Source organism: Cupriavidus sp. H19C3, from assembly GCF_049393815.1.
GTDB lineage: Bacteria > Pseudomonadota > Gammaproteobacteria > Burkholderiales > Burkholderiaceae > Cupriavidus.
Genome location: NZ_CP184987.1, coordinates 57672 through 250606, shown reverse-complemented (window position 1 = coordinate 250606; position 192935 = coordinate 57672). Strand labels below are relative to the sequence as shown.

The 192935-nt window shown below is 61.5% G+C and carries 188 protein-coding genes and 16 pseudogenes; 116 read left to right on the top strand and 88 right to left on the bottom strand.

What is annotated here, in order from left to right:
• The first annotated feature begins 183 nt into the window (after positions 1 to 183).
• The 15 genes and pseudogenes from DFLDMN_RS32125 (at position 184) to DFLDMN_RS32055 (ending at position 15786) form a co-directional block, all read left to right on the top strand.
• A complete protein-coding gene (locus DFLDMN_RS32125) occupies positions 184 to 891 on the top strand; it encodes a VirB8/TrbF family protein (RefSeq protein ID WP_423200740.1) in 708 nt (235 codons plus the stop codon).
• Between the two features lie 17 nt (positions 892 to 908).
• Positions 909 to 1814, top strand: a complete 906-nt coding sequence (locus tag DFLDMN_RS32120) for a TrbG/VirB9 family P-type conjugative transfer protein (protein WP_423200739.1) — start codon at positions 909 to 911, stop codon at positions 1812 to 1814.
• Positions 1814 to 3052, top strand: coding sequence for a TrbI/VirB10 family protein (locus tag DFLDMN_RS32115; protein ID WP_423200738.1), 1239 nt, complete (start codon positions 1814 to 1816; stop codon positions 3050 to 3052). Before DFLDMN_RS32120 ends, DFLDMN_RS32115 begins: the two co-directional genes overlap by 1 nt.
• A complete protein-coding gene (locus DFLDMN_RS32110; RefSeq protein ID WP_423200737.1) occupies positions 3045 to 3851 on the top strand; it encodes a lytic transglycosylase in 807 nt (268 codons plus the stop codon). The genes DFLDMN_RS32115 and DFLDMN_RS32110 overlap by 8 nt, the downstream gene beginning before the upstream one ends.
• Positions 3848 to 5096: pseudogene (locus DFLDMN_RS32105) on the top strand (TrbG/VirB9 family P-type conjugative transfer protein). Before DFLDMN_RS32110 ends, DFLDMN_RS32105 begins: the two are co-directional and overlap by 4 nt.
• Positions 5093 to 5518, top strand: a complete 426-nt coding sequence (locus tag DFLDMN_RS32100; protein WP_423200736.1) for a lytic transglycosylase domain-containing protein — start codon at positions 5093 to 5095, stop codon at positions 5516 to 5518. Before DFLDMN_RS32105 ends, DFLDMN_RS32100 begins: the two are co-directional and overlap by 4 nt.
• Before the next feature lie 112 nt (positions 5519 to 5630).
• Positions 5631 to 6134, top strand: coding sequence for a toxin co-regulated pilus biosynthesis Q family protein (locus DFLDMN_RS32095; RefSeq protein ID WP_423200735.1), 504 nt, complete (start codon positions 5631 to 5633; stop codon positions 6132 to 6134).
• 7 nt (positions 6135 to 6141) lie between these two features.
• A complete protein-coding gene (locus DFLDMN_RS32090; protein WP_423200734.1) occupies positions 6142 to 7956 on the top strand; it encodes a protein PilN in 1815 nt (604 codons plus the stop codon).
• A gap of 2 nt (positions 7957 to 7958) precedes the next feature.
• Entirely contained in the window at positions 7959 to 8759 is an 801-nt protein-coding gene (locus tag DFLDMN_RS32085) for a hypothetical protein (RefSeq protein ID WP_423200733.1), read from the top strand.
• Positions 8756 to 10120 (top strand): ATPase, encoded by a 1365-nt coding sequence (locus DFLDMN_RS32080; protein ID WP_423200732.1) that lies wholly within the window; start codon positions 8756 to 8758, stop codon positions 10118 to 10120. Before DFLDMN_RS32085 ends, DFLDMN_RS32080 begins: the two co-directional genes overlap by 4 nt.
• Positions 10120 to 10764 (top strand): hypothetical protein, encoded by a 645-nt coding sequence (locus DFLDMN_RS32075; protein WP_423200731.1) that lies wholly within the window; start codon positions 10120 to 10122, stop codon positions 10762 to 10764. Before DFLDMN_RS32080 ends, DFLDMN_RS32075 begins: the two co-directional genes overlap by 1 nt.
• A gap of 10 nt (positions 10765 to 10774) precedes the next feature.
• Positions 10775 to 12592, top strand: coding sequence for an ATPase, T2SS/T4P/T4SS family (locus tag DFLDMN_RS32070; protein ID WP_423200730.1), 1818 nt, complete (start codon positions 10775 to 10777; stop codon positions 12590 to 12592).
• A complete protein-coding gene (locus DFLDMN_RS32065) occupies positions 12592 to 13824 on the top strand; it encodes a pilus assembly protein TadE (RefSeq protein WP_423200808.1) in 1233 nt (410 codons plus the stop codon). Before DFLDMN_RS32070 ends, DFLDMN_RS32065 begins: the two co-directional genes overlap by 1 nt.
• Positions 13825 to 13840: 16 nt before the next feature.
• Positions 13841 to 14473 (top strand): type 4 pilus major pilin, encoded by a 633-nt coding sequence (locus DFLDMN_RS32060; protein WP_423200729.1) that lies wholly within the window; start codon positions 13841 to 13843, stop codon positions 14471 to 14473.
• Positions 14474 to 14538: 65 nt separating this feature from the next.
• Complete coding sequence (locus DFLDMN_RS32055; RefSeq protein ID WP_423200728.1) at positions 14539 to 15786, top strand: adhesin; 1248 nt, start codon at positions 14539 to 14541, stop codon at positions 15784 to 15786.
• Positions 15787 to 15851: 65 nt separating this feature from the next.
• Here the strand turns inward: DFLDMN_RS32055 and DFLDMN_RS32050 are convergent, their stop codons facing one another.
• From DFLDMN_RS32050 to DFLDMN_RS32025, 6 genes are all read right to left on the bottom strand, one after another.
• Positions 15852 to 16670, bottom strand: a complete 819-nt coding sequence (locus tag DFLDMN_RS32050) for a hypothetical protein (protein ID WP_423200727.1) — start codon at positions 16668 to 16670, stop codon at positions 15852 to 15854.
• A 140-nt stretch (positions 16671 to 16810) separates the two neighbouring features.
• On the bottom strand, positions 16811 to 17455 hold the full coding sequence (locus DFLDMN_RS32045; protein WP_423200726.1) for a hypothetical protein: 645 nt from the start codon (positions 17453 to 17455) through the stop codon (positions 16811 to 16813).
• 84 nt (positions 17456 to 17539) lie between these two features.
• Positions 17540 to 17737: a YqaE/Pmp3 family membrane protein gene (locus DFLDMN_RS32040; RefSeq protein ID WP_423200725.1), complete on the bottom strand. Its 198-nt coding sequence runs from the start codon at positions 17735 to 17737 to the stop codon at positions 17540 to 17542.
• 113 nt (positions 17738 to 17850) lie between these two features.
• The gene (locus DFLDMN_RS32035) at positions 17851 to 18204 is read right to left on the bottom strand and encodes a hypothetical protein (protein WP_423200724.1); all 354 of its coding nucleotides are present in this window, start codon (positions 18202 to 18204) and stop codon (positions 17851 to 17853) included.
• 10 nt (positions 18205 to 18214) lie between these two features.
• Complete coding sequence (locus DFLDMN_RS32030; protein ID WP_423200723.1) at positions 18215 to 19390, bottom strand: FlhC family transcriptional regulator; 1176 nt, start codon at positions 19388 to 19390, stop codon at positions 18215 to 18217.
• A 13-nt stretch (positions 19391 to 19403) separates the two neighbouring features.
• Positions 19404 to 20621: a hypothetical protein gene (locus DFLDMN_RS32025; protein ID WP_423200722.1), complete on the bottom strand. Its 1218-nt coding sequence runs from the start codon at positions 20619 to 20621 to the stop codon at positions 19404 to 19406.
• Positions 20622 to 21230: 609 nt separating this feature from the next.
• On the opposite strand from DFLDMN_RS32025, the gene DFLDMN_RS32020 reads away from it, so the two are divergent.
• The 6 genes from DFLDMN_RS32020 (at position 21231) to DFLDMN_RS31995 (ending at position 25003) form a co-directional block, all read left to right on the top strand.
• Positions 21231 to 21536 carry a hypothetical protein gene (locus tag DFLDMN_RS32020; protein WP_423200721.1) on the top strand — a complete coding sequence of 102 codons (306 nt, stop codon included), beginning with the start codon at positions 21231 to 21233 and terminating at the stop codon, positions 21534 to 21536.
• Positions 21537 to 21634: 98 nt separating this feature from the next.
• Positions 21635 to 22069, top strand: coding sequence for a hypothetical protein (locus DFLDMN_RS32015; protein WP_423200720.1), 435 nt, complete (start codon positions 21635 to 21637; stop codon positions 22067 to 22069).
• Positions 22070 to 22075: 6 nt separating this feature from the next.
• Complete coding sequence (locus DFLDMN_RS32010; RefSeq protein WP_423200719.1) at positions 22076 to 22858, top strand: hypothetical protein; 783 nt, start codon at positions 22076 to 22078, stop codon at positions 22856 to 22858.
• Positions 22859 to 22869: 11 nt separating this feature from the next.
• Positions 22870 to 23412: a single-stranded DNA-binding protein gene (gene ssb, locus DFLDMN_RS32005; protein ID WP_423200718.1), complete on the top strand. Its 543-nt coding sequence runs from the start codon at positions 22870 to 22872 to the stop codon at positions 23410 to 23412.
• A gap of 204 nt (positions 23413 to 23616) precedes the next feature.
• Complete coding sequence (locus tag DFLDMN_RS32000) at positions 23617 to 24687, top strand: DUF7146 domain-containing protein (RefSeq protein WP_423200807.1); 1071 nt, start codon at positions 23617 to 23619, stop codon at positions 24685 to 24687.
• 103 nt (positions 24688 to 24790) lie between these two features.
• Positions 24791 to 25003: a hypothetical protein gene (locus DFLDMN_RS31995; protein ID WP_423200717.1), complete on the top strand. Its 213-nt coding sequence runs from the start codon at positions 24791 to 24793 to the stop codon at positions 25001 to 25003.
• A gap of 73 nt (positions 25004 to 25076) precedes the next feature.
• On the opposite strand, the gene DFLDMN_RS31990 is transcribed toward DFLDMN_RS31995, so the two are convergent.
• From DFLDMN_RS31990 to DFLDMN_RS31980, 3 genes are all read right to left on the bottom strand, one after another.
• A protein-coding gene (locus tag DFLDMN_RS31990; RefSeq protein WP_423196806.1) for an IS3 family transposase occupies positions 25077 to 26443 on the bottom strand; the annotation gives its coding sequence in 2 pieces (ribosomal slippage) (positions 25077 to 25966 and positions 25966 to 26443; 1368 coding nt in all).
• A 273-nt stretch (positions 26444 to 26716) separates the two neighbouring features.
• Positions 26717 to 27184 carry a hypothetical protein gene (locus DFLDMN_RS31985; RefSeq protein ID WP_423200716.1) on the bottom strand — a complete coding sequence of 156 codons (468 nt, stop codon included), beginning with the start codon at positions 27182 to 27184 and terminating at the stop codon, positions 26717 to 26719.
• A gap of 14 nt (positions 27185 to 27198) precedes the next feature.
• The gene (locus DFLDMN_RS31980; protein ID WP_423200715.1) at positions 27199 to 28230 is read right to left on the bottom strand and encodes a PRTRC system protein D; all 1032 of its coding nucleotides are present in this window, start codon (positions 28228 to 28230) and stop codon (positions 27199 to 27201) included.
• A gap of 1011 nt (positions 28231 to 29241) precedes the next feature.
• Between DFLDMN_RS31980 and DFLDMN_RS31975 the strand changes: the two genes are divergently transcribed.
• The 5 genes from DFLDMN_RS31975 (at position 29242) to DFLDMN_RS31955 (ending at position 33010) form a co-directional block, all read left to right on the top strand.
• Entirely contained in the window at positions 29242 to 30378 is a 1137-nt protein-coding gene (locus tag DFLDMN_RS31975; protein WP_423200714.1) for an integrase domain-containing protein, read from the top strand.
• Positions 30379 to 30381: 3 nt separating this feature from the next.
• Positions 30382 to 31017, top strand: a complete 636-nt coding sequence (locus tag DFLDMN_RS31970; RefSeq protein ID WP_423200713.1) for a hypothetical protein — start codon at positions 30382 to 30384, stop codon at positions 31015 to 31017.
• 238 nt (positions 31018 to 31255) lie between these two features.
• Positions 31256 to 31678 (top strand): hypothetical protein, encoded by a 423-nt coding sequence (locus DFLDMN_RS31965; RefSeq protein ID WP_423200712.1) that lies wholly within the window; start codon positions 31256 to 31258, stop codon positions 31676 to 31678.
• Between the two features lie 89 nt (positions 31679 to 31767).
• The gene (locus DFLDMN_RS31960; protein WP_423200711.1) at positions 31768 to 32061 is read left to right on the top strand and encodes an HU family DNA-binding protein; all 294 of its coding nucleotides are present in this window, start codon (positions 31768 to 31770) and stop codon (positions 32059 to 32061) included.
• Positions 32042 to 33010: a hypothetical protein gene (locus tag DFLDMN_RS31955; RefSeq protein WP_423200710.1), complete on the top strand. Its 969-nt coding sequence runs from the start codon at positions 32042 to 32044 to the stop codon at positions 33008 to 33010. Before DFLDMN_RS31960 ends, DFLDMN_RS31955 begins: the two co-directional genes overlap by 20 nt.
• On the opposite strand, the gene DFLDMN_RS31950 is transcribed toward DFLDMN_RS31955, so the two are convergent.
• The 11 genes from DFLDMN_RS31950 to DFLDMN_RS31900 form a co-directional block, all read right to left on the bottom strand.
• The gene (locus DFLDMN_RS31950) at positions 32998 to 33888 is read right to left on the bottom strand and encodes a DNA/RNA non-specific endonuclease (protein WP_423200806.1); all 891 of its coding nucleotides are present in this window, start codon (positions 33886 to 33888) and stop codon (positions 32998 to 33000) included. The two genes, DFLDMN_RS31955 and DFLDMN_RS31950, sit on opposite strands and share 13 nt — an antisense overlap.
• Positions 33889 to 33941: 53 nt before the next feature.
• On the bottom strand, positions 33942 to 34415 hold the full coding sequence (locus tag DFLDMN_RS31945; RefSeq protein WP_423200709.1) for a hypothetical protein: 474 nt from the start codon (positions 34413 to 34415) through the stop codon (positions 33942 to 33944).
• Between the two features lie 209 nt (positions 34416 to 34624).
• Positions 34625 to 34864, bottom strand: a complete 240-nt coding sequence (locus DFLDMN_RS31940; RefSeq protein ID WP_423200708.1) for a hypothetical protein — start codon at positions 34862 to 34864, stop codon at positions 34625 to 34627.
• Entirely contained in the window at positions 34861 to 36108 is a 1248-nt protein-coding gene (locus tag DFLDMN_RS31935) for a DNA methyltransferase (protein WP_423200707.1), read from the bottom strand. The genes DFLDMN_RS31940 and DFLDMN_RS31935 overlap by 4 nt, the downstream gene beginning before the upstream one ends.
• The gene (locus DFLDMN_RS31930; RefSeq protein WP_423200706.1) at positions 36108 to 37229 is read right to left on the bottom strand and encodes a phage Gp37/Gp68 family protein; all 1122 of its coding nucleotides are present in this window, start codon (positions 37227 to 37229) and stop codon (positions 36108 to 36110) included. Before DFLDMN_RS31930 ends, DFLDMN_RS31935 begins: the two co-directional genes overlap by 1 nt.
• Complete coding sequence (locus DFLDMN_RS31925) at positions 37226 to 37714, bottom strand: hypothetical protein (RefSeq protein WP_423200705.1); 489 nt, start codon at positions 37712 to 37714, stop codon at positions 37226 to 37228. The genes DFLDMN_RS31930 and DFLDMN_RS31925 overlap by 4 nt, the downstream gene beginning before the upstream one ends.
• The gene (locus DFLDMN_RS31920; RefSeq protein WP_423200704.1) at positions 37707 to 38300 is read right to left on the bottom strand and encodes a hypothetical protein; all 594 of its coding nucleotides are present in this window, start codon (positions 38298 to 38300) and stop codon (positions 37707 to 37709) included. Before DFLDMN_RS31920 ends, DFLDMN_RS31925 begins: the two co-directional genes overlap by 8 nt.
• A 105-nt stretch (positions 38301 to 38405) precedes the next feature.
• The gene (locus DFLDMN_RS31915; RefSeq protein ID WP_423200703.1) at positions 38406 to 38774 is read right to left on the bottom strand and encodes a hypothetical protein; all 369 of its coding nucleotides are present in this window, start codon (positions 38772 to 38774) and stop codon (positions 38406 to 38408) included.
• Positions 38764 to 39990, bottom strand: a complete 1227-nt coding sequence (locus DFLDMN_RS31910; RefSeq protein ID WP_423200702.1) for a DUF1173 family protein — start codon at positions 39988 to 39990, stop codon at positions 38764 to 38766. Before DFLDMN_RS31910 ends, DFLDMN_RS31915 begins: the two co-directional genes overlap by 11 nt.
• Before the next feature lie 10 nt (positions 39991 to 40000).
• On the bottom strand, positions 40001 to 41461 hold the full coding sequence (locus DFLDMN_RS31905; RefSeq protein ID WP_423200701.1) for a 3'-5' exonuclease: 1461 nt from the start codon (positions 41459 to 41461) through the stop codon (positions 40001 to 40003).
• The gene (locus DFLDMN_RS31900; protein WP_423200700.1) at positions 41458 to 41907 is read right to left on the bottom strand and encodes a hypothetical protein; all 450 of its coding nucleotides are present in this window, start codon (positions 41905 to 41907) and stop codon (positions 41458 to 41460) included. The genes DFLDMN_RS31905 and DFLDMN_RS31900 overlap by 4 nt, the downstream gene beginning before the upstream one ends.
• 158 nt (positions 41908 to 42065) lie before the next feature.
• On the opposite strand from DFLDMN_RS31900, the gene DFLDMN_RS31895 reads away from it, so the two are divergent.
• From DFLDMN_RS31895 to DFLDMN_RS31860, 8 genes are all read left to right on the top strand, one after another.
• Positions 42066 to 42584: a hypothetical protein gene (locus DFLDMN_RS31895; RefSeq protein ID WP_423200699.1), complete on the top strand. Its 519-nt coding sequence runs from the start codon at positions 42066 to 42068 to the stop codon at positions 42582 to 42584.
• Between the two features lie 186 nt (positions 42585 to 42770).
• On the top strand, positions 42771 to 43067 hold the full coding sequence (locus DFLDMN_RS31890; RefSeq protein WP_423200698.1) for a HigA family addiction module antitoxin: 297 nt from the start codon (positions 42771 to 42773) through the stop codon (positions 43065 to 43067).
• Between the two features lie 119 nt (positions 43068 to 43186).
• Complete coding sequence (locus tag DFLDMN_RS31885; protein WP_423200697.1) at positions 43187 to 43390, top strand: hypothetical protein; 204 nt, start codon at positions 43187 to 43189, stop codon at positions 43388 to 43390.
• A gap of 99 nt (positions 43391 to 43489) precedes the next feature.
• Positions 43490 to 43990 carry a hypothetical protein gene (locus tag DFLDMN_RS31880; protein ID WP_423200696.1) on the top strand — a complete coding sequence of 167 codons (501 nt, stop codon included), beginning with the start codon at positions 43490 to 43492 and terminating at the stop codon, positions 43988 to 43990.
• Positions 43987 to 44217, top strand: a complete 231-nt coding sequence (locus tag DFLDMN_RS31875) for a hypothetical protein (protein WP_423200695.1) — start codon at positions 43987 to 43989, stop codon at positions 44215 to 44217. Before DFLDMN_RS31880 ends, DFLDMN_RS31875 begins: the two co-directional genes overlap by 4 nt.
• Before the next feature lie 86 nt (positions 44218 to 44303).
• Positions 44304 to 45095 carry a hypothetical protein gene (locus DFLDMN_RS31870; protein WP_423200694.1) on the top strand — a complete coding sequence of 264 codons (792 nt, stop codon included), beginning with the start codon at positions 44304 to 44306 and terminating at the stop codon, positions 45093 to 45095.
• A 174-nt stretch (positions 45096 to 45269) separates the two neighbouring features.
• Positions 45270 to 48371, top strand: a complete 3102-nt coding sequence (locus DFLDMN_RS31865) for an SNF2-related protein (protein WP_423200693.1) — start codon at positions 45270 to 45272, stop codon at positions 48369 to 48371.
• Positions 48368 to 48622: a hypothetical protein gene (locus DFLDMN_RS31860; protein ID WP_423200692.1), complete on the top strand. Its 255-nt coding sequence runs from the start codon at positions 48368 to 48370 to the stop codon at positions 48620 to 48622. The genes DFLDMN_RS31865 and DFLDMN_RS31860 overlap by 4 nt, the downstream gene beginning before the upstream one ends.
• 410 nt (positions 48623 to 49032) lie before the next feature.
• On the opposite strand, the gene DFLDMN_RS31855 is transcribed toward DFLDMN_RS31860, so the two are convergent.
• The 7 genes from DFLDMN_RS31855 to DFLDMN_RS31825 form a co-directional block, all read right to left on the bottom strand.
• Positions 49033 to 49938, bottom strand: a complete 906-nt coding sequence (locus tag DFLDMN_RS31855) for a hypothetical protein (RefSeq protein ID WP_423200691.1) — start codon at positions 49936 to 49938, stop codon at positions 49033 to 49035.
• A gap of 3 nt (positions 49939 to 49941) precedes the next feature.
• Positions 49942 to 51882, bottom strand: coding sequence for a hypothetical protein (locus DFLDMN_RS31850; RefSeq protein WP_423200690.1), 1941 nt, complete (start codon positions 51880 to 51882; stop codon positions 49942 to 49944).
• Between the two features lie 11 nt (positions 51883 to 51893).
• Entirely contained in the window at positions 51894 to 52790 is an 897-nt protein-coding gene (locus DFLDMN_RS31845) for a phosphoribosyltransferase-like protein (RefSeq protein WP_423200689.1), read from the bottom strand.
• Entirely contained in the window at positions 52787 to 54055 is a 1269-nt protein-coding gene (locus tag DFLDMN_RS31840; RefSeq protein WP_423200688.1) for an N-6 DNA methylase, read from the bottom strand. The genes DFLDMN_RS31845 and DFLDMN_RS31840 overlap by 4 nt, the downstream gene beginning before the upstream one ends.
• 319 nt (positions 54056 to 54374) lie before the next feature.
• On the bottom strand, positions 54375 to 55931 hold the full coding sequence (tnpC, locus tag DFLDMN_RS31835; RefSeq protein ID WP_374102155.1) for an IS66 family transposase: 1557 nt from the start codon (positions 55929 to 55931) through the stop codon (positions 54375 to 54377).
• A 13-nt stretch (positions 55932 to 55944) separates the two neighbouring features.
• Positions 55945 to 56295 carry an IS66 family insertion sequence element accessory protein TnpB gene (tnpB, locus tag DFLDMN_RS31830; RefSeq protein ID WP_205190083.1) on the bottom strand — a complete coding sequence of 117 codons (351 nt, stop codon included), beginning with the start codon at positions 56293 to 56295 and terminating at the stop codon, positions 55945 to 55947.
• On the bottom strand, positions 56271 to 56795 hold the full coding sequence (locus DFLDMN_RS31825) for a transposase (RefSeq protein WP_205190082.1): 525 nt from the start codon (positions 56793 to 56795) through the stop codon (positions 56271 to 56273). Before DFLDMN_RS31825 ends, tnpB (DFLDMN_RS31830) begins: the two co-directional genes overlap by 25 nt.
• Before the next feature lie 436 nt (positions 56796 to 57231).
• Here DFLDMN_RS31825 and DFLDMN_RS31820 point away from each other — a divergent pair, with 436 nt between their 5' ends.
• Positions 57232 to 58332 (top strand): IS5-like element ISRme1 family transposase, encoded by a 1101-nt coding sequence (locus tag DFLDMN_RS31820; protein ID WP_423200687.1) that lies wholly within the window; start codon positions 57232 to 57234, stop codon positions 58330 to 58332.
• Between the two features lie 136 nt (positions 58333 to 58468).
• Here the strand turns inward: DFLDMN_RS31820 and DFLDMN_RS31815 are convergent, their stop codons facing one another.
• Positions 58469 to 58870, bottom strand: coding sequence for a hypothetical protein (locus DFLDMN_RS31815; RefSeq protein ID WP_423200686.1), 402 nt, complete (start codon positions 58868 to 58870; stop codon positions 58469 to 58471).
• 686 nt (positions 58871 to 59556) lie between these two features.
• On the opposite strand from DFLDMN_RS31815, the gene DFLDMN_RS31810 reads away from it, so the two are divergent.
• From DFLDMN_RS31810 to DFLDMN_RS31735, 16 genes are all read left to right on the top strand, one after another.
• Positions 59557 to 61230 carry a PRTRC system ParB family protein gene (locus DFLDMN_RS31810; RefSeq protein WP_423200685.1) on the top strand — a complete coding sequence of 558 codons (1674 nt, stop codon included), beginning with the start codon at positions 59557 to 59559 and terminating at the stop codon, positions 61228 to 61230.
• Positions 61231 to 61298: 68 nt separating this feature from the next.
• A complete protein-coding gene (locus DFLDMN_RS31805) occupies positions 61299 to 61748 on the top strand; it encodes a PRTRC system protein E (protein ID WP_423200684.1) in 450 nt (149 codons plus the stop codon).
• A gap of 11 nt (positions 61749 to 61759) precedes the next feature.
• Positions 61760 to 61990: a PRTRC system protein C gene (locus DFLDMN_RS31800; RefSeq protein ID WP_423200683.1), complete on the top strand. Its 231-nt coding sequence runs from the start codon at positions 61760 to 61762 to the stop codon at positions 61988 to 61990.
• 85 nt (positions 61991 to 62075) lie between these two features.
• Positions 62076 to 63209 carry a PRTRC system protein F gene (locus DFLDMN_RS31795; protein WP_423200682.1) on the top strand — a complete coding sequence of 378 codons (1134 nt, stop codon included), beginning with the start codon at positions 62076 to 62078 and terminating at the stop codon, positions 63207 to 63209.
• A gap of 11 nt (positions 63210 to 63220) precedes the next feature.
• Positions 63221 to 63937: a PRTRC system protein B gene (locus tag DFLDMN_RS31790; protein ID WP_423200681.1), complete on the top strand. Its 717-nt coding sequence runs from the start codon at positions 63221 to 63223 to the stop codon at positions 63935 to 63937.
• A 4-nt stretch (positions 63938 to 63941) separates the two neighbouring features.
• On the top strand, positions 63942 to 64583 hold the full coding sequence (locus DFLDMN_RS31785; protein WP_423200680.1) for a PRTRC system protein A: 642 nt from the start codon (positions 63942 to 63944) through the stop codon (positions 64581 to 64583).
• Positions 64580 to 65383 carry a PRTRC system ThiF family protein gene (locus DFLDMN_RS31780; protein ID WP_423200679.1) on the top strand — a complete coding sequence of 268 codons (804 nt, stop codon included), beginning with the start codon at positions 64580 to 64582 and terminating at the stop codon, positions 65381 to 65383. Before DFLDMN_RS31785 ends, DFLDMN_RS31780 begins: the two co-directional genes overlap by 4 nt.
• A 188-nt stretch (positions 65384 to 65571) precedes the next feature.
• Entirely contained in the window at positions 65572 to 65913 is a 342-nt protein-coding gene (locus tag DFLDMN_RS31775) for a DUF3085 domain-containing protein (RefSeq protein WP_423200678.1), read from the top strand.
• Positions 65914 to 66064: 151 nt separating this feature from the next.
• Complete coding sequence (locus DFLDMN_RS31770) at positions 66065 to 66244, top strand: hypothetical protein (protein WP_423200677.1); 180 nt, start codon at positions 66065 to 66067, stop codon at positions 66242 to 66244.
• 125 nt (positions 66245 to 66369) lie between these two features.
• A complete protein-coding gene (locus DFLDMN_RS31765; protein WP_423200676.1) occupies positions 66370 to 66843 on the top strand; it encodes a glycine zipper 2TM domain-containing protein in 474 nt (157 codons plus the stop codon).
• A 223-nt stretch (positions 66844 to 67066) separates the two neighbouring features.
• Positions 67067 to 67450 (top strand): hypothetical protein, encoded by a 384-nt coding sequence (locus tag DFLDMN_RS31760; protein ID WP_423200675.1) that lies wholly within the window; start codon positions 67067 to 67069, stop codon positions 67448 to 67450.
• A gap of 12 nt (positions 67451 to 67462) precedes the next feature.
• Positions 67463 to 67933 carry a hypothetical protein gene (locus tag DFLDMN_RS31755; protein ID WP_423200674.1) on the top strand — a complete coding sequence of 157 codons (471 nt, stop codon included), beginning with the start codon at positions 67463 to 67465 and terminating at the stop codon, positions 67931 to 67933.
• Between the two features lie 243 nt (positions 67934 to 68176).
• Positions 68177 to 68569: a hypothetical protein gene (locus DFLDMN_RS31750; RefSeq protein ID WP_423200673.1), complete on the top strand. Its 393-nt coding sequence runs from the start codon at positions 68177 to 68179 to the stop codon at positions 68567 to 68569.
• A 69-nt stretch (positions 68570 to 68638) separates the two neighbouring features.
• The gene (locus DFLDMN_RS31745; RefSeq protein ID WP_423200672.1) at positions 68639 to 70195 is read left to right on the top strand and encodes a hypothetical protein; all 1557 of its coding nucleotides are present in this window, start codon (positions 68639 to 68641) and stop codon (positions 70193 to 70195) included.
• Positions 70196 to 70627: 432 nt separating this feature from the next.
• Positions 70628 to 71596, top strand: coding sequence for a DUF932 domain-containing protein (locus tag DFLDMN_RS31740; protein WP_423200671.1), 969 nt, complete (start codon positions 70628 to 70630; stop codon positions 71594 to 71596).
• 276 nt (positions 71597 to 71872) lie between these two features.
• The gene (locus DFLDMN_RS31735; protein ID WP_423200670.1) at positions 71873 to 72262 is read left to right on the top strand and encodes a hypothetical protein; all 390 of its coding nucleotides are present in this window, start codon (positions 71873 to 71875) and stop codon (positions 72260 to 72262) included.
• A 117-nt stretch (positions 72263 to 72379) separates the two neighbouring features.
• On the opposite strand, the gene DFLDMN_RS31730 is transcribed toward DFLDMN_RS31735, so the two are convergent.
• The 3 genes from DFLDMN_RS31730 to DFLDMN_RS31720 are packed head-to-tail and all read right to left on the bottom strand — an operon-like array spanning position 72380 to position 74029.
• On the bottom strand, positions 72380 to 72763 hold the full coding sequence (locus tag DFLDMN_RS31730; protein WP_423200669.1) for a bactofilin family protein: 384 nt from the start codon (positions 72761 to 72763) through the stop codon (positions 72380 to 72382).
• A 13-nt stretch (positions 72764 to 72776) separates the two neighbouring features.
• A complete protein-coding gene (locus tag DFLDMN_RS31725) occupies positions 72777 to 73397 on the bottom strand; it encodes a hypothetical protein (protein WP_423200668.1) in 621 nt (206 codons plus the stop codon).
• A 20-nt stretch (positions 73398 to 73417) separates the two neighbouring features.
• Positions 73418 to 74029 carry a hypothetical protein gene (locus DFLDMN_RS31720; RefSeq protein WP_423200667.1) on the bottom strand — a complete coding sequence of 204 codons (612 nt, stop codon included), beginning with the start codon at positions 74027 to 74029 and terminating at the stop codon, positions 73418 to 73420.
• 649 nt (positions 74030 to 74678) lie between these two features.
• Between DFLDMN_RS31720 and DFLDMN_RS31715 the strand changes: the two genes are divergently transcribed.
• The 10 genes and pseudogenes from DFLDMN_RS31715 to DFLDMN_RS31670 form a co-directional block, all read left to right on the top strand.
• Positions 74679 to 74984: a DUF7696 family protein gene (locus tag DFLDMN_RS31715; protein WP_423200666.1), complete on the top strand. Its 306-nt coding sequence runs from the start codon at positions 74679 to 74681 to the stop codon at positions 74982 to 74984.
• Positions 74933 to 76252 (top strand): hypothetical protein, encoded by a 1320-nt coding sequence (locus DFLDMN_RS31710; RefSeq protein ID WP_423200665.1) that lies wholly within the window; start codon positions 74933 to 74935, stop codon positions 76250 to 76252. Before DFLDMN_RS31715 ends, DFLDMN_RS31710 begins: the two co-directional genes overlap by 52 nt.
• 95 nt (positions 76253 to 76347) lie before the next feature.
• A complete protein-coding gene (locus DFLDMN_RS31705) occupies positions 76348 to 77799 on the top strand; it encodes a metallophosphoesterase family protein (RefSeq protein ID WP_423200664.1) in 1452 nt (483 codons plus the stop codon).
• 175 nt (positions 77800 to 77974) lie between these two features.
• On the top strand, positions 77975 to 78490 hold the full coding sequence (locus tag DFLDMN_RS31700; RefSeq protein WP_423200663.1) for a hypothetical protein: 516 nt from the start codon (positions 77975 to 77977) through the stop codon (positions 78488 to 78490).
• On the top strand, positions 78478 to 80802 hold the full coding sequence (locus DFLDMN_RS31695; RefSeq protein WP_423200662.1) for an SMC family ATPase: 2325 nt from the start codon (positions 78478 to 78480) through the stop codon (positions 80800 to 80802). Before DFLDMN_RS31700 ends, DFLDMN_RS31695 begins: the two co-directional genes overlap by 13 nt.
• Before the next feature lie 268 nt (positions 80803 to 81070).
• The gene (locus tag DFLDMN_RS31690) at positions 81071 to 81355 is read left to right on the top strand and encodes a hypothetical protein (RefSeq protein ID WP_423200661.1); all 285 of its coding nucleotides are present in this window, start codon (positions 81071 to 81073) and stop codon (positions 81353 to 81355) included.
• Between the two features lie 531 nt (positions 81356 to 81886).
• Positions 81887 to 82762, top strand: coding sequence for a LysR family transcriptional regulator (locus DFLDMN_RS31685; protein ID WP_423200660.1), 876 nt, complete (start codon positions 81887 to 81889; stop codon positions 82760 to 82762).
• A 121-nt stretch (positions 82763 to 82883) separates the two neighbouring features.
• The gene (locus DFLDMN_RS31680; protein WP_423200659.1) at positions 82884 to 83867 is read left to right on the top strand and encodes an NAD(P)H-quinone oxidoreductase; all 984 of its coding nucleotides are present in this window, start codon (positions 82884 to 82886) and stop codon (positions 83865 to 83867) included.
• Between the two features lie 108 nt (positions 83868 to 83975).
• Positions 83976 to 84539, top strand: a complete 564-nt coding sequence (locus DFLDMN_RS31675) for a hypothetical protein (protein ID WP_423200658.1) — start codon at positions 83976 to 83978, stop codon at positions 84537 to 84539.
• A pseudogene (locus DFLDMN_RS31670) lies at positions 84509 to 85048 on the top strand (transposase); the annotation flags it as partial. The gene DFLDMN_RS31675 and the pseudogene DFLDMN_RS31670, both read left to right, overlap by 31 nt.
• A gap of 227 nt (positions 85049 to 85275) precedes the next feature.
• Here DFLDMN_RS31670 and DFLDMN_RS31665 read toward each other — a convergent pair.
• From DFLDMN_RS31665 to DFLDMN_RS31645, 5 genes are all read right to left on the bottom strand, one after another.
• Positions 85276 to 86472: a tyrosine-type recombinase/integrase gene (locus tag DFLDMN_RS31665; protein ID WP_423200657.1), complete on the bottom strand. Its 1197-nt coding sequence runs from the start codon at positions 86470 to 86472 to the stop codon at positions 85276 to 85278.
• Between the two features lie 499 nt (positions 86473 to 86971).
• Positions 86972 to 87829: a c-type cytochrome gene (locus tag DFLDMN_RS31660; protein WP_423200656.1), complete on the bottom strand. Its 858-nt coding sequence runs from the start codon at positions 87827 to 87829 to the stop codon at positions 86972 to 86974.
• A gap of 680 nt (positions 87830 to 88509) precedes the next feature.
• Complete coding sequence (locus tag DFLDMN_RS31655; RefSeq protein ID WP_423200655.1) at positions 88510 to 88965, bottom strand: carboxymuconolactone decarboxylase family protein; 456 nt, start codon at positions 88963 to 88965, stop codon at positions 88510 to 88512.
• Positions 88966 to 88977: 12 nt separating this feature from the next.
• Positions 88978 to 89412: a cupin domain-containing protein gene (locus DFLDMN_RS31650; protein ID WP_423200654.1), complete on the bottom strand. Its 435-nt coding sequence runs from the start codon at positions 89410 to 89412 to the stop codon at positions 88978 to 88980.
• A 109-nt stretch (positions 89413 to 89521) separates the two neighbouring features.
• Complete coding sequence (locus DFLDMN_RS31645; protein WP_423200653.1) at positions 89522 to 90931, bottom strand: PLP-dependent aminotransferase family protein; 1410 nt, start codon at positions 90929 to 90931, stop codon at positions 89522 to 89524.
• Positions 90932 to 91103: 172 nt separating this feature from the next.
• Between DFLDMN_RS31645 and DFLDMN_RS31640 the strand changes: the two genes are divergently transcribed.
• On the top strand, positions 91104 to 91763 hold the full coding sequence (locus tag DFLDMN_RS31640; protein WP_423200652.1) for an HD domain-containing protein: 660 nt from the start codon (positions 91104 to 91106) through the stop codon (positions 91761 to 91763).
• Between the two features lie 46 nt (positions 91764 to 91809).
• Here the strand turns inward: DFLDMN_RS31640 and DFLDMN_RS31635 are convergent.
• Positions 91810 to 92037: pseudogene (locus tag DFLDMN_RS31635) on the bottom strand (GntR family transcriptional regulator); the annotation flags it as partial.
• Positions 92038 to 92205: 168 nt separating this feature from the next.
• Between DFLDMN_RS31635 and DFLDMN_RS31630 the strand changes: the two are divergent.
• Positions 92206 to 92925, top strand: a complete 720-nt coding sequence (locus DFLDMN_RS31630) for an SDR family oxidoreductase (RefSeq protein WP_423200651.1) — start codon at positions 92206 to 92208, stop codon at positions 92923 to 92925.
• Between the two features lie 518 nt (positions 92926 to 93443).
• On the opposite strand, the gene DFLDMN_RS31625 is transcribed toward DFLDMN_RS31630, so the two are convergent.
• Positions 93444 to 94424 (bottom strand): LysR substrate-binding domain-containing protein, encoded by a 981-nt coding sequence (locus tag DFLDMN_RS31625; protein WP_423200650.1) that lies wholly within the window; start codon positions 94422 to 94424, stop codon positions 93444 to 93446.
• A gap of 111 nt (positions 94425 to 94535) precedes the next feature.
• On the opposite strand from DFLDMN_RS31625, the gene DFLDMN_RS31620 reads away from it, so the two are divergent.
• From DFLDMN_RS31620 to DFLDMN_RS31605, 4 genes and pseudogenes are all read left to right on the top strand, one after another.
• Positions 94536 to 95084, top strand: a complete 549-nt coding sequence (locus DFLDMN_RS31620) for a DUF4863 family protein (RefSeq protein WP_423200649.1) — start codon at positions 94536 to 94538, stop codon at positions 95082 to 95084.
• A gap of 3 nt (positions 95085 to 95087) precedes the next feature.
• Positions 95088 to 95924, top strand: coding sequence for a nitroreductase (locus tag DFLDMN_RS31615; RefSeq protein ID WP_423200648.1), 837 nt, complete (start codon positions 95088 to 95090; stop codon positions 95922 to 95924).
• 343 nt (positions 95925 to 96267) lie between these two features.
• Positions 96268 to 96523 (top strand): annotated as a pseudogene (locus DFLDMN_RS31610) (IS30 family transposase); the annotation flags it as partial.
• A gap of 594 nt (positions 96524 to 97117) precedes the next feature.
• Entirely contained in the window at positions 97118 to 98224 is a 1107-nt protein-coding gene (locus DFLDMN_RS31605) for a porin (RefSeq protein ID WP_423200647.1), read from the top strand.
• Here the strand turns inward: DFLDMN_RS31605 and DFLDMN_RS31600 are convergent.
• From DFLDMN_RS31600 to DFLDMN_RS31555, 10 genes are all read right to left on the bottom strand, one after another.
• Complete coding sequence (locus tag DFLDMN_RS31600; RefSeq protein WP_423200646.1) at positions 98208 to 99539, bottom strand: metal ABC transporter permease; 1332 nt, start codon at positions 99537 to 99539, stop codon at positions 98208 to 98210. The two genes, DFLDMN_RS31605 and DFLDMN_RS31600, sit on opposite strands and share 17 nt — an antisense overlap.
• A gap of 6 nt (positions 99540 to 99545) precedes the next feature.
• Positions 99546 to 100490, bottom strand: coding sequence for a metal ABC transporter substrate-binding protein (locus DFLDMN_RS31595; RefSeq protein WP_423200645.1), 945 nt, complete (start codon positions 100488 to 100490; stop codon positions 99546 to 99548).
• A 2-nt stretch (positions 100491 to 100492) separates the two neighbouring features.
• Positions 100493 to 101797, bottom strand: coding sequence for an acetamidase/formamidase family protein (locus tag DFLDMN_RS31590; protein ID WP_423200644.1), 1305 nt, complete (start codon positions 101795 to 101797; stop codon positions 100493 to 100495).
• A gap of 40 nt (positions 101798 to 101837) precedes the next feature.
• Positions 101838 to 102281 carry a cupin domain-containing protein gene (locus DFLDMN_RS31585; protein ID WP_423200643.1) on the bottom strand — a complete coding sequence of 148 codons (444 nt, stop codon included), beginning with the start codon at positions 102279 to 102281 and terminating at the stop codon, positions 101838 to 101840.
• Positions 102282 to 102411: 130 nt separating this feature from the next.
• Entirely contained in the window at positions 102412 to 103857 is a 1446-nt protein-coding gene (locus tag DFLDMN_RS31580) for a PLP-dependent aminotransferase family protein (RefSeq protein WP_423200642.1), read from the bottom strand.
• Positions 103858 to 103865: 8 nt separating this feature from the next.
• A complete protein-coding gene (locus tag DFLDMN_RS31575; protein WP_423200641.1) occupies positions 103866 to 105290 on the bottom strand; it encodes an amidase family protein in 1425 nt (474 codons plus the stop codon).
• Positions 105290 to 106648, bottom strand: coding sequence for an MFS transporter (locus DFLDMN_RS31570; protein WP_423200640.1), 1359 nt, complete (start codon positions 106646 to 106648; stop codon positions 105290 to 105292). The genes DFLDMN_RS31575 and DFLDMN_RS31570 overlap by 1 nt, the downstream gene beginning before the upstream one ends.
• A gap of 47 nt (positions 106649 to 106695) precedes the next feature.
• On the bottom strand, positions 106696 to 108282 hold the full coding sequence (locus DFLDMN_RS31565; RefSeq protein WP_423200639.1) for a benzoate-CoA ligase family protein: 1587 nt from the start codon (positions 108280 to 108282) through the stop codon (positions 106696 to 106698).
• A 39-nt stretch (positions 108283 to 108321) separates the two neighbouring features.
• Entirely contained in the window at positions 108322 to 109866 is a 1545-nt protein-coding gene (locus tag DFLDMN_RS31560) for a 3,4-dehydroadipyl-CoA semialdehyde dehydrogenase (protein WP_423200638.1), read from the bottom strand.
• Between the two features lie 8 nt (positions 109867 to 109874).
• Complete coding sequence (locus tag DFLDMN_RS31555) at positions 109875 to 110339, bottom strand: DUF4863 family protein (protein WP_423200637.1); 465 nt, start codon at positions 110337 to 110339, stop codon at positions 109875 to 109877.
• 92 nt (positions 110340 to 110431) lie between these two features.
• On the opposite strand from DFLDMN_RS31555, the gene DFLDMN_RS31550 reads away from it, so the two are divergent.
• From DFLDMN_RS31550 to DFLDMN_RS31530, 5 genes are all read left to right on the top strand, one after another.
• Complete coding sequence (locus DFLDMN_RS31550; RefSeq protein WP_423200636.1) at positions 110432 to 111388, top strand: helix-turn-helix transcriptional regulator; 957 nt, start codon at positions 110432 to 110434, stop codon at positions 111386 to 111388.
• 127 nt (positions 111389 to 111515) lie between these two features.
• Complete coding sequence (boxC, locus tag DFLDMN_RS31545) at positions 111516 to 113174, top strand: 2,3-epoxybenzoyl-CoA dihydrolase (RefSeq protein WP_423200635.1); 1659 nt, start codon at positions 111516 to 111518, stop codon at positions 113172 to 113174.
• 58 nt (positions 113175 to 113232) lie between these two features.
• The gene (gene boxB, locus DFLDMN_RS31540; protein ID WP_423200634.1) at positions 113233 to 114660 is read left to right on the top strand and encodes a benzoyl-CoA 2,3-epoxidase subunit BoxB; all 1428 of its coding nucleotides are present in this window, start codon (positions 113233 to 113235) and stop codon (positions 114658 to 114660) included.
• 58 nt (positions 114661 to 114718) lie between these two features.
• Positions 114719 to 115996 (top strand): benzoyl-CoA 2,3-epoxidase subunit BoxA, encoded by a 1278-nt coding sequence (gene boxA / locus DFLDMN_RS31535; protein WP_423200633.1) that lies wholly within the window; start codon positions 114719 to 114721, stop codon positions 115994 to 115996.
• Positions 115996 to 116796 carry an enoyl-CoA hydratase/isomerase family protein gene (locus DFLDMN_RS31530; RefSeq protein WP_423200632.1) on the top strand — a complete coding sequence of 267 codons (801 nt, stop codon included), beginning with the start codon at positions 115996 to 115998 and terminating at the stop codon, positions 116794 to 116796. The genes boxA and DFLDMN_RS31530 overlap by 1 nt, the downstream gene beginning before the upstream one ends.
• Before the next feature lie 9 nt (positions 116797 to 116805).
• Here DFLDMN_RS31530 and DFLDMN_RS31525 read toward each other — a convergent pair whose 3' ends face one another.
• From DFLDMN_RS31525 to DFLDMN_RS31495, 7 genes and pseudogenes are all read right to left on the bottom strand, one after another.
• Complete coding sequence (locus DFLDMN_RS31525; protein ID WP_423200631.1) at positions 116806 to 117723, bottom strand: helix-turn-helix transcriptional regulator; 918 nt, start codon at positions 117721 to 117723, stop codon at positions 116806 to 116808.
• Positions 117724 to 117797: 74 nt separating this feature from the next.
• A pseudogene (locus DFLDMN_RS31520) lies at positions 117798 to 117962 on the bottom strand (IS3 family transposase); the annotation flags it as partial.
• Positions 117963 to 118020: 58 nt separating this feature from the next.
• A pseudogene (locus DFLDMN_RS31515) lies at positions 118021 to 118347 on the bottom strand (IS30 family transposase); the annotation flags it as partial.
• Between the two features lie 48 nt (positions 118348 to 118395).
• Positions 118396 to 119985, bottom strand: a complete 1590-nt coding sequence (tnpC, locus tag DFLDMN_RS31510; RefSeq protein WP_008652249.1) for an IS66 family transposase — start codon at positions 119983 to 119985, stop codon at positions 118396 to 118398.
• Between the two features lie 31 nt (positions 119986 to 120016).
• Positions 120017 to 120367, bottom strand: a complete 351-nt coding sequence (tnpB, locus tag DFLDMN_RS31505; protein ID WP_008652247.1) for an IS66 family insertion sequence element accessory protein TnpB — start codon at positions 120365 to 120367, stop codon at positions 120017 to 120019.
• The gene (gene tnpA, locus DFLDMN_RS31500; RefSeq protein ID WP_008652244.1) at positions 120367 to 120831 is read right to left on the bottom strand and encodes an IS66-like element accessory protein TnpA; all 465 of its coding nucleotides are present in this window, start codon (positions 120829 to 120831) and stop codon (positions 120367 to 120369) included. The genes tnpB (DFLDMN_RS31505) and tnpA overlap by 1 nt, the downstream gene beginning before the upstream one ends.
• Positions 120832 to 120884: 53 nt before the next feature.
• A pseudogene (locus tag DFLDMN_RS31495) lies at positions 120885 to 121748 on the bottom strand (IS30 family transposase); the annotation flags it as partial.
• 209 nt (positions 121749 to 121957) lie between these two features.
• On the opposite strand from DFLDMN_RS31495, the gene DFLDMN_RS31490 reads away from it, so the two are divergent.
• The 12 genes and pseudogenes from DFLDMN_RS31490 to DFLDMN_RS31435 all read left to right on the top strand — a co-directional run bounded on the left by DFLDMN_RS31490 (position 121958) and on the right by DFLDMN_RS31435 (position 130063).
• The gene (locus tag DFLDMN_RS31490) at positions 121958 to 122293 is read left to right on the top strand and encodes a PepSY domain-containing protein (RefSeq protein WP_006491232.1); all 336 of its coding nucleotides are present in this window, start codon (positions 121958 to 121960) and stop codon (positions 122291 to 122293) included.
• 56 nt (positions 122294 to 122349) lie between these two features.
• Entirely contained in the window at positions 122350 to 122946 is a 597-nt protein-coding gene (locus DFLDMN_RS31485) for an undecaprenyl-diphosphatase (RefSeq protein WP_423200630.1), read from the top strand.
• Between the two features lie 69 nt (positions 122947 to 123015).
• Positions 123016 to 123798 (top strand): membrane protein, encoded by a 783-nt coding sequence (locus DFLDMN_RS31480; protein WP_006486529.1) that lies wholly within the window; start codon positions 123016 to 123018, stop codon positions 123796 to 123798.
• Between the two features lie 28 nt (positions 123799 to 123826).
• Positions 123827 to 124279: a hypothetical protein gene (locus DFLDMN_RS31475; protein WP_012492771.1), complete on the top strand. Its 453-nt coding sequence runs from the start codon at positions 123827 to 123829 to the stop codon at positions 124277 to 124279.
• Positions 124280 to 124295: 16 nt separating this feature from the next.
• Complete coding sequence (locus DFLDMN_RS31470; RefSeq protein WP_006486551.1) at positions 124296 to 125054, top strand: membrane protein; 759 nt, start codon at positions 124296 to 124298, stop codon at positions 125052 to 125054.
• 39 nt (positions 125055 to 125093) lie between these two features.
• Positions 125094 to 125645: a cytochrome b gene (locus tag DFLDMN_RS31465; protein ID WP_423200801.1), complete on the top strand. Its 552-nt coding sequence runs from the start codon at positions 125094 to 125096 to the stop codon at positions 125643 to 125645.
• Between the two features lie 32 nt (positions 125646 to 125677).
• Positions 125678 to 126343, top strand: coding sequence for a response regulator transcription factor (locus tag DFLDMN_RS31460; RefSeq protein WP_295084429.1), 666 nt, complete (start codon positions 125678 to 125680; stop codon positions 126341 to 126343).
• The gene (locus tag DFLDMN_RS31455; protein WP_423200800.1) at positions 126319 to 127671 is read left to right on the top strand and encodes a sensor histidine kinase; all 1353 of its coding nucleotides are present in this window, start codon (positions 126319 to 126321) and stop codon (positions 127669 to 127671) included. The genes DFLDMN_RS31460 and DFLDMN_RS31455 overlap by 25 nt, the downstream gene beginning before the upstream one ends.
• 28 nt (positions 127672 to 127699) lie before the next feature.
• Positions 127700 to 127900, top strand: a pseudogene (locus DFLDMN_RS31450) (EamA family transporter); the annotation flags it as partial.
• A gap of 86 nt (positions 127901 to 127986) precedes the next feature.
• Positions 127987 to 129087 carry an IS5-like element ISRme1 family transposase gene (locus DFLDMN_RS31445; RefSeq protein WP_205182406.1) on the top strand — a complete coding sequence of 367 codons (1101 nt, stop codon included), beginning with the start codon at positions 127987 to 127989 and terminating at the stop codon, positions 129085 to 129087.
• 156 nt (positions 129088 to 129243) lie between these two features.
• Entirely contained in the window at positions 129244 to 129585 is a 342-nt protein-coding gene (locus DFLDMN_RS31440; protein WP_423200799.1) for a hypothetical protein, read from the top strand.
• Positions 129586 to 129892: 307 nt separating this feature from the next.
• The gene (locus DFLDMN_RS31435) at positions 129893 to 130063 is read left to right on the top strand and encodes a hypothetical protein (RefSeq protein WP_423200809.1); all 171 of its coding nucleotides are present in this window, start codon (positions 129893 to 129895) and stop codon (positions 130061 to 130063) included.
• A gap of 104 nt (positions 130064 to 130167) precedes the next feature.
• On the opposite strand, the gene DFLDMN_RS31430 is transcribed toward DFLDMN_RS31435, so the two are convergent.
• Complete coding sequence (locus DFLDMN_RS31430) at positions 130168 to 130551, bottom strand: c-type cytochrome (protein WP_423200798.1); 384 nt, start codon at positions 130549 to 130551, stop codon at positions 130168 to 130170.
• Between the two features lie 352 nt (positions 130552 to 130903).
• Between DFLDMN_RS31430 and DFLDMN_RS31425 the strand changes: the two genes are divergently transcribed.
• Positions 130904 to 131626: a hypothetical protein gene (locus DFLDMN_RS31425; protein WP_423200797.1), complete on the top strand. Its 723-nt coding sequence runs from the start codon at positions 130904 to 130906 to the stop codon at positions 131624 to 131626.
• A gap of 313 nt (positions 131627 to 131939) precedes the next feature.
• Positions 131940 to 132374, top strand: coding sequence for a hypothetical protein (locus tag DFLDMN_RS31420; RefSeq protein WP_423200796.1), 435 nt, complete (start codon positions 131940 to 131942; stop codon positions 132372 to 132374).
• 415 nt (positions 132375 to 132789) lie between these two features.
• Here DFLDMN_RS31420 and DFLDMN_RS31415 read toward each other — a convergent pair whose 3' ends face one another.
• From DFLDMN_RS31415 to DFLDMN_RS31400, 4 genes and pseudogenes are all read right to left on the bottom strand, one after another.
• Complete coding sequence (locus DFLDMN_RS31415) at positions 132790 to 134481, bottom strand: phage integrase family protein (RefSeq protein ID WP_354681679.1); 1692 nt, start codon at positions 134479 to 134481, stop codon at positions 132790 to 132792.
• A 182-nt stretch (positions 134482 to 134663) separates the two neighbouring features.
• Positions 134664 to 135863 carry an MFS transporter gene (locus tag DFLDMN_RS31410; protein ID WP_205182402.1) on the bottom strand — a complete coding sequence of 400 codons (1200 nt, stop codon included), beginning with the start codon at positions 135861 to 135863 and terminating at the stop codon, positions 134664 to 134666.
• Between the two features lie 21 nt (positions 135864 to 135884).
• Positions 135885 to 136028, bottom strand: a pseudogene (locus DFLDMN_RS31405) (arsenical resistance protein ArsH); the annotation flags it as partial.
• A gap of 174 nt (positions 136029 to 136202) precedes the next feature.
• Positions 136203 to 136289: pseudogene (locus DFLDMN_RS31400) on the bottom strand (DNA-binding response regulator); the annotation flags it as partial.
• Positions 136290 to 136440: 151 nt separating this feature from the next.
• Here DFLDMN_RS31400 and DFLDMN_RS31395 point away from each other — a divergent pair.
• Complete coding sequence (locus DFLDMN_RS31395) at positions 136441 to 136782, top strand: copper resistance protein B (protein ID WP_374105059.1); 342 nt, start codon at positions 136441 to 136443, stop codon at positions 136780 to 136782.
• A gap of 274 nt (positions 136783 to 137056) precedes the next feature.
• Complete coding sequence (copK, locus tag DFLDMN_RS31390; protein ID WP_205182404.1) at positions 137057 to 137341, top strand: periplasmic Cu(I)/Cu(II)-binding protein CopK; 285 nt, start codon at positions 137057 to 137059, stop codon at positions 137339 to 137341.
• Between the two features lie 147 nt (positions 137342 to 137488).
• On the opposite strand, the gene DFLDMN_RS31385 is transcribed toward copK, so the two are convergent.
• From DFLDMN_RS31385 to DFLDMN_RS31375, 3 genes are all read right to left on the bottom strand, one after another.
• Entirely contained in the window at positions 137489 to 138589 is a 1101-nt protein-coding gene (locus DFLDMN_RS31385; protein WP_205182406.1) for an IS5-like element ISRme1 family transposase, read from the bottom strand.
• A gap of 237 nt (positions 138590 to 138826) precedes the next feature.
• Positions 138827 to 140209, bottom strand: coding sequence for a heavy metal sensor histidine kinase (locus DFLDMN_RS31380; RefSeq protein WP_205182408.1), 1383 nt, complete (start codon positions 140207 to 140209; stop codon positions 138827 to 138829).
• Positions 140206 to 140892, bottom strand: coding sequence for a heavy metal response regulator transcription factor (locus tag DFLDMN_RS31375; protein ID WP_423200389.1), 687 nt, complete (start codon positions 140890 to 140892; stop codon positions 140206 to 140208). Before DFLDMN_RS31375 ends, DFLDMN_RS31380 begins: the two co-directional genes overlap by 4 nt.
• 198 nt (positions 140893 to 141090) lie before the next feature.
• Here DFLDMN_RS31375 and DFLDMN_RS31370 point away from each other — a divergent pair, with 198 nt between their 5' ends.
• From DFLDMN_RS31370 to DFLDMN_RS31350, 5 genes are all read left to right on the top strand, one after another.
• Positions 141091 to 142974, top strand: coding sequence for a copper resistance system multicopper oxidase (locus tag DFLDMN_RS31370; protein WP_205182419.1), 1884 nt, complete (start codon positions 141091 to 141093; stop codon positions 142972 to 142974).
• Between the two features lie 24 nt (positions 142975 to 142998).
• Positions 142999 to 144168, top strand: a complete 1170-nt coding sequence (locus tag DFLDMN_RS31365; RefSeq protein WP_205182421.1) for a copper resistance protein B — start codon at positions 142999 to 143001, stop codon at positions 144166 to 144168.
• 35 nt (positions 144169 to 144203) lie between these two features.
• Positions 144204 to 144590 carry a copper homeostasis periplasmic binding protein CopC gene (copC, locus tag DFLDMN_RS31360; RefSeq protein ID WP_205182432.1) on the top strand — a complete coding sequence of 129 codons (387 nt, stop codon included), beginning with the start codon at positions 144204 to 144206 and terminating at the stop codon, positions 144588 to 144590.
• 7 nt (positions 144591 to 144597) lie between these two features.
• Complete coding sequence (copD, locus tag DFLDMN_RS31355; RefSeq protein WP_205182434.1) at positions 144598 to 145515, top strand: copper homeostasis membrane protein CopD; 918 nt, start codon at positions 144598 to 144600, stop codon at positions 145513 to 145515.
• Between the two features lie 68 nt (positions 145516 to 145583).
• The gene (locus DFLDMN_RS31350) at positions 145584 to 146060 is read left to right on the top strand and encodes a cupredoxin domain-containing protein (RefSeq protein WP_205182436.1); all 477 of its coding nucleotides are present in this window, start codon (positions 145584 to 145586) and stop codon (positions 146058 to 146060) included.
• A 33-nt stretch (positions 146061 to 146093) separates the two neighbouring features.
• Here the strand turns inward: DFLDMN_RS31350 and DFLDMN_RS31345 are convergent, their stop codons facing one another.
• From DFLDMN_RS31345 to DFLDMN_RS31320, 6 genes are all read right to left on the bottom strand, one after another.
• The gene (locus DFLDMN_RS31345; RefSeq protein WP_205182438.1) at positions 146094 to 146621 is read right to left on the bottom strand and encodes a c-type cytochrome; all 528 of its coding nucleotides are present in this window, start codon (positions 146619 to 146621) and stop codon (positions 146094 to 146096) included.
• 36 nt (positions 146622 to 146657) lie between these two features.
• Positions 146658 to 147074 carry a DUF411 domain-containing protein gene (locus tag DFLDMN_RS31340; protein ID WP_205182440.1) on the bottom strand — a complete coding sequence of 139 codons (417 nt, stop codon included), beginning with the start codon at positions 147072 to 147074 and terminating at the stop codon, positions 146658 to 146660.
• 55 nt (positions 147075 to 147129) lie between these two features.
• On the bottom strand, positions 147130 to 149568 hold the full coding sequence (locus DFLDMN_RS31335) for a heavy metal translocating P-type ATPase (RefSeq protein WP_275892072.1): 2439 nt from the start codon (positions 149566 to 149568) through the stop codon (positions 147130 to 147132).
• 10 nt (positions 149569 to 149578) lie between these two features.
• On the bottom strand, positions 149579 to 149848 hold the full coding sequence (locus DFLDMN_RS31330) for a DUF2933 domain-containing protein (RefSeq protein ID WP_205182442.1): 270 nt from the start codon (positions 149846 to 149848) through the stop codon (positions 149579 to 149581).
• A 378-nt stretch (positions 149849 to 150226) separates the two neighbouring features.
• Positions 150227 to 150457 carry a hypothetical protein gene (locus DFLDMN_RS31325; protein ID WP_240202917.1) on the bottom strand — a complete coding sequence of 77 codons (231 nt, stop codon included), beginning with the start codon at positions 150455 to 150457 and terminating at the stop codon, positions 150227 to 150229.
• A gap of 162 nt (positions 150458 to 150619) precedes the next feature.
• Positions 150620 to 151063, bottom strand: coding sequence for a CzcE family metal-binding protein (locus tag DFLDMN_RS31320; RefSeq protein WP_205182453.1), 444 nt, complete (start codon positions 151061 to 151063; stop codon positions 150620 to 150622).
• 612 nt (positions 151064 to 151675) lie between these two features.
• Between DFLDMN_RS31320 and DFLDMN_RS31315 the strand changes: the two genes are divergently transcribed.
• The 6 genes and pseudogenes from DFLDMN_RS31315 to DFLDMN_RS31290 all read left to right on the top strand — a co-directional run bounded on the left by DFLDMN_RS31315 (position 151676) and on the right by DFLDMN_RS31290 (position 158573).
• Complete coding sequence (locus DFLDMN_RS31315; protein WP_205182455.1) at positions 151676 to 152041, top strand: hypothetical protein; 366 nt, start codon at positions 151676 to 151678, stop codon at positions 152039 to 152041.
• A gap of 118 nt (positions 152042 to 152159) precedes the next feature.
• Positions 152160 to 152348: a hypothetical protein gene (locus DFLDMN_RS31310; protein WP_205182457.1), complete on the top strand. Its 189-nt coding sequence runs from the start codon at positions 152160 to 152162 to the stop codon at positions 152346 to 152348.
• A gap of 139 nt (positions 152349 to 152487) precedes the next feature.
• Complete coding sequence (locus tag DFLDMN_RS31305; protein ID WP_374105060.1) at positions 152488 to 153507, top strand: TolC family protein; 1020 nt, start codon at positions 152488 to 152490, stop codon at positions 153505 to 153507.
• Positions 153504 to 155071: pseudogene (locus tag DFLDMN_RS31300) on the top strand (efflux RND transporter periplasmic adaptor subunit). The gene DFLDMN_RS31305 and the pseudogene DFLDMN_RS31300 overlap by 4 nt, the downstream one beginning before the upstream one ends.
• On the top strand, positions 155068 to 158238 hold the full coding sequence (locus DFLDMN_RS31295; RefSeq protein ID WP_205182459.1) for an efflux RND transporter permease subunit: 3171 nt from the start codon (positions 155068 to 155070) through the stop codon (positions 158236 to 158238). The pseudogene DFLDMN_RS31300 and the gene DFLDMN_RS31295 overlap by 4 nt, the downstream one beginning before the upstream one ends.
• On the top strand, positions 158235 to 158573 hold the full coding sequence (locus tag DFLDMN_RS31290; protein WP_205182461.1) for a copper-binding protein: 339 nt from the start codon (positions 158235 to 158237) through the stop codon (positions 158571 to 158573). The genes DFLDMN_RS31295 and DFLDMN_RS31290 overlap by 4 nt, the downstream gene beginning before the upstream one ends.
• 751 nt (positions 158574 to 159324) lie before the next feature.
• On the opposite strand, the gene merA is transcribed toward DFLDMN_RS31290, so the two are convergent.
• Genes merA through merT form a run of 4 tightly spaced genes read right to left on the bottom strand, consistent with a single transcriptional unit; the run spans position 159325 to position 162135 of the window.
• Positions 159325 to 161010, bottom strand: coding sequence for a mercury(II) reductase (merA, locus tag DFLDMN_RS31285; protein ID WP_205182463.1), 1686 nt, complete (start codon positions 161008 to 161010; stop codon positions 159325 to 159327).
• Between the two features lie 40 nt (positions 161011 to 161050).
• Entirely contained in the window at positions 161051 to 161470 is a 420-nt protein-coding gene (gene merC, locus DFLDMN_RS31280; protein WP_205182471.1) for an organomercurial transporter MerC, read from the bottom strand.
• A gap of 28 nt (positions 161471 to 161498) precedes the next feature.
• Entirely contained in the window at positions 161499 to 161771 is a 273-nt protein-coding gene (gene merP / locus DFLDMN_RS31275; protein ID WP_205182473.1) for a mercury resistance system periplasmic binding protein MerP, read from the bottom strand.
• Between the two features lie 13 nt (positions 161772 to 161784).
• Positions 161785 to 162135 (bottom strand): mercuric ion transporter MerT, encoded by a 351-nt coding sequence (gene merT, locus DFLDMN_RS31270; RefSeq protein WP_205182475.1) that lies wholly within the window; start codon positions 162133 to 162135, stop codon positions 161785 to 161787.
• Between the two features lie 71 nt (positions 162136 to 162206).
• Here merT and merR point away from each other — a divergent pair, with 71 nt between their 5' ends.
• Positions 162207 to 162632 (top strand): Hg(II)-responsive transcriptional regulator, encoded by a 426-nt coding sequence (merR, locus tag DFLDMN_RS31265; protein WP_205182477.1) that lies wholly within the window; start codon positions 162207 to 162209, stop codon positions 162630 to 162632.
• 103 nt (positions 162633 to 162735) lie between these two features.
• Here merR and tnpC (DFLDMN_RS31260) read toward each other — a convergent pair whose 3' ends face one another.
• From tnpC (DFLDMN_RS31260) to DFLDMN_RS31240, 5 genes are all read right to left on the bottom strand, one after another.
• Complete coding sequence (tnpC, locus tag DFLDMN_RS31260) at positions 162736 to 163080, bottom strand: Tn3 family transposase post-transcriptional regulator TnpC (protein ID WP_205182479.1); 345 nt, start codon at positions 163078 to 163080, stop codon at positions 162736 to 162738.
• A complete protein-coding gene (locus DFLDMN_RS31255) occupies positions 163073 to 166072 on the bottom strand; it encodes a Tn3 family transposase (protein WP_205182481.1) in 3000 nt (999 codons plus the stop codon). The genes tnpC (DFLDMN_RS31260) and DFLDMN_RS31255 overlap by 8 nt, the downstream gene beginning before the upstream one ends.
• 339 nt (positions 166073 to 166411) lie before the next feature.
• Positions 166412 to 167833 (bottom strand): ISNCY family transposase, encoded by a 1422-nt coding sequence (locus DFLDMN_RS31250; RefSeq protein WP_423200805.1) that lies wholly within the window; start codon positions 167831 to 167833, stop codon positions 166412 to 166414.
• Between the two features lie 94 nt (positions 167834 to 167927).
• The gene (locus DFLDMN_RS31245; protein ID WP_423200795.1) at positions 167928 to 169424 is read right to left on the bottom strand and encodes an ISNCY family transposase; all 1497 of its coding nucleotides are present in this window, start codon (positions 169422 to 169424) and stop codon (positions 167928 to 167930) included.
• A 252-nt stretch (positions 169425 to 169676) separates the two neighbouring features.
• Complete coding sequence (locus DFLDMN_RS31240; RefSeq protein WP_423200794.1) at positions 169677 to 171116, bottom strand: hypothetical protein; 1440 nt, start codon at positions 171114 to 171116, stop codon at positions 169677 to 169679.
• A 194-nt stretch (positions 171117 to 171310) separates the two neighbouring features.
• On the opposite strand from DFLDMN_RS31240, the pseudogene DFLDMN_RS31235 reads away from it, so the two are divergent.
• Positions 171311 to 171845: pseudogene (locus tag DFLDMN_RS31235) on the top strand (DDE-type integrase/transposase/recombinase); the annotation flags it as partial.
• 168 nt (positions 171846 to 172013) lie between these two features.
• Positions 172014 to 172745, top strand: a complete 732-nt coding sequence (locus tag DFLDMN_RS31230) for a hypothetical protein (protein ID WP_423200793.1) — start codon at positions 172014 to 172016, stop codon at positions 172743 to 172745.
• Positions 172746 to 172963: 218 nt separating this feature from the next.
• On the opposite strand, the gene DFLDMN_RS31225 is transcribed toward DFLDMN_RS31230, so the two are convergent.
• Positions 172964 to 173194 (bottom strand): hypothetical protein, encoded by a 231-nt coding sequence (locus DFLDMN_RS31225; RefSeq protein WP_423200792.1) that lies wholly within the window; start codon positions 173192 to 173194, stop codon positions 172964 to 172966.
• Positions 173195 to 173844: 650 nt separating this feature from the next.
• Here DFLDMN_RS31225 and DFLDMN_RS31220 point away from each other — a divergent pair.
• From DFLDMN_RS31220 to DFLDMN_RS31210, 3 genes and pseudogenes are all read left to right on the top strand, one after another.
• Positions 173845 to 173983: pseudogene (locus DFLDMN_RS31220) on the top strand (IS3 family transposase); the annotation flags it as partial.
• Positions 173984 to 174228: 245 nt separating this feature from the next.
• Positions 174229 to 174492, top strand: a complete 264-nt coding sequence (locus DFLDMN_RS31215; RefSeq protein WP_423194599.1) for a type II toxin-antitoxin system Phd/YefM family antitoxin — start codon at positions 174229 to 174231, stop codon at positions 174490 to 174492.
• Positions 174489 to 174758, top strand: coding sequence for a Txe/YoeB family addiction module toxin (locus DFLDMN_RS31210; protein ID WP_423194600.1), 270 nt, complete (start codon positions 174489 to 174491; stop codon positions 174756 to 174758). Before DFLDMN_RS31215 ends, DFLDMN_RS31210 begins: the two co-directional genes overlap by 4 nt.
• A 777-nt stretch (positions 174759 to 175535) precedes the next feature.
• Here the strand turns inward: DFLDMN_RS31210 and istA (DFLDMN_RS31205) are convergent.
• Positions 175536 to 176666, bottom strand: a complete 1131-nt coding sequence (gene istA, locus DFLDMN_RS31205) for an IS21 family transposase (protein ID WP_423200791.1) — start codon at positions 176664 to 176666, stop codon at positions 175536 to 175538.
• An 801-nt stretch (positions 176667 to 177467) separates the two neighbouring features.
• Here istA (DFLDMN_RS31205) and istA (DFLDMN_RS31200) point away from each other — a divergent pair.
• From istA (DFLDMN_RS31200) to DFLDMN_RS31190, 3 genes and pseudogenes are all read left to right on the top strand, one after another.
• Entirely contained in the window at positions 177468 to 178481 is a 1014-nt protein-coding gene (istA, locus tag DFLDMN_RS31200) for an IS21 family transposase (protein ID WP_423198292.1), read from the top strand.
• The gene (istB, locus tag DFLDMN_RS31195) at positions 178478 to 179257 is read left to right on the top strand and encodes an IS21-like element helper ATPase IstB (protein WP_423196338.1); all 780 of its coding nucleotides are present in this window, start codon (positions 178478 to 178480) and stop codon (positions 179255 to 179257) included. The genes istA (DFLDMN_RS31200) and istB (DFLDMN_RS31195) overlap by 4 nt, the downstream gene beginning before the upstream one ends.
• Positions 179258 to 179906: 649 nt before the next feature.
• Positions 179907 to 180083: pseudogene (locus DFLDMN_RS31190) on the top strand (transposase domain-containing protein); the annotation flags it as partial.
• Between the two features lie 257 nt (positions 180084 to 180340).
• Here the strand turns inward: DFLDMN_RS31190 and DFLDMN_RS31185 are convergent.
• Positions 180341 to 180598, bottom strand: coding sequence for a GTP cyclohydrolase (locus tag DFLDMN_RS31185; RefSeq protein ID WP_423200790.1), 258 nt, complete (start codon positions 180596 to 180598; stop codon positions 180341 to 180343).
• Positions 180599 to 181261: 663 nt separating this feature from the next.
• On the opposite strand from DFLDMN_RS31185, the gene DFLDMN_RS31180 reads away from it, so the two are divergent.
• Positions 181262 to 182460, top strand: a protein-coding gene (locus tag DFLDMN_RS31180) for an IS3 family transposase (RefSeq protein WP_423200804.1) whose coding sequence is annotated in 2 segments (ribosomal slippage) — positions 181262 to 181577 and positions 181577 to 182460 — 1200 coding nt in all. Because the reading frame shifts where the segments join, the coding sequence is not laid out codon by codon here.
• 48 nt (positions 182461 to 182508) lie between these two features.
• On the opposite strand, the pseudogene DFLDMN_RS31175 reads toward DFLDMN_RS31180, so the two are convergent.
• Positions 182509 to 183080 (bottom strand): annotated as a pseudogene (locus DFLDMN_RS31175) (transposase); the annotation flags it as partial.
• An 819-nt stretch (positions 183081 to 183899) separates the two neighbouring features.
• Between DFLDMN_RS31175 and DFLDMN_RS31170 the strand changes: the two are divergent.
• The 6 genes from DFLDMN_RS31170 (at position 183900) to DFLDMN_RS31145 (ending at position 187391) form a co-directional block, all read left to right on the top strand.
• Positions 183900 to 184154 carry a type II toxin-antitoxin system HicA family toxin gene (locus tag DFLDMN_RS31170; RefSeq protein WP_423200789.1) on the top strand — a complete coding sequence of 85 codons (255 nt, stop codon included), beginning with the start codon at positions 183900 to 183902 and terminating at the stop codon, positions 184152 to 184154.
• Positions 184151 to 184486 (top strand): type II toxin-antitoxin system HicB family antitoxin, encoded by a 336-nt coding sequence (locus DFLDMN_RS31165; protein ID WP_423200788.1) that lies wholly within the window; start codon positions 184151 to 184153, stop codon positions 184484 to 184486. The genes DFLDMN_RS31170 and DFLDMN_RS31165 overlap by 4 nt, the downstream gene beginning before the upstream one ends.
• Positions 184487 to 184885: 399 nt before the next feature.
• On the top strand, positions 184886 to 185308 hold the full coding sequence (locus tag DFLDMN_RS31160; protein WP_423200787.1) for a hypothetical protein: 423 nt from the start codon (positions 184886 to 184888) through the stop codon (positions 185306 to 185308).
• Positions 185309 to 185365: 57 nt separating this feature from the next.
• A complete protein-coding gene (locus DFLDMN_RS31155) occupies positions 185366 to 185566 on the top strand; it encodes a hypothetical protein (RefSeq protein ID WP_423200786.1) in 201 nt (66 codons plus the stop codon).
• Positions 185567 to 185774: 208 nt separating this feature from the next.
• Positions 185775 to 186701: a hypothetical protein gene (locus tag DFLDMN_RS31150; protein ID WP_423200785.1), complete on the top strand. Its 927-nt coding sequence runs from the start codon at positions 185775 to 185777 to the stop codon at positions 186699 to 186701.
• 447 nt (positions 186702 to 187148) lie between these two features.
• Entirely contained in the window at positions 187149 to 187391 is a 243-nt protein-coding gene (locus DFLDMN_RS31145; RefSeq protein WP_423200784.1) for a hypothetical protein, read from the top strand.
• Positions 187392 to 187439: 48 nt separating this feature from the next.
• Here DFLDMN_RS31145 and DFLDMN_RS31140 read toward each other — a convergent pair whose 3' ends face one another.
• The 6 genes from DFLDMN_RS31140 to DFLDMN_RS31115 form a co-directional block, all read right to left on the bottom strand.
• The gene (locus DFLDMN_RS31140) at positions 187440 to 187634 is read right to left on the bottom strand and encodes a hypothetical protein (protein WP_423200783.1); all 195 of its coding nucleotides are present in this window, start codon (positions 187632 to 187634) and stop codon (positions 187440 to 187442) included.
• Positions 187635 to 187673: 39 nt separating this feature from the next.
• Complete coding sequence (gene istB / locus DFLDMN_RS31135; protein ID WP_423200782.1) at positions 187674 to 188447, bottom strand: AAA family ATPase; 774 nt, start codon at positions 188445 to 188447, stop codon at positions 187674 to 187676.
• Positions 188444 to 189448 (bottom strand): IS21 family transposase, encoded by a 1005-nt coding sequence (gene istA, locus DFLDMN_RS31130; protein WP_423200781.1) that lies wholly within the window; start codon positions 189446 to 189448, stop codon positions 188444 to 188446. Before istA (DFLDMN_RS31130) ends, istB (DFLDMN_RS31135) begins: the two co-directional genes overlap by 4 nt.
• Positions 189345 to 189950 carry a hypothetical protein gene (locus tag DFLDMN_RS31125; RefSeq protein WP_423200780.1) on the bottom strand — a complete coding sequence of 202 codons (606 nt, stop codon included), beginning with the start codon at positions 189948 to 189950 and terminating at the stop codon, positions 189345 to 189347. Before DFLDMN_RS31125 ends, istA (DFLDMN_RS31130) begins: the two co-directional genes overlap by 104 nt.
• 264 nt (positions 189951 to 190214) lie before the next feature.
• Positions 190215 to 191111 carry a hypothetical protein gene (locus tag DFLDMN_RS31120; RefSeq protein ID WP_423200779.1) on the bottom strand — a complete coding sequence of 299 codons (897 nt, stop codon included), beginning with the start codon at positions 191109 to 191111 and terminating at the stop codon, positions 190215 to 190217.
• Between the two features lie 348 nt (positions 191112 to 191459).
• Complete coding sequence (locus DFLDMN_RS31115; RefSeq protein ID WP_423200778.1) at positions 191460 to 192248, bottom strand: hypothetical protein; 789 nt, start codon at positions 192246 to 192248, stop codon at positions 191460 to 191462.
• Positions 192249 to 192328: 80 nt separating this feature from the next.
• Here DFLDMN_RS31115 and DFLDMN_RS31110 point away from each other — a divergent pair.
• Positions 192329 to 192619, top strand: a pseudogene (locus tag DFLDMN_RS31110) (hypothetical protein); the annotation flags it as partial.
• Between the last annotated feature and the right edge of the window lie 316 nt (positions 192620 to 192935).

The window sequence follows — 192935 nt, the reverse complement described above, 5'->3', positions numbered from 1 at the left end:
TCGAACATTCCCATCGACCCCGACGTTGGCCACTGCTCATCAATTGCATCCTGGCCCCTCACGGGTGGATGGAGCCCTCCCAAACAGCAATTACCCAGAAAGCTCCGCAAAATCGCGTAGCTTTTCGCCCTCTACGACGCGTGGTTAGCTGTTCCAATTAGCGGCATCCCACAGGAAAGCCGCATGCGTCTGTTCACCAAAAAATCCGATAAGGCCAAACCTCCGAGCGTCGCCCCGGGGATGTACGCCGAAGAGAAGCCTGAGCAGCTGATCTTTGACCGTACGACCCGTCTGGCCGTCGAGCGGAATCACTGGAAGATCGCAACGCTGGGGATCGGCTTCATTGCACTCGCCGCAATCATGACGCGCGAGTCGCCGCCTTCGGTGGTGAAGACGGTTGGGGTGTCCGCCGACGCGACGGGCAAGCCGTACGTGCGCGAACTGACCGACTACCGCCCAGACGATCTCGCCCTGAAGTGGGCGTTCAAGGACCTTGTCACGCGCTGGTTCACGATCGAGCCGATCCTGAGCACAGACGTCGAGCGCTCCCGTATCGCGCAGAACCTGCGGTCGGTGCGCGAACAGATGGTGGGCTCTGGCCGCCAGCAGTTTCAAGAATGGGTGGATGACGATCAGCCGATTCGTCAGGTGATCACGTCCCCCACGCTGGTGCGTGAGCCGAAGATTCTCAACATCGCCGTCCTGCCGGACAGCACCGTTGCCGTGGAGTTTGTGACCTCCACCAGTGAGGACGGCTACAAGCCGCGCCGGCAGCGCTACGCCATCACCTTTCGCTATCAGGTCAAGCCACCGACCAGCGATGCCGTACTTGGCACGAACCCGTTCGGCATCTATCCCGTTTTCTTCAGCATCCAAAAGTCGCAGGCGTAATGCCGCGCCCAGAACCCATGGAAGCTAAATCCTCCCGGATTCTCCCCTACGCCCTCGCAGTCTTGCTGGCATTCGCGCTCTCTGCCCCCGATGGCTATGCCGCCGACAAGCTACCCGGCCGCACTGGCGCAGGGCTGGGCGGCCTGAGCGTGGGCGACATGAGCGACGCCATGAACCCAGCGAACCCGTTCAACGGTGGCGTCGACCCGGTGGCGTTGCCCGGGGATTCGCGACTGGTGGTCTTCACCTACAACCGCGATCAGATCTTCCGCGTGCTGAGTGCGCCGCTGAAGATGACAACCATCGAGTTCCCCGACGACGAGCAAATCGTTGGTGAGCCTGCGTGGGGCGAAAGCGTTCGCTGGGACTACGAGACCGACGGCGCCAATCACCTCTACGTGAAGCCGCAGGCGGCAGGTCTCGTGAACACACTGTCGGTGAACACGACGAGGCGGAGCTACGAGTTCACACTCGTGTCGTCACCGCTGGGCGGCATCTTCTATCAGAAGGTGCGGTTCCGTATTCCCACCTCGATAGCGGCAAAGGTCAAGGCGCGCAACGATGCCAAGGCGGACGCCGGGGACGCTCGGTCCGGCGACGCTGCCGACGAGCGCAATGCCGAAGCGATAGGCGTCTCGCCGGAGAAGCTCAACTTCGAGTACTCGATCTCTGGAAGTGCCGACTTCAAGCCGGAGACGGCATTCGACGATGGCAAGGCCCTGTGGCTGCGCCTGCCCGCGGGAGCCTCGCAGAACTGGCCGGTGGCGCTCGTCAAGGACGGGAGTGACTACGTCGTAGTCAACGCTCTGCGCCGAGGCGGCTACCTCGTTGTGCAGCGCCTCGCCGATACGGTAGTTCTCCGCTCGGGCCGCGACGAAGTGCGCGTGGAGCGCGGCCGTGGCCGCATCCTGGGGCTCTTCTGATGCGAGGCAAAAAGCGAGACCTCAACGTGACCGACGTCACCGAAGCGCAACAGCGAACGGTGAAAGGGAAGCTGCCGCGCAATATCGTCATTGCGCTGGGCGGCATCGCGGCGGTGCTGGTGGGGGCGCTCGGATACTACTTCCAGTCTCTCAGTGAAGTCCAGCGCGACGAGCAGGCCGAGCAGGAGCGCGCGGAACAGATCCGTGCCCGTGCCGGTTCCTCGGATGGTGCGCAGAACCTCGAGCAGACCATTCGCGATCAGGCCGAGAAGGCCCGGCAGGAAGCCGAGCGCCAGCGCAAGGTCGCTCTGCCACAGGATGCGCCGAGAACGCCTGTGCTGACGGCGAATGATTTCGTCGCAGGCGGGAGAGCAGGGTCGCCGGCGCCCGACGCGAAGAAGAACGAGCAGGACATCATCTTCACCGCGCCGATATACAAGAGCGGTGTGCGCAAGAGCCAGGTCGAGCGGAAGTCAGCACCGTCTGTCGCGGATGTCACCGATCCCGCTGCGATGCGAGCGCTGCAGCAGGCTGCTGCCGCACGAGCGAGCGCAGCGACCGCCGGGCAGGGGCCGGAAAGTGCCGCACAGCCCGTATCTGCTGACAAGCAATTCCTGCGGGATGCCGGGGCAAGCACGACCCTGCGCACGGGCTTTGACGGGAAGCTGCCGCGTTGCACGCTGAGCCGCGGTTTCATCATTCCTGCCAACTTCGCGGGAGGACTAAATTCGGACAGGCCGGGCGAGTTTCGCGCGACCGTCTCACAAGACGTCTACGACACGGTGAAAGGCACATGCCGGATTATTCCGGCCGGCACAACGCTTGTCGGCATGTACAGCGCCGATATCGCCGTGGGCCAGGAGCGCATCCTAACGGCGTTTGTGCGCATGCAGCTGCCCAACGGCAGGACCGTGCCACTCATGGGCATGCAGGGTGCGGACCCCGATGGCACGGCTGGGAACTCCGGTGACGTCAACAACCACTTCTGGAAGATCTTCGGTGGCGCGCTCGTGATTGGTCTGCTCGAACAGCGGTTCAATAACGGCAACACGGCGACGACCGTGGGCCCGAGTGGCTTGACGACCTATGGCAACGCTGCAGGACAGGTTGCCACCCAGACCGCGCAGACGATCCTCAATCGCAACCAGAACATTCGCCCGACGATCACGACGCAACCGGGACAGAAGATGGTGGTGCAGGTCAAGCATGACATCGTGCTGGAGCCATATCGTGAATAGGCACATCGCGAACATCATTTGCGGAGCGTTCGCATCGCTCGCATCTATCGGTGCCCACGCGGCATCCATTGAGGCGGTCGTCAGCCCGAACGCCATCGTCGTGCGCGCCGAAGGTCGGGCACGCGTGCATACGCTCGAAGGCAAGCCAGTGCTCTTCTGCGGCCTCGATGCCTTCCTCGGATGGGCGTCGCGCCTCCTCGGCGCACAGATCGAGGCCGGCGCTGACGATGGCCCCGTCGTGACGCTGGATGGAAAGCCGGTGCCGATCGCGCGCCTGTTCGCACGCGAAGGCTGGCTGCGGCCTGCCGTGCTCAATGACGCCGCGCAGGAAGCGATTGCCGAGCGCCGCGGTGGCTGGGCGTGTGCCCCGAAGACCGAGCCCTTTGCGCAGATGGGCGAGCGGATCGACCCCAAGATTACGGCGGGCATCGCGATGAACGAGTCATCGTATCGTGGCCGCCCGTGGCCGTGGACGCTCAATGTCGCAGGGCGAGGTATGTTCTTCGCCTCGCGTGAGGAGGCCTACGCTGCCATCAAACGCCTGCTTGCCAGCGATCGTTGTGATTTCGACGTGGGTCTGATGCAGGTGAACTGGTGCTACCACGGCAGGCGCTTTGCGTCGCCCTGGGACGCGCTGGCGCCGGCCACCAACATCCGCGTCGCCGAAGACATCCTCGCCGAGAACCTCCAGCGCAGCGGCTCGCCCATGAAGGCAGTTGCCTGGTACCACAGCGCGAATCCTGAGCGCGGTGGTCCGTACTTCTCCCGATTCTTGAAACACGTGGCGCAATTCCAATGATCCGGCAGCTCATCTTCTCTGCACTGGCACTGATGGCGTTGCCCGCTATCGCGGCTGATACCGATCCGCTCGACTTCGACTATCAGGTCGTCGCGCGCGCAGCGGACCGGCCCGCTATGGTATTCAACGACGGCGCCGCAACATACATCCAGCCGCGCTTTGGCCAGAAGATCGATGCTGACGGGGCTATCCAGAATGGTCCGTACTGGGTCATCGATGGCGTGCCGGACGTGGTGCGCTACTCGGTGAACGGCCAGTCGGTGGTTGCACGCTGGAAGCGTGCGAACCGCTTCACGTCAGAGCCGGCGAACCCAAGTGGGGATCTGCCTCGCAGTCTGGCCGCGATCTCGGGCCGTCTGGCGCTCATTGGCAGCTTCACGGATCTCCCCGTCGTGCGAGCGGGACACTCGTCGCTGCCCCTCGCGCAGATGGTGAAGTCGATTGCCCCCGCAGGTTGGAGCGGCACGGCGCAAAAGGACATTTCACTTACGGACGATGTGTCGCTCGACGCGCGCAGCGGCGAGAACTGGCTACAGGCGCTCGCACGCGTGCTCGAGCAGCGCAATCTCTATGCGGAGGTCGATTTCGGCCGCCGCAATATATCTCTGCGCGCTACCCCGCCGAAGGCGTTCGCTGTGGAGGCGGAGCCGCGCTCGGCGCCGGGCGCAATCCTGCACACGGCCGCGCCCGCGACCGATGTCGCAGCGGCGCCTGCGATGGTCGCCAGCGGGTCTGACACGGCGTTGCCGAAAGGCCCCACGCTCGCATCTGCCTTCAATGCGCTGGCGATTCGCGACGCGAAGAACGGCCGCATCGAGATGCGCTTCGACGCGCAGCCGAACGGTCTGGAGCTGCGCGACGCCGCCGGCGACAAGCTGCGCACCGAGTGGGACGACACCGAGAAGGTTCTTTCCTTCCCCCACCGTGGACAACTTCACCGTGGCCGCCGGCGGCAAGCGGGTGGAGGTTGCGCGGGTGCCTGGTATCAATTTCCTGTTCCCGCGCGAGAACGACGCGGGCCTCGAGCGTGTGTTCGAGAAGGATGGCAATACCTATCTGAGCTTCGCCAAGTCGATGGCGAGCATCTCGGTGTTCGGAGACAACCACCAGGGCGGCGGCGAGCAGAAAGATCGCTACTTCAAGTTCAACGGGGTATCGGATCATCTGACCGTCGTTGCAGACGGCAATGTCGTCCGTGTGGACCGCCTGCCGGAGGTCCGCTTCTACGAGCGCGCGGTCCAATGATTGCGATCCGTGTCGGGCTACTGATAGCTGGCACCGCGCTCGCTGGTCTTGTGCGCGCCGATTGCCTGGACGAGGCGGCGGCATTCCATCGCGTCAGTCCCGTGCTGGCACGTGGCATTGCGCAGGTCGAGTCAGGGATGCGGTCGTGGGTAACCAACCGCAACACCAATGGCACCGAGGACATTGGGCTGATGCAGATCAACTCTGCTCACCTGCCGCGCCTCGCGAAGTTCGGGATCACACGCCAGAGCCTCTTCGACCCCTGCACCAACGCCTACGTCGGTACCTGGATTCTCGCCGATTGCCTGGGCCGGTATGGCGAGACGTGGACGGCTGTCGGTTGCTACAACGCCGGCTCGCCAGACAAGCGGCTCCGGTATGCCAACCGCGTCTACCAGAAGCTGCAATCGACGACCAAGTAACCCATTCGAATTGAAACGGAATACAGCCATGCACCAGTCTCGATCGTTGTCCCGGATGAGCCGGGTTCTCCTTGCGGGCGCCGCGGCTTTTGCGGCCTGTGCTAATGCCGCAGTGCCTGCTACGTCCCCGTTTGGCGCGGACGCCTCGGGCAACTTCGAGCCGAGCAAGCCTCTGGCCGGCGGCGGCTGGCAGCTGCTATCCGAGCGCAAGGCACCGAAGCCCGATGCGACGTCCGTCGCGGCGCTGGCGCCGCCTTCGGCTGCCAGCACACAGGTGGTGTCCCCGGTGACGGCAACGCCGACGGTAACGGCGCCGGTCGCAGGCCCGGCACTCGCGAATGGTCAGCGCGCCTGGTCCGTCTCTCCCAGCGACGGCAACTATCGCCTGCTCATCGAGAAGTGGGCACGCGAGGCCGGCTGGACCACGGCGCCGTGGGAGCCCGATCAGGACGTACAGATCGAAGGTGCAGACGCATTCACCGCGGACTTCAAGACGGCGATTCGACGCGTGCTCTCGGCGACGGAGATGACCGACTACAGCCTGAAGCCGTGCTTCTACTCCAACAACCTCGTCCGTGTGGTGAAGCTCACCACGAAGTGCGACCCGACCAAGTGAGCCGCAGATGAAGATCATCCACCTTATCCGACCGGCCACCGGCGCAGCCCTGGTCTGTTCGACGCTATCAGGTTGCGTCTCGCCTACGCTGCTCAAGGACGTCCAGCAGACCACTGACACGACCACGATGCAGATCACGCAGACGACCGAGGGGCTTTACGCCCGCATCCGCCGCGACCGCGCGGCGGTGGAGGCCGAGCAGGAAGTGAACCGCCCGTTCCTGGCCGGCAAGCGTGTGCCGGTGGCACGTAACGTGACGCTGCCCGTTGCGCTGCGTAAGGATGTCGACACCCTTGTCTGGTTTCCGGAGCTCTCAATGCCGCTGGCGGTCGCTGCGCAGCGGATACAGATGGCGACCGGCATCCCCGTCAAGATCGAATCCGATGTCTATCTGCCGCCAAATCTGCTGCTGCCACGCACGTTCGCGGCGCAGGCCCAGCAGCAGTTGCGCACGGCGCAACAAGGGCAGAGCGGCGGCGCGGTGAATCCGCTGTCGCAGGGCCTTGGCCCGGCACCAGCGCTTAATTCACCGCTGCCCTCAGCGTTGACGGCAGAAGGCGGCGTCGGCGTGACGCAGACCACGCCTCTGCTCGAGACGCCGCTGAACGTCAAGTTCAAGACCAGCGAAAAGATGCCGCTGGCGAACATGCTCGACCTGATCGCGACGCGACTCGGCATCAACTGGGAGTACAACGCCGAGAAGGGGCTGGTCCGGTTTTATCGCCTGGTCACCAAGACCTGGCAACTGCCGATGGCCGGCGGCACCAATTCGTTCACTACCGAGTTCAAGCAATCTGCCGAGGGGGGCTCGTCTGGCGGTGGCTCGGGTGGCTCGGGCGGGGCGGGGCAGTCAGCCCAGATCGACGCCGCGGCCAAGGCGGAGATCAAGGAGCAGAACGACCTCGAAGGCGTCAAGGCGAGCATCCTGCCGGCGATGACGATGGTCGGCAGCTCCGAACTGAACCCAGCCACCGGTGTGCTCACGTTGCGGGACACCAAGGAGGCGGTGGACGCGGCCGACGAGATCATTCGCAAGCAGATCGCGATCTACTCGCGCATGGTGACGCTGAAATTCCAGATGATCGACCTTACCGTGTCGGATGCCGGCGAAGCTGGAGTGGACTGGAACGTTGTGCTCACGAAGGCCCTGCAGAACCTGCCGGGGTTCACGGTCAACGCGCTGTCTCCGGCGACGCTGGTCTCATCCACCGCCGGCAGTCTTGGCCTCGGCATCACTTCGGGCGGCTTCGCTGGCACGCAAGCGATTGTCAACGCCCTGAAGCAATACGGCACCGTGACCTCGGGTGTCACGATTCCCGTATCGATGCGCAATCGGCACGGCTTCCAGTACAACAACCGGCGCACCTTCTCCTACGCGTCCGGCTCGACGCCGGCGACGACGACGGCCGGTGGCACGGGCGGCATCCCGGGGATCATCACGTCTACGGCAACGGTCGGCTTCAAGCTGGCCGCCTATGCCGACGCCACCTCGCGCGATGATGTGAACCTGACGATCGCGCTGGACCAGTCAAAGCAGGACGGCCCGCTGGAGAAGTTTACGTCGGGCAGCGGAAGCAACCAACAGTCGGTGCAGACCATCAACATCGTCGGCAAGGGCATCCCGAAGCAGGACATCATCGTCCGCAACGGTCAGACCGTTCTGATGGCGGCGCTGGACCAGGACGACACCGCGAATACGCGTCGAACGTTGGGCGAGTCGTTGCCGATGATTCTGGGTGGATCGCAGACCGTATCGAAGACGCGCACGTTTACCTTGCTCCTCGCGACGGTCATGGTGCAGGACCACGGGGAGGGCAAGTAATCATGCATGCGATCCAAACGCTTCTTTCCGATGCACTGGCTTTGTATCGTCGCTATCCGCTGGTGGCGATCCTCACCTGCCTGCCGGGCCTATCTATGGTGCTCGTGCAGATCCGCGGGCAAATCAATGGTGAGGTGGTCTACGCGGCTGTGGTATGCGCCATTCTCACAATCCTTGCCCAAGGGTTCCTGTCAATTTATGGCCTGTCGCTGGAGCAACGGATGTTGGCCACGACCGGTCGCAACTGGACCGTCCAGGTGCACGGCATGGACCGGGGGGTTATCTCGGACATTGAATACGCCTCGCTGCGCCACCACGCAGTGTTCACGATCGAAAACTATCTGCGCCAGATCGTCAATCTCTGCGAAATCGCCTTCAACTTCGTCCGTTTGATGACGCGGGCCATTCCGTTCCTCGCATTCTGGATCGTGATGGGTGGGCTGCTGCTCGACACGACCATCGCTTTGGCCGTGGCACGCGAGCTGTGGGTGTTCGCGCAGACGACGCCGGAGTCATTCGCGTATGGCATGGCAAAAGGCCTTGCGATGGTGATCGCATGGGGTGCCGTGATCTGCGGCATGTTCATGCCGAGTGCGATGGGATTCTGCAATCAGTTTCGCGCCGACTTGGAGCATTCGCTGCGCCGGCGACTGAATCTACCGACGACCGAGCGCCTCGATCTCTACAGCCTCGACGGAAATAGGCGGGTGCCGGCAGCTGAGAGGGCTGAGTTCCGCGCCTTCATGCGCGCGCGCCTGTCTAAGGCGGGTTCGGACAGCGTGCCGCCAGGAGTTGCCCGATGATCCTCGAGATCCACGGCAAGGCGATCGCCTTCGGCATGCAATGGCGCACCCTTACCGGGAACGCGCCCGCGCCTGAGCTCGCCGCGAAAGTCGCCAAGGAAGTGAAGGCCGCGCGGATCTGGCATGACGGCGCGGCGCTGCACATGGGCTATCTCGCCCAAGAAGACGCGCAGACCAAGGTCAAGGACAAGCTCTATTCCGCGGCCGTCGCGGTGGCTCGCATTCCCGGGCTCATGCCGAATGTGTTCTTCGCGTACAGGCTGGAGCACGCGGGCCAGCATGTCGGCTATCTGGTCTGCGGCATCCTCAAGGGCCGACCACGTGTCGGATTCGACCGCGTCATTCAGGACGAGCAGACCCTGTCCGAGCTCGCCGTCGAGTTCGCACGGGTCGCAGGAGGCACCTTCCGGCTGGCCGGCAACCTTCCCGAACTGGCGCAGTTGCTCGGCAACGTGCCGGCGCTGTCCTTCTCGGAACTAACGCTTGAGCAGCTCGCCGACGCCGCCGACCAGCACGCAGCCTTGCGCAAGCCGAGTTCGGCTGCCACGAAGAAGCGTTTGCTGGCGCTGGTGGCCCTGATCGTTGTCGGCGCCGTTGGGTACAAGTACGGCATGGCGCAGTACCGGGCCTATGAGGCGCGCAAACATCCGCCGCCGCCGCAGAAGAGCCCAGCGCAACGCTATGCCGAAGACATCCTCGCTCGCGGCCGCGCGCCATCAGCGGTCGCTGCGGTTGCGGTGCCGCGCTTCGCAAAGTGGTTCGTCGACGTCGATCCGCTGTTTGTCGGCGGGTGGAAGCTCACGAAGATCAACTGTGGTGCGGTTGTGGCGCCGCAAGCATCTTGCTCGCTCACCTATGGACTGGGCGGCGCGAAGGACATGCCACGAGGTGTGACGAACGCTACGTTCCTCGCCGCACTGCCGGACGCCTTCAGCGCGCCCGCCTTTTCCAAGGAAGACAAGGAGGTCACCGTGCAAGCGATGGTGCCTTTCGGGCCGGACGCGCCGCTCGGCAAGCTGATCGAGAGCCTGCCGACATCGATGGCGTTGCGCACGGACTTCGGGTCCACCCTCCAGTTGTTGCGGCCTGCCGCATCCAAGGCGGTCCTGCAGGACATCGGACTGTTCGGGACGATTCCCGGCGAGGGCATTGCCTCGATCCCGTATGTCTACAAGAGCGCCAAGTGGGAAATGGAAGGGCCGCTGCGCAACGCGGCGGAGATCGGCACTTTCCCGCCGAACGTGTCGGTTAGCGAAATCGCCCTGACGATCAACCTGGACGCGGACTCCGACATCCAGAAATCGAAGTTTGAACTCACTGTGAAGGGCGATGCGTACGCCCGCGATGGAGGAAAAATCTGATGAAACGCATCGCCATGACCTTTCTCGCAGTTGCCGCCTCGCTTGCCCATGCGGAAGGCGACAAAACTGTGACGCGGGTGCTTCTGGAGAAGGATGCGCAGATCGCCGTGCAAAAGGCCGACCAGGAGTTGGCCAAGACGAATCCGGCGCCGGTGGTCACCACGACGGCGCCGACCGCAGAGCAGCGTGAGGCCCGCGGTACCCCCAAGACCGTGGCGATCTTCGGCGTGGATGGAAGCAAGGCAGGCCTCCCGGTCACGCTGCGCAGCTATGTGAAGTGGGGTAATCAGGTCTATCCGGCGAAAGTTGGAGGAACCGTGCGCGGCTACAAGGTTGTGGCCATCTCGGAGGCGGGCACGAAGCTGACGAAAGGGAAGCAGACGCTCACGGCCGAGCGTGCCGACGATGACGCCGTGCTGCTCGAGGAGCCTCCCGTACAGCGCGCGTCGGCGGCAAATGGCGGTGGTCCGCTCCCCGCCCACACCCCCGCAACGCCCGTCGCGATGCCGTCCCAGCCGCCCGCGATGCCCGCGGTGCCCGCGCAGTTCCCCGGCGCCGGTAGCAATGGCGTGGCCCCTGTGATGCCACCGGTGCCCGTGATACCGGTTTTGCCGGCCGCGCCTGCGGCGGTGGCGCAGGGCTAAGGAGACCATCGTGCGTTTCTTTGAACGCTCCAAAAAGGGGCTGGTGCCCGAGGCCGCCGGCGGCATTATGGTGATATCCGGCGCGGGCGCGGCTCGCGCGTGCACCGCGCAGGTCGCTGCGGCGCCCGTGCACGCCGAGCCCTCCCTTTCGATGCCCGAGATCAGCGACGTCGGTTGTACGGAGGTGCGAACGACCGATGACCTGCCGCCGTTCTCGCGGGTGCTGTACGACGATCTCTCGTTGGCGCAATCGCTGCGGCACCAGATTTGCCCGGTCTTGATCGATGCGCCGGCCGATGGCCAGCGCGGCAAGTTCGCGTTCATCCTGTTGGCCGATATGCGGTACTCGGACTATACGGACGAAATCCTGCGCCAGGCGAAGCTGCGCTGGGACGCGGCCGACCCGCTGTTCTACACCGCAACGCCGCAGGTCATGACGGCGTTGTCGCGCGGCGTCGAAGGCAGTGCACGGCAGGACGGTATCCAGACCACAGGCCTGCGCAATGCGAGCGGCCTATGGCAGACGTTCCTCGCGGCAGCTCAGTTCGCAAAGCGGGAGCAGGCATCTGACCTCCACTTCGAGGTGAAGGACAACAGCGAGCTGTCGCAGATCCGCTTCGCCATCGATGGCCATCTGGTCCTGCCGCCCGAGTTCCGCCTGCGCACGACCGACCTGCTGGACATGCTGTCGCACGTCTTCCAGAAAGGCAAGGGCGGCTCCCACGGGGTGTTCAGCCGCGTGCAGCCGCAGCAGACGAGCATCCGGACGGTGGTTGACGGCGTTCCGATGGTGTTCCGGTGGGCCTCGATGCAGAGCGCGGACGGTCACGTGACCGTCATGCGTATGAATCCCGAGAACGCGACGACCACTCAGGTCGATTTCGTCAAGGACCTGCACTTCTTCCAGCAGCAGGCGGATGTGATCGACCGCTGCACGATGCAGATGGGCGGCGGTGTGGTGCTGGTCGGCACGGTGGGCTCCGGGAAAACGACCACCGCGCACGCCGTCATGCAGCGCCTGCCGTCCTGGATGAACAAGATGTCGATCGAAGACCCGGTCGAACTGATGGCGCACGGCACCCACCATTTCTCGGTGGCACGCCAGCTGGACGGCTCGAACCGGGAAGAAGATCCGTTCATCGTGGCCAAGCGCCAGTTGAAGCGGATGAATCCCCATTTCGTGATGGTCGGCGAGGTGCGGGATTTTGAGTCTGCCGGGCTGTTCCGCGACGTTGCCGGCGCGGGCCTGCGTGCAATGACCACGCTGCACGCGCCCTCGGCGACGGCCGCCACCGACCGTCTGGCTGACAGTGAACTGCAAATTCCGCGCAGCGTGCTGGCTACTCCCGGCTTTGTGAACCTCTACGTGTACCAGGCGCTGCTCGCTAAGACGTGCGACTGCGGCCATCACGGCGAGGAAGCCAAGGACATATTGGGCGCGGCCAGGCTCCACCAGATCGAGCGGCTGTTCCAGTTCGACATCGACGGTATCCGCGTGCGGCGCGAAGCCGGATGCGACAAATGCCGGCGCGCAAACCTTCCGGACCTTAACGGCATCCGCGGCCGCGTCATGGCCGCCGAAATGTTCGAGCCAGACGAGCTGGACCTCATGTACATCCGCGATGCGCGCGCGATCGAATTGCAGGCCCATCAACGCGAGAAGCGCGTAACGGGCTTCGACATCCCGGACAGCACTGGCAAGTCGGTATTCGAAGTAGCCATGTATCACGTGTTCGCCGGCACGGTGGATCCGCGGCAGGCCGAGCGCATCTTGTCTCTGGATGCATACGAAGCGAAGTTGAAGCGACTGACCGGAGCCCGAGCATGATGCAACGATTGAAGGACGCGCTTGCCGCGGTCAAGCGCAAGAAGTACACCGCGGCCGCCGAGAGCATTGGCGGTGCGACGGGACGATTTCCGGACAAGCTGTGGTTCGCAAAGCTGGAGTTCTCGCCCAAGCGCGCGGACTATTACTACGACCTGGCCATGCGCATCGAGAAGATGCCGGGTGAACCGATCTCGAACCATTTTGCAAAGGATGCAGCCCGCCGCGCCGGCGAGCCGCTGGGTCTGCTGGCAGCTCTATGGCTGGCGCGCTACGAAGGCCTCGACGGGCAGACGCAGGAGTCGCGCCTTGCGGAAATCTTCCGGGGGACGGTGCCTGACGAAGACCTCGCCATCCTGGCTGTGGCCGAGCAGGGCGGTGATGTGAAGGACGGCTTGTTCCGGCTCGCGGACAACCTCCGCGCAATGAGCGCCGCGAAGTCCAACATCCTGCTGCTGCTGGCAAGCATGGGCATTACGCTGATCATCCTGCATGTCTACCTCGGTGTCATGGCATTCATCGTGGCCCCGATGCTGGATCGCAGCTTCGCAAACCTCCTGCCGGTGGACGGCTACGGGCCGATCGCCCGGGCATTCCATCTCGGCACCACGTTCCTGCGTGACTGGGGCTGGCTGGTGCTGTTAGGCGAAGCGGGGCTCGTGTGGTGGGTCGCGCGTGCGCTGCGGAATTACACCGGCCCGTATCGCGCGTGGCTGGACAAACACGTCATCCTCTTCGACTTCTTTCGCAGGTTCCAGGGTGCGCAGTTCCTGGGCGCCATGTCGGCCGTCACGCAGCGTTTCGGCGGCGACATGAACAACCTGACCAACGCGCTGGAGATGATGCGCGCCAACGCGTATCCCTACCTCGCGCAGCACATCCGGCGTATCGAGGCGACTCTTGAAGAGTCGCCCAACGCCGGCGGCAAGATGTTCGACACGGGCCTTTTTGATCGGGACACCACCTATCGCATTCAGGACATTGCGGAGTATGAGGACGACCTCTCCAAGATGCTGAATACGGTATCGGTGACGCTGCTGAAGACTGCGCCGCGCGAGCTTGAACAGCGGGCATCGAAGTTCAATCGACGGTCCTCGATCCTGCTGATCATCCTGATTACGGCCCTGGCCTTCATGCCCGCGTTCATGGCGCGCGAGCTGAAGCAGAGCATGCAGGTACATGGCATGAAGACTCATCAAAAGAGCACCAATCCTTCCACCCTCCCATCCAACTGACGAACAAGGCTGAATCATGGACAACAACCTGCAAACCAACTCGGCGGCTCGCGATACGACGGCGGGCGAGAATCCGGTACCGCTCAATCGCCTGAGCCGCGCCGAACAATGGAAGCGCATCCGTAGCAATCCGCGCCTCCGTGGCCAGCACGGCGGCATTCTTGACGAATACGGCTTCTACCTGCTGCTCGTGGCCTTCTCGCTCGTTGCAATCCTGGTGCTCTTCTCGGGCAACTCGACCGACTCCCAGGTCCAGCAGTTCACGACCGAGCTGAACAAGGTGATGGGCAAGGTCAAGACGAACTATCGCGGCCGCTACAGCACGGTGACCGTGGGATCGATCATCGACAACGGCACGTTCAAGGACCTGACCACCATGACGGTTGACAGTGGAGCAGTCACTGTGCAGCCCGGTGGCGGCACGCTAACGATCGTGCCGGGCAAGCTGCTGACGGCAAACGATTCGGTGCAGTACACCATCCCGAATCAGCCCGACGCCGCGTGCACGCAGATCGCGTCGGCCTTCCAGAGCAGCGCGGGCAAGATCGTTGTCAACGGCGTCCCCATCAAGGGCGTCGGGGGCAGTGTGAACATGACGGAGGTGAAGTGCTCCGGCGACAGCAACACGATCGACCTTTTCATGTCCTGATCGCGGTCTGACGCGCGTATAGACTGCCCGGCCGTTGGCCGGGCTTTGGCATAGGAGAGTGGAATATGTTGATGTCGAACTACGCCATGGGGCTAGCGCTGAGCAGCGTTGCTCTTATGGCATCGGTGCCGTGGACGTATGCCGAGATCGAGGAGGTTCAGTCGGTCGGCACGGGCAACTATATGGCCAACATCGCCGAGGCCGTGAATACCTACACGTTCGAGGCGTTCACGGACCTGGCGAAGAGCCCAACCGTCCCGACCAACCTCACGGTGGGCGGCAAGACCATTGGGGTGGCAAGTCCGCTGCATCCGACCGTGCAGGATCTCATCAACTTCGGTCTGCTGCCGATCGGCTACACGGACATCAGCCCGTTGGGTCTGTCGTTCCGCGTCGACCTGACGCCGACAAACTGCGGTGCGGACATCACAGCGTGCTCGATCCCTGGTCTGGTGTATTCGACCACCGGATACCGGGACGCTGTTGGCCGCGTTCGGACCGACCTCCTGGGTCTTGCTGTGGCGAAGGCTGGGCAGGATGCCGGCGTTTCGTATGCAGAGACGCCAACGACGATCACCGGGATGTCCGCCAGCTGGTCCGCGGTGAATCCGGTCGCTGCACAGCCCTCGGGTGTGCTGGCGATGCGGACCGGATCAAGTTCGTTGCTGGCCCAGTCGATGAACCAGTTCTACAAGCGCGATGGCTCGCTAAATCTGACCGGCCCGATGGACGCCAACAACCAGGCCATGAACCGCGTGGGAAATTTCCAGTCCAACGGATCGGTTACTGCTGCCGGTAACGTGGGGGCAAATGGCAGTGTGAGCGCCGGCGGGAATGTCAGCGCCGCAGCAAATGTTAGTGGCAATGGTGTCTATGGAAACTATGTGCAGTCCAATGGTAGTGCCTACGTCGCTGGTGCTATTACGGCAAACACTATGGCGGCCAATGGGATCACCTCCTATGGGGGCATTACAGCGTCCGGCTACGTTACGGCTGCCGGAGCGCTGATCCCTTCGCAAGGTGCCGGGCAGCAGGTACAGGAGGGGTGGTCCTGCGGCGATCCACAAGGAGCCATTCGAAGTGATCCCACCGGAAAATCGCTCTCGTGTCAGAACGGCATTTGGCGCTCCTCTGGTGGGGCGTCTCAAGGTACGATCGTGAGCACCTACTCGGTTGTGTACCAAGGTAGGACCACTATCGGATTCTGTTACACCTGGCCCGGCGGAGATGGTTACGACAATGTGGGTACCGGCGCAGTTTGCCCGGCAGGCACCAAAGGCTTTGTGGGCGGCGTCTACAACACCTCAAATTGAGTTGGACTGTCAACAAAAAAAGAGCCGGCATTGTCGGCTCTTCTTACTTTCCACGTAGCAGCGAACTACTGGCACTTCAGAACAACAATGCCGTTCACGTCGCCGCTACTCGGGGTGGGCATGGTAAAACCCACGGCCAGCAGCGGGTGCGTAGCGTCGGTGCCCATCACTTGCACATGTGCAAGCGAGCCGTTCACAATGGCGACGCCCGAGATGGTGGTGCTGGTGACGGTGGCGCTGGCCGAAGCGTCACTGCCGATTGCAAGCGAGACGTTAAAGCTTTCCAACAGCGGACCATTCAAATCAATGACTGCTGCGGCGTTGGTTACCTTACCGGGTGCAAAGTTGCCCGACACGGCGGTCGGGCTCGTGCTGCTCAAGAGCGAGCAATTGAGCTTTGCAGTCGGACCAGGAGTTCGGGTCAACGCCAGCGGCTTGCCGAGGACGTAGTGATCACCTTGATTGACGCTCACCGAGCCAAGGCTCGAGGAACCATCCGTCCAACGGCCGATTGAGTAGTCACCGTTGCCAGCGACCTCAACGATCTTCCCGCTAGCGAACGAGATCAGACTATTCGCATCGATCCCGACCTGAGAGTACGCACCTTGTGTCGCGACCTTCTGGAACTGGGCAGGAAAGGCCGCGTGAGCGATGGACTGCGGAGCCGGAACAGTGGCCTTCTCGGTATGCGGTACAAAGACAACGGCCAACGGATCGGCCGAAACTGTGGCAGCAGAGCCAGTAACGGCGATGGTCGGCGCCGGCGGGGTCGTATTGCCCGGCTGCTGCGTTGCCGGTGCATCGCCACCACCGCCTCCGCAGGCAGCGAGAGCCAGCAGGGCAGCGGCAGAAATCGTGGAGGGTGCGACTTTGCTATTTTGCATTTTTATTTTCCTTGAAGTTTAGGATGGAACGCGATCGAATCGAATCGAATCGCTTAATCCAATCCTACCGACTTAATCCGCATGTCAAGTCGGCTTGATACCGTAGCTACTACTTATGAAACGTATTGTCAGAGTAGACTTCAGTTTCTGCTTCCATTCTTGAAAAGACGCTCGTGCATCCAGCCTTCGCTAGTTGCAATCAAAACAGTCTTGTCTCGTGCCTTCTCCGCGGCGGCGTTAAGCTGCGGATAAACAGTACGCATCTCTGGCGCTTTGGCCCAGTCAGGAGCATCGGGAATCTCATAGGTGAAGTTCACTTGCGAGACTTTAGAACCAAACATATCAGCCGGTTGCGTAAAACTCTCCACCTCCGCGACTTTCGCCTTGCCAGTGCAGAAACCGTCCCAACCGCCGATGTTGCCACCAGCCCCAGGCACCAAATACTTCTTCCCCATCTCCGTCAAGGCGTACTCCGTTGCAGGTAATGGAGTTTTGTCCAACGGATTCTGGCTCGGCATCTCTGCATCCGTCTCTGATAGGAGACCGACTTTTGCCAGTGCCGCAGCCTTATCGGGATTCTTTAGGAATCGGAGGCCGTCCTTCTTCTCGATCTTGAACGGGAAAGCCTTGGCAGGCGCCATTACGCAGACCCCCGAAGTCTTATCGAAGTAGTCCTGAATTGCAGCCTTAAAGTTGCTCTTGTTGGCGTCCTGCTTGCTGCCGCATCCAGCGAGTGCAATGAGCACCCATCCCGCAGTGATCGAGTACGAGAATATCTTCTTCATTGTTTTGTCAGACTGGTCAAAGGTACCGAGCTTTTCACGACGGGGTACATTAGTGGGCAGCGCGGTATTTCTCCACATCCCGGATTACCGGCCGCGATTGTTGAGTGCAGCCTGAATCTTCTTGTCTGTCTTGTATTGGCTCAGTGCGTAGGTGGACCAGATCGCGGCAGGAATCCAACCGATGATGGTGATTTGCAGAAGGAAGCAAATGATCCCGGCGAAAGGCCGACCGATCGTGAAGAACTGGAACCACGGGAGCAGGATTGCGAGGAATAGGCGCATCGTTGGCAAGTAACAAAATTGACAGGAACGCAAGGATACAAGAACCGCGACCGCCAGTACAACGGCGGTCGGGTGTCGGATCTGTACCCCCGCTGCGGGGGGTATCGTGCTGGCTATCTGGATTGGTAGAGCGTCGTTCCGCAGTGGTTGCAGCGGTGATACTGGTAGACGTGCATGAGTGGCTGGTGTCGCCACATGCGGATGCTGCGCGACCCACACTGGTTGCATGACACACCGTTGGCCGTAACGCTGCCTGGGTTGGCCTGCCGATATTCTTCATACGTAGGCAGCCGCTTGCGGTTCAGCAGGAAGCCGAACAGCAGCAGTGCAAAGTACGAGAACAGGAAGCAGAGAATCGCCCACTTCCACGGATTCTTGCCGACTTTCTTCGCCCATCGGAAGGCGACGTAGCATGGCAGGACATGCATAAATGCAATCTCGATAATTTTCTGTAGCGCGAATAACATTTTTGAATCCTTAAGCCTTGCGCCGGCGACCGAGTTGAGCGTTGCCGAGTGCTCCGGTACACCCAGGGCAGGAGAACGTATTGCTGAGCTCGATCTTGGGTGCGGTATTGGCAATGAGATAGGGGGTGCGGCAACTGCGGCATGGTGCGAGATCGAGCTGCGCATCCGTCGACATGGACCGGCAGATATGACAGGCACGATCGGCTGTGATGCGCGAGTCCGGGCCGAAAAACTTGTCAAACAGGTCGTAGGCCGCGATGAACGCCTCCGGGACATTGGCGCCGAACGCAAGGCCGATCCGATACAGCGTGACCATCATCGTTGCTTGCATGCGGTGTAGCGGCTGCTCGAAGTACCACGCCGTCGATGTCGGCAGCTGTCCCGTAGACGAGGGTGTGCCGTGAATTGCCTGGAAGAGCTGGCGCGTCTTGGTCGAGTTGACGGCCAGAAGCGATGTCACGGTCGAGGCGCGACAAGACTGCCGGATCATCAATTCGCTATAGACCTTCTTCTTCAGCGGATCGAGCCGCAGGTTCGACCATGACTGCCTGGCTTCGAGTCGGTCGGCCCGCATCGGGACGGTCGCAAGGAAATGATGGCCGATCACGTCAGGCGAAACACGTGCAGTTTCGAAGTCGATCCAAAACCGCTTGCTGTCGAGGCGCCAACGGAACATCGGGAAGTCCACCTTGGAGATGGCCAGATCGAGAACATGCTGCGGTAGCGACCGAAGGTACACGGCGAGCTCTTTGCTGATGCCGAGCAACGGCGCAGCGAGAATGCTGACGTGCAGCAGTTCGACCATGAGCCAGATGTAATGGCGGTTGTTATAGAACAGGCGCAGCTTGTCATCGTTGCTCCATGCCGGCAGTTGGCCGCGGAGCTTGTCTACCGCCACGGTGGTAGTGGTGCCCTCGGTCAGGCACTTCCAGTCGTGGACGTCCATGAGCGTTGGGACGACGACAAGGAACGGCGTGCCCATCAGCGCGCGCTGCGTTGCGACGGCCTTGCGCACCCTGTCGATATGGACGCGATCGATATGGAGCACATCGGAGAGCTCGGGGTGCGCGCCCAACGCTTCGGCCAGGTGGTCGGTCAGATGGTAGTTTGCGGAGCGGATACGATCGCAGGTCATCCGCGTAAGTTGCAGACGCTCAAACTCGGCGGTGAGGGATTGTTGTTGCATGATCGGGCAGGGATTAGCGAAGTTGGAGGGCGGCGCGAATGTCGGCCTGAAGGCGGCCGACGATGCTGTCCAGGACAGTGAGCGTGGACTGGAACTGCTCCACGCCGCCGTCCATCTGCACGGCCATCTGAGTGGTCGCAAATGCCGCGACGGTCTTCTCGAACTGGTGGACGAGCGCTGTCAGCGCATCCCCGGCTTTGGTGCGTCGGTCCAGCGCTTTGGCGCGCTCGGCGAGCTCATGCTCAATGTGCTGGCGGCGCGCCTCGATGTCGGCGAGCGCGGATCGTGCGGACTCCAGTTCGCTGTTTTTCGCGGAGAGCGCCTCTTCCAGCGTGGCGTAGCCCGGGGGCACCACAGCGACCTCCACGGTTTCGGTCTTGGCGATGCTGCGTGCATTCGCCATCCGTTCCTGCAATTCACGTGTCTCGCGCTCGAGATCGTCAATTCGCATCTGCTGAACGCTCTGCGCGTTGTTATGGCGCGTCAGTTCTTCCCGGACGTGGCTCAACGCCTCGCGATCAGCGTCCCGTTCACTTGTCAGCTTGGACACCTGTTCATTGAGTCGGCGGATCTCGATGTCCTTGTCAGCATTGTCCTGAACCGTGTTTGCAAGTTCCGACGTCGCTGTTTCGAGCCGCGCTGTCACGTCGAGCACCTGCTCGTGCTTCTTGCGAAGCTGCTCGACGTAGTCGCGAATGTTTTTGCGACGATACGTGGGATCGTTCTCCTTGTAATCGATTACCGCCGTGATTTCTTCATCGGTGTAATCCGTGCTGCGCAGGATCATGAGTTCACCGATGTTCAGCTTCGCGAGTGCCCCGTTGTGGCTGAGGAAGCGTCTGTAGAGGCCCAGATATAGCTTCGCCTGGTTGGGGTGAAGGCCCAGGAGTTCTTGGGCAATCTCGTTGAACTTGTCCCATCCGCGCATGCGCGCGCCGCGAGTGTCGCCGAACTCGTTGATCGCAGACTCCATCGAGCAGTCGTTGATGTGCTGCAAGTCTGCGCCCATGTCCAGCAGCAGCCGCTCAATCTTCTCGCGGGTTCGCTGGACGTTGCGCACGCTGTCGCACAAGCGATCGAACTGGTCGTCGCTCAGGCCTCCCATGATGCGGCGTAGGTCGTCTAGCATCCCGGCCCTTTCTTTGGGCATGGGGAACTCGACGATGTCGGCTTTCGGTGCCGCCGCTGTCGGCACCAATGCGTCGGATGGTTTTTTCTTTTTTTCGGGCATGTTTCGCTCACTCATCGAACAAGGGACACAACAACCAGCGTATCGAGCAAAACGCGTTGTCAAGTCTCAAGTCAGGAGATTACGAAACGCTCTGTGCTTACTGACGGCCAAAAGCTCGCATTTTTGGGGTAGCTTTTACCGGCAATTGCCGAAAGCTGGTCAATTGTGTGCGTGTTATCGGGGCCGACGCGCGCGGATTTAGGGACCTACCCCTCCGGTACGGGGCTCATCTGAGAGAAACTAAATACAGAATTAAGAATATATTAAATCTGTCGCATATTCCATAATATGAAATGGCGTGAGCATGCTCATGCGATTTCCCCGGAAAGACGCATAGTTTTAGTGAGCTTACTGGCGTCCGCAGCACGATTCTGTCGTTTAGCATTGACCTACGCCCGCGTCTGAGACGCATCGACCCGGTGAGTGAGCCCCATTGCGGGACCACCGCCCACCTCCCCACTTCCATTCCCGCACAGCGTGTTTGTGCCATGCCCCGGGCATGACACAAGCGCGTTGGCGCGCGCTCCACGGGATTCCTTGCTCACTGAGCATCGAACCAGCGCCTGACATCCGTCAGGACCATCCCTTGCAATGTTTCGGAGAGAAACCGTGGAATCCCTTGCTTATCTCGTCAAGCGCCCTCTGCAACTGCTGGCGCTCTGCATGGTGCTGTACCTCGCATCCCAATCGTTCCCTGTCGGCGTCTTCGTGACGATCGTTGGGATCTCGTATCTGTACAACAAGGCTGTTCTCACCAGCCGTAGCGTGCCAGCGGCGCCGAAAGTCTCGATGCCGGACTCTCCGTCCAGGCCGAAAGCCGACGCGCCTCAAGCGGAGGAGCAACCCGAGCAGCGTTACGAACGCTCGGCAGTTGTGACGCCGCTTCGCCGAACGGGAACGGACAACCGTTCCTGATCCATCGCCGCCCAGCCTATGGGCGGCGCCTTCCACCTGTCGCGGGTATCCGATACCCGCCGGCAGGTGGGTCTTCGGACGCCCGTCCGGAGACCATCATGGAACCAACACACGCAGGATGGCAACTGGACTTCTTCGGAGAAGCGACTGCCATCGTTGCTGCTCCTCAAGCCATCGAACAACCTCACACGGCCGACGACCCGGCGCTCGATGAAGCGCTGCGTGAGCGTCTCACCGATGCGCTCATTTATCTGGCCTGTGGCAGCCGCCACGGCGTCAACATGCCTGAATCCCTGTTGGATTGCGCGAAGCTGCTGCGACAGCGCATCCGTAACGAGACGGTCGATCACAAGGAACTATCCATGACGATCGGCTGGATCTTCGGATTCTGGGATGGCGCCATTCCCTATACCTACGTCTGTGAGATCAGCGGCGTGAGCCCTGAGGTTCTGCAAGACGTGGTCCTTGGTAACCCCCGCCTGACGGCTGTCCTCGAGGAGGTCAAGCGCCAGTGCTACGGCTCTCTTCTCTGAAATCCCATGTCACTGTTCAATCTGATAAAGCAGGCCGCCGCCGCGCTGACCCGCGACCGTGCAGAAATCCGCCACGATCAAGCTTCGCATGCGGACATGATCCCTGTAGGCACCGGCGCCGATAACGAGTTCCACATGCAGATCGATGGCATCCCGAATCTGTTTCGGGACGAAGGCGACCGCGTGGTGCACTTCGTCGCGGAGTTCGATCGCCGCATCCAACACACGGCATTCGGCAACAAGCTGCTTCCGGAGGTCGTGCCGCGTTGGAGCAAGGTGCGTACGTATGGCCAGCCTGGAGTGACCCCGCAAGGGGTTGCCGAAGAGGTAGTGCGCAATGCGAAGCAGCAAGCGGGCGGCGGCCAACGCAAAGGCGCGAAGTCCGACAAGCCGGCGCAGGCTGCTGCGGAGTCGGAAAGCATCGCTTCGGAAACACAGGCTAAGCCGCGCGCTGCAGAGGCGTCATCATCCAACTACACCGTGGGCAAGCTGCTGGAGTGGGGCGAGATGGAGTTCCCCAATCGCAAGCCGGGTGGCAAGCCGACCTACACCTCGTTCGCCGTGAAGCTGGAAACCAGCGCTGGCGAGAAGATTCTGCAGGGTGAGGGCCTCAAGGACGTTTTGGCCAATGCCCGTTGCGAGCTCGGCGAGCGCGTTGGCATCCGCCGTCTGCACAAGGAAAAGGTGCCCGCCTTCGACCAGAAGACAGGCCGCCCCATCATCGATCGAGAGACCCGTCAGCAGAAGCTCTGGGACCGCTGGGTCTGGTCTATCAATCGCATTCACTAAAGGGACCCTCTATGCCATCTGTCAATAAAGTCATCCTCATCGGTAACCTCGGGGCCGACCCGGAAGTCCGCTACATGCCAAGCGGCGACGCTGTGGCCAATATCCGAATGGCGACCACCGATCGCTACAAGGACAAGCAGAGCGGAGAGTTCAAGGAAGCTACCGAATGGCACCGCATTGCGTTCTTCGGCAAGCTCGCCGAGATCGCTGGCCAGTACCTGAAGAAGGGCTCTTCGGTCTATATCGAAGGCCGCATCCGCACACGCAAGTGGCAGGATCAATCGGGGCAGGACAAGTACAGCACCGAGATCGTGGCCGACCAGATGCAGATGTTGGGCGGCCGTGGTGACCACTCGGGGTGCGATGACGCCGGCGCCGAAGCAGGGGCGTACTGCGAAGGCTCCCAGCGCAGCGCAGGCCGCGGCCAGCCGCAGCAACGTCATCAGCGACAGCCCGCCCAAAGTGGACAGCAGTCGGCCGGAAGCTACGGCGGCGGCGGTGCACGGCGCGGTGGTGGCTTCGACGACACGGACGAAGACGACATTCAGTTCTAACACAGTTTCTCCTGGTGCCGGTCTTCCGGCAGCAGTCCTTTCCATTCTCCTGGCTGCGGCCTGCGGCGCCACTCCCGTTCCTCAACTGCCAGCGCCATGCTGAAAAGACCCTCTGGCTCGCAGCCGGGATGTCTTTTGAGCAAGCGTTCCTTCGCCTGTCTCAGGCATCGACCCACCCCTCCCAACAGGAGCCATCCCATGAAACTGAAAGATCTGAGCGTGATTGTTGCGGCTTGGGAATCCCGACAGTGGGACGCCCTGATTGCCGAGTACTTGCCCGCAGGCGTCCTGACCGATGCCTTCTGGAGCGGCCGCCCCTGTCCTTGCCCAATATGCGGGGGTAAGGATCGATTCACATACACGCGGAACCGTGGCCGCGGCGACTGGGTATGTCGCAAATGCAATGACGGTAGTCCAAGCGGCGGCGACGGTCTCGAGCTGGTCCGTCGGTACACCAACATGTCCTACTCTGAGCTGAAGCGTCGGCTCAATGGCGCTTCGAGTCCAACGCCTTTGCAACTGCCCGGGCGTCCAGCATCCTTGCGAAAGCCGCTCGATTCCGAGGCGAAGCGCCTGCGGATCGAGAGCCAGTGGGCAAGCGCATCCCCCTTGTCCGCCGGCGATCACGCCATGCGTTATCTCGCGGCCAGAATCCCGGGCCTGAGGGCGCCAATGCCGCAGGCGTTGCGGCTGTCGGTTCAGGATTACTGGTACGAGAAGCGGGTGGTTGGCCAATACCCGACGATCGTTGCGCAGTTCACACTGCCTGACGGCCGTATGGCGACCGTTCACCGCACTACGCTGGACCCCAGCAAGCCGGAAAAGGCCACCATCATCACGCAGGACGGTGAGGTGTTGCCGGCAAAGCGCAACGATGTCACGGCGCTGCCGCTGGCCGGCGGCGCGGTGCGATTGATGGCGCCGCGTAACGGCGAACTGGCGATTGCCGAGGGGCTGGAGACGGCGTATGCCGCCTACATGCAATTCGGCGTTCCCGCCTGGTACTGCCTGAACCGGGTACTACTCAGCCAGTTTGTTGTGCCGGACGGTCTTGGCATTGAATCGGTGCACATCTTCGCGGATTTCGATGCCATTGATCCCACGACCGGCAAATCGCCAGGCATGGCCGATGCACTATCCCTTCAGAAGCGCTTGCGCCAGGCTGGCTTCAAGGTCGTGCTGCACCGACCCAAGGTGAGGGGCACTGACTTCTGCGATGAATGGCGCACCGTCTATCAGTTGCGCCAGATGTCGCGGCACGTGGTGCCGGCCTGACCTAACACCGCCCTTGAGGCGGCTTCTTTTTAACCTCTGCCCTGTGGGTTCGTCCCATAGGGCGAATCTTTACCTCGGCAGGCTCTCTCTCAGGAGTAATGCAATGCCGCAAAAAGGCTTCACCGCGATCGTGAACAAGTTGCAGATTCACGCTATGCGCAGGACGGGTACATCCGACGTTCCGGCAATCCAATCTGAAGCTCAGTTCTTTCACGTGTATCGTCGCGAGTCCTCGCGCGATCTCACGCTCGTCAAAGGCAATCTGTCCTTCGACTCGGCCGCTGACTTCTGCCTGGCCCACGGCACGCTTCACTGAAGCTTGCCCATCTCTGACGAACAAAGCCCCAGCATTGTGAACTGAACCCCAGAAGTTGGACGGTTCAAGAAGACTAGGCTTGCAAGGGCTGGGTCCTGTACTGCACGGGACTCAGCCCTTTTAGCTTCAGTCGGATACGTTCGTTGTTGTAGTAGTGGATGTATTGTCGGATCCCACTTTGCAACTGCTTCACGCTGTCGAACTCGTTCAGGTAGAAGAACTCCGACTTGAGCGTTCCGAAGAAGCTTTCCATCGCGGCATTGTCGAGGCAATTTCCCTTACGGGACATACTCTGACGGACCTTTTTGCCCAGGAGCCGTCGATAGGCGGGCATCCGATATTGCCAGCCCTGATCCGAATGCAACAATGGCCGCTCACTACGCTTGAGGCGTGAGATCGCTTTCTTCAGCATGCCGCTGACCAGATCGAACGTGGGCCGTGTGGAACTCTGCCACGCGACGATCTCGCCGTTGTACAGATCCATGACCGGCGACAGGTACAACTTCTGCCCCTTCACGTTGAACTCGGTTACGTCCGTTACCCATTTCTCGTTAGGCCGTTGTGCGGCGAACTGTCGGTTGAGCAGGTTCGGAGCTGCCAGTCCGAGCCCTCCCCGGTAAGAGCGGTATTTCTTCGGTCGTACCAGCGACTTCAGGCCCAACTGCAGCATCAGGCGCCGGACCAACTTGTGATTGACTACCTCGCCGTCCTGCCGAATTGCCGCAGTAATGCGCCGATAGCCATATCGGCCTCGATGGCGCTCATAGATCGCTCGAATGCGCTGCTTGAGTTCAGCGTAACGGTCTCCTGCCAGCAGGGCCTTCTGCTGATAGTAGAAGGTGCTGCGCGCCAGTCCTGCCACCGCCAGCAGAACGGCCAATGGATGATGCTGCCTCAATTCGAGTACTACTTGCGCTTTGCGCGCGGCGCCTGACGCTGCTCCGCTCGAATCAAGGCATCGAGTTTTTTTAGGTACGCCACCTCCGCGCGCAGGTATTCGTTCTCCTTGAGCAACTGCTCACGGGTACGCTGGTCCTGTTCGGATTCCGGCGCAATGGGTTCGGGTGGTGATGAGTTCGGCATCTTCCGGGGACGTCCCTTGGGACGAGGCAATAGTGCAGGCAGACCACCCTCATGATACTGGCGCTCCCAACGGCTGATGGCACCCGGATCACGAATCCCCCAGATCGCTCGCGCCTCAGATTGCGACAGGTTGTCCCGCTGGATGCCTTCAAGCACCGCCAGCTTGAATTCCGCGCTGTACTTGCTGTGCCCCTTGCGTCGTAACCCGCGTCGACCGTGAAGCTCATGCAGCGCAACCCACTCGCGGGCCAGCGTACGGCCCACCCCATACTCCCGCGCTAGCTCCCTAAAGCCTATACCTCCGGCCAGATATCGCTTTACTACTCTGAGCTTCAATTGCTCGTCGTGCTTCGCCATGAAAAACACCCCAAGGGTTGGATCAGTGTCCAACTCTTGGGGTGCAGTTCATTGCTGGGGCTTTTTCTTTTTTGCGCGGCGAGAACCGCGTCAGTCTCGGCTGCGAGCTGCCTTATAGACCTCGATGGCGGCCTGCAGAACGCAGAAGCCGATCGTAACGTAGAAGACAAAGCGGTTCACGTCAGCGGTAGTGGACAGGTAATCGAACATCTTTCCTCCTCGGTTTGTTAAGAGATGATACAAGCTTGCCCGAAAAATTCGTGTGTCAAGTGCTCAATCGAATTGAGCGGTGGCCGCGTTCAGCGCATCGAGATCCAGAAAGTCGAACCCCGCAGGCTGTCCAGCGCTATCCGGACTCGGCTGGCTCGCTGCCTCATTGTTTGCGGGGCGGGGTGCCGGCGCGGGACGAACTACGGGCCCCGCGGCGGACTCCGCCACCGCCGCCTGGGCGGGTATGTGCGCAACCGGGTACGATTGCATGGGCTGCCGTTGCGCCGCGACAGCGGGCCGATTGCCTGTCGGCATTCCAGCCAACGGCAACCGAGTCGGCAATGCAGCGGCCGGAGACGGCAGAAGCATCGCATCGGCGCCCGCGCCGTCGCCCAGCATCGACAGCCCGACTGTCGCGAGCCGCTTCAGGATAAATGCCCGATCCCGGGCGCTGGGGATTCCGCTGAGGTAGCGAAGTAGCTCCGGCGTGGAGTCGGACGTCAGCGTGAGCTTCATCTCCAGCTTGTCCATATGGGACTCCCCGTTTAGGCGGCGGCCTTGGTCGCCTGACGTGCGGCGCCAATGGTGTAGAACCCGCGCACGTTGGCGAAGCAGGGCGAATCCATCATGTGGATGTCGTTCAGCGGGAAGGCCGCGCGAATCGTCGGCGCGTAGAGCGCCGCGCCGCCGCCGGTCAGGATGATGGCCCGGATGTCGTCGGTGCGTCCCACCCGCGATTGCAACTCCTTGATCGCCGGATTGGTAACAGCCATTGCCTCGGTGAGATAGCGGCCCAGCTCGAGGTCCTGCTTGTAGAACAGCAGCTTGCCCGTCGTGCGCAGCGCGTGATCGACCCGCTCGATGGCGTCGAAGGGCTGACCTTGCTCGGCCGCGATCAGGCTGGCGATCTGCTGGTAAACGCGTGCCGCGCCACCCGGCACGCCACCGCTGCGCGTATCGTCCATCGTGTAGCCACGGGCCACGATCCAGTCAGTCGTGAAGTACCCAACGTCGATGACCAGATACGAGTTGTCGGGGTCGTATTGCTTGCCGCTCTGCTGCATGTAGGTCACCAGCGTGCCGAGGGGCTGCGGCAGGGGCATGACCGACTTCACGTTGACTTCGCCCCAGCCAAAGTCATGCCGCCCGACGAACCGGTCGCGCAGGAAGCCCCCGTACTTCTGCGTGTTGTGAACCGGCAGGCCTAGCACGAGGCGTTCGATCTCGGTGGCACCGGAGTAGAAGAGTGCCCCGGCGAGAAGCGCTGCATAGTTCGGCGTCGTGACGTAATCCTCCGCCAGCGCACGGCCGGTGTTGTACGCACCGCTAAGCGACACGCCGGGCCCGACTTCATATCGTGCACCATCCACTGTGACGTTGACCACTTTGCGCGCCTGGAAGATCGTGCCGCTCTCGGGCGTGAGGCTCGAGGTCGCCGCCTGGGGGGCGAGCGAAGGGAACATGTTCGTCCTAATCTCCGAGCCGAGTGCAAATGCGGTCTTGGTGTTGCCATAGCCCACATCGACCGCGAGGGTGGCGGTCTTCGCGATCTTCGATTCGCCGTTCTGTTGCTGCATGGATTCGCTCCGAAAGGTTTGTTGCGAGGTTGATAGCAAACAGGGAAGGCTCGATTCAATCTGCCAGATACGGGGACTTTCGTCCGGTATCTGACACTTGATGTCAGCCGGTTCGGTGACTATCGGTGAGCAAGTGACAGATGCTCACCGATAGTTCCACTTAGTGCCTCCCTATGTCACCAACTCTACCGAGCAAAATCCAATGTCAAGTCGTCGAAACCTCCCGAAAACGAGCGCGTTTCGGTTGTTCGCCACGGCGGTGTTCGGCTATCCTGTGGGCTCTTACCGCGTCCCCGACGCATCGACCTCGCCGCCACTCGCGCGGCAAATCCGCACCCGACACTGTTCTCGAAACGGGCATCGGGCTGCTACTGTCCACGCCGCACAATGTCGCGGCATTTTTTTCAATCGGCTCAGATACATACTGGCCCACACTGAGGACCCCGGACACCGCGATACCAATTGGCTTTGCGGGCGGTTTTGGGGAATTGGCTGAGATGAGGACATGTGCAGGCCGGACACTCGGACACATGCAGTGCCTCGAACTCTTCCACTAGCCCAGCGGCGAAAGCGGGGTGTGCGAACGGTGAACCCGATACACAGCGGTTCAGACGTCGCGACCTGAAGGGCAGGACGTAGGCTGACTTCGTCAACCTGACGCTCCAACTCCATGAGCACGGCGTGCGCGGCCGTTACCAAGAACAGCGCAACAAGAGTTACGCGGGCGGCGTCGCTCGGTGCATGCACCGGACGGCGTTCATGCTGGAGAGCGGTTCCTCCGGCAACCGGGTAGCCTGGCCAATCGATAGCGCGGAGCGCGATAGGTTGAGTCGGGACAGTCATGCACGTTTCTTCCACGTGAGGGCTGACCAGCCAATGGAATCGCTAAAGGACAGGGAAGGGCAGGACCACGTCCGGTGGTTAAACGGTGGAACAGGGCGTCGAAGCAAAGCGCGGTGTTACGGGGACCACTGCATGCGCAACGCCGGGTATGGGAAACAGGAGAGAACGATGCGTCAGGGCGCGGTGTTCAATGTCAGAGCGCTGTTAGCGAAGTACGATCTGCCAACGCGCATGAGGGCCGAGTTGGAAGTGGCGTTGATGGACAACCTGAGAAAGATCCTCAGTCAGACGAGAGTGAGCCTGAAAGCCGCGTCTCTGAAGACGCAGGAGAGGCGTATGTACACGATCTGTCGGTCGATCGTGGAGTTGCGTGAGCAAGGTTTCATGCTTGAGAGCCCCCACTCGCTGCGGCATAAGCACGTACAGGCTCTGGTAGATCGATGGGTGGAAGAAGGGCAGACGGGCGGGACGATCGAGAACAAACTGAGCCACCTCAAGGCCTTCTGTCAGTGGCTGGGGAAGAGCGACTTGATCCGCTCCCTGGGCGAGTACACAGACAGGCGGGCGCATGGCCTTATCCGATCCTACGTAACGACTAAGGACAAGTCGTGGAAGGGGAGCGGCATTGACGCGAGGGCTGTGATTGCCGAAGTCGAGAAGGATGACCCGAGAGTCGCGGTACAGCTGCAATTGCAGGCCGCATTCGGCCTGCGTGTCGAAGAGAGCTGGTCGCTCAAAGTTGCTTCCGCGCTGAAGAACCTGGACACACTCAGGGTGGTGGACGGTACCAAGGGCGGCCGTAAGAGAGACGTCCCCGTTCGCCTACAGCTCTTCGTATTGGATCGGGCCGCTCGGCTCGTTGATCCGATGACCGGCTCAACAACCCCGGCGACGTACAACATCGCGCGATGGCGTAATCATTACAACGCAGTGTTGCGCAAGCATGGTGTGTACAAGAAAGGACTGGGGGTGACCAGTCACGGCTTGCGTCATGAGTGGGCGCAGGAGATGTATGAGGAGTTGGCGGGCGCGCCGGCCCCCGTCAAGGGTGGCGATGCCCCTGGTCTGGAGGCTCATCGACAGGCCATTCAGGCGGTGGTACTTGGCGCTGGCCATAGCAAGCCGTCGAAGAGCGGAGCCTACCTATCAACATTCACCGCCATGGCGGCGGTCGGTAAGCCTCAGGTCTCAAAAGAGCAGGTCCTTGCGTCGATCCGTCGGCATGACGGAAATAAGAGCAAGGCTGCTGCCGAGTTAGGCATCACACGTCAACGTCTCTATCGAATCAGCGAGAAACAGGAGTAAGGCATGCACGAGGAGAAAGAATACAGCCGCGCAGAGGTCGGGGATATTCTGAGTGAGGGAATCTCTCCAGCGGCCGTTGAGCGTTGGCCGCTCATCCGCCTACCCGAAGCGCTGGTCGCAGTAGCTCGAGCCAGCCTGATCGAAGATGCTGAGGACCGGTTCGCATTGGAAGACCTGGAGTACGCACAACGTCCAGTACGGGGCCTTCGCACATCGTGGGGTTGCATCGTCGGGGAATTCAATCACCCGTCCTCCGCGGGTGAAACCATGGTCTGGCTGTCCGGGTATCTGAGGTCTGACCCATTCCTGCAACTGCCACATTTGCGGCAGAACGCCGAGGATGTTGGACTGTTTCTGAGTGATCTCGCAAATGCCATACTGGCACCGAAGTCCGAGCGGTATCTGAAGAAAAGTTCTTTGGAGTGGAGCGACAACGACATGACGTCGCAACTGTTCTGCTTATTGGGGTTCTTCGACCCGGCCGACGAGGCGGCCTTTGAGGCAGCGGGCCGGAAGACTGGTGCTTGGCTCGCTGCGACGGACATAGACGAAGCCCTCAGGGCGTGCCAAGATCCGAAGCTGCTGTGCGGGCTGACCGAGAGATCGCTGTTGCCGATCACCCGGAGTGTGCTCAAATAGTCCGAGCATGCTCACCCTATTTCCCCGGTAACACGACATATTTGTAGCGTGTTTCTCGGTCGGTCAGAGGCTTAGATGTCCCATGTATGTAGACAAACTCTACTCTGACGTGGCGCTTCGCCGCATCCTAGCCAATGGCGTCGCGGCAAACGCGACTGCCGAATGGCCGTGGCTTCCCGTTTTCTCGCGCGAGTGGCCCGCGGCTCGCCGGCGAGGCCTTCGGGCGAATTGGGGAGGCATGTTCCTCTACACCTTCGACGAGATGGATGTTTCGGAGGTCGGCATCGAAGGTTACATCGTGGACAACCCCTTCTTCGACTTCGGCGAGATTTGGGGGAACGGCGTCGCCGTGGGTGCCCACCTGAGTGACCTCGTTTCGATGCACTTTGCACGGCTGACCAGGCGCAGGCTCGGCAAGGCAGGGTGGCAGTTTGAGGATTACGATACCGAGGCTGGAACGATTTTCCGGATTTCGTCTGTCCTGTCACCCGCGAACGGAGATGCGTTGGGGAAGGCGCTGGCTGTAGCACTGCAGCAGGCCGACGTCGCGCATCTCTGTCTGGCATGCCAGGCGGGGGCCTACCTCGATGGTTTGAAGGACTTTGCGGAGCTGCCTGCTCGGCCGATAGCGGGCAGGCCAGGCTCCAACTCGGAAAGGTAGTGAATTTGGCGGGTCTTTCCGGGCGGGCGATGTAGTCGGGACGTGCTTGAATACCCTGGCACATCTAACCCGAAAGGAGATCTACCCTCATGACGAAATCCGAACTGGTCGACGCCGTTGCCCGCAGTGTCGACGGCCTCACGAAGACCAAGGCCGAGCAAGTCCTCAATGCAACGCTCGATGCCATCGTCGAGGCGGTAGGCCGCGGCGAAACCCTGAGCCTGATCGGCTTCGGTACCTTCAGCAAAGGCGAGCGTGGCGAACGCATGGCGCGCAATCCGCGCACCGGCGAGGAAATTCGGATCGACGCGGCTAAGACCGTGAAGTTCAAGGCCGGCCAGCGCTTCAAGGATGCCGTCAACGGTGGCGCCGGTGGCCGGTGACGCGACGGGCGCGGCTTCGCCGCAATACGTGCCGGTCGCGCAGCTGCTGGCGGGCACAACGGACGTTCCGCAACGCATCGATGCAGCGACGATCCAGTATCGCGGCGTCATTTGCCATGTCTATGGCGTTCTCCATGGTCTGACGGGCGGCACTAACCGGCAGTACAAGGCCCTCGTGGAGGACGCGATCGAGAATGCTCCGGGAGAGCTTGTCTTTGGCGAGACGAAGTTCGCGAAGCTGTACCGGGGCATCCAGGTCGAGATGGACGACTGGACCGAGATCCCACTGCGCGATGCATTCCGGATGCAGTTCAAGGCCGCTCTCACGCCGATGCGTATGTTTATGGTGGCCGCCGGCATGCGGCGCGAGCGGCGGACGATGGCGGACCGCTTCGGAGCGAACGGGCTTCGTCGTCTCCAGGACATCGGTGGCTCTGCCGCCTTCCATGCGCTCTCGCCCGACGAACGGCGCAGGATTGCCGGTTTTCCGGAGCCCTACGCCTATCTCGTGGAGAATTGCCGTCGCCGGGCGGGCGGGGGCGACCGCCGTGGACCGGTGTTCCCCGATCCTGATTGGCGCTGGCTCGCGATGATCGAGCCGGAGCTCAACATCCCGTTGCGAAGCGTCTTCATGCTGGAGTTCGCAGTGGAACGGGCGAGGGTGTTGGGGGCCAGTGAGATATCGCTCTTTGTGGGCGAGATTCACAACTCCGACATGGTGTGGCTGGCGGGCTTCGACGAGTCCGCGGTGGACCCGAAGGTACGGGACATGGTGGACAATGTCCGCCGGCGCGCTATCGAGCTCGCGCGCGGGCGCCGCGGCGCCCTTCCCGGCTCCGCTTCGTTCTGGCTTCGCTGGCGGGCGCGTCCATCCCGCTATCGTTGTACTTCGGCCTCGGAACGTGGCTGTGGGCACGAAGCTGAACCCGCGGGATGCTACCGTGCGTAGGCCAGCATGAGCGTGGCCAGCGCACCAGCGTGCCGAACCAGCCCACCGAGGGATTCAGCTGCATCCCGTGCTTTTTCGTTTCCAATGAGCCAGGCAAATGCGACACGGCGAGCAACCTTTTCCCCTGGATGCGGCGTCGGCGGCGGTAGATCCAGTGCGACGCCTCGCTTTGCCGGCGCCAGAGCCGGGAACGGATCGATGCCGGTGAAGTGCGACAGTTCGCTGATGCTGACAACGCTATAGGCTGGCGTCGCATCGTTGCGGACGACGTAGGCGGCGGCGCCTACGCCCGGCACATAGATTGCCTTCCACAAATAGTCCGGGATGCGCACGCGGCCGTTCAGCATTCGGGCGGCATTGGTGAATGCCGGACCAGTCACGACATGGATGGCGCCATACTGACGCGCGAGCTTGCGCGTCGATGTCTCGATATGGCTCCAGGTCCTCCGGTTCGACGTGCTGTTCTGAGGCACGACGTTGGCCAGGCTGAAGCTTTCGGCCTGAGACGCCTTGTTTCCGAAGTCGCCGCTCGGGGCAAGGTGGCCACGGTCGTATCCAGATCGTGCGAAGTCTCGCAGCTGCGCACGCTCCCCAGCCGGCAAGCGATCTTCTTCGTAGAAATCACTGTCGCGCGGCAATGTGCGGGCCGCATCCGCCGCGGCGGCGGTCAGGCGTTCGGCGGACCATAGAGCCGTGCGGGTCTGTGGCGAGTAGAGGACTGCGTACGCGCGGTAGCAGAGCAGCTTGGCGTTGGCGGCAGGACGGCTGACCGCCGGCTTGCCGGCGTCGAGGATGTTTCCGCATTGCGCGGGGTCCTTGGCGGAGGCGGCTGCCGCAGTGGCGGCGAGGAGAAGGGCGACTGCGAGGTGGCGGATCATTGCTGGGAAGGCGTCATTGAACACACCACCAGCTTGCCCGTTCTGCGCCAAAGTCAAGGCTGCCAGTGATCGGGGAGGCCATCGATAGCCTTACCGATGAATTCGTGCAAATCCAGGAGCGGCCAGTCCTTGTCGGCGAGGGATTCTTCGGCAATCTCAGCGCACAGCGCCGGCACATGGTCGAAGCGGATCATAGGCGCGCCATCGATATAGATGATCTTCGCGCGCTTCAACAGTTTCTGATATCTCGCCGCCTGCGAGATCACTGTCTCGGGGGGATCTACGTGCTTGAACTCGTACCCTGGCTGGGCGAGTGCCGCGGCCATGGCGGCGAACTTGGGTCCGACCGTCTCCCAGTCAGAGGTCGTTGCCGCGAGCAGATTCAGGAAGTAGGGGATGTCCGAGGCGGTCAGCGCGCGCCGCGACATCATTGAGACCGCGTTCTGGTCGGCTGGCCGGTGCTCGACGCGGCTATTCCAGATCGTGCTGAGGGTCGTGAACGCAGTGTCCTTGTCCGTGGAGTCCATGCGGATAGGCGGGGTGGAGATTCCGCATTCTTCGCATACGATAACTGCCTGGAGCCGGCCAGAGATGTAGGTCGGGGCGCCGTCGCAGTGGGCGCATTGAAGGAGGCCGCTGGGCATGGGGAAAGTCAAGGTCGGGAAATGCGGGCATTATGCCTTTCCCAGAACCCGCGCCCAGCGGTGAGGCGAGATGACCGTTCGAACAGCGGCCGCTAGGCTGCGTTCATGGCCAGGTAGCCGGCCGTGGAGTTGAGCAGGTCCTCGTACGCGGTGGCCTCGAAGCCTTGCAGAATCTCGGCATGGTCGCGCAGCGCCGCGCCGATCTGCCAAAACTCGTTGAGCCAGCGACCAGGCGGGCCCATTGGACCTCCCAGCTGGCCGGTGGCAACGGCGCCTCGGATGGCGAGGATCGTTTCGGGCTCGGGGTATTCGCGCTCGTTGTTGTGCGTCATGGTCGTTTCGGTTGGGTTGCCCATTGCAGGGCGGGATGCATCTGAAAGCCGTCGGACTGCCGGAACAGTTCAGCAGCACCTCGCACGTACTGCAGGATCCATTCCGTTGCGATCCAGCGCCGGCCTAGCCGCTCGGCGGCCAGGCCGGTACGGATCGTCCCACCGAAAGGATCGACCACCAGGTCGTCCGGCCGGGACAGGAACCGCGTGAAGAAATCTGCGATGTCGGTCGGCTGCATGGCCCCATGAGTTGGAAGCCCGAGCGCCTGGGCGGCGCGGCGGTAGGCCCGGGTGTCCGCACAGCTGTGTCCGCGCTCGATGACATTGCGGGGCAGCCGGCCGGCCGTCTGGTTGCCGAAGGCGCTCTGCCGGATGCGGTACGCCCCATCTCCGTATATGGCGTTGCGTGTCTCGCCGCCGGCGGCAATCAGACGCTGGTGCCGTGCAGTATGGGCTTGGAGGATCTGCCGGTTGTCGGCCCGCACGCGGGCGGGATCGTTGGTGAACCAGAGCACCGGCTCGTAGGCTGATGTGAGCTGGACGCGGTCTACGCAGGCCCATCGGGTAGGGCCTGGCGGCTTGCTGTAGTTGATCCAGGGCACCCGGCCCATGAGCGACAGGCCGAGCCGGTCGTGCAATGCCAACGTCAGGCGCTCTATATAGAGAGAGCGGGCCGGACTGCGCGGCTCGAAGATGTCGTTCGACACGTTGAGGACGATGCTGCCGCCGGGCACCAGCCCTGCAACGATGGGTTCGAGAGCCTCGCACAGGAAATCGACGTATTGCGCCTCGGTGGGATTGCCATAGGCCCGTGCCTGGCGCAGCGGGTAGGGTGGCGACGTGACGCACAACGCAATCGGCTCGCCGAGGCCACGAAACACGTCCTCGTGGCGAGCCCACACGGCTATTCCGAGCGCGGTGCTGAAGGCGACCAGCCGCACACCGTCGGCGGCGCGGTCCAGCTCCTTCGTGACTGGCTTCGTCAGCTTCCAGAATCCTGCGCGGTCGGCCACCCGCTCCACGATGCCCATGGACTTCAATGTCTGCTGGTGCCATCGCACGGCGCGCTTGAAGGGGCTGTGCAGGGCGCCGGCCGTACCAACAGGCACTTTGGCATGCGCCTTGGCCAGATCGACCCCTGCCGCGGTGGCCACGGCATCGTAGAGCTGCGTCGTGGCGATGCCGTCAGTGGGCGCGTTGGCAAACGCGGCAGCCACATGTCCAAACAGATTCAGCTGCTCCATCACACGCCCCCTCGCGCAAGCGCTCGCTCGCATGCGGCCGCGACGTCGAGCGACGTCACGGGAAAGGCATCATGGACCGCGCCGTCGAGCAGCCGGCCCGCGGCTTTCTTCCCAACCCCGTGCATCACCGTCACTGGAAAGCCGCCTTCGTCGCGTGCGCGCATGAATTCGTCTCCGCGCTCAAGCTGCTGGCCATGCCTGTCGAGGCAAATCCCGCCCGCAATCCAGGTCTTGGCCTTGTTCACCCATTGCTGGAAGCTCGCGAACTCCTGAAAGACTGCCTGGCCAGTCGAGCCGTCTGCAACCCCCGTGTGCCAGTGCCCCCATTGCTTGAAGATAAACGGCACGCCGGAGGCGGCGCACTGATCGCGTAGAGCGCGCGGCCATGCGGGATGCATCGGGCGTGCGCCCGTACCGCTCTCTCCTCCTACGATTACCCAGTCGAGGGAACTTGGCGCGTAGTCGTTGCCGGAGGTGTGCAGGATGTCGCCGGTCAAAGTCGAGAAGACGTCGACATGGCCGAGCAGCGGCTCCATCGAAAGGAAGCGCGTCTTGGCCGGCGTGCGCAGCAGCGTGGGGATATCGCGGTCCGCTTCGGCCTGATTCACGATCGTCGCACCCAGCCAGATATCGGCGGGCGCATTGCCGGCGATCCATGTGGCCAGCCACGGCACGAGCGGGTTGTCGGCGCAGTCGTCGCGCTCCATTAGCGCGTTGAATGCCTCTCCGAGCCGCTTGCTCGCGTTGCCGATCCGCTTGCTCAGCACGAGTTTGTCGAGGTTCGGCGTCTGGCGCCAGACATCGAGCATGTCGATGAACCAGGCGATAGGGACCGCATTGTCGAAGACGTCGGCCAGGCTCGCGCAAAACACACGCTGCCGGCGTCCGTGAACAGAGGCAAACGCCGCGTGGGCGGCGTTCCATCGGAACATCTTCCGCCAGTTTGTCTGGGATGTGCGGCGGCGTGGCGCACCAGGTCCCCAGTTCACCGCCCGTCCACCGGCGAACCGCGCGTTGCGCGTCTCAGCGTAGCAGTGGTCGCAACCGGGCCCGACTTTCTGACAGCCTTCCCAGGGGTTCCACGTGTGGTCGCACCACTCGATGTTGCTGTTGTCGCTCATGGCGTTTGGTCCTCGAATAGATCGCGCGTGCGGGTGTCTCGGTCGGTGTCGCTGTTGTTGGCAAGTGGCTGATGGGTGGGTTCACCAGAGGCTTGTTCGGCGCCCTGTTTAGCAAGGCTAAGGCGTTGGCAGTGCGGGCAGCGCCTGCAGCCACGCGGCACGTCGCCGACTTCGATCCACCGACCACGCGAACGCATGCGTCGGGCCGTGTCTTTGGGCGAATGTCCGCAAAGAGATGCGTTCGTCCGGGGATCCACGGTATGGATGTAGCGGCCGCCGTTGGCGCGGGCCAGATACGGAGCCGTCCTGCGTTCGGTGGCGAGATCCTCGAACTGACTCCGAAGCGCGGATACACAATCCCAGTGGGCACCCGTTGGCGTGTGATAGCCCTGGGAGTACTCGACGGATTTGCCGCACAGCCAGCAGCTACCCGTGTCGTAGTGCTCGTCGATGGTCTTGCCGAAGTAGCGGTCGTCGTTAGGCATCGTTAGCTCGTTGTGCGCCATCAGTGGGCGCGTGGTAAATGCCGGTGCCGCAATACGCGCAGCCCAGATGCTCGCGCTCGGCCGCTTCGGTCTCGTCCGCCGGCGGCGGGCATCGCGGGTGCGTGTTCGCGCGCACGAGCAGCTCGACCAGACGGATCGATACCAGTAGCCGGTCATCGTCCGTTGCCTGCCCCAAAAGGTCCGCAGCGATGAGGGCGGCCAGATGGTTCACGAGATGGAGGGGCGGGGAATAGATGGATTCCGGGCCGCAGTCCCTCTGCACGGTCGGCGCGCTTGTCTGTTGGGCGGCATTCAGCGTGTCGCAGACCCATTGCACGACCCCGGCCTTGATGTGGTCGGCAGGGCTGGTGTCGAAGTGCTCGCTGAAGACGCGCAGCGTCCCGCAAGAGATCACGCCATTGCCACCACGCCAGTGGCCGGTGAATGGCGGGCGCCCGGGCGCCACAAAGGACCGATGCGCGCACGCGGCGCGGATGAGCGCCATATCGCGTCGGGCGGCCAGCGCGGTTGCGGAGTTTGCGGACACGGTCAGCAGTCCGCATGCTGGATCCAGCAGCGCGTCCATGCGATCGAGGGCATTCTGGACATCGGATGCCGCCGCGGCGGGCCGCGGGGGCAACGGGGGAGAGGGCAGGTGCATGGCGATGGAGGAGTATTTGACCCCTTCAGCCTATCTAGACGGTGGCAAAGTCAAGTCGCGCCGTCGCGTCGATGCTTCGGTGGGCGAGTTCGCGAGCCCAAATCGAACGGCCGCGGCGCGCAACTGGCCGGCATCGATGCTGTCCTGGGCGAGCGCCTTCAGGACAACCTGCGCGAAACCGTGCAGTGCGGCTAGCTCTTCGCCAATCGACCCGTGAATGTAGAGGTACAGCCCATTGGGCATACGGCGGACGGCGGTCGTCTCGCTCGCCATGCGCTCGAGCAGCACCTCCGCCGACGCAGGGTCAATGCCAAGGTGCCGGTGCAGCAGCGCCGCAGAGGCCGCGCGATGCTGGTGGACGAGTTCGAGTGCTTTCTGGAACAACTCATCAGCCTGCATTCGGTGTCCTGCCGCCCACGTCAAGTTCGAGACCGTTGATCGCGGTATTCACAGCATCCCACTCAAGGCATGGGATGCCGTGCTCGCGGTAGTGCTGGCGCTTGGCCGCCATTCGTGTGTCGTACTCGGTGTTGCCCGTCATACCCAGCACCTCGATGACGACCTCCGGGTTGACGTCGGTGAGCACAAAGTCCGGGTGCACGGCCGAGCGGCCGATGTGGCGCAGGGGCTTGCGGAAGGCGCGCCCGCGGCTGACGAGATGATCGGCCATGGTCACCTCGTGCGATGAATCGCAGGGCAGGAACTGGCGGTTCGCCAGCATCGCTGCGATATCGATCACGGTCAGATAGTTCGATCGCGATTTCTCTACCAGGATCACGACGATGCACCGCTGTTCTGCCTTCTTGGTCGCAGCGAGAGCATTACCGAACGAGGCTTGCAGGCGTGCATAGAGCTCCGCCGACATGAAGTGCGCCTGGGTGTTCTGGTGTAGCACCAGCTTGCCGCCGTACTTGCTCGCGTCATGAGACTTGAGCTCACCGATCAGGATGCCCCGAGGCTTGCCGGCCGCTGTCGGGGTAAGCCGGGCCTGCCACGCCTCAAAGGCACCGAGGATTTCCGCCTTGCGTGCCGGGTCCCAGCGCTCCATCACGTGCAGCAGGTCCGCAGCCGACTTGCCGTTGATGCGGCAGTCGGCGAGTTCCGTCGTCAGTTGTGACCAGCAGGCGCTCCAGCCGCGCGAGCCGGTACCGGGCCAGACGTTGAGGCCGGCCTGCTCCCACGCGTATTCGAGCAACGCCAACAGGCCCGCCGACCGGCGCTGCGGTTTCGTGCTTTGCCCATGGGGCGTGCGTTGTACCGTCCTGGCTGGCGTTTGGGTGGATGCAGACAGAGTCGCATCGAGTCGGATATCGTGATGGCCGTCTCGGATGCGAAACGCATCGAGACTGTCCGCAGTGCCGCCGCTGGCTTGCGCCTGCCTGTGGAAGGGGCAGGCAACACCGTGGTGGTGGGCCTGTTCGGGCCAGCGCGCGAGCAGAAAGATCTCGCGGTGGCGCCGGATGACGAGTTTGGGGCGCGGGCGGCCGCTGGTGCAGCCGCACTCGGCAAAGCCCTGGACCGTCTTCGCTCGCTCGAGTTGGCGGGCATAGCGGCCCGGGTCGTCCAGCACGTCGTCGAGCGGAAACTCTGCCCCGCCAATGCGCACGGTGATCATGAAATTCTCCCTAGGCTTCTGCATCCCGGAACATCGTGTAGAGGTCGCGGCGGATCTCGCTGAGATCTAGCACATGCTTTGCGCGCGTCATGGCTACATAAAGCAGTCGCATTTCCTCGGGCGCCATGGTCATCTTGCCGTCGTCGCCATGCTTGAATTTGAAGTCGCCCGCCAGCTGCACGCGGTCCCATTCGAGGCCCTTGGCGCGGTGCACGGTCGAGACGATGTAGTCGGCCTCGTCTTCGGGCGACACGCGCGTGAGGATCAGCCGGAGATAGTCCACGCCTTCGTCGTCGATCAGCTTCACCAGCGGCTTGAGGTCGCGACCGGCGAACGAATCGGCGTACTCCTGCACCTCGTCCCACGTCTCGAAGAGCGCGAGCGTAGCGGGGTAGCCGACACGCTGGCCGCGCATCAGCTGCTCGGCGCCGTCGGCAAAGGCCTGCAGTTCATCGACCTTGGCACGCACAGCCACGCGATCGCCGCGGCCGATGCCTTGCGCAAGATGTGTCAACACCGTGGCGTTCTTGCGGCATAGGATGGCGTCGTAGCGATCCTGGCCCGGAACTGACTCGTGCAGAACGCGTGAGGAAACATGCTCCTGTCCACGCACCGGAGTGTGTTCGTCCATGATCCGCAGCACGCGGCTCGCGAGCTGGGCAATGGCGGGCCCGAAGCGGAATGACTCGGTCAGCGCGCATTCGGGCGCACGGATGTGGTCCATCGCGTTGACGGCTCCCCGCCACTCGTAGATCTGCTGGTACGGATCGCCGACGTAGATCACCTGACCCTGCTGTGCGCGGAGCACCGACAGCATGAGCCCGTCCGCGTCCTGCGCCTCATCGAACAGGATGAAATCTGCGCCGATGCGCGGGCGGCTGCGCTCCCAGAGCTTGACGTAGACCCCATGGGAGATCGCGGAAGGGGATGCGGGGTCGATGTATTCGGCCCAGAGTTTCTTGACCGACGGTAGCAGCGCCTCGCGCAGATGCTCTGCCTCGTTCTCCTTGATGACGGGATCTACGGGGATGTGCCACGCCAGCGGCTCGGCCTGTGCAGAGCCGCAGAAGCGGGCGACGCCATCCATCACCATCCGTGCGACCTTGCCTGGACTGAGTTCCAGGTCCTTGCCGATTGTGGTCGGCAGGCGCAGTTTCCCGAAGCCGTAGCGCAGCGCGAGCTGATGCGGTGGCTCGACGGGGTGCTTGAGCTTGCGGGTGATCTCGGGCCGCGTCGCGCCAAACGCGAGCGAATGGACAGTGCGACAACGGGTATTCTGCGGGAACCTGGTGGCCGCCTCCGTGGCGATGTCCTTGTTGAAAGCCAGATAAAGTCCACGTGCCCGGCCGCGAGCCTCGGCAGCCATGCGAAGCGTCGACGTCTTTCCGGCGCCGGCGTAGGCTTTGACCTTGACCGTGCCGCCGCTGCGGACGGCTTCCACAACCTGTTCCTGCTCAGCGGTCGGGGTCATGCCATCTCCAGAGCGACTTGTTCTGGCAGGTTCGCGAGGACGCGACGCCGGATTTCCAACGTGTGGGCGCGGGACGCCTCGGCGCGCCGCGCGGCCTCGCCGCTGGCGTTGTCTACGATGTAGCCGAAATAGAACGCGGTGGTGGGACCAGTCCACGCCAACCACTTAGCCCGGATCTCCGCGCGCTGCTCCGTGCTCAGGGAGAAGTAGACAGCGCGCTTTTGCCGCCAGAGGCGAGCCTGCATGCTGCGCGTCGTGGCCTCGAGGCGATCAGAGCGATGCTGCCGGCGCGTCAGCTCTACCGCCGCGGTGTGCTGTTCGTTGGCCACATGGTCCGCAAAGAGCGGGTATCGATCACGCTCACGTTGCTGCTTGCGGGCGAAAGCGGCCTGACGGCGGGCGTTGAAATCGATGGGCTGGTGGCGACCAAATCGGGTGAATCGCATGGCGGCAAAGGTAAGTGGGTCTAGGACCAAGATACCGGCGCCACGTCGAAGTCAAGGCCGCCGGCGGGCGAAGTTCGTCGCCAATCATTTTGGTCGCGCCGGCAACGGTTTGGCGTCCGTAACGCTATAGAATTCGTGCGTCTTTCTGCCGAACTACCATGTCTGAACAGCCGATTAACGCCGCACGGGAAGTTTCCTTGGGTACGCGTCCGCGGGACGAGCGTGAGTTCGTTCCGCCGGGCGACCCTCACTACGCCGACATTGCGCGCATGGACGCCTTCACGTTCAAGCGCTACCTCGATCGCGTTTTCTGGCACCCTCGACCGGAGGTGCTGCGATTTGAAGTGCGAGCCATCCCCTCATCGACCGGAAGCGTCTACGACGTCGTGGCGCTGGTCGGTAGGGGCTTGGGGGAGGTCTGGTTCGCGCAAGACGCCGTCCCAACGCGGTGGGATTACGTGGCGATCACTGAAACTACAGATGCGCTGGGTCGGCTGCAGCGCGCCAATCTCTCCGCGCAGGGTAAATTGGCGGAAGGGTTCGAGCCGATCGCCGAAGGGCCGGGCGCGGACTATTCTCATCTGGAGAATCCCGAAGAGGTGGCCCAACGCCGTTGGGCGGTGGTAGACCGGATTCGTGCGGCGAACCGTCGGGCACGGGAAGCCGGGGCTCGGTAGCCGGCCTTGTCGCCACAGCGAGCGCGCGGTACTATCCGTCCGATTCTACGCGCTACCGCGCATCGACCTCGCCGGCGTACCGGCCATCTTCTTTCCTTCACCCATTGGGGCTTTTGTCCCATCGGGGCATGGCTCCCTCCAGGAGCTATCCCGCACGTCAATCTCAGTTCTTCTCTGGTGTCTGAAATGTTCAATCCGCCGCATCCGGGCGCTTTGGTGAAAGACGTCATGACGTCGCTGAACCTTTCGGTGGGCGCCGCAGCGAGTCAGCTCGGCGTGTCCCGTGTCCAGCTATCTCGCTTGGTTAACGAGCACGCAGGGGTCAGCACTGAAATGGCCGTGCGTCTCGAGCAATGGGTTCGTGGACCCGCGGCAGAGACTTGGCTTGGTTTGCAGGCCGATCACGATCTGTGGCAACTGCGGCATTCCGATGCCCTTCCGTGTGTCGCGCCGGCCAACCAAGGCGACTGCCAACTCGCATAGCGATCACGTATCAGCGATTCTTCCGGCGTGGCGTGTGTATCTACGTCGCGAACACCGTTTTTTTACCCATTGGGGCTTTGTCCCCTATGGGTCATGGCTCCATCTTCGTTGGAGCCATCATGTCCACCATTGACAACCTCGAAACGGCCGCCGCTATCGTTGCATTGGTCGTGATTCTGTTCGCCGCGCTTTTCTTCATCGTCACGACGGGGAGCATTGCGCTGCTTTCCCTGCAGCTGTCCACACTGATGATCGCCGCTTTGGCGGTGGCCGTGCTGTGGGTCCTTGCCAGGTTCTCTCATCTGTCGCGCCAGCCGGCTTGACCATCGCCGCGCGCTGTCCCTAGGGCGCGCGCGGCCCCCCCACACCCATCCGGGAATCGTCCCGGTAGGGGCGTTTCCCGTATCCACTAAGGAAACGCCATGTTCCATCGAAAAGCGATCGACTTTGAAGTTGGGCCCGTTCCGGCCGAAGAATCCTGTGCACAGGTCGGCCGCGATGACTACAACGAGCGCTCGGGCCGCGAGTGCACTGTCTACATCCGGCAATTGCAGCGGATCTTCGGCCACCCGGATCCGGCCTCCCTGCGCTTCGTCCGTCGAGGATTCGCACATGAGTTCGGCCGCTACCACGAGGTGGTGGCGGTGATGAACGCCGAGGGCGCAGAGATGTTCGACGAGTCGAAGTTGCCCTGTGAATGGGACCACATTGCTCGGGCAGAACTGACCTGGCTCCGCCTGCGACAACAATGGCGCGAAGCGGTTCGGGTTCGCCCATCGGCGATCGTTCAAGTGCCGGACATCTTCCAGCGCAATGAGATTCCGGAATTCCCTAACCATCCGGTCGCCATGTGGTGGGCCATGGGATTCATGCCCATGCCGGCTGGCCGCGCGATCTCGATTCAGCAAGGGCGCAGGTCATGAATACGACTCGGATATGCACCGTCATCGTCCATCTCACGGGCGGCACAGTACCGTACGTTGAGAGTGACGGCCACCTGAACGTAATGATCGTGGACCACGACATCGAAGGTGTCGAAGAGACGGCCCTCAGGACGCTGCCGGATGGCTGCAAGGTCACGATCCGCCAAGAGACCGTGGCAGACGTGGGCCGGCAGTCGGCACAACGCTGGCTGGATTTGGCCGCTTAACACCAGTGGCGCGGAACCGCGCCACTTCCTTTCCTTCCCTCGGGAGACCATCCCGATGGGGGTCTCCCTATTCATCTGAGAGACCCATGTACAACGAAATCATCGAGAAATTCATCGCCGCGCAGCAGGTGGCACGTCAAGCGTATAAGGACGCCGCCGACTTCGAGCGTGACATGCTCGCCGGCACCGGCACCGAAGAACCATTCTTCGCCGTTGGCGTCCGGTCGGCGTACCGGCAAGAGAACGAACTGGAGAAGTTCTGCCAATCTTTGGCCGGTAACGTCGTCAGTCGGGCTCGCAAAGAGTTTGCGCCCCCGGGCGCGCGGCTCGACATTGACAATAGCGCCGAGTACGAGCGTGCGGGCCTGAATATCGACGAAGCCCTGAAGAAGGGAGAAATCCCCGACCTCGACAAGCTCTGGGCCTCGCTCACCGCCTATTACAAGGGCGATGGCGGGGCAGCGATGGCATACCGCCAGGCCGCGTTGCGGATCGTGCGCAACTTTGGCCTGCATCGCAATGCTGAGGTAAAGCGTACGGCCGCTGGCGTGGTGCTGAAGAAGACGGTCTATACGGAGGCGTCCTACAGGTCGAGCCGGCGCAGGGTGGGGTATCACAGCACCCAGCCGACGGCGGATTGTCTGATGGGTCTCGCCACTTTCGCGGGCAAAGCTGGCAATGCATTGCTGGCCAAGCAGCTGGGGGGCATCAACCTATACGAGCTGGAGTACGTCTCGCGCGAGAAGATCGCAATGCCGGGCCTCGACATCACCTTGTTCAACGACAAGTGGGAGTTCAAATTCTGCAACGAGCTGGCAGAGGCGCTGATGCTCTTCATTGGCGAGTACGGCCAGGACGCCATGCAGGAGCGGTACTGACGCACAACGCGCTGGTAGAGGCGTTCCGTGCAGCGCAGGAGGCCTCATGTTGACGTCTTGGCGTTCGTCGCCCAGCACCTATCCGAGCCAGTATCCGAGCCAATCTCGGCGTAAGCAGCCTGGCGCATATCCCTTGCCCCGTTTGGACGGGGCATTTTCATTTCTGGATTTCCTATGACTCATTGGTACGAGCCCTTGCGGGCCATCGTCAGCCTCGGCTCGCAAGCCGAGAAGATCGCCCACATGGGCGAACTGCACGCCGCGCGGCAGAAGCATTTGTCGCAATTCTTTACTCCGGACGCGATTGCGCGGCTCATGTGGGGCGTCGTTGAGACGTGGCGTCCCGACCGAAAGCTGTCGGCTCTGGACAATTCGGTTGGATCGGCCCGGCTGATGCAGTACGCCGATCCGGCGCAGCACAGCCTGTATGGTGTTGACGTGCACGAGCCGGTGATCGCGGCAGTCCAGCAGTGCATCGAGGCCGCCGGCTTCGAAGGCAGCTTCCGCATGGCGGGCATGGAGGAAATCCACCCACGGCATTTTGACGTGGCGATCATCAATCCGCCGTTCTCCCTGCATCTGGAATCGCCTCACCTGAAGCCGTTCGCTTGCACGACCTGGGGAAGGTTCGGGCCCAACAGCAGCGCTCTGAGCCATGAGTATGCGTTGGCTCAGGCGCTGGAGGCGGCACAGCTCGTTGTGGCGCTCTTGCCCACAAGCTTTGTTGACCGTTTCGTCAACGTTCTGGATCACCGGGACGCGCACATTACTGCCGGCCGCCGCGTGATCGCCATCTTCGACCTGCCGGCCTCGGCCTTCCGGGAGGAAGGCGCGATGGTGCATACGTCCATTGCGGTCTTTGGCCGCTATCGGATGGGCCGGGTCGTGCGCCAGTCTCACAGCGATTTCCGAACGCCGTTGCCTGAACTGCAGCTGAATCTGGACGATCGAAGCTTCGGTGAGGCACGGCTCGGTCACCAGGCGCTGGACGACACAGGACCGGCCATTACGCGCCCCGTGACCTCGCAGAAACGGGTACGCATTGCCCATGATGGCCGCCGGATTGTCCTGGGATTTGAGTGCGGCTTCGTCGAGGCGATGGTGCTGAACCGTGTCCTCGACTGCAGGATCCGGCCGTTGGATGGCCAGCGCCTGCCGCAAGGCATGCACTACGCCGGCAGCGGCCGCCTCGATCTCGAGGCCTATCTGGTGCAGGACGACCCGATGGCCGCGCTGGATGGTTTGCTGCGGCTGATTCGCGATGCTGGCGGCGTGCCGCAACTAGCCCCGGGCTCCCTGGAGTATTTCCGGAAACGGGTACGGCGCAGCGCGCGTCAGGCTACGCCGCTGCGACACACGGTCTGGACGACGGGTGTGAATGCAGCGGAAGCGATCTCCGGTGTGGCCCTCAAAAGCCATGTGGCGGACCCGGCTAAGTGGGGCAGCCCCGTGATCAAGGCCGGCGAGACCGTAGCGTTTGTGCGGCAGCCGGACGGCCGCTACGCCTACCACGCCGGCGGCAGTCAGTTCGTGCTGACGCTGGACGAGCTGATGGGGCGTTTTGCCGTTAGCAGGTCAGAGCAGACCTGGGAAACCGTGCACGAAGGCTTGTCGGTGAAGTATCCGCAGCAAGCCCTTGGCCTGCGTCGCCGAATGCAGGCGCTGGGTATCGACCGCTGGCTAAACTGGGAATTTCAGCAAAATGACCTGGTGGAGTTGCTCCAGAAGCCGTGTGGCGCCGTGGCGGCCTGGGAACAGGGTTGCGGCAAATCGCGGCTCGCCGCGGGCTTGATCCTGCTGTCAGGAGTCAAACACGGCCTCATCGTGGTCGAGTCGCGGCTGGTCCCGGAAATGCGTGCCGAACTGGCGCAGATCCTGCCGCCCGCATCGGTGCATGTCATCGACTCGCCGGAAGCACTCGGGAAGCTGGGCCAGATCAATCTCATTGCCTACGAGCGCTTGCGCATGCCGGTGTGTCGGGAAGCTTCCCGGCGCGTCACATACGCCCACAAGCTACGACGCAGGATTGGCCTTTTGGTGGCCGACGAGGGCGAGCGACTGTCCAACCCGACAAGCGACCAGAGCCGCGCGCTCTGGCAGCTATCGGCGCGGCGGCGGTTTGTCCTGACCGGTAGCCCGATTGCGAACTATCCCCGTGACGTCTTTGGCCTGATCGCCTTTACGGGCGGCGACGGTACGGCGGCTCAGCCCTACGGTTACCGCCGCGGGTACCTGGATCGCCAATGGCTGGCCACCGCGCAGCATGCTCAACGCGGCGTGGACCGCTTCCGCGATGACTTCGTCGTGCTGGAATGGGTGACGTGGGAGTTCGCGGAGAGCTTGCAGGATGGCGCCAAGCGGGAAGTGCCCAAGATCGGCAATCTGCCGCTCTACCGCCAAATGCTGGCGCCGCACATCAAGCGACGACTAGTCTGCGAGCCGGACGTGGCCCGGTACATCCAGATCGATCCGCCGGCTATCGAGGTGGTTGAGACGGATTGGGATCCGAGTCATCTGTCGCTGTACCTGCGCACGGCCGACGAGTTTGCGGAATGGTATCGGGATATTCGTCGTACCGACGGACGCTCGAACAACCTGATCGCTATCCTCGCGCGCATCCGAGCAGTGCACTTCGCCGCCAACTACCCGCAACATGGGGTGGACGGCGTAGGAGCGCTAGGGCAGTTGACCAGCAAGCAGCGTGCCGTGATTGAGCGAATGGCAGCCATCGCCGCTGAAGGCAAGCAGGCCATTCTGTTTGCCGAGAACCCGGGGGTGATCGACCTGGTCGCCAGTCAACTGAAGGCGCGGGGCGTGGAGACTGTACCGTTCCACGGCGGCATTCCGATATCGAAGCGCGTGGCCGACAAGGACAAGCGGTTCGTGAACGGGTCCGCCACCGGCCTGCTCTGCACCAAAGGATCTGGCAGGGCAGGGTACAACTTGCCGAACGCTGACTATGTCCTCTTCTACGACAGATCATGGACGTGGCGCATCGAGTATCAGGCGATGCGGCGCGCGCTGCGGTGGAACCGGGAGGGGCGGCTGAAGGTGGTGTATTTCCATCTGCCCGGGAGCATCGATGTCTACCAGGACCAAATGGTGGCGCACAAGCGCGACGCCATGGAAGCCGGCTTGGACTGGGCGACCCCGGAACTCGAAGACGAGGCGTTCCTGCACATGGACACGCTTCTCGATGCCTTTGTCGACGATCTCGCGGCGCTTCACGGCCGCAAGACCCGCGACCAACGCCAACTTCTTAAGGAGGCAGCATGAAAGCGAATGAATGCACCATAGCCCTGGGCGAGGGCGTGGCGACGATCAAGCGTCACGGCACGCGCACCACCTCCGTTGCCAACATCCTGGGCACGCTGGAGGCTGACGGCATCGAGATCATTTGCCTTGATCGCCTGGTACACGGTGTTCTGGAGACGGAAATGGGCGGTTGGCAAGTGAGCGGGGCGGTGACAACCCTGCTGGCTCGGCCGATTGGCCCACTACCTTTGAAAGACACCCTAAATAGCTGAGCTTTCCGGGCGCTAAGGCGCCCGAAACAGCCATAAGATGGCTTCCGTAGCGCCCCGCTACGGAAGCTCTCTCAAGATTGACCCGTTCCTCCCGCCCTCCTCGTGAGGGCGTTTTTTTTGGGGGGCGCCGTGAGCGCATTGCCGCAGCCGCACTGGCAAGCCCTCAAAGAGCAAGCCCCGGGCCGTGGTTCCCACCGTCCGCGGCCGACCCGTAACGGTCGAATGACGAGCCTTATGCTATGACTGTTGTCGGTTATCCAACGGACATTCGGCTTGGTAGTGAAATTCGGTATGACCTGGGGTTAGTCCGGCTTACATCCAGAATCGCCTTGCATGGCGCCGGGACATCAGCCCCAAAAAAAACAGCGCGGGGAGCGCCCGCCCGCCGGAACGAGCGCTTTGGCTTAGCATCAGGAGATCTGCCGCAGGGCGACGCCACTGACGCAATAGCGATGCCACACCAAGGCGCCACCAGTGCGCTTCGAGCGTCTATGTGGATGGTCAAAGAGCAGACCCGCCTGATTTGGATAGACGCTGACAAACACCGCGGCGGCGATTCCGCAAGGCTTGGGGCCGATGGGAGCAACGAACATCTGCTTGCCCTCACCTAAGGAAGCTCGTGTGCGTTCAAGACAGTCGAATGCAGCCTCCGGATCGTTTGCAGAGCAATACTCAATCTCCAGAGAGTTTTCGTGGAGACGGGGTAGGTGGGGGATGGCGGAATCGAGTTCCCATCCCGGCCGATAGGCAGGGATGCCGAGAACGACTTTGACTTCCTTTCCCGCGATCATTTGATGCTCTTCAAGTGCGCGGTCGAGACGCTCTGGCTCAAAGCCTAGAAAGAAAACTCCCGCCTCAAGGTCGTCGCTGCTCAGGTCGACTATCGCCCGAGGGATGGGCTGGTAGCCTCGCGTCGTCTCAGACAGCGCGAATTGATCGGCACCCGGATGGGTGCGCGTATAGCTTTCTGGCTCCACGTACACGATCTCGATTCGATCCGCACCCGTTTCGACGAGTCCACTGACGAGAGCGAATAGCTCCGCGAACCCGAGCGTCGTCGCTTCGAGAACCACTCGAGCGTTGGCGTACGGTGCCAACAGATCGGCGACAGCGTCCACATTGGCAATGGCTGACCCGATTGTTATGGACAAGCTGTCCACATCGTAATGTGTACGCACGCGCGTGCAGTTGTCCCATGACTCGACGGCAAGTTTTCCTCGGTCATCGACGACATCGCCGTGAAATAGCGTGAAGACTTCGCCGAGGCCTAGCTGATGGGCGGATGCCGTGGTCCAGTTTTCGAAGCGGATCGGCATGGGTTAGAGCAAACCAAGTTGCAAGGTCTCTGTCTCGGGCAGGTGTCGCGCAAATGATTTTGCAAGTTCGCGAAACTCCCCCTCGGTCCCCATGGCCAAGGTATGAAACTGCTCCACCGTCATCTCGATCTTTCGCTTGCGCCGATAGCTGATCTGGAAATATGGTGCGTAGATGGGATTGAGCTGGTAGTCAACAATATCCTGACCAACGCTTCCCTTGGTCTTGGTCTCGAGTTGCTCCACGAGGATGGCATATTTCAGCAGTTCGCTGATGAATGCTCGCTCGTCGGCCGTGAGTGCACGTGCACCCGAATTGATCGTGATTTGATTCTGTTCCGGTTCGCTCAATGCCGGGTTAGCCTGCAGCGCCCGGAATACGCTGCCGAGGCGCAGGGCGAACCCCCGGAGCTGCTCGCCTGAAGTGCCAAATGTCTTGATCTCCCGGATTAATTGGTCCGCCGCATCGTAGGCGGCACGACACTGGATCTGCACTGGATACGTGACGTCGGGATGATCACGCAACTCGGCGACGTCAAGTGTCTTGTAGCAAAGAATCAGGAAATTCCGCAGGTTGTTGTTTGCCATAGTGCACAGCGTATCGAACCCGCTGTAGAGCGGGCACTCGCGGCCATATGGGCGATAGAGCTCCAGCAAGGCACCAAACAAATTGTTGTGTATCCAAGTCGTTGCGAAGGACCCGGAGCCATCATGGCGATAAACCTGGAGTTCCTGGAGGACTTTTTCCGGAGACAGTGTCCTCCGGTTTAAAAGTGCGGGAATCACGACCAACGCTTCCGGAAGATCCTGCGCCGTCAAAAAATCGTCCGGGCTGAGTTTCGTTGATCGTTGGCGCAGCGCCTTTTCGATGCGCTCGTGAAGCTTTCCTCGAATGCGGTCATCGCTGACCGCGTCGGCCGCAAACTCCTTCTCCGTTTTCGTAGGGAAGCGCTCACGCATGGTCTGCAGGATGCGCTCCTGATACTGGCGATCAAGACGATCTGTCAACCGGGAAGCAGAGCGGACGGTCTCCAGTAAATCACTGTCGGGCTCGCCGGAAGCGATGTCGAGGTTCGCCAAGAAAACTTCAGCAAAGAAGACCGGACGTGCTGACGGCAGCAAGAGCTTATCAAGGTCAAGGAGTCGATAATCGTGGGTGGCATTGATCGGCTCCGGGCCGGAGGTCTGATTGTCGGTTGGGTGCTCTTTCGAGGTGAAATTGACGATCAACGGGCGTTGACTGTGCTTGAGAAAGGAATTCAGCACGCGCCGCTGGTACGAAGTCAAGTTCTCGATTTCATCCACATATACGTGCACACACAGCTCTGCCAGACCCGGCGTCGCGCGAAGGTCGTCGGCCAGGGCAGCAATGAAATCCCGGCCCGGTGGTAGTACGGGCCGTGGAATCGCATGGACATTGGAAACCCATGTGCTGAAGGCGCGACGGGCTTTCTCGAGCCGTGCCATGAGCTCGGATGCACCTGTCGGAAAGTCTGGAATAAAGTCTGCTGCGCTTGGCAAGACGAGTTGGCTGAACTGGGGGAGGTCGAAGTGTGGATAGTTGCTTATTGCGATCGCCTTGGCGGCTCGGATGAGTTCGACTGCAACGACTAGGCCGAAATACCCATCGAACACAACTCCCCACTCATCTTCAGAAATGCCCCGGTGCTTCATCGAGCTGCAAAACTGCGTATCGACGCGCCAATAGATGCCGACGTGTCGGATTTCCTCCGCGGGGATGTCGGGACGCCGCGGCGAGAATGCCGTGTGATAGTCAAAATACTTGAGAAGCATGGTCTTCCCGCAACCACGCTTGCCTGTGATGTACGTCGACTTCGTCGCCTCCTTGAGGTGAAGCTGATCAAAGTATGGAGGCATGAAAAACTCGCCCCAAACATCAGCGTCATGCTCTTCAGCGCGCGTTTTCGCAAGTTTGGATGTATCCATCGCCTTACCGCTCATCGCTCAATCAGTGGTGTCCAGGTTCTAGACTTGTCCCACAGCAGTCTTAAGGAATCATCCGGTATGCCATGCTCGAATGCGACCATTAGACCTAGTGATCCGAATCCTTCCGCATTGTCGCTAAGTCCTACGCGCCTGCATGCGTGTAGATAGGTCTCGTGTGGCGTTTCTTCACGATACGGCCACTGGTCGTCAGCCATCCAGCGTTGACTGAGCCACCGCAAGCTGTTTTTCTCGGTTAAGAGTTCACCGGCGAAGAGTTGCACCGTAGGAAAGCGCTTCGCTATAGCATCAACAGCACGCTGATGCGCGAGACCCACAACGATCGCAACGTTGCCGTCAGCGTAGTTAAGCGTCCAGCCTTCTAAGAATGCGATCAACTGTTCAGCGGTGTATGTCCCATCGTCCACAACGAGGTAGCGCTCGTTTGCTTCGAGTTTCGAGATGCCGTGCGGATACCACTTGTTCAACCCGTAGCCGCGATGCACCATCCGCGTCACGATCTCCCCGCTCTTGCCCGGGCTTGTCATTGAATTGGCGGACGGTGGACCGCAGGAAAAGCTCAGGGTCGGCGTCTGCCCGGCAAGCGCCGCTTTCCAGTCCACCTCGCCGGCAAGGCCGGCGCGGCGGAGATAGTATATGACGGCCTCCTTCAAGCCTTGTCGAAGGCTTGATTCAAGTTGCGGGCTAGTCCGGTAGATGAGGTGGCGAAGTATAAGCCACGCCAATGTTCGCTCTCGATCTCCTTCAAACTGATGGATCCATGTCTTGACGCGCTCCAGGGTAAGCGGAGCCCGTCGGACATCTGTCTTGCAGAGTAAGCGTACGGATTTTTCCAGCGCAAGCTGATCAAAAGTTACTGCCCGCTCATGATCGACGTCCGCCCCTGTCACGTCGGCACCTCAAGATCCAGTAGGTCCGTCATCGAAAGATAGCGCGCGCCTACGCCATGAGCCGATGCTTGGAGAAGTTGCCTTCCACGCGGACTCGCGAGGTACTGCAGCAGTGCCTCCCGTTTATCCTGCGCAACCCGGAGTGTAAATACACAGTCGCTGACGGTGCACGAGCCGTGTTTCACAATGGCGACCTTCTCATGAAGATTTCTTCCAATTCTGGCAATTAGGATATCGCCTGGAAGGGATAGGCGTGCGTTGGGAGGCAAGAATTCCCGCGCGCGCTTAGACAAGCTGAACCGCTTCGGCACTACCAGGGTTCCCGTTACAAAATCGGTGAGATGAAAGACTGGCCAATCGCACTCCGCGATCTCTTGCGAACTGAAAGAGCCGCGGGTCACGCCAGTAGCAATATCGCGTAGGTACTGCGGGCGCTTGCGCTTGCGCGCAATGCGTATTGCGTCGAGGGATACATGGTAGTCATAGTCGAGCCTCCGCCGTGCCAAATCGGCTGTGATGGCCAACGGCGATGACACGCTGCCGTCTTGTCCCACTCGTCGCAGCGTCACCGTGTCGGTTTCCCCGGCCCGTTTCGACAGCACCACGAGGTACGTCTGCGCTTCCGTGCCAGCGAAAACACGACGCGGCAATTGCACGACCTGCTCAACGCGATGTTCGCGCAGCAGCGTGCCGCGGACGCCGGCAAATTTCTCGGCCGTGATCAATCCGTCTGGCAGAATAAGGCCGAGCTTTCCATGCTGTTTTAGCAGCCGTAGATTTTGCGCGATGAAAAGCAGATCGGCGCCGGCATCGTGGACCGACTCCAATGCACCAGAAAGACCTGCGTCCTCCAGGATGCGACCAAAACTTGAGCGCCATCGGGGCCTTACGTACGGCGGATTGCACACGGCCACATCGACGCTTCCTAGCGATAAACCGATGTGTGCGGCGAGGTCGTCGTCGAGCGCATCGTGAACATGATGCTTATGAGTTCCGGGCTTGCCCCCGAGCAGGCTGCCTAAGACGCGCGTCGCTCCATGATCCATGTCGACGGTAATTAACTGCGCGTGCTTCCATTTCTTGGCGGCAGCCGTTGCTAGCGCGCCCCGTCCTGCACCCAATTCCACAATAAGGCGCGGCCGTGCGGCCGCCATGGCGCCGATTAGGCTCCGCCCCACCCACTCTGCTGTGTAATAGCGGCCCCAACTGTCGGCCGTCACACTGGGCCGCGACAGGTCAATTTGGGGCGAAAGCGCTGGTCTCACTCGCGAGCGGGTCTCCATATTGTGATGCATCCGCGGCCGTGGAAAGGTCACGATTATATCGGCGTTTGACGCTTTTTCAGGGCGACGAGGGGCTGACGAGGCAGGTGCGCAACACGCGCCCGGATTTGGTGCCGGCCCCGCCTTACCTGCGGCTTTTCGCCTTGAGGCGCTCTAACCTTAGTCGCTGTTCATTTCGGCTCGTCGCTGGCATTGCAATCCTTGCCTAAAAAGTACAAGCCTCCGCTTACTGAGCTGACCTACCTAGTTGCGCGCCCGCGTAGCAATCTTTCCAAGGTAAGCAGTCCTTCAGCAACGCCTCTCAGCACGTTGCAGGCATAGCCCAAGGCAAGAGAGCAGCGTAGTCATCGGCAGTCGTCGCCAACGGGAGTTTCCTGAACAGCCAGACGAGATACTGGTACGAGTCGATACCGTTGGCCTTGCAGGTTTCGACCAGCGAGTAGAGATTGGCACTGGCGTTGGCGCCAGCCACGGTCGTCGCGAACAGCCATCCCTTTCTTCCGAGAACAAACGGGCGGATCGCGTTCTCGCAGGGATTGTTGGAGATCGGCCATGTGCCATCCTCCACGTAGCGCACGAGCTTGGGCCACTGGCCGTGGAGATACTGCATTGCGCGGCCCAAGAGGCTGCCCGGCACCACGATTGGCAACTGCTCGCGCAGCAGCGCCTCGATCGCCCACAGGACGTGCGTGCTGTAGCGCTGGCGCAGCCGTTGTCTGCGCGCCGGTGACCAGTCTGCCGAACGTGCTTCTGCCGCGAACAGCCTGCCGACGAGCTTGACGAAGCGCGTGGCCGTCAACTGCGGGGTGCGTGCCGCCTTCGGCACCGCCTCCTCGGCCTTGATGAAGCCGCGGCGCGCGTGGGCCCAGCAGCCCAAGTGGACGAGCTGGTTGTCCAGCGCCAGGCCGTTGTAGAGTTCATAGCCGTCGGTGATCAATGCCGTGCCGGGACGGATGCCAGCATAGATCGCCTTGGCATGCGCCGCACCACGCCCAGGGGCGTAGCTGAACAGCCGCACGGGCGGCCCCGAGCCGTTCATTTGCACCCAGACATAGCTCTTGGCCTGCGCTCGCCGTCCTGGCTCCTTCAGAACCTGGAAGGTCGTCTCGTCGCCATGGATCAGATCCGACTCGAACAGCGTGTCGCGCATCAGGTTGATCACGGGCTGCACGGCCAAGCCAACGCGTACCATGCTGGCGGCAATCGTGTTGGCCGAGATGTCGCCGCCGAAGCGGCGCAGCAAGCCGGCTTGGCGGTACAGCGGCATACCAAACTGGTACTTGCCGGTGGCAATCCACGCCAGCGCCGATTCGGTGAACAGGCCACGGGGGATGATGCGTGCCGGTGCCGGCGTGACCTTGATGCCCAGATCGCAGCACGGGCAGGCGTACTTGACGCGCTGGTGCTGGATGACGCGGACCTGTTCGGGAATCACGTCGAGCTGCTCGCTGGTCTCGACACCGATCTCGACCAGAGCATGACCATCGTTCGCGCAGAAGCGCTCGGACTCGGGCAGGTCGTGGCGCACCACCTCGCGCGGCAGATTGGGGTCCAGGGGCTTGCGGCCGCGCTTCTTGCGCGTGTGTGCGGCGACCTTTGTGCCGGGCACATCTTCCAGTGCCGGTTGCGCGCCGGCCGTCAGGGCTTCGGCTTCGTTGAACAGACCGAGCTGGCCTGCATCGCGAGCCTCGCTGGTCGCGCCGAACAGTTCGCGGCGGTAGGCCCGCAGCCGCTCCTCGGCGAGATCACGTTCGGCCTTAACCAGCCGCAACTCGCTGCGCAGAGCATCGCGCTCTGCGAGCAGTTCCTGGAGTTCTTCGGCGCTGATTGTGATGGGCATGTCGGCTTGGACCGACATGCCCATGTGCAGTTCAGCTCGCGCGTGCGTAGAAACGCTGCGGATGCTTCTTGACGACGGCAATGTCGATGCCGTCCAGCAACCAGTGCAACTGCTCGACGCTCAGCTTGACGACGTCGACCGTGTCGGGCCAGATGAAGCGGTCGGCTTCCAGGCGTTTGAGCAACATCCAGAAGCCGTTGCCGTCCCAGCCGAGGATCTTGATGCGGTCGCGCCGGCGATTGCCGAACACGTACAGTGCCTGTGCCATCGGATTGAGCGACATCGCCTGCTCGACCAGGATCGACAGGCCGTTGATGCCCAGACGGAAGTCCACGGCCTCGCGATGCAGAAAGACCTTCAGGCCGTCGTCGAACCGAAACATGGCTGCCTCCCCAGCATCTGGATGATCGCCGCCATGGCCTCGATGTTCGCCTCGTTCAGATCGAACTCGACTCCATTGGGAAGCCGCACGTGCAGAGCAACGGTCAGGGCCTGTGGTTGCGGCGCTGTCGCCCTTGGCGCAGACGCTGTCACGACCGGTACAAACGCAGTCGCGGCCTGGCTTGCCGTGGCTTCACTTGCCGGCTGAGCCGGGATGTCGATACACACACCATCGAGGTGGCCCGCGTCCGGTGCTTCGGGTATGACCGCTTGGGGCGGCTGCGTTGCCTCCTGCCACGCTTGCTCCCGCTCCATCAGATACCGCGTGATCCACTTGCGCAGCAGATTGGCGTTGACGCCGCAGGTCTGCGCCATGCGGGCGACCGATGTGCCCGGCTTCAGGCAGGCCTCAACCAACGCGCGTTTGCTTTGCTCGTCGAACTTGCGACGGCCGTCCTTGCGCGATTCAAGCACTCTCAACTCAGGGATCGTCTGTTCCATAGGTGTCCACCTTGTGTAGGTGGACACCATCATCCCTACTCATCGACTACCTCGGTAGGGCGTGTTTGAAGGACGGCTTACTTTCCAAGTACAACGGGCATTGGTAGCGGGGCCTCCCGCGAGCCCCACGGCACCCAAGTCTCGCCGACGCGTTCGGACTGCTTGGCTCCGATTCGGCGGGTGCGCGATGTACTGAGCGGGCAATGGCGTGTACATCCTAGTTGGTGGCCGACATATCGAAGTCGTAGAGGTGGGCGAATAGGCGTTGCCACAGAGACACCTTCTTTACCCTGTCCTCGTGCCCTTGAGCATAAGCCATTTCATTTTGGCATATGCGGACTAGCGCACCTAGCAGGCTGCTGAAATACCGGCAGCGGATGTCCGCGCGACGACTAGCTGAAGCGTTAATCTGAGGACTCCATACAACCCCACATTCATGCGCGGCGCTGACACCTTCACCGAAAGTTTGTTCACCATGCGGCGGCTGGAAGATTTCGTGCCGAAGTCCCACCCCTTGCGCCCGATCCGCACCATGGCGAACCAGGCGCTGGCGAAGATGGATCGGCTGTTCGCGCAAATGTACGAGGCCGATATCAAGGGTGGCCGGCCCAGCATCGCGCCGGAGAAGTTGCTGCGGGCCATGCTGCTGCAGGTGCTCTACAGCGTCCGGTCGGAGCGCCAGCTCATGGAACAGACGCACTACAACTTGCTGTATCGCTGGTTCATTGGCCTGGCGATGGATGATGTGGTCTGGGTGCCCAGCGTCTTCAGCAAGAACCGGGAACGGCTGATCAAGCACGATGCCGTGATCGACTTCTTCAACGAAGTGCTGGTCATCGCGCAGAAGAAGGACTGGCTGTCGGGCGAGCACTTCAGCGTCGACGGCACGTTGATTAAGGCGTGGGCTGGCCACAAGAGCTTTGTACGCAAGGATGGCGACGACAAAGACGATAACGACGGTGCTGACTTCAAGGGTGAAAAGCGCAGCAACGAGACGCACGAGTCCAAAACCGATCCCGATGCCAGGCTGTATCGCAAGGGCAAAACCGCCAGTGAACTGCGCTACATGGGTCATACCTTGAGCGACAACCGCCACGGCCTGGTGGTCAGCGCCATGGTGACCAATGCGGACGGACACGCCGAGCGCGAGGCCGCGAAGGTCATGCTTAACGATGCCAGGCAGGTGATTGAGGACCTGAATGTGGAAGTCACCGTGGGTGCGGACAAGGGCTACGACGCGCACGAGTTCATTCAAGCCTGCCTGGAGATGAAGGTGACGCCGCACGTCGCACAAAACACCTCCGGCCGGCGCTCGGCCGTTCCCGACGCCATTGCAGGCACCAAGGGTTATGCCATCTCACAGCAAAAGCGCAAGCTGATTGAACAAGGCTTTGGATGGGCCAAGACCGTTGGGCGCATGCGCCAGGTAATGGTGCGCGGTCGAAAGAAGGTCGACCAAATGTTTGTGCTGAGTATGGCCGCCTACAACCTCGTGCGCATGCGCTCGCTGGGACAAATCCGCCCACAGTTGCAGTAATCGTGGTGATGAGGCCCGAAACGGTCGTCAAATCAACGAAAAAGTCGGTGAAGTGACGCCGCGCTTCCGGATTGTGAAAAATAGCGAGCCCCTCAGGCTTGTAGAGGGAAGCTTCGCTTTTTACGCGGCTAGTACTTCAGCAGCCTGCTAGGGCGCGAGGCTCGCCGATCTCGGCCTTGACCAGTTCGGCCTGAAAAGCGTTGGCTTGAGCGTCATCGAACATGCCCTTTGCCACGATTCGCGCCTCCAGGTCTGCGAATGCTTTCGAGAGGTCGGCGTGCGTCCGAGCCTTCTTTGAGTAACCGAAGACTAGGCTCGCCGTCGACGTTACCGTGATTGCGGCGGCGGCGATCATCATTTGGTCTGGCGTTGCGAGACGCGTGATCGCGACAGTGCCGCCGAGAATAGACACGGCCTTGGTGAGGGAGTCGCACATGTCAAAAAACCGCTCGCGCTTCTGATGATAGATGCGCGAAATCCAGCACCGACAAAGGAGCTCGTGACGACGCGCCCAAACGCTTTCGTCCCATTCTTCCATTCTTATCCCTTCTTCCGAGGGATAGGTGGCGGCGGGGTAAGTTGGTCTCGTGGCATCACGCGCGCACGCTCCTCATTGATGGGCTGGCGCCTGGGTGCTTGGTCGTGTGAAAAACCATCCCGCGACGGAATGCGCGTCTGGCCAGGCTGCGGCGTAGGTGCCTTCTTCTTGTCCGTCATAACTCCTCCTTTTTGCGCCAGATTATGCCACGTCTAAGATACATTGGAACGACGCTGGCATTCTCGGCATTTTCGATGTTTTTTTGCCAACAGATGGTGCTGTGGGGTGGGTTAGAACACGACCCTTCGCGACGAACGATGAGCACCCCGGCATCCATCTGCAACCGATCTCCCTGACGACTGCGGCAAGCGGCATCTTGTATCCGCGGCGCCTTTCTGTGCGATGACCGAAGCTGGCATAGAGGCTGTCATCCGGTGGCTTCAGCTCACGGGCTGTTTTTGGCCGGTCTCAGCCGTTCCGACGCTTCTGGGCGGTTGCCTGCCTACCAAACTTTATGTATTCTTTCGGCACCTACCGCGTCCCAGACGCATCGACCCCGCACCCCCCAGTGCCAGCTTCTGCAGTACGGTGGCCGGCCAGCATAGCCTGGTAGTCCATCCTTCCATCCCATCGGGAACCACGTTCCCGGTGCGGCAACGGGTTCCCCATTTCCGCGAGAACCCACAATGAAAAATCCCACTGTCGTTATTGGCAAGATCCGTCTTGGCTGCAACCCGCGCAAGTATTTCGACCCTGCGGAGATGGCTGAACTGACCGAATCCATTCGCCTGGACGGTGTCATCCAGCCGATCCTCATCCGTCCCGTCGAGGACGAAGAGCGCGGTCATGAGTACGAGGTGGTTGCCGGTGAACGCCGCTACCGCGCTGCGCTTGCGGCCCACGGCGACGGGTACGAGATGCCCGTCAACATTAAGGTCCTGACGGACGCCGAAGCTCGCCGCTACGCGCTCATCGAGAACGTGCAGCGCGCCGACATGGCGCCGTCGGAGGAGGCCGTGTCCGCGGCTGAACTCGTTGGCCAGCTGAAAGGCGACCGCGACGAAGTGGCCCGCCAGCTTGGCTGGTCACGCTCCACACTTGACAAGCGCCTGGCGCTGATGAACTGCAGCGAATCTGTTCTGGAAGCGCTCAACACCCGTACCATCCAGCTCGGCCACGCCGAACTGCTGGCCACGCTCGCCAAGGACAAGCAGGACAAGCTTCTGCCGGTCATCGTGAGCGAGAAGAAGGCCGTTGCCGAGCTGAGGAAAACGATCGAGGCGGCCGCGTGCAGCCTCGAGGCCGCCATCTTCGACAAGACCGAATGCGCCGCCTGTCCGCACAATTCGTCGTTGCAGACGGAGATGTTCGGCGAGGCGATCGCCACCGGGAACTGTACCAACCGCGCGTGTTACGACGGCAAGCTCACCCGCAAGCTCGAAGGCATTGCCTACGGGCTCAAGGACGAGTATCCGATCGTGCGGATCATCCGCCCGGGTGACAACCACACCCGGATCCAGCTGAAGGTCGAAGGCCCGACTGGCGTCGGCGAAGAGCAGGCGAAAGCCTGCCACGCCTGTCAGAACTTCGGCGCCGCGGTCAGTGGTCTGCCCGACTCCATGGGCAAGGTCTACAGCGGACAGTGCTTCGACACGGTGTGCAACCAGCAAAAGGTTGCTGCCCGCATCAAAGCTGAGAAGGAAGCGGCCAAGCCAACCGAAGCCAAACAGGCTACGGGCGGCAGAGCGGCACCTGCGAAGAAGGGCGATTCGTCGGCTTCGGCTGCGGAGAAGCCGGTGACAGCGATCAGCGAATCCGACAAGGTCAAGACCTATCGTACTGCGCTGTGGCGCAAGGCACTGCGCAAGGAAGTCGCGCAGAATGCCGAGCTCGCCAACGCGTATCTGATCTCGATCGCCCTGCACGGGCTGGCTCGCACCATCACTGGCGACACGATGGGCAAGTTCTTCGAGAAGCTGACGGAACAGAAGGCATCTTCTACCTTCCCTGGCTGTCTGACGGCGGTACACGCGTTGGACGCCGGCAAGCGTCAGCAGCTGACCGTCGCAACGACGGTGGCGGCGATCGACGGCATGGACGTGACGACTCTTCGTGACCTGTGCCGTTATCACAAGCTCGATCTCATGCTGCACTGGAACCTGCAGAAGTCGCAGGACTTCCTCGAAATGCTCACCAAGTCGGAGATGAAGGTGCTTGCCGACGAGATGGGTATCCGCAACGCGCTCGGTGATCAGTTCGCCAAGCTGTTCAACAAGCCCAAGCCGGAAGTCATTGCCGGCCTGTTGGCGGTGAAGGACTTCGACTACAACGGCAAGGTGCCGAAGGTCCTGCACTACTAGTTGTTCACCCATCCAGAGGGCGCTCCAGGCGCCTTCTGTCTTTTCTGATTCCCCACTCCATTTCACCTATGTTCACTGAACTTGCACCCCTCGTGCGTGCGGCCGACAAAGTCGTCCTCACCCTGACCATGACCGGCGACGCGATGACCGTAGTCGTCATGCCCGTCATCAAGAACGCCGCTGACGCGGCGCTGACCACGCCGCTTTCGCTCACCGCGACGCCCGCGGAACTGGATGCCGAGTTCGCTGCGACCCTGACGGGCGTGACGGATGCGCACCGGTCGCTCGCCGAACAGGCCGAAGCCACGAAGTCCATTCTGGATGCCGCGAAGTCGACCCAGTCTTCCAAGGCAACGAAAGCGTTGGCCAAGGCGGCAACGCCTTCGGGCGGTGCTGCGGATGATGGCGACGACGATGCCGAAGAGGGTGGATCGACGGCGGCCGATGCGAAGGTGGAGGCGAAGGCCGACACCGCCGCACCGGCCATCACCGGTACCGACCTCGCATCGCTGCTGTAAGGAGAACCACCATGACACTCGAAGTCACCAAGCTCACGCGCGTGTTCTCCTACAACGGCATGACGCTGCCCGACGTGAGTCCGCAGTTCTCGCCCGACCAGGTGCGCGATGTCTACTCCGCCCAATATCCCGAGCTGACCACCGCTGCGGTGGATGGCCCGGAGGTAAAGGACGGTGTTGCGCGCTTCACGTTCGTGCGCGCCGCTGGCGCAAAGGGCGCGGCATGCGTAAATCTGACCTGATGAAGGCACTGGCCGCTGGCCAGTTCCCCACAACCGCGGAGCCGCCCGAAAGGGCGGTTTTTTTACATTCTGAGGAGACTCAACAATGCTGTTCGACCCTCGGTCGTTTGTTCCAGCGGTCGATGCAGGACAACCCGGATGGACGCCTGCGCGACAGCATCCCGTTGCCCAACGTCGACCTGCCCATGGTTTTCTGACGCTCCCCGCCATCCCGGCGCGTCTTCCCGCGACGGCGCGACTCAGCTTCGGTGACGAGATCGATCTGAAGGATCTGGTCTTGGCACAGTTTCGCGCTGGTGTGCTCGACGCCGAGCATGTAACCAGTCCGTCCAGCGCGGGAGATGCATTCGCCCAGGCCTTCCACGGCTGGCTTGCACCGCGCATGCCGGCCACCAAGGTGCTGAGCTTCGACTTCACTCTTATCGACCACCAGGCGGTAGAGACAGAGATCGCCGATTTCGGCTTCGATATGCAGGAGACCTCGGCTCTCTATCTTGGCATTCGCCTCGAAGAGGAGACGGTCTATACCGTCACAGAAGCGCGCGCGGCGGCATTGCGTGAATTGCATCCTTCGTTGGTCTTCATGACGTTCCACCTGATCCGCGCAGCTGCTTCCAAGTCGCTGCACCTCAGAACGCCGGACGATTTGCTGGATATGTTCGCGCGTTGGCATTGGGACTTTGAACCGCTGACCGACGACGAGGATGCGCGCGAGCACCTCAAGGAGCGCTTCGGTGGGGACGATCCGGATATCAACCGGTATCTGCCTTCGGTTGTCCGCCCGGTGCTCGCCCCGGACGAAACGTTGCCGAAGTGGCAGTGGGCGCAGAAGGACAGGAAGCTCTCTCTCCTGAGCCGCCGCAAGCTGCGTGAGTTGGCGCGCGCTGCTGCGAACGACTGGCGCGGTAGCCTATGCGGCGCACTTGCGGATCTCGACCTGGCGCTCAGACAGATGGGCAACGCGACTCTGCTACAGAACGCGCAATGGGCGGAACCAGCCTATTCGGCCGCCACCCTCGCGTATGAACACACTGACTACGTTGGTCAAGTACTTGATGACCACTTCGAGTGCGCCAACAACGGCGGCTACGCGACGTTTTTCCAGTGCTTTATCCCCCTTGCTGCGAAGCAAGCGGCTATCAAGCGGCAATACGCCGCCCTACACGACACGCTCAAGCTGATCGCGGTAATGGATCGTGTGCTTGAGCATTTCAACTGAAAGGAGGCCGTATGGCCAGTATCCTGACCGCGTCGCGGTCTCAAGACGTGGCCCTTCAAGGGGCCATTTTGCTTTATGGGCAGGGGCCCGGGCAGTTTTCCTACGCCACCGCGCATCGCATTGAGACCGACGCCTCCTCGCGTCCGGTGATCGGTGCGGGCGTGCCGCTCAATCGTATGGCGCTTATCCACGCCGTCCGCGAGGTTGCGCAGCATGCGCTGCCGAAGGGAGAGTTCCTCACCCCGAACGTGCTGTCGATCGGCCCGAGTGCCATCACATGGTGGTGCCCGCCGGCGATGCGACGTGTTTTCTTTTCTTGCAAGGAGTTGGGCAAGCGCAACGCGATCGTGCCGCATCCGGGCCTTGTATTCCAGGCGTCTCAGGCCGGTTTTGCAGTCTTTGCGGTACAGGGCGACGAACGTCCTGTACCAGGCACTGCGCTGTTCGAGCCACCGTACTTCAACACCTGGGACCACGGAAAGATCTGCATCGGCTCGGCACATGTGCCGAAGCAAATCGATGCGGCGTCGATCGACAGCTGGGAGAGCGGCTTCTTTGACTCGGCCTTCACCCATCCCAATCACGGCGGCAAACGTCTCACCTACGAAAAGGGGGAGTACGCCTTTTGGAAGGACATGCTCGATGGTCGGTTCACCGACTATCCGACGCACGTCCTCGTTCCTATGAAAAGCACACTGGCTGATCTGATCGCCGGCAAACTGGAGTAGTCCAATGCATCCTGCAGACACGGCCCTGCAAGGGTCATTTCCATCCGTCATGGTGCCGCGCTTTGGGCAGGTTGCGGCGATGGACCGGCCCGGTGAGCGCCTGCTCATCGCTTCGAACGGTGTTTTCCTCGAGATCGCCCGACCCTGGATTCGCGTGGTGCGCCGGCTAGGCGTCTTCAGCCATCGCACTGCCATTCCCTATGGCGAGGTGGCAGAAACGATCGATCTGCGTTGCGGCCGCGTGCCTGCCGCGCTGATCGGTGAGTTTGCTGCCATGGCACGGGCTGCGCACCCGAAGGAAACCGGTGCCTGGATCGTCTGGAATGCCGCTAGCGCGGCGTTCCGGCTGATCCCGGTCGGCATCCTTGAGCACAGCGGCGGGCATCTGAAGTACGAGCGCCCTATGCTGGCCGATGACGACGTGCTGGTGGTCGACTGCCATTCCCATGGCAGCCATCCCGCGTACTTTTCGGCGACCGACGACGAGGATGACCGTCATGACGTGAAGTTCGCGTTCGTGATCGGCAATTGCGCGGCGCATGCACCATCGATGGCGCTACGGTTCTGTGCCAAGGGAATCTTCGAGAAGGTGGAGCGGGTGCCTGCAGAGTGGTATGCAGCTGCTCGCGAGGAGGTGCTGGCATGACCTTCGAGCATCGAATCCCCGCGGCCATGACCACGCACGCTTGGAAGGTGGCGGTAGTCGGTGCCGGTGGCACCGGCAGCGCGCTGTTGCCGAATCTTGCACGGTTGCATCACGCCATGCTGGAGCTCGGGCACCCCGGAGGTATCGACTGCACGGTCTACGATGACGACACCGTCAGCGAGACCAACGTCGGTCGGCAGGGCTTCTATCCAGTCGACGTCGGCCAGCACAAGGCCACACTGATCGTGAACCGGCTGAACAACCTGATGGGCACGCGCTGGGAAGCGCAGACCCGCAGGATAGGCAGCGGCGACCGATTCGTGTGTGACCTCGTGATCGGCTGCGTTGATACGCGGGCTGCACGCAAGGCAATCCTCGGTGCCATGCAGCGCGGCACGGGTGGCTACTATCTCGACTGCGGCAACGAGTCGGACAGTGGTCAGGTGATCCTGGGCCAAGTGCGCGGCAAATCGGCGGAACGGCTTCCTCATGTGGGCGATCTCTATCCGGAGCTACTGGACCCGAAAGGAGATAAGTCTGACGTGGCGCCTTCTTGCTCGATGGCGGACGCATTGCAGAAACAGTCGTTGGTCATCAATCAGGCGATTGCGGTGCAGGCCTACAACTTGTTGTGGACGTTGTTCCGAACCGGGACGCTGCAGTACCACGGCGCCTTCGTCAATCTCACGACAGGGCGCACGAGCGCGCTGCCGATGGATCCGGTCGCATGGGAGCGCTTCGGCTACAAGCCTGGCGCAGCCAATCCTGGAGCCAAGCGCAAGCAACGCCAATCCGTTTGAACAGCCACTCCTTCGGGAGTGGCTTTTTTCTTCGGTGCGCTCGTTGCCGGACGGCATGCCTGGCTGCTACTATTGCGACACACCTCGCGTCTATGGCGCATCGACACGTGGCGCTTTGCCACGCAACGTTTTCAACCCGTTGGGGCACACGCCCTGGCGGAGTGCTCCAACATTCTCGGAGCATGTTCATGCCTCAAATTACTCTCTCCCGTACGCAAGTCGCATCGCTCGTCGCCTTCTGCGACGCCGCTGGCTCGAACGAGTTCTTCATTGCGAAGGACCGTGGTGCCTATATTGGCTACAGCACCGGTGCGACGACGCCGTACAAGCAGTGTCTCTTTTACTTCAAGGGCTGTGACCCCAAGAAGGACAAAGACTTCTACGGAAATACATTGCGCGGTTTTGGCGGCGATGACTTCGGTGCGCAATTGCCGTTGATCGACATGCGCAAGGCGCTGGACAACCCGACCATTCGGAATGTTCGCTTCACCGTCACGCCGGAGTCTATTCGTATGGAGACCCTCAGCTGAAGGTTGCTGCCGGGCAAAGTCGCTGTTAATATTCCCGCACCTACCGCGTCTCAGACGCATCGACACTTCCGGTTGTATAGCCGGACATTTCTTTTCTCCCACCACGGGCCAGCTTGCCCGTGGGCATGTTGGCTCATTTCTTGAGACCATCATGAAGAAATCCCTCATTGGTTTTATCGTCATCTGCTTTTGCTTCGTCGCCTTTGCGAAGCATGAGACGCCGTCGCGCACCTGTCGCGGTTCGGACGCTACCGAATCGCGCGCGCCTGACGAGAGGTTTGTGATGAACGGCCCGCGGCCGCGTCCGGCTCTCGGTTACACCCCCGGTTGAGTTGGCTGGCGAACGCATGTTCGCCGTGTCTGACCTGCCATGCCGGCTATAAGCCGGTCTTTCCCTTTCCCCTACGGGCCATCCTGCCCGTGGGCATGTTGGCCCTTTTCGTCTTCGAGGCCATCATGTTCAAGCGCTTTTTCGCACTTTCCCTTTGCTCCATCTTGTTCGCCGGCTGCGCAGTCCAGCAGACGTCTCCGAATGCTTATCGCACTTCGGAAGCTATGCGGACCGGCGCCGTGGAGATCGTCACTGTCGTCCGTGTCCGCCAGGTCACGATCGTCGACAGCGATGGCTACACGTCTGCCAATAGCGGCGTCCCCGGTATCGTCGGGGCGGTCGTGGGTGGTCTGCTCGGTGCCCGCGTCATTGGCGGCGGCAATGGTCGTTACATTGCTGGTGCGATGTCCGGTACGGTGTCGGCGGTTGCAGCGCAAGCTGTGGCCAGCCACATGAACCGTCGCAACGGCCTGGAAGTCATTGTCCGCAAGGAGAATGGCAGCCAGATCGCCATCACGCAGGATGCCGACCAGCAGTTCGTCACGGGGCAGCAGCTCTACCTCGTGGCGTCTGGTGGCGGCTACCGTTTGACGCGTTAAACGGGCTCCAGTCGGAGCCCCATCTCGTTCCATCCCGTGCGGCTTGCCGCGCGGGCCAACCCATTGCAAGCCCGAGAGGGCTTGCCGAAGCCCCGAGGCTTCGGCAAGTCGCTTTCACCCGCGTCATTGACGCATCGACCCCGTCCGGCATCGCCGGACTACCAACCCAGCTGGGACAACCGTCCCGTTGGGGAAGGATGTCCCGTCCTTATCGAGGATATCCATGAAAATCCCCAAATCCTTTACCCGTCGACATCCGTCGACCAACACCGCGGCATGCCAGGCGATCCGTCGTGATGCTTGCCGCGTTCTGCGCCGCGTCGCCGGAGACATGGCGTTGCGCCCACGTGACTTCACGATCAGGGAGCATCGTCAGCGTCGCCGCGAGGTCGACGTGTTCGCGCTGCACACCGATTCGTTGCTCGTCGAGATCAAGCATCCCGCGGGCGCCGAAGGCGGTGTGCTCATGTCGTACCGGACTTGTCGCAACCGTGACGATTTGACCGGCGGCCGTGAAAACGCTGTCGCCGTCGAATCGCTGTCCAGCGACCAGGGCTACGCAAACCTCGTCGCCACGCTTCGCGTGGTGGCCGGGCGTCGTGGCTGAAAGGAGTACGTCATGAGTCGACTGATTAAGGTCACGTTCAACTCCACTTCCGGAGAAGAAACCACGGCGTTTGCCACGCTGCATAAGGATGATACTGTCGAGCTTCCCAAGCGGATGGCGGCACGTGTCACAACTGCGGTCGATGCCGGCGAGGGCTATGCCCTCGTGGCCCATCAAAGGGGCAGTTCCGTTCCGCTGGTGCACATGGTGGACGCTGTCTATCGGCTCGACACCGAGCATTCCACCGGCGACGGTTGGCTCAGTCGGCTGGCCGACGCCCTTACCAACCCAACCAAGGATCAGATGCAGGCATATGGTCGCTATTACCATACGTTGTCCGCGGCCTGCTCCGTTGGCTTCGCTGGATACGTTGCCGGCGTGCAATCGATCAATGCCACAGTCGTGATTAACGCGGCGTGCCTACTCCTCGGTGCTGCTGTACTATTTGCGCTAGGAGCAGTCTTGGCGAAAGGAGAAAAGTGATGTTTGGACCATTTGTTCTTGGTTTTGCCTTGTGTTTGGCCGCCTTCGGCATGTGGGTTCAACGCAATGCCGATCGCCAGCGCATGCTCGAAGACCTCGACCGCAACGGCTGAGGCAATCCCTTCTCAGGGGCCGATTCGTCGGCTCACCGCTTGAACGCACCTCTCGGGGTGCGTTTTTTCGTTTTCCCTCCCACACGGGCGTCGTCCCGTCGGGGCGGCTCCCCACTAAAGGAGTATCCCGATGAGCCGTACCGTCTATGGCGCAGGCCTGGCCAGCTATCCCGCTGGCGTGCTGCTGCGCGCCACTGTGTATTCGACCAATCTTCGCGCAGCCATCTCGCTGGTCTGCGCGGATGACGGCATGCCGTACGGCACGCTGTCGGTGAATCTGCCGGATACCGAGCTCGCGGACGACCAGATTCTCGTCGCTGCAGACTGGAACCTGCCGGCTGAACTCAAGGCCGCACTGATCGAGACCGGCAAGTTCGCGCGGACCGGGCGCTGGAACCACGTCGGTCACGGCCGTGGCGAAATCTGGCGCATCGCTGATGTTGAGCTGCTCTCGCAAATCGCGGCCGCGCGTATTGTGGCCAGCCGCGGCAAGTCGACGCGTCAAACCGCCGTCGCGGCCTGAGCCGCCATTCCTTCCAACCCATTCGGGGCACGTCCCCGAATGGGCGTGCTCCGTTTACGGAGTCCAATCATGTACGTCATCAACATCGGCCAGCGCGCCGAGCATCGCACGACGCTCGCCGGCGTGCTGCAGTACTTGAATGACGATCGCGACGGCAAGGCAGCGCCGCGCGTCGACGATATCGCATTGCGCCACGTTGAACGCGGCGCGATCGGTGTCGTCAAGCTTGGCCACGGCAAGTTCGCCGTGCGGCCACAAGGCACTCGCCGTGCCATCCTTTCGATGATCCTTGACGAGGTCGACCGCTTCATCGTTCGCGTGGGTGGGAAGATCCTGCGCCCGCATGAGATGAGCCGCGCTGCGTGGGGAGCCGTGGTGGCCGCCGGCCGCCTGGCGTACTTTCCCGAGGAAGCCATCGACATGTCCGAGGACGATGCTGGTCCGCTCTTCCAGACCGTGGATCTGTTCGAGGATCAGGGGCCGTTCGACATCACGGCCTTCGTTTGCGGCGAATTTGTCCGCCGCTTCGGCTATGGCACGAATGGCCCGCTCTACCACCCGGCCGCGAGTCCCAACTGCCGGCATGAGGTACATGTCGCCTACGCGCTGATGCGCGGAGAGAAGGTGCGGGATTGCATCATCAATACCTACCGCGACAATCCGCACCATGCGCGATCCGAGCCCTGGATGCAGCCATTGATCGACGTGCCGGCCCTGCGGGGAGCCTTGTCGCCCAGCGTGCTGCAAGCGCTCTGCCAAGTTATGCGTGGGGAGAAGATGGAGATCACGCCGCACAACGCTCCCAGACTGCTCGCTGCAGTGCGTAACGTGCCGAGTGACGGTGGCTACGTGGATGTCGATGACGCTCTTTTCGCAGCCGGAATTGTTTCTCCGCGGACGATGCCCACACCCAAGCCCCTCGAAGGTGAGAACGCACGGCCTGCCACCAAACTGGCGGCGCGAATCCACGGTCTGATTTGCGAGCGGCAGTACCAGGAAGCCGTAAAAAAGGCGACCGAGGAGCGCGAAGGGCAGAGGATCAGCCAGCGCGAGTTTGATCGCCAGACCAAGGCTGCCGCAATCTACCGGGCTGGTTATGGATACGAATGGGCCAACCGGGTGGCGCTCGCTGTCATGGAACGCAATGTTGTGTCGGTATTGCATATCTTCGACGGTCCCAAGGACTGGAATACCGACTCCAAACGCGCTCTGCGTGACGAACTCGGTGTCGATGTCTTGCAATGCAGTGCGGCAGAGCGTCGACGTCGGCTTTTCGAGCTATGTGGGTTCTCCCAAGCCGAGCAGGCCAAGTGGGAAGCGCAAGAAGCCATCGACACGGCGCGCAAACGCGCCGAGCGTGCGATGGCCGATGCAATATCGCTGGCCGAAGGTACGACCTATCGACTCGAGACCGGTCAGGAAATGAACGGGCGTGAGTATGTCGACTTCTGCATCGAGGCCGGCTTTACTCAGCTCGTCGACGAACGGCGGGGCAACGTTACGCGTTACCGCATCTACGACCCGGTCAAGCGCATGTCGCGGCCGTTGCGCGCAAAGGATGGTACGCTCGACTACGCACGGGCCCGCCTTGGTCAAAGTCGGCAAGCCGCCGTCACTTTCGCTTGATCTCTCTCCCCCGGCGTTTTGCCGGGGGATTCCTTTTCCTGATACGCCCATCAATCTGCCGAGCTTTCCGCTGCAGCGCCACTGAGTCACCGCGTTACGCTTCTCCTTTGACAGCCAAAGCTGTGTTTGCAATGGACCCGCCCATTCCAAACACAGTTTCACCGCGTCACTGACGCATCGACCTCGCGGCCCCTCCGGCCATTCATCAACTCCCACAGGGATAACTCCCTGTCGGGACGTTCCTCGTGGGCACATATCCAGGCTCACACATGACTCTCCATCTGCTGTCGTAGTGCGTTCGCGTCGGTGCAGTCGGCCGATCGACCTATCTCCTTTTCCGCGCAAGCCACCGCTCTGCGCAGTGTCTTTCCCTTTCCAATCAGCGACGCCGAACCTCTGCGGCGCGCGTCACTATTTCATTAGGAGCAATCCATGTCCCATCTCGTCGAAACGATGGCTTATGTCGGTGCAACGCCCTGGCACGGCCTGGGGAATCAGTTGCGGGCACACCAACCGCTTGAGGTCTGGGCGGAAGCCGCTGGTATGAACTGGCAAATCGAGGAGACCGACGTGATGTTTCGTATCGGTTCTCACGATCTCGACCCCATCAAATCTTTCCCCGAGCAGAAGGTGCTGTATCGCTCGGACAACAAGAAGCCGCTGTCGACCGTCTCGAAGAAGTACCAGGTCGTGCAACCTGCGGCGATCTTGGAGTTTTACCGCGATCTCACACAAGCCGGTGGTTACCAACTGGAAACCGCGGGCGTGCTGAAAGAGGGCAGAAAGCTGTGGGCCCTCGCACGCACAGGGCAGTCAGCCGTACTGGCCGGTGGCGACGAAGTGCGTGGCTATCTGCTGCTGGCAACTGCATGCGATGGCACGTTGGCAACGACCGCGCAGTTCACGTCCGTCCGGGTGGTGTGTAACAACACGCTGCAGATTGCCGTAGGCCGCAACCGCGGCGCCGTGAAGGTGCCACACCGCAGCCACTTCGATGCGCGCGCCGTAAAGGAAGAGCTCGGCATCGCGATCTCGTCTTGGGATGGCTTCATGGCCAACATGCATCAGCTCGCGGCGCGGAAGGTTAGCCCGTCGGAGGCGCAGCGGTTCTTCCAGCGGGTCTTCACCTATCAGAGCTTGGGCAAACCGGGAACCCAGTTCTCGGAACGCATGAACGAGAGCGGGTTTAAAGCGGTCATGAACCTGTTTGACGGCAACGGTCGCGGTGCCGCGCTGGAGTCCGCTGCGGGCACCGCCTGGGGTCTGCTCAACAGCGTGACCGAGTATGTCGACCACCAGCAGCGAGCCAGGAGCCCGGGAAACCGTTTGGATTCGGCGTGGTTCGGGGCAGGCGCTGTGTTGAAGCAGAAGGCGTGGGATGCCGCGCTCGACCTTGCATAGCATCAATTAGTGATGATTCTCTAGACCGCCTTAAGTGAGGACCGAATGTGCCGATGAAATGGCACAGAAGTGGTCGTCTCAGGCGCATGCCCCGGCTAAGTCCGGGGCTTTTTTTTTGGGTTGTCCATGTATATCTATCTCCTAAAACTTACCTGGCAGACACTGCTTACGGCTCTGCCGGGAGTGATTGCCTTCATTGTTGCCTCCCGGACACACATGGGTCGGGAGTGGCTGCCATTGTTCTGGAGAGGGTGCGGGGCGACCAGGGAGCGTCGCTTGAGTACCGAGCCCTTTGAAGTTGAACTCGAAAAGCTGCCGCCGCGAGGCCTCGTTCATCGCTGGTATGAGTGGAACGCCGAGACTAGATCCGGCCGGACCCAACTTGGGTTCGATGACTGGCTCGCCGGCATGGCCTTGCCCGCACCGGCTGCCGCCGCAGGCATCGTCATCAGGCATAACGACTTGCGGATTCATCTCAAACATCGATGCCGTTATCTGATCGCAGACCCTCAACGCGGAGAACGGGTGTTTGAATGCCGCATCGACGGGCGTCTGCCGATCATAGCCTTCGTTGACGCGATTGGACGCAGAGGCCCGTGGCTGACCTTGCCAAAGCTTTTGACGATCGAGGAGATTGTCAGTTTGCGTCCATTGACGCCGCCGTAAAACAAGAAGGGGCCCGACGATCAGCACGTCGGGCCCCTTTTTTTCGACTTTTTGGTCAGTAACAGTATGGTTTTATGCGAGCTTATCGCGGAAATAGTATGAGCATGCTCACGCTTTTCAGGTCGTGGGCGCAGGCTCGACGGCCTCGGCCGCGGGGGCGGCGGCGTCGTAGCCAATGCCGGTGATGCGGGAAATGGTGCCCTCGAGCGCGGCGTTTGCACCTAATCGGATGGTGCCTGCATAGGCGATTCGGCCTTTGACCTTACCGTTGATGTGCAGCGACACGCGCGCCACCACGTCGCCCTCGACCGTGCCATCGATCAGTACGTGGTCACCCTGTACCGTTCCGCGGATCAAGCCCTCGGGACCGACATGCACGAGACCGTGCGCCGACAGCAGGTCACCGCCCACCAGCCCGAAGCAGCTGATGCCGTGGTCGGTGACGATATTGCCCTCGATGCTGAGGCCGGCCTGAATGAGACTGAAGTTCGCTGTTTGCATGGGTACCCTCGCCTCAGAAGAGCTTGATCTCGTTGCTACGTCGCGTTTCGCCGGCCTGCGGAACGGCCCGGGCGACCGCGCCGGAGGGGCTCGAACCCGCTGCAACGGCCGCTGCGGGCTTCGCAGGTGCTGGCGCAGCCTTAGCGACCGGCTTGCTTGGCGCAGTGCTGGCGCTTGCCGGCGCCGCGGTGCTGACTGAGGCAGCGGAAGAGACCGGCGAGAGCACCGGCTGCGATTCCGGCTGCGGAGGCGGCGGCATCGGCGCGTCCGCTGGTTCTGTTCGCGCATCCACCTGCGTCTTTGACGGCCATTCATGGTCGTGGGTCTCGACCGCGCTCGCGCCCGCGGCTGGAACGATCGCGACCTGGGCCTTTGCCCCTCTGGGCTCGCCACCGTGCTTTCCTGCTGATGCTGCCCACATGCCAATGGGGAAAGCGATGCCGGCAACGACAGTCAGCGCAATGGCCAGGCGCTGCGGCTCGGTCAGTCGGGACCAGATTGGCCTTGGCTCGGAGGCACCCGTCCCCGCAGGGCCATCCAGCATTGGCATGGTCTTGCCTTCGATCGGCATTTCAATGGTGAGCGGCGCTTCACCATATCGGGAGTGCAAACGAGCAATCTCTTGGATGTCCATGATGGTTCAGGGAAGGGGACTCAGGATTCGGCGTCGAGTAGCTTGCCGTCGCGCGTGAATCGGTTGTTATCCGGGATGCAAAGACGGTGTATGGCGCGGATATGGCGCGAAGCGCCCTCGATGGCGCCGTCTTTCTGGGCCACGTCAATGCTGCCGGCCAGATAGGCGCCCAGGACGTTCGCGAACAGTTGGTCGTGCTGATTGAGCAGGCGGATGAGACGGCCCGCCAAAGAATGGGTGACGACGACATCGCGCTTGTCGTAGCGCAGGCTGATACTGCGGCGCCTGAAGGCCCTGGACCACGCTAGCCTCTCATCCATCCATTGGTTGGCATCGCGAAACCGTGTGTCCAGAGCGAGAATCTTGCCCTTGGTCGCGACGCTCATCTTCGCGGTGCAGAAGTTCCAATCGCTGCGCAAAAAGTCCCGAACGAAGTCAGAGCAGTACGTCAGGACGGTTCCGCTGTCGGTGTCCGGGACGATGCGCGATACACGATCCTGGCTCAGAAGGCGCTGGATCGGCTTGGGTCCGTCGTTGAGCGAAGGATGCTCGGAAGGAAGACTACTGTCAGACGCCTGCGGCTGAGCGTCAGTCCCCTTGCCCCAGCATTGGGGTTCGGATGATTCGGCCATTTTCCATGTTCATGTGGATCTCTCTCGTACGGAATTGTCCGACACAAACATGCATCAGCGGCTTGAGAAAGCCCCCCTGTTTTCGTGAGCTTTCTGACTTTCTCTGGCGCGCATGTGTGCCACAATACTTTCCATACCTCGCGTCATAGACGCATCGACCTCGACTCCCTTGCGAGTCCATCTTCTGTTCAAGTCGTGCATTTGCGCACGCGCCGACTGGTTGGCTACCAGTGTGGATATTCTTGTGCTAAGTGTTTTCGCCGAACACTTCCCCTCATCAGCTCGTAATACGCGTTCTCGCTGTGCCTCTTCATGAGCGCACGCTGGACACCGTTCGAGCCTGGGACCATGTGGAGCTCTCTCAAAGGCCCCTCCTAGGCAGAACGGCAGACGTCGAGCCGATCCGTGAACCTGCGGCCGAACCTGTGGGTTCGCGAAAAGGGTTGTTGTGCAGCGTGACCATGCTGCACGAGGACGACTTTACGTCCTCGACATAGAGCCGCGCGCATTAGTGCGCCGCTCCCTGAGTGCCACGCCCCCGGAAGGGGCGTGGCAGTTCGGGTACCTGACATCAAAGCTCGCTGCCGGCGCAATCCGGGGCGGGTTTTTTTCGTTTCTGGTGAGAGACCTCGATCTTCAGGAGACGCTCATGCACCAGGACACCGAGATTTCCGCCGCCATCGCGGCAACGCTGAATCTGCGCCGTCCCGAGTACAGGGACATGCCGCAGGCCTGGCGGTCCCTTTGTGAGGCGGCATATGTCGCCAGTCTTCCGGAAGTCGCCAAAATCGACTTTCTCAATCGCGTAACGACCCAGCGCGGGGCCGACACAGCCCTGCGCCTTCGGGAGCATGCTGCGTTCATCCGTGCAAAAGTCGTTCAATTCCTCGACAGGAGAAACGCATGCATGCACCCATCACCTACAGCGAGCCCGGCGGACGCCGAAGCCTGCTAGAGGAGCGGCCCATGCGGCCGCCCATCATTGGCAAGATCCGACCCGGTATCAAGGTCCTCACCAGAGCTGCACGCGAGAAGCCCGAAGCCGTCAAGATTCACGATGCCGGCCTCGCGCGAGGCGATAGCTTCGAGCGCATCGAGAGCGATATCACCCGGGCGACCGGCATCAAGACGCCGCTCGTGCCCAAGAACGTCCCCTGGTTTACCTGCCGCGCCTCCGACTTCGCCAACCCGGCGTTGGCCGAGGACATCGTTCAGCGCTATGGCGAAGATCGCAACGACGGAAACGGACATCGTCTCTGGCGCTTTCCCGTGGTCTTTGCGTTCGACGATTGGCTGAGCAACATGCCCAACCAGCTCGTAGCGTGGACAAAAAGCGGCCGACAGTACTTCTCGGAGTATGGGCGCGACGGCAGACGCTACTGCAAGATGTACGCACCGCCGCTGCGAGACGAGCGCGCCAATCGGGCCAAGCGCACGTGGGGCGGTCGCACGGTCATCCTGAGGCAGGACAATGATATTCAGGACGGGCTCTGCGATCCGCAGGAATGCCCGCAATACCAGGGCGGCCATTGCAACCTGTCGGCGAGTTTCTTTTTTGCGATCCCGCATATTTCCGGGCTCGGCCTCATCGAGATGCCCACAACCTCCATCTACGTCCTGCAAAAAGCCCACGCGGCCATGCAAACCGTGGCGATGGCGCGAGGCCGGCTCGTAGGCGCCAAGTTCTGGATGTCCAAGCAAGAGATTGAGATCAGCCGCATCGATGACACCGGCAAGCCGGTGCGCCAGATGCAATGGCTTATCACGCTCGACGCCGAGATCGATATCGCTGCGTTGCTCGATGGTTCGGACCGGCGCCCGCCGGCATTGGAGATGGCAGAACAGGCTGTTTCCATGCTCGAAGGGGGCAGGGAAGTGCCGCCACCAGAGGACGGCTGGGCCGACAACGCCGCCATCGATGCACCGCAGGCTGGCGCATCGGAGAGCGATGTCAATCAGGCCCCTAGCTCGTCACCCCCATCCGATACGGCGGGCACCGAGGACCTGGAGAGCGAATACCTCCATCTCGTGAAGCGCCTTGGGCTCGACAGCGAGGATGGCAGTCGCCAGCTAAAAGCCTTTGCGGCGGCGACTTTCGGGCGCGGCTGGTCCAAGCGGGATCAGGATGTTCGGGGGTTCTTGGCTGAACTACGCACCGCGTTGGCCAATCCGATGGCCTTCCGTGAGCAGGTGGCGGCCATCGCAGCCGACGTCGCCACGTAATTTTCGCCAGCCTTGTGCCGGCAGTCGAGGGAAGCCGAAGGGCTTCCCTTTTCCTTTCTTGCCGCATGCCGGCACATTACCTTGGAGGTTCCACAATGCTGGACGATGTCGAAAGCCTGTTGGCTGCGCATTTTTCTGATTTGCATTACTCCCCCGGCCATTTGGCCGAGGCGGATCGTTGCTTTGGCTTTGCGGTGGAGGACGCGATTGCAAGTCGTTGCCGGGTTGCCGTGGTGTCGGGCGATTCGACCGACCACCGGCTGGACGCCCACACGCCGGCGTTATCCGCGCTGGCACGGCGGATCCACCAGTTGTCGGCCCGCATGCCGGTCATCATGCTGCAGGGTACGTTCAGTCATGAACCTCCCGGCACGCTCGACCTGTTCCGACTGATCGGCGCAAGCTTCCCGGTATACGTTGCAGACCGGATTCACCAGGTCGCGCTTGTTGGCGGGGAGTTCCTTCCGAGCGATGGCGCGATCTTCAGCCATGCGGAAATGGACGAGCTGCTGACCCAGCATGGTCTACCAGACGTCGTCTTCACCTGCGTGCCCACGGTCAACAAGGCGGTGCTGGCGGCCGCGGCCGGCGTGGCGAACGCCGCGACGGCGGTTGGCGACCACCTGGCTGACTATCTGGCGGCCTCGGGCGCTGTGAATCGTCATTGGCGCTCACAGGGCGTCCGTACGATCGGCATTTCGCACGGAACCGTCAACGGTTGCCAGACGGAGCACGGCGTGCCGATGGCCGGACTCGACCACGAGTTCACCATCGGGGCACTGTTCGAGGCCCACTGCGACGCGTTCATGCTTGGCCACATTCACCGTGCCCAGCAGTGGGAACGTGAGGGCAGGGTGGTGGCTTATCCGGGCTCAATCGGACGGTTCCACTACGGCGAGATCGGTGCGAAGGGCTATCTGCAGTGGCGGATTTCACCAGGGGAGGCGGTAGCCACCCAAGTGCAGACGCCGGCGAGCGAGACCGTCTGCATCGACTTCGACGGGCCGCCTGACATGGCAAAGCTTGCCGAGATGGCCGCCGATGCCGCGCACAAGTTCGTGCGCGTGCGGTGGACGGTCAACGAGGAGCATCGGCAGCTGGTGGATCGTGACGCCATCCTGGCGCTCTTTGCTGCCAGTGCGGAGGTCAAGCTGGAAGCACGTGTCCTGCCGGCTGTTCGCAGCCGCGCTGAGGGCATCAGCCGGGCGGCGACGTTGTCCGAGAAGCTCGGGCGATGGTGCGAGCTGACTGGCGTCGATGCGAATCCGTTGCTGGATAGTCTGTCGATGCTGGAAAACCTCGATGCACAGACGATCGCTGAGCAAGTGCTCGCTGGCCTTGCCGATACGTGCATGCCTGCTACCCCGACGGCGCACCCTGTAGAGGCTGATGCGTCTCCCTTCATTGCGAAGCTGGTGGACATGGAGCTGGATGAGTCGGTCCCTGCAGCTGATGCGCTACCTGCCGAGTCCATTACAGAGCAGGCGGCGCCAACAGCGACCGCGGCCACGCCGATGAACTGGCTGACAGACGATCTTTTTGCGTAGCGATACGCCAAGCCTTAGAACGTGCAGAGCCATGTTCCGACAGCCTTCGCGGTTGTCGAAAACTGGTTTTACCCGCGTCCTCGACGCATCGACCCCGCAGTATCCATTTCTTTCTATCGACCCCGACGGGTGCTTCCCGTTCAGGGGCACTCCGTCCTACCACTGGAGTGCAAACATGATTCTCTACCACGCTGGTCCTGATTGGCTCTTTCTTGAACAGACGTGTATCAATCGTTCGGAAATGGCAAAGCGCCTTGCCGAGCGGCACGGCTTTACGCAGTGCATGATGTATGAGCCTTTCGGTCGCGGTCGCGGCGCAGTGATTGCGAAGCGCGACCACATGCTGGTGATGGCGCTGGGCGAGCCGAGTGGCAGCACTTTCTTTGCCGTGGCTCCGTCCAAGGAGCTGCAAGACCTCATCTGGTCCTTCTCCAACGGCCTCGCCTCGCAATGGAGCGAGCTGGAACTGCGCGCGCTCACCGGCCAGCAAGATTGGGACGGCGTGATGAAGCTCGCAAGCCAGCAGTTTTCCGCCGCGCGCCGCTCAGTAGAACGTGCGATTGCCGGAAAGCCAGAGCAGGATGCACCTTCGCTGCCCGATGTTCCGATATGGGACGAGAGCGCGATGGACGTGCCTTCGGACTATCTCCACTCATTCAATGGCTCGGAGGTGTCGGAATGCGCCCACTGAAGCTGACTCTGTCCGGATTCCATGGGATCCGTGACGGCATGCATCGCGATAGTGTCACGGTCGACCTGTCGACCCTGCCCGTTGGCCTGATCGCCCTTGTCGGGCCCAACGGGGCAGGGAAGACGACGATCATGGACAACTTGCACCCGTATCCCATCATGCCCAGCCACGCGAGCAAGATGGCGGCCGACGCATTCTCGTACTGGGACCATCTCTGCGCCCCGCGCGCGGAGAAGGACCTGGAATGGGAGCATGGCGGCAAGACCTACCGCTCCGCGTTTGCGTTTCGTAACCCGGGAAAAAGCCGCAAGGCCGAGTACTACCTGTTTGAGAAGGGCGTCGCCGGTGACTGGAAGCCGGTGCAACTCGCGGACGGCACGCTGTCGGACGGCAAGGCGGACACCTACAACCGGTGCCTCGAAGCCGTCTTGGGCTCGCCCGAAGCTTTCTTCACGAGCGTGTTTTCTGCGCAGAACAGGCGCCCGCTCGCCAGCTATCAGCCCGGCGAGATCAAGAAGCTGCTCGCCGAGCTGCTCGGGATCGATCACTTGCGTGACCTGTCTGCGAAGGCGGGCGATGTAGCCAAGTGGCTGACCCGCTCACTCGACACCCTGCAGCGCGACGTGCTGACCCTCACCGGCAGGCGCGATCGGTCGGCTGTGGTGGCTCGGGAGATCTGGCAGATAGGCGAAAGCCTGGATGCGGAGCGCAAGGCTCGTGACGGTGAAAGCGCAAATGCAGCCAAGCTGCTGCAGGAGCGCGCGACGCTGGCGGCGAAGCATGCGGCCAATGCCGGCACCGAAGCGCGGTTGCGGGAACTGAACCAACGCAAGGGCGAACTGGACCAACGTGCGGCATCGCTGGCTAGCGATGAACAGGCCGCTGCTGGACGTGCTCTGACACGCCGGCGCGATCTGGATCGGCAGGCGGCAGGCCATCGCGCCGTACTGGCGGAGGCCGCTGACGTTGAGGCGGCGTCTGGCCAGCGTGACGTTCTGCAGATGGCTATTAGCCGGAGGCAGGAGGAAATTGTCAGCCAGCGCGCTATCGTGGAGAAGCTCGATGCGGTCCAGGTCGAGCATGCAGCGCTCAGTACCGAGTTGAAGGGCTTGGAGCAGCAAGGCATTGCCGGCGCGAAGTTGGCCGATTCATTGAAACTGCAAGCCGACGTTATTGAGACGGTTCCATGCCGTGACGATCCGATGCACGCCACGTGTCCGTTGCTCGCGCAGGCGCGCGATGCTAAGGCGAAACTCGGCCCGCAGGTCGTGTCGGTCAAGGCGCTGCGCGAAAACTATCGCAAGAAGCTGGATCAGGTGCAATCGATGCAAGCTTCGCTGTCGGATCGTGCTACCGCTCGCTCCGCGCTGTCCACATTTGAGGCGAATCTGGCTCGTGATCAACAGATGCTGCAACGCCTGACTGCGCTCGCCGCCAAGAAGCCCTTGCTGAGCACCGCACGTGAAGGACTGGCGCAGGTCGAGCGTGATCTCACCGCACTGAGCGAGGAGGAAGCATCACGCATGGATCGCCACAAGCGAGATATGGCGGATGTGAATTCTCAGCTCGAGGCGGTGCGTCGCGAGTTGGCGACGCTGGCCACGGAAGACGTGACCGGCACGCTGGCCCAGATGGACGGTCAGATTGCGGCGAGCCGGGAGGCTGTCGCGGCGTTTGCCGGCCGGATCGAAACATTGATCCGGCGGGAGAGCATGTTGGTGGCGGAGCGTGAGCGCCTGGATGCTGAGCTTGCCGGCATGCCGGCGATCGAGTCCAAGGCGCAGGCGCTGTCCGACCAGATTGCGCAATGGAAGCTGCTCGCGAAAGGCCTGGGCAACGATGGCGTGATCGCGTTGTCCATCGACGACGCGGGCCCCGCTATCACGCAGATCGTCAATGACCTGCTGCTGGCCTGCTATGGGCCGCGATTCACCATCGCGATCCAGACGCAGACAGCGCTGGCCAGCGGCGAGCTGCGCGAGGGCTTTTCCATCAACGTGATCGACGCTGACAACGACACCACGAAGGAGTTTGGCGTGATGTCCGGTGGGCAGAAAGTCTGGATCAATGAGTGCCTGACGCGCGGAATCGCCCTTTATCGGGCGCAGGATGCGCGCCAGCCTTTCCAAACACTGTTCACCGATGAAGCGGACGGCCCGCTGGATCCGGAGCGCAAGCGCGCCTTCATGATGATGAAGCGCGAAGTGCTGCGGGTCGGCGGATATCAACGCGAGTTCTTTATTTCACAGACTCCCGACCTGGTCGACGATGCCGACGGCGTCATCGATGTCGTTGCGCTGGCGCTGCGGTAGGCCTGGCGCTATTCACCAACCGTACGCCCGCTTCCCGCAAGGGAGCGGGCATTTCATCTGCAATGTCCACTGAATGTCTTGAAAACGCCTTCGCTCAACGCCGGAGCGATGGCATCGAGAGCCATTGTCGGCGGGTCTGCGGCGGTGGCTACTGCGACGCGGGTCCTGTTTGCCAGTCCGGTGTGGATGTTCTCCCCCTTTCGAAGGGCTGCCCTCGGGCGCCCTCAATCCGTTGATCATTCAGGCATAGCCTGGCTCCATAGAAATCATGTCTAAAGTATTTGTCACGGCCGAAGAGGCCGAAAAGCTGCTGCCGCGGCGCCGCAAGATTCACACGTTCATCCGCATTTTTGGCTGGATGGGCGCTGATATGGACCGCGAGAAGCTGCTGGACGCATTCCAAGCGGCCAAGAACGTGGAGGTCTCGCAAGACGCGGCTTGCTTCGATCACTACCTTGCGGTAAAGATCGACGGCATGGAGACGTACGTTGAAACCAACCTGAAAGCGCTGGCCAAATTTGGCCTGTTGCCACCACACCGGAAGATGGCTTGATCTCCCTGCGAGCCAACCGTCTGCCATATGGCTCTCAATGCCCGCTGATCCCCCCGAGGGACGGCGGGCGTTTCTCTTTTAACCCCACAAGAGCTCCAACGGCCGTCAGTCGTTCGTTCGCCCGGACCGCCGTTGTCTATGGCGGTCGCATCTCGCAACCCTTCTAAGACATCCGATATGGTGGGCGGGACCGGTTGAATCCACACCAACCAGCGGTCTTTCGGTCCCGAGGTATGGGGGGCCGTAGCTGACCCATCTCACTCGTTCGTTGCGTTTAGCCGGACGACTCTTGCAATGCGCAAAGCGGCTTTGGTGACGTGCTCGTGGGAGCGGAGCCGATTCTACTTGATGTACTGATCGCTATGGCACAGGAGAATGCAGATTCGCCAACTTGTCAGCGACGGCCCAGGTAATTCTTCTAGCGATCCGCTGGCCGGCACGTGGGCAGCACAGCCACGTGGCATATGGACCGAATCAGACGGTTCCGCTTCGGCGTCAGGTATTCCTTCTGATGCTGCATAATGCGGCCTCATGAACTGGGACGATACTCGCATCTTCCTCGCGCTCCAGCGAACAGGCACGCTGCGCAGTGCCGCGCGTGCGGCTGGCGTCGATCAGGCCACGGTGGGCCGCCGTGTGGCGGCCCTCGAGCACGCGCTGGGCGCCACGCTATTCTTGCGCACGTCGGAGGGCTACGTCCTCACGCCCGCCGGCGAAAGCGCACTGCAGTCGGCGGAGAAGATGGAGAAATTCGCTGACGATCTGGTGCGGCAGGCGCATGGTACCGACACACGTCTGGCCGGCGAGGTAAAGGTGACAACCACCGACACGCTTGCGCTGGAGTTCGTCATCCCGTCGATTGCACGGCTTCACGCCGAGCATCCTGATGTGCGGGTTATTCTCAACACGTCCACGCAGTTACTCAACCTCTCGCGGCGCGAGGCGGATATCGCAATCCGCAACCAGAAGCCGGAAAATCCAGACCTGGTCGCGCGCCGGCTGGCACGGTGGCCGGTAGGCCTGTACGCCTCGCCTTCGTATCTGGCGCAACGCGGCGAACCGCGGCGTGTGGATCGCTTTACTGGTCACGACCTCGTCATGTGGGAGCCATTTCTGACGTCGCGTGTCTCGCCGACTCTGGTGGGTCTGCCGATCGACTCCGGGCGCGTGGTCGCGTCCGTCAACTCCAGCCTGATGCTGCGCGCGATGATCCGCATGGGCCGGGCGATTGGCGAGGTGCCAGTGCCAATTGCCGAACGGGATGGCCTCGTACGGATATGGCCTGAGCGCGAACGCGCGCGACGCTATGAAGTCTGGCTGGTGACCCATCAGGACCTGCGGCACACCGCACGCGTGCGTGCGATGATCGACCATATCGTCGACGCCTTCAAAGATCAGGAAGTCTAGCGCGGTATCGGAGCGCGTGGAACCTGCACTTTGCCTTCGGCGTGATGCATTTTTGCATCGGGGTCTTTGCTGTCTGCTGCTTTACTATCGGTGTATCGACAGCAACAACGAAGCGAGCACAGTGAAAGCCATCGTCTTCAACACGTTCGGCAACGCCGACGTTCTTCAACTGAAAGATGTTCCCGCGCCAGAAGTCCGTCCGCATGATCTCCTGGTGCGCGTCCATGCGGCAGGTGTCAATCGCGCAGACCTCACGCACCGCCGCGGCGGCTACGGACGTGCGGACTTCGGTGACTCGACCCTGATGGGGCTCGAGATCGCCGGCGAAGTCATTGAGATTGGTTCTGAAGTTAAAGGCTACCGCATTGGTGACCGCGTCATGGGTGTTGTCGGCGGCGGTGGGTATGCCGAGATCGCGCGTATCGACTGGCGCATGGCCATGCCGATCCCTGTCGGACTCGACTACGTCCATGCGGCTGCCATTCCAGAGGTCTTCGTTACTGCCCACGAAGCGCTGCTGCACCTCGGACGGCTTACACGGGGTGATGCGGTCCTCGTACACGCCGCTGCCGGAGGCGTCGGCTCAGCCGTGGTACAGCTCGCCCGTGCGACGGGGGCGACCGTGTTTGCCACGACTGCAGCGTCGAAACGCGACGCAGTGCTGCAACTTGGAGCTGATCACATCATCGACTACCGGAACGAAGATTTTGCGGAAATCGTCGCCGCATACACCGACAAACGCGGTGTCGATGTCGTGATCGATTTCGTCGGTGTGCCGTATTTTGAGAAGAACATCGCATCGCTGGCAAACGGCGGCCGACTCGTTCAGGTTGGCCTGCTAGGTGGCGGCGGTGAGGTCAAGGTGGAGCTCGCGCAGATACTGTACCGCCACCTGCAAATCATCGGCACGGTGATGAAGTCCCGCACCCCCGCCGAGAAGCAGGCGATGACGTGCCGCTTCCGCGAACACTGGCTCGAGTACTTCAATGCCGGTAAGAATCTGAAGCCGATCATCGACAGCACATACCCGCTCAGGCGCGCCCCGGACGCGCATCGCCGCATGGAGTCTGCCGAAAATGTCGGCAAGATCGTCCTGACAACCTGAAGACCAAAGCAAATATTAGAGTCTTTCGAAGACTAAAGAATCAGAGAGGGGACCGGGTGCGAGACACTTTTGACAGGCAGCGATACCCTAACCAACCGGAGCCATGACATGACCACCGTTCGCAAAGATCTAATCCTCTCACAAAGCGCCTACAGCCACGTTGTGGACGCCGACCTCGATTCGATTGACATCGCGCAATGGCTGTTCGCCCTGCCCGATGCAGAGTACCAGCGCTGCGCACCACCTGACCACATCGCTGCGGGCGCCACTTGGACTGACGATGGCAAGCGCATGTCCATCAACGTGGAGATGATCGGCACTGGCCTCGTCGTGCAACACTATGTAGGTGAAGTCATCGAGCCGGCTTACTGCAAGATGGTGTCGATCTCGGACGTCTTCACGCCGCACGGCCGCACCAAGGTGCAGGTGATTTGGGAACTGAGCGCTAAGCGTACGGCTGACGGCAAGACCGAGTACACGAACGCCGTCACGTCGCATCCGACTGACGACTTTCTGGAGTTCATCGAGAAGAACGGCCTGACCTTCGAGCAAGCGGCGCGCGATCGCCAGGCGGCCTCAAGCGACCACAATCGCCGCGAGACCCCGCTGTTCGCGGAGAGCATTGCCCGCGCCGCCCTGCAGCACAACGCCATCGCGCCGCGCGAGCGTTGACGATTGCTGAGCGTGAGGAGATATCGCTCGCCGGCGATAAGGCTTTAGCTTCGGGCCATCGCACCGCGGCTGGTTACTCTTCGTCTATCATTAGCCGTGCGCTCGAGCTAAACGGGGGCCGGCAGCGCTATCGAGCGGGCCAGGCCGACGCGCTGGCCTGGGAACGGGCACGTGGCCTGAAGGTTTGTAAGCTTGTCAGGAACCGCGTGCTGGCGCAGGTCGGCGCTAGCAAGCTGAAGCTGCAGTTGTCCCCCGACCAGATTGCAGGCTGGCTAAAGCATGCCTATGCGGTCAACGCGGACTACCACGTGTCACACGAACGATCTATCGCAGCCGCCATATTGAGGCGCGTGGCGCCTTGAAGAAGGAGTTGCTGGAGCATTTGACCGGGGCACTGGGAGGGCGACCTGCTATTTGGCGATGCCAACAGCCAGATCGCAACGCTGGTTGAACGCCAGAGCCGGTTCGTGATTCTTGTGAAGACGGCTGGCAAGGATTCTGAGACCGTGCCAGCGCTGACCACCTGGATACCGCGCGCGGCAGTCCTCGGCGACGATGGGCCAAGTCGCACGTGCTGTCCGATCCCACGGCTGACGCGATACTGGCCCACAACCGCGCGGGTGCGAAAAACTGCGGCTGGAAGCCTTCGAAGTAAAAAGAGGGCGCCCACCTGCTCGGGCGCCCGAATGACTTCAGGGTTGATGCTAGTCCAGTATGCGACGCGATCGCGGCCGCTTCAATTCGATTCTGACCGTTCAGATTCGGCAACGCCTGGCAGCGGGGCACCTGGTTTGACCATCGGCTTACCCGTCAATCGATAGCGTGTGTGTTGGACCGAGGAGACCAGGTCCGCTCTAGCGAGTAGCCCGTGGTCGCGCGAATACCTCAAGCCGCGTGCCAATTCCCCATTCGTCAGGGCTCCGGCGCTGAGCATTCGACCTCGCGTCGCGGGCCCGTGCTCTTGTATGAACGCCCTCATTTTCGCGGCGCATTCGTTTCCGGTGAGTTGCTGACCTGGCTCGCGCTGGGGAGGGGCGTAGCGTTCCGAGAGGTGATCCGCATTCTCGATCTTCAGCATCCACGCTCGGAGCTCCTCGATGCCGTAGCCGGCGCCGTACCTCACCTCGATGTTCTTTATCGTCCAGCCGCAAATGGCGGCCCGGATCTCAGCTGGACAGCCCACTCGGCGCAGGCGGTCGACCATGGTGTGGCGGAATCCGTGCAATTCCGTTGTGACGCCACAGCGCTTGATCCATAACCCAATCGTCGATGACGCGTGGGTGCCCTTCGTACGAGGTTGCCTGTTATAGCGTGGAAAGGCATGTATCTGACCGGGACGGGCATGCTCTACCACACGCTGTGCAGCCCAAAGGGCCACTCCGATGAGTGGAATCTCTCGAACGCTGCTGGTCGACTTCAGTCGACGCCATGGGTGTGGAGTAATGCGGATGTGTGGTGTGGCGCCGCCGAGCTGAATATCGTCCAGAGCCATGCCCGCGATCTCGGAAAGCCGAGCTCCTGAATCGCTGAGGACGCCTGCGAGCCAACGAATATCGTCATCGGTCTGCACGCAGTCGTATTTCAGTCGGCACAAGTCATGGTGTGTCATCGGTTGCCTGCGCTTCTTGTCGTGTCCCTCCATAGGGATGGGCACTCGATGGAACGGGTTCACGCAACGGACGCGAGTCTCTTCCAGATAGAACGATGTGGCGGCCGCAAGTTGGTGGAGGTCGCGGCGGACCGTGCTGGTTTTAACGCCCTCGGAGAGGCGATGTCGTACGAAGCGACGCGCGTGCAGGGGAGTCACGTCTTCAACGCGCTGGTCTCCGTTGACCGCGATATAACGCTGAAGGGCTTTCCGCAACGGACGATAAAAAACGATGTCATGCCTGCTCGGATGATGCTTGAGATAGCGCTCGACAACTGCGCTCAACCATGCGGTACGCTGCCTATATGCGCCCCACTGTCCGGAGTTCGGGCGTGAAGGGCGTCTGGTGCGGAATCCTACGATCATTTGTCTTATGCTGAGTCCACGGGGACACAAAGCATAAGGGGCACTTCTTGTTACCGCTTGTACTACTCCAGTGGCACGACGCCGGGTCGCTTCAGCTTGAACCAGTCGGGGGTCGATGCAACTTACTGGTGAAACCTTTCGGCCGGCGTATCGAAGTTCAACGTCTTGCGAGAGCGCTCGTCCATGCATTTAAGTAAACTCAGCATCGCGCTGGGATTGGCTGGGCCGGCGGTCTCGGCCTTCGCGGGTCCGGACTGGAGGGTCACCGAGCGCGCTCGGGATACCGCCCAGCGCAACGTCGGGCCCGCCGAAAACTGTGTCGCCGGCCTTGTCCTTGGTAAGCGTTTCTATCCCCGCAGTAGAGTTAGCACCTGTGCGTGCACGACGGCAGCTGCAGCTGGGGAGGGTGATTTCGGCTTTAGCGCTGCCCCGCAAAAGGCTGCGGTTTGAGTGAGCGAAGGTAGGCAATCAATGCTCGCATATCTGAGTCTTTGATATTCCGATACCAGGCATAAGCCATAGGAGGCTTGTAGTGCATACCCTCCCGGCTTTCTCCGCGAATCGCCTTGGCGATCTGCGCGTCTGTCCAGCGTTTGAGGCCGCTCTCGTCAGGCGTCAGATTGCGCGAGACGCTGGTGCCCCATGCGCCATTGAAAACCTGCCCGCCCGCGCCGAGGTGCGCAGTGATCAGTTGTCCGTGGTCGCCGCGCGGAGTATGGCATTCCATGCAATGGCCGATATTGGCCAGATACTCGCCGTAGTGTACTGTGTCGCGCGTCGAAGTCGCGGCGACGTGCTCCATAGGGGCGCCGTAATTCGGCGGGAGTGGGACATGGTAAGTCGACGCTTCAACCACGTGATGGACGGGCGGTCGCGCGCGCAGGTACACAATGATGGCAGCAAGGTCCGCGTCGGAAATGTTCCGATAAAAGCCTATCGGCATAGGCGGCCCGATAATGCTACCGTCTGGCCGTACGCCATCGCGGATCGCCTTTCCGATCTGCGCGTCGGTCCATCTGCCGATACCCGTTTGCGCATCCGGCGTGATATTGGGCGCTACTGCGCGGAATGGCGGTTCGTCGAACACACGGCCGCCTCCAAGATTGTTGGTGAACGCGCCCTCTCGATTCGAGTCGGGAGTGGCGTGGCAGTTCGCGCAGGCCACGACGCTTTCCATCAGGTACTTGCCACGCGCCAGCAGTGAGTCGTCGTGAGCGGAAACAAGCCTCCACGGGGCAATTAACAATAGGAAAAATAGAATCAGTCGCGCATGCATGGGATCGATTGAGAGAGAGTTGACTGGCAAGACGGTAGCAAGTGAGCGCATCGAGAAGGAGCGGCTTGCGAACGGATGTGTTTATGGCAAACCGTATGCCGGCGCCCCACATTCGTAGTCACCGAGCGGGCCACGTAATGGAGTTCAAGTTAAGAATGAGGATAGGACGACGGCAATCAGCCAAGACGGGCGGGGTCGGCTGTTGAAGGCGTTCGAAATGACCGTTGTCATCGGCTGTAGCAACCCGACAGAACAAGTCAAACCTCCCCCCTTCCTCCGCTTCATACGTGTTCAATGCGCTGGTACCCACGGAGAATTACGCATCAGCTAGCTGAATCTCGACGGGCAAAGTGAGGCTCTTTGTAAGCCAATACATCCGCAGGGCCAGTGCCCTGAGTTGCTGCGGGCAAGTTTGGCTGTTGGGAACCTCTACGTCGGCTTTTCGATCGAAAGCACTCGCCACCAGCAGACCGGCCCAGCCGCCTTATCAGCAGCCCTGACCCCGGGGCGCCCCTACCACCACGAGGATCAAGAGAAAGTGGATGGCGCGAACTACGCGCCAAGAAAACTAACGTTCATGGCGGAGTGCCGTTCCCAGGCAAGTTATTCTGCTGTCAGCCCTTGAGACTGAGTGATAAGAAGGACCGCTCGACTTCACCACTTCTGCCCGAAGGCCGCCCTTACTGTTGAATCACAGCCTGTGGAGTGTTTCGGAAACTAATTGCCATGCGGTTGTACGTATTCATCAGCGCAATCGCGATGGTCAGGTCAACCAGCTCGCGTTCATCGAAGAGTGCGCGGGCCACCTCGTAAGCGGAATCGGGCACACCGGTCTGGGCAACCAGGGTCACCGATTCGGCCCATGCGAGGGCTGCGCGCTCGCGTAAGTCAAATAGATCACCCCCTTCCCTCCACGCCTGCACAAGTGCGAGCTTCTCGACAGACACGCCCTTCTTAATCAAATCGCGGGTATGCATGTCGAGACAATAGGCGCAATTATTGATTTGCGAGACCCGCAAGTAGACGAGGTCCACAAGGACTGGCGACAGTCCGCTCTGCGCGACGTAGCCGTATACGCCACCGAGGGCCTTAACGCCGTCAGGCGCAATTTCGCTGTAGTTGAGACGCTTGCTCATGAGGAGAACTCCTTACTTGATTGGGATGGTCAGAGCTTTTTCGTCGCTGTCCGCAATGAACACGGCAAGCAATTTAGCGGGCTTCGTCACGCTTGCATTGCGGCTCACGCGGTGCACCGCGCCGGGCTCCTCGTAGAAGCTCTCTCCAGCGTGGTAGATCCGCTTCGGGCCATCATTGACCTGCGATTCGATGTCGCCCGAGACGACGTAGGCATAGATGAAGGCAGAGGCCGCATGCTTGTGCTCGTGCGATGCCGCACCCGGCGGGTACTCAACGACGACGGCGGTGAGCGACTTGCCCGGAATGTTTGGGATCGAGCGCTGAAAGTTTGGTGTGGCGGTCTCCGTTCCGCCGTGCGCTTGCGCGGGGAGGGTGATGGCGACGACGCCAGCGACGGCGAGAGTCATCGTCGCGCAAGCCGTTCCTAAAATTGATTGGATGTTCATGAATCACTCCTGTGTATCTGCATTGTCGGGTGACAAGCAGACACACAGAAGCACCAGGAATGAACATTTTTAATGTACCAAGACGTGACCGCCGGCCTACGCGCTGACGTCAACGGCGCTGGTAAATCAGTTCCTGCAAGCGCGAGCAATCAGCCGCCAAGGTGCCTTCGTTCACGTTCGTCACGCTGAGCATGAGTCCCTGTTGCGCAGGTGCGGCCACGTACCACGGAGACAGGGGAACCGGGGCCAAGGCGTAAGAGCGTGCTCTCACGGCGATATCGATGTCAGATACAGACTGTGGTAACGCGATCACGACGGCCGTGCCGGCAGTGGCTTCCAATCTGAGCGTTTCCGTCGATTGTGTCTTCAGTGCGCGGACCAAGGCCTCTTGCCGTGTGGCATATAGACGCTTCATGCGCCGCAGATGGCGGAGGTAATGTCCTTCGTGCATGAATTCGGTCACGGCGTGCTGCACTGGTGCAGCAGGAGCAGGGGCCAGAGACGCCGCGACATCGCCGAAATGGCCCGCCAAGTCCGGCGGGACAACGAGGAACCCGAGACGCAGCGCGGGGCTGATGGTCTTGCTGAAGGTCCCGATATGCAGCACTCGCCCATCGTTATCGAGCGATGCAAGAGCCGGCGCGGCCCGCCCTTTTAGCTGCAATTCCCCGAGATAATCGTCCTCGACCACCCACCCACCGTAATGTTTGGCCCATTCGAGTAAAGCCAGCCGTCGTGATAACGACATCGTCATCCCAAGTGGCGCTTGCTGGCCGGGCGTAACGACCGCAAGGACGGCTTTGGGCGAGATCCGGATTCCTGCGTCGACATCAAGACCGTCCGAGTCCACCGGGACCGGGGCTACGTTCATCCCCGCAAGCCCTAGAGCCGTTCGCGTGAGAGGAAAGCCGGGATCTTCCATCCAGGCTCCTTTGCCTTCCAGGCGCAGTGCACGAATCGCCAAATTGAGCGCGCCAGAGAAACCAGCTGTAACGAAAACCTGAGAGGGACTACATCGAAGGCCCCGCGAGACACCAACATAAGCGGCGATCTCCTGTCGCAGATCAGGTTCGCCGCGCGGATCGGGGTACCCGACAGGAGCGGATGCTGCCCGACGCGCTGCGCGTGCCTGCACACGGGACCAGAGCTTAAAAGGGAAGGAGTCTTGCGACGGCACGCCCATTTGAAACACCAGGGGCGTAGCGCTGAAATCGAAGAACAGTTCCGGCAGCGGCGAGGCCTCGGGCGTCCATCGAGAAGTGTCCCGCGACGGCCGCTCCGCTACCCGAGTGCCCGCCGCGCCGCGCCCGATCGCGTACTGCTCGTCAATCAGCCGTTCATAGGCGGCACGCACAGTACCACGAGCGACGCCCAGTTGGGCGGCTAAGTCCAACCAGGATGGCAAGCGTGCGCCTGCGGCAAGCTGACCCGTTTCGATTGCATTGCGAATCGAGGCATAAATCTGCGTGGACAGCGAGACGCGTCCAGAGCGGTCGAGGCTGACAGAGAGAGTTGCCATGACAACATGGTACATCGAAACTGCCCGATCTTGGGCCTTTCCCATAGCCCATGCGAAGCGTAACTTGCTCGAGACGGTCCTCATAACGATACGACGCCGAAATGGTCGTTGAGAAGAAAGCCCTAGCCGCGTGCCGCATAAAACGCACGATTTTCACAGTTCTAGAAACGCAATGACGCAAGACAACGCAAAATCGACGAACGAACTGCACGACCTCATCATCCCAGACAGTCGATTGGCTCGTGAGGTGGCCGAATTTGTTCGGGATACCGAAAGCGACCTTCTGTTCAACCACTCGACGCGCGTCTTCCTGTGGGGCGCTCTACTGGGGAAAATGAAAAATGTCTCATTCGACCCTGAGCTTCTCTACATAGCGTCGATGTTCCATGACATCGGTTTGACGCCCGCTTACCGTGACAGCGAATTGCGCTTTGAGGTGGACGGAGCAAATGCCGCTCGCGAGTTTCTGCGTAGCCGCCAGGTCGCCGAGGCCGACGTGGCCACGGTATGGACCGCTATCGCGCTCCATACGACGCCAGGCATCCCCGAGCACATGGACGGTGAAATCGCACTGGTGCAAGCCGGGGCTGGCATGGACGTCGCAGGACGGGGCTTCGACGACTTTACCCAACAACAACGCGCCGCCGTGGTCGCGGGCTATCCACGCGGCGCAGATTTCGCCCATCAGATGATCGACGCCTTCTACGAAGGCATGAAGCGTCGGCCTGCCACTACGTTCGGTACGTTCAATGACGACTTCATTGCACACAAGGATCCGAGCTTCGAGCGCGTGAATCTGTGCAGCATCATTCTGAATTCACGCTGGGAATGACCTAACTCATCGAACCCTGCCGGCAATCCGTTGGGCAGAGAAATGTGCGGGCTCGCAGATAGCCCTCGGCCATCAATCGTTCGAACACGTCCAGCGTCGTGGTCCGGGAAACGCCGAGTTGCGACGCCAGCGTACGTGTGGAAGGCAGGCGCTCGCCTGGCGCGAGCCGTCCGTTGACGATGCCGGCGCGGACCTGGCGATAGGTCTGACCGGCCAGGTGCCGGGGTAGCAAAGCTTGATGTCGACACGCATCTTGTCGGAGTGGGTGACGCATGTGGTCCGGGATTCTAGGGCCGGCGGCCGCCCGGCATGGCCGAATCCGCACGCAGACCCCACTGCCAGCATGGAGGGTCGCCGCGCGGTTGGTGTTTTAATAATTTTAGTTCAATTGATATAAAACGCGCCGGGCTTGGTCGCGCCGGTACTCAAGTGGGGATATGCCATGACAACTAAGACTTTTCTGATCACCGGTGCTAGCAAGGGCATCGGCCGTGCGTTGTCGCATCGACTGGCCGCGGCCGGGCACATGGTGATCGGTATCGCGCGTCATGCTGACGCCGAATTCCCGGGCATGCTGGTGCCCATCGACCTGACGGACTCGGCTGCCACCGAACAGGCACTCACCCGCCTAAAGGCCCAGCACCAGATCGACGGCGTGGTGAACAACGTGGGCTTCATCGAGCTGGCGCCGCTCGGCAGCATCGACCTGGATGCCATGGATGCCATGTTCCGCGCCAACCTGCGGCCCGCGGTTCAGCTGGTGCAGTCGTTGTTGCCCGGCATGCGCGAGCGCCGCTGGGGGCGGATCGTGAACCTGTCGAGCCTAGTCGTGTTGGGCGTTGCCAACCGCTCGGTCTATGCGGCAGCCAAGAGCGCGATGATCAGTTTCACCCGCACCTGGGCGCTGGAACTTGCCACTACCGGGATTACGGTGAACGCGGTGGCGCCGGGGCCGGTGGAAACCGAGATGTTCCGTGCCAACACGCCGCAGGGCAGCGAGGCAGAGAAGCGATTCCTGTCGATGGTGCCGATGGGGCGCCTCGGCAAACCGGACGAACTGGCCGCCTCCATCGAATTTCTGCTGTCCGAGCCTGCCAGCTTTATTACCGGGCAGACTTTGTTCGTGGACGGGGGCGCGTCGATCGGGAAAGCAGCGCGCTAGCGCGGTGACGTCGCCCGCCATGGTCGGGGCGTCGGCTCGGTCTGACGCGCTGGGCGCGTCCCGATCGCGGCCTGGCGCGGCGGCTGGGGAAACGGGAGGCGTCATGCGCGGGCACCGATCCGTGGAATCGCCACCGGTGGAGGCAGCCGTTGTATCGTGCCCGCGTTCGGAGCGATGGCTTGACGGTAGATTGCTCTAACGATGTGGGATTTGATAGCCGTCATTCGAAGCAGTGTCGATAGCGTTTGAGATCGGGGCAATCAGACGTTCTAGGCGATTGCGATTCATTTCTTACACGGTTGGTTTTTCCACACCGTCTATCGCCGTAGGCGGCCATGACCGCCATGGAGAAGTGGGGACGTGCGGGTCTTTCGATTCGTCCAGTTGGGACAACGCCGAGCGATCTGATAACTCATGTCGCCAAGACTATCGCTTGCCGCCCGCAAGCAGACGTCCACATGGTCGCTTAGCACGGTGTTGCAGCGCGGACTCCACAGTGCCCAACGACCGCCTTCAGACTACTTGAGCGCTTCTTCTGAGGTCTGCGCAGTCTTCACAATCATTTCCCTTAGCCATGCATGCCCAACATCGTCATTGTCACGGTCGTGCCAGACCGCTCGCATAGTCTCGGTACGGGATGGATAAGGCGGTGCGCGACGAACCAGAGCGCCACGGTCTGCGAGGGCCAAGGCAAGCGACGCCGGCACGATCGACAACATGTCCGTCTCACGAAGCATGGCCGGAATAGCAAGCGCGTGTGGGACCGTAACTCTCAGTCGCGGTTCCTCTCCAAAAGCGAGGAGCGCCTCCTCCAATGCGCGCCGGTCGAACATCTCTGACTGGCGAGCGAGTCCGCGCTCGACGATGAATCCACCGACCGCCCCTTCCTCCTGCCCACCAACGGACAGTGTGACAAGCGGGTACTTCGTAAGATCATCGAGCCTGAGCTTCCTACGCGAGGCCGGATGGCCATTGCACATCAAGATCGACTCACCCTGGGACATCAAGGCACACGAGTTCAGGCGAGGTGGAATCTGGGAGAAGATACCTATGGCAATATCTATACGTCCTAGGTCGATCTGCTCCGCGAGATCCAGTCGTGTCGAGGGCCGAATGACGAGGTCCACCCCGGGAGCCATCTTCTGCAACTCGCGAGACAACGGGGCGACTATCACCTCAGTGACGTAATCGTTCGCCGCAATGACAAACTTGCGCCTGGAGTGACTTAGAGAAAACGGCTCGGTGCCCAAGGCGCTCTCGATACGGCGAATCGAATCCAGCAACGTTGGTGCCATTGACATGGCACGGGCGGTCGGGACCATACCCTTGCCCATCCGTATAAAAAGCTCGTCACCAACCAGTTCTCGCAGTCTGCGTAGCGCATGACTGACCGCTGATTGCGTAAGGTGCAGACGCTTTCCCGCCAGGACTAGATTCCTTTCCTCATAGACGGCCTCAAACACCTTCAGAAGGTTCAGGTCTGTGCGTCCGATGCTCATGATGGGACCCCATTCATTGAATGCCGCTCATTATGCAACTGCACAGACATCAATTCCATTCCATTTACGGGTAGCGCATTATGGCTCCATGCATTAGACAGGAGGCACACCATGACGACAGAGAATCTCAACAGCGACCGCGAAGCACTGATCGAGCGCTGCATCCCGTTCCTTGAAGAAGTGAAGGACCTCACCACCGGCCCCGAGGTGGAAAGCTGGCTCAACCAAAAATACGGACCTGACAGCGAGCTCTACCAGACGTTATCCTCCCTCGTTCGCAAGGGTGTGGAGGACGGCTGGGCCGCGAGTATCGACATCGAAGGCTCTGCTTACCGCCGTAGCCGCATCGCCGACCCCTCCGAGCGCACGCTGCATTTCAGCATCACGGCGGTGTATATGGACAGCACTGGCAATGCTCAGGGCCATGTGGATGGCCGCCTGCGGGGACAGTACCACGGCCATCCATATGGGGAGTTCAACATGGTCGTACCTCTGAACCCTGGCGCGGCACTCAACGGTCCAAATGGCTGGTGTGCGGGCGGCTGGACCGCCCCCGCTCCTGGCAGCCATCATTACCCGGAAGCTAAAGGCGGCGCTGTGATCGCGTTGTTCTTCCTCCCTTCCGGGCGGATCTCCTATCACGAGGCCCCGCAGGAGTGAATCATGGTCCAAACGGCGGACAAATTGTCCCAAGATGCGATCGCACAATGTGTCGCCTCCGTTGTCTCCTCACGGCGGGCAGTCCGAGCGTTCAAACCAGATCCCGTGCGCCGGGAGACGGTCGAGCAGATCCTGCAGGAAGCGGCTACCGCCCCAAGCGGGGCCAACATTCAGCCATGGCGCGTATATGTGGTTACTGGTGCCGTCAAGGACGAACTTGCCCGGCTTCTGGTGGCCGCCCACAGGGCCGGGAAGGCTCCCGCTCCCGCGCACTTTCCTGAACCGTTGCCCGACCTTTTTCGGAAAAGATTGATTGATTTCGGCGCGCGCTATTACGGGTCGCTTGGTATTGACCGCAACGACACCGAGGCCCGCTCGCGCCAGACCGAAAAGAATTTCTCGTTCTTCGGCGCACCGGTGGGGCTGATTATCAGTATCGACCGCAGACTGAAGCCGCACAGTTGGATAGATATCGGGCTTTTCGCGCAGAACCTCATGATTGCCGCGAAGGCACGTGGCATGGACACGTGCCCCCAGGTAGCATTCGCACCGTTCCACGCCCAGATAGCATCGCATTTGAACATGCCTGCGGAGGAAGTCACCGCGTTCGGTATGTCGTTGGGTTTCGGCGACCCTGAAGCCGCGGTCAATCAGACGAGGATGCCGCGGGAACGCGTGCAGGACTTCGCTCGTCTATTAGGGTTCCCAGACCGCAATCCCATCGCCGATGATGCGCAGGCATCCGAGCGGTCCGCCTCTCTGCCAGACATCGATGGCAACACGCCAAAACAGGACGTGCGCATTGCCGCTACCATCGAGGTGGCAGATAGCAAAAATTGACCCACCGTTCAGGTCCGGGACGCGACGCCCTTCCGCGTGAAGACGAAAACGGCACGGCTGTGGACCTACGTACGTGATACCGGCCATCGGCCGATTCCGCGCCACTCGCGACGCTAAAGACCTGGCTGGAGGACACGGGGGTGACCTCTCGCGCAAGTCCGATACCGCGGCGTCCCCGCGATATGCCGACGATGGACGACTAGAGTTCGGCAACAACAGCACCGAGCGCGCGTTGGGCCGATAAAACTCTTATGTGAGCTGCTGCTGATCCTGTGGACACCGACCTAAGCTCCTTGAGACTTTTCAAACTCAATCGGGCTGACGTAACCGAGCGTCGAATGGCGGCTCGTATAACACGCACATCGCGACTCTGGTGGAGGGTCATTCCGTGAAGGTGAAGGCAAGGATGGCGACAGCTTGGTTTCCGCGCTGAATCGATTGCATGGGATCGAGGCATAGAACTCGGACAACACAAGCGATCTACGATCGCGACGGACATGCACGCTTACTTCTGCGATCCACAAAACCCATGGCAGCGAGGCGCGAACGAGAATTCTACGGACTGCTCCGGCGACTACTTCCCCAAAGGCAGCAGCCTATTCGCCATCGCGCACCACTGAGAACATCAGGCTTCCTCACATACGTCAGCGCACGTCTGCGACGCATGCTCGTCGCCAAAAATCGGTACGCTTATCCTCACACTTTGCGTCATGCAATTCGTTGCGCGCAATCCCCGCAAACGGCTTGAATGCGGAGCCCGTCGAGCGGCGGCATTTCGAGCGGTGGCAGTTCAACGCATAGGCGAACTCGTCCTTGCCTGAGTAACGGACGGCACCACACAGGCAGTACCGCCGGTGTCCTGATGGACTGCTCTCAATTAATCAATTCTTGGCTCTGTACTGGCAGGCAGAACGCATTATAGTGCATATCTATGGATATCGCGGCATCATCTTGCATGCGATGGTCCTCTGATAGTCGCTCTTAGAAGTGGCGTCAGACAAGACATCATGGAGACAAACATGCCGCAATTCCTCCCGCGCCTCGGGCCCCTCTCGACGTAGGCGCACTCCCTCCAGGCAATTCATCCACTGGCAATTTGCATGTCGCCAGGCGTCGTCACGCCTGGTGACGGCACTCGCCTGCGCGCGGTGTGCGTGGGCGCTTTTACTTCAACAACTATGAGACACGGAAAGATGAGGAAATTGCGTTCGAGGATGGCCACGGCGGGAGCGCTGGCCGTACTGGTGCCGTCGGCGGCATGGGCCCAGTCATCGGTGACGCTGTACGGTGTGATCGATACAGGTGTCGAGTTTGTGAATAACGTCGGGCCGCAGAACAACTCGATGATGCGGATGCTTACGCTATCGGGCACCGTGCCGTCGCGCTGGGGTCTGCGTGGCACGGAAGACCTCGGCGGTGGATTAAAGAGTGCGTTTGTACTGGAGTCCGGCTTTGGGCCCGATACCGGTACGTCGAACCAGGGCGGTCGCCTGTTCGGGCGGCAGGCATGGGTCGGTCTGCAGTCGAATTCGTGGGGACAGGTCGCCTTCGGTCGGCAATACACGATGCTGTTCTGGGCGACGCTGGACACGGACATTCTTGGTCCCAACGTTTACGGTTCGATGGACAGCTACTTTGCCAACGCCCGCGCCGACAACGCGATTTCGTACAAGGGCAAATTTGGCGGGCTGACCCTCGGTGCAACCTACAGCTTCGGGCGCGACGCGACGGCCACCACCTTGCCTAGCCCGTCAGCGACCAATTGCCCCGGCGAGAACCCCGCAGACAAGAACGCCTGCCGCGAATGGTCGGCGATGCTGATGTATGAGACCAACTGGTTGGGGGCGAGCGTGGCCTATGACTCGCTGCGCGGTGGGCCGGGCGCCTTTGCCGGCCTGACGAGCAGCGGCCTGAAGGATGACCGTGCCGTCCTGAGTGGATACATGCTGCTGGATCGAACAAAGATTGGCGCCGGTGTGCTGGCGCGGCGCAATGGCGCACTGGCCGCGCCGCGCAGCAACATGTACTTCGCGGGCGTGTCGTACGACCTGACGCCGGTCGTCAACGTGGCTGCCGAAGCCTACTACCTGGACTATCGCCACAGTGACAACAAGGCGTGGCTCGGCGCGGTGCGTGGTACCTATGCGTTCTCGAAGCGAACGTCGGTTTATGTGAGCGGCGGTTATATCGACAATAGCGGGCAGCTCAACATCTCCGTCAGCGCCGGCGCGCCCGGCGCCAATCCGGTGGCCGGCGGCAACCAGTTTGGCGTGACGGCCGGTATCAAGCACATCTTCTAAGGGGGCCACGCAGCCGCTGCCACAAGCGCATACGCATGCCGCGCGGCAGCGTGGCAAGCAACCCCAGCAGCGCGGCTGCGAGTAGCGCCGGGCCGAGATACCAGCGCTCGCGCTCGCGGGCCTGCTCGGTCAGCGCCTGGCGCACGAAATCTTCACCGCGAGCCATTTCGCTGAATGCCTGCTGGAAGGTACCGATCTGACGCACCGCCTCATCGGAAAGCGGTTCACCTTCCCAACGCGCCTGCTGTTCCGAGTCGGTCAGGCAGGTGACCTGCGATTGACGAAAGCGTGCTTCGGCTTCCGCGCTCGCATAGACATGACGCTCCTCGCTCGTCAGGAAGGTTGTGGGGCTGATGCCGGTCACCCATTCGAGCACGTGGAGTAGCGGCTGGTCGGCGCGCGGCATGGCCATCAGCCAGATCATGGCCGCAGCCACGGTGGTCAGCACGGTTGCGGAAGCCACCCGCATCAGGACATAGACGCGTGTCATGCGTGCCGCGGCCGGCACCGAGACGAAGGCGTACACCACCATCGCGACGCATAGCACCAACGCAAACGACAGCACCATGGCAGCGCCGGCTGGCAGATCCAGGGAAAACGAGGCGGCCAGGCCGATCGCGCTGGCGATTGCACCGCTAAGCCAGCCAATCCACAGCGCGCCGGCAATGCGGCGTGTGAACAGCGAGCCGATGATTGCCGGAATGATCAGGAAGCAGAACACGAGCAGCACGCCGGCGATGGCGACCGAGCTCGTTACGACCACGCCGAACGACAAGTAGAACAGAAAGTCCCAGACCAGCGGGTTGCCGCTCCGGCCCTCCGATGCCGCCAGCAACGGACGCCGCACGATCCAATGGAAGATGCCGATGGCGCCGTAGACCAGCGCGAGCCTTGGCAGGTCGTCCCAGTTCACGGTAAGGATGCTGCCGACCAGGATCTGCTTGACGTGCTCCGCGCCCTGCGGTGAACGGTCGACCACAAGAATGGTTGCCGCAGTGGCGACCACATACAGGATGCCGATATACGCCTCGGTATGAATGGATTTCGGCAACATGCGGCCTGCTGTCAGCAGCGCCGCGCCGATGGCCGAAAAGAGTAGGGCGTAGGTGAGACCGGCGGGACTCGTCGGAACATGCCCCGCCGCGAATGCCACGGTGGCCCCTAGTGCCGACATCTGCGCAAGCGCGAGATCGACGAAGATGACACCGCGCCTCAGCACATGCAGGCCAAAGTTCGCGTGAATCGCGACAAACAGGACACTGACCGCAAACGGTGGTCCAAGCAGCGTAAGAATATCGGTAGGTGTAATGGTCATCGCCGGTCACCGTCGGTTCGATGCCAGCGCGCGTGCAAGCGTCGCGACGTTGTTATCCATCAGCCGCAGATAGTCCGCCGCCTGCGCCGCACTGCCTGCCGACGACGCCAGCATGGCTAGGGGCGCGCCGGTACGCGTCGACAGCAATTGGGAAAACTGCCTCGGTTCATAGGTGTTCTGCAGGATCACCCGCACGTTATCCTGGCGCGCTTTCGCGATCAGCGCGGACAGGTGTGCGGCGCTTGGTGGGACCCCTTCCTTGACTTCGACAAAGCCAACCACCTTCAGACGAAAGCGGCGGGCAAAATATGGCCAGCTGTTGTGATAGGCGAGCACGGCGGCGCCGCGATAGGGCCCCAGCCGGCTGGTCCAGACAGCCAGCCGCTCGCGCAACGCCGCCACAAAACGCGTGCGGTTCGCTTCGATGGTGGCGCGCTCGCCCGGGGCGAGCCGCATCATGCCCTGCGCGATGCTCGCAGTCATGGTTTCGGCGTTGACCGGGTCGAGCCAGTAATGCGGATTGGCCATGCCATGGCCGTGTCCATCCTGGTCAAGCGGGTCGCGGCCGCCCACTTCGAGCAAGGGCACACCGGTCGACGTATCGACCCAGCGCGCGCCGCCTGGTTCGAGGCCGGGCCGCTGCAAGCGCTGCGCAAGACGTTCGAGCCAGTGGTCGTAGCCGAGACCAACACGAACGATTAGGTCGGCATCGGACAGCGTTGCAAGGTCGCTCGCGCGTGGCTCGAATGCCTCGGGGTCGGTCATCGGCGGCACGATGGTCCTGACCTGGACCAAATCGCCGCCGACCGCCTGGACCAGGCTCGCCACATCGCTCGTCGTTGCCACCACCACCATGCGCGCTGCCGCGCAGGCCACATGACATAGTGAGAGCATGACGCCGAAGCCCGTTGCGAGCGCAATCCTGCGCCACAGGATGGAAAACCTGGACATGCCTACGCTGCCTTCCAGTAGTCCTTGCGCATCAGGCAGCGTACTTCCCGCTCGCCCTGACTGGGCGGGCCGAGCCGGCAATCCATGGTCATGCTCGCGAGTGAGTAGGCATCGAGCCGCGACAGTTTCTTCTCCGCGGTTAACCGCTCGACCATGGCCATCGAGGCGGTGTCCATCGCCTTGTTGAGGTCGGTGTCCGAGGCACGGGTGACGAAGTACCGCGCATCGTCACGGTCCGGCACAGCAGCGGCTGGCACCGTCTTGTCCTTGGGAATCATGCAGTAGGTACCCTTGAGGACGTTGATGACTTCAGAGATGCGACAGTCCCACGTCGCCGTCATGCGGCGCCGCGCGGCCTCAACGGAGATCTTGTCCTGTTCGGCAATCAGCTTAACGGTCTGTGTCTGCAGCAGGTCGAACGCTACGTTGAGGTCACGGTCATAGCCGATTGCCATCCAGTGCGTCGGAGATTCGATGCGCGGCCAGTCCAGCTTTGCCCCTCCCTTGATGACCGAGACCCTGAGATGGAGTTCCTTGAACGATGTCTCGAGCGCGGTCAGGTTGATTTCGCCATTGCCTTGCGCGGCATGCGAGTCGCCGGACCAGAGCAAGGCCCCGTCGACAAAGACCGGCAGATAGAGCGTCGTGCCCGACACCATCTCGTTGATGTCGAGGTTGCCGCCGAACGGGCCCGGCGGCACTGTGCCGTAAGGACCGGGTTCGGCGCGCGCCACGCTGACAATGCCAGGGAAGGGCCGCACGGGGACGAAGATGCCCGGCGCAAATTCGAAGCGCTGCCTGGCCAGATCGAGATAGAAGTACTTGACCTGCCCCTGCGGGAATTGCTTGGGAAACGCCCCTGCAAAACCCGGATAGTTGAAGTTCAACGCATAGGCGGTCGGCACGATTCGTCCGATCTCGATCTTGAGCGTGTCCCCGGGCTTGGCGCCCTCGACATAGACCGGCCCCGTGATCGAGTGCGGCCCACGTCCGGGCGATTCCGCCTGTTCCTGCTTGGCGCGCGTGGTTAGCTGGTCGATCGACAGATCCGGAACCACCTGCTTGTGACCGTGAATTAAAGTCTCCATCACGACCGTATCGCCGGAGCGAATGCGGAGCACTGGCGGCGTGGCATTGTTGTACCAGCCGAACTGGGTCGTCTCTGGCGTGCCCTCCAGGCGGATCGTGCGGGGGCCGGAGGCGTCGGCGCCAGCCTGTGCGTGAAGCGAAGGAAGCCCGAGGCTTGCGATGGAAAGCAGTAGCGCTGCGGCAGTCCTCGGCCGCAGCGGGAAGGTCCCGTGGTACATGTGTTGTCTCCTCTCGTTTTTTGTATGGGTGATCGAACGCCTAGTGATCGAATGTAGTCAGCGTGGCATCCTCGTTGGAGATAAACACCACGAGCATGCTCGCGGGTTCGGTCTTGCTGGCGTTGCGGCTCACCACGTGATGCTGGCCGCGACGCTCGAAGCGGGCCTCTCCCGGGTTATAGACCTTGGGCGGCTCGCCTTCTTCCCCGGAGAGGATCTGGCCGGTAAGGACGAACGCGAACACGTCCGCGTCGTGGTAATGCGGCTTGGATGCGCCGCCCGGTGCGTAATGCACGACTTGCGCGGTCAGGATCTTGCCGGGGACGACCGAGAGTTTCTCTGCGATTACGGCCTCGATGGCGCGGCCGTCATGATGGGCGGGTTTGGTTTGCGACCACGCTGGTGCCGCAAACATGACGGCCGCGGCCAGACCGGAGGAGAGAAGGTTGAAGCGAAGAGAAGATGACAGAGGGGAAGATGGCATGGCAGCTCGCTTTCTGGTCGGTGCATGGGTTCAGGGAGGCGAGTCTGTGAGGCTCGCCTGTCGGCGAGGGTAGCCCACACCCATGCTCCGCACATCGACCAAGAACTTGCGCAGTGACTAGACCACGAACCTAGCCGGCCAGCGCGTGCAGCAGTTGTTCCACCGCTTCCTTCGCGTCTTCGGCGGCGATATTGGAAAACCCGAGGAGCAGCCCTGGACCCATCGTCGCGCGGATGGTCATCGACGACAGCGCGTTGACGGCCATGCCCTGTGCGCGCGCTTGCTTGGCAAGCGCGACGTCGTCCGCATCTGGCGGCAGGCGCAGGAGTATGTGCAGGCCGCCTGTGCTTTCCACCTGGCACGACGCCATTCCTATGCTGACTAATCCCCCGCGCAATGCGTCGACCAGCGCGCACCTGCGCTCCGCATACAGGCTGCGCATGCGCGTGAGGTGACGGCCGAGGTGCCCCTGCGTGATGAAGTCCGCCACTACCATCTGGTCGAGCAGGGACTGCTGAGGCAATAGCGCCGAGATCCGGTTGAACTCCGGCACCAGCGTGGTGGGTGCAACCAGGTAGCCCAGGCGCAAGCCCGGAAACAGGACGTTGCTGAACGAGCCGACGTGAAGGACGCGGCCCGCCGTGTCGCATTGGGCGAGCGTGGGGGGCGGTCGGTCCTGACGATTGAACTCGCTGTCGTAGTCGTCCTCCACCACCCACGCGCCCGATTCGGCGGCCCATGACAACAACTGCGAGCGGCGGCAGGACGAGAGCGTGGCACCGAGCGGGAACTGCGCCGCCGGTGTCAGCATCGCCAGCCGGGCCGCTGGCGCCCGCGCGATGCCTGTTGCGACGTGCATGCCTTCGTCGTCCACGGGTACGGGTACCAGACGCGCGCCGGCAAGATCGAGCGCATGACGTGCGGGTGGAAAGCCGGGGTCTTCGATCCACACCTCGTCATCGCGCTCCAGCAGCGTACGAGCGATCAGGGTCATGGCGCCGAGGAATCCGGCGGTGATAAAGATCTGGTCTTCGCTGCACGGAATCCCGCGGCCGATGGCGAGGTGATTGGCAATCGCCTGGCGCAGCGGGTCATAGCCGCCGGCCCCCTGGTAGACCATGCGCGAAAGCGACAGCGAGCGTGCCTGGCGCGAAGCGAGCCGCGCCCATACTTTGCGTGGAAAGGCATCGAGCGCCGGCAGTCCCATCTGGAACAGACGCGGCGCCTGGGCCGCTTCCGAAGCCAGGCCGGGCATCAATGGCTGCGGTGGACGCGGCAAGGGTAGCGACGGTGCGGCCTGCCGCGGCGAAAGCTCGCCCGGATGCCGATGCACACGTGTGCCCGCGGCGTTCTGGCGGCTGACGTAGCCCTCGCCAGCCAGCGTGTTATATGCCAACTCGACGGTCGCGCGCGAGATCGATAGCTGCGAGGCCAGGCTGCGCGACGAGGGAAGACGCGCGCCGGGTGGCAGCGAACCCGTCCATATGGCCTGCTTGATGCGATCGAGGATCTGCTGATGCAGCGGAGTGCTCTGACTCTCGTCGATCTGAAGATCGGCAAGCGTAGACTCTGGCATGGTCGTACTCATGGCACATCGTCCATCCAGCGCGATTCGTTCAATCCGCCGTTGGCGGCCTCCAGGATTTCACCCGCACGCAGCAGGCGCATTTCGCGGAATGCGGGAGCCACAAGCTGTACGCCGACCGGTAGTCCGCCGGCCATGCCGGTGGGCACATGCAGGCCGGGCAAACCGCACAACGCCACCGCCATCAACGGACTCTGCACGGCCATCAGCTCGCGCATCTGCTCGACCGTACCCTGGTCGGCGCCCCACTGCAGCGGCAGCCGGCATGAGGTCGGCATCAGTACCAGCGGATAGCGCTGGAACAATGCTTGCCATTGGCGCTGCATCTCGTCACGCGCGGCGATTGCCACGATATAGCCGGCGAGATCCACTTCGCCCGCACAGGCCAGCATGTTGTGGACTGGCGTGGTGAGCGACGGATCGCCCAGCGCATCGACGGCAGCTACCATGCCGAGCCGGCAATCGGTCATGACGATGGCGCGCCAGATCTCGACGCCGCGCTGGAAATCGGGCGCCGTGGCCCGCTCGATGCGATAACCCGCCGCCTCCAGCGTCTGCGCCGCGTCCCGCAGCGCCTGCCGGATGGTGGGATCGACGCCGATACCCGGCACCTCGTCGATCCACGCCACGGATACCGGCGTATCGTCGTCTTCATAATCCCGGCGCGCGTCGACCCATAGCGGATCCGATGCACCGCTGGCAGCCATGGTCTGCAAGGCCAGCCGCGCGTCGGCGATGCGACGTGCCAGCACGCCTTGTGCCGACATCGACTGCAACCCGAAGAATCGCTTGGGCGCCGTGCCCTGGAATGCGGGGATGCGTCCCGTGGTGGCCCGCAGGCCCACCACACCATTGACATATGCCGGGTATCGGATCGATCCGGCGATATCGGTGCCATGCGCAATCGGGCCCATGCCGGTTGCCACCGCCACACCGGCGCCGCCACTGGAGCCGCCCGGCGTGATGTCAGCGGACCACGGATTCAGCGTACGTCCATGCAACGGGTTCTCGGTGAACCAGCGGAACGAATGGGGCGGCGCGTTGGTGCGGCCGATCACGATCGCGCCGGCGCGCCGCAGATTGGCCACCACTTCGCCATCGGTCTGCGCGATGCGGTCGCTCCATAGCGGCGTACCGTTGCTGGTGGCTTCGCCGGCCACATCGACGTTGAGCTTGATCGACACCGGTACGCCCGCCAGCGGGCCGCAAGGCTGGCCGGCCTGGCGCGCGGCATCGAGCGCCTGCGCATCGCTGCGCGCGCGCTCGCGATCTATGTGCACTATCGCATTGACCTGCGGGTTCACGGCATCGATGCGGTCGTAGATGCTGTCGACCACTTCGGTGCAACGGATCTCGCCGCGCTGGACCGCAGCGCTGATGTCCGTCGCGCTCCACTGCCACAGCGGTGATCGAGCCGGTGACATCAATGTGCCTCGGTGGACTGCAGCTCCGTCGTGTGCACGGCGGGCAGCGCTGCGCGGCGACGGTCGATCATCGATACCGCACACATGGCCACGACGGCGGGAATCGCCATCAGCATGAAGTTCTGGTGCAGCGGCAGCGAGAGCCCGACCACGGTGCCGATGATCACGGGTGCCGCGATCGCGCCGACGCGCCCGACCCCGGAGGCTACCCCGATGCCGGTTGCGCGAATCTCCATCGGGTAGAACTGGCCCGCATAGGCGTAGACGACGATCTGCGTACCGATCGTCGAAGCGCCGGCCGCACACAGCAGCAGGTAAAGTACGGGTGTCGGCGACTTGAAGCCAAGCAGGGAGATGGACATCGCCGCCAGCGCGAACATGCCGATCAGCACATTGCGGATCTTGAAGCGGTCTGCCAGCATGCCACCACCGATCGCGCCGATCATGCCGCCGATATTGAGCACCAGCACGAAGGTCAGCGCGGAGCCAAGGCTGTAGCCGGCGCCGGCCATCAGCTTGGCGAGCCACGAACTCAACGCGTAGACCATGAACAGGCACATGAAGAACGTGATCCAGAACATGCAGGTGCTTTGTGCGCGACCGTCGGCCAGCAGGGTGCCCATCGAGCCGGACGCGGACTTGCCACCCGGCGTGCTCGATGCCACGACGAAGCTGTCGTTTACTCGCGGCACCATGCCGGGACTGAGTCGTGCCGCGATGCTGGCAAGCTGTGCCTGGCGGTTGCGCTTGGCCAGATATGCCATCGACTCAGGCAGCAATGCGAGCAGGAACGGAATGACCGCAATGGGCGCCGCGGCGGCATAGAACACCGCCTGCCAGCCATAGCTGGCAATCAACCCCTTGCCGAGCACCGCGGCGATCATGCCGCCGACCGAGTAGCCGCTGAACATCAGCGTGACGAGCGTGGTCTTGAGCCGACGCGGCGAGTACTCCTGCATGTGCGCCACAACGGCGGGCATCACACCGCCAATGCCAAGCCCCGCGACAAAGCGGGCAGCGCTGAAGGTCACCGGGTCATTGGCCATGCCAGCCAGCGCGGTAAAGATGCTGAACAGCGCCACACACAGCGCGATCGTGCGTCGCCTGCCGATACGGTCGGCCATCGTGCCCAGCAACACCGCGCCGCACATTGCGCCAAACAATGCCGAACTGACCATGACGCCGGCCTGCGTGGCTGGAACCTTGAGCTCTTGCATGATCGACGGCAATGCAATGCCGGCTACCGCCAGGTCGTATCCGTCGAAGATGATGACCAGCGCGCACCAGAACAACACGCCTGCATGGAACTTGCTGAAGCGTGCGTCATCCGCAAGCTTGTGAATGTCTATTTGACGCATGACTTGTCTCCTCCGTTCTTATGTTGGTCAGCAGGCTGGTGCGCCTGCTATGCCGCTGCGGCTTCGAGTTCGCGCAGCCTGAACCGCTGGATCTTCCCCGTCGCCGTCTTGGGCAGTGCTGGCAGGAAGACAATGGAACGCGGGTACTTGTAAGCAGCGAGGCGTTCCTTCACAAAGCTCTTAAGCTCCGCCTCGCTGGCCTGTGCATCGGGTTTGAGGACCACGTACGCCTTGGTCTTGGTCAGTCCATCGGCATCGTTGACGCCGACCACCGCCGCTTCGAATACGCCGGGATGCTGCATCAGCGTGGCTTCCACCTCGAATGGGGAGACATAGATGCCGCTGACCTTGAGCATGTCGTCGCTGCGGCCGGCATATGTATAGGTGCCGTCGGCATTGCGGGTGTACTTGTCGCCGCTCTTGGTCCAGTCGCCACGGAAGGTCTCGCGCGATTTCTCACGATTACCCCAGTACATGAGCGCGGCGCTCGGGCCCTTGATATAGAGGTCGCCGACTTCGCCATCGGCCACGGGCTTGCCGTCCTCGTCGCGAAGTTCCACCGTATAGCCCGGCACCGGCCAGCCGGTGGTGCCGTAGCGCACGTCGCCGGGGCGGTTCGACAGGAAGATATGCAGCATTTCGGTGGAGCCGATACCGTCGACGATCTCGCAGCCGAAATGGCGAGTAAAGCGTTCGCCGATATCCGCGGGCAGTGCTTCGCCTGCCGACGAGCACAGGCGCAGCGCAACCTGCTCGCGCGCAGGCAGCGCCGCCGATGCCAGCATGCCGGCATAACCGGTGGGCGCACCGAAGAACACGGTGACGCGCTGGTCTGTAATGCGCCGGAAGGTGGCGTCCGGTGTCGGTCGTTCTGCCATCAACACCACCGTGGCACCGACGCTGAGCGGAAAGCTCAGGCCGTTGCCGAGCCCGTAGGCGAAATACAGCTTGGCGGCCGAGAAGCAGACATCGGACTCGCATAGGCCCAGCACCGGCTTGCCGTAGAGTTCGGCGGTCCAGTATGGGTTGGCCTGGCTGTGCAGCACGCCCTTGGGACGTCCGGTGGAGCCGGACGAATAGAGCCAGAAGCCGGGGTCGTCAGGGCAGGTCGGTGCAGCGCACGAGAGCGGCGTCTGGTCCTCGATCAGCCCGTCGAGCGTCATCAGCATGGTGGTGCTGTTCTGGGCGAGGCACATCGATTCGGCGCCCGAGACGATCACGGTGGTGACCTCATGCTCGGTCATCGACATCGCTTCGCGCAGTATCGGCAGCAATGCGGCGGAAACACATACGGCCTGCGCGCGCGAATGGCACAGCATGTAGGCGTAGTCTTCGGCGGTCAGCAGCGTATTGACGGCCACCGGGACGATGCCGGCATAGATGGCACCGAGGAACGACACCGGCCAGTCGTTGCAGTCGAGCATCAGCAGCAGGATGCGTTCCTCGCGCCGGATGCCGCAGCCTTTCAGGCCGGCGGCCAGTCGGCGTACGCGCTCGGACAGCTGTTGATACGTTAGCGTGCCGTGGTCGTCGACAAAGGCAACTTTGTGAGGGCGTGCGGCATTGCAGTCGAGCAGATGCGCGGCGAAGTTGAACTGCTGTCCCGGGGGCTGGACGCAATCTTTCGGATTCATATAGTGTCTCCTCTGATTTGGCTGGTCTGTGCAACAGCCTCAGATGTGGTCGCCCATGGCAGCGCTGGCCTGGATCGCGCTACGGCGGTGATAGAGATTCAGGGCGCGCAGTCCGCCCAGCTCTTCACCACCGCCGGCGCGGCCCGGTCCGCCATGAAGCGATTGCGGCATGACGTTGCCATGTCCGGTGTGCACGCTGCCCACATCGGGCGACACGGTGTGCACGCGGCCGTGCGAGTCCGCCAGTGCGATCGCCGTGTTGGCCAGCGCCGCCATATCGCTGCCATACAGCGAGGCCACCAACGATCCTTCGCCGGCTCGGATCATCGACAGGCCATGCTCAAGATCGCGGTAGGGGACGAGCGTGGCCACCGGGCCGAAGACTTCCATTTCGTGGATACGGGGCGCCTGATCCGGCGTGCGGGTGCCCAGTAGCGTGGGTCCGATGCAGCAGGCCACGTTGGGATCGGCATCGACCAGTTCGTGCCCGGCGCCGTCATGCAGCACATCGGTTTGCTCGCGCAGCAACGCGAGGCCGCTCTGCACCGCATCGAGCTGTGCACGGCTCACGAGTGCACCCATGCGGACGCTGTCATGGCGCGGATTGCCGACCACGATCTTTGCGAGCTTGGCGGAGATGGCGGCCGCGGCGGCGTCATACGCTTCGGCCGGTACGAACACGCGGCGAACGGCCGTGCATTTCTGCCCGGACTTGACCGTCATTTCCCGTGCCACTTCGCGCACCAGCAGGTCGAAAGCTTCGCTGCCTTGCGCTTCGCCAGGCAGCAGCAGTGCAGAATTCACGCTATCGGCTTCGATATTGGCGCGCACAGAACGGCGGGTCACCGCGTGGTGCGAGCGGACCAGTGCGCCGGTGTCGGCAGAGCCAGTGAACGACACCACGTCGAACGGGGCAAGCTGATCGAGCAGGCCGGCCGAGCTGCCGCAGACGATGGACAGGGCGCCCTTCGGCAAAATGCCCGCGTCAACAACGTCCAACACCATCCGTTGCGTCAGCCAGGCGGTCGAGGTAGCCGGCTTGACGATCACGGGTACGCCCGATAGCAGTGCGGGGGCGGCTTTCTCCCACAAGCCCCATGCCGGGAAGTTGAACGCATTGATAAACAGTGCCACGCCGCGCGTCGGCACCAGCACGTGTTGCGACTGGAAGATGGATTCCTTGCTGAGCCACTGCGGCTCGCCATCGAGCAGGTACATGCGCTCGCCAAGACCATCGCCGAGCTTGGTATAGGTGCCAACGGTATAGATCGCGCCGTCGATATCCACGGCCGAGTCGTTACGCGTGGTGCCGCTGTTTGCGGTGGCAATGTCGTAGTACGCCTCGCGATTGGCCCGCAGGACCTTGCCGATGGCGCCAAGCATGGCCGCGCGCTCGCGATAGGTGATGGCGCGCAACGCGGTGCCGCCCACTTCCCGCGCATAGGCAAAGGCCGCGGCTAGGTCGAGGTCGCCCGCATCGACGCGCACGAGCGCTTCGCCCGTAACGGGATCCTTGAGCAGCGTGCCGGCACCGGTGCCGGCCTGCCATTGCCCAGAGACGAAATTCTTCAGTAACTCGGTCATCTTGATGCTCATGCGGTGAATTGAATGCTGCCCTTGGGCAAGAGATAAAGCACCAGTGCGCGACCGTCGGAAACGGTGGGCCGGTGTGCACTGCCCGGTGGGCAGACCAGCCAACCGGCGGGGCGGCCATCGAAGCGCGCGGCTTCGTCGATGGGCATGATCAGGTCGATCTCGCCCTCGGGATGCACGTGGTGTGGCCCGGCGATGTCCTGCATGTCCACCACATCGACGGAAAAGCCGTACAGGTCTTCGGCGGGTTTGAAGATGCGTCCGTAGCGGATGCCGCCGGCCTCGCGGTTGCAGAGCCAGCCTTCGGCAACGCCTTGCTGGCACAGGCGGCGCAGCGATGCGTAAGTCTCGCTCTCGGCACCATGCTCGCAGTTGAGCCAGCGGTCCAGTTCGGCGTCGAGCGTCTTGCCCGCGAGTTGCGAGGTCAGGTTGGCAAGCTCTTGGCGGAAGTCTTCGACAGACATGGGGAAATTCCTTGGGGGGGGGCGACGGAGGTTGCTAACCGTCGTCTCATGCATTATTGTGCCGATATGAAACATAGAGCCGGTCAATAATCATGTCAAGCACTATATTGCATGAAAGCGGGTTAACGCTGACCCAGTTCGAGCCGTCCAGCCCGATGGTGCGCATCCAGAAGAAGGGCCCGGAGAAGAATCCGTTCCTGATGGCCATCGGTGAACGGACACGTCTGCTGCGCGCGCGCTCCGGCATGACGCGTCGTGCGGTCGCGGAGGCGGCGGATATCTCGGAGCGGCACCTCGCCAATCTCGAACATGGCATCGGTAACGTATCCATCCTCGTCATGCAACAGGTGGCGGCGGCATTGGAATGTTCGTTGGCTGAATTGATCGGAGATGTCTCGGTTTCGAGTCCCGAATGGCTCCTGATTCGAGAGCTGCTGGCAGACCGCGACGAGGCGACGCTACGCCGCGCTCGCCTCGCGATTGGTGACCTGCTCGGTACCGGTGGCAAGAAGAAGGGCTACTCGTCACGGATCGCGCTGGTGGGTCTGCGAGGTGCCGGCAAATCCACGCTAGGCGCCATGTTGGCGACTTCGCTCGGTTTTCCGTTCATCGAGCTCAGCAGCGAGATCGAGAAGTTCGCCGGCTGCAGCATCTCCGAGATCCAGGGGCTGTACGGGATGAGTGCATACCGTCGTTACGAGCGTCGTGCACTGGAAGAGGCCATCCAGATTCATGCGGAAGCGGTGATCGCCACGCCCGGTGGTCTGGTGTCCGATGCCGCCACCTTCAACATGCTCCTCACGCACTGCACCACCGTGTGGCTGCGTGCCGAGCCGGAAGACCATATGAACCGCGTGCGCGCCCAGGGCGACCTGCGGCCGATGGCGGCGAGCGAGGAAGCCATGAAGGATCTCAAGCGCATCCTGCTAGGCCGAGCGGGCTTCTATTCCAAGGCCGACTTCAGCATGGATACCAGCGCCTCGCCGCTGCATGAGACGGCAGCGAACCTGATTGATCTTCTGCGCGCGAAACTGCAATTTAATGCATGAGAAGCAACTGCAGAAACATGCATGATAGTTCTTGACGTGTCCGTCAATGCGGAACTATAGTGCGTTCATACCGGCGACATCACTGAGCCGAGAAACGACGCACTAACGTGCCCGCACCGGAGACAACATGACCGCAGCGCCTCGTGTCGATTACCAGACCGATCCCTCGCAGTACAAGCATTTCCAGATGTCGTTCGATGGCGAGATCGCCACGCTGACGCTGAACATCAACGAGGAGGCCGGCCTGCGTCCCGGCTACAAGCTCAAGCTGAACAGCTACGACCTTGGGGTGGATATCGAACTGAACGACGCGGTCAACCGCATCCGCTTCGAGCATCCCGAAGTGCGTACCGTCGTCGTTACCAGCGGCCGCGATAAGGTGTTTTGCTCGGGCGCCAATATCTTCATGCTTGGTGTCAGCAGCCACGCGTGGAAGGTGAACTTCTGCAAGTTCACCAACGAAACCCGCAACGGCCTCGAGGACTCTTCCCGATACAGTGGCCTGAAGTTCCTGGCCGCCGTGAACGGCGCATGTGCCGGCGGAGGCTATGAACTGGCGCTGGCCTGCGACGAGATCATCCTGATCGACGACCGCTCGTCGGCCGTGAGCCTGCCCGAAGTGCCGCTGCTCGGCGTGCTACCCGGCACCGGTGGCCTCACCCGCCTGACTGACAAGCGTCATGTGCGTCATGACCTTGCCGATATCTTCTGCACTACCAACGAAGGCGTGCGCGGTCAGCGCGCCAAGGACTGGCGCCTCGTCGACGAGATCGCCAAGCCCGCTGTCTTCGCGCAGACCGTGCGGGATCGTGCTCACGCGCTGGCCGCCAAGAGCGATCGTCCGGCCGACGCCAAGGGCGTAAGCCTGGTGCCGATCGAACGCACGATCGACGCCGACGCACTGCGTTACCGCTACGTCACGATCGAGATCGACCGCCAGACCCGCCGTGCCATCTTCGCGGTCAAGGCGCCGACCGGCCCGCAACCAGAATCCGTGGCTGGCATCCTGGAAGCAGGCGCCACCTGGTATCCGTTGCAGCTGGCGCGCGAGCTTGAAGACGCCATCCTGTCGATGCGTACCAACGAGCTCGATATCGGTACGTGGCTGATTAAGACCGAAGGCGATGCCAACGCCGTGCTGGCGATGGATGCCGTGCTGATGGCGCATCGCGATCACTGGCTGGTACGCGAGACCATTGGCCTGCTGCGTCGCACGTTCTCGCGCCTAGACGTATCGTCGCGCAGCCTGTTCGCGCTGGTCGAGCCGGGCTCGTGCTTCGCCGGATCGTTTCTCGAACTCGCGCTGGCATGCGACCGTATCTATCACCTCGCCCTGCCGGACGACGAAGCCAAGGCACCGAAGATCGTGGTCTCCGATGTAAACTTCGGAATCTATCCGATGGCTACCGGCCAGAGCCGCCTCGGCCGCCGCTTCTACGACGAGCAACCAGCTATGGAAGCGGTGCGCGCCAAAGCCGGTACGCCGCTGGACGCCGATGCCGCCTATGCGCTAGGCCTCGTGACCGCGAACCCCGACGATATCGACTGGGCCGACGAAGTGCGCATCGCGCTGGAAGAACGCGCTGCCATGTCGCCCGATGCACTGACCGGCATGGAAGCCAACCTGCGCTTCAACGGCCAGGAAAACATGGTGACCCGCATCTTCGGTCGACTCACCGCGTGGCAGAACTGGATCTTCCAGCGCCCCAATGCCGTCGGCGAGAAGGGTGCGCTCAAGGTCTATGGCAAGGGCGACAAGGCCGCCTTCGACTGGAACCGCGTCTAACCCGCGCATCTACCTGCATATACCTGCCAATACTCGAACTGCAGACTTGGAGACCAAGATGTCTGGTATCAATTACAGCGAGAAGATTCCCAATAACGTCAACCTCAGCGAAGACCGTACGTTGCAGCGCGCGCTCGAGCAGTGGCAGCCCAACTACCTGAGCTGGTGGAACGACATGGGACCCGAGGGCTCGCACAACTATGATATCTATCTGCGCACGGCCATCAGCGTCGATCCGCAGGGCTGGGCGCACTTTGGCCACGTCAAGATGCCCGACTATCGCTGGGGCATCTTCCTGAATCCGGCCGAAGCCAACCGCAAGATCCATTTCGGCGACCACAAGGGCGAGGACGTGTGGCAGGAAGTGCCCGGCGAATACCGCGCCAACCTGCGCCGCATCATCGTCACGCAGGGCGATACCGAGCCCGCCTCGGTGGAACAACAGCGTCACCTCGGCCTGACCGCGCCGAGCATGTACGACCTGCGCAACCTGTTCCAGGTCAACGTGGAGGAGGGCCGCCACCTGTGGGCGATGGTGTACCTGCTGCACAAGTACTTCGGCCGCGATGGCCGCGAGGAGGGCGAGGCGCTGCTGGAACGCCGCAGCGGCCAGGAAGACAACCCGCGCATCCTGCAGGCCTTCAACGAGCAGACCCCGGACTGGCTGTCGTTCTTCATGTTCACGTACTTCACCGACCGCGACGGCAAGTTCCAGCTGTGCGCGCTCGCCGAGAGCTCGTTCGACCCGCTCGCGCGCACCACCAAATTCATGCTGACCGAGGAAGCGCACCACATGTTCGTGGGCGAGAGCGGCGTGTCGCGCGTGATCCAGCGCACCTGTCAGGTCATGAACGAGCTCAAGACCGACGATCCCGCACGTCTGCGCGCGGCCGGCGTGATCGACCTGCCGACGCTCCAGCGCTACCTGAATTTCCACTACAGCGTGACCATCGACCTGTTTGGCGCCGATGAGTCGAGCAACGCCGCCACGTTCTACAGCACCGGCCTCAAGGGACGCTTCGAGGAAGGCAAGCGCACGGACGACCACGTGCTCAAGAACCAGACCTACAAGGTGCTGCAAGTGGTGGGCGGCAAGCTGACCGAGAAGGAGGTGCCGATGCTGAACGCGCTCAACGAGGTGCTGCGCGACGATTACATCAAGGACAGCATGGCGGGCGTCGAACGCTGGAACAAGGTCATCGAGAAGGCGGGCATTCCGTTCCGCCTCAAGGTGCCGCACAAGGCGTTCCATCGCAATATCGGTGCACTCGCAGGCGTCAAGGTGGCACCCGATGGCCGGGTGGTATCCGACGCGGAATGGCGCGGCCACGTCGACACGTGGCTGCCTTCGGCGGGCGACCGCGCCTTCGTGGCCAGCCTCATGGGCCGCGTGGTCGAGCCCGGCAAGTTCGCCAACTGGATTGCGCCGCCGGTCATGGGCATCAATCGCCAGCCGGCCGACTTCGAGTACATCCGCTTCAACTGAAATCGGGAGAAGATGCCCCCTTCTCCATTGGGGGCTCCATATCCACCCGGAGTTCGACATGGACATGTCCGATATCCAAGTCATCAGGCAGCACCTGATCGACCCTGAGATCTGCATTCGCTGCAATACGTGCGAAGCCACGTGCCCGGTCAATGCGATCACGCACGATTCCCGCAACTACGTCGTCGACGCCGAGAAGTGCAATGGCTGCATGGCCTGCATCTCGCCGTGCCCCACCGGCTCGATCGACAACTGGCGCGTGATGCCGCGTGCCAAGGCATACGGCATTGAAGAACAGCTTGGCTGGGATAGCCTGCCGGATGAGTTGTCGCCGGACGAACTTGGCGCGGCGGGTGTCGAGGCCGCTGCCACCCTGGCGCCAGTCAATGAGCCGGTCTCGCTGCCGGCCGCTTTCAACGGCGAAGAGCCGTTCAACAGCGCGCAGTTCGGCGCCACAGTGCCGCCCTGGTCGGCCGCGCATGCTTACACCAACCTGTATGGTGCGCGTTCGGGCAAGACCGCCCGGGCCACCGTCACCGGCAATATGCGCGCCACCGAAGCGGAGTGCGACTACGACACGCACCATATCGTGCTCGATTTTGGCGTGGTGCCGTTCCCCGTGCTGGAGGGCCAATCGATCGGCATCATCCCGCCCGGTACGGACTCGCAAGGCCGGCCGCACCATGCACGTCAATACTCCATTGCCAGCGCCCGCAACGGAGAGCGCGCGGGTTACAACAACCTGTCGCTGACCATCAAGCGCGTGGTAGAGGATCACCAGGGCAAGCCGGTACGCGGCGTGGCCTCCAACTACATGTGCGACCTGAAGGTAGGCGACACGGTCGAGGTGATCGGACCGTTTGGCAACAGCTTCTTGATGCCGAACCATCCGCGCTCGCATATCGTGATGATCTGCACGGGCACCGGCAGCGCACCGATGCGTGCCATGACGGAATGGCGTCGCCGCATGCGTAAGTCCGGTCGCTTCGAGGGCGGCAAGCTCATGCTGTTCTTCGGCGCGCGCAGCCAGGCGGAATTGCCGTACTTTGGTCCGCTGGAGAATCTCCCCAAGGACTTTATCGACGTGAATCTTGCTTTCTCGCGCACCCCCGGGCAGCCGCGGCGGTATGTCCAGGACGCCATGCGCGAGCGTGCGGCAGACCTCGCCGCACTACTGGCTGATGGCAATTCGCACTTCTACGTCTGCGGCCTCAAGAGCATGGAAGAGGGCGTTGTGCTGGCGCTGCGCGATATCGCAGTGCAGGCGGGGCTCGACTGGAACCGGATTGCCGCGGATCTCAAGCAGCAGGGTCGTTTGCAACTGGAAACCTATTGATGCCGCGCGTGATGCAGTTTGGATCGACGCTGCGCGTCGAGATCGGCGATGTTGGTATTGCAGAGGTGGTGTTCGGCCCGGCGGGCTCGATGCCGTTCACCGACGCTCAGCGCCATGCCGATCTTGCCGGGTTGTGGCGCCAGCTCGGCAACGATGCTGACGTGCGCGTGATCCTCGTGCGCACGGAAGGCAAGGGCTTCTGTGCCGGCGGCACGGCGGAGTTGGTCGAGAACCTGCTCGACAGCGAAGCGGCCCGCCTGCGGTTGATGCGCGAGGCGAGGGAACTGGTGCAGGGCATGATCGACTGCGATGTGCCGATCATCTCAGCAATCCGGGGTGCCGCGGTCGGTGCAGGCGCGGCCGTGGCACTGCTAGCCGATATCTCTATCGCATCCCGCAGTGCCAAGATCATCGACGGGCATACCAAGCTGGGGATCGCGGCTGGCGACCATGCCGCCGTGATCTGGCCGCTGCTGTGCGGCATGGCGCGCGCGAAGTACTACCTGCTGACCTGTTCGGCGCTATCGGGAGAAGAGGCCGAGCGCATTGGCCTGGTGAGTCTTGCGGCTGCCGATGAGGAAGTTGACACTCGCGCGCGCGAACTTGCTGTGCAATTGGCTGCAGGCAGTGCAACCGCACTGTCCTTCACCAAACGATCGCTCAATCACTGGCTGCGCGCGGCGTGGCCTGCGTTCGAGCACTCGTTGGCGCTAGAAGTCCTTGGGTTCGCAGGCGCCGATGCCCGCGAAGGTCTGTCGGCGCTCACCGAGAAGCGCCTGCCGCGCTATGGCATGCGATAGGACCGGAGACTACGCCAGTCCCGTGGTTTCCGTCGACCTGCCAACGGTCTTGCGCAGCAAGGCAAACGCCTGCGCCAGCGATTTGCCGCTGGTGTCGACCGTCATATCCGCCTGCGAGTAGAACGGCGCCCTGCCACTCAGAATTTGCCGCAGATCTTCCATGGCCTGGCGGCTATCCCCCATCGGGCGCGAATCGCCTTGGGCAATGACCCGGGACATATGATCTTCCGGGTCGGCCTGCAGCCAGATGGTGGTGCAATGTGCGAGCAGCTCATTGAATGTCGCGGGATCGGAGACAATGCCGCCCGGCGTGGCAATGACCACGTCGCGGTAGAGCTGAATGACCTCTTCGAGCGCGCGGCGTTCATAGCGCCGGTAGGCGCTGGTGCCGTACAGCCCGTGGATCTCCGACACGCTGCAGCCCGCGACCTTCTCGATTTCCCGGTTGAGCTCGACAAACGGGATGTCCATGGCTTCCGCGAGCATCTTGCCCAGCGTCGACTTGCCGGCGCCTCGCAGTCCGATAAGCGCAAAGCGACCGCTCCGGTCCGGGTCGGAAGTATCCGTGCCGAGCAGTTGCCCGACCGCAATGCGGACCCGCCGCAGATCGGCTTCGGAACGGTTCTCCAGCAGTTCACGCAACAGCAGCCATTCAGGCGAGCTGGTCGTGACGTCGCCAATCAGTTCCGACAGCGAGCATTGCAGGGCATTCGCGATCTGCTGAAGCACCAGGATGGAGGCGTTGCCAGTGCCGTGCTCGAGATTCGCGATATGCCGCTCGGATACGTCCGCGGTGAGGGCAACCGCCTTGCGCGTCAGGCCCCGTCGGGCCCGCAGACTTCTGGTTCGTTCACCGATCGCAACGAGCAAGGGGGAGCGCATGTCTTGTGCGCTGGCTTCCTGGTAACGCTTCGAATCCGTGGTCACAGATGAGGATTTACGTTGGAGATTGCGACGGATTCTAGCAGTACCGGTTGTTTATCGCTGGTTTGCTCCGTCTCATGCTTGGGACCGTTGTCGCACCGTATCGCGGCCGGCGTTCCCCGCCAATCAATGATCTGGTCCAGTGCCTGTATGACGCGCGCAGACGGTAACGAGCAGTTGATCTCGATACCGTGCATGAAGTCCATAAACCATACGGCGTTCACCGAGACTGGCACCGTCAACTGACCTGCTAGCCGCGCTTATACCGTGACGATGTAGGGTCCGTTCCCAAGTGTGGATTCAACCGGTCGATGCAACGGTCTGATGGAATCGTTCAGCGGGTGTATCGAAGTTTAATGTCTTTCGCGGCCGTTCATTGAGTCGCCTCGCTATGGCGTTGAGCTTTGACTGGGAATAGATGGAGAGATCTGTCCCCTTTGGGAGGTACTGCCTCAGCAAGCCATTTGTGTTCTCGTTGGAACCGCGTTGCCAGGGATGTTGAGGGTCGCAGAAGTAGACGTTGACGTCGGTCGCGACAGTGAACCGCTTGTGCTGAGCCATCTCAGGTCCGCGATCCCAGGTGAGAGACTTATATAGTTCCTGCGGCAACTTGCATGCATGCTTAATCGTAAGCGGTCTTTTAAGGGCGCCCCTTGCGGCCGCCGGCGGTATCCGCTAGACGGTTGAGGGCTTGAGCCTCCAGGGCAGCAGAGCCTCGTAGTCGTCGGCGGTCTGTGCGTGTGGCAACGCCTTGAACAAGGCAACGAGATACTGATACGGATCGACGTCGTTGGCCTTGCAGGTTTCCACCAGCGAGTAAAGACTTGCGCTAGCGTTGGCACCGGCCACGGTGTCGCAGAAGAGGAAGTTTCTCCGTCCGATCACGAATGGCCTAATCGCGTTCTCGCAGGGATTGTTCGAGATCGGCCAGGTTCCGTTCTCGATGTAGCGCACGAGCTTTGGCCACTGCCCATGCAGGTAGTGCAGCGCCTTGCCGAACAGGCTTTGCGGCAGCACGGTATGCAGATGTTGCAGCAGCATCGTTTCGATCTCGGCCAGCAGCGGCTGGCTTTGTTCGGCGCGAACCTGCTGCCGTTGTTCCGGCTTCATCTTGAGCGTGTGGCTTTCGATGGCAAACAGCTTGCCGATGCGCTGCAGGAATCCGGTGACCGGGTGGTCGGGGCGCTTGTCCTTGGGCAAGGCTTGCTCCGCCTCGACCAGGTAGCGGCGCGCGTGTGCCCAGCATCCGAGATGCACCAACTGATAGGTGTTTGCGACGTCGTCGTATGGTGCATAGCCGTCGGTCATCAACACCGCCCCAGGCTTGATGCCGGCATAGAGAGCCGTAGCCTGCTTTGTCTCGCGTGTCGGGCTATAGGCAAACAACCGTACCGGCGGCCCTGTGCCATTCATCTGCGCCCATAGGAAGCTCTTTCTCTGGGCAGGCCTGCCGGGCTCCTTGAGCACCTGTACCGTTGTCTCGTCACCGTACACGACGTCTGCTTCCAGCAGATGGTCACGCAGCAGGTTGATGATTGGCTGCACCGCCTGGCCTACTCGCACTATGCTTGCGGCCAGGGTGCCGCGAGAGAGGTCCCCGCCGAAGCGATGCAGCAGCGCTGCCTGGCGGTACAGCGGCAGGCCATCCTGATACTTCGAGGTGATGCACCAGGCCAGCGCCGATTCGGTAAGGAGTCCCTTGGGAATAATGCGCGCCGGTGCCGGCGTCGTCTTGATGCCGCCGTCGCAGCATGGGCAGGCGTACTTGACCCGCTGGTGCTGGATCACGCGGACCTGCTGCGGCACGATGTCGAGCTGTTCGCTGACCTCGACGCCAATCTCGACCAGAGCCTGGCCATCGAGGGGGCAGACGCGTTCCGATTCGGGTAGTTCGTGACGAACCTCGACACGGGGCAGCGCCGGGTCGAGCGGCTTGCGGCCGCGCTTCTTGCGTTTGTGTCCGGCCACTTCGGTCTCGGGCGTACCTTCTTCTTCCTGCGCCGGCTGCGCGGCCGCCGTCGCCAAGGCCTCGGCCTCATTGAGGAACAAGTCCTTCTGCTCCGAGCCTCGCGCCTCGCTCTTTGCGGCGAACAGCTTACGCTGAAACGCCTTGAGCTGTTCCAAGAGCAGGTCTCGCTGGACCGTCATCACACGCAGTTCGCCCTTGATTGCCTCGCGTTCCGCGAGTATTGCCTTGAGCTCGCGCTCGGCGTCTCGCAACAGTTGCAGCTCGGCGGCGGTAACGGTGACGGGCGTGGATGGCATGGCGGGTTAGACCGCTGCCGCCAAACAGCGTTCACGCAGCGCGATGGTATTCTCGGTGCGGGTGCCGGCGCATCGCCTCGATGTCGATTCCCTCGAGCAGCCAGTGCAACTGTTCGACCGTCAGCGTAGCCACAGCCGCCTCGCGTGGCCAGGCAAACCGGTCCGCCTCCAATCGCTTCAACAATAGCCAGAAGCCGTTGCGATCCCACCCGAGAATCTTGATGCGATCGGCCCGCTGGTTACGGAACACAAATACAGCCGATGCAAACGGATCCAGCCCGAGCGTCTGCTCGACCAGCAGTGCCAGGCCGTTGATGTTCTTACGGAAGTCCACTGCGTCGCGATGCAGATACACCCGCAGCTCAGCGTCGAGCCGAAACATCAACGGTCTCCACTCAGTGCTTCGATCATTGCCTTTACGAGCCCAACGTCTCGCTCGCTGCATTCGAGCTCAAGTGATACACCGTTGGGCAGCTTTGCGCTCAAGAGCGCCAGCGGTTGCGCTTGCCGCGGTGGCGGATCGCCAGTCGCTGATGCCGCTTCGTGACGCGGCACCGCAACCTTTGCAAGTGTCTCGATTGGCCGCGAATCCTGAACCTCCTGGACAACCGGCACGAATGCCGGCAACGCACCTCGCGCCTGCACTGAATCTCGGTAGTCCCGAATCCATTTGCGCAACTGGTTAGCGTTGATACCGGCCTTGAGCGCCGTGCCCGAGACCGATGCTCCCGATTGAAGACAGAACTCAATCAGACGCCGCTTGGCCGCTGGCTCGTAGTCGCGCTTCCCATTGGAGCGGACTCGCACCGCCTGCAGCGGAAATAGGTCAATCTCGTCTTGGATCATGTTTGCGTCCGCAAAGTCTTTGCGGACGCTAGCCTGCCAACGTTCAGCCTTCAATACCAGACGTCGTCAATTGAGCGCTTACGCTTAATCAGAGCATTGACGACCGTCTCGCTGTCCTTGCTGTCAATCTTGACCAGCATGAGATATCGAGTCTGGCGCTCCACCAGGGTAACGATCTGGCTGCCACCACTGCCGCATAGCATGTCTCCCTCCCAATGCCCTGGTACTGCCCGGTCCTCAGCCGTGGCAGGCCGCTCCCTGATCGACACCGTTTCGCGAATCCGGCCATGGTCGTCCGTCTTTTGGGCGTGATGTCGCGAACGACGCATGGCTCGTTCACGCCGTAGGTGTTCGAGCAGTTCCTTCTTAAGCGCACCGCGGGCCTGCACGTATAGGCTGCGATAGATCGTCTCGTGTGACACCTGGTAGTCCTTGTTGACCGCGTAGGCGTGCTTAATCCAGCCTGCGATCTGTTCCGGTGACCACTGAAGCCGGAGTGCCACGACCTGCGCCAAGGCCTGGTTTCTGACGAGCTTGCATGTCTTGGGGCGGTGCGCTCGATCCCAGGCGAGTTGGTCAGCCTGATGCGCACGATAGCCATGAACTCCACCATTTCGATTGAGCTCACGGCTAATGGTAGACGCCGCCCGCCCAAGCCGAGTTGCTATCGAGCGGATCGAGAGCCCCGCCACCACGGCCCGGGAAATCTCCTCTCGCTCGGAAAGCGTCAAGGCAAGCCGGGAGCGATGCCTTGGGGGTGGCTGGATTCCGCCCGTCTGCGCCAGTATTCTCTGCACCGACGAGTGGTTGCGATCGAACAGTTGAGCAATGTGTTGCAGGGACTCGCCTTGACGCCAGCGTTCCCACATGAGTGCCTTCTGAGTCTCCGTGTAGTAGATTCGCCGTCTCTGTTTCATTTGCAGCACCCCTCAGGCTTGCAAAGCCCTTAGTGTGTTGCATCGACCGGTTGAATCCACGGGTCGTTTCAGAAAACGGAAAATAAAGCACGCTAAGCCATTGGCAGCAATCTCCGACGATAACGGTGACGGCTTGGCTCAGTGGCAGCTAAGTCTGCCTGCGTAACTTCTCCACCGTGCAAATCCCTGCACTCTTCTGGAGAAGCATCATGAACCGCTACACCAAACTTTCCCTGCTGGCCATCGCCATTGCTACGACAGGCGCTGTCGCCTATGCCGCCAAGGGCGGCATGGAAAACGACGCTCTGGCGATCACCAAGGCCAAGATTCCTCTCACCCAGGCCGTCACCGCTGCCGAGCAGCACGCCAATGGCAAGGCATCGCGCGCCGAGTACGAAAACTCGAAGCAAGGCTGGGTCTATGACGTGGAAGTCGTCAGCGGGGCCAAGGTCTTCGATGTCCGGGTCGATGCCGACAAGGGCACCGTCATCTCGTCTGCCGAGGACAAGGCGGATCACGATGACGACCACGACAAGCAAGACTGACCGCCTGCCAGTGTGGCCGGATCGCGCATGACGCCGTGATCCGGCCCGGAGACTTCATGGAACATCTCAACCAAACATTCTTCCTATGGCTGAACGCACCTGAACACCCGAATGCTCTGGTGGTGACGCTGGCCACCTTCTTTGCGGAATGGCTCATCTGGGCCGTCCCGATTCTGATCGGCATCAGCTGGCTGCGCGGCAATGTGAACACCCGCAAAGCGCTGCTGGTCGCTACCGCATCCGGCCTGCTTGGGCTGCTGACCAACCAAATCATCGGCCTGGCTTGGTCGCATCCCCGGCCTTTCATGATAGGGCTGGGTCATACGCTCATTCCCCATGTGGCCGATTCGTCATTTCCCAGCGATCACCTGACGCTGTGGTGGTCGGTTGCCGTCAGCTTTCTGCTACAGCGAGGACTGCGAAGGGCTGGCGTCGCTTTGGCGCTGTTTGGCCTCCCCATCGCCTGGTCACGCATCTATCTGGGGGTTCACTTTCCACTGGACATGCTTGGTGCCATCGCGGTCGCATCGCTCAATGCCGTGTTGGCGTTGCACGCAGCACGGTGGTATCTGGGGCCGATCTACCGGCTGGCGACCCGTATCCATTGCCTGTTGTTCGGCAGGCTGATCGCGCAGGGATGGGTGCGCGAGTGAGCCTATGGATGGGCTAAGTCTGCCTGGTCAGACTGGCGGCAATCCATTTCACCTCGGCAGGAGAACACCATGAACAATTTGCCCACGGTCAGAACAAGCGACTGGCTCAACAAAGTCCCTGAAGTCACGCTGTCGTTCTGGATCATCAAGATCATGTCCACGACGGTGGGCGAGACGGGGGCTGACTTCCTGGCGGTCAACGCGGGTTTTGGCCAAGGCTTGACGCGCACCGTCATGGGTGCGTTGCTGGCTGTAGCCCTGTTCACGCAACTGCGTACTCGCCGCTACACCCCTTGGATTTACTGGCTATCTGTCGTGTTGGTCAGCGTGGTCGGTACCCAGATCACCGACCTATTGACCGACGGCCTGGGAGTCAGCCTCTACATCAGCACTTCGGCGTTCGCCGTGGCGCTCGCCGCGATCTTCTTTGTCTGGTACCGGGTTGAACGTACCTTATCCATCCACGACATCGTGAAGCGCCGCCGGGAGCTGTTCTATTGGTCAGCCATCCTCTGCACGTTTGCGCTGGGCACCGCTGCCGGTGATCTGGCAACCGAGGCGTTGGGCTTGGGCTTTACCTGGGGCGCAGTCGCCTTCGGCGCGCTGATCGGCATCACCTATGCAGCCTGGCGTATGGGTGGCAACGCCGTGCTGACTTTCTGGATCGGCTACATCCTGACCCGACCCTTTGGGGCCGCACTCGGCGACCTGCTGACACAGGCCAAGACCTATGGCGGCCTCGGAATGGGGGCCATGTGGACCAGCGCCCTGTTCCTCTCAGTCATCGTCATGCTGGTGGCCGTTGCGCAGTTCAGCATGAACGCGGGCCGCTCCGCCCAGGCCGCCGAGTAACTCTCTTCCCACTTTCCAAGGAGAAATTATGCCCAAAACGCACTCTATCACTGGCCTTGTCGCTGCCGTGTCGGCGGTGGCGCTCGTGGCTCTGGCCACCGGCTGCTCCAAGCCTGCCGACCAAGGCCGCGCGAGCACCGCCCCTGCACCGACAGCCAACGCCAGCACGGTATTGCCGGGCAAAGCCGCTTCCAAGCTGGGCGATTTGACCGCATTTCGCAGCATCGCCACTGACGTGTCCACCATCGTAGACAAGGGTAATCTGCCCGCCGCCAAGACCCGCATCAAGGATTTGGAGGTGGCCTGGGATTCGGCTGAGGCTGGACTGAAACCGCGCGCTGCCGACGACTGGCATCTGCTCGACAAAGCCATCGACAAGGCGTTGTCTGCGTTGCGTGCCGATACGCCAAGCCAAGCTGACTGCAAGGCTGCGATGGGTACTCTGCTAAAAACCTTCGACACGCTCGAAGGCAAAGCCTGACCCGTGAGCGTGCCCCATGAAAACATCCACTGAATACGCTCTGGCCAAAGTGCCCGAAGTCACGCTGGGCTTTTGGCTCATCAAGATTGCCGCAACCACGCTTGGCGAAACCGGCGGCGATGCCGTCTCGATGTCCATGAACCTGGGCTATCTGGTCGGTACCGGCATCTTCGCGGTGATCTTTCTGGCTGCCGTCGTCGCGCAGGTCAAGGCCAAGGGCTTCCACCCCTTCCTGTACTGGACCACCATCATTGCCACCACCACGATTGGCACGACGTTGGCCGACTTTGCGGATCGTTCGCTCGGAATCGGGTACGCTGGCGGTTCGAGCTTGCTGCTGGCCTTGTTGCTCGGCTCGCTCTTCGTCTGGCATCGCACCCTCGGCTCCGTGTCGGTGAGCACCGTCAGCTCACCCAAGGCGGAAGCGTTCTACTGGCTGACGATCATGTTCTCGCAGACGCTGGGCACGGCGTTGGGTGACTGGATGGCGGATACGGCGGGCCTGGGCTACACAGGTGCGGCCGTCGTGTTCAGTGGGTTGCTTGCCCTGGTTGTGGCAGCCTACTACTGGACGGGCGTGTCCCGCACACTGCTGTTTTGGGCGGCGTTCATCCTGACCCGCCCGCTGGGAGCCGTGGTCGGCGACTTTCTGGACAAGCCGCTGAGCGCTGGCGGCTTGGCGCTGAGCCGCTATTCGGCCTCGGCCGCACTGCTGGCCTTCATGGTCATCGCAGTCCTGCTGTTCAAGCAGCGGGCGGCTAAGACCGCACATTGAAAATACGGTCATCCCAGCCAATATGGAGGAAACAATGCCATGAGAAATAGTCCTGATCAATATGACAAATTAAGCAAAGCATTTCATTGGATTACGGCCGGAATTGTTGTCACAGCATTCGTGTTAGGGCCTGGCGACTTCGGGCGAATAGTTGATGATGGAGTCGATCCAGCCACACGAAATGACATCGTGTGGCATGAATCTTTGGGTGTCGCCGTATTTGTGCTCACATTCTTGCGCTTGATTTGGGCTGCAATACGTCCGGGTGCTCCACGGCATCAGATGTCGGTATGGATGTTTGGCCTTTCCCGATTGGCACATTTTGCACTGTGGGCTTTACTTCTTTTGCTGCCGATTTCTGCGCTGCTGGCTCTAGGAAGCGAATCTCATCCTTTGACGCTATTGGGCGGAATCCGAATTAACGTGTTCCCCGCAGTTGGGAATTCTTATTTTTCCAACCTTGCAGATTGGGGCGAGATTCACAAACTGCTTGGTGATGTCATCATATGGTTGGCAGGCATTCACGCGCTGGCTGCCATATATCACCACATCAGACTAAAAGATAAGGTTCTTGTCTCGATGTTGCCGTAATGCTGGCGTAATAACTTCAAGCGGAGGGGGGAATGCGGGTATTGCTGGTCGAAGACGACCCCATGATCGGCGAAGCCATCCAGGGCGCATTGAAGGATGCGTCCTATGCCACCGACTGGGTGAAGGACGGGCAGACCGCCCTCACGACACTGGGTTGCCAGCACTATGACCTGGTTCTGCTCGACCTGGGTCTGCCAGGCAAGGATGGGCTGGAGGTGCTGGCCAGCATCCGCGCCAAGGACAACCCAGTCCCCTTGCTCATCATCACGGCGCGTGATGGCCTGGATGATCGTCTGCGCGGCCTGGATGGAGGGGCCGACGACTACGTGTCCAAGCCCTTTCAGATGGCGGAACTGCTGGCCCGGATGCGCGCCGTTCTGCGGCGCAAGGGTGGCAACGCCGCACCCATGCTCAGCAACGGCATGGTGTCGCTCGATCCGGTCACGAAAGAGGCCAGCGTCAATGGTGGCTCCTCAGTGCAACTCTCCAACCGCGAGTTCGCGCTGCTGCAAGCCTTGCTGGTTCGGCCTGGGGCCATTCTCTCGCGCAGCGAACTGGAAGATCGCATCTACGGCTGGGGAGAAGAGGTCGAAAGCAATGCCGTCGAATTTCTGATCCATTCGCTGCGGCGCAAGCTCGGTAGCGAGGTCATCAAGAACGTCAGGGGGGTCGGATGGATGGTCTCAAAAGACGCCTGAACGAGTCAGTTCAGCTCAAGCTGTCCTTCACCCTGTCGCTGGCTATCCTCGTGGTAGCCATCGTGGCGGGCGTCTTCTCGTTCCTGTCGGCCTTCGACGAAGCCCATGAGCTACAGGACGATGTTCTACGCCAGGTGGCACAGCTTATGGATAGGCAGCGCCTGTCACCGGCCCCGCCGACGCCCGATGCACGCCCAAAAGATGTCGATGAAGAATCGCGTGTGATCGTCCAGCGCTTGGACCAGGCCAACCCCTCTACGGTAGGCGTGGATGCTGGCGGCACGCTTTCTCTGCCGACGACACTGGCTGATGGGTTGCACACGCTGGAGGTCGGCGGCGAGTCGTTCCGCGTGCTGGTCAAGACCACGGCTGTCGGCGAACGCATCGCCGTGGCTCAGGAAGCGGGCTTCCGCAATGAAATCGCTCGCGATGGAGCGCTGCGCACCGTGATGCCTTTCCTGATTCTCGTGCCGGTACTGCTATTGATCGTCGCTGACCTGGTGCGCAAGATGTTCCGCCCCATTGCGGCACTTTCCAAAGAAATCGACCTGCGCGCCGAGCAGGCTCTGCACCCCGTCGAAGACCGTCACCTTCCGGTCGAGGTACGCCCGTTTGCCGTGGCCATAAACCGATTGCTCGCCCGCGTTGGCCAGTCTATGGACTCTCAGCGCCGCTTTGTGGCGGATGCCGCGCACGAGCTGCGCTCGCCTCTGACCGCACTCTCGCTGCAAGCGGAGCGGCTGGCAGATACGGAAATGTCCGGGCTGGCACGTGAACGACTGACGGTCTTGCGCCAAGGGATCGAGCGCGGCCGAAGCCTGCTGGATCAACTCCTGACCTTGGCCAGTGCGCAGGCGGCCACTGACACACCGAAGTCGCCATTATCCGTCCAGGGCCTCTACCGCCGAGTGCTGGAAGATCTCATGCCGCTGGCCGAGGCCAAGCACATCGACATCGGGGTCGAAGGCACGCAAGACGCCGAAGTGTGGGTCAGCGAGCTGGACATGATCGCCGTGGTCAAGAATCTGGTCGATAACGCCATTCGCTATACACCAGAGGGCGGGCGGGTCGATCTTTCGGTTGGTATATCGGAAGGAAAAGCCGAGCTGCGTGTTCAGGACAGCGGGCCAGGCATTCAGTTGGCCGAACGGGATCGGGTTTTTGATCCCTTTTACCGCACGCTGGGCAGCGAGCAGCTTGGTTCGGGCCTAGGGTTATCCATCGTCCAAACGATTGCCCATCGCATCGGCGCGGAAATTCGCCTCGACTTCGTGGATGAAACTCAGCAAACCGGCTTAAAGGTTTCCGTTATTGTGCCCATGAAGTAATGACTTGAGATACGAGGAGTGCAGCGAATTGCTTACTTCAACTGGTTGGTTCTATTGGGCACTCCTGTCGGCTGTATTTGCGGCGCTGACGGCGATTTTTGCCAAGGTGGGCATTCAGGGAGTTGATTCCGATCTGGCTACTTTGATCCGAACGGCCATCATCATCGTCGTCCTGTCGGCGTTTGTCGCCTACATGGGAAAATGGGCCAACCCCTTGGAGCTGTCCCCTAACAGGCTGCTGAAATACCGGCAGCGGATGTCCGCGCGACGACTAGCTGAAGCGTTAATCTGAGGACTCCATACAACCCCACATTCATGCGCGGCGCTGACACCTTCACCGAAAGTTTGTTCACCATGCGGCGGCTGGAAGATTTCGTGCCGAAGTCCCACCCCTTGCGCCCGATCCGCACCATGGCGAACCAGGCGCTGGCGAAGATGGATCGGCTGTTCGCGCAAATGTACGAGGCCGATATCAAGGGTGGCCGGCCCAGCATCGCGCCGGAGAAGTTGCTGCGGGCCATGCTGCTGCAGGTGCTCTACAGCGTCCGGTCGGAGCGCCAGCTCATGGAACAGACGCACTACAACTTGCTGTATCGCTGGTTCATTGGCCTGGCGATGGATGATGTGGTCTGGGTGCCCAGCGTCTTCAGCAAGAACCGGGAACGGCTGATCAAGCACGATGCCGTGATCGACTTCTTCAACGAAGTGCTGGCCATCGCGCAGAAGAAGGACTGGCTGTCGGGCGAGCACTTCAGCGTCGACGGCACGTTGATTAAGGCGTGGGCTGGCCACAAGAGCTTTGTACGCAAGGATGGCGACGACAAAGACGATAACGACGGTGCTGACTTCAAGGGTGAAAAGCGCAGCAACGAGACGCACGAGTCCAAAACCGATCCCGATGCCAGGCTGTATCGCAAGGGCAAAACCGCCAGTGAACTGCGCTACATGGGTCATACCTTGAGCGACAACCGCCACGGCCTGGTGGTCAGCGCCATGGTGACCAATGCGGACGGACACGCCGAGCGCGAGGCCGCGAAGGTCATGCTTAACGATGCCAGGCAGGTGATTGAGGACCTGAATGTGGAAGTCACCGTGGGTGCGGACAAGGGCTACGACGCGCACGAGTTCATTCAAGCCTGCCTGGAGATGAAGGTGACGCCGCACGTCGCACAAAACACCTCCGGCCGGCGCTCGGCCGTTCCCGACGCCATTGCAGGCACCAAGGGTTATGCCATCTCACAGCAAAAGCGCAAGCTGATTGAACAAGGCTTTGGATGGGCCAAGACCGTTGGGCGCATGCGCCAGGTAATGGTGCGCGGTCGAAAGAAGGTCGACCAAATGTTTGTGCTGAGTATGGCCGCCTACAACCTCGTGCGCATGCGCTCGCTGGGACAAATCCGCCCACAGTTGCAGTAATCGTGGTGATGAGGCCCGAAACGGTCGTCAAATCAACGAAAAAGTCGGTGAAGTGACGCCGCGCTTCCGGATTGTGAAAAATAGCGAGCCCCTCAGGCTTGTAGAGGGAAGCTTCGCTTTTTACGCGGCTAGTACTTCAGCAGCCTGCTAGTTGATATGGCAGACTGGAAGCGCTTCACGATAGTTGTCTTGCTGTTGACGTTTGGGTTCGCAACGGTCTTTATTTTGTTGGGAGGACTGGCGTCCGGCTACTCCCTTCAAAACGTGCTTTTTCTTGGCTCCGCAGGATTCTTCGTGGGCGCGATCGGTGCCCCAGAAATTGAGCCAAAGTTGTTTCGGTTTCCAAGGCTATGGCAGGTTAGTTTTTCGGTTCTTGCCGGTGTTCTAGTCGCAGTGCATCTTCAGGTGGGTGCGCTCGGCTATTCCATTGCCGTGCTCGTAGGCGTGATTCTTGGCTACTTCGCGCCATTTTGGATCAAGCACATTCAAATTCCATAGTTCGTCGACCGACCGCTCCTGGCGGTTCTGCGGACTTCGGACAACTCGAACGCTCGATTCCCCGGCCAGCACCTCGTCGTGGCCAGCTCTCCCTCGTCGGCGGCACTGACGGCGCCTTCTCGCGCGCAGCCCAAGGCGGCCGTACTCCGTACTGGCAATGGCCAGGATAGCGGAGAGCCAGCCGCAGGCTTGGCCCGCGATGTTGACGCGCTGCCCTTTTAAGGGGCGGCAAGGATCCGTCGACCAAGGGGCTGCTGATGGTTCCATGTGTCCCGCATGCGCTCGTCCAGCTCTACGGTCATTTGGTATGTATGCATTGGCCGAGACGATCAACGGCTTGTACAAGGCTGAGTTGATCCATCGTCGTACTACCTGGAAAACGCGTGAATCCGTTGAACTGGCCACGCTGGAATGGGTTGGCGTCGACGTGTTGCTGCTCTGCCAGTTCGGCGAGAGGGCCCTGCTTCTCTTCCGCTAGGGTCTGCGCCAGGTAATCGCGGTTGGCGCCTCAGTATCTTGAGCGGCTGCGTGATCAGTGCCGTCGCGGCTTGCGCATCGCGGGTATAAGAGACCATTTCGGCTTTAGCGCTGGCCCGCGAAAGGCTGCGGCTTGAGTGAGCGGAGGTACGCAATCAATGCTCGCATATCTGAGTCGTTGATATTCCGGTACCAGGCATAGGCCATAGGAGGCTTGTAGTGCATACCCTCCCGGCGTTCTCCGCGAATCGCCTTGGCGATCTGTGCGTCTGTCCAGCGTTTGAGGCCGCTCTCGTCAGGCGTCAGATTGCGCGAGACGCTGGTGCCCCATGCGCCATTGAAAACCTGCCCTCCCGCGCCGAGGTGCGCAGTGATCAGCTGTCCGTGGTCGCCGCGCGGAGTATGGCATTCCATGCAATGGCCGATATTGGCCAGATACTCGCCGTACTGTACTGTGTCGCGCGTCGAAGCCGCCGCGACGTGCTCCACAGGGGCGCCGTAATTTGGCGGGAGCGGGACATGGTATGTCGACGCTTCAACCACGTGACGGACTGGCGGTTGCGCGCGCAGGTACGCAATGATGGCAGCAAGGTCCGCGTCCCAAATGTTCCGATAAAAGCCTATCGGCATAGGCGGCCCGATAATACTACCGTCTGGCCGTATGCCATCGCGGATCGCCTTTCCGATCTGCGCGTCGGTCCATCTGCCGATACGCACTGCATTGGTACATAGCCGCTCAACCGGCTTGACTAAATGCCCGAAATGCGATTTTCGGAAATACTCCTACGATCGCAACACTTTACTAAGGTTGCGCTGAAAGCCAGTGCAGCGACGATAAACAATGATGCGACAAATTATCAAAATCGATGTTCCATTTACCGGAGACTGGCGGAACGACAAGGCCACCTTGACGGCGTTTGCAGAAACTCCAACGACGGCAGCAAATTTCTATCAACATGCAACGACGATAGAGAGTCTGTTTAATCGCTTGACCTATGGAACCCCCTCAGCACCCCAATACCCTGAACGATCGGGGCTTTCTCTTAAGGTGCATGGAGAACTTTTCCCTATTGCCCACTTCTCAAAATTGTATTTTGCTGCTTCTAACGAAGTCACAATTTGCTGGCGTGACGGCAATCAAAACTTTGATGCAACTGTCGAGGACAACCGGCCAGCTTCGGACCGATTGAGCATTTGTCATTTGGAAGTAACAACGCTTCAGGACCAAGATGACGCAAAGCTTCTTGAGCAGCTAGCAACGCAAAATACGATTTCCTCTTGGGGCGACAACAGGATGTCGGACCATTTGCGGAAGATCGAACTGCTTAAAAAGATTCTCGAGAAGAAGGGCAAAATAAATTACCCGCCGAACACTGCGCTGCTGGTGTACACCGACGAAGATAGGGTCCAAAATTATTCTTTCCCCGCGCAGCCGCCAATCGATAAGAAAACCAATTTCGAGAAGATTCTCCATGAGATGAAGCATCTCCTCTCGGGATTTTCAGGAGTCTTCGTGTATAGCAGGAATGAGATTTACTGCTCACTTCCAGTCGGTAGCAAGTAATCCGAGTCGGCAAAGCCTGTGACGGCTGATCGGGCGGGTCTAGCCGTCATCGCATGCCGAAATTGTCGACGATTCTCATAGGGACGTCGACCGTCCATTGCTGGCCGGCTTCGGCCGAATGCTTAGACCTCAGAGCCAACTGTTTCTGGCCGACCAAAGCGGCCACATTGAGCCACCCCGTCGAAGCGAGTTATTCGGGAAGAAGGTCGTCCGTGCGGTCTCCAACGCCTGTCGGGCGTTGAGCAATCCCCCAAACGTCGGGCACCGAGCTCTGCCCCAGCAATGCTATGTTGGCTCCCTCACCGGAGCCCCAATGCCCAAGCCATTCCTCCTCGCCGCCATGCTGCTGGCAGCTGGGTCTGTTCACGCCGCAACGAAGTGCCGCAACAGCAAGCTGATCCTGTACACGCAGGAAGCGGTCTGCCCAGAGGGCTATACGCTTGTCAGTGCGGATGTATCGGGCAACGTTTCCATTATCGGAAAGAGCCCGGAGATTCTGGCGCAGGAGAGTGCGGCGCGGGACAGGCGACAGGCTGAGGAGGAGCGGCGGCGTGAAGAGTCGAATGTCACGGCGACCGAGACCGTTACTGTGTGGAACAGCTCGTCAAGCGATGGCAAGAGCGTACTGTGTAGCGGACTAGCGGACGAAGCGACTCGGTTGGAGGCGCAAATGCGACGGAATTCGACTGACTGGCTAAGGGAGCGGCATCGCGAGGTTCGCAATCAGCAATACCGAAATCGCTGCTAGATTCCTGCGGATACAAGTTCCGGCGGCAGAAAGGTTGTTTACATCGCGAGCACCGGGTGTTGCTGATCCCAGACCTACCGTGAGGTATTTCCGCAATCATCTGAGATTTAACATAAGTTATATTAGATAAAAAGTGCTTAATGGGTTGCTTGGTGGGTGTCGAGTTTTCACGCTGCGTCCAATTCAGAGGCGATCTAGCTCGCGTAGGCTATCTGATAGCTACTAGCTAGATTCACGCCTTCCAATGCCTCGCGAAGCATAGCGCTGATCACCATCAGCGCGTTGTAGGGGTCATGCCAAGATACGGCCGATTCGCTATCATAAGCCTTGCGGTTATATAGAAAGAGACGAATCGCTTCATTTCGATATAAGTGGGAATTCCTCTGGCTGCCCATTTGGCTCGCACGGCAAGTCGCTAGGAAGCGGAGAACGCCACCCCGATTTGGCGTGCCCGTTTCATCTCGTCAGCGTGCAGGTAGATCGAGGTGGTCGAAATCGACGCGTGCCGCAGATTGTCCCGGACCGTCGTCAGTTCCGCGCCGCGTGCCAGCGCATGGGACGCATGCGTGTGCCGCATCCAGTGCGGGCTGGCCTGCCGCAGCTTCTCGGCGGCAACCGGGTGGTCGGCCTGGATCAACTTCGCCGCTTGCACGAAGAACCGTCGCAACACGGCCCACAGTCGCGTGCCCGTGATGCCGCCGGCCGGGTCCTGGCCAAGGCCGCCGATCAACGGGGTATTCGGGTCCCAGCGTGCCCGCGTGACTGGCAGGCCGCGCTCGACCAAATACCGGTCGAGTGTCACGCGCGCCAACGGCGGCAGCGCTACCTTGCCCGCCTTGGCCCCCTTGCCGACCAGGCTGAGCCAGTGGTCGCCATGGGCATCGATTTCGATGCCACGAAGGGTTGCGCTGACGAGTTCGCTGGCGCGCAGGCCGGTCGCATAGGCGAAATCCAGGATAAAGCGCAGGCGCTGGGCCGCGGAGGCATCCCAGCCATAGGACCACTCCAGTCCGTTAGCGAGCGTGCGCACCAACATCCATTCCCCCTCGGTGAACACGTGCGACGTATCCAGCGGCACGGCACGCGTGCCGCCGCGCACCTTGATGCCCGCGAACGGATTCGCCAGCACATAGCGTTGTTGGATCAGCCAACGGAACATGGCCCCGAGCACCGACAAGGCATAGGCCGTTGAACGCGGAGATAGGGCCTGCGCAAACGGGCGCCATTCGCTCGAGGTGCGTGGTCGAGGTGGTCCCACCCAACGCTTGTGTGGCGTCGGCCGACGCAGGAAAGTGCGATAGGCAATCGCGTCCTCAGTGGTGAGCGACGACAGCGGGCGTTCGCGCTCGACGATCGCCCACAGGATCAGGCGCTCGGCTTCCTTGCGATAGGCCCGCTGGGTGGCCGGCGATTCGTGCAGCGCCAACCAGGCCTGGACGGCCTGGTAGTCGTTCGACGCGCCAAGGGTGCAGGTTTGCCACGGGGCGCGGAAAGTCCCCGACGAGCCATCGACCTCGTGGGGCAGGCGCAGGTGCTCCCATGGCACGATCACCCCGCGGTCCGCCACGGTGATCAGCGCCCGGGCGCGCTCGGTGAGTTGCGGGTGCTCGGCGAAGAAGGCCTCGATACGTCGGGCGCTCGCCGGACCTAGGCCGGGCACCGCCGTCCACCAGCGACGCCGGCGCGGAATGCGCACCGTCAGGTCCGCCAGCGTCTCGATGCCGTGCGCGCGCAGCGCCTGCACGGCACGAGATGGCAGCCACTGGCCGATGTCGTCGCCGACCTGCGGCTGCGGCGGGGGCAAGCGGCGCAGCAAGTCGACCGCTTGGCTGATGGCCTTAGCCCGCCCGACCCGCTCGGCTGCGCCGTGCTCGAACAAGGCGGCTACATCCTGGCGCTGCCGGCGGCGCGCGAAATCGGCCAACTGTCGCCGGATGTGGCCGAGGATGCCGCGCGCGGACTGGCCGCTGGCCTTGCGCTCGCCCAGGTAGCGCGCCACCGCGTCGCGGGCCGACAGCCCTTCGTACCAGGCGCGTAGCGCGGCCAGCGACGCCGCATCGGGGAAGTCAGGCGGCGCCTGATGGGTCTGGGGGTTGGCCGGCAGCATTTTCATGTCTACCAGTTTAGTGCATCGATGAATCTATTGCGATAAGAAAAGTTATCTCAATAGTGTACTGGCGCGCTCTCCAGCCGATCGAACGATCGAACTAAGGTCCGTAGCCGTGAACGGACGGAAGAGCCAGCAGGAACCTGGTCAATCCCCTCCACTGCAGGAAGAGCCACGAGTCCTCAGGCAGGGTTGGCCCTTTTTTCATCGACTTGCCGAATGGCCATCAGCATCAAGATCGCGCCTACGCCGAGGCTGGACGACAGCCACAGGGCCTTGGCGCCAAACACATCCAGGCACACACCAAAGAGCCATGGCGCCAGCGCTTGCGCAACACGCGCCGGTACCATCAGCACACCCTGACGATGCCCGTATCCGCTGGGACCGAAAATGACCAGGGGCAAGGTGCCCTTGGCGATCGTCAGGATGCCGTTGCCCGCGCCATGCAGCACGCCAAACAATGCCGCTGCGGGCGCGCCGGCGATGCCAAATGCAAGCGCGCCTGCTGGATGAAGTGCCGCGGCAATGCGGGCCGAAAGCAGCGGATGGACTTTACGTAGCAAGCCGAACTCGAGTATCCGGGCGGCGACCTGGGCAGGGCCGATGAGAGCACCGATCATCACGGCCGTGGCCAGTGTGGTGCCACCGGCTTGCAGCAGCCGCGGCAAATGCGCCGCCATGGCCGTGCTGATGAACCACGTGGCGGCGAAGACGAAAGCCAGCGCGAACGATGCGAAACGCTGCGACGCCAAGTCGCTCGCAGCAGGAACATCAATTGCTTGAGGCTTATTAGTCGGCTTCAAGCTCGCGCCGCCAAATGAGCCGCCCGGCATGCTCAGGTTCAGCGCGAGTCCGAGAGTCAGATGGAGGGCTGCCCAGCTCAGGCAGGCACCGCGCCATCCAATGTGCGACTCCATAAACGTCGACAGCGGCCAGCCGACTGTGCTCGCGAAGCCGGCAATCAGCGTGATGCCGGTAATGGCATTGCGCGAGCGATTGCCATAGAGCACAACCAGCGTTGCGAAGGCGGCTTCGTACAGCCCGCTACCCATGCCGATGCCAATGATCACCCACGCGACGAACATCCCGACTACACCTTGTGCCATCCCAAGGGCAGCCAGCCCGATCGTGAAGATCAGGCTCGTGCCGACCAGCACTGGCCTGCCACCCGTGCGGTCGATCAAGCGGCCGGCCGAAGGTCCGAGAATAGCCGAGACAATGAGCGCAGCACTGAACGCGGCGAAGACCGTCGGTGTCGAAATGCTGAGGTCGCGCGCCATCGACGTGGCCAGCATTGCCGGCAGATAGTACGTCGACCCCCACGCCAGCGTCTGGGCAACGCCCAGCCGTGCAATCACGCTGCCGCTTGGCTCGATCGCCATACCCGCCCCATGTCTTGGCTCTTATTCGACTTCACCGTCGTCGGTATCGTCAACCTTGGCGTTTTGTTCATGGCCCATAGCGGCGGAAGCAAGTGTTGAAGCGACCTGCGGCTCAGCCTCTTTGCGCTCGCTGTACCGATCCGTCAGGTAGTCAGAACGATCACGCGTCGGAGTCAATTATCGGTCTGCTAGGAGCGGCTCTTCTTTCTGCCAAACCGTAGGGGCTGGGTGCCGGATATCGCGTACCTTTTCCATATCATGACGCGTGGCCTGGAAATACGGCTGCCGCTCCTCGGAAGATCTGAATACTGCCCATTCCTCTGGGCGGACACAGAAATTCACCTGGAAAGCAATCAGGGCCCGCGGTAGGACTTCTCCCCGGCGTCGGGCGAGGAGTTCAAGCAAGGCAAATTCCTTGCTGGTCATGCGATCCACTTTGTTGGCGGCCGACGTGTGCCGACGAATCGGGGGAATGGGTTACAACTTTAGTTGTGCGAACGAGCCAGTAAGCCGGCGCCCCCAAAACGGTTGCTGTCACTGTCCTCGGACTTGGGGCGCGTTTGGGGTGTAGGGCTTTGTGCCGTATTGGTTTGACGTGGAAGCGACAGCCTATGTGGGGTCTTCGGGGCGCGCTGCAGCGCGTCTGCGCGCCACCTACGATATCCGCCTTTCTCAACGTTTTCTTCTCACCCCCGAGTTGCAGACGAATGCTTATAGCAAGACCGACGAGGCGCGCAGGATTGGCAGTGGGATTACGGATACAACAATGGTCTGCGACTCAGGTATGAGATTCGGCGTGAGTTCGCCCCATACATCGGCCTCGTCTGGGGAAAGAAGCTGGACCGCTGGACTCGCCCGCGCCGCCGGCGAACGTACCGTCGATAAACAGATCGTAGCGAGCGTGCGCATCTGGTTCTGATCCTGTCTGCCAGATTACTTCTTGCTTTCCGGGGCATTACATTTCGTATCAAGGACGCAGGCAGGCTATCGCGCGAATAGAATGACAAGGGTGGATGGAGCAGCCAGGTGGGCTTCGATAGATTCGCATGGGGTCCGCGCATGGGCGGTCGGGAACAACTGATCCAACAGATATTCGACGCAACCCATTGAGCTATGGCGATTCCTCGGTTGGACAGGCGCATTGCGCTGCAGACCCACACTGCACCGTGAGCTACAACTACGGAGGCCCTACGATGAAAAGCAAGCTAGCCTTTGCCACGTTTATCGCTGCAATGTCGCTTAACGTCCTTGCAGTCGACACGAGCAATGTCGTCAAGTCTTACGAACTCAAGGACGGATCCAAGCTGCACATCTTCAAGGACGGCAAGATGGCCATGGAGAACAAATATGGAAAGGCTGTGAGCATGCATGAGGGCAAAGTCATGGAGACCAAGGACGGTAGCAAGATCCTCATGAAAGGCAATGAGGTCTTCCGCCTCGACGACGCCCTGATCAAGGGGCATCGCGAAGGCGGCTAGCAGGCTGCTGAAGTACTAGCCGCGTAAAAAGCGAAGCTTCCCTCTACAAGCCTGAGGGGCTCGCTATTTTTCACAATCCGGAAGCGCGGCGTCACTTCACCGACTTTTTCGTTGATTTGACGACCGTTTCGGGCCTCATCACCACGATTACTGCAACTGTGGGCGGATTTGTCCCAGCGAGCGCATGCGCACGAGGTTGTAGGCGGCCATACTCAGCACAAACATTTGGTCGACCTTCTTTCGACCGCGCACCATTACCTGGCGCATGCGCCCAACGGTCTTGGCCCATCCAAAGCCTTGTTCAATCAGCTTGCGCTTTTGCTGTGAGATGGCATAACCCTTGGTGCCTGCAATGGCGTCGGGAACGGCCGAGCGCCGGCCGGAGGTGTTTTGTGCGACGTGCGGCGTCACCTTCATCTCCAGGCAGGCTTGAATGAACTCGTGCGCGTCGTAGCCCTTGTCCGCACCCACGGTGACTTCCACATTCAGGTCCTCAATCACCTGCCTGGCATCGTTAAGCATGACCTTCGCGGCCTCGCGCTCGGCGTGTCCGTCCGCATTGGTCACCATGGCGCTGACCACCAGGCCGTGGCGGTTGTCGCTCAAGGTATGACCCATGTAGCGCAGTTCACTGGCGGTTTTGCCCTTGCGATACAGCCTGGCATCGGGATCGGTTTTGGACTCGTGCGTCTCGTTGCTGCGCTTTTCACCCTTGAAGTCAGCACCGTCGTTATCGTCTTTGTCGTCGCCATCCTTGCGTACAAAGCTCTTGTGGCCAGCCCACGCCTTAATCAACGTGCCGTCGACGCTGAAGTGCTCGCCCGACAGCCAGTCCTTCTTCTGCGCGATGGCCAGCACTTCGTTGAAGAAGTCGATCACGGCATCGTGCTTGATCAGCCGTTCCCGGTTCTTGCTGAAGACGCTGGGCACCCAGACCACATCATCCATCGCCAGGCCAATGAACCAGCGATACAGCAAGTTGTAGTGCGTCTGTTCCATGAGCTGGCGCTCCGACCGGACGCTGTAGAGCACCTGCAGCAGCATGGCCCGCAGCAACTTCTCCGGCGCGATGCTGGGCCGGCCACCCTTGATATCGGCCTCGTACATTTGCGCGAACAGCCGATCCATCTTCGCCAGCGCCTGGTTCGCCATGGTGCGGATCGGGCGCAAGGGGTGGGACTTCGGCACGAAATCTTCCAGCCGCCGCATGGTGAACAAACTTTCGGTGAAGGTGTCAGCGCCGCGCATGAATGTGGGGTTGTATGGAGTCCTCAGATTAACGCTTCAGCTAGTCGTCGCGCGGACATCCGCTGCCGGTATTTCAGCAGCCTGCTAGGCGTCATTCTCCGGCGGTCTTCTTACATGGCGCCGGAAGTATGATCGTTGAAGGGCTCTTTCTCGAAGGGCCCTTAGCCACGGCCGCGTGCAGTGGCTATTTTTATGACAAGCATGACTAGGATTTCTGTACGGGTGACAAAGCGCCGATCACTTTGCCAGCCGCGGAAACGTCAGGATAAAGCGGGTCTTGCCTGCTGACGACTCGGCCGATATCTTGCCGCCGTGCGCGGCCATGATCGCCTGCGTGATAGAAAGGCCCAGGCCCACGCTCTCGGACTCCGCTCGGGTCCTTGACTTGTCGGCGCGAAAGAACCGATCAAAGATGGACGGCAACAGTTCCGGGCTGATCTCCGCGCCCTCGTTCTCCACGACGATGGTTACATTGCCAGGCTGTTCCCTGGCCTCGACCAGAATCCCCTTGCCTTTAGGCGTGTAGCGCAGCGCGTTCGACAGCAGGTTACTCAGGGCCCGGCGCACCATCAGGCGGTCGCCGACAATCCTCGCTTGGCCTTGAAGGCGCAGGTGCACGCCTTTGTCTTCCGCAAGCGCGTCATAGAACTCGAACAGCGCACGCACCTCGTCAATGACATTGATGGCCTCCTCGTTCGGCAGCGTGATGCCGTGTTCCATCTTTGCGAGATAGAGCATGTCGGAGACCATGCGGCCCAGACGCTGCAGCTCTTCCGCATTGGAGGCGAGCACGTCGCGGTATTTTGCGGCGTCGCGTGGCTGGGACAGTACGACGTGCGTCTGGGTCATCAGGTTAGTGATCGGCGTACGTAGCTCATGCGCGAGATCGGACGAAAACTCAGAGAGACGACGAAAGTCATCCTGCAGGCGCTCCAGCATGGCGTTCAGGGTGGCCGCCAGGTCCGCCATTTCCACCGGCACGGCTTCCACGGGCATGCGCGCATCTAGCCTGTGCGCATTGACGCCGCTGGCGCGTGAGGCCATCATCCGTAACGGCGCGAGACCGCGCCGGGCGGCCCACCAACCGAACAGGCCGCTCGCGACCGCGGCCAGCGTGATATAGAACGCCAGGGATTTGCGGAAGGCGTGCATGAAATGGGCATGGATTTCCGTGTCCATGGCGACCACGACCGTCAACGGGCCGCTTTTCCCCTCCGCAGCACTGGCCAGTGCGCGCATTCCACGATACTCCTGGCCGTTCTGCTCCCAGACAAAAGAGTCTTCGCCCGGCCGCAGCCGGGCGACCGTCTCCAACGCCGTACCGAAATCAAAGCCAGCGGTCGCATACACACCCTGACCCTGAGCGGTTCGGACATGCGCCACGAATCCCGGATGGTGCTCCACCATTTCTCTCAAGCGGGTCGGAAGGCCTTCGACCGGTTGTTCCCCGGCTATCTTCTGGATCAGGCGAATGTTGTCGCCCAGGACCACATAGTCCTCGTTGGCAAAATGATAGTCCATCGCCAGCCAGATCAATATCCCGAGACCCAGCAACACGACCGCGGATGACAGTGAGAACAGGATCGTCAACCGCATTGTCAGCGACAGACGCTGCCTCATTCCTCGCCCTCCGGCATTTCCAGTACGTAGCCCATCCCGCGGACAGTCTGGATGAGCTTGGGCTCGAAATCGTCATCAATCTTCGCCCGCAGGCGGCGAATGGCGACATCGATGACGTTGCTGTCGCTGTCGAAATTCATGTCCCAGACCTGGGAGGCAATCAATGACCTCGGCAGGACCTCGCCGCGGCGGCGGGCCAGCAGTTCGAGCAAGGCAAATTCTTTGCTGGTCAGGGGAATCCGGCGACCGGCGCGCGAAGCCCGCCGCCGCGCCAGGTCGAGCACCAGGTCTCCGACCTGGATGCGGTCCATTGCCAGTTGTACGGTACCGCGACGCAACAAGGTTCGCACCCGGGCCAGCAACTCTGAAAATGCAAAGGGCTTGACCAGATAGTCGTCGGCGCCCAGTTCAAGGCCCTTGACCCGGTCAGCCACGCTGTCGCGAGCCGTCAGAAACAAAACAGGGACGGCGTTTTCAGCGGCACGGATGGTCTGCTGGATGCGCCAGCCGTCAACATCCGGCAGCATCACGTCGAGGATGATGAGGTCGTAGGACTCATTATTTGCCAGGTGCTGGCCGTCGATCCCGTTGGTAGCCAAATCGACGACGAAGCCCGCCTCAGTCAAGCCCTGGCGAAGATACTCGCCGGTCTTCGATTCGTCCTCTACCACCAGCAGCTTCATTGCTAGCCTCCCGATATTTGCACTGCGAGCAAGCGTGCCAACCCTGCTCTTCCTGCGGCTAGTCTAACCAGACGCCGCCTAAGTGACCGGGACATTACCAGAATGTAATGTTGGGGTAAGTTGCCGGTAGCCTCCCTCTCGTTACTCTCAACATGCCGCCTTACGACGCGGCCATTCCAGCAAAAGAGGATTAATTTCATGCGACGCGATCGACCGTCTGGCATTGTTCTGCCCAACCTTCCGCGCCGCCGTTTCGTGCAAGGCCTGGCGGCAGGCGGCGTAATGGCGGGCTTGGCCGGCCTTGACGGCAGCGCTTGGGCGCAGGCAGACGCCCCTCAGCGTGCTGGATACGGCACCGCCCCGGTCCTGCGCGGGACGGAATTTGACCTGGTAATCGCCGAATCGGCGGTCAACTTCACCGGCAAGCCTGGTGTGGCAACCACCATCAACGGCATGCTGCCCGGTCCGACGCTGCGCTGGCGCGAAGGGGACACCGTGACTATTCGGGTCACGAATCGCCTGCGCGAGCCCACTTCGATCCACTGGCACGGCATCATCCTGCCGTTCCAGATGGATGGCGTGCCGGGCATCAGCTTCGCCGGCATTGCCCCCGGCCAGACCTTCACCTATCGCTTCAAGGTCGGCCAGACCGGCAGCTATTGGTATCACTCGCACTCCGGCTTCCAGGAGATGACCGGCGTATACGGCGGCATCGTGATCGATCCTGCTTCCGGCAAGGACCCGATCCAGGCCGATCGCGACTACACGGTATTGCTGTCCGACTGGACCGATGAGGATCCGATGCGGGTCCTCTCGAAACTGAAAGTCCAGGGCGACTATTACAACTACAACCAGCCGACGGTCATCGACTTCTTCCGCGACGTCTCCAGCGAGGGGATGAAGAGCGCACTCGCCAAGCGGAAGATGTGGAACGAAATGCGCATGAATCCGACCGACCTCGCGGACCTCTCGGCTGCAACGCTGACCTATCTGACCAATGGCGTCACGCCAGCCGGCAACTGGACAGGCCTGTTCAAGCCCGGCGAGAAAGTGCGGCTGCGCTTTATCAACGGTGCCGGCAACACGTTCTACGACGTGCGCATTCCGGGCCTGAAACTGAAGGTGGTGCAGGTCGACGGACAGGATCTCGAGCCCATCACGGTAGACGAATTCCGGTTCGGCCCCGGCGAAACCTGCGACGTGGTGGTGGAGCCCCGGGACGATGCCTACACCATCTTCTCCCAAGCCATGGACAGGACGGGCTACGCCCGTGGCACGCTCGCCGTCCGCGAAGGCCTGAGCGCACCAGTTCCGGCAGTCGACAAGCCAGAATGGCTCACCATGGCGGACATGATGGGCGATATGGGCGGCATGAACCATGGGGGCATGTCCATGCAAGGCATGGATCACGGGGGCATGAACATGCAAGCGATGGACCATGGCGGGATGAACCACGGGGGCATGGCCATGTCCGGCATGAACCACGGGACGATGCCGATGGACCACAGCCAGCACGCCATGGCCGGCATGGCGGCGGACAATTCGCTCAAGGTTCCAAGCACCAAGGCGCGCCATGCGAAGACCGAGTACGGCGCCAGCACGGATATGCGCGTGGACATGGCCCGCACCAACCTGGACGATGCCGGCATCGGCCTGCGCAACAATGGCCGAAAGGTACTCACGCTGGCCGACCAGCACACCATCGGCGGCCCCCTGGATGCGCGTGGCCCGGGACGTGAGGTGGAGCTGCACCTGACCGGCAACATGGAGCGCTACACCTGGTCATTCGACGGCGTTGAGTTCGGGAAATCGACGCCTGTCTATTTCAAGCATGGCGAGCGGCTGCGCGTCATCCTCCACAACGACACGATGATGACCCACCCCATGCATATGCACGGGATGTGGAGCGAGCTGGAGGCTCCGGACGGCACGTTCCAGGCGCGCCGGCACACGATTCCGGTACAGCCGGCACAGCGCATCAGTTTCCTGGTCACCGCGGACGCCCTGGGCCGCTGGGCGTGGCATTGCCACCTGATGATGCACATGGATGCGGGGATGTTCCGCGAAGTGTTGGTGGCCTGACTTCTAACTGAATACGCATACGCCATGTACAAGCACACAAGAACAGTCGTCGCCGCCGTGCTCGCTTCCGCGGGCATGAGCGTCGCATGGGCGCAGCACTCCCACACGCCAGACGGCCAGGCCGAATCAACGTCCTCTGGTACAACGGAAAAGGCCAAGGCCGCCTCGCAACCGAAGTCCCCGAGCCAAGCCGGCAGTATGCAAGGCATGGACCACGGCTCAATGCAGGGCATGGACCACGGCTCGATGCAAGGCATGGACCACGGTTCGATGCAGGGCATGGACCACGGCTCGATGCAGGGCATGAACCACGGGTCGATGCAGACCATGGACCAGGGCGCGATACAGACCATGGACCAGGGCTCGAAGCAAACCATGGACCAGGGTGCAATGCAGGGCATGGACCATAGCTCGATGCAGGGCATGGACCATGGCGACATGAACATGCAAGGCGGGAGCGCCCCGCCGGATGCCCGCGATCCGCACGCCTATTCGGGCGGCTACCAACTTGGTGTTGGCCAATACGCCCTTGGACCGACCCGATCGCTGCATATGGCGGACGAACATCTGTTTGCTTCCGTCCTGGTGGACCGACTGGAATGGGTCAAAGGCAACGACAGCAATGCCGCCGCCTATGAGGCCCAGGCCTGGTTCGGCAGCACCTACAACAAGTTCGTGATCAAGGCTGAAGGCGAGGCAGAGAAGGGCAAGGTGCATGAGGCCCGCACGGAATTGCTGTGGGGCCATGCGATTGCCACCTATTGGGATACCCAGCTAGGTATTCGGAACGACGCCGGCTATGGGCGTCCTGCCCGCAACTGGCTGGCCTTCGGTGTGCAAGGCCTGGCGCCGTACTGGTTCGAGGTGGACGCGACCGGATACCTCGGGACCGAAGGCCGGACCGCCCTTCGCTTGTCCGCCGAATATGAACTGCTGATTACGCAGCGTCTGATCCTACAGCCCAGGATCGAGGCCAATTTCTACGGCAAGAACGACCCCGCCGTCGGTATCGGCAGCGGCCTGGCGAATGGCGCCGTAGGCCTGCGCCTGCGATATGAGATAAGTCGTCAGTTCGCACCGTATATCGGTGTCGAGCGTTACCAGACCTTTGGCAATACCGCCGACATGGTTCGTGCGTCCGGCGGCCGTAGTGGCGAAACTCGCTTTGTGGCGGGTGTTCGCATGTGGTTTTGACAGCGTATTTAACCCTTATCTATCCGGAGTTCATCATGCAAGCGCCCCGCTCCTTCCTGCAAGCCACGTTGGCAATCGCCGCCGCGTTGGCCAGTTCCGTGGCTTTCGCACACCCGAAGCTGGTTTCGTCCACGCCGGCTGACAAGGCCGAGGTTTCTGCGCCGCAAAAGATCGAACTGAAGTTCTCGGAAAACCTGATGACCAAGTTCTCCGGCGCCAACCTCGTTATGACCGGCATGCCGGGCATGGCCGACCATGTGCCGATGAAGGTCGCCGCCAACGTTTCCGGCAGCGATGATCCGAAGACCATGGTCGTCACCCCGGCTCAGCCGCTGGTGCCCGGCAACTATCGCGTGGACTGGCGCGCCGTGTCGTCCGATACCCATCCGATCAACGGGAATATCGCCTTCACGGTCAAGTAATCCGCATATGGACTGGGTAACCGTTTCGGTGCGCTTTGCACTCTATTTCGACCTGACGACGCTGTTCGGGCTCCCGCTGTTCGGACTCTACGCGCTTCGCCGCGAAGAGATGTCGTCGCGCATCGGCTCGCGCCATGTGACGGTCACTGCGGTGATCGCAGCGCTCGGCATCCTCCTGTCGCTTGCGAATATGGCAGTGATGGCCAAGGGCATGACCGGCGCATCCGAGTACTCGGAGCTGCAGAGCCACATCTTCGAAATGATTGTGATGGGCACCGATTTCGGCACCGCCTGGACGGTGCGCCTGGTTGCCCTGCTCCTCTGCTTGTTGCTTGCATTGTTTGCCGGCCGGTCGCCGCCATTCCAGTTCGGCGCTCTCGCCGCCACCGCCGGCGTTGCCCTTTCGACGCTCGCGTGGGCCGGGCATGGCGCCATGGATGACGGCGGGCGCCGGTATCTCCATCTCGTCTCCGATATCACCCATTTGATGGCCGCAGGTGCCTGGGTCGGCGCGCTTGTCGCGTTGGTGATGCTGTCAAGGCCGTCGTCGCCGGCAACGGCCGCCTTGCTCAGCCGTACGTCCAACGGATTTGCACAGGTGGGCACGATCGTGGTCGCAACATTGACGGTCACGGGCGCGATGAACTACTGGATGATTGTCGGCCCGACGCTGCCGGACGATCTCTCTCTCACATCGTATGGCGGTCTGCTGATTGTCAAGCTCACGCTGTTTGGCACCATGCTGGCACTGGCTGCAGCGAACCGCTTTAGGCTCGCCCCACAACTCGAACAGGCAGGAAAGACGGGGGATCACGATGGGGCCGTACGTATGTTGCGCCGCAGCCTGATGTTCGAGACCACCGCCGTAACGCTGATTTTGGCTCTGGTGGCATCGCTCGGCGTCCTTTCGCCGACCGGGATGTAATCGGCCAGTAACTCGCAAGGGTATCCCCTCGCAACCGGCCACCACAGCAACTTGCCAAGGAGGCCCGCATGAATCCGACCAAGCAACTATTGCTGGCTATGGCCATCGTTCCATTGGTGGCGCTCGCAGCGGGAAACATGAGGGGCCGGGACGGCCACGGTCAGACCGCCAGCCAGAACGCTGGCAAGCCTGGGGACCCGGCCAGCGTGACCCGCACCGTCAAGGTGGCCATGCATGACACGATGCGTTTCACACCGGACAAGATCTCGGTCAAGGCCGGTGATACCGTGCGCTTCGTTGTCCGGAATACCGGCAAGGTGGAACACGAGATGGTCATCGGGACCAGCAGCGAATTGAGGGAGCATGCGCACCTGATGCGCAACATGCCAATGGCCCGGCATGCCGAGGCCAACCAGGTATCGCTCGCGCCGGGTCAGCAAGGCGTGCTGATCTGGAAGTTCGATCGGCCGGGAACCGTTGATTTCGCCTGCCTAATGCCCGGGCATTACGAAGCAGGCATGGTGGGCAAGGTAACGGTGAAATAGCAGCGAAATTCTCACCGGATCCGGCACGGCGCGCTACTTGCGCGCCGCGTACTGTTCCGTGACCTCCCCCTGAGCGGCTGCGATTTTCTGTGGCCAGGTACTCTTGATATACGCCAGCACGGCGATGATGTCTTCATCGGACAGCGACGGTCCGAATGCTGGCATGTCGCTCACATAGCCAGCCGGTGCGGTAACGCCCGAGACCAGGCCGTTCCTGGTAATAGCAAACAGCACGGCGTCGGGATGATGCCATGTGTGGCCGGAAGCGTCATGCGGAGGCGCCGGCATCCGGCCGTTCGGCAGCCGCTGGCGCCAGTCGGGCTGGCCCTCCAGATTGGCGCCATGGCACGCCCCACACTGCTGCGCGTAGATCTTCCGACCCTGCGCAACCCGTACCGGATCGGCGGCATCGATGCGAAGCTGCCGCGCATCGCCCGCTTTCCCGGCATCGACGGGCGCCTCGAGATACCGCTTAGTTTGCAGGGCAACGGCGGCCGCAGCCGCCGCGCCGAGAGCAATCAGCCCGGCGGTCCGCCAGCGTGGCTTGCTCGAATCTTCCATGTTGGCACCTGACCTGGTGGTCTATCCTTGCCGACCTTAGTTCTTTGAGAACGGCTTGCCGCCAAGATCAACCGTCACAAGATTACCGTCCATCTTGCCCATGCCGGGGGAGTTTGCCGGCATGCCAGGCACTGCCACGCCTTTCACGGCGGGGCTCGCGGCCAGTTTCCTGACCGCTGCCGCGGGCACGTGCCCCTCCACGATCTGGCCGGTACCTTCCAACACCGCGGTATGGCACGAGCTCAATTGTGTCGGAACTCCCAGCTTCGCCTTGATGGCGGAGACATCGCTCGCATTGACGATCTTGGTGCGGATGCCGGCCTCGTTCAGATGCTGGACCCAGGCCTCGCAGCAGCCGCAATTTGGATCCTTGTACACCACCATAGACGGTGACGCCGCATGCGCCGTGACGCCGATCGCCAGCAATGCCGCGGTGAAAAGAAGCTTCGTCATTAAATCTGACTCCTGAGAAATGAATAGGGTCGCCACGGATCTGCCGGCACGAGCCTCAGGTAGCAGCCTTCCTGAGCCGCAACGCATTGGTAATGACCGAAGCAGAACTCAGGCTCATCGCCAGCGCCGCAATCATCGGCGACAACAACAGGCCTGTCATTGGATACAGAACGCCCGCGGCCAGCGGAACGCCCAAGGCGTTATAGATGAACGCAAAGCCGAGGTTCTGCTTCATGTTTCGAATGGTCGCTCGCGAGAGTTGCCGGGCACGGGCAATCCCGCGCAAATCCCCTTTGACCAGCGTGACCTGAGCGCTGTTCATCGCGACATCAGTGCCGGTTCCCATGGCAATGCCCACATCGGCTTTCGCCAGCGCCGGCGCATCATTGATGCCGTCGCCCGCCATGGCTACCACGGCGCCTGCCTGTTGCAGGGAACTGACAAGTTCAAGCTTGTCCGCCGGCTTCACCTCGCCGTGGAACTCGTCAACGCCGAGTTTCCCGGCCACCGCCTTGGCCGTTGCAATCCCGTCGCCGGTCGCCATCACGACACGGATACCTTCTTCCCTCAGTAGCGCCAGCGCTTCGGGCGTGGTGGCCTTGACGGGGTCCGAGACGGCGAGCAGGCCAGCAAGCTCGCCTTCGACAGCGAGATACATGACGCTGGCGCCTTGCGCACGCAGCTCGTCGGCCTGTGTCACGAGCGGATCGATGGGAACTCCTTCGGCTTCCATGAGCACAGTGTTTCCGATCGCGACCTTCCTGCCGCCCAGCTCGCCTCTTACCCCGATCCCGGAGCTCGACTCGAAGCCCTCCGGCTTTTCCAACTGCAGGCCGCGCTCACGGGCTGCTTCAACAATCGAGGCAGCCAGAGGATGTTCGCTGCCCTGATCCAAGCTGGCGGCTAACCGCAGCACGTCCTCCTCGGTATAACCATTTGTGCCGATCGCGCGCTCAAAAACCGGCCGACCCTCGGTGAGCGTCCCGGTCTTGTCGACAATCAGGGTATCGACCTTGCGCAGGTTTTCAATTGCAGCGGCATCGCGGAACAGCACGCCGTTGGAAGCGCCCTTCCCGCTTGCGACCATGATGGACATCGGCGTGGCCAGACCCAGAGCGCACGGACATGCGATGATCAGCACCGCGACGGCATTGATCAGGCCGAACACCCATCTCGGCTCGGGGCCGAAGAGTCCCCACGCGACAAAGGTCAGCACTGCAATGCCGATGACACCGAGGACGAAGACGCCGGCAACCTTGTCCGCCATCCGCTGCATCGGCGCCTTCGATCGCTGCGCTTGCGCCACCATCTGGACAATCTGGGACAGGACGGTCTGGGAGCCGACCTTTTCTGATTGGATGACGAGGCTGCCCGACGTGTTCATCGTGGCACCAATGACGCGGTCGCCGGCACGCTTGGTGGTCGGAATGGGCTCGCCGGTTATCATCGATTCGTCGACCGCGCTGGTGCCTTCCGTTACCACACCATCGACCGGCACCTTCTCGCCGGGCCGCACGCGCAGCAGGTCACCTACGTGGACATGGGTGAGCGGTACGTCTTCCTCGACACCGTCAGGACCGATACGCCTCGCCGTCTTGGGCGCCAGTCCCAGCAGCGACTTGATGGCGGCGGAAGTCTGGGAGCGGGCCTTGAGCTCAAGCAACTGACCCAGCAGAGTGAGGGAGATGATCACCGCCGCGGCCTCGAAGTACACACCGATGCGGCCATGCTCGGCGAACGCCTGCGGAAATACGCCTGGCATGACGGTCGCAATGACGCTGTAGACATAGGCCGCGCCAGTGCCGATTCCGATCAGCGTCCACATGTTCGGGCTGCGGTTGATGATCGACTGGAAACATCGCACGAAGAACGGCCAGCCCGCCCACAGTACGACAGGCGTCGCCAGTGCAAGCTCGACCCAGCTCTGGGTCGGCACCTGCATCCACCCAAGGCGATGCCCGAACATGGCCAGCACGAACACCACGCCAGTGAGCGGTAGCGTCCACCAGAAGCGGTGGCGGAAATCCACCAGCTCGGGATTCTCGCCTTCATCCAGCTCCGGCAACAACGGTTCCAGCGCCATGCCGCACTTCGGGCAGTTGCCCGGGTGATCCTGGCGGATCTCCGGGTGCATGGGACAGGTATAGATCGTGCCCTCGGCGGCAGGCTCCGCCGAGGGCGGCTCAGACGGGATCGTGTATTTGCCCGGATCGGCCTGGAATTTCTGCTGGCAGGACGCGCTGCAAAAATAATAGCGAGCCCCGGCATGCTCGGCCTGGAATCTGGAATCGGCCGAGACGGTCATCCCGCAGACCGGATCCTTGAGGGCCTCCCCCGCCCCGGTGCCAGTGGCAGCCTGCTCATGAACATGGTCATGGTGATGCGCATGCTCGTGATGATGGCCATGATCGGACTGGTCCTGAGCCGGGGTATGTGCACCGGCGCCGTGGCGGCCAGGCTCCGTTGCATCGCGTTCGTTGCTTGTCCTGTTCATCCTGGCTCCCTTAGTTGTTGGGCCGGGCATCCACTGAGTCATCCGACTTGCCTGTTACTGCGGCCTTGCCGTGGCCCCCGTGGCTGCCGTGGAAGAAATGCATCAGCGGACACAGCAACACTAGCGCAAAGGATAGCCAGGAGGCAACGTGGCTCCAGTCCCGGACGCCAAGCGCAATCGCCGCACCGCCGGCTACCGTAACCCAAGAGAAGCCGCGAAAACGCATGAATCCATGGGCCGCCCTGCCGGAGGCCGACGATTGGGGGCTGCAGTTCTTCATGACACGTTCCTTACACGAAGATGACGGGCATCGGAGGTGCGGCACTTCCGTGTCACGCCTGATGACGCCAGCTTAGACGTTCCCATCGTTGTAAGGTCAAGCGCAAGGAGGGTGCGCCGGTGGCAGGACTGTTCTCAAAGGCTAACCGCGCTTGGGTCCAGTATGGGTTGGCCGCCAATGAGAAGGCGCCTTTAGAATGACGAAGTGCTGAGCACGGGACTGCCGCTAGCCGAGCTGCGGCCTTGTGCTTCGTATCAGGGAAGACGACACCGCCGCCGAAGCAGTCGTGTCCCCTGGGCCGCTCTTTTCGCGGCCCACGGTAGGATGCCTGCAAGACGTCCGTAGCTGGATGGCTGCGCCTGCAGTGAGATGCGTGAATCAGGCGCCGTCCGTAAAGGTGTCGCGCGTTCCAACGGCGTGGCTGCCGTCACTGAACGGGTCGCGCGTACCCATCGCGTGGCTGCCGTCGCTGAACGGATCGCGCGTACCCATCGCATGGGCGCCATCAGTGAAGGAATCGCGCGGCGAGGTCACGCCGGCATTTGCTATGCCGGCCACGCCGCCGAGGGTTGCAACAGTCAGTGCGACAAGAGCAGTCTTCTTCAACATACACGTACGCATTTTGCTTCTCCTTTTCGATAATTGGCTCCATGAGCCTGCCAACACAGTGTAGAAAGCGGTACCCCACCGAGCCGTGACACCCACATGACAAAGCGGTCATCTCGGGTAGCCCGATGGGTAGGTCAGATTCGGTCCGAGCGGGTACCGAGGTCAGCCGCCGGTAAAGAGCCGACTACGTTCGATATAGACGCGTACACCTTGAGCATTCGGCATGCCCGGCAAGAGGATGCCCAGGTCTACGGTCGTTCCGCGAATCGACTCAGCGAACTTCCACGTTGCCTCCTGCTCCCCACTCCGAAATGTCACGGTGTCGCCGGACGCAACGTTGACGTACTTCATGCCGGGGGTCACTGTCACTGTGCGAGAGGCTGTTCCCGCAGGTACCTGGCTGCCAAAAATGGCGGCCTGCGAACCGACACGCGTTGCACTTACCTGCCCTGTTGCCGGAGCTGCAGCGGGATCTGCGGCCTGGCGCTGAACGTGCTGCGCCACGTCATCACCTGCGTTGGTCCTCGACTTGTCGGTGCTCCATGCAGAGGAGATGGACAACGCCGAAAGAACTAGCGCGGCGGCCACGGACTTGTTGGTTTTCATGGTGCACTCCATTGAAGTTTCGAGGCATCGACCTCTTGAATCAATGGTATGAGGCCGTCTCTCACCAGGGCGTTACGCAGCCATTACATCCCGGTAAGCTGTAGTGCCACTAGTCTGTCGAGTCGGCGATGCCATTCACGGATGCACGTCAGAAGGCAGGCATTCAAAATCGCACTGAAGAACAGCCGACGTTGCTTGACCTTCCTCCTATGGGAAGGTCCATAGTTACGGTAGACGGACTGCAACGTCCGTCGAACAGGGGGCCCCAGCCAGGGAGCGAGCCCTTTTCGCGCGGAGGTGACGCCATGACTGCCGCTACACAGACCTTGAATGACGATGTCCTTGCAGTGTTCAGGCGGGCATGCGAGCAAGAACAATATGCAGTCGCCGATCTTCTCCTGAGCGCCCTCGAAGCCATGGCTGGTCAAGACGAGGACAGCCGGCAACTGGACGAGGCGTATCTTGTGGTGGCGCACTGCTGCGCGCCCGCAAGCCGCTGCGCTGCGTCGGATAGCGCCCCGGCCCTACAGATAAGCGCCTCCTATACTGAAGGCATGCAAGGACAGACGGCACCTGCTTCAGGTCGTACGTCTGGCACGAGGGCGTGAGAAAATGAAGCAACTCTGGCGAGTCATCCTGCTGGTGACGCTCGCTGTGGCGTTCCCGTTGCGCACCCTTGCCATGTCTGCGGAGCGCTGCTGCACGTTCGGCGCTGTTCAGGCGTACGCTGCCCAGACCGACGTTGAGGGGACTGGCGATGGCTGCGATACGCCAGGCCTCTGTGCCGCAGGCGCGCCGTCCGGCAACACCGCTCACTCGATGTGCACTGCAACCTGTGCCGCCGCCGCCGTCACGCCGGCGATGGCAGGGAGCGCTGCGAGCCTTTGGGAATCTATCCTGTTCGCTCATCCGGAGCTCCCTTATTTCTCCGTTGTGTCGCCGCCCCTTGAGCGGCCACCTCAGGCGATAGTCTCCTGAGGTATCCGAACGCGGACAGCGCTGGTCCATGGCGTGCGCTAACGCGCCCAGCCTGCGAGCGCCTGTCCGGCACAAGCAGCAGCGACTGCCGCCCGCCGTTTCCGGCATCGACAGCACCATGCTGCTCGCAGTCAACGGGGAAATCATGAAGACCATCTTGTTTACTATGGTCGGCGCCATCGCCACTTCCGTATCCTTGGCCGCCGTGGCAGGCCCAGACTTTTATGTGATCGAAAAGGCGCGTGCCTCCAAGCAGGCAGAAGCGCACAAATCAGTGTCTCAACCCAAGGTCTGGCACATCGCGTAGCGGTTCCCCGCGACGCGATTCCGCGCGGGCCGCCACGCTTGCTCCCCATCCTCAACTGCTGTTTCCGAACGTAGCCTCCGACGCAACGCCTGCTATCGTGCCGAATGGCCCAGACAGGTTCTCGCTTGGCACGGACTCGATGACCATGAGGTCGATCAGCCTCATGCAGGAATTCACTCGCTCGGCGAAGCGCCAGGCCCGCGCCGAGCGTTTCGAGGCCGAGGCGTCTTCGGCCGAGGCCCAGCGCACGGTGGCGCTGGCCACCGTGCAGCGCGGCACCGCTACGGCATGGCTTGACCGCTGGTATGCCGAACGCGCGTACGGCGTGCTCACCGAACAGGCGAAGTCTATCAAGCTGATGGTGGATGCGGCACGGGCTGCCTATCGCGGCAACCGCGGTTCTCGCGCCGATATCCTGGCGGCCGAGCTTGAATTGCAGCAACTGCAGGATCGCGAAGACGAAGCCCGCGCCGCGGTCGCCTCGTCCCGGGCGATGCTGCGCCGGTGGGTCGGCGACGTTGCGGAGCTGCCACTGACCGAGCGCCCCGCGCTCGATGCGCCGGCCTGGCTCGATACTCTCGATTCTGCCGGCGCCACGCAACTGCCAGACGTCGCGGCCGCGGAGGCCCAGGTTAGCGTGGCCGAGGCGGATAGCCGCGTCGCGCGCGAGAACAAGGTTCCTGACGTCAGCGTCGAGCTGATGTACAGCCAGCGCGGCCCCGCCTACTCGAACATGGTGTCGCTGAACGTTTCGCTGCCGGTGCCCTGGGACCAAAAGAATCGCCAGGATCGCGAGCTGGCCTCCAAGCTCGCGCAGGCCAACGCTGCACGGGCGCAAGCCGAATCGGTACGCCGTGGCCTGATCGGACAACTCCGCGGCAAGCAGGCCGAATTGCAACTCAGCCAGTCACGCCTGGAGCGCTATCGAAATACCACCTTGCCACTGGCGAAGGCGCAAACCGAGGCGGCCCTGACTGCCTATCGCGCCGGCGCCGGCAGTCTGACAGCGGTGGCTGACGCCAGCCGCAAAGCGCTCAACATCTCCCTCGAACGGCTCAAGCTGGAGGCAGCGACCGCCAGGCTCTGGGCCGAGCTCACTTTCCTGATGCCGTTACCGACAGCCGCACAACCCATGTCGCCGCAAGGAGCCCAACAATGAAAAGGACCACGATTGCACGGACGGTGGCGGCCCTCGTTGTGGTGGCGAGCGTCGGCGGTGCCTATTTCCTCGGCCAACAACAGGGACGCCAGCATACGGCCTCGTCAACGACGCCCGCGGGCGGCTCCGGTGATGCGAGCCTCAAGGCCGGGGATATCGATCCCAGGACGGGCAAGCGCATCCTCTATTGGCATGATCCGATGGTGCCGGGCCAGCGCTTTGACAAATCGGGCAAGTCGCCCTTCATGGATATGGCGTTGTCGCCTGTGTACGAGGAGGCCGCTGGCGGCGCGGCCGTCACCATCGACAGCCGCGTGACCCAGAACCTTGGTATCCGGACGGCCGAGGTCAAGGCGGGCCGGCTGGAAGCGGCACTGGAAGTTCCAGGGAATGTCGCGATCAACGAACGCGGTATCGAAGTGCTGCAGGCCCGTACGACTGGATTCGTCGAGCACGCGTATGCCAGGACGACGCTGGATCCGGTCCGTAAAGGCCAGCCGCTGGCGCAGATCTACTCGCCTGAATGGGTCGCCGCGCAAGAGGAATACCTCGCCGTGGCCCGCATGGGCGGCAGCCTACAGAGCGATTTGCGCGAAGCCGCCATTGCCCGCATGCGGCAGGCTGGCATGACCGAGAGCCACATCCGCCTGGTGCAGAACACCGGCAAGCTACAGCCGCGGCTCACCGTCACGAGTTCGGTAGACGGCATCGTCACTGAGATCGGCGCGCGTGACGGCATGACGGTGTCTCCCGGCACGACGCTGTTTCGCATTGCCAGCTTGGCAACGGTATGGGTGCTGGCCGAAGTGCCGGAGAGCCAGGCCGCGCAGCTACGGCCCGGACAAAACGTGTCGGCAGTCGCGGCAGCCCTGCCCGGACAAACGCTGACCGGCAAGGTCAACGCCATCCTTCCAGACATCAACACAGGCACCCGAACTATCAAGGTGCGGATCGAGTTGCAGAACAAGGGCCGTCAGTTGTTGCCAGGCATGTTCGTGACTGCCCGCTTTGGTGCCTCACCTGGACCCGACCGCCTGCTTGTCCCGACCGCCTGCTTGTCCCGACCGAGTCGCTGATCCGCACCGGGACGCGCACGATCGCCATGGTGGAAACCGGCCAGGATGGCTTCAGCCCCGTCGAGGTCAAGACGGGTGCCGCCGCTGGCGGGCAGACCGAGGTGATCGAAGGCCTCAAGGCTGGGCAGAAGGTCGTGGTCTCCGGGCAGTTTCTGATCGACTCCGAAGCCAGCCTGCGCGGTACCGCGCAGCGCATGACGGCAGCGCCAGCCGCTTCGGCACCAGCCGCCGCGGCTGCAGGGCCGGAGCACGAAGGCGTCGGGCGTGTGGAGGCGGTGAGCGCTGCAGGCATGACGATTTCCCACGGCCCGATCCCGTCGGCACAGTGGGGCGCCATGACCATGGACTTTGCTGCGCCGCCGTCAGGCATGCCGAAGGGGTTCAAGCCGGGTGATCGCATCCGGTTCCGCTTCCACCTGAACAACGAAGGCGCGGCGACCCTGTCATCGGTTGAGCCCGCCACCTCTGCGCAGGGAGCCAAACCATGATCGTCCGGCTTATCCTTACTTCCATCCGCAATCGCTTCCTGGTGCTGCTGGCAACTGCCATGCTTACCGCCTGGGGCTCGTGGGCCGTGCGCAGTACACCGCTCGATGCACTGCCGGACCTGTCCGACGTGCAGGTGATCGTCCGCACGCCATTCCCCGGCCAGGCGCCCCAGATCGTAGAAAACCAGGTCACCTATCCCCTGACCACGACGATGCTGTCCGTGCCCGGCGCCAAGACCGTGCGCGGCTATTCGTTCTTCGGCGATTCCTATGTCTACGTGCTATTCGAGGACGGGACCGACCTGTACTGGGCGCGCTCGCGCGTGCTGGAGTACCTGAACCAGGTGCAATCGCGGCTGCCGGCAGCAGCCAAGCCCGCGCTCGGCCCCGATGCCACCGGCGTCGGCTGGATCTATGAGTATGCCTTGGTTGACAAGACCGGCCAGCATGACCTCAGCCAGCTACGGGCGCTACAGGACTGGTTCCTGCGCTTCGAGCTCAAGTCCCTCCCCAACGTCGCCGAAGTGGCCTCGCTCGGCGGCATGGTCAAGCAATACCAGATCGTGCTGATGCCGGATCGGCTGCGCGCCTATAACCTGTCGCAAGCCAAGGTGCTGGCAGCGCTCAAGGGCGCCAACCAGGAAACCGGCGGCTCGGTGCTGGAGTTGGGCGAAGCGGAGTACATGGTCCGGGCGTCCGGTTACCTGAAAACGCTGGACGACTTTCGCCAGATTCCGCTGGTCACCAGCGAGGCGGGCATCCCGGTACGGCTGGGCGACGTTGCCACCGTGCAGCTCGGCCCCGAAATGCGGCGTGGCATTGCCGAACTGAATGGCCAGGGCGAAGTTGCCGGCGGCGTCATCGTGCTGCGGTCAGGCAAGAATGCCCTGGAGACCATTGAAGCGGTCAAGACCAAGCTCGCCACCTTGCAAACGAGCCTGCCAAATGGCGTTGAGATCGTCACGACATACGACCGCTCGGCGCTGATCAAGCGAGCGGTGGACAACCTCACCACCAAGCTGATCGAGGAATTTGCGGTCGTGGCACTGGTCTGCCTGGTGTTTCTCTTTCACTTGCGCTCGGCGCTGGTGGCCATCGTCTCGCTGCCGCTGGGCGTGCTGGCCGCCCTCCTGGTGATGCGCTACCAGGGCGTGAATGCCAACATCATGTCACTGGGGGGCATTGCCATCGCCATCGGTGCAATGGTCGATGCCGCGGTGGTCATGATCGAGAACGCGCACAAGCATCTCGAGCACTGGCATGCCGACAACCCGCAGCGCGAACTCAGCGAGCATGAGCGCTGGCGCGTCATTGGCGAGTCGGCGGCCGAGGTCGGGCCGGCCCTGTTCTTCTCGCTACTGATCATCACGCTGTCGTTTATTCCGGTGTTCACGCTGGAGGCGCAGGAGGGCCGGCTTTTCTCGCCGCTCGCCTTTACCAAGACCTATTCCATGGCGGCCGCGGCGGGATTGTCCGTCACCTTGGTACCGGTTTTGATGGGTTATATGATCCGCGGCAAGATTCCGTCGGAGCAGGCCAATCCGCTCAACCGTTGGCTTATTCGCGGCTACCAGCCGCTGCTCGGCAAGGTGCTCACGTATCCGAAGACCACGCTGGCGATTGCCGCCGTGCTGCTCATCGCTACCGCGTGGCCAATTATGCGCATTGGTGGGGAATTCATGCCGCCCCTGGATGAAGGGGATCTGCTCTATATGCCCTCGGCGTTGCCAGGTCTCTCCGCAGGCAAAGCCTCCCAGCTCCTGCAGCAGACCGATCGACTGATCAAGACCGTGCCGGAGGTCGCGACGGTGTACGGCAAGGCGGGCCGCGCCGATACCGCAACCGATCCGGCGCCGATAGAGATGTTCGAGACCACCATCCAGTTCAAGCCGAAGGACCAATGGCGTGCCGGCATGACCACCGACAAGCTGGTGGAGGAGCTCGATCGCGTCGTCAAGGTGCCAGGGCTATCCAACATCTGGGTGCCGCCGATCCGCAACCGCATCGACATGCTCGCCACCGGCATCAAAAGTCCGGTGGGGATCAAGGTCGCCGGTACGGATCTGAAGGAAATTGATCGCCTGGCCACGCGCATCGAGGAGGCCGTCAAGACGGTTCCCGGCGTCACCTCCGCGCTGGCCGAACGGCTCACGGGCGGCCGGTACATCGACGTCGATATCGATCGGGGCGCTGCGGGTCGGTACGGCCTGAACATTGAAGACGTTCAGGCGATCGTCTCATCGGCCATCGGTGGCGAAAACGTCGGCGAAGTGGTCGACGGGCTCGCGCGCTTTCCGATCAATGTCCGGTATCCCCGCGACTATCGGGACTCCATCGAGCAACTGCGCAGTCTGCCGATCGTGACCGACAAGGGGCTGCAAATCACGCTGGCCGACGTTGCGCGCATCCAGGTCGTGCAAGGGCCGCCCATGCTGCGCAGTGAAAACGCGCGACTTTCAGGGTGGATCTACGTCGACATTCGCGGCAGAGACCTGCGTTCGGCGGTGCAGGACATGCAGACGGCGGTCGCCAAAGCCGTCCCGATGCCAGCCGGGTACTCGTTGAGCTGGTCGGGGCAGTTCGAGTATCTCGAGCGCGCCACCGCCAAGCTGAAGGTGGTGGTCCCGTTCACCCTGCTGATCATCTTCGTCTTGCTGTACCTGGTGTTCGGACGGCTGGATGAGGCGCTGCTCATCATGGGGACCCTGCCGCTGGCCTTGATCGGCGGCTTCTGGCTACTCTATCTGCTAGGGTACAACCTGTCCGTGGCCGGGATTGTCGGCTTCATCGCTCTCGCTGGGGTCGCTGCCGAATTCGGCGTCATCATGCTGCTCTACCTGAAACATGCCTGGCAGGAACGGCTCGAGGATGGGCAAATCAATCTCGCGGCTCTGCACGATGCCATCCAGGAAGGCGCCGTGCTGCGTGTGCGCCCGAAGGCGATGACCGTGGCGGTGATTCTGGCCGGCCTGCTTCCCATCATGTGGTCGCACGGCACCGGCTCAGAAGTGATGCAGCGCATCGCTGCACCGATGGTCGGCGGCATGGTGACGGCGCCGCTGCTGTCCATGTTTGTGGTCCCGGCGGTGTATTTGCTGCTACGCCGCCGTCAGATCAAGCAGACTTCCCTTTCCCCCAACCTCACACCTCAGGAGGAATCGCAATGAAACACCTCAAGACCCTCGCCGCCGCCCTGGCCCTGATTACCGCGCCGGCCGTGTTCGCCGCGGGTTCGATGGACGGCATGGACATGAAGGCACCCGCTGCCTCACAACAAGCGCCTCGGCCGGTGTCCGCAGAAACCAAGAAGATCGATGCGCAGACCGGCAAGGTTACGCTCAAGCACGGCCCGATTGAGAACTTGGGTATGCCAGGCATGACCATGGCGTTTCCGGTCAAGGATCGCGCCTCGCTTAGCAAGTTCAAGGAAGGCGATGCCGTGTCGGTGACCTTCGACAAGGTGGATGGCGCGCCGACGGTCGTGGACATGCAGCGCAAATAATCCGCGCCATGCGCGTACGGCTTGCTGCCAACGGCCGTGCGCGCCTTGACCTTCCATCAGGCCTGACAATGTCAAGCCGCCTGCTTTCGGGTCGCCGTTGCGCAAGGGGCCCGGCTGACCGGATCCAAATCGAATTTCTATCGTGCGCCGCTCCCCTTTTGATCTGCCACACGATGTGCTTGTTGTCGTCCTGAGCTCACTGGCAATCATCCTTTGTATGCTCGGACTGTTTGCTTGGTATCTGCGGCGACGGCACGGCTCTCGCCGGCGAACCCGCAACCAACATGGCACGGTCTCGCGCAAGCGCACCAGGAGGCCGACGAGACGGCGTAAATAGCGGTCGGAAAGGGGTCGTCCACTGGTTATCTCCTTGCAATGGCGCGCACGGCTGGGCTTCCATTGAATCATCATGGTACGGGCGACGCCCAGGCGCCGCCGCTACTTTGCTTGCATCCGGGCTAGCAACAGCTCAGGCCACCCATCATGCGCTGATGCATCAAAAGCATGCCTACCACACCAAGAATGGCAATCACGCCGATGGCAGCGCACACAATCAAGATGACTTTCCAAATTGACGATTTGTTCACGCTTTGTCTCTCCTAACGCCTAGCTGATGCCGGCAAAGTTCGTCACGGCATTTAACCTCAGCAACAAGAACGATGCCGCAGACGCGCGAGCGAGCTGGCTACCCAATGGACCTGAATGCGACAGGCATCGGCACTGAGGCGGCTGAAATGAGCGCGGTTGTTCCTCAGCCTGCACAGCAGGATAGTTGCGCCACATCCCTGGAGAAGGTCTGCGCGGCCAGTTTGAGTCCCTCGACCATTGTCAGGTATGGGAACAACTGGTTTGCCAGCTCCTGCACGGTCATCCGCGCCCGGATCGCCAATGCTGCCGTCTGGATCATTTCACCTGCTTCCGGCGCCACCGCTTGCACGCCGATCAAGCGGTCCGATCCTGCCTCAGCGACCAGCTTGATGAAGCCACGCGTGTCGAAATTGGCGAGCGCGCGCGGCACGTTGTCGAGCGTCAGCAGCCGGCTATTGGTCTCGATGCCGTCATGGTGCGCTTCCGCTTCGCTGTAGCCCACGGTGGCGACCTGCGGGTCGGTAAACACGACCGCCGGCATCGTGCTCAGATCGAGCGCAGCATCGCCTCCGGTCATGTTGATCGCGGCGCGAGTGCCGGCTGCCGCCGCCACGTAGACGAATTGCGGCTGGTCGGTGCAGTCGCCGGCGGCGTAGATATGCGGCGCCGTGGTGCGCATGCCATGGTCGATGACGATCGCACCCTGCGAGTTGACCGTCACCCCCGCCGCCTCCAGTGCCAGCTCACGCGTGTTGGGCGCGCGGCCGGTGGCGACCAGCAACTGGTCGGCGCGAATTTCGCTGTGCCCAGTGGTGAGCACGAATTCGCCGTTCGCGTAGGCCACCTGGCTGGCCTGCGTGTGTTCCAGCACCGTGATGCCGTCGGCACGGAAGGCGCCTGCCACGGCCTCGCCGATGGCCGGATCTTCCCGGAAAAACAGCGTGCTGCGCGCCAGGATCGTGGCCTTGCTGCCGAGCCGGGCGAAGGCCTGCGCCAGCTCCACGGCCACCACCGACGAGCCGATCACGGCCAGCCGCTTGGGCAGGGAGTCGCTGGCCAGCGCCTCGTTCGAGGTCCAGTAGGGGGTGTCCTGCAGGCCGGGGATCGGCGGCACGGCCGCGCTGGCGCCAGTGGCGATCAGGCAGCGGTCAAATGCCACCTCGCGCTCGCCGCCCTCGGCCAGGCGCACGATCAGGGCATGCTCGTTCTGGAAGTGGGCCTCGCCGCGCAGCACCGTGATGGCCGGGGTGCTTGCCAGGATGCCCTCGTACTTGGCGTGGCGCAGCTCATCGACGCGCCCCTGCTGCTGGGCCAGCAGGCGTTCGCGCGAGATCGCCGGCGGTGTGGCCGGGATGCCGCCGTCGAATGGGCTTTCGCGGCGCAGGTGGGCAATGTGGGCCGCGCGGATCATAATCTTGGACGGCACGCAGCCAACGTTGACACAGGTGCCACCAATGGTGCCGCGCTCGATCAGGGTGACCTGCGCACCTTGCTCGACGGACTTGAGCGCCGCCGCCATCGCGGCGCCGCCGCTGCCGATGATGGCGATATGCAGGCTGCCGGCTTCGTCCCCGGACTTGTCACCGCCGCTCAGCCAGCCCAACGCCTTGTCGAGCAGGCTGCCGCGCTTTTCCGCCGGCGGGGCCTCGGCGAGCATGACCCGGTAGCCGAGGCCGGCCACGGCAGCGGTCAACGAATCCGGCGACGTGCCGGGGTCGGTAGCGAGTTGCGCCGTCCCCTTCGGATAGGACACGACCGCAGACCGCACGCCCGGCACCTTCTCCAAGGCATCCTTAACGTGGACGGCGCACGAGTCGCAGGTCATGCCAGTGATCTTCAATTGGGTCATACTACAGTTCCTATGTTCACTTCGGCAGCGGCCAACGCGGTCAGCCGCGCTTGGCCGGGGGTTCACAGGCGTTCGGTGCCCCGCAGCACTTTGCCGGCGAGACGAAGTCCCAGATCGATACCACGACCATGAAGGCCAGGCCGACATAGAGCAGCGCCTCGCTGCGCCAGCCAACCGTCAAATACACCGCGGCCAGCACCAGGAGGGGGCCGATCACGCCGAGCGCAGTCCGTTGCCACTGCCGATGGTTAAGCCAGGCGGTCGCATTGGCGAGCAGCGCGATGCCAGCGAACCCTGGCAGCAGGACGCTTATGAACAGCCCTTCGTACTGGCTCAGGAAGCCCAGGCCAATGGCCGCGCCCAGGCCGGCGATGGCGGGAAAGCAACTTGCGCAACCCATCGCCGAGACGATGCCGCCGAGCGCCCCTGCCTTGTTGGCCACGCGCGTGATCAGTCCCATGATCTTGCTCCCGCGTTCGCTGCGGGGCTTACCGCTTGACGCTGGACGGATAGCCCGCGTCCTCGGTCGCCTTGGTCAGTTTCTGCACGCTGGTCTTGGCATTGTCAAAGGTGACGACGGCCTGGCGCTTCTCGAAGCTCACGTCGGTCTTGCTCACGCCGTCGACCTTGGAGAGCGCCTTTTTGACCGTGATCGGGCAGGTTTCGCAAGTCATGCCCGGCACGGACAGCGTGACGGTTTGCATGGCGGCCCACGCGGGAGCGACGGCGGCGAGCGCGAGGGCGGCAAACAGCTTCTTCATGGCGAACTCCTGATCAGTAGAAAAATGGCATCACGTAGGGAAATCCGAGCGCAACCAGAACCAGCAGGGCGACGGCCCAGAAAATGAGCTTGTAGGTGGCGCGTACCTGCGGGATAGCGCAGGCCTCGCCCGGCTTGCAGATTTGCGCCGGGCGGAAAATGCGCCGCCAGCCGAACAACAGTGCCACCAGCGCCGTGCCGATAAACAGGGGCCGATATGGCTCCAGCGCGGTCAGGTTACCGATCCAGGCCCCGCTGAAACCGAGCGCGACCAGGACCAACGGCCCCAGGCAGCAGGTGGAGGCGAGGATGGCGGCCAGCCCGCCGGCAAAGAGTGCACTGCGCCCGTGTTGCGGTTTCGACATGCGCTTGGTCTTTCGAATCGGGAAGGGATAACGTAAGCTTACTTCCGTAGTTTTGTACGGAGTCAAGCGGGATGGAGCGCAACTTGGAGAATTTGACCATTGGCGCCTTCGCCAAGGCGGCCGAGATCAATGTGGAAACCATTCGGTTCTACCAGCGCAAGGGGCTGCTGCCGGAGCCGGACAAGCCTTATGGCAGCATCCGCCGCTATGGCGAAGCGGATGTGACGCGCGTGAGGTTCGTGAAAGCGGCCCAGCGGCTGGGATTCAGTCTGGAAGAAATTGGCGAACTGCTTCGCCTGGAGGACGGCACCCATTGCGAGGAAGCCAGCAGTCTGGCCGAGCGCAAGCTCAACGACGTGCGCGCAAAGCTGGCTGACCTGAGACGCATGGAGGCTGTGCTGTCCGATCTGGTGTGCGCCTGCCATGCCCGACAGGGCAACGTATCCTGCCCGCTGATCGCGTCGCTGCAAGCGGGAAAAGTTCGCCAAAGGGCGTAGTGGATGCGGCTACGCTGCTCCAGCTCGTTCCGGCTTTTGCTCTGCCGCTTCGTCGCAGCCGGCCTCACATGTGCCGTCTCGACGGGCAAGCGACCTGGCCGAGTCAGACATCGTCGCGGGGGCGCAGCGGCTCTAGTGGGCGCAGCGCATGCACGGCGCGCTTGAGCAGCACGATCCAGTCGTCCAGTTCTTCTATGATGGCCTCGGCTTGGTCCACGAGGGTCGGACCAGTGGTTGGATACGACAATGCGGCGCCGTTGATCAGAGTATGTGCCATGCCGTGCAAGCACAGCAGATCGTCGCGCAGCCCGGCTGGCTCACAGCAACGCGCGCGGATCGCATCGAGTTGTTCCACCACGCGCAGGATGGTGGTCGTGTCGAACGTGTCCCGAAGCGCTTGCAACGCCTCGGCGTCGACCCTGCCGTAAGGGGTATCGGTGTCAGGCATGACGCGGTTTGCGGACGGAATGGGCGGGGCCGGCAAAGAGGCTGTCGCGAATCCAGGCTTCCGGCAACCGCTCCAAATTGAGTTTATAGTCGCCGAAGCGCTTGATGTTGCTGGTGAGGTAGGGACTCAGGAAGCCGATGTCGGCCACGTCGACCTTGATCCCTTCCTTCACCATCGCGCGCAGGGCCTGCATCATATCCGCCGTGTTCTGAAGAATCACGGCCGAGGCGATCAGGTCGTTGTAGCGCAGGCGCTTCTGCTGTTCGTCGGGGTCGTTTTCGGCCAGCACGTCACCGCCGAACGAGAACCATTTGGCAAAGCCATTGTAGGACTCGATCTTGTTGGTGGTCGCGGTGATCTCCTGGCGCAACTCGCGGCTGCCGATCCATTCGAGCAGGAACGCCGTGCGCACGACCTTGCCGAGTTCCTGCGCCGCCAGAAACAGGCGGTTGCGGCGGCTTTCCGAGCCGAACCGGCGCAGCAGGAGCGGCGAGGAGATTGTTCCGGCCTGAATCGATAGCGCTACCTGCATCAGGTCCTGCCAGTGGAAGGCGATCAGGTCCCAGTCCACGATGTCCGAGAACAGCCGGTCGATGTGCTTGTATTTGGTGTTGGCATCGGCTCGGTAAAGCTTCAGATCCTGCCAGTTGCGGATGCGCGGCATCAGGTTGATGCCCAGCAGATGCGTGAAGGCGAACACCGCGGCCGACTGGCCCTGGGTGTCGGCGTGCACGGTATCGGCCTCGACACTCAAGCCGGCCTTGAGCAGACCCTCGATCACGTAGATGGCTTCCCACACGCCGGGCGGAATGAAATGCCGGAACACCGCGATGTAGTTGTCGGCCACGTGCCGGTAGGCCACCGCGCCCATCTTGCGGTAGCGGAAGTGGTAGCCGGCCAGCAGGTTGTTGTCGTAGAAGTCGTACTGAGTGCCGTCAGCCGCGACGGTCTTGCCATCCCCCCAGTGCTTGGGCAGGTCGAGCCGCAGATACAGTTCGATCAATTCCCGCTGCGCGGTTTCGAGACGCTCCAGGCTCAGATGCCGGCGGTTGACGAACGACATCATGTGCGGCGTGACCCGATCCCCCATATGGCGGGCGGCCTGGGTGGGCCCCAGGTTGCAGCCCATGGCGAAGATAGTCAGCAGGTAGCGCTCGGCGGCATTGCGGATCTTGGGGTCGCTGCCGGAGAGCGGGCCGAAGTGCCGCGTGAAGTGGGTCCAGTGCTCGATGTTGGCCAGCACGTCCAGCAGATTGCGCGTGGGCATGCGCCGGATCAGCGCCTGTTGCAGGGCCACCGCGCTGGCCGGGATCTCCCTGGCGATCGTCCGCTTGAGCACGGGTTCGCCGTCCTGGCCGATGGTGACGTGCTGGCGCTTGTCGGGAAAACTGGCATCCAGCGTACGCGCCGTGTCGGTCAGCCACTGGCGTAGATGCGCCACGAAGTCCTGCGCGTTGGCCGGCATGTCCAGCTTGGCGCAGTATTCGGGCAGGCGCCGTTCGCATTCCCGCCAGGGCAGTAGGTGCGCACGGTAATCGGCAAAGGCATCCGACCCCACCACGCACAGGTCGCCGGAGCGTAGCTCGTTGACCATATGCGAGAGCACGCAGAGTTCCAGGTAGCGCCGATTGGTGGGGGCGCCCTGGTCGTGGGGGCGGCGCACCAGCTTTCGCCACCGTTCCGAGGCGAAGCTCACATCGACGTCGGCGGCGATCCATTCGCGATGCAGGGATTCGTTCTCCAGCACCACCGCAAGTGCCGCCAGCAGCGTGCGCGACTGGCTGGTCGACTCCCATTCCAGCACCTGCGCCAGGCGCAGCATCACGGAGCGGTGCGCGCGGAAATGCCGCCATAGCAGCGGCAAGTAGTTGTTGCCGCTGAAGGCCCGCACCTCGGCGCAGCTCTCGCGCAGCGGCTCCAGATCGCCGGACGGCGCAAGGAAGCAGCGCACCTGCCGGCCGATCAGCGCGTCGTCCTGGCCGTCGGCGACGATATCCACCACGCCGTCGAGCAAGGTGACCAGCTTCTCCATCTGCGCGCGCTGATGAGACTGGATGCGCTCCATCTCGTCGCGCGCCCGCTTGTGGATGGCGCCCATGCGCCGGATGAACATCTCCGCGAGATCGTCGCGGGTGCGCACGCGCATATGGTTGAGCAAGGCAACGATCAGCGTGTAGCGCTTCTCAGGCAGGATCTCCCGTAAATTGGCCGCGTCCAGGCTCATGGCCTGTCCGGCCAGCGAGCGCAGCTTCGAGGCGGGCACGCCTGCGATTGCGCCAGAGAAATCGCCAAGACCATCAAGTAAGGTCAGGTGTTCTATGAGTAGGTTGAGATGCTTGCGTGATGGACGGCGCGCGTGGCGCTTGATGTTGTTGTAGGCGGTCAGGCGGTTGGTGAACTCCCGGATGAGAAGCTGGTCCAGCCGTTGCCGTTCCTCATCCGACAAGCGCCTTGCGACGCGTCGAAACAGCGCGGTCTGCGTGCGGGTGTGAATCTGTTCGGCAATGTTGTCTAGGGTGGAGAACGCTGGCAGCTCGACCTGGTGCAGGATCAGCGCATCTATGGTGGCGTTGATGATGTCCACCTGCTGGTCCATCGTTTCCGCGGCTTCGCGCGCGGCCCGGATCGTGACCTCGTTGGCATCGGTGCCAATATAGGGCTGGACGCCGAGAAATTCGCGCACCGCCGTGTAATGCCGGTATAGCGTAGGGGACAGCTTGCGGTCATAGCCAAACGCGGCATCTTGCGCCAGACCAGCGCTGGCGCGCACATGGTCGATCACGACGACGGGAATGCTGTCCAGGTTGGGGAAGTAATGCAGTTGCTGGAAGACCTTCAGCAGTACCAGCAAGCCAAGTCGCGGACCTTGTCCACGGGTTGAGCGGGTGGACCACTCCAGTTCCTCAGCACCCGGCGTGTAGCACGCCTGTAGCTCCTTGGTGGAGAAAACCTTCGGGAAACGCGGGTAGGCGGTACGCTCGACGGTGGCCATACAGGATCTCGGCAATCTCTGAAGGGCCAGCCAGTCTAGCCGAGGATGGTGGCAAAATTCCAGACCAGCGTTATAACTGAATGGAATGTTTTTGCTTGCCTATATAACCACAAGGCTTATGATAGCCGATTGTCCTTATCTTGGCATGCCCCCTTGTAGTGTTCAAACGCAATGGCCAGGCGAGAGAGTGCCGTTGGCACATCGGCCTTGTCCACCTAGCGGTGTCTGCGTGTCCTGAGGTACAGGGGCAACTCCAATTGAATAAATGACCGAAATGCGTCGAGGTCCAGCCGCACGTCTCGGTCGAGCGAGCGACGGTTTATGGCCGCAAGGCGCCGTTCAGACGGCGGGCGGCCCTTCTGCGGGCTCTTCGCTAGGCGTGGCGGAAAGCGGATGGTGTTGCATCGCGCGCTCCAAGTCGAGCCGATTTACCAGTCGCTGCCGCTTCACGCTAAGGGACACCTTGGCTGGGCGTGGAGGATCCCCCGACAGTGTGCGAGATGGCGCCCCCCAGCGCCGGTTGTCGCGCAAAGCCTGCACCTCCGCAGCAATGGCCAACGTCCGGCCGAGGCGCTTGTTGTCAACGATCTCAGCCTGGTCGACTTCGGCGAACCGGTCATAGGTGGTGTAGGGCAGGGAAGCGCCATCCGCCCACAACTCGACATGACCATCCGGGTGCTCGGCCACCTCGATGTATCGGTGGATCAGGCCGCGGTGTTGCGGGAGATCTTCGAGCAGGTACAGCACCTTGGCGTACTGCAGCGTCAGGCTCTGTGACACCTTGCGCCACTCCCGCCAGCTGAAGATCCGTGCCAGATCCTCATCACCGCGCAGTGGCCGGTGCGCGTCGAAGTCGCTCCGTGGGGCCTTGGCGAAGCGCGTGTTGAAGTCGGCCATGAACGCCGGCGCGAACGCGTTTGCCGCCTCCATCGTATGGACTCCGTGAAGCCGAAGTTCCTTGACCAGACGGTCCTGCAGCGTGCCGTTCATCCGTTCCACGCGGCCCTTGGCCTGGCTCGTGTTGGCGCACACGATGTCGATGTTGAGCTCGTACAGGGCTCGCCCGAACTGGGTGTAGCCCCGGCCTTCGGTCGTGTCTTTCTTGTTGACGCGGAAAATCCCAGCCTTGTCGGAATAGAACGCCTGCGGCTTGCCGTGGCGCGCTAGGTAAGCGCGGGTGGCGGTGAAATAAGCCTGCGTCGACTCTGTCGGCACGAACAGCAACTCCATCAACCGGCCCGTGGCATCGTCCACATAGACCAGTAGGGTGCATGCCGGCGCCCGTTCCTCGAACCAAGCGTGGTCGCTGCCATCGATCTGCACCAGCTCGCCCAGGCAGGCCCGGCGGTTGCGCGGCTGGTGGACTTTGGGCGGTCGCTGCCGGCGCGGCACCCAGAATCCCGCGTCGATCATGATCCGGCGCACCGTCTCCTTGGCCAAGTCGATGCCGTGACGCTCGCGCAGCTTCTCGGCGGCCAAGGTCGGGCCAAAATCGGCGTAGCTGTCGCGGATCAGGCCGCGCACGCGCGCCTCGACGCCTGGCGGGAGCTGGTTGTGTCCAAGCTGGCCCCAGCGCCGGGAGACGAGGCCCTGTGGGCCGTCCAGCCGGTAGCGCTGCGCGAGCCGCTCAACCTGGCGCCGGCTGAGACCGAGCTTCTCGGCGGCGCGCCAGACCATCAGGCCGTCCCGCACGACAGCCTCGATGATCTTGCAGCGATCCAGTTCCCGCAGGCTCATGGTAATGGTGTCCGGTCGTGTCATGTCGTGCTCCAGCGTGGTCGTGAGGTACGACATTTCAATCTAGCCTAGGTACGACACTACAACTTAGCTGCTACATCTGATGTCTAGGGCGATCTCAGATGTCGGGGCGCGCGGCAAATTCAAATGTCGGCACGGGCGTGCGGTTTGTGCGGGGTTCGGTGCTTGATCCGGGGGCCGGTAAGGCGGTGGGGCTAGCCGGTGAGGGCGGCGGGGCGCAGAGCATGGTGGTGGCCATCGCGCGCTCGAGGTCCATGCGGTTGATCTGCCGCTGGTGCCGCGTGCCCGGGGACAAAGCCTTCTCCCGCGGCGGCTCGCCCGCCATCGTGCGCGACGGACCCTGCAGGTGCCGGTTGTCGCGCAACGCTTGCACCCGCTGCGCGATCGCCAGCACGTGGCCCAGGCGCTTGTTCTCCACGATCGCCCCCTGATCGATCTCGCTGAGCCGGTGATAGGTGGTGTAGGGCAGGCAGGCGCCATCGGCCCACAACTCGATCCGTCCGTCCGGATACTCGGCCACCTCGATGTAGCGATGGACCAGGCGGCGGTGCGCGGGCCGGTCCTCGAGCAGGAACAGGACCTTGTCGTACTGCAGCGTCAGGCTCTGCGAGACCTTGCGCCATTCGCGCCAGCAGAAGATGCGCGCCAGGTCCTCGTCGCCACGCAGCGGCCGGTGCGCATCGAAGTCGCTGCGCGGCACCTTGGCAAAGCGCGTGTTGAAGTCCGCGACGAAAGCCGGCGCGTAGGCATTGGCCGCGGCCATCGAGCAGATCCCGCGCAGACGCAGCTCCTTGACCAGGCGGTCCTGCAACGTGCCGTTCATCCGCTCCACACGACCCTTGGCCTGGCTCGTGTTCGCACACAGGATGTCGATGTTGAGCTCGAACAGCGCGCGCCCGAACTGCGTATAGCCGCAGCCCTCGGACGATTGCCGCCGATTGACGCGAAAAACGCTGTACTTGTCGCTGTAGAACGCCAGCGGCTTGCCGTGCCGCTCGACGTAGGCACGTGTGGCCGTGAAGTACGCCAGCGTCGATTCGGTCGGCACGAACAGCAGTTGCATCAGCCGCCCGGTCGCATCGTCGACATAGACCAGCAGCGTGCAGGCCGGCGCGCGGTCCTCGAACCATGGATGGTCGCTGCCGTCGATCTGCACCAGCTCGCCCAGACAAGCGCGGCGGTTGCGCGGCTGGTGGACCTTGGGCGGGCGCAACTTGCGCGGGACCCAGAAACCGGCGTCGATCATGATTCGGCGCACCGTCTGCACCGCCAGATCGATGCCATGGCGCTCGCGTAGCTTCTCGGCCGCGAGCGTGGGGCCAAAGTCGGCGTAGGTATCGCGGATCAGGCCGCGCACGCGTGACTCGATGCCGGGCGGCAATTGACGATTGCTGCTGCGTCCGCGCTTGCGAGAGCTCAGCCCGACTGGACCGTCGGCGCGATATCGGACTGCGAGCCGCTCGATCTGACGCCGCGACAGGCCAAGCTTCTCGGCTGCACGCCAGACTGGCAGACCTAGCTCGACCACGGCTTGAATCACCTTGAGTCGGTCCAGTTCGCGCATCGTTATCGTGATGGTGTCGGGCCTTGGCATAGCGAGCCTCCCGGTCTGCGACAAACGCGGAAGCGGAAAGCATGCCTAGCCTTGGTCCAGGGTGCGACATTTCTATTTAGCTCAGATACGACATTACTATTTAGCGCCAACATCTGATATTGGCGCAATGATTGTTATGTTAAATAAAATTTATGTGTCAGCTCATTCCATTCGGCGATAACGGCGCCGAGGAGCGGACGATTGAGCATGGTGCTGACGCCTGGTCGACGACCTGGCGTCAGACCTGCCGGGCTATTTTCCTGGCTTAGGGTTCGGAGCGACCTGAGTATCTGAAGCCTCCAACTGCATCGAGCCTTGCGCCTCTGCTTCGTCGTTATCGGTGACAGCTGGCTGCGCGGTTTCCTGCTTTCGTTGGCGGTAAGCAAACGTGCCAATGTTCCCGCTCAGGTAGGATTTCAACATCTCAATCTTTAGGTAAGTACGAGCCTCGTACAGTTCCTTATCTTGGATGGACAGACCAATTGCCGCCGCCGAAGAAACATCCTTTGCGACGATACCGATCTTCGCAAAATCGAGACGCTCTGCGTAAATCGTGCTTACCCGGTGCAAGAGGAACCTCAATACGCCGTGACATACTGCTAAGATAGACACGCACACAGTCAAGTACGGAAGGCGGGTCACGAATACAGTGAGGAGGTCAATGTGTGGCTCCTTGACATACTTGACTGAAAGATCAACAGCCCCGAAAAGAAGTTGTCCAGTCAAGAGCACAATCACCACTAGCGGCACAACACACAACCACAAAAATGTGCGCGCCTGCTTCGCTCCATGATCGGAGAAGGATGAGAATTCTTCCGAAAAGAGATTAACATTTGTTGTGAGCGCGCGGAGTTTCCTCTCCGCGACGGAGATATCAGACGCCAGCGCCTGTTGATGCGCTCTGCCCTTGGCTAGTTCCGAATCGATGCTTCGACCGGTTTCCTCTTTTAGCTTGATCTGTTCGGCCAGCGATTGATTTTGCGCATCCGATTTTGCAACCTCGTTCAGCAAGGCTTTTAGCCTTAAATCGGCCTGCTGGGCCTTTTCCTTAGTTTCATCAATCTCTTCTTCGAGAGCAGCAAGTTCCTGCTTGGTCGTTGCCTCCAATTGCGATACTGCGTCCTCGCGCTGCTGTAAAGCCTCCTGCCGGCCCTGAAGGGCTGTCCTCGCTTTAGAGATTTCTGCAATCGCGCCTCCGCGCAACTCCTGCAGCTCTGTCAGATCTTTCGATAGCTGTTCAAAATCTTGGGCAAGAAAGCCGAGAATTCTGATGGATTCAATTTGGAGGGTTCGTTTGGAAAAGAGCTCGAAGAATCCTGGTGGAAGAAGCAAGGAGACGCCACTGCAGACGCAATTTGTATGGAATCTGAGTTGCGAAGTAATAGCGTTCTCGCTCCACTGATTGCGGACTTGGCGAGCGGCTAGAGCATCGTAAGCCAAGAGCTCGATGCCAGCCCCAACGGCCGGCCTCGAGAAATTGATCTCCACTGTTGCAACGAAAGCCGGCTCGGCGAAGTTAATATCACATGGCTCGCCGGAACGCAGACCAAAAGATTTTTCGTTTTCACTCTTCAGTGTACGACTAATGCCCCCTGATCGCTTGCTAACAAACTCCGCCGGGAAAGTCGTCATCACAGGCTCTTCCCTAGCCTCCAGTTCCGACAGGACCTGGTTGGCAACCTCATTTTTCATATTATGTCCCCTTGTCTTTTACACATTATCGCATTACATTGTGAAAGACTTCTACATCAATCGCCGCCTCATGCGCACCCTGTGAACGATTGAAGAAGTGATCGAGTGCGAGAGTTGCCCGGAGTGCCGGAATTTGAGGCTGGTCAGACGTACCAATGTCAGCTGACTGTGAGGAAGGTTGATGGATAAAGCCTCTGCAGCCTCGCAAACGACTTGTGCGCGAGCAGGCGGAACCGCTGGCGGTGCCGCGTGCGTTGAATGAGAGCTGGTCCATGGACTTTGTGCATGAACCAACTCGCCGACGGCCGCAGCATTCGTCTGTTCAACGTCATCGACGACTTCAACCGTGAGGGGTTGTGTATCGACGTGGATTTCTCGCTGCCGTCGCCGCGGGTGATCCGCTCCCTGGATCAGGTCATCGAGCGGAGGGGCAAACCGCAGGCGATCCGATGCGACAATGGCCCGGAGTACGTCAGCGAAGCGCTAAAGGGCTGGGCCGGCAAGCGAGGCATCGAGCAGCAGTTCATCCAGCCAGGCGAGCCGCAGCAGAATGCCTATATCGAGCGGTACAACCGGACCGTCAGGTATGACTGGCTGGCGAACCTGTTCGATACCGTAGCGGACGTCCAGGACTACGCCGCCAAATGGCTGTGGTCTTACAATCATGAGCGCCCGAACATGGCGCTCGGAGGCATCACCCCGAAACAACGATCGGCCATCACGGCCTAGCCTCTAGTTCCAGCGACCACTAGAAATGGGGGGAATACCCCGCAACCCTTTGATACATCACAGCAACCTCAAATGCGAATGAAGCCGAGTCCCATATTCTGTGAATGCAGCATCCCTCGTCGTGCTCGCTCACAAGCTGTGCCGTTAGGGAGTAAAGGACAACCGGCGGTGTGGCTTATCCCCGCGATCTCTATTTTAATCGTTATTCTTACGATTCTTGCGTACTACATTGGTGTCACGCGCCAAGATGTGTACATGGGACAACGAGGGATCGACTGGAAATTGCTCCGACTGGACAAACCAGACTTCGTATACCTTGGTGTGATTTCGACAATGGATTCTTTTGTCGCCGCGCTAAATGTCATCAGTCACAACTGGTACGTGCTCATAGGTCTAGCCTCGATCGGCTTCTTTCCCGCCGCTTGTTTTGTAGCGGCCGACCGGCTACGCCGGATGAAGGAGTCGCCACAGAAAAAAACGTTAAAGCCTTGGCAAAAGGACACGCTGTTCATGGCCTTCGCGGCACTTAGCATGCCAATGACATTATTTGCCGGTATGGCAATCCTCGCATTTACGCTTATTATACCCGCCATAATCGGAGAAACGGCTGCAAAGCGCGAGATTGCAAGGGAACGTGCTATTCTTCAGGCGGGGTGTGATCAAATTCAAGCTTACAGGTGCTTCGAGCTTTTAGAATCGTCAAAAGTCATAGCTCGTGGATTTCTTCTTACTGCGGCAAAAGGCCAGGTATTACTTCACGATGGCGCGGGTGCATCGCTATGGTCCCTGGACAAAAGGGATCTTGTTATTGCGAGTGCCCAATCAAAGATTGCAATTGAGACCAACATCAAAGATGCCGTCGCTCACGCGCGCGCAAAATCCAAAACTTCAGCTCAGTAATGCGTGTGAAGCAGGGTGGTGAGTCCACGGCGTTGCGCGCGCAAGCGTCACGGTGGAATGCGCAGGCTCTTATGATTAGCAGGTTCTGCTTGAACTCCAACCATTCCGTTTCGGCCGGCAACTTGCAAAGTTCGCGGACTAGACTCACCAGTTTATCGGCGGCGGAAGGCGTGCTCATATCAAGGGACACGTCGTGGCAGTGCGAAGAGTTCGAGATCTTACTTGACCCAGCACCACGATGACTGAACAAAGAGGAGCGTGGTGACGCGCTGGGTCAACAGCGCCGCCAGGGTTCCGGACGCGGCGCCCTGCCCCGCCGTATCTCCGCCCGCCGTTGGCGGCGGCGCAGTTGCCGCCATGGCTACCACCGGGAGGGCTGTCGCGCCGGTCTCATCTAGCGCCACCCGGATTTCCTTGTGCAGGAATGCCCGCAGGCCGCCGTCGAGCAAGGCGCCGCGCTCGGCCTCGGCGGCCGCTGTCGGCGCGGCCTTGCGCTCGGGATCACGGCGACCACGGTCTGGCCGCTGGGCGACCGGGCCACGCCGGCGGCAGCCAGCAGCCGCCGGTAGACGGAGGCGCCGAAGGTGCGGCCGGTGAAGCGGTCGATCGCGTCGAAGGCGCTGCGCAGGAAGGCGCGGTTGTCGGCGTGGGCGACATCGAGCTGCTGCAGCGCGCGGAATGGTTGGCCGTGTCCCCTCGTCCCGGTTTCTTCGGAACACAAATGCCGCGCGGATAACCAATTGCATAGCACGGGCTGTCATTGCGATCGTTCCAATGCGCGCATAGCGCTGCAAATAACCGCGGGCTTAACGGCTGCGGCCGCATCAGTCTATCCTGGCGCGCCTTGCGCGACGCGCAGCCATGCCGCAAACCGTGCGACCTCTCTGGCATACGCGCGTCGAGTCGCGGAATCGCCACGCCACTGCGCCATCGCCGGCCGGCCTCGTCGTCACGGGATGCGCATACGATCGGTTCGCTCTGCCCGCTTTGCCAGGCCAATGCGGCTGGGGAGTGCGCATCGCATGGCGCAGATCGCATGACGCCGTGTGACATCGTAGCAACTGGATCGGTGGCGTCGGTGGCGACGGCACCGTGAGGGAACCCACGCCCCACTCGTGCGACGTTTTCGTAGGACTGCTGCGAGCGGGAAGCGATTAGCTGGGCAGCAACGACCGGCGGGCATAGCGGCAACGTGGTGCGCGACGTGATGCTGTCCGCCGTGGAGCAGCGCTTCGCCACTCTCAGCGGTATGCCGTGCGCATTCGTCACCATGGAGCACGGTGCGGCGCGTTACGGGGGCATGCTCCACCAGCTTGCGATGGGCCGGGGCCGGGATATCTCCCCCGGAATCCCCGTCGGCTCCGTGGCTCACCGCCTCCGTTCTGCTGGCATCAGCGCCGTCGAAACGGGCGAGGTTTCACAAGACATCTGGCACCTTTCTGCTATACTTGGCCAAGTAATTGGACAACTCCAACGGATAACCATGCGTACAGTTCACTACTCCGATGCCCGCAACAACCTGAAGGCGGTCATCGACCAAGCCATTGCTGATCACGACGGTGTGTTGATCACCCGCCGCGACGCGCCCAACGCTGTCATCATGTCGCAGGAACAATACGATGGCTGGATGGAAACCATGCACCTGCTGAGTAGCCCGGCCAACGCGAAGCATCTAATGGAGTCCATAGAGCAGTTGCGTCGGGGTGAAGCGGTCGAGCGGCAGCTGATCGATCCGGGCAAGGCATGACACGGAGCGTACTGTTTACGGCGAATGCCTGGGAAACGTACCTCTACTGGCAAAACCAAGATAGAAAGACCCTCAGGCGCATCAACATTCTCATTCAGGACGCGCAGCGCGATCCTTTTGAAGGGATCGGCAAGCCCGAAGGATTGAAGGGTAACCTTTCGGGCTTCTGGTCTAGGCGCATCGACGATGTCAATCGGCTCGTTTATGTGGCCGATGACGAAGTGCTCCGCATAGTCAGTTGCCGATTCCACTACGGCGATAAATAAGCCCCGGTCCATTCCGCCAAAATCCAACGAGCTGGATTCGTTCGCTCAAAATTGTTCCATCGCGTCGAACGCATCGGGCGAAGCCGCCGCCCACGCCCGCTCGGTAGCAGGTACATATACGGGTCCTCGCATTTTGTATGCGCATAAGAATCCGACTCCGGCACGCCTCAGGAATCGGATCGGGCGTCTGTTGTTGGCGTGACATCGCATGCGCGATGCGTGCTTTTCACACATGACGCGCAGACGGGAAACCGGCGGCTCGTGAGCCGCCGGTTTCTTCTCGCACCCTTCGTCTACGGTGAGAGGGGCCGCGACGGAGGGCCGGAGCAACTATCGGTTAGACCAGGGCGCCGTCGGTGTAGACGTCGACTTGGCGGGCGCCGTCGTAGAACGAGTTACGCGGGCGGTTCACGTTGCCGGCCACCAAGCGGGCACCGTCGAAGTACGGGTCACGTGCGCCTTGTGCAGCTTGAGCGGCACCACCAACGAAAGCAGCTGAGCAGATAACGGCGCAGCGTTTCCTCGCCGTAGTCCTCCACGCGAGAAATGGTCCCGGACTGTCGCCCCTGCCTGAGGACCCGTGTCCCTTGCTTGCAACCAAGCCGCACGCTATCTCAGATTGCCGGATCAGCGTGCGCCCGAACGAACGTTCAGCAATACCGGTCGCGCGATATGTCGAGATCGGACGCCGTGATCGCGATGTGATTGATCGTACGTGTCAACGCCAATCGAATGTTGCATGGATGCGGCGGTCGAAAATTGCATGGTCGGGGTCTGTCACGTGATAGCTCTCGTTCGCCGGGAGCGCCGATTTGAATCTGGTGGATCTAACAGGTCGTCGCGCAAAGCGCGAAGATGCTCGGCATGTTCACGCATGCGATAACTGTTGCCGCGGATGTTCACCAGATGGCAGTGATGGAGGACTCGATCGATGAGAGCCGCTGCCATGACTTCGTCGCCGAACACAGAGCCCCATTCCTCAAATCCCTTGTTTGACGTCAGTACCGTCGATGCTCGCTCGTAACGCCGATTCATGAGCTGGAAGAAGAGCACGGCACCCGAGTGAGTGATAGGCAAGTAGCCGATCTCGTCGACAACCAGAACCGCCGGGTGAGAAAGCACAGCCATCTCGCGATCAGCCTTGCCATCGCCGCCGCGCAGCGCGGTCGTCGCGTGTACTACGGCACGCTGATCGATCTGATCGGGTCTCTCGAAGGTACTCGAGAACGCGGAGTTCGCGCGCTTCGCCGCACACTGGGGTTTCCGCATCCGGGCCTGTCGTCCGCCCTTGGGGCGTTGGTCTTCGACCACCACGGCCTTCATCTGATCGAATAACAACTCGACGGGCACACCGCCAAAAAAGGCGAATGCTTGCTCCAAGCCACGCATCAGAACCCCCATGCTCTGACGTGAATAGAACTGCAGCCAAAGACGTCTCGAGTAGCTCAACACTACGAGCAAGGCGTATCGCTTGCCCCACGGCAAACGAAACTCGGCGAAGTCGACCTGAGCCTGGCGGCCCGCGGGAGTCTCGAAGCGCACGACCGGCTCCGGCACTGCGCCCGGGCGAGCCTTGCGTACGAACTCCTTAACCTGCGTATAGCCGCCCTCATACCCGGCCGCGCGGATCTCCTCGAACAAGCGCGTAGCACTCAGCCTTGGATACTCCGCCAGCCTCGCTGTGATGATGCCGCTGAACCGATCGAGCTTGCGCGGCACCACCGGCCGAGGACCGTAGCGCACCGGCGCTTGGTCCCGGCCTCGGTCTAGTTGGCCTGAATCAATCCAGTAGTAAAGCGTGCGAAGGCTCACGCCCAGTTGCCGGGCGATCTCAGCCTTGGGCAGGCCTTGCTCCAGGTAGTGACGCAATAGCACGCGTTGTTCCCTCCCGTACATGGCCAGCTCCACACTCTCTCGTGAAGCCACCACCTTGCACGACCGTGCAAAATTCGTCCGCCAATACCATGCAATTTACGTCCGCCACCCACACGTACGCGCAGGCCATGCATGTACTCTGTCCACCGGACCTCCTTGATTGAAAGGCCCGCAACGGCTTCCGTTCTCACACCGGAATGTCGGACTAACGCGCGTGAGGCGTTGCAGCGCACTGTCCAGGTACTACTGTAAGACTCAGTACGGGTATAGCGCGCATGCGATACGTGTAGCGCAGCGATATGCCCTCGATGCCGAGGGTGAACACATCAGGGTTTCGACAAATCGATTTTTCTAAGATCGGCTTGGCGGACTCCATAAAGCTTCCGACGCCAGGCGACTTGGCGTCATATCCTTTGATCGCCAGATCGAAGGAGACTTCGTTGCCTTCCTGCAGACTACAACTCATCAGATAGGTTACCTCGTCGATCTTGTGAGGCGCCGTGCGATTAAGTCGAGCACACGCCTGCTCTATGCGCAATCGTAAGTCGCGACCTCCCTTCAAGTCCGCGCTATCACCCCTCGGCCGAACTGGCGTTCCATAAACTGTTCCAAGCAACATCGAATCAAGGGACTGCGGCGCCCCATATGCGGGCCCCACGTGGCACAACAAGAAACTCAGCAAGCCGCATGATACAAACCAGCGACGAGCCTCAACGCACCCACTTTTCATTGTCCCTTGTCCATGGTTGTTAGCGCCGATGTAAAACTGACCCCCTAGCGCCGAAGTAAAACTGACCCACCTGAGCGAGGATGGCAGCTTTTTCAGGGCTGCCAATGCTGACTCAGGAGCAAGCAGTGGAGATACGAGTATTGGCCCGAAGGGGCGAGAGCGTCAGAGCGATCGCCAAGCAATTGGAGTGCTCTCGCAACACGGTACGCCGGTACCTTCGAGACGACGGGGCACAACGATATGGACCACGTGAGCCCCGTGCCTGTAAGCTCGACGAGTACAAGGGGTACCTGCAGGAGCGGATCGAGCAGGCTCGCCCCCGATGGATTCCGGCAACCGTGCTGCTGCGTGAGATTCGCGAGCGCGGATATACCGGCGGAATCAGCCAGCTCAAGGCATGGGTAGCGCCATTCAAGACGAGCGAGCCCGAACCCTTGGTCCGGTTCGAGACGGCGCCAGGCAAGCAGATGCAGGCCGACTTCACCTATGTCCGCCGTGGCCGTGACGCTCTGCTGGCGTTCGTTGCCACGATGGGCTACAGCCGAGCGAGCTTCGTAAAGTTCGTCGCCGCGTCCGGCGAGGATGCTGGCACGCTCTGCACAGGCTTGCGCGAAGCCTTCGACTACTTCGGTGGCGTGCCCGAGCACGTGTTGTTCGACAACACCAAGGCAGTGGTCATTGAGCGCGATGCATACGGCGAAGGCCTGCACCGATGGAACAGCGACTTGCTAGAGTTGGCCGAAGCCTGCGGCTTCACGCCGAGGCTGTGTCGGCCTTATCGCGCCAAGACCAAGGGCAAGGTGGAGCGCTTCAACGCTTACCTCAAGGGCAGCTTCGTGGTACCACTGGCGGCAACGGTGGAAGCCAGCGGACTTCGTCTGGATGCGAACCTGGCCAATGTGCACGTCCGCCGCTGGCTCGACGAAGTCGCGAACGCCCGCATCCACGCCACCACCAAGGCGGTGCCCGCCGTGATGCTGGAGCAGGAACGAGCGGTCATGCTTGCGGCGCCAGCTCTCAAGGCCGTTCCGCCAGAACGTCAGCGCGTGGCCGTGCCGGTGGAGAGCTTGCAGCACCCGTTGGCGGTGTACGACGCATTGCTGGAGTTGGCCCGATGAGCTTGCAACATGACCGTATCGTCGCGCTGTGCGACCAGCTCAAGTTGGCACGTCTCGCCAGTGACTGGGCAGCGCTGGCGCAGGATGCAGCGCGGCAGGAGAAGAGTTTCGCCGACTTCCTTGAAGCCGTGCTCACCGGCGAAGTGCAGGCACGCGAGGAGCGCAAGCGCACCACGCTGAGTCGGCTGGCAACGATGCCCGCCATCAAGACGCTGGAGCAGTTCGACTGGACGCAGGCCGCGGGAGCACCCAAAGCCCAAATTATGGAGTTGGGCCATCTGACGTTTGTCGAGCGTGCGGAGAACGTCGTGCTCTTAGGCCCCAGTGGCGTGGGCAAGACACACATTGCACTGGCCCTGTGTCAGCGCGCGGTGATGGCGGGACACAAGGCACGGTTCATCTCCGCGGCCGATCTGATGATGCAGTTGGCAGCAGCCAAGGCTCAGGGCCGGCTACGAGAGTACTTCAACCGAGCGGTGCTGGGGCCAAAGCTGTTGGTGATCGACGAGATCGGTTACCTGCCATTCGGGCGTGATGAGGCCAATCTGTTCTTCAACGTAGTGGCAAAGCGCTACGAGCGCGGATCGATGGTCCTGACGAGCAATCTGCCATTCACGCAATGGTCAGGTGCGTTCGCCGACGATCAGACCCTGACCGCTGCCATGCTTGATCGCCTGCTGCATCATGCGCACATCGTTCAGATCATGGGCGAGAGCTTCCGTCTCAAGGACAAGCGCAAGGCGGGTCAAACGACCAGGAGAGCCCCGCTGACTTAATAAACGGGGTCGCACTATGGTGCGGCCAGTGGCCTGGGTGGGTCAGATTTACTTCGGCGATCTCAGCCAAAGTGGGTCAGATTTAGATCGGCGTTGACACATGGTGTACGGTCGCCGTCAGAAAAGCTATCAAGAAGTACCATCTGTGGGGGCTGGCGACTGTCGGCGCCTGTCTGATTTTTCTATGTGTTGAGCGGCGCTAACGTTCCGTCTAGGCTATGTGTGGGAGCTTTCAGTTCGCGTAGCCCGTAACGCCATCCCACGTGATCCTTGTCGCTGTGAGTACGAGCAAGCCGTAGCATGCTCGAAAAGCTGCCGCTGATTGAGTCTGTCACGCAGGCGCCCCGCGAGCCCGACGTCTGTTGGCACAGCGCGCATACTATTGCCCATCAGCAACACACTGGTCCGGCAGGGCGCGCCAGCGTGAGCCATGGCACCGCCTTGATGATTTTGCCAACAGTGAAGAACAGACGAACATACTCGTCGCCCCTGCTTAGACGTAGTTGCTCAGTCCAAGCGGCAGCAGGTACGTTGCCCGGATCGCGCGTTCGAGCACCACGATGGTGGCGCACTCAGTCCGCCGCTCGCGATGTCGCCCCAGGCTAACCGACGTACCCCTCCGTTGGTCCTCGGGCCCAAAGGATGACAGTTCGCGACCACCGTCGCAGGTGCTAACGCGAGCGCCCATCTCTATTCGCTAGTCGAGAAGGCCAACCGTGTCGATCCGTACCAGTATCTCGATTGGTTTTTCTGAAACTTGCCACTGGTGACCACCGCGGACGACTACGCCGCGCTCTTGCCGCGGGCTATGACAGAGTTGCGCTGAGGGGCGTGGTTTAAAGGCTGCTTACCGTGAATCTCCCTCTTCCTGCAAGTTGTACAGCTCGCGCAGCCAGTTGGCGAAAGGAAAGATCGTTTCCGGCCATACGGCGCTGTTGCCGGTTTCCATGGTAGACCCCAGTTACAGCCCCCGGCATCTTGTCCATGCCGTTATATGTCGCCGAAACAAGAGCGCTTTCCTTACGTGACTCGACACCATGTTCCCTCGCTTTATCTTGATCGGAGCAGGGGATGGCTGAGAGGCTACCTCAGCTTAACGAAGGTAGACATGCCATCGATCGCCTCCCTTGCGGACGCAAGGGCTAGCGTGATCGCAACATGCGGTGCGTTGGCGAAATACTGGAGCAGAGGCGGCAATCGTCTCTGGGAACCCATTCCTGTACTGACCTGCGTGATGGTCACGGTGGCAAGAAAGCGTGGCTGAACCTGGTCGGCACTCGATGCGCGACGTACGCTTGCAGATACCTTGAAGCCTTTATAGATCGTGTTGTTCTGAGACATGTTGGTCTCCTTTCGTCACCGAGCATACGCTAATAACCCTGCAGTGTCCGATCTATTCCCGAGGGCGAAGAAGATTCGTTCATGATATGCCGATGGCATGATCACCTATCTTGTAAGTGGACTAGGACGCAAGGCAACTGCCGCCTAGAATGCGAGTACGGCGTCGCAAGGCCAGGTTCGACATGGAACGCCCGGCGCTCGTTTCCTGGCTTACCCTTTGAGATCGCGATGACGGTGACTCTTCGCTGTTCACATGGGTATTCGGTCACATGTGACTCTGCTCCTTCGCCCTGTTTAGCAACGTAGGTCTGGCCCGCTTCCCGCCCCATGCTGTCCGCAGACCAATTGCAATCCTTGTAGGGCGATCTTTTGACTGTCCCGCCGCGATCCACTGGCGATCCTCGACGCTGCCTACAGCGTGAAGGGTCACCCGATTCCAATGGTAAGTGGGCAATCCTGCAGTCTTGCCCCTGTACCGTCTCACCAATACAGAGGGAATTAAGATGCCTTACCATGCCACGAACTTCATCTATCGGCCCCTTCCACATACGCCGATGCTGGACTGCCGATGGAGCGGCCCCACGTATCTGAGGACACAAGGACTCTCTTAAAATAAGGGATAGTCTTGTGCCTATCAGTAAGCCTAGTCATTACGTGGAACCCATCGAAATTCTGACCGAGCCGGAGCGCCGTCGTCGGCGCACGGCGCAGGAAAAAGTCGCTATCGTGCAGGAGACGCTGGCCCCTGGCGCCTCGGTGTCTGCCGTGGCCCGGCGGCATGGCGTGAATCCGAACCAGGTGTTCGGCTGGCGCAAGCAATACCAGGAAGGCAGTCTGGCAGCGGTGCAAGCTGGCGAAACTGTAGTCCCGGCATCGGAGCTGGCCGCCGCGATCAAGGAAATCAAGGAACTGCAGCGCCTGCTTGGGAAGAAGACGATGGAAGTCGAGATCCTGAAGGAGGCTGTTGAGTGGGGCCGCTCAAAAAACCTGATTGCGCGCTCGCCCTTGCTGCCGGGGGACGACCATTGAAAACGGTCTGCGAAGTTCTCGGCGTAGCGCGCTCCGGTGTGGCGGTGAAACGGGTTCGTCCGTCCGATTGGCAAGATGGTCGCAGCGCTAGAGTGACTGACGACACGGAACTGGTCGAAGAAATCCAGGCCCACGTCGCGCACCTGCCAAGCTACGGCTACCGGCGCATCTGGGCGCTGCTGCGCCGCACTCGCGAGCTGGTCGGCGCACCGCGCACCAACCACAAGCGCGTGTATCGGGTCATGCGCGAGCATCATTTGTTGCTGCGCCGTCCCGGCGTGCGCCGAGACACTCGGCGGCACGACGGCCGCGTAGCCGTGGACACGAGCAATAGCCGCTGGTGCTCCGACGGATTCGAGTTCCGGTGCGACGACGGCACGCCGCTGCGCGTGACCTTCGCACTGGATTGCTGCGACCGAGAAGCGATTAGCTGGGCGGCAACGACTGGCGGCCATAGCGGGGACGTGGTGCGCGACGTCATGCTGGCTGCCGTCGAACAGCGCTTCGGCACCACGCATGCCCCGCAGCCCATCGAATGGCTTACGGACAACGGCTCGGCCTACATCGACCACCGCACGCGCAGCTTCGCTCGCGAACTGGGCCTGGAGCCGCTGACTACGCCGGTACGTTCACCGCAGAGCAATGGCATGGCCGAATCGTTCGTGAAGACCATGAAGCACAACTACGTCGCCTATATGGACAAGGCCGACGTGCCAACGGCACTCTCTCGCCTGGCCATTGCGTTTGAACACTACAATGCGCGCCACCCGCACAAAGCCCTGAAATACCGCTCACCGCGTGAGTTCAGACGGACTGCAGTGTCATCAACCTAGCGGTGTCTGCGTGTCCTGAGGTACAGGGGCAACTCCAGTGCGCGGTGCGCCGACCAGCTCGCGAGTGCGGCGCAGCAGCGCCCAGATGCGCCGGTAGCCGTAGGTTGGCAGGTGCGCGACGTGGACCTGGATTTCTTCGACCAGTTCCGTGTCGTCAGTCACTCTAGCGCTGCGACCATCTTGCCAATCGGACGGACGAACCCGTTTCACCGCCACACCGGAGCGCGCTACACCGAGAACTTCGCAGACCGTTTTCAATGGTCGTCCCCCGGCAGCAAGGGCGAGCGCGCAATCAGGTTTTTTGAGCGGCCCCACTCAACAGCCTCCTTCAGGATCTCGACTTCCATCGTCTTCTTCCCAAGCAGGCGCTGCAGTTCCTTGATTTCCTTGATCGCGGCGGCCAGCTCCGATGCCGGGACTACAGTTTCGCCAGCTTGCACCGCTGCCAGACTGCCTTCCTGGTATTGCTTGCGCCAGCCGAACACCTGGTTCGGATTCACGCCATGCCGCCGGGCCACGGCAGACACCGAGGCGCCAGGGGCCAGCGTCTCCTGCACGATAGCGACTTTTTCCTGCGCCGTGCGCCGACGACGGCGCTCCGGTTCGGTCAGAATTTCGATGGGTTCCACGTAATGACTAGGCTTACTGATAGGCACAAGACTATCCCTTATTTTAAGAGAGTCCTTGTGTCCTCAGATACGTGGGGCCGCTCCAAACCATAAGTTGCGAGTGCCGGTAGGCGCATGCTATTGCTTCTGTCATGTGTCTTTTCGACCTCGCTTAATTGGTCGCGATGCAGATACACCCCCTCCACTGGCGGAACGTTGACAAGCTTGGGCGGCCCCCCATCTCTTCCTTGGTCGACGCCGAATGCACCAATCAGGCCGACCAGTTCCCCTTCTGACGTAAGCCCCCAAGCAGCCAGATGCCAAACCGTCGGAGGTGCTGTTTTGTTCACATTTGAATGAACGAAGAACCATTGTCTGCCGCGATGATTTGCCCTGTACGCAGCAGAGAAGTGGCGCCTGCCCATGCCATCGCAACCCGTTGAAGGACAATCCACGGTCTCCGTCCCTGCTGCCGCCATACCGCGTGCAAACTGGCCGCACATCTCACCGGCCGCGCTTAGTCCACCCCCGGCTCCCCCGCAAAATCGTCACACCACCGGACCGGCATCCAGGCGTAGCCAAGAGCGCAGTCGAGGCGGAGGCGGTGATATGGGTACTCGCGCTTGATGCTGACGCGCAGATGCGTGCAGCGCCGACACATCCACATGTCTGCAATGACGTACTCGGGCTCCCTCGGCCCCTGGGCCTGGAAGCCGGTTCCCGACCCCATATCGGCCCCCGAATACTGTATATACATACAGCATTCGGAGGCCCTAGCCTAGACCCAACTTTCCATTGATGTTGATACTATTTTTTAGTATCATTGAGGCCATGAAAGCCAAGCACAGAAAGACGCTAGATCTTATCTTTTCGCGGCCGACCCCGGCAGGAGTTAAGTGGCCCGACGCAGTGGCTTTGATGCAAGAGCTAGGAGCGGAGGTCGAAGAACGAGAAGGATCGCGTGTTGCGATTTTCTTGTTTGATCAAGTAAAAGTGATGCACAGGCCGCACCCTAACCCAGATATGGACAAGGGCGCCGTTGCATCGTTGCGCAAGTGGTTTGAAGACAATGGAGTAAAGCCATGATCAATGTTATGGAATTTGGTAAGTACAAGGCTCTGATCATGTTCGACCCTGAGATCCAGATGATGCGGGGCGAGTTCATCAATCTGAACGGGGGCGCCGACTTTTATGCGGCGGACGTCGAGAGCCTGAAGCATGAAGGCGAGATTTCGCTGAAGGTTTTTCTGGAAGAGTGTGCGCGTCGCGGCATCGAGCCGACCAAGGCCTACTCGGGACAGTTCGTGCTTCGCACGTCCAAGGAATCGCACGAGGCGGCTGCTATCAAGGCCGCATCTGAAGGCGTTAGCCTGAATCAGTGGGCATCCAAGGTGATCGACCAGGCCGCGTTCGCCTAAACCGCCGTAGCCGACGATACGACCGCGCCATCGAGCGCGGTTTTTTTTGCCCTCAAGCATGACGGCGGCCAAATGGGGCTGTGCAGTAGCATGTAAGGATTGCGATTAGGCCGACTATGTGTGTGAACTACGCTCCGGTACAGCGCCAAGTTCTGCGTGACATCTTCGGCGTCGAGCTGCCGGCGGACGAATGGAGATCTGATGTGTGGCCAGACTTCCTTGCGTGGCACCCTGCCGGTGTCAGCGTGCGCAGATAACTACCGCTCGCGCCGCTACGATTCCTGTGCCGGCTGCGCTATCGGGCGCGAGCACGCCGGAGAGGACGCGGTAGGGGCGAAGTCGGCGCCCCCTCCCCCGCCCGTGGTGCCGAGGATGTGCATCCGATGTGGGCAGACGGGAATGACAGCGGAGCGACTGATCGGCCGGTTGCGGCTCGTGCGAGCGCACACGATCTGCGTCTCCTGCTACAACCGGGAGCGCGAGGTCGTTCGTGGCGTCAACGCCAAGGGGGCCACGCCCAAAAAATGGGCGCTCGTCCTGAAGGTCACCACATTGCTGGTCAGCAAGGTCAACGCTCTAAAAGTAATATCCATTGGCCTTACAACGGGCGCGAAAGAGATGGTGGGCTATGTCGAGCGCTGCTGGCCAGGTTGGACGTTGTGCCTCGCGGAGTATGGGGACAGGCTGGTCGACGAAGCGGAGATAAACGCGCTGCTCGGGAAAGCGCCGGGAGAGAAATCGAAGCCGGCACGGCAGCGCGTTCCGAAGGGGAAAGTTGCCGTCCCCGTCCATGGTTTTGCCGCACGATTCGGGCTGCAATGAGGCTCGATCTGCGATACCTTGCGGCCGATACAGTCTCGGGCGCCAATAGGATTCGTATTGAACTCCAACGCCGAAGCCGCTATCGGAGCCGACGCTGCAACGCGGGAAATCAGCGAGATGATGACCCGGCTCGGCGAGGTCACGCGCATGCAGATCGAGGATGATCTGCGGTACTACAGCCGTCCAATCGCAACTCTATTGCACCCCGCATTGGGGGCTTTCGTGGCTGGAATGCTGATCGGCAAGTTCTGGCTCTAGAGACGCTGGAATTCGCCATTTACGACCCGGTACGGACGGCTTGCAGACTGCCCCAAGTTTCTTCGGCATATGCCCTTACAGCACTGCTATATTCTTGGCACTCGACGGTAAACCGTCCAAATAACTTCTTTGATGGACCAAAGCGTTGACGTCCTCGGCTACTACGGCACCGGGCGACGCTGATTCGCTCAATGGATGAGGGGATGAAATGTCAGGGCTGGTGTTGGAACTCCAGAAAGATGCAATGGATGCCGCGGTTCCCGTGTCGGCCCTTCTACGCAAGGCACTCGTCGTTTCGCGGAAGCTAGGGCTGACCGATATGAGCGACTGGATAGATTCAGAACTCAACGGATATAAGGCCGACGATGAATCGCTGCCCGAGTATCGATGGATTCGTGGCGAATTGAAGGCCCGCAATCCATATCATGGGTGGATACCCCTATACGTTCCGAAGAGGCTCGATTTTCTGACCTGCCGGAACACCAACCAGTCCATAACAGAGATCGAGAACCTCATAGGCGGAGACGGAACGTTGTGCATGCCATTCTCTAACGAGGTGCAGCAGCAATTGATGGCATCGATGGAGGTGCCGCTCCAGCCAGCGTTTTTCTGCCAAAGGACGGATCTGGTTCGCATAGCTGATGCCGTTCGGAATACCATCTTAGAATGGGCGTTGAAGCTTGAGTCCGAGGGCGTACTCGGACACGGCCTGAGCTTTTCTGCCGAAGAGAAGGGCAAAGCGCTGTCGGCCGCTTCCGGCAATACCTACCAGCACATACAGCATCAAACCGTGATCGGCTCCATGCACGACTCACAGTTGCAGCAAGGTACCCAGCACTCCAGCCAGAACTATCAGAAGTCGAGCATGGACAGCGCTGCAATTGCCGCCGTGATTGCTCAAATTCGTGAGGCGATTGCCACGGCGGCGCTGTCTCCCGACCTCAAAGCGGAAGTCGTGGCTGATCTGGCTACCGTTGAAGCCCAAGCGAAAGCACCACGGCCGAAAGACTCAATATTGCGTGAGTCGTTTCGGAGCGTTCGCACCATACTCGAGTCAGCCGTCGGCGGTGCGCTCGGCAATGCCGCGCCGGCGCTCCCCGGAGCCATTGATGCGATTACCAAGATTCTTGGCTAACGACGGCAAAGGAATGATTCGGTCCGGTCCCCGCCCACGGGCGCCCCGTTAGCGCCACCCTAGAACTCCGAATCCCCGATCTGGTACGTTTGAGAGTTGCCATTCGGCAAGGTGTATAGCGTGAATCTGATGTTATCCCACTGCGTGCCGCCGTCCTCGAGCTGTTGCTCTTGCAGAGTCATGGGATCGGTCTTTAACTTGTTTCCTCGCGCGCGCCGGGGCGAGATTAGATCGGGTACGCGGTGGTCCGCAATGTACGAATTTCGAAGGGAGTTTTTGTACGGGCGTGGATGCAACAGGTTGCCAAGCAGGTTGCCCGGATGAGCCACAATCAACGCCGCAGCAGCCCTTCTAAGACAACGGCAGCACGGCACGGACGGAATTCCCTCGACGTTCTTAATTGCGATCGGGGACGACGTCAAGACGAACGAAGTCGCATGGTTGAGGATGGCGATCGACAGGCGCATCGGCGCGATGAGCGAGGCGGATATGGCGCGCTTTGAGCGTCAGCGGCTAGACGGCGATCGCGCAAGTGAACTCTTGCTGATCGATGCCAAGCGGGTGGTGATGCGCGACCTCAGCTCCGTATTGGCGGATTCGCACATGTTCGTCATGGACTGGACGCCGAGGGTCCATTTCAATGTGAGACACCAGGATGAGGATGCCCAGCGTCCACCAAAATCCCCGTGAGCGTAGGGAACGCGCGATGCCTAGCTTCGGCACCCGGCGCCGGCATTCCTAGTTTTTGCCTTCCGCGGGATCGCCGTAGATCGCCTGCACAAAGCTGCGCGACATGTGGTGCCCGATCTTGCCAAGATGTTGGAAGTATTCGTCATCGCCGCCCGGGAAGCGGATCCCGAAATTGATGTCCTCAACGCGCTCGCAGAAGTCCCGGAGCGACCCAGTGTCAAGCGCATCCGAAATCTGAGCCACTTCGCGCGCCCGCGCGCAAAGTAAATGTGAACCAGTTGTTCAGTTCTTCGTTGCTGGCACGTGGCCGGCCTTGCGTTGCTGTTTCAGCCGATAACTATCTCCTTTGATTTGGACGATGTGCGCGTGATGCAGTATTCGGTCCAACATTGCCGCAGTCAGCGTGGTGTTCCCGCCAAAGGTCTGATCCCATTGGGTGAACGGAAGATTGCTGGTAAGGATCATGGAGCCGCGTTCATATCGCTTGGCCACGATCTGGAAGAAGTGGCTGGCTTGGTCGCCTGACAGAGGTAAGTAGCCGATCTCGTCAACGATTAGCAGGCGAGGGCCGAGGATGTTGTGGCGCAGGACGGCGTCGTAACGCTCCTGACGTCTGGCGGCCTCGAGCTGCAGCATTAGGTCGGCGGCGGTGATGAACTTGGTCTTGATCCCGGCCTGTGTGGCCGCGTATCCGATCGCAATTGCCAGATGAGTCTTGCCCACTCCGGAGGGACCGAGCAACACCGCGTTCTGGCAGCGCTCGATGAACCGTAGCGTCGCCAGTTCGTCGATCAACTTCCGAGGCGCTCCCACAGCAAAGCCGTAGTCGTACTCGTCCAGCGTCTTGACGGTTGGGAACCCGGCCATGCGAACCAGCGTTTGGCGTGAGCGAACCTGTCGGGTATCACGCTCATGTTCCAGTACGTGCTCCAGATAGTCCATGAAGCTCCAGTCCTTGTTCACCGCGTCACCGGCCATTGCGCGATAGGCCTGCATCAAGCCTTCGAGCTTAAGCGCCTGACAGTGGGCATCGATTCGCTCCTGTTGCAGGTTCATGCTCGTACCTCGGTCAGAAGTTGCTGATAAACCGAGAGGGGGTGTTGCAGCGTACTGTCCAGCAGTGGACCGACCGATGTGACATTCATGATCTGAGGGGGCTGGGCGAACGCTGGTAGCTCACGCAAGAACGGCCGTTCTTGTTGAGTGAACAACTCCGCTGGCGCGTGGCCAGTCACCGGATGCACACGCTGGTTCGCCACGTCGCGCAACCACTTGCCGACTTCGGCGTTAGCCGTATCGACATCCAGTATCAGGCCCGACTGCTTTAGCCAACTGGTCAACGGCACGTAGAAGTTGCCGCGCAGGTACCGATGAAAGCGTTCGACCTTGCCTTTGGTCTGGGCGCGATATGGACGACAAAGGCGTGGGATGAATCCATAACGCTTGGCAAGATCGAGAAGTCCGGGATGCCAGCGGTGCTGTCCCTCTGCATATGCATCACGCGAATCGACAATGGTCTTGGCGTTGTCGTACAGAATCTCCCGCGGAACGCCACCTAGGGTCTCGAACAGTGCGTGGTGACAGGTCATAAGCGTCTCTGCCCGCTCGTTCGTGGTGAACCTGGCCCAGCGCCAGCGGCTGAATCCCAGCGTCGCGGTGAAAGCGTAAAGGGGGTCCGAACCACGGCGGAAGACGACGAAGTCGCATTGCATCTGCTGGCCCGGCGCCGTCTCGAACCGCACGATCGGATCGGACGCGTGTATAGGCTTATGCGCGTGCATAAAAGCCTGCAGACTACGTAACTGCCCTTGATACCCTCGCGCCCTTAACTCGCGCAGCAGCGCGGGTGCTGCAATCCACTCCGGAGCGGCCGCTTGCATGCGCTCCCGAATGTAGTCGTGAAACGGGTCAAGCTTGGTGGGCCGAGCGTCGCGTTGCTTGTAGCGGGGGACGTCATCTGCAGCCAAGTAGCGAGTTACGGTATTGCGAGAGACGCCCAGCCGTCGCGCGATCTCGCGCAGCGACAGCCCTTGGGCCTTGAGCACATGGATCTGCATCCACTGTTCCTTCAAAAGCATCGTCGGCCTTCGCGCGGAAAAGGCAGACTGTACGGAAAAGTGGTTCAGATTTACCTTGCGCGAGGTGGCTCAGTTTTACTCTGCGCGCAACACCAGCAGGAAACGACGTCTTTTTGATCTGGTGTTTTGCTATCCGGATGACGCTCAGATCGTGCGGCGTACCGTTCGTCCCCCACTCCCACATGCCATGGATCAGAGCGTTGCGGTAGTCCTGCAGCGCGACGAGCGCATCTGCCTGCCTCAATAGGACAGCACCTCGTTCACCGCCCGCCTTTTCGGCGACCCGTTCTCTCCAAAGCCTAAGCATCCCTGAGAACTGGAGGTTGTTCACTTCCTTAGGCAACTGGTCGAGTGTATGCCCTTCAAATGTCCCAAGCGTTTGGGCAAAGATCTCGTACTCGATCGCCCCCCATTGGGCCATGATCTTGCCGATGAAGAAGGTTTCTTCCTCCGTGAGTTCGGGGCTCAGGACTATGCGCATGGCGGCAGATCAGGGTTGTCGTTGGCTCATATCATACGACTACGCCTCCCCTCACCGGCCGTGCGCGCTGAGTAACGCACGATTCCAAGCTGACCACTAAACCGCGCACTATCAGGCTGGTCGCGTCGCCATCTGCTTCCAGTCCAGGTTACAGCGCCGCGTCTGGCACGCTGATAACGCTCGCCGCGTGTACGCCACCGTGGTGGGCTGCACCAATGAAAACGGCGCCCGTAGGCGCCGTGGTGCAGCAGCAAAGGCCGCTCCTCACAGGAGGTTCTGCTGGAGCGGGAGCCGGTGTTCCAACACCTTGACGATGATCGAATCGGTCACCAATTTGCCATCGCTGACGCTCTGCACTTGCCTGAGATCAACCACCAGCACGTCGCCCTTCCCGAAACGCTCGCCGGCGTCGATTTTCTTGACGAACTCCTCGTCTTCGATCGACGCGTGGAACGTCGCAACACCATCATGGACGCGCCACTTGTTGCCATCTTTGAAGGTGAGCGACTCGATAAGCAGCATCTTGCGCGACGTCGTGTCCGAGACGATCACCGCGTCGGTGGTTGGCCTAGCCCGGTACAAATCAATCTCGAAGTCAAACACCTTAAGCAGCACTTCGTCATTCATGACCACGCCGAAATCGGTGATGCCGTCGCGCTCAAGGGGCGAGAGGACCTTCTCTAGGCTGCCGCGCACGGTGGTGCTGCGATACAACTTCAAGACCCGGGCGTCCACCTCGATTGACTCCGTTTGCGTGATCCAAACCGTCGCGAACTCGCCCTTCTGCTCAATGCGGACCGGAGCGTGGCCCTTGAGGGCACGCAGAAGGCCAAAAAGGCCCCCGCCGACCATGCCTAGCAGCCCCAGAATTCCGCCCGCGTTGGCCAACGCCGTGGCGGTGCTGCCTGCGAACATATCCCGAATTTGCGCCAGCAGGTGCTGGGTGGCGACGAGGTCGATGCCGAAGGAACCCGCCCGGAAGGTAGCGTTGACCTGCACGCGAACCTCGGCAGCTTCGCCGTTTATTTCCTTGTTGGCCGCGGTGAAAAGGTCCGCGAAGGCAACAAGCGCCGGAGCGAGGTCGCGGACGTCCATCCGGTGCTCTGCTAGCGCCGGACCGTCGTAGACGATGTTGAATCGCTCGTGGTTGCTCATTTCCATAGTTTATCTGACCCCGCTGAATGTTTCCTAGCGCGCGAGGCTACCGTATTAACCAACCGGGGGGAATGCCGTCGGCGGGGGGTGTTGGCCCGTAGGGGATGTACTATTCCATACCCCACGGAGCGGCCATGTATTTAACGGCTCTATGCAGGGAAAAGTACACGGTATGTGAGGGGCCTCCGCTATCGACCGGAAGCGTACAGGAGGATGGGGACGCTCGCGCGGCATACATTCCGGGCATTACAAAACCGTAATTGCCGGAATGTCGGCCCACCGCCCTGCCCTACCCCACCGGCCGCCCCCCTCAGTCGGGCAGCAGTTCGAGGTGCAACGCACCGGTGCGTCGCCTCACTTCCGTTTCCGCTGCCAGGCGTGCAGCGGCATCCAGCTTGTCCAGGCGTGCCAGGCAATCCGCAGTGACCTGGAGCGTCGCCAAGCTGATGCCGGCGCCGGCGTGCTCCGCCAGGAACGCCGCGTACTGGCCCAGAGATGCTGGGGTGAGGGCCACTTCCATTTTCCATCCTTGTCATCGAGCGTGAGGGCCTTAGGGCGGCTGCGGTTCACCGTGATGGCGGTAGGCACCGGCTGCCCTCGCACGGGCTCGTCGAGCGCATAGCTGCGCCGCTCAAGGTTCTGAACCTTATCGAAGCCACGGGAGAGCGTCTCGAAGACCTTTGCCCCCTCGATGTCGTTGCTCCTCATGGCCACATAGGCGATCGAGCGAAGCGCATTAGTCTCCGACCGGTGGGTCTTCAGAATCTTTTTGCGCTGCTCAAGGGCTTCCTGAACGACTGAGAGACGCGCGTCGGCATCCCCTGCACCGCTCGGAACCATGGGCACCGTGGGCTGATTTGGCGGCTCCTTGAGGCGATCCTGCAGGGCCCTCACGCGAGCGGTGTCAACTTCGGCCGCGCGTTCGGGGCTCGGTGCAGGCTCCCCGGCCGTTTCTGTCGAAACCTGCTCAGCTGCGGTCTTTCCCATCTCCCGCGCCTCGATGGACTTCTGCCACCCCTCCTGCGTGGCCTTCTTGTGCACCATTTGCTTTGAGACACCAAGCAATTTCGCGATGGCGGCAAAGCTGGCAGACGGGTCGCCCTCGTACTGGATCCGCGAGGTACGCCAGTCCTCCTCGGACACGGGGGTGCGCTTCGGGCGGTTGAGGGGTAACTTGTGGGGAGCGCAATCGGTCATGACGCTGAGGTTGACGTCACGAAGAAGCGGTCAACAACACGGTCTTCGACGTTTTTGTGGCTGCTGCATGCAGACTGATCGGTTACCTGTTCCTGAGACTGCGCTGCGAACCGGCGCAGCTGCTGCTCGGCTTCGTGCGTAGGCCCATGATGGAGGAGAATTTCCGACGCACCCTGCTACTGTCGCGCGGCGACTTCAGCGTGTTTGTGACACGCCCGCTATCGACGGGGCTGCTGATCGCCGCGGTCGCGCTCGTGGCAGTCGTCGCGCGTCAGCTTTCAAACATCGTTGACAGCATTAGGTTGACGGCGGTATAGAAGCTCCGTATAACGGACCGGGCAGGCTCTTCGAGCCCACGACACCTGGAGCAAAAGCTCGCTTCTATGGGGCGTTTCTGTCCCAATGCCATCCACTTCCCCTTAGCAGGCGATTTCGTCAATACAGGCCAACCCTATTGACTGTTGGCACCCACCCATCTGCGGGGAAAGCGCATGTTTGCTGTGTACCTTTTCCAGCTTCTTCTTTTTTGTCCTCTCGCAGCTTTTCGAGCGGCGCCAACGGCGAAGAAAAACACCAAGCAGAGCGCTCTGCCTGCTGAGCACACTAAGCTATTCGATGTCCTTGTTGGTAATG

Excerpts from the sequence above, each read along its gene's own strand:
- DFLDMN_RS31815 (WP_423200686.1), bottom strand. The coding sequence starts at position 58,870 with ATGGAAGAATGGGACGAAAGCGTTTGGGCGCGTCGTCACGAGCTCCTT.
- DFLDMN_RS31885 (WP_423200697.1), top strand. The coding sequence starts at position 43,187 with ATGTCCACCATTGACAACCTCGAAACGGCCGCCGCTATCGTTGCATTG.
- DFLDMN_RS31245 (WP_423200795.1), bottom strand. The coding sequence starts at position 169,424 with ATGCCAAGGCCCGACACCATCACGATAACGATGCGCGAACTGGACCGA.
- DFLDMN_RS31655 (WP_423200655.1), bottom strand. The coding sequence starts at position 88,965 with ATGAGCAAGCGTCTCAACTACAGCGAAATTGCGCCTGACGGCGTTAAG.
- DFLDMN_RS31320 (WP_205182453.1), bottom strand. The coding sequence starts at position 151,063 with ATGAAAACCAACAAGTCCGTGGCCGCCGCGCTAGTTCTTTCGGCGTTG.
- DFLDMN_RS31440 (WP_423200799.1), top strand. The coding sequence starts at position 129,244 with ATGGCAGACTGGAAGCGCTTCACGATAGTTGTCTTGCTGTTGACGTTT.
- DFLDMN_RS31935 (WP_423200707.1), bottom strand. The coding sequence starts at position 36,108 with ATGGAGCAGCTGAATCTGTTTGGACATGTGGCTGCCGCGTTTGCCAAC.
- DFLDMN_RS31870 (WP_423200694.1), top strand. The coding sequence starts at position 44,304 with ATGTACAACGAAATCATCGAGAAATTCATCGCCGCGCAGCAGGTGGCA.
- DFLDMN_RS31650 (WP_423200654.1), bottom strand. The coding sequence starts at position 89,412 with ATGAACATCCAATCAATTTTAGGAACGGCTTGCGCGACGATGACTCTC.
- DFLDMN_RS31630 (WP_423200651.1), top strand. The coding sequence starts at position 92,206 with ATGACAACTAAGACTTTTCTGATCACCGGTGCTAGCAAGGGCATCGGC.
- DFLDMN_RS31755 (WP_423200674.1), top strand. The coding sequence starts at position 67,463 with ATGAGTCGACTGATTAAGGTCACGTTCAACTCCACTTCCGGAGAAGAA.
- DFLDMN_RS31960 (WP_423200711.1), top strand. The coding sequence starts at position 31,768 with ATGACGAAATCCGAACTGGTCGACGCCGTTGCCCGCAGTGTCGACGGC.
- DFLDMN_RS31915 (WP_423200703.1), bottom strand. The coding sequence starts at position 38,774 with ATGCAGGCTGATGAGTTGTTCCAGAAAGCACTCGAACTCGTCCACCAG.
- DFLDMN_RS31555 (WP_423200637.1), bottom strand. The coding sequence starts at position 110,339 with ATGTCTGTCGAAGACTTCCGCCAAGAGCTTGCCAACCTGACCTCGCAA.
- tnpC (WP_008652249.1), bottom strand. The coding sequence starts at position 119,985 with ATGCCATCCACGCCCGTCACCGTTACCGCCGCCGAGCTGCAACTGTTG.
- DFLDMN_RS31800 (WP_423200683.1), top strand. The coding sequence starts at position 61,760 with ATGACACTCGAAGTCACCAAGCTCACGCGCGTGTTCTCCTACAACGGC.
- DFLDMN_RS31365 (WP_205182421.1), top strand. The coding sequence starts at position 142,999 with ATGTACAAGCACACAAGAACAGTCGTCGCCGCCGTGCTCGCTTCCGCG.
- DFLDMN_RS32125 (WP_423200740.1), top strand. The coding sequence starts at position 184 with ATGCGTCTGTTCACCAAAAAATCCGATAAGGCCAAACCTCCGAGCGTC.
- DFLDMN_RS31455 (WP_423200800.1), top strand. The coding sequence starts at position 126,319 with ATGGATGGTCTCAAAAGACGCCTGAACGAGTCAGTTCAGCTCAAGCTG.
- DFLDMN_RS31600 (WP_423200646.1), bottom strand. The coding sequence starts at position 99,539 with ATGACCATTACACCTACCGATATTCTTACGCTGCTTGGACCACCGTTT.
- DFLDMN_RS31925 (WP_423200705.1), bottom strand. The coding sequence starts at position 37,714 with ATGCCTAACGACGACCGCTACTTCGGCAAGACCATCGACGAGCACTAC.
- DFLDMN_RS32075 (WP_423200731.1), top strand. The coding sequence starts at position 10,120 with ATGAAACGCATCGCCATGACCTTTCTCGCAGTTGCCGCCTCGCTTGCC.
- merC (WP_205182471.1), bottom strand. The coding sequence starts at position 161,470 with ATGGGACTGATCACGCGCGTGGCCAACAAGGCAGGGGCGCTCGGCGGC.
- DFLDMN_RS31690 (WP_423200661.1), top strand. The coding sequence starts at position 81,071 with ATGTCTAAAGTATTTGTCACGGCCGAAGAGGCCGAAAAGCTGCTGCCG.
- DFLDMN_RS31625 (WP_423200650.1), bottom strand. The coding sequence starts at position 94,424 with ATGAGCATCGGACGCACAGACCTGAACCTTCTGAAGGTGTTTGAGGCC.
- DFLDMN_RS31590 (WP_423200644.1), bottom strand. The coding sequence starts at position 101,797 with ATGTACCACGGGACCTTCCCGCTGCGGCCGAGGACTGCCGCAGCGCTA.
- DFLDMN_RS31905 (WP_423200701.1), bottom strand. The coding sequence starts at position 41,461 with ATGACCCCGACCGCTGAGCAGGAACAGGTTGTGGAAGCCGTCCGCAGC.
- DFLDMN_RS31660 (WP_423200656.1), bottom strand. The coding sequence starts at position 87,829 with ATGCATGCGCGACTGATTCTATTTTTCCTATTGTTAATTGCCCCGTGG.
- DFLDMN_RS31995 (WP_423200717.1), top strand. The coding sequence starts at position 24,791 with ATGCCGCAAAAAGGCTTCACCGCGATCGTGAACAAGTTGCAGATTCAC.
- DFLDMN_RS31560 (WP_423200638.1), bottom strand. The coding sequence starts at position 109,866 with ATGACCGAGTTACTGAAGAATTTCGTCTCTGGGCAATGGCAGGCCGGC.
- DFLDMN_RS31435 (WP_423200809.1), top strand. The coding sequence starts at position 129,893 with ATGTATGCATTGGCCGAGACGATCAACGGCTTGTACAAGGCTGAGTTG.
- DFLDMN_RS31340 (WP_205182440.1), bottom strand. The coding sequence starts at position 147,074 with ATGACGAAGCTTCTTTTCACCGCGGCATTGCTGGCGATCGGCGTCACG.
- tnpB (WP_008652247.1), bottom strand. The coding sequence starts at position 120,367 with ATGTTTCGGCTCGACGCTGAGCTGCGGGTGTATCTGCATCGCGACGCA.
- DFLDMN_RS31860 (WP_423200692.1), top strand. The coding sequence starts at position 48,368 with ATGAAAGCGAATGAATGCACCATAGCCCTGGGCGAGGGCGTGGCGACG.
- DFLDMN_RS31640 (WP_423200652.1), top strand. The coding sequence starts at position 91,104 with ATGACGCAAGACAACGCAAAATCGACGAACGAACTGCACGACCTCATC.
- DFLDMN_RS31385 (WP_205182406.1), bottom strand. The coding sequence starts at position 138,589 with ATGCGCGGCGCTGACACCTTCACCGAAAGTTTGTTCACCATGCGGCGG.
- DFLDMN_RS31920 (WP_423200704.1), bottom strand. The coding sequence starts at position 38,300 with ATGGACGCGCTGCTGGATCCAGCATGCGGACTGCTGACCGTGTCCGCA.
- DFLDMN_RS31160 (WP_423200787.1), top strand. The coding sequence starts at position 184,886 with ATGACAGCGGAGCGACTGATCGGCCGGTTGCGGCTCGTGCGAGCGCAC.
- DFLDMN_RS31210 (WP_423194600.1), top strand. The coding sequence starts at position 174,489 with ATGACACGGAGCGTACTGTTTACGGCGAATGCCTGGGAAACGTACCTC.
- DFLDMN_RS31475 (WP_012492771.1), top strand. The coding sequence starts at position 123,827 with ATGCCCAAAACGCACTCTATCACTGGCCTTGTCGCTGCCGTGTCGGCG.
- DFLDMN_RS31620 (WP_423200649.1), top strand. The coding sequence starts at position 94,536 with ATGACGACAGAGAATCTCAACAGCGACCGCGAAGCACTGATCGAGCGC.
- DFLDMN_RS31855 (WP_423200691.1), bottom strand. The coding sequence starts at position 49,938 with ATGCCGATCCGCTTCGAAAACTGGACCACGGCATCCGCCCATCAGCTA.
- DFLDMN_RS31700 (WP_423200663.1), top strand. The coding sequence starts at position 77,975 with ATGATTCTCTACCACGCTGGTCCTGATTGGCTCTTTCTTGAACAGACG.
- DFLDMN_RS31795 (WP_423200682.1), top strand. The coding sequence starts at position 62,076 with ATGCTGTTCGACCCTCGGTCGTTTGTTCCAGCGGTCGATGCAGGACAA.
- ssb (WP_423200718.1), top strand. The coding sequence starts at position 22,870 with ATGCCATCTGTCAATAAAGTCATCCTCATCGGTAACCTCGGGGCCGAC.
- DFLDMN_RS31895 (WP_423200699.1), top strand. The coding sequence starts at position 42,066 with ATGTCTGAACAGCCGATTAACGCCGCACGGGAAGTTTCCTTGGGTACG.
- DFLDMN_RS31375 (WP_423200389.1), bottom strand. The coding sequence starts at position 140,892 with ATGAAGCTGCTGGTGGTAGAGGACGAATCGAAGACCGGCGAGTATCTT.
- boxC (WP_423200635.1), top strand. The coding sequence starts at position 111,516 with ATGACCGCAGCGCCTCGTGTCGATTACCAGACCGATCCCTCGCAGTAC.
- DFLDMN_RS31240 (WP_423200794.1), bottom strand. The coding sequence starts at position 171,116 with ATGAAAAATGAGGTTGCCAACCAGGTCCTGTCGGAACTGGAGGCTAGG.
- DFLDMN_RS31740 (WP_423200671.1), top strand. The coding sequence starts at position 70,628 with ATGTCCCATCTCGTCGAAACGATGGCTTATGTCGGTGCAACGCCCTGG.
- DFLDMN_RS31785 (WP_423200680.1), top strand. The coding sequence starts at position 63,942 with ATGCATCCTGCAGACACGGCCCTGCAAGGGTCATTTCCATCCGTCATG.
- DFLDMN_RS31970 (WP_423200713.1), top strand. The coding sequence starts at position 30,382 with ATGCACGAGGAGAAAGAATACAGCCGCGCAGAGGTCGGGGATATTCTG.
- DFLDMN_RS31470 (WP_006486551.1), top strand. The coding sequence starts at position 124,296 with ATGAAAACATCCACTGAATACGCTCTGGCCAAAGTGCCCGAAGTCACG.
- DFLDMN_RS31780 (WP_423200679.1), top strand. The coding sequence starts at position 64,580 with ATGACCTTCGAGCATCGAATCCCCGCGGCCATGACCACGCACGCTTGG.
- DFLDMN_RS31345 (WP_205182438.1), bottom strand. The coding sequence starts at position 146,621 with ATGGAAGATTCGAGCAAGCCACGCTGGCGGACCGCCGGGCTGATTGCT.
- DFLDMN_RS32100 (WP_423200736.1), top strand. The coding sequence starts at position 5,093 with ATGATTGCGATCCGTGTCGGGCTACTGATAGCTGGCACCGCGCTCGCT.
- tnpC (WP_374102155.1), bottom strand. The coding sequence starts at position 55,931 with ATGTCGGTCCAAGCCGACATGCCCATCACAATCAGCGCCGAAGAACTC.
- DFLDMN_RS31305 (WP_374105060.1), top strand. The coding sequence starts at position 152,488 with ATGACCATGAGGTCGATCAGCCTCATGCAGGAATTCACTCGCTCGGCG.
- istB (WP_423200782.1), bottom strand. The coding sequence starts at position 188,447 with ATGAACCTGCAACAGGAGCGAATCGATGCCCACTGTCAGGCGCTTAAG.
- DFLDMN_RS32010 (WP_423200719.1), top strand. The coding sequence starts at position 22,076 with ATGTCACTGTTCAATCTGATAAAGCAGGCCGCCGCCGCGCTGACCCGC.
- DFLDMN_RS32030 (WP_423200723.1), bottom strand. The coding sequence starts at position 19,390 with ATGCAACAACAATCCCTCACCGCCGAGTTTGAGCGTCTGCAACTTACG.
- DFLDMN_RS31315 (WP_205182455.1), top strand. The coding sequence starts at position 151,676 with ATGAAGCAACTCTGGCGAGTCATCCTGCTGGTGACGCTCGCTGTGGCG.
- DFLDMN_RS31350 (WP_205182436.1), top strand. The coding sequence starts at position 145,584 with ATGAATCCGACCAAGCAACTATTGCTGGCTATGGCCATCGTTCCATTG.
- DFLDMN_RS31745 (WP_423200672.1), top strand. The coding sequence starts at position 68,639 with ATGTACGTCATCAACATCGGCCAGCGCGCCGAGCATCGCACGACGCTC.
- DFLDMN_RS32015 (WP_423200720.1), top strand. The coding sequence starts at position 21,635 with ATGGAACCAACACACGCAGGATGGCAACTGGACTTCTTCGGAGAAGCG.
- DFLDMN_RS31900 (WP_423200700.1), bottom strand. The coding sequence starts at position 41,907 with ATGCGATTCACCCGATTTGGTCGCCACCAGCCCATCGATTTCAACGCC.
- DFLDMN_RS31485 (WP_423200630.1), top strand. The coding sequence starts at position 122,350 with ATGGAACATCTCAACCAAACATTCTTCCTATGGCTGAACGCACCTGAA.
- DFLDMN_RS31710 (WP_423200665.1), top strand. The coding sequence starts at position 74,933 with ATGCATGCACCCATCACCTACAGCGAGCCCGGCGGACGCCGAAGCCTG.
- DFLDMN_RS31255 (WP_205182481.1), bottom strand. The coding sequence starts at position 166,072 with ATGGCCACCGTCGAGCGTACCGCCTACCCGCGTTTCCCGAAGGTTTTC.
- DFLDMN_RS31825 (WP_205190082.1), bottom strand. The coding sequence starts at position 56,795 with ATGGAACAGACGATCCCTGAGTTGAGAGTGCTTGAATCGCGCAAGGAC.
- DFLDMN_RS31465 (WP_423200801.1), top strand. The coding sequence starts at position 125,094 with ATGAGAAATAGTCCTGATCAATATGACAAATTAAGCAAAGCATTTCAT.
- DFLDMN_RS31585 (WP_423200643.1), bottom strand. The coding sequence starts at position 102,281 with ATGCCATCTTCCCCTCTGTCATCTTCTCTTCGCTTCAACCTTCTCTCC.
- tnpA (WP_008652244.1), bottom strand. The coding sequence starts at position 120,831 with ATGATCCAAGACGAGATTGACCTATTTCCGCTGCAGGCGGTGCGAGTC.
- DFLDMN_RS32085 (WP_423200733.1), top strand. The coding sequence starts at position 7,959 with ATGCATGCGATCCAAACGCTTCTTTCCGATGCACTGGCTTTGTATCGT.
- DFLDMN_RS31425 (WP_423200797.1), top strand. The coding sequence starts at position 130,904 with ATGATGCGACAAATTATCAAAATCGATGTTCCATTTACCGGAGACTGG.
- DFLDMN_RS31880 (WP_423200696.1), top strand. The coding sequence starts at position 43,490 with ATGTTCCATCGAAAAGCGATCGACTTTGAAGTTGGGCCCGTTCCGGCC.
- DFLDMN_RS31460 (WP_295084429.1), top strand. The coding sequence starts at position 125,678 with ATGCGGGTATTGCTGGTCGAAGACGACCCCATGATCGGCGAAGCCATC.
- DFLDMN_RS31575 (WP_423200641.1), bottom strand. The coding sequence starts at position 105,290 with ATGTCACCGGCTCGATCACCGCTGTGGCAGTGGAGCGCGACGGACATC.
- DFLDMN_RS31445 (WP_205182406.1), top strand. The coding sequence starts at position 127,987 with ATGCGCGGCGCTGACACCTTCACCGAAAGTTTGTTCACCATGCGGCGG.
- copC (WP_205182432.1), top strand. The coding sequence starts at position 144,204 with ATGCAAGCGCCCCGCTCCTTCCTGCAAGCCACGTTGGCAATCGCCGCC.
- merP (WP_205182473.1), bottom strand. The coding sequence starts at position 161,771 with ATGAAGAAGCTGTTTGCCGCCCTCGCGCTCGCCGCCGTCGCTCCCGCG.
- boxB (WP_423200634.1), top strand. The coding sequence starts at position 113,233 with ATGTCTGGTATCAATTACAGCGAGAAGATTCCCAATAACGTCAACCTC.
- DFLDMN_RS31910 (WP_423200702.1), bottom strand. The coding sequence starts at position 39,990 with ATGATCACCGTGCGCATTGGCGGGGCAGAGTTTCCGCTCGACGACGTG.
- DFLDMN_RS31725 (WP_423200668.1), bottom strand. The coding sequence starts at position 73,397 with ATGGACATCCAAGAGATTGCTCGTTTGCACTCCCGATATGGTGAAGCG.
- DFLDMN_RS31675 (WP_423200658.1), top strand. The coding sequence starts at position 83,976 with ATGACCACCGTTCGCAAAGATCTAATCCTCTCACAAAGCGCCTACAGC.
- DFLDMN_RS31705 (WP_423200664.1), top strand. The coding sequence starts at position 76,348 with ATGCTGGACGATGTCGAAAGCCTGTTGGCTGCGCATTTTTCTGATTTG.
- DFLDMN_RS31550 (WP_423200636.1), top strand. The coding sequence starts at position 110,432 with ATGTCAAGCACTATATTGCATGAAAGCGGGTTAACGCTGACCCAGTTC.
- DFLDMN_RS31325 (WP_240202917.1), bottom strand. The coding sequence starts at position 150,457 with ATGTTGAAGAAGACTGCTCTTGTCGCACTGACTGTTGCAACCCTCGGC.
- DFLDMN_RS31605 (WP_423200647.1), top strand. The coding sequence starts at position 97,118 with ATGAGGAAATTGCGTTCGAGGATGGCCACGGCGGGAGCGCTGGCCGTA.
- DFLDMN_RS31295 (WP_205182459.1), top strand. The coding sequence starts at position 155,068 with ATGATCGTCCGGCTTATCCTTACTTCCATCCGCAATCGCTTCCTGGTG.
- DFLDMN_RS31865 (WP_423200693.1), top strand. The coding sequence starts at position 45,270 with ATGACTCATTGGTACGAGCCCTTGCGGGCCATCGTCAGCCTCGGCTCG.
- DFLDMN_RS32045 (WP_423200726.1), bottom strand. The coding sequence starts at position 17,455 with ATGAAGAAGATATTCTCGTACTCGATCACTGCGGGATGGGTGCTCATT.
- DFLDMN_RS32065 (WP_423200808.1), top strand. The coding sequence starts at position 12,592 with ATGCAACGATTGAAGGACGCGCTTGCCGCGGTCAAGCGCAAGAAGTAC.
- DFLDMN_RS31595 (WP_423200645.1), bottom strand. The coding sequence starts at position 100,490 with ATGTCCAGGTTTTCCATCCTGTGGCGCAGGATTGCGCTCGCAACGGGC.
- DFLDMN_RS31750 (WP_423200673.1), top strand. The coding sequence starts at position 68,177 with ATGAGCCGTACCGTCTATGGCGCAGGCCTGGCCAGCTATCCCGCTGGC.
- DFLDMN_RS31850 (WP_423200690.1), bottom strand. The coding sequence starts at position 51,882 with ATGGATACATCCAAACTTGCGAAAACGCGCGCTGAAGAGCATGACGCT.
- DFLDMN_RS31490 (WP_006491232.1), top strand. The coding sequence starts at position 121,958 with ATGAACCGCTACACCAAACTTTCCCTGCTGGCCATCGCCATTGCTACG.
- DFLDMN_RS31965 (WP_423200712.1), top strand. The coding sequence starts at position 31,256 with ATGTTCCTCTACACCTTCGACGAGATGGATGTTTCGGAGGTCGGCATC.
- DFLDMN_RS31760 (WP_423200675.1), top strand. The coding sequence starts at position 67,067 with ATGAAAATCCCCAAATCCTTTACCCGTCGACATCCGTCGACCAACACC.
- DFLDMN_RS31415 (WP_354681679.1), bottom strand. The coding sequence starts at position 134,481 with ATGCTGCCGGCCAACCCCCAGACCCATCAGGCGCCGCCTGACTTCCCC.
- DFLDMN_RS31720 (WP_423200667.1), bottom strand. The coding sequence starts at position 74,029 with ATGGCCGAATCATCCGAACCCCAATGCTGGGGCAAGGGGACTGACGCT.
- DFLDMN_RS31940 (WP_423200708.1), bottom strand. The coding sequence starts at position 34,864 with ATGACGCACAACAACGAGCGCGAATACCCCGAGCCCGAAACGATCCTC.
- DFLDMN_RS31805 (WP_423200684.1), top strand. The coding sequence starts at position 61,299 with ATGTTCACTGAACTTGCACCCCTCGTGCGTGCGGCCGACAAAGTCGTC.
- DFLDMN_RS31890 (WP_423200698.1), top strand. The coding sequence starts at position 42,771 with ATGTTCAATCCGCCGCATCCGGGCGCTTTGGTGAAAGACGTCATGACG.
- DFLDMN_RS31125 (WP_423200780.1), bottom strand. The coding sequence starts at position 189,950 with ATGCGCATAGTCCTGAGCCCCGAACTCACGGAGGAAGAAACCTTCTTC.
- merT (WP_205182475.1), bottom strand. The coding sequence starts at position 162,135 with ATGTCGAAACCGCAACACGGGCGCAGTGCACTCTTTGCCGGCGGGCTG.
- DFLDMN_RS31215 (WP_423194599.1), top strand. The coding sequence starts at position 174,229 with ATGCGTACAGTTCACTACTCCGATGCCCGCAACAACCTGAAGGCGGTC.
- DFLDMN_RS31250 (WP_423200805.1), bottom strand. The coding sequence starts at position 167,833 with ATGACACGACCGGACACCATTACCATGAGCCTGCGGGAACTGGATCGC.
- DFLDMN_RS31165 (WP_423200788.1), top strand. The coding sequence starts at position 184,151 with ATGATCAATGTTATGGAATTTGGTAAGTACAAGGCTCTGATCATGTTC.
- copD (WP_205182434.1), top strand. The coding sequence starts at position 144,598 with ATGGACTGGGTAACCGTTTCGGTGCGCTTTGCACTCTATTTCGACCTG.
- DFLDMN_RS31930 (WP_423200706.1), bottom strand. The coding sequence starts at position 37,229 with ATGAGCGACAACAGCAACATCGAGTGGTGCGACCACACGTGGAACCCC.
- DFLDMN_RS32040 (WP_423200725.1), bottom strand. The coding sequence starts at position 17,737 with ATGCGCCTATTCCTCGCAATCCTGCTCCCGTGGTTCCAGTTCTTCACG.
- DFLDMN_RS31770 (WP_423200677.1), top strand. The coding sequence starts at position 66,065 with ATGAAGAAATCCCTCATTGGTTTTATCGTCATCTGCTTTTGCTTCGTC.
- DFLDMN_RS32060 (WP_423200729.1), top strand. The coding sequence starts at position 13,841 with ATGGACAACAACCTGCAAACCAACTCGGCGGCTCGCGATACGACGGCG.
- DFLDMN_RS31580 (WP_423200642.1), bottom strand. The coding sequence starts at position 103,857 with ATGCCAGAGTCTACGCTTGCCGATCTTCAGATCGACGAGAGTCAGAGC.
- merR (WP_205182477.1), top strand. The coding sequence starts at position 162,207 with ATGGAGCGCAACTTGGAGAATTTGACCATTGGCGCCTTCGCCAAGGCG.
- DFLDMN_RS31615 (WP_423200648.1), top strand. The coding sequence starts at position 95,088 with ATGGTCCAAACGGCGGACAAATTGTCCCAAGATGCGATCGCACAATGT.
- DFLDMN_RS31120 (WP_423200779.1), bottom strand. The coding sequence starts at position 191,111 with ATGGAAATGAGCAACCACGAGCGATTCAACATCGTCTACGACGGTCCG.
- DFLDMN_RS31985 (WP_423200716.1), bottom strand. The coding sequence starts at position 27,184 with ATGGACAAGCTGGAGATGAAGCTCACGCTGACGTCCGACTCCACGCCG.
- DFLDMN_RS32080 (WP_423200732.1), top strand. The coding sequence starts at position 8,756 with ATGATCCTCGAGATCCACGGCAAGGCGATCGCCTTCGGCATGCAATGG.
- DFLDMN_RS31645 (WP_423200653.1), bottom strand. The coding sequence starts at position 90,931 with ATGGCAACTCTCTCTGTCAGCCTCGACCGCTCTGGACGCGTCTCGCTG.
- DFLDMN_RS31170 (WP_423200789.1), top strand. The coding sequence starts at position 183,900 with ATGAAAGCCAAGCACAGAAAGACGCTAGATCTTATCTTTTCGCGGCCG.
- DFLDMN_RS31570 (WP_423200640.1), bottom strand. The coding sequence starts at position 106,648 with ATGCGTCAAATAGACATTCACAAGCTTGCGGATGACGCACGCTTCAGC.
- DFLDMN_RS31765 (WP_423200676.1), top strand. The coding sequence starts at position 66,370 with ATGTTCAAGCGCTTTTTCGCACTTTCCCTTTGCTCCATCTTGTTCGCC.
- DFLDMN_RS31410 (WP_205182402.1), bottom strand. The coding sequence starts at position 135,863 with ATGGCGATCGAGCCAAGCGGCAGCGTGATTGCACGGCTGGGCGTTGCC.
- DFLDMN_RS31950 (WP_423200806.1), bottom strand. The coding sequence starts at position 33,888 with ATGATCCGCCACCTCGCAGTCGCCCTTCTCCTCGCCGCCACTGCGGCA.
- copK (WP_205182404.1), top strand. The coding sequence starts at position 137,057 with ATGAAAAGCAAGCTAGCCTTTGCCACGTTTATCGCTGCAATGTCGCTT.
- DFLDMN_RS31480 (WP_006486529.1), top strand. The coding sequence starts at position 123,016 with ATGAACAATTTGCCCACGGTCAGAACAAGCGACTGGCTCAACAAAGTC.
- DFLDMN_RS31695 (WP_423200662.1), top strand. The coding sequence starts at position 78,478 with ATGCGCCCACTGAAGCTGACTCTGTCCGGATTCCATGGGATCCGTGAC.
- istA (WP_423198292.1), top strand. The coding sequence starts at position 177,468 with ATGCTGACTCAGGAGCAAGCAGTGGAGATACGAGTATTGGCCCGAAGG.
- DFLDMN_RS31730 (WP_423200669.1), bottom strand. The coding sequence starts at position 72,763 with ATGCAAACAGCGAACTTCAGTCTCATTCAGGCCGGCCTCAGCATCGAG.
- merA (WP_205182463.1), bottom strand. The coding sequence starts at position 161,010 with ATGACCCAATTGAAGATCACTGGCATGACCTGCGACTCGTGCGCCGTC.
- DFLDMN_RS31530 (WP_423200632.1), top strand. The coding sequence starts at position 115,996 with ATGCCGCGCGTGATGCAGTTTGGATCGACGCTGCGCGTCGAGATCGGC.
- DFLDMN_RS32025 (WP_423200722.1), bottom strand. The coding sequence starts at position 20,621 with ATGCCCGAAAAAAAGAAAAAACCATCCGACGCATTGGTGCCGACAGCG.
- DFLDMN_RS31820 (WP_423200687.1), top strand. The coding sequence starts at position 57,232 with ATGCGCGGCGCTGACACCTTCACCGAAAGTTTGTTCACCATGCGGCGG.
- DFLDMN_RS31150 (WP_423200785.1), top strand. The coding sequence starts at position 185,775 with ATGTCAGGGCTGGTGTTGGAACTCCAGAAAGATGCAATGGATGCCGCG.
- DFLDMN_RS31790 (WP_423200681.1), top strand. The coding sequence starts at position 63,221 with ATGGCCAGTATCCTGACCGCGTCGCGGTCTCAAGACGTGGCCCTTCAA.
- DFLDMN_RS32120 (WP_423200739.1), top strand. The coding sequence starts at position 909 with ATGGAAGCTAAATCCTCCCGGATTCTCCCCTACGCCCTCGCAGTCTTG.
- DFLDMN_RS31875 (WP_423200695.1), top strand. The coding sequence starts at position 43,987 with ATGAATACGACTCGGATATGCACCGTCATCGTCCATCTCACGGGCGGC.
- DFLDMN_RS31685 (WP_423200660.1), top strand. The coding sequence starts at position 81,887 with ATGAACTGGGACGATACTCGCATCTTCCTCGCGCTCCAGCGAACAGGC.
- DFLDMN_RS31975 (WP_423200714.1), top strand. The coding sequence starts at position 29,242 with ATGCGTCAGGGCGCGGTGTTCAATGTCAGAGCGCTGTTAGCGAAGTAC.
- DFLDMN_RS31380 (WP_205182408.1), bottom strand. The coding sequence starts at position 140,209 with ATGAGGCAGCGTCTGTCGCTGACAATGCGGTTGACGATCCTGTTCTCA.
- DFLDMN_RS31810 (WP_423200685.1), top strand. The coding sequence starts at position 59,557 with ATGAAAAATCCCACTGTCGTTATTGGCAAGATCCGTCTTGGCTGCAAC.
- DFLDMN_RS31185 (WP_423200790.1), bottom strand. The coding sequence starts at position 180,598 with ATGTCTCAGAACAACACGATCTATAAAGGCTTCAAGGTATCTGCAAGC.
- DFLDMN_RS32055 (WP_423200728.1), top strand. The coding sequence starts at position 14,539 with ATGTTGATGTCGAACTACGCCATGGGGCTAGCGCTGAGCAGCGTTGCT.
- boxA (WP_423200633.1), top strand. The coding sequence starts at position 114,719 with ATGGACATGTCCGATATCCAAGTCATCAGGCAGCACCTGATCGACCCT.
- DFLDMN_RS31715 (WP_423200666.1), top strand. The coding sequence starts at position 74,679 with ATGCACCAGGACACCGAGATTTCCGCCGCCATCGCGGCAACGCTGAAT.
- istB (WP_423196338.1), top strand. The coding sequence starts at position 178,478 with ATGAGCTTGCAACATGACCGTATCGTCGCGCTGTGCGACCAGCTCAAG.
- DFLDMN_RS31335 (WP_275892072.1), bottom strand. The coding sequence starts at position 149,568 with ATGAACAGGACAAGCAACGAACGCGATGCAACGGAGCCTGGCCGCCAC.
- DFLDMN_RS31290 (WP_205182461.1), top strand. The coding sequence starts at position 158,235 with ATGAAACACCTCAAGACCCTCGCCGCCGCCCTGGCCCTGATTACCGCG.
- DFLDMN_RS32090 (WP_423200734.1), top strand. The coding sequence starts at position 6,142 with ATGAAGATCATCCACCTTATCCGACCGGCCACCGGCGCAGCCCTGGTC.
- tnpB (WP_205190083.1), bottom strand. The coding sequence starts at position 56,295 with ATGTTTCGGTTCGACGACGGCCTGAAGGTCTTTCTGCATCGCGAGGCC.
- DFLDMN_RS31145 (WP_423200784.1), top strand. The coding sequence starts at position 187,149 with ATGGCGATCGACAGGCGCATCGGCGCGATGAGCGAGGCGGATATGGCG.
- DFLDMN_RS32115 (WP_423200738.1), top strand. The coding sequence starts at position 1,814 with ATGCGAGGCAAAAAGCGAGACCTCAACGTGACCGACGTCACCGAAGCG.
- DFLDMN_RS31980 (WP_423200715.1), bottom strand. The coding sequence starts at position 28,230 with ATGCAGCAACAGAACGGCGAATCGAAGATCGCGAAGACCGCCACCCTC.
- DFLDMN_RS31330 (WP_205182442.1), bottom strand. The coding sequence starts at position 149,848 with ATGAAGAACTGCAGCCCCCAATCGTCGGCCTCCGGCAGGGCGGCCCAT.
- DFLDMN_RS31565 (WP_423200639.1), bottom strand. The coding sequence starts at position 108,282 with ATGAATCCGAAAGATTGCGTCCAGCCCCCGGGACAGCAGTTCAACTTC.
- DFLDMN_RS32035 (WP_423200724.1), bottom strand. The coding sequence starts at position 18,204 with ATGTTATTCGCGCTACAGAAAATTATCGAGATTGCATTTATGCATGTC.
- DFLDMN_RS32050 (WP_423200727.1), bottom strand. The coding sequence starts at position 16,670 with ATGCAAAATAGCAAAGTCGCACCCTCCACGATTTCTGCCGCTGCCCTG.
- DFLDMN_RS31310 (WP_205182457.1), top strand. The coding sequence starts at position 152,160 with ATGCTGCTCGCAGTCAACGGGGAAATCATGAAGACCATCTTGTTTACT.
- tnpC (WP_205182479.1), bottom strand. The coding sequence starts at position 163,080 with ATGCCTGACACCGATACCCCTTACGGCAGGGTCGACGCCGAGGCGTTG.
- DFLDMN_RS31945 (WP_423200709.1), bottom strand. The coding sequence starts at position 34,415 with ATGGACTCCACGGACAAGGACACTGCGTTCACGACCCTCAGCACGATC.
- DFLDMN_RS31775 (WP_423200678.1), top strand. The coding sequence starts at position 65,572 with ATGCCTCAAATTACTCTCTCCCGTACGCAAGTCGCATCGCTCGTCGCC.
- istA (WP_423200781.1), bottom strand. The coding sequence starts at position 189,448 with ATGCAGATCCATGTGCTCAAGGCCCAAGGGCTGTCGCTGCGCGAGATC.
- DFLDMN_RS31370 (WP_205182419.1), top strand. The coding sequence starts at position 141,091 with ATGCGACGCGATCGACCGTCTGGCATTGTTCTGCCCAACCTTCCGCGC.
- DFLDMN_RS31420 (WP_423200796.1), top strand. The coding sequence starts at position 131,940 with ATGCCCAAGCCATTCCTCCTCGCCGCCATGCTGCTGGCAGCTGGGTCT.